This is a genomic window from Chloracidobacterium sp. (genome assembly GCA_016711345.1).
GTDB lineage: Bacteria > Acidobacteriota > Blastocatellia > Pyrinomonadales > Pyrinomonadaceae > OLB17.
In genome coordinates this window covers 403,701-634,386 of the sequence record JADJTD010000001.1, presented here as the reverse complement: position 1 = coordinate 634,386, position 230,686 = coordinate 403,701, and the positions used below count along the sequence as shown (strand labels likewise).

General features: G+C 49.9%; 223 protein-coding genes, 6 tRNA genes, 1 other RNA gene, 2 pseudogenes and 1 riboswitch (2 of these 233 only partly in view). Of the genes and pseudogenes, 127 read left to right on the top strand and 105 right to left on the bottom strand.

Annotated features, from left to right (window positions below; genetic code table 11):
• Both IPL32_02810 and IPL32_02805 read right to left on the bottom strand, forming a co-directional pair.
• Positions 1-574, bottom strand: partial view of a hypothetical protein gene (locus IPL32_02810; GenBank protein ID MBK8464735.1) — the 5' portion only. Its footprint begins 2,330 nt before the window's first position; only the first 574 of its 2,904 coding nucleotides appear in the window; it begins with the start codon at positions 572-574; the stop codon falls past the left edge of the window.
• A gap of 243 nt (positions 575-817) precedes the next feature.
• A complete protein-coding gene (locus tag IPL32_02805; protein MBK8464734.1) occupies positions 818-1,567 on the bottom strand; it encodes a response regulator transcription factor in 750 nt (249 codons plus the stop codon).
• 227 nt (positions 1,568-1,794) lie between these two features.
• Between IPL32_02805 and IPL32_02800 the strand changes: the two genes are divergently transcribed.
• The 4 genes from IPL32_02800 to xrtK all read left to right on the top strand — a co-directional run bounded on the left by IPL32_02800 (position 1,795) and on the right by xrtK (position 5,409).
• The gene (locus IPL32_02800) at positions 1,795-2,142 is read left to right on the top strand and encodes a hypothetical protein (protein ID MBK8464733.1); all 348 of its coding nucleotides are present in this window, start codon (positions 1,795-1,797) and stop codon (positions 2,140-2,142) included.
• Positions 2,126-2,350 carry a hypothetical protein gene (locus IPL32_02795; protein ID MBK8464732.1) on the top strand — a complete coding sequence of 75 codons (225 nt, stop codon included), beginning with the start codon at positions 2,126-2,128 and terminating at the stop codon, positions 2,348-2,350. Before IPL32_02800 ends, IPL32_02795 begins: the two co-directional genes overlap by 17 nt.
• 259 nt (positions 2,351-2,609) lie before the next feature.
• Positions 2,610-4,631: a VWA domain-containing protein gene (locus IPL32_02790; GenBank protein ID MBK8464731.1), complete on the top strand. Its 2,022-nt coding sequence runs from the start codon at positions 2,610-2,612 to the stop codon at positions 4,629-4,631.
• Between the two features lie 7 nt (positions 4,632-4,638).
• The gene (xrtK, locus tag IPL32_02785) at positions 4,639-5,409 is read left to right on the top strand and encodes an exosortase K (GenBank protein MBK8464730.1); all 771 of its coding nucleotides are present in this window, start codon (positions 4,639-4,641) and stop codon (positions 5,407-5,409) included.
• A 215-nt stretch (positions 5,410-5,624) separates the two neighbouring features.
• Here xrtK and IPL32_02780 read toward each other — a convergent pair whose 3' ends face one another.
• Both IPL32_02780 and IPL32_02775 read right to left on the bottom strand, forming a co-directional pair.
• Positions 5,625-5,927 carry a hypothetical protein gene (locus IPL32_02780; GenBank protein MBK8464729.1) on the bottom strand — a complete coding sequence of 101 codons (303 nt, stop codon included), beginning with the start codon at positions 5,925-5,927 and terminating at the stop codon, positions 5,625-5,627.
• 166 nt (positions 5,928-6,093) lie between these two features.
• A tRNA-Thr gene (locus tag IPL32_02775) sits at positions 6,094-6,169 on the bottom strand.
• Between the two features lie 305 nt (positions 6,170-6,474).
• On the opposite strand from IPL32_02775, the gene IPL32_02770 reads away from it, so the two are divergent.
• Complete coding sequence (locus IPL32_02770) at positions 6,475-7,383, top strand: hypothetical protein (GenBank protein MBK8464728.1); 909 nt, start codon at positions 6,475-6,477, stop codon at positions 7,381-7,383.
• Positions 7,384-7,447: 64 nt separating this feature from the next.
• Here IPL32_02770 and pgsA read toward each other — a convergent pair whose 3' ends face one another.
• From pgsA to IPL32_02730, 8 genes are all read right to left on the bottom strand, one after another.
• A complete protein-coding gene (gene pgsA / locus IPL32_02765; GenBank protein ID MBK8464727.1) occupies positions 7,448-8,125 on the bottom strand; it encodes a CDP-diacylglycerol--glycerol-3-phosphate 3-phosphatidyltransferase in 678 nt (225 codons plus the stop codon).
• Positions 8,126-8,182: 57 nt separating this feature from the next.
• The gene (locus IPL32_02760; protein ID MBK8464726.1) at positions 8,183-11,608 is read right to left on the bottom strand and encodes a hypothetical protein; all 3,426 of its coding nucleotides are present in this window, start codon (positions 11,606-11,608) and stop codon (positions 8,183-8,185) included.
• Between the two features lie 19 nt (positions 11,609-11,627).
• A complete protein-coding gene (locus tag IPL32_02755) occupies positions 11,628-16,187 on the bottom strand; it encodes a carboxypeptidase regulatory-like domain-containing protein (protein ID MBK8464725.1) in 4,560 nt (1,519 codons plus the stop codon).
• A gap of 149 nt (positions 16,188-16,336) precedes the next feature.
• Complete coding sequence (locus tag IPL32_02750; protein ID MBK8464724.1) at positions 16,337-17,044, bottom strand: hypothetical protein; 708 nt, start codon at positions 17,042-17,044, stop codon at positions 16,337-16,339.
• 128 nt (positions 17,045-17,172) lie between these two features.
• The gene (locus IPL32_02745) at positions 17,173-23,016 is read right to left on the bottom strand and encodes a hypothetical protein (protein ID MBK8464723.1); all 5,844 of its coding nucleotides are present in this window, start codon (positions 23,014-23,016) and stop codon (positions 17,173-17,175) included.
• 609 nt (positions 23,017-23,625) lie between these two features.
• Positions 23,626-24,393, bottom strand: coding sequence for a hypothetical protein (locus IPL32_02740; GenBank protein ID MBK8464722.1), 768 nt, complete (start codon positions 24,391-24,393; stop codon positions 23,626-23,628).
• A gap of 90 nt (positions 24,394-24,483) precedes the next feature.
• Complete coding sequence (locus tag IPL32_02735) at positions 24,484-26,007, bottom strand: DUF1501 domain-containing protein (GenBank protein MBK8464721.1); 1,524 nt, start codon at positions 26,005-26,007, stop codon at positions 24,484-24,486.
• Positions 26,008-26,012: 5 nt separating this feature from the next.
• Positions 26,013-28,271, bottom strand: coding sequence for a DUF1800 domain-containing protein (locus IPL32_02730; GenBank protein ID MBK8464720.1), 2,259 nt, complete (start codon positions 28,269-28,271; stop codon positions 26,013-26,015).
• Between the two features lie 250 nt (positions 28,272-28,521).
• Between IPL32_02730 and IPL32_02725 the strand changes: the two genes are divergently transcribed.
• Positions 28,522-29,436: a DNA-3-methyladenine glycosylase 2 family protein gene (locus tag IPL32_02725; GenBank protein ID MBK8464719.1), complete on the top strand. Its 915-nt coding sequence runs from the start codon at positions 28,522-28,524 to the stop codon at positions 29,434-29,436.
• Positions 29,437-29,453: 17 nt separating this feature from the next.
• Here the strand turns inward: IPL32_02725 and IPL32_02720 are convergent, their stop codons facing one another.
• The 15 genes from IPL32_02720 to ruvA form a co-directional block, all read right to left on the bottom strand.
• Positions 29,454-30,275: an alpha/beta hydrolase gene (locus tag IPL32_02720; GenBank protein ID MBK8464718.1), complete on the bottom strand. Its 822-nt coding sequence runs from the start codon at positions 30,273-30,275 to the stop codon at positions 29,454-29,456.
• A 177-nt stretch (positions 30,276-30,452) separates the two neighbouring features.
• On the bottom strand, positions 30,453-31,046 hold the full coding sequence (locus IPL32_02715) for a dihydrofolate reductase family protein (protein MBK8464717.1): 594 nt from the start codon (positions 31,044-31,046) through the stop codon (positions 30,453-30,455).
• A gap of 16 nt (positions 31,047-31,062) precedes the next feature.
• Entirely contained in the window at positions 31,063-31,470 is a 408-nt protein-coding gene (locus IPL32_02710; protein MBK8464716.1) for a hypothetical protein, read from the bottom strand.
• 9 nt (positions 31,471-31,479) lie between these two features.
• Complete coding sequence (locus tag IPL32_02705; protein MBK8464715.1) at positions 31,480-31,914, bottom strand: DUF1801 domain-containing protein; 435 nt, start codon at positions 31,912-31,914, stop codon at positions 31,480-31,482.
• A gap of 85 nt (positions 31,915-31,999) precedes the next feature.
• On the bottom strand, positions 32,000-32,503 hold the full coding sequence (locus IPL32_02700; protein ID MBK8464714.1) for an SRPBCC domain-containing protein: 504 nt from the start codon (positions 32,501-32,503) through the stop codon (positions 32,000-32,002).
• A complete protein-coding gene (locus IPL32_02695) occupies positions 32,500-33,006 on the bottom strand; it encodes an SRPBCC domain-containing protein (GenBank protein ID MBK8464713.1) in 507 nt (168 codons plus the stop codon). Before IPL32_02695 ends, IPL32_02700 begins: the two co-directional genes overlap by 4 nt.
• A gap of 97 nt (positions 33,007-33,103) precedes the next feature.
• On the bottom strand, positions 33,104-33,424 hold the full coding sequence (locus tag IPL32_02690; protein ID MBK8464712.1) for a winged helix-turn-helix transcriptional regulator: 321 nt from the start codon (positions 33,422-33,424) through the stop codon (positions 33,104-33,106).
• Positions 33,425-33,538: 114 nt separating this feature from the next.
• Complete coding sequence (locus tag IPL32_02685) at positions 33,539-34,153, bottom strand: HNH endonuclease (GenBank protein ID MBK8464711.1); 615 nt, start codon at positions 34,151-34,153, stop codon at positions 33,539-33,541.
• Positions 34,154-34,169: 16 nt separating this feature from the next.
• Complete coding sequence (locus tag IPL32_02680) at positions 34,170-34,532, bottom strand: hypothetical protein (protein MBK8464710.1); 363 nt, start codon at positions 34,530-34,532, stop codon at positions 34,170-34,172.
• Between the two features lie 8 nt (positions 34,533-34,540).
• Positions 34,541-34,951, bottom strand: coding sequence for a hypothetical protein (locus IPL32_02675; GenBank protein ID MBK8464709.1), 411 nt, complete (start codon positions 34,949-34,951; stop codon positions 34,541-34,543).
• Between the two features lie 15 nt (positions 34,952-34,966).
• Positions 34,967-35,380, bottom strand: coding sequence for a nuclear transport factor 2 family protein (locus tag IPL32_02670; GenBank protein MBK8464708.1), 414 nt, complete (start codon positions 35,378-35,380; stop codon positions 34,967-34,969).
• A 4-nt stretch (positions 35,381-35,384) separates the two neighbouring features.
• Entirely contained in the window at positions 35,385-36,425 is a 1,041-nt protein-coding gene (gene ruvB / locus IPL32_02665; GenBank protein MBK8464707.1) for a Holliday junction branch migration DNA helicase RuvB, read from the bottom strand.
• A gap of 23 nt (positions 36,426-36,448) precedes the next feature.
• On the bottom strand, positions 36,449-37,210 hold the full coding sequence (locus IPL32_02660) for a CPBP family intramembrane metalloprotease (protein ID MBK8464706.1): 762 nt from the start codon (positions 37,208-37,210) through the stop codon (positions 36,449-36,451).
• Positions 37,211-37,330: 120 nt separating this feature from the next.
• Positions 37,331-37,669 carry a hypothetical protein gene (locus tag IPL32_02655; GenBank protein MBK8464705.1) on the bottom strand — a complete coding sequence of 113 codons (339 nt, stop codon included), beginning with the start codon at positions 37,667-37,669 and terminating at the stop codon, positions 37,331-37,333.
• Position 37,670: 1 nt separating this feature from the next.
• Positions 37,671-38,276, bottom strand: a complete 606-nt coding sequence (gene ruvA / locus IPL32_02650) for a Holliday junction branch migration protein RuvA (protein MBK8464704.1) — start codon at positions 38,274-38,276, stop codon at positions 37,671-37,673.
• Between the two features lie 206 nt (positions 38,277-38,482).
• Between ruvA and IPL32_02645 the strand changes: the two genes are divergently transcribed.
• The 9 genes from IPL32_02645 to IPL32_02605 all read left to right on the top strand — a co-directional run bounded on the left by IPL32_02645 (position 38,483) and on the right by IPL32_02605 (position 43,589).
• Positions 38,483-39,151 (top strand): redox-sensing transcriptional repressor Rex, encoded by a 669-nt coding sequence (locus IPL32_02645; protein ID MBK8464703.1) that lies wholly within the window; start codon positions 38,483-38,485, stop codon positions 39,149-39,151.
• A gap of 15 nt (positions 39,152-39,166) precedes the next feature.
• On the top strand, positions 39,167-39,478 hold the full coding sequence (locus IPL32_02640) for a hypothetical protein (protein MBK8464702.1): 312 nt from the start codon (positions 39,167-39,169) through the stop codon (positions 39,476-39,478).
• Between the two features lie 421 nt (positions 39,479-39,899).
• Positions 39,900-40,700, top strand: a complete 801-nt coding sequence (locus IPL32_02635; GenBank protein ID MBK8464701.1) for a class II aldolase/adducin family protein — start codon at positions 39,900-39,902, stop codon at positions 40,698-40,700.
• A gap of 111 nt (positions 40,701-40,811) precedes the next feature.
• A complete protein-coding gene (gene eutM / locus IPL32_02630) occupies positions 40,812-41,090 on the top strand; it encodes an ethanolamine utilization microcompartment protein EutM (protein MBK8464700.1) in 279 nt (92 codons plus the stop codon).
• A 90-nt stretch (positions 41,091-41,180) separates the two neighbouring features.
• A complete protein-coding gene (locus IPL32_02625) occupies positions 41,181-41,447 on the top strand; it encodes a EutN/CcmL family microcompartment protein (GenBank protein ID MBK8464699.1) in 267 nt (88 codons plus the stop codon).
• Positions 41,448-41,464: 17 nt separating this feature from the next.
• Complete coding sequence (locus IPL32_02620; protein ID MBK8464698.1) at positions 41,465-42,481, top strand: tetratricopeptide repeat protein; 1,017 nt, start codon at positions 41,465-41,467, stop codon at positions 42,479-42,481.
• A 6-nt stretch (positions 42,482-42,487) separates the two neighbouring features.
• Positions 42,488-42,763, top strand: a complete 276-nt coding sequence (locus IPL32_02615; protein ID MBK8464697.1) for a EutN/CcmL family microcompartment protein — start codon at positions 42,488-42,490, stop codon at positions 42,761-42,763.
• A 15-nt stretch (positions 42,764-42,778) separates the two neighbouring features.
• Entirely contained in the window at positions 42,779-43,054 is a 276-nt protein-coding gene (locus tag IPL32_02610) for an ethanolamine utilization protein EutN (protein MBK8464696.1), read from the top strand.
• Between the two features lie 274 nt (positions 43,055-43,328).
• Positions 43,329-43,589 carry a hypothetical protein gene (locus IPL32_02605; protein MBK8464695.1) on the top strand — a complete coding sequence of 87 codons (261 nt, stop codon included), beginning with the start codon at positions 43,329-43,331 and terminating at the stop codon, positions 43,587-43,589.
• Between the two features lie 7 nt (positions 43,590-43,596).
• Here the strand turns inward: IPL32_02605 and IPL32_02600 are convergent, their stop codons facing one another.
• The 8 genes from IPL32_02600 to IPL32_02565 form a co-directional block, all read right to left on the bottom strand.
• Positions 43,597-44,211 (bottom strand): LemA family protein, encoded by a 615-nt coding sequence (locus IPL32_02600; GenBank protein ID MBK8464694.1) that lies wholly within the window; start codon positions 44,209-44,211, stop codon positions 43,597-43,599.
• A gap of 13 nt (positions 44,212-44,224) precedes the next feature.
• Positions 44,225-44,941 (bottom strand): nucleotidyltransferase domain-containing protein, encoded by a 717-nt coding sequence (locus IPL32_02595; GenBank protein ID MBK8464693.1) that lies wholly within the window; start codon positions 44,939-44,941, stop codon positions 44,225-44,227.
• Complete coding sequence (locus tag IPL32_02590) at positions 44,941-45,834, bottom strand: TPM domain-containing protein (protein ID MBK8464692.1); 894 nt, start codon at positions 45,832-45,834, stop codon at positions 44,941-44,943. The genes IPL32_02595 and IPL32_02590 overlap by 1 nt, the downstream gene beginning before the upstream one ends.
• Positions 45,835-45,903: 69 nt before the next feature.
• Positions 45,904-47,748: a DNA polymerase III subunit gamma/tau gene (dnaX, locus tag IPL32_02585; GenBank protein ID MBK8464691.1), complete on the bottom strand. Its 1,845-nt coding sequence runs from the start codon at positions 47,746-47,748 to the stop codon at positions 45,904-45,906.
• Between the two features lie 78 nt (positions 47,749-47,826).
• On the bottom strand, positions 47,827-48,018 hold the full coding sequence (locus IPL32_02580) for a hypothetical protein (GenBank protein MBK8464690.1): 192 nt from the start codon (positions 48,016-48,018) through the stop codon (positions 47,827-47,829).
• A 74-nt stretch (positions 48,019-48,092) separates the two neighbouring features.
• Entirely contained in the window at positions 48,093-48,299 is a 207-nt protein-coding gene (locus IPL32_02575; protein ID MBK8464689.1) for a hypothetical protein, read from the bottom strand.
• A gap of 19 nt (positions 48,300-48,318) precedes the next feature.
• Entirely contained in the window at positions 48,319-48,615 is a 297-nt protein-coding gene (locus tag IPL32_02570) for a hypothetical protein (protein MBK8464688.1), read from the bottom strand.
• Positions 48,616-48,670: 55 nt separating this feature from the next.
• Positions 48,671-49,471, bottom strand: coding sequence for a hypothetical protein (locus IPL32_02565; protein MBK8464687.1), 801 nt, complete (start codon positions 49,469-49,471; stop codon positions 48,671-48,673).
• A 193-nt stretch (positions 49,472-49,664) separates the two neighbouring features.
• Between IPL32_02565 and IPL32_02560 the strand changes: the two genes are divergently transcribed.
• A tRNA-Ile gene (locus tag IPL32_02560) sits at positions 49,665-49,756 on the top strand.
• A gap of 121 nt (positions 49,757-49,877) precedes the next feature.
• Positions 49,878-50,834 carry a transposase gene (locus tag IPL32_02555; protein ID MBK8464686.1) on the top strand — a complete coding sequence of 319 codons (957 nt, stop codon included), beginning with the start codon at positions 49,878-49,880 and terminating at the stop codon, positions 50,832-50,834.
• On the opposite strand, the gene IPL32_02550 is transcribed toward IPL32_02555, so the two are convergent.
• A complete protein-coding gene (locus tag IPL32_02550) occupies positions 50,824-51,147 on the bottom strand; it encodes a hypothetical protein (protein MBK8464685.1) in 324 nt (107 codons plus the stop codon). The two genes, IPL32_02555 and IPL32_02550, sit on opposite strands and share 11 nt — an antisense overlap.
• A 116-nt stretch (positions 51,148-51,263) precedes the next feature.
• Positions 51,264-51,692 carry a DUF4065 domain-containing protein gene (locus IPL32_02545; protein MBK8464684.1) on the bottom strand — a complete coding sequence of 143 codons (429 nt, stop codon included), beginning with the start codon at positions 51,690-51,692 and terminating at the stop codon, positions 51,264-51,266.
• 390 nt (positions 51,693-52,082) lie between these two features.
• Between IPL32_02545 and IPL32_02540 the strand changes: the two genes are divergently transcribed.
• From IPL32_02540 to IPL32_02525, 4 genes are all read left to right on the top strand, one after another.
• Positions 52,083-56,294 carry an InlB B-repeat-containing protein gene (locus tag IPL32_02540; protein MBK8464683.1) on the top strand — a complete coding sequence of 1,404 codons (4,212 nt, stop codon included), beginning with the start codon at positions 52,083-52,085 and terminating at the stop codon, positions 56,292-56,294.
• 72 nt (positions 56,295-56,366) lie between these two features.
• Positions 56,367-56,546 carry a hypothetical protein gene (locus IPL32_02535; protein ID MBK8464682.1) on the top strand — a complete coding sequence of 60 codons (180 nt, stop codon included), beginning with the start codon at positions 56,367-56,369 and terminating at the stop codon, positions 56,544-56,546.
• Positions 56,547-56,626: 80 nt separating this feature from the next.
• Positions 56,627-56,725: signal recognition particle sRNA small type (gene ffs / locus IPL32_02530), an RNA gene on the top strand.
• 7 nt (positions 56,726-56,732) lie between these two features.
• A tRNA-Ser gene (locus IPL32_02525) sits at positions 56,733-56,822 on the top strand.
• 69 nt (positions 56,823-56,891) lie between these two features.
• Here IPL32_02525 and aqpZ read toward each other — a convergent pair.
• From aqpZ to tadA, 3 genes are all read right to left on the bottom strand, one after another.
• Complete coding sequence (gene aqpZ / locus IPL32_02520; GenBank protein MBK8464681.1) at positions 56,892-57,587, bottom strand: aquaporin Z; 696 nt, start codon at positions 57,585-57,587, stop codon at positions 56,892-56,894.
• A 73-nt stretch (positions 57,588-57,660) separates the two neighbouring features.
• A tRNA-Ser gene (locus IPL32_02515) sits at positions 57,661-57,750 on the bottom strand.
• 52 nt (positions 57,751-57,802) lie between these two features.
• Positions 57,803-58,258 carry a tRNA adenosine(34) deaminase TadA gene (gene tadA / locus IPL32_02510; GenBank protein ID MBK8464680.1) on the bottom strand — a complete coding sequence of 152 codons (456 nt, stop codon included), beginning with the start codon at positions 58,256-58,258 and terminating at the stop codon, positions 57,803-57,805.
• A gap of 131 nt (positions 58,259-58,389) precedes the next feature.
• Between tadA and IPL32_02505 the strand changes: the two genes are divergently transcribed.
• The 4 genes from IPL32_02505 to IPL32_02490 are packed head-to-tail and all read left to right on the top strand — an operon-like array spanning position 58,390 to position 60,892.
• Positions 58,390-59,325 carry a DUF2270 domain-containing protein gene (locus IPL32_02505; GenBank protein MBK8464679.1) on the top strand — a complete coding sequence of 312 codons (936 nt, stop codon included), beginning with the start codon at positions 58,390-58,392 and terminating at the stop codon, positions 59,323-59,325.
• A gap of 25 nt (positions 59,326-59,350) precedes the next feature.
• On the top strand, positions 59,351-59,638 hold the full coding sequence (locus IPL32_02500) for a zf-TFIIB domain-containing protein (GenBank protein MBK8464678.1): 288 nt from the start codon (positions 59,351-59,353) through the stop codon (positions 59,636-59,638).
• A gap of 12 nt (positions 59,639-59,650) precedes the next feature.
• Positions 59,651-60,124, top strand: coding sequence for a hypothetical protein (locus IPL32_02495; protein MBK8464677.1), 474 nt, complete (start codon positions 59,651-59,653; stop codon positions 60,122-60,124).
• Positions 60,125-60,127: 3 nt separating this feature from the next.
• Entirely contained in the window at positions 60,128-60,892 is a 765-nt protein-coding gene (locus IPL32_02490; GenBank protein MBK8464676.1) for an inositol monophosphatase, read from the top strand.
• On the opposite strand, the gene IPL32_02485 is transcribed toward IPL32_02490, so the two are convergent.
• Positions 60,893-62,458: a hypothetical protein gene (locus IPL32_02485; protein MBK8464675.1), complete on the bottom strand. Its 1,566-nt coding sequence runs from the start codon at positions 62,456-62,458 to the stop codon at positions 60,893-60,895.
• 106 nt (positions 62,459-62,564) lie between these two features.
• Here IPL32_02485 and IPL32_02480 point away from each other — a divergent pair, with 106 nt between their 5' ends.
• From IPL32_02480 to uvrA, 5 genes are all read left to right on the top strand, one after another.
• Positions 62,565-63,431, top strand: coding sequence for an acetyl-CoA carboxylase carboxyltransferase subunit beta (locus IPL32_02480; GenBank protein MBK8464674.1), 867 nt, complete (start codon positions 62,565-62,567; stop codon positions 63,429-63,431).
• 8 nt (positions 63,432-63,439) lie between these two features.
• Positions 63,440-64,747 (top strand): bifunctional folylpolyglutamate synthase/dihydrofolate synthase, encoded by a 1,308-nt coding sequence (locus IPL32_02475; GenBank protein MBK8464673.1) that lies wholly within the window; start codon positions 63,440-63,442, stop codon positions 64,745-64,747.
• Positions 64,748-64,777: 30 nt separating this feature from the next.
• Complete coding sequence (gene gpmA, locus IPL32_02470; GenBank protein MBK8464672.1) at positions 64,778-65,524, top strand: 2,3-diphosphoglycerate-dependent phosphoglycerate mutase; 747 nt, start codon at positions 64,778-64,780, stop codon at positions 65,522-65,524.
• A 78-nt stretch (positions 65,525-65,602) separates the two neighbouring features.
• Positions 65,603-66,535 (top strand): putative sulfate exporter family transporter, encoded by a 933-nt coding sequence (locus IPL32_02465; protein ID MBK8464671.1) that lies wholly within the window; start codon positions 65,603-65,605, stop codon positions 66,533-66,535.
• 49 nt (positions 66,536-66,584) lie between these two features.
• The gene (gene uvrA, locus IPL32_02460; protein MBK8464670.1) at positions 66,585-69,485 is read left to right on the top strand and encodes an excinuclease ABC subunit UvrA; all 2,901 of its coding nucleotides are present in this window, start codon (positions 66,585-66,587) and stop codon (positions 69,483-69,485) included.
• Between the two features lie 398 nt (positions 69,486-69,883).
• On the opposite strand, the gene IPL32_02455 is transcribed toward uvrA, so the two are convergent.
• Positions 69,884-70,075, bottom strand: a complete 192-nt coding sequence (locus IPL32_02455; protein ID MBK8464669.1) for a type II toxin-antitoxin system Phd/YefM family antitoxin — start codon at positions 70,073-70,075, stop codon at positions 69,884-69,886.
• 327 nt (positions 70,076-70,402) lie between these two features.
• Between IPL32_02455 and IPL32_02450 the strand changes: the two genes are divergently transcribed.
• Positions 70,403-71,470 carry a hypothetical protein gene (locus tag IPL32_02450; GenBank protein ID MBK8464668.1) on the top strand — a complete coding sequence of 356 codons (1,068 nt, stop codon included), beginning with the start codon at positions 70,403-70,405 and terminating at the stop codon, positions 71,468-71,470.
• A 160-nt stretch (positions 71,471-71,630) separates the two neighbouring features.
• Here IPL32_02450 and gyrA read toward each other — a convergent pair whose 3' ends face one another.
• A complete protein-coding gene (gene gyrA / locus IPL32_02445; GenBank protein MBK8464667.1) occupies positions 71,631-74,180 on the bottom strand; it encodes a DNA gyrase subunit A in 2,550 nt (849 codons plus the stop codon).
• A gap of 211 nt (positions 74,181-74,391) precedes the next feature.
• Between gyrA and IPL32_02440 the strand changes: the two genes are divergently transcribed.
• Positions 74,392-75,207 (top strand): PilZ domain-containing protein, encoded by an 816-nt coding sequence (locus tag IPL32_02440; protein MBK8464666.1) that lies wholly within the window; start codon positions 74,392-74,394, stop codon positions 75,205-75,207.
• A gap of 25 nt (positions 75,208-75,232) precedes the next feature.
• The gene (locus IPL32_02435; GenBank protein ID MBK8464665.1) at positions 75,233-76,003 is read left to right on the top strand and encodes a hypothetical protein; all 771 of its coding nucleotides are present in this window, start codon (positions 75,233-75,235) and stop codon (positions 76,001-76,003) included.
• 60 nt (positions 76,004-76,063) lie between these two features.
• Here the strand turns inward: IPL32_02435 and IPL32_02430 are convergent, their stop codons facing one another.
• The 5 genes from IPL32_02430 to IPL32_02410 all read right to left on the bottom strand — a co-directional run bounded on the left by IPL32_02430 (position 76,064) and on the right by IPL32_02410 (position 81,853).
• Positions 76,064-77,692 (bottom strand): serine/threonine protein kinase, encoded by a 1,629-nt coding sequence (locus tag IPL32_02430; GenBank protein ID MBK8464664.1) that lies wholly within the window; start codon positions 77,690-77,692, stop codon positions 76,064-76,066.
• 57 nt (positions 77,693-77,749) lie between these two features.
• A complete protein-coding gene (locus IPL32_02425) occupies positions 77,750-77,944 on the bottom strand; it encodes a hypothetical protein (GenBank protein ID MBK8464663.1) in 195 nt (64 codons plus the stop codon).
• A gap of 355 nt (positions 77,945-78,299) precedes the next feature.
• Positions 78,300-80,183 carry a hypothetical protein gene (locus IPL32_02420; protein ID MBK8464662.1) on the bottom strand — a complete coding sequence of 628 codons (1,884 nt, stop codon included), beginning with the start codon at positions 80,181-80,183 and terminating at the stop codon, positions 78,300-78,302.
• Positions 80,184-80,255: 72 nt separating this feature from the next.
• The gene (locus tag IPL32_02415; GenBank protein MBK8464661.1) at positions 80,256-81,035 is read right to left on the bottom strand and encodes a pyridoxine 5'-phosphate synthase; all 780 of its coding nucleotides are present in this window, start codon (positions 81,033-81,035) and stop codon (positions 80,256-80,258) included.
• 77 nt (positions 81,036-81,112) lie between these two features.
• Positions 81,113-81,853 (bottom strand): glycosyltransferase family 2 protein, encoded by a 741-nt coding sequence (locus IPL32_02410; protein ID MBK8464660.1) that lies wholly within the window; start codon positions 81,851-81,853, stop codon positions 81,113-81,115.
• A 126-nt stretch (positions 81,854-81,979) separates the two neighbouring features.
• Between IPL32_02410 and IPL32_02405 the strand changes: the two genes are divergently transcribed.
• The 8 genes from IPL32_02405 to IPL32_02370 all read left to right on the top strand — a co-directional run bounded on the left by IPL32_02405 (position 81,980) and on the right by IPL32_02370 (position 88,443).
• Positions 81,980-83,620 carry a S41 family peptidase gene (locus IPL32_02405; GenBank protein MBK8464659.1) on the top strand — a complete coding sequence of 547 codons (1,641 nt, stop codon included), beginning with the start codon at positions 81,980-81,982 and terminating at the stop codon, positions 83,618-83,620.
• A 21-nt stretch (positions 83,621-83,641) separates the two neighbouring features.
• Positions 83,642-84,766: a 6-phosphofructokinase gene (locus IPL32_02400; GenBank protein ID MBK8464658.1), complete on the top strand. Its 1,125-nt coding sequence runs from the start codon at positions 83,642-83,644 to the stop codon at positions 84,764-84,766.
• 33 nt (positions 84,767-84,799) lie between these two features.
• Positions 84,800-85,267, top strand: coding sequence for a transcription elongation factor GreA (locus IPL32_02395; GenBank protein ID MBK8464657.1), 468 nt, complete (start codon positions 84,800-84,802; stop codon positions 85,265-85,267).
• 76 nt (positions 85,268-85,343) lie between these two features.
• The gene (locus IPL32_02390) at positions 85,344-85,988 is read left to right on the top strand and encodes a CDP-alcohol phosphatidyltransferase family protein (protein ID MBK8464656.1); all 645 of its coding nucleotides are present in this window, start codon (positions 85,344-85,346) and stop codon (positions 85,986-85,988) included.
• Entirely contained in the window at positions 85,985-86,413 is a 429-nt protein-coding gene (locus tag IPL32_02385) for a hypothetical protein (protein ID MBK8464655.1), read from the top strand. Before IPL32_02390 ends, IPL32_02385 begins: the two co-directional genes overlap by 4 nt.
• 2 nt (positions 86,414-86,415) lie before the next feature.
• Entirely contained in the window at positions 86,416-86,703 is a 288-nt protein-coding gene (locus IPL32_02380) for a hypothetical protein (protein ID MBK8464654.1), read from the top strand.
• Entirely contained in the window at positions 86,703-88,217 is a 1,515-nt protein-coding gene (accC, locus tag IPL32_02375; GenBank protein ID MBK8464653.1) for an acetyl-CoA carboxylase biotin carboxylase subunit, read from the top strand. Before IPL32_02380 ends, accC begins: the two co-directional genes overlap by 1 nt.
• A gap of 16 nt (positions 88,218-88,233) precedes the next feature.
• Positions 88,234-88,443, top strand: coding sequence for a hypothetical protein (locus IPL32_02370; protein MBK8464652.1), 210 nt, complete (start codon positions 88,234-88,236; stop codon positions 88,441-88,443).
• A gap of 71 nt (positions 88,444-88,514) precedes the next feature.
• Here IPL32_02370 and IPL32_02365 read toward each other — a convergent pair whose 3' ends face one another.
• From IPL32_02365 to apbC, 4 genes are all read right to left on the bottom strand, one after another.
• Positions 88,515-89,219 carry a C40 family peptidase gene (locus IPL32_02365; protein MBK8464651.1) on the bottom strand — a complete coding sequence of 235 codons (705 nt, stop codon included), beginning with the start codon at positions 89,217-89,219 and terminating at the stop codon, positions 88,515-88,517.
• Positions 89,220-89,652: 433 nt separating this feature from the next.
• Positions 89,653-90,009 (bottom strand): iron-sulfur cluster assembly accessory protein, encoded by a 357-nt coding sequence (locus IPL32_02360; protein MBK8464650.1) that lies wholly within the window; start codon positions 90,007-90,009, stop codon positions 89,653-89,655.
• Between the two features lie 84 nt (positions 90,010-90,093).
• A complete protein-coding gene (locus IPL32_02355; protein ID MBK8464649.1) occupies positions 90,094-90,576 on the bottom strand; it encodes a hypothetical protein in 483 nt (160 codons plus the stop codon).
• A gap of 3 nt (positions 90,577-90,579) precedes the next feature.
• Positions 90,580-91,659, bottom strand: coding sequence for an iron-sulfur cluster carrier protein ApbC (apbC, locus tag IPL32_02350; protein MBK8464648.1), 1,080 nt, complete (start codon positions 91,657-91,659; stop codon positions 90,580-90,582).
• Between the two features lie 532 nt (positions 91,660-92,191).
• On the opposite strand from apbC, the gene IPL32_02345 reads away from it, so the two are divergent.
• From IPL32_02345 to IPL32_02335, 3 genes are read left to right on the top strand one after another with little or no spacing between them, the layout of a single operon-like run.
• Positions 92,192-93,073, top strand: a complete 882-nt coding sequence (locus IPL32_02345) for a hypothetical protein (GenBank protein ID MBK8464647.1) — start codon at positions 92,192-92,194, stop codon at positions 93,071-93,073.
• A gap of 22 nt (positions 93,074-93,095) precedes the next feature.
• Positions 93,096-93,347 carry a hypothetical protein gene (locus IPL32_02340; protein ID MBK8464646.1) on the top strand — a complete coding sequence of 84 codons (252 nt, stop codon included), beginning with the start codon at positions 93,096-93,098 and terminating at the stop codon, positions 93,345-93,347.
• Positions 93,340-94,365, top strand: coding sequence for an NAD(P)-binding domain-containing protein (locus tag IPL32_02335; protein ID MBK8464645.1), 1,026 nt, complete (start codon positions 93,340-93,342; stop codon positions 94,363-94,365). The genes IPL32_02340 and IPL32_02335 overlap by 8 nt, the downstream gene beginning before the upstream one ends.
• Positions 94,366-94,406: 41 nt before the next feature.
• Here the strand turns inward: IPL32_02335 and IPL32_02330 are convergent, their stop codons facing one another.
• The gene (locus tag IPL32_02330) at positions 94,407-95,618 is read right to left on the bottom strand and encodes a hypothetical protein (protein ID MBK8464644.1); all 1,212 of its coding nucleotides are present in this window, start codon (positions 95,616-95,618) and stop codon (positions 94,407-94,409) included.
• 200 nt (positions 95,619-95,818) lie between these two features.
• On the opposite strand from IPL32_02330, the gene IPL32_02325 reads away from it, so the two are divergent.
• Together IPL32_02325 and IPL32_02320 are read left to right on the top strand one after the other, a co-directional pair.
• Positions 95,819-97,636: a HAMP domain-containing histidine kinase gene (locus IPL32_02325; protein ID MBK8464643.1), complete on the top strand. Its 1,818-nt coding sequence runs from the start codon at positions 95,819-95,821 to the stop codon at positions 97,634-97,636.
• 70 nt (positions 97,637-97,706) lie between these two features.
• The gene (locus IPL32_02320; protein ID MBK8464642.1) at positions 97,707-98,390 is read left to right on the top strand and encodes a response regulator transcription factor; all 684 of its coding nucleotides are present in this window, start codon (positions 97,707-97,709) and stop codon (positions 98,388-98,390) included.
• Here the strand turns inward: IPL32_02320 and IPL32_02315 are convergent.
• Both IPL32_02315 and IPL32_02310 read right to left on the bottom strand, forming a co-directional pair.
• A complete protein-coding gene (locus IPL32_02315; protein MBK8464641.1) occupies positions 98,372-99,031 on the bottom strand; it encodes a hemolysin III family protein in 660 nt (219 codons plus the stop codon). The genes IPL32_02320 and IPL32_02315 overlap by 19 nt on opposite strands.
• A gap of 89 nt (positions 99,032-99,120) precedes the next feature.
• Complete coding sequence (locus IPL32_02310; protein ID MBK8464640.1) at positions 99,121-100,560, bottom strand: NAD-dependent malic enzyme; 1,440 nt, start codon at positions 100,558-100,560, stop codon at positions 99,121-99,123.
• A 124-nt stretch (positions 100,561-100,684) separates the two neighbouring features.
• Here IPL32_02310 and IPL32_02305 point away from each other — a divergent pair, with 124 nt between their 5' ends.
• The gene (locus IPL32_02305; protein ID MBK8464639.1) at positions 100,685-103,171 is read left to right on the top strand and encodes a CSLREA domain-containing protein; all 2,487 of its coding nucleotides are present in this window, start codon (positions 100,685-100,687) and stop codon (positions 103,169-103,171) included.
• A gap of 16 nt (positions 103,172-103,187) precedes the next feature.
• Positions 103,188-103,934, top strand: coding sequence for a TonB family protein (locus IPL32_02300; protein ID MBK8464638.1), 747 nt, complete (start codon positions 103,188-103,190; stop codon positions 103,932-103,934).
• Positions 103,935-103,941: 7 nt separating this feature from the next.
• On the opposite strand, the gene IPL32_02295 is transcribed toward IPL32_02300, so the two are convergent.
• Complete coding sequence (locus IPL32_02295; protein MBK8464637.1) at positions 103,942-104,967, bottom strand: gluconolaconase; 1,026 nt, start codon at positions 104,965-104,967, stop codon at positions 103,942-103,944.
• Between the two features lie 103 nt (positions 104,968-105,070).
• Between IPL32_02295 and IPL32_02290 the strand changes: the two genes are divergently transcribed.
• Both IPL32_02290 and IPL32_02285 read left to right on the top strand, forming a co-directional pair.
• The gene (locus IPL32_02290; GenBank protein MBK8464636.1) at positions 105,071-105,292 is read left to right on the top strand and encodes an addiction module protein; all 222 of its coding nucleotides are present in this window, start codon (positions 105,071-105,073) and stop codon (positions 105,290-105,292) included.
• Positions 105,289-105,588 (top strand): type II toxin-antitoxin system RelE/ParE family toxin, encoded by a 300-nt coding sequence (locus IPL32_02285; GenBank protein ID MBK8464635.1) that lies wholly within the window; start codon positions 105,289-105,291, stop codon positions 105,586-105,588. The genes IPL32_02290 and IPL32_02285 overlap by 4 nt, the downstream gene beginning before the upstream one ends.
• Before the next feature lie 26 nt (positions 105,589-105,614).
• Here the strand turns inward: IPL32_02285 and IPL32_02280 are convergent, their stop codons facing one another.
• Positions 105,615-106,118, bottom strand: coding sequence for a hypothetical protein (locus IPL32_02280; GenBank protein MBK8464634.1), 504 nt, complete (start codon positions 106,116-106,118; stop codon positions 105,615-105,617).
• A gap of 166 nt (positions 106,119-106,284) precedes the next feature.
• Between IPL32_02280 and IPL32_02275 the strand changes: the two genes are divergently transcribed.
• From IPL32_02275 to IPL32_02255, 5 genes are all read left to right on the top strand, one after another.
• On the top strand, positions 106,285-107,439 hold the full coding sequence (locus tag IPL32_02275; protein ID MBK8464633.1) for a type IV pilus twitching motility protein PilT: 1,155 nt from the start codon (positions 106,285-106,287) through the stop codon (positions 107,437-107,439).
• Between the two features lie 11 nt (positions 107,440-107,450).
• A complete protein-coding gene (locus IPL32_02270) occupies positions 107,451-108,629 on the top strand; it encodes a hypothetical protein (protein MBK8464632.1) in 1,179 nt (392 codons plus the stop codon).
• A 260-nt stretch (positions 108,630-108,889) separates the two neighbouring features.
• Positions 108,890-111,319 (top strand): S1 RNA-binding domain-containing protein, encoded by a 2,430-nt coding sequence (locus tag IPL32_02265; protein ID MBK8464631.1) that lies wholly within the window; start codon positions 108,890-108,892, stop codon positions 111,317-111,319.
• Positions 111,320-111,380: 61 nt separating this feature from the next.
• Positions 111,381-111,659 carry an integration host factor subunit beta gene (locus IPL32_02260; protein ID MBK8464630.1) on the top strand — a complete coding sequence of 93 codons (279 nt, stop codon included), beginning with the start codon at positions 111,381-111,383 and terminating at the stop codon, positions 111,657-111,659.
• 44 nt (positions 111,660-111,703) lie between these two features.
• A complete protein-coding gene (locus tag IPL32_02255) occupies positions 111,704-112,189 on the top strand; it encodes an HIT domain-containing protein (protein MBK8464629.1) in 486 nt (161 codons plus the stop codon).
• Here IPL32_02255 and IPL32_02250 read toward each other — a convergent pair whose 3' ends face one another.
• The 3 genes from IPL32_02250 to hflX are packed head-to-tail and all read right to left on the bottom strand — an operon-like array spanning position 112,190 to position 116,855.
• The gene (locus IPL32_02250; GenBank protein ID MBK8464628.1) at positions 112,190-112,630 is read right to left on the bottom strand and encodes a hypothetical protein; all 441 of its coding nucleotides are present in this window, start codon (positions 112,628-112,630) and stop codon (positions 112,190-112,192) included. It abuts the gene before it with no gap.
• A 42-nt stretch (positions 112,631-112,672) separates the two neighbouring features.
• Positions 112,673-115,138 (bottom strand): HDIG domain-containing protein, encoded by a 2,466-nt coding sequence (locus tag IPL32_02245; GenBank protein ID MBK8464627.1) that lies wholly within the window; start codon positions 115,136-115,138, stop codon positions 112,673-112,675.
• 10 nt (positions 115,139-115,148) lie between these two features.
• On the bottom strand, positions 115,149-116,855 hold the full coding sequence (hflX, locus tag IPL32_02240; GenBank protein ID MBK8464626.1) for a GTPase HflX: 1,707 nt from the start codon (positions 116,853-116,855) through the stop codon (positions 115,149-115,151).
• Positions 116,856-117,368: 513 nt separating this feature from the next.
• On the opposite strand from hflX, the gene IPL32_02235 reads away from it, so the two are divergent.
• The 7 genes from IPL32_02235 (at position 117,369) to IPL32_02205 (ending at position 120,806) form a co-directional block, all read left to right on the top strand.
• Positions 117,369-117,704 carry a winged helix-turn-helix transcriptional regulator gene (locus IPL32_02235; protein ID MBK8464625.1) on the top strand — a complete coding sequence of 112 codons (336 nt, stop codon included), beginning with the start codon at positions 117,369-117,371 and terminating at the stop codon, positions 117,702-117,704.
• A 91-nt stretch (positions 117,705-117,795) separates the two neighbouring features.
• Positions 117,796-118,296, top strand: a complete 501-nt coding sequence (locus IPL32_02230) for an SRPBCC family protein (protein MBK8464624.1) — start codon at positions 117,796-117,798, stop codon at positions 118,294-118,296.
• 5 nt (positions 118,297-118,301) lie between these two features.
• Positions 118,302-118,673, top strand: a complete 372-nt coding sequence (locus tag IPL32_02225; GenBank protein MBK8464623.1) for a DUF1801 domain-containing protein — start codon at positions 118,302-118,304, stop codon at positions 118,671-118,673.
• Positions 118,670-119,122, top strand: a complete 453-nt coding sequence (locus tag IPL32_02220; protein ID MBK8464622.1) for a GNAT family N-acetyltransferase — start codon at positions 118,670-118,672, stop codon at positions 119,120-119,122. Before IPL32_02225 ends, IPL32_02220 begins: the two co-directional genes overlap by 4 nt.
• A gap of 9 nt (positions 119,123-119,131) precedes the next feature.
• Positions 119,132-119,515: a hypothetical protein gene (locus tag IPL32_02215; protein ID MBK8464621.1), complete on the top strand. Its 384-nt coding sequence runs from the start codon at positions 119,132-119,134 to the stop codon at positions 119,513-119,515.
• A 5-nt stretch (positions 119,516-119,520) separates the two neighbouring features.
• The gene (locus tag IPL32_02210; GenBank protein MBK8464620.1) at positions 119,521-119,979 is read left to right on the top strand and encodes a VOC family protein; all 459 of its coding nucleotides are present in this window, start codon (positions 119,521-119,523) and stop codon (positions 119,977-119,979) included.
• Between the two features lie 101 nt (positions 119,980-120,080).
• Complete coding sequence (locus IPL32_02205) at positions 120,081-120,806, top strand: DNA alkylation repair protein (protein MBK8464619.1); 726 nt, start codon at positions 120,081-120,083, stop codon at positions 120,804-120,806.
• Between the two features lie 11 nt (positions 120,807-120,817).
• Here IPL32_02205 and IPL32_02200 read toward each other — a convergent pair whose 3' ends face one another.
• Both IPL32_02200 and IPL32_02195 read right to left on the bottom strand, forming a co-directional pair.
• Entirely contained in the window at positions 120,818-122,113 is a 1,296-nt protein-coding gene (locus IPL32_02200) for a glycosyltransferase family 39 protein (GenBank protein MBK8464618.1), read from the bottom strand.
• A 192-nt stretch (positions 122,114-122,305) separates the two neighbouring features.
• Positions 122,306-123,268 (bottom strand): DUF2911 domain-containing protein, encoded by a 963-nt coding sequence (locus tag IPL32_02195; GenBank protein ID MBK8464617.1) that lies wholly within the window; start codon positions 123,266-123,268, stop codon positions 122,306-122,308.
• Between the two features lie 296 nt (positions 123,269-123,564).
• Here IPL32_02195 and IPL32_02190 point away from each other — a divergent pair, with 296 nt between their 5' ends.
• Complete coding sequence (locus IPL32_02190) at positions 123,565-124,044, top strand: hypothetical protein (protein ID MBK8464616.1); 480 nt, start codon at positions 123,565-123,567, stop codon at positions 124,042-124,044.
• 75 nt (positions 124,045-124,119) lie between these two features.
• Here IPL32_02190 and IPL32_02185 read toward each other — a convergent pair whose 3' ends face one another.
• Together IPL32_02185 and IPL32_02180 are read right to left on the bottom strand one after the other, a co-directional pair.
• The gene (locus IPL32_02185; GenBank protein MBK8464615.1) at positions 124,120-126,225 is read right to left on the bottom strand and encodes an elongation factor G; all 2,106 of its coding nucleotides are present in this window, start codon (positions 126,223-126,225) and stop codon (positions 124,120-124,122) included.
• A gap of 123 nt (positions 126,226-126,348) precedes the next feature.
• The gene (locus IPL32_02180; protein ID MBK8464614.1) at positions 126,349-126,771 is read right to left on the bottom strand and encodes a hypothetical protein; all 423 of its coding nucleotides are present in this window, start codon (positions 126,769-126,771) and stop codon (positions 126,349-126,351) included.
• 26 nt (positions 126,772-126,797) lie between these two features.
• Here IPL32_02180 and IPL32_02175 point away from each other — a divergent pair, with 26 nt between their 5' ends.
• The 9 genes from IPL32_02175 to IPL32_02135 all read left to right on the top strand — a co-directional run bounded on the left by IPL32_02175 (position 126,798) and on the right by IPL32_02135 (position 143,638).
• Positions 126,798-127,580 (top strand): class I SAM-dependent methyltransferase, encoded by a 783-nt coding sequence (locus IPL32_02175; protein ID MBK8464613.1) that lies wholly within the window; start codon positions 126,798-126,800, stop codon positions 127,578-127,580.
• A gap of 139 nt (positions 127,581-127,719) precedes the next feature.
• A complete protein-coding gene (locus IPL32_02170) occupies positions 127,720-129,558 on the top strand; it encodes a tetratricopeptide repeat protein (protein ID MBK8464612.1) in 1,839 nt (612 codons plus the stop codon).
• Between the two features lie 14 nt (positions 129,559-129,572).
• Entirely contained in the window at positions 129,573-130,625 is a 1,053-nt protein-coding gene (locus IPL32_02165; GenBank protein MBK8464611.1) for a UDP-N-acetylmuramate dehydrogenase, read from the top strand.
• Between the two features lie 72 nt (positions 130,626-130,697).
• Positions 130,698-132,527: a tetratricopeptide repeat protein gene (locus IPL32_02160; GenBank protein ID MBK8464610.1), complete on the top strand. Its 1,830-nt coding sequence runs from the start codon at positions 130,698-130,700 to the stop codon at positions 132,525-132,527.
• Positions 132,528-132,581: 54 nt separating this feature from the next.
• Positions 132,582-136,202, top strand: a complete 3,621-nt coding sequence (locus IPL32_02155; GenBank protein MBK8464609.1) for a hypothetical protein — start codon at positions 132,582-132,584, stop codon at positions 136,200-136,202.
• Positions 136,203-136,288: 86 nt separating this feature from the next.
• Positions 136,289-139,519 (top strand): carbamoyl-phosphate synthase large subunit, encoded by a 3,231-nt coding sequence (carB, locus tag IPL32_02150; GenBank protein MBK8464608.1) that lies wholly within the window; start codon positions 136,289-136,291, stop codon positions 139,517-139,519.
• Between the two features lie 74 nt (positions 139,520-139,593).
• On the top strand, positions 139,594-140,448 hold the full coding sequence (locus IPL32_02145; GenBank protein MBK8464607.1) for a cyanophycinase: 855 nt from the start codon (positions 139,594-139,596) through the stop codon (positions 140,446-140,448).
• A 32-nt stretch (positions 140,449-140,480) separates the two neighbouring features.
• Positions 140,481-143,114, top strand: coding sequence for a cyanophycin synthetase (cphA, locus tag IPL32_02140; GenBank protein MBK8464606.1), 2,634 nt, complete (start codon positions 140,481-140,483; stop codon positions 143,112-143,114).
• Positions 143,115-143,131: 17 nt separating this feature from the next.
• Complete coding sequence (locus tag IPL32_02135) at positions 143,132-143,638, top strand: DUF4304 domain-containing protein (GenBank protein MBK8464605.1); 507 nt, start codon at positions 143,132-143,134, stop codon at positions 143,636-143,638.
• A gap of 5 nt (positions 143,639-143,643) precedes the next feature.
• Here IPL32_02135 and IPL32_02130 read toward each other — a convergent pair whose 3' ends face one another.
• Both IPL32_02130 and cadA read right to left on the bottom strand, forming a co-directional pair.
• Positions 143,644-144,591: an isoaspartyl peptidase/L-asparaginase gene (locus IPL32_02130; protein ID MBK8464604.1), complete on the bottom strand. Its 948-nt coding sequence runs from the start codon at positions 144,589-144,591 to the stop codon at positions 143,644-143,646.
• An 88-nt stretch (positions 144,592-144,679) separates the two neighbouring features.
• On the bottom strand, positions 144,680-147,037 hold the full coding sequence (gene cadA, locus IPL32_02125; GenBank protein ID MBK8464603.1) for a cadmium-translocating P-type ATPase: 2,358 nt from the start codon (positions 147,035-147,037) through the stop codon (positions 144,680-144,682).
• A 93-nt stretch (positions 147,038-147,130) separates the two neighbouring features.
• Positions 147,131-147,207: riboswitch (cyclic di-GMP riboswitch) on the top strand.
• Positions 147,208-147,217: 10 nt separating this feature from the next.
• Here cadA and IPL32_02120 point away from each other — a divergent pair.
• The 14 genes from IPL32_02120 (at position 147,218) to IPL32_02055 (ending at position 157,118) form a co-directional block, all read left to right on the top strand.
• Positions 147,218-147,778: a CAP domain-containing protein gene (locus IPL32_02120; protein ID MBK8464602.1), complete on the top strand. Its 561-nt coding sequence runs from the start codon at positions 147,218-147,220 to the stop codon at positions 147,776-147,778.
• A 575-nt stretch (positions 147,779-148,353) separates the two neighbouring features.
• Positions 148,354-149,253: a 4-(cytidine 5'-diphospho)-2-C-methyl-D-erythritol kinase gene (gene ispE / locus IPL32_02115; protein MBK8464601.1), complete on the top strand. Its 900-nt coding sequence runs from the start codon at positions 148,354-148,356 to the stop codon at positions 149,251-149,253.
• A gap of 31 nt (positions 149,254-149,284) precedes the next feature.
• Positions 149,285-149,359 (top strand) — tRNA-Gln (locus tag IPL32_02110).
• A 109-nt stretch (positions 149,360-149,468) separates the two neighbouring features.
• Positions 149,469-150,425 carry a ribose-phosphate pyrophosphokinase gene (locus IPL32_02105; protein ID MBK8464600.1) on the top strand — a complete coding sequence of 319 codons (957 nt, stop codon included), beginning with the start codon at positions 149,469-149,471 and terminating at the stop codon, positions 150,423-150,425.
• 51 nt (positions 150,426-150,476) lie between these two features.
• On the top strand, positions 150,477-151,133 hold the full coding sequence (locus IPL32_02100; protein MBK8464599.1) for a 50S ribosomal protein L25: 657 nt from the start codon (positions 150,477-150,479) through the stop codon (positions 151,131-151,133).
• 42 nt (positions 151,134-151,175) lie between these two features.
• Entirely contained in the window at positions 151,176-151,757 is a 582-nt protein-coding gene (locus tag IPL32_02095) for an aminoacyl-tRNA hydrolase (GenBank protein ID MBK8464598.1), read from the top strand.
• A 27-nt stretch (positions 151,758-151,784) separates the two neighbouring features.
• Positions 151,785-152,186 (top strand): 30S ribosomal protein S6, encoded by a 402-nt coding sequence (gene rpsF / locus IPL32_02090; protein ID MBK8464597.1) that lies wholly within the window; start codon positions 151,785-151,787, stop codon positions 152,184-152,186.
• Between the two features lie 45 nt (positions 152,187-152,231).
• The gene (locus IPL32_02085; protein MBK8464596.1) at positions 152,232-152,492 is read left to right on the top strand and encodes a 30S ribosomal protein S18; all 261 of its coding nucleotides are present in this window, start codon (positions 152,232-152,234) and stop codon (positions 152,490-152,492) included.
• An 11-nt stretch (positions 152,493-152,503) separates the two neighbouring features.
• Complete coding sequence (locus tag IPL32_02080) at positions 152,504-153,106, top strand: 50S ribosomal protein L9 (protein MBK8464595.1); 603 nt, start codon at positions 152,504-152,506, stop codon at positions 153,104-153,106.
• 192 nt (positions 153,107-153,298) lie between these two features.
• Positions 153,299-154,666: a replicative DNA helicase gene (dnaB, locus tag IPL32_02075; protein ID MBK8464594.1), complete on the top strand. Its 1,368-nt coding sequence runs from the start codon at positions 153,299-153,301 to the stop codon at positions 154,664-154,666.
• Between the two features lie 265 nt (positions 154,667-154,931).
• Positions 154,932-155,459: a bacillithiol transferase BstA gene (gene bstA, locus IPL32_02070; GenBank protein ID MBK8464593.1), complete on the top strand. Its 528-nt coding sequence runs from the start codon at positions 154,932-154,934 to the stop codon at positions 155,457-155,459.
• Positions 155,460-155,749: 290 nt separating this feature from the next.
• A complete protein-coding gene (locus IPL32_02065; GenBank protein ID MBK8464592.1) occupies positions 155,750-156,169 on the top strand; it encodes an AAA family ATPase in 420 nt (139 codons plus the stop codon).
• Positions 156,166-156,861 carry a hypothetical protein gene (locus IPL32_02060; protein ID MBK8464591.1) on the top strand — a complete coding sequence of 232 codons (696 nt, stop codon included), beginning with the start codon at positions 156,166-156,168 and terminating at the stop codon, positions 156,859-156,861. The genes IPL32_02065 and IPL32_02060 overlap by 4 nt, the downstream gene beginning before the upstream one ends.
• Positions 156,852-157,118, top strand: coding sequence for a hypothetical protein (locus IPL32_02055; protein MBK8464590.1), 267 nt, complete (start codon positions 156,852-156,854; stop codon positions 157,116-157,118). The genes IPL32_02060 and IPL32_02055 overlap by 10 nt, the downstream gene beginning before the upstream one ends.
• 130 nt (positions 157,119-157,248) lie before the next feature.
• Here IPL32_02055 and IPL32_02050 read toward each other — a convergent pair whose 3' ends face one another.
• The 4 genes from IPL32_02050 to smpB form a co-directional block, all read right to left on the bottom strand.
• Positions 157,249-157,764, bottom strand: coding sequence for a four helix bundle protein (locus IPL32_02050; GenBank protein MBK8464589.1), 516 nt, complete (start codon positions 157,762-157,764; stop codon positions 157,249-157,251).
• 155 nt (positions 157,765-157,919) lie between these two features.
• Entirely contained in the window at positions 157,920-159,080 is a 1,161-nt protein-coding gene (gene sucC, locus IPL32_02045; GenBank protein MBK8464588.1) for an ADP-forming succinate--CoA ligase subunit beta, read from the bottom strand.
• A 94-nt stretch (positions 159,081-159,174) separates the two neighbouring features.
• Complete coding sequence (locus IPL32_02040) at positions 159,175-160,671, bottom strand: leucyl aminopeptidase (protein MBK8464587.1); 1,497 nt, start codon at positions 160,669-160,671, stop codon at positions 159,175-159,177.
• A 53-nt stretch (positions 160,672-160,724) separates the two neighbouring features.
• Positions 160,725-161,183: an SsrA-binding protein SmpB gene (gene smpB, locus IPL32_02035; GenBank protein ID MBK8464586.1), complete on the bottom strand. Its 459-nt coding sequence runs from the start codon at positions 161,181-161,183 to the stop codon at positions 160,725-160,727.
• A gap of 86 nt (positions 161,184-161,269) precedes the next feature.
• Here smpB and IPL32_02030 point away from each other — a divergent pair.
• From IPL32_02030 to IPL32_02005, 6 genes are all read left to right on the top strand, one after another.
• Positions 161,270-161,343: transfer RNA gene (locus IPL32_02030), tRNA-Gln, on the top strand.
• Positions 161,344-161,429: 86 nt separating this feature from the next.
• Positions 161,430-161,873, top strand: coding sequence for an acyl-CoA thioesterase (locus IPL32_02025; protein ID MBK8464585.1), 444 nt, complete (start codon positions 161,430-161,432; stop codon positions 161,871-161,873).
• A gap of 107 nt (positions 161,874-161,980) precedes the next feature.
• A complete protein-coding gene (locus tag IPL32_02020) occupies positions 161,981-162,157 on the top strand; it encodes a hypothetical protein (protein ID MBK8464584.1) in 177 nt (58 codons plus the stop codon).
• Positions 162,157-162,714, top strand: coding sequence for a hydrolase (locus IPL32_02015; GenBank protein MBK8464583.1), 558 nt, complete (start codon positions 162,157-162,159; stop codon positions 162,712-162,714). Before IPL32_02020 ends, IPL32_02015 begins: the two co-directional genes overlap by 1 nt.
• Positions 162,715-162,717: 3 nt before the next feature.
• Complete coding sequence (locus tag IPL32_02010) at positions 162,718-165,153, top strand: UvrD-helicase domain-containing protein (GenBank protein MBK8464582.1); 2,436 nt, start codon at positions 162,718-162,720, stop codon at positions 165,151-165,153.
• A gap of 16 nt (positions 165,154-165,169) precedes the next feature.
• Positions 165,170-165,580, top strand: a complete 411-nt coding sequence (locus tag IPL32_02005) for a hypothetical protein (protein ID MBK8464581.1) — start codon at positions 165,170-165,172, stop codon at positions 165,578-165,580.
• A gap of 84 nt (positions 165,581-165,664) precedes the next feature.
• Here IPL32_02005 and frr read toward each other — a convergent pair whose 3' ends face one another.
• The 6 genes from frr to rplM form a co-directional block, all read right to left on the bottom strand.
• Positions 165,665-166,225 (bottom strand): ribosome recycling factor, encoded by a 561-nt coding sequence (frr, locus tag IPL32_02000; protein MBK8464580.1) that lies wholly within the window; start codon positions 166,223-166,225, stop codon positions 165,665-165,667.
• A gap of 2 nt (positions 166,226-166,227) precedes the next feature.
• Entirely contained in the window at positions 166,228-166,944 is a 717-nt protein-coding gene (locus tag IPL32_01995; protein ID MBK8464579.1) for a UMP kinase, read from the bottom strand.
• Positions 166,945-167,017: 73 nt separating this feature from the next.
• Positions 167,018-167,680: a translation elongation factor Ts gene (tsf, locus tag IPL32_01990; protein MBK8464578.1), complete on the bottom strand. Its 663-nt coding sequence runs from the start codon at positions 167,678-167,680 to the stop codon at positions 167,018-167,020.
• A 102-nt stretch (positions 167,681-167,782) separates the two neighbouring features.
• Positions 167,783-168,757, bottom strand: coding sequence for a 30S ribosomal protein S2 (rpsB, locus tag IPL32_01985; GenBank protein ID MBK8464577.1), 975 nt, complete (start codon positions 168,755-168,757; stop codon positions 167,783-167,785).
• Between the two features lie 107 nt (positions 168,758-168,864).
• Positions 168,865-169,257 carry a 30S ribosomal protein S9 gene (rpsI, locus tag IPL32_01980; protein MBK8464576.1) on the bottom strand — a complete coding sequence of 131 codons (393 nt, stop codon included), beginning with the start codon at positions 169,255-169,257 and terminating at the stop codon, positions 168,865-168,867.
• A gap of 79 nt (positions 169,258-169,336) precedes the next feature.
• The gene (gene rplM / locus IPL32_01975; GenBank protein ID MBK8464575.1) at positions 169,337-169,771 is read right to left on the bottom strand and encodes a 50S ribosomal protein L13; all 435 of its coding nucleotides are present in this window, start codon (positions 169,769-169,771) and stop codon (positions 169,337-169,339) included.
• An 852-nt stretch (positions 169,772-170,623) separates the two neighbouring features.
• Here rplM and IPL32_01970 point away from each other — a divergent pair.
• A complete protein-coding gene (locus tag IPL32_01970; GenBank protein MBK8464574.1) occupies positions 170,624-171,313 on the top strand; it encodes a helix-turn-helix transcriptional regulator in 690 nt (229 codons plus the stop codon).
• Positions 171,303-171,839: a hypothetical protein gene (locus IPL32_01965; protein MBK8464573.1), complete on the top strand. Its 537-nt coding sequence runs from the start codon at positions 171,303-171,305 to the stop codon at positions 171,837-171,839. The genes IPL32_01970 and IPL32_01965 overlap by 11 nt, the downstream gene beginning before the upstream one ends.
• Positions 171,840-171,852: 13 nt before the next feature.
• On the opposite strand, the gene IPL32_01960 is transcribed toward IPL32_01965, so the two are convergent.
• The 4 genes from IPL32_01960 to IPL32_01945 all read right to left on the bottom strand — a co-directional run bounded on the left by IPL32_01960 (position 171,853) and on the right by IPL32_01945 (position 173,795).
• On the bottom strand, positions 171,853-172,026 hold the full coding sequence (locus IPL32_01960; protein ID MBK8464572.1) for a hypothetical protein: 174 nt from the start codon (positions 172,024-172,026) through the stop codon (positions 171,853-171,855).
• 5 nt (positions 172,027-172,031) lie between these two features.
• Complete coding sequence (locus IPL32_01955; protein MBK8464571.1) at positions 172,032-172,664, bottom strand: hypothetical protein; 633 nt, start codon at positions 172,662-172,664, stop codon at positions 172,032-172,034.
• Between the two features lie 23 nt (positions 172,665-172,687).
• A complete protein-coding gene (locus tag IPL32_01950) occupies positions 172,688-173,326 on the bottom strand; it encodes a hypothetical protein (GenBank protein MBK8464570.1) in 639 nt (212 codons plus the stop codon).
• Between the two features lie 76 nt (positions 173,327-173,402).
• A complete protein-coding gene (locus IPL32_01945) occupies positions 173,403-173,795 on the bottom strand; it encodes a hypothetical protein (protein MBK8464569.1) in 393 nt (130 codons plus the stop codon).
• Positions 173,796-173,903: 108 nt separating this feature from the next.
• Here IPL32_01945 and IPL32_01940 point away from each other — a divergent pair, with 108 nt between their 5' ends.
• Positions 173,904-174,098, top strand: coding sequence for a hypothetical protein (locus IPL32_01940; GenBank protein MBK8464568.1), 195 nt, complete (start codon positions 173,904-173,906; stop codon positions 174,096-174,098).
• 170 nt (positions 174,099-174,268) lie between these two features.
• A complete protein-coding gene (locus IPL32_01935; protein ID MBK8464567.1) occupies positions 174,269-174,427 on the top strand; it encodes a hypothetical protein in 159 nt (52 codons plus the stop codon).
• 549 nt (positions 174,428-174,976) lie between these two features.
• On the opposite strand, the gene IPL32_01930 is transcribed toward IPL32_01935, so the two are convergent.
• Positions 174,977-176,443 (bottom strand): carboxypeptidase regulatory-like domain-containing protein, encoded by a 1,467-nt coding sequence (locus IPL32_01930; protein ID MBK8464566.1) that lies wholly within the window; start codon positions 176,441-176,443, stop codon positions 174,977-174,979.
• 225 nt (positions 176,444-176,668) lie between these two features.
• Between IPL32_01930 and IPL32_01925 the strand changes: the two genes are divergently transcribed.
• On the top strand, positions 176,669-176,872 hold the full coding sequence (locus IPL32_01925) for a hypothetical protein (protein ID MBK8464565.1): 204 nt from the start codon (positions 176,669-176,671) through the stop codon (positions 176,870-176,872).
• Positions 176,873-177,204: 332 nt separating this feature from the next.
• Here the strand turns inward: IPL32_01925 and IPL32_01920 are convergent, their stop codons facing one another.
• A complete protein-coding gene (locus IPL32_01920; GenBank protein MBK8464564.1) occupies positions 177,205-177,732 on the bottom strand; it encodes an NUDIX hydrolase in 528 nt (175 codons plus the stop codon).
• The gene (locus IPL32_01915) at positions 177,732-178,628 is read right to left on the bottom strand and encodes a polyprenyl synthetase family protein (protein ID MBK8464563.1); all 897 of its coding nucleotides are present in this window, start codon (positions 178,626-178,628) and stop codon (positions 177,732-177,734) included. Before IPL32_01915 ends, IPL32_01920 begins: the two co-directional genes overlap by 1 nt.
• Before the next feature lie 174 nt (positions 178,629-178,802).
• Between IPL32_01915 and IPL32_01910 the strand changes: the two genes are divergently transcribed.
• Together IPL32_01910 and crtI are read left to right on the top strand one after the other, a co-directional pair.
• Positions 178,803-179,705, top strand: coding sequence for a phytoene/squalene synthase family protein (locus IPL32_01910; GenBank protein ID MBK8464562.1), 903 nt, complete (start codon positions 178,803-178,805; stop codon positions 179,703-179,705).
• A complete protein-coding gene (gene crtI, locus IPL32_01905) occupies positions 179,698-181,200 on the top strand; it encodes a phytoene desaturase (protein MBK8464561.1) in 1,503 nt (500 codons plus the stop codon). The genes IPL32_01910 and crtI overlap by 8 nt, the downstream gene beginning before the upstream one ends.
• Here crtI and IPL32_01900 read toward each other — a convergent pair.
• The gene (locus IPL32_01900) at positions 181,197-182,111 is read right to left on the bottom strand and encodes a prenyltransferase (GenBank protein ID MBK8464560.1); all 915 of its coding nucleotides are present in this window, start codon (positions 182,109-182,111) and stop codon (positions 181,197-181,199) included. The two genes, crtI and IPL32_01900, sit on opposite strands and share 4 nt — an antisense overlap.
• Positions 182,112-182,174: 63 nt before the next feature.
• Here IPL32_01900 and idi point away from each other — a divergent pair, with 63 nt between their 5' ends.
• Entirely contained in the window at positions 182,175-183,473 is a 1,299-nt protein-coding gene (gene idi / locus IPL32_01895; protein MBK8464559.1) for an isopentenyl-diphosphate Delta-isomerase, read from the top strand.
• Positions 183,474-183,524: 51 nt separating this feature from the next.
• The gene (locus IPL32_01890) at positions 183,525-184,691 is read left to right on the top strand and encodes a hypothetical protein (GenBank protein MBK8464558.1); all 1,167 of its coding nucleotides are present in this window, start codon (positions 183,525-183,527) and stop codon (positions 184,689-184,691) included.
• A 449-nt stretch (positions 184,692-185,140) separates the two neighbouring features.
• On the opposite strand, the gene IPL32_01885 is transcribed toward IPL32_01890, so the two are convergent.
• Together IPL32_01885 and IPL32_01880 are read right to left on the bottom strand one after the other, a co-directional pair.
• Positions 185,141-185,287, bottom strand: coding sequence for a hypothetical protein (locus IPL32_01885; protein MBK8464557.1), 147 nt, complete (start codon positions 185,285-185,287; stop codon positions 185,141-185,143).
• Complete coding sequence (locus IPL32_01880) at positions 185,288-185,683, bottom strand: hypothetical protein (GenBank protein MBK8464556.1); 396 nt, start codon at positions 185,681-185,683, stop codon at positions 185,288-185,290.
• A gap of 28 nt (positions 185,684-185,711) precedes the next feature.
• On the opposite strand from IPL32_01880, the gene coaBC reads away from it, so the two are divergent.
• The 14 genes from coaBC to IPL32_01810 all read left to right on the top strand — a co-directional run bounded on the left by coaBC (position 185,712) and on the right by IPL32_01810 (position 202,281).
• Complete coding sequence (gene coaBC, locus IPL32_01875; protein MBK8464555.1) at positions 185,712-187,007, top strand: bifunctional phosphopantothenoylcysteine decarboxylase/phosphopantothenate--cysteine ligase CoaBC; 1,296 nt, start codon at positions 185,712-185,714, stop codon at positions 187,005-187,007.
• 497 nt (positions 187,008-187,504) lie between these two features.
• Positions 187,505-188,107, top strand: coding sequence for a uracil-DNA glycosylase (locus tag IPL32_01870; GenBank protein MBK8464554.1), 603 nt, complete (start codon positions 187,505-187,507; stop codon positions 188,105-188,107).
• Complete coding sequence (locus IPL32_01865; protein ID MBK8464553.1) at positions 188,104-189,201, top strand: isoaspartyl peptidase/L-asparaginase; 1,098 nt, start codon at positions 188,104-188,106, stop codon at positions 189,199-189,201. Before IPL32_01870 ends, IPL32_01865 begins: the two co-directional genes overlap by 4 nt.
• Before the next feature lie 5 nt (positions 189,202-189,206).
• Positions 189,207-190,445, top strand: coding sequence for a competence/damage-inducible protein A (locus IPL32_01860; GenBank protein MBK8464552.1), 1,239 nt, complete (start codon positions 189,207-189,209; stop codon positions 190,443-190,445).
• A 149-nt stretch (positions 190,446-190,594) separates the two neighbouring features.
• Positions 190,595-193,156 (top strand): hypothetical protein, encoded by a 2,562-nt coding sequence (locus tag IPL32_01855; GenBank protein ID MBK8464551.1) that lies wholly within the window; start codon positions 190,595-190,597, stop codon positions 193,154-193,156.
• A gap of 5 nt (positions 193,157-193,161) precedes the next feature.
• On the top strand, positions 193,162-193,791 hold the full coding sequence (locus IPL32_01850; GenBank protein MBK8464550.1) for a type II secretion system protein: 630 nt from the start codon (positions 193,162-193,164) through the stop codon (positions 193,789-193,791).
• A 64-nt stretch (positions 193,792-193,855) separates the two neighbouring features.
• Positions 193,856-194,203 (top strand): type II secretion system protein, encoded by a 348-nt coding sequence (locus IPL32_01845; protein ID MBK8464549.1) that lies wholly within the window; start codon positions 193,856-193,858, stop codon positions 194,201-194,203.
• Positions 194,204-194,213: 10 nt separating this feature from the next.
• Positions 194,214-195,149, top strand: a complete 936-nt coding sequence (locus tag IPL32_01840) for a hypothetical protein (protein MBK8464548.1) — start codon at positions 194,214-194,216, stop codon at positions 195,147-195,149.
• A gap of 126 nt (positions 195,150-195,275) precedes the next feature.
• Positions 195,276-195,881, top strand: a complete 606-nt coding sequence (locus IPL32_01835) for a sigma-70 family RNA polymerase sigma factor (GenBank protein MBK8464547.1) — start codon at positions 195,276-195,278, stop codon at positions 195,879-195,881.
• 62 nt (positions 195,882-195,943) lie between these two features.
• Positions 195,944-196,261: a DUF4870 domain-containing protein gene (locus tag IPL32_01830; protein ID MBK8464546.1), complete on the top strand. Its 318-nt coding sequence runs from the start codon at positions 195,944-195,946 to the stop codon at positions 196,259-196,261.
• Positions 196,262-196,267: 6 nt separating this feature from the next.
• On the top strand, positions 196,268-196,837 hold the full coding sequence (locus tag IPL32_01825; GenBank protein ID MBK8464545.1) for a zf-HC2 domain-containing protein: 570 nt from the start codon (positions 196,268-196,270) through the stop codon (positions 196,835-196,837).
• 128 nt (positions 196,838-196,965) lie between these two features.
• Positions 196,966-197,880, top strand: a complete 915-nt coding sequence (locus IPL32_01820; protein MBK8464544.1) for a hypothetical protein — start codon at positions 196,966-196,968, stop codon at positions 197,878-197,880.
• A 128-nt stretch (positions 197,881-198,008) separates the two neighbouring features.
• Positions 198,009-199,184: a hypothetical protein gene (locus IPL32_01815; GenBank protein MBK8464543.1), complete on the top strand. Its 1,176-nt coding sequence runs from the start codon at positions 198,009-198,011 to the stop codon at positions 199,182-199,184.
• Positions 199,185-199,248: 64 nt separating this feature from the next.
• Positions 199,249-202,281 (top strand): TonB-dependent receptor, encoded by a 3,033-nt coding sequence (locus IPL32_01810; GenBank protein ID MBK8464542.1) that lies wholly within the window; start codon positions 199,249-199,251, stop codon positions 202,279-202,281.
• A gap of 8 nt (positions 202,282-202,289) precedes the next feature.
• Here IPL32_01810 and IPL32_01805 read toward each other — a convergent pair whose 3' ends face one another.
• Positions 202,290-203,174: an MOSC domain-containing protein gene (locus IPL32_01805; GenBank protein ID MBK8464541.1), complete on the bottom strand. Its 885-nt coding sequence runs from the start codon at positions 203,172-203,174 to the stop codon at positions 202,290-202,292.
• A 275-nt stretch (positions 203,175-203,449) separates the two neighbouring features.
• Between IPL32_01805 and IPL32_01800 the strand changes: the two genes are divergently transcribed.
• The 5 genes from IPL32_01800 to IPL32_01780 all read left to right on the top strand — a co-directional run bounded on the left by IPL32_01800 (position 203,450) and on the right by IPL32_01780 (position 207,938).
• Positions 203,450-203,764 carry a co-chaperone GroES gene (locus IPL32_01800; protein ID MBK8464540.1) on the top strand — a complete coding sequence of 105 codons (315 nt, stop codon included), beginning with the start codon at positions 203,450-203,452 and terminating at the stop codon, positions 203,762-203,764.
• Positions 203,765-203,869: 105 nt separating this feature from the next.
• Complete coding sequence (gene groL, locus IPL32_01795; GenBank protein ID MBK8464539.1) at positions 203,870-205,513, top strand: chaperonin GroEL; 1,644 nt, start codon at positions 203,870-203,872, stop codon at positions 205,511-205,513.
• A 102-nt stretch (positions 205,514-205,615) separates the two neighbouring features.
• Positions 205,616-206,380: a hypothetical protein gene (locus tag IPL32_01790; protein MBK8464538.1), complete on the top strand. Its 765-nt coding sequence runs from the start codon at positions 205,616-205,618 to the stop codon at positions 206,378-206,380.
• Between the two features lie 103 nt (positions 206,381-206,483).
• A complete protein-coding gene (locus IPL32_01785) occupies positions 206,484-207,077 on the top strand; it encodes a hypothetical protein (GenBank protein ID MBK8464537.1) in 594 nt (197 codons plus the stop codon).
• A gap of 570 nt (positions 207,078-207,647) precedes the next feature.
• On the top strand, positions 207,648-207,938 hold the full coding sequence (locus tag IPL32_01780; GenBank protein MBK8464536.1) for a hypothetical protein: 291 nt from the start codon (positions 207,648-207,650) through the stop codon (positions 207,936-207,938).
• A 195-nt stretch (positions 207,939-208,133) separates the two neighbouring features.
• Here the strand turns inward: IPL32_01780 and IPL32_01775 are convergent, their stop codons facing one another.
• Complete coding sequence (locus IPL32_01775) at positions 208,134-208,985, bottom strand: DUF4010 domain-containing protein (protein MBK8464535.1); 852 nt, start codon at positions 208,983-208,985, stop codon at positions 208,134-208,136.
• Between the two features lie 417 nt (positions 208,986-209,402).
• Between IPL32_01775 and IPL32_01770 the strand changes: the two genes are divergently transcribed.
• Complete coding sequence (locus tag IPL32_01770; GenBank protein MBK8464534.1) at positions 209,403-209,945, top strand: TonB family protein; 543 nt, start codon at positions 209,403-209,405, stop codon at positions 209,943-209,945.
• A gap of 515 nt (positions 209,946-210,460) precedes the next feature.
• On the opposite strand, the pseudogene IPL32_01765 reads toward IPL32_01770, so the two are convergent.
• Positions 210,461-210,544, bottom strand: a pseudogene (locus IPL32_01765) (prepilin-type N-terminal cleavage/methylation domain-containing protein).
• 386 nt (positions 210,545-210,930) lie between these two features.
• Between IPL32_01765 and IPL32_01760 the strand changes: the two are divergent.
• Positions 210,931-211,404, top strand: coding sequence for a hypothetical protein (locus IPL32_01760; GenBank protein ID MBK8464533.1), 474 nt, complete (start codon positions 210,931-210,933; stop codon positions 211,402-211,404).
• Between the two features lie 123 nt (positions 211,405-211,527).
• Positions 211,528-211,935, top strand: coding sequence for a hypothetical protein (locus IPL32_01755; GenBank protein MBK8464532.1), 408 nt, complete (start codon positions 211,528-211,530; stop codon positions 211,933-211,935).
• A gap of 14 nt (positions 211,936-211,949) precedes the next feature.
• On the opposite strand, the gene IPL32_01750 is transcribed toward IPL32_01755, so the two are convergent.
• Both IPL32_01750 and IPL32_01745 read right to left on the bottom strand, forming a co-directional pair.
• Complete coding sequence (locus IPL32_01750) at positions 211,950-212,336, bottom strand: hypothetical protein (protein ID MBK8464531.1); 387 nt, start codon at positions 212,334-212,336, stop codon at positions 211,950-211,952.
• Between the two features lie 252 nt (positions 212,337-212,588).
• Complete coding sequence (locus tag IPL32_01745) at positions 212,589-212,807, bottom strand: hypothetical protein (protein ID MBK8464530.1); 219 nt, start codon at positions 212,805-212,807, stop codon at positions 212,589-212,591.
• Positions 212,808-213,296: 489 nt separating this feature from the next.
• Here IPL32_01745 and IPL32_01740 point away from each other — a divergent pair, with 489 nt between their 5' ends.
• Entirely contained in the window at positions 213,297-213,593 is a 297-nt protein-coding gene (locus IPL32_01740; protein MBK8464529.1) for a hypothetical protein, read from the top strand.
• Positions 213,594-213,646: 53 nt separating this feature from the next.
• On the opposite strand, the gene IPL32_01735 is transcribed toward IPL32_01740, so the two are convergent.
• Together IPL32_01735 and IPL32_01730 are read right to left on the bottom strand one after the other, a co-directional pair.
• Positions 213,647-213,838 carry a hypothetical protein gene (locus IPL32_01735; protein MBK8464528.1) on the bottom strand — a complete coding sequence of 64 codons (192 nt, stop codon included), beginning with the start codon at positions 213,836-213,838 and terminating at the stop codon, positions 213,647-213,649.
• A 90-nt stretch (positions 213,839-213,928) separates the two neighbouring features.
• Positions 213,929-214,876 carry a threonine/serine dehydratase gene (locus IPL32_01730; protein MBK8464527.1) on the bottom strand — a complete coding sequence of 316 codons (948 nt, stop codon included), beginning with the start codon at positions 214,874-214,876 and terminating at the stop codon, positions 213,929-213,931.
• 63 nt (positions 214,877-214,939) lie between these two features.
• On the opposite strand from IPL32_01730, the gene IPL32_01725 reads away from it, so the two are divergent.
• Positions 214,940-215,344 (top strand): hypothetical protein, encoded by a 405-nt coding sequence (locus IPL32_01725; protein MBK8464526.1) that lies wholly within the window; start codon positions 214,940-214,942, stop codon positions 215,342-215,344.
• Positions 215,341-215,946: pseudogene (locus tag IPL32_01720) on the top strand (DUF1211 domain-containing protein). The gene IPL32_01725 and the pseudogene IPL32_01720 overlap by 4 nt, the downstream one beginning before the upstream one ends.
• A gap of 12 nt (positions 215,947-215,958) precedes the next feature.
• On the opposite strand, the gene IPL32_01715 reads toward IPL32_01720, so the two are convergent.
• From IPL32_01715 to IPL32_01695, 5 genes are all read right to left on the bottom strand, one after another.
• The gene (locus tag IPL32_01715) at positions 215,959-216,219 is read right to left on the bottom strand and encodes a GlsB/YeaQ/YmgE family stress response membrane protein (protein MBK8464525.1); all 261 of its coding nucleotides are present in this window, start codon (positions 216,217-216,219) and stop codon (positions 215,959-215,961) included.
• A gap of 92 nt (positions 216,220-216,311) precedes the next feature.
• The gene (locus IPL32_01710; GenBank protein MBK8464524.1) at positions 216,312-217,664 is read right to left on the bottom strand and encodes an ABC transporter permease; all 1,353 of its coding nucleotides are present in this window, start codon (positions 217,662-217,664) and stop codon (positions 216,312-216,314) included.
• Positions 217,661-218,575, bottom strand: a complete 915-nt coding sequence (locus IPL32_01705) for an ATP-binding cassette domain-containing protein (protein MBK8464523.1) — start codon at positions 218,573-218,575, stop codon at positions 217,661-217,663. Before IPL32_01705 ends, IPL32_01710 begins: the two co-directional genes overlap by 4 nt.
• Positions 218,576-218,908: 333 nt before the next feature.
• Positions 218,909-221,524 carry a serine/threonine protein kinase gene (locus IPL32_01700; protein MBK8464522.1) on the bottom strand — a complete coding sequence of 872 codons (2,616 nt, stop codon included), beginning with the start codon at positions 221,522-221,524 and terminating at the stop codon, positions 218,909-218,911.
• Positions 221,525-221,572: 48 nt separating this feature from the next.
• The gene (locus IPL32_01695; protein ID MBK8464521.1) at positions 221,573-223,204 is read right to left on the bottom strand and encodes a phosphoglycerate dehydrogenase; all 1,632 of its coding nucleotides are present in this window, start codon (positions 223,202-223,204) and stop codon (positions 221,573-221,575) included.
• A gap of 77 nt (positions 223,205-223,281) precedes the next feature.
• Between IPL32_01695 and corA the strand changes: the two genes are divergently transcribed.
• Positions 223,282-224,334 carry a magnesium/cobalt transporter CorA gene (gene corA / locus IPL32_01690; protein MBK8464520.1) on the top strand — a complete coding sequence of 351 codons (1,053 nt, stop codon included), beginning with the start codon at positions 223,282-223,284 and terminating at the stop codon, positions 224,332-224,334.
• Here corA and IPL32_01685 read toward each other — a convergent pair whose 3' ends face one another.
• From IPL32_01685 to nusA, 7 genes are all read right to left on the bottom strand, one after another.
• The gene (locus IPL32_01685; protein MBK8464519.1) at positions 224,335-225,057 is read right to left on the bottom strand and encodes a DUF1835 domain-containing protein; all 723 of its coding nucleotides are present in this window, start codon (positions 225,055-225,057) and stop codon (positions 224,335-224,337) included.
• Entirely contained in the window at positions 225,054-225,626 is a 573-nt protein-coding gene (locus IPL32_01680) for a phosphatidylglycerophosphatase A (GenBank protein MBK8464518.1), read from the bottom strand. The genes IPL32_01685 and IPL32_01680 overlap by 4 nt, the downstream gene beginning before the upstream one ends.
• A gap of 31 nt (positions 225,627-225,657) precedes the next feature.
• Positions 225,658-226,239, bottom strand: a complete 582-nt coding sequence (cobO, locus tag IPL32_01675; protein MBK8464517.1) for a cob(I)yrinic acid a,c-diamide adenosyltransferase — start codon at positions 226,237-226,239, stop codon at positions 225,658-225,660.
• Between the two features lie 71 nt (positions 226,240-226,310).
• Positions 226,311-227,267: a bifunctional oligoribonuclease/PAP phosphatase NrnA gene (locus IPL32_01670; protein MBK8464516.1), complete on the bottom strand. Its 957-nt coding sequence runs from the start codon at positions 227,265-227,267 to the stop codon at positions 226,311-226,313.
• A gap of 78 nt (positions 227,268-227,345) precedes the next feature.
• A complete protein-coding gene (gene rbfA / locus IPL32_01665) occupies positions 227,346-227,711 on the bottom strand; it encodes a 30S ribosome-binding factor RbfA (protein ID MBK8464515.1) in 366 nt (121 codons plus the stop codon).
• Between the two features lie 76 nt (positions 227,712-227,787).
• Positions 227,788-230,520, bottom strand: a complete 2,733-nt coding sequence (gene infB / locus IPL32_01660; GenBank protein ID MBK8464514.1) for a translation initiation factor IF-2 — start codon at positions 230,518-230,520, stop codon at positions 227,788-227,790.
• A gap of 42 nt (positions 230,521-230,562) precedes the next feature.
• Positions 230,563-230,686 carry the final stretch of a transcription termination/antitermination protein NusA gene (nusA, locus tag IPL32_01655; GenBank protein MBK8464513.1) on the bottom strand. Its footprint extends 1,349 nt past the window's final position, so 124 of the gene's 1,473 nt are visible here — the last part of the coding sequence; the start codon falls outside the window, past its right edge; it ends in the stop codon at positions 230,563-230,565.

Genomic DNA, 230,686 nt, shown 5'->3' with positions numbered 1-230,686 from the left:
CGGTTATGATCACAGGTGTTCCATCCGCGGACGTGATGGGAGGAGCAAATAGAGGAGTGCCGACGAGACCGCCGTTCTCATCCCTCCGCACGACCAATACCAGGCCGCTCTCTGTTCCGAGAACGACGTCGCGCGCGGTACCAGGCCGCCAAATGTCATCACCTCGTGCTACGATCGCGGTTATGGCCATGCCACGGGTATTTTCTACAGGCTCAAATCCGTTATTCGAATGGACGAAAGCCCCGGCCCGCGTCCCAACCCACAACTCACCGTTCGCGCGGGTGTTCAGAGCGAGTATCCGGTTCGCGTCAGGGCTACCAAGCGAGAAATTCTGTATCCGCCGGCCGTCGAATCGAGCGAGGCCATTGTCCGTGCCGAACCACATCACGCCATCGGGCGTTTGCTCGATGGCGCGGACGGCATCCGACGGCAGGCCATTAAAAAGCGTGATTGAGCCCCATTGATGAAAGTTTAATGCGGTTGGGACAGGTGACGGTGTCGGTTTTGCTGAGGGTGTCTGCGTCGATGACGGACTCAACGCGGGGGACGGCGACGCCGCGGGTGAAGGTTGCACGTTTTGTGACGGCGCGTTAGTGAGGGCCGATAAACATACCACCACGAAGAGCAGAGTGGAAAAGGTAATTGGTACGAAAAAATTGCGCATCAGCAGCAGCGACCGATACAGGCGCTCTCATATTCTTCATACGACAGAGGTGACATGCACCAAACAACAACTGCGTTAGCATTTATTCCAATCGCAAGGGTCAGAAGAAAAATATCTATACAGAAAATGAATTGAACAACACGGATCGGCATGTTACTTCTCCTTGGTAAACCGCTCACGATCTCGCTCAAGCCACTCAGCGAGTTCGTTCTCGTCTTTTTCGAGTTCATCGCTATTGATCAAGCCGCGCCTCAGAGATTCAAAAAATGCTCGGGTGCGGGTGTTGTAGGCGAGCTTGTCATAAGCCTCGTTTTCCGTTCCCGCGGAACTCTCAGGGAAAAGCTTTTCGTACAGCGTCGCAAGCCGGCTCTCGACACCGCGCAAGCTCAGGCTGCATTTACGAGCGATCGCCCAATTTGAAAGGCCGAGCGCCAAATATCTTAAAGCCTCGGTCTCAAATTCCGTCAACAGCGGACGCTGAAACGAATCTTTAAATGCCGGGTCGATCATATCCGCGCCGTCCTCGAGCACGGCGGCGACGAATCTCAAGAAACGATCCTCCGGATTATTTTTGTGAATAAAACCGTACGTCGGCTGCGGCGTAACCGAGCGAACGATCTTGCGTATCTCGTTAATGTAAATTTCGTGTGGAAACTGCGTCCAGAAGATCACTCGGGCCTCGGGAAACGACCGCCAGATCGTCCGCGCCGCTTTTACGCCGGACAGCTTTGGCATTTGAATATCAAGAATAGAAAGAACGGGGCGCTGCTCGATCGCGAGGTTCACGGCTGATTCGCCATCCTGCGCCTCGATGAGTGGCATGTGCGACGGAAATTCTTTTGTTAAAAGCGCTCCGAGATATTGTCGCTGCGCATCATTATCTTCGGCTATCAGGATCGGCATTTAGGTTTGACTCTCACTTAATTATTCAAGGATCGAAGAAAGTGCATTAGATCGTCACGATTATAGCAATTTCGTCGATACCTAACCCAAGATAATCCATTGCGGCAGATCAGCAAACCGAGCCGTGGCGGTACACCAATGTGGATTTCCACACTACCCCAACGATGGCAGTGCTCTCGCATCGGCAAATCTATCTTGTAAAAATCAATAACGAGAGGTGAGAAATCATGAATATCAAGTCTTATCTGTTTCGATCAATGATAGCCGGAATCGCATTTCTTTTAGGGATCTCGGCACAACGGAATTTATGGGAATTGGACCGATCTTGCCGGCAGTGGCTCAATACCGCCGCTGCCGTCCTTCCGTTCCAGAGCGCATATGAAAACCTGTTCGGCGCAAAGGCCAGCGCAGCTTCCGGTGATCTCACCGGCGAATATTACTTGTCCGAAGAAGTAGTTCCGGGCGGCTTCACAGACTTCGCGCGTATTGAGTTTTACAACGCACAACTACGCTCACGGCGCTCCTATTCTGCCTACTGGAGCAATTTGTGCCGATCGGGTGTACAAGTTTATTAGCGTTGCGATCAGCCGGGAACTTCTAACTTTCGAGACCGAGGAAAAAGGCGGCATCAGATACCGGTTTAAGGGCAAGGTACTGCAAGGCGATATGAAGGAAGAGGAATCACCTGAACTTGGAGGAGATATTGTCGGCAAACTTGAGAAGTTTAAGAACGGTTCGGTAATTGCGGCGATAGATACAACATTTTTTCTCTTCGGAAGTTAACTTACTCCGTAGATCTTTAAAAATAAGAAAAAGAGCCGTCTGAAAACCTCTGTTTTCTGCCGGTTTTTTATTTTAATGTAAACGGCGATGGTCCAAACTTCGATTTGCGAGAACGAGAGGTAATTATCCCAACCGCCGACTGTGGTTGGTACGGTTCGGGGCTGTGGCAGCAGACATTATTTTGATCCCGAAAAGATCATAGGATCGTTTTGGATAAGGGGAGAAGCCTTATCCGATTTTCTGATACGGAGCTGCTGCAATGAAAAAAAATAATAGTTCGCATAATGTACCACGTTTGATTCTGTTGCTGTTTATGACAGCGTTTCTTTCCTTTTCCGCCTCGGCCCAGGTTAGGGCCCAAGAGGATAAAACCCTTTCCCCGTACTTTTTTGTAAAAGGCGATCCAAGTATCGATCAACTTCCGCTCAAAGATACTCGCGTCGATATCGCTGTGTCGGGCGTTATTGCCGATGTCAGGGTCGTCCAGACGTATCGAAATGAGGGCACGCGTCCGTTTAATGCAACCTATTTCTTTCCGGCCTCGACGCGGGCCGCGGTTTACTCGATGCGGATGAAGATCGGCAATCAGGTCATAGTTGCAAAGATCAAGGAACGCGAAAAGGCAGCGGAAGAATTTGAAACTGCAAAAAAAGAAGGCAAGAGCGCGTCGCTGCTGGAGGAAAGCCGGCCCAACGTGTTTTCGATGAAGCTCGCCAACATCATGCCAAATGACCAGATCGACATTGAACTTCGCTACACGGAGTTGTTGATTCCTACCAACGGCATCTACGAAGTGGTCTATCCGACCGTCGTAGGGCCGCGCTATCCGTCGAAGGGTGACGACAACGCCCCGAAAAGCGGCCCCGTGAATGCCGCGTACTTGCGCCAAGGGAACAGCGGACCGAGCAGGCTTCACATTTCAACCAGGATCTCGGCCGGCGTACCCATTGAAGACGTGACTTGCATATCGCACCAGATTACAACCGACTGGCCTAGCAGGAGCGTGGCTCAGTTGATCTTGGACGACGCTGACCCGTTCCAGGGAAACCGCGACTTTGTCGTTCGTTATCGTTTGGCCGGGGATCAGATTAAATCAGGGCTGATCCTGTTCCAGCATGAGGATGAGAATTTCTTTCTCTATATGGCCCAGCCGCCGCAACGAGTGAAGGCCGAGGGCATTCCGCCGCGAGAGTTCATTTTTGTAGTTGACGTGTCGGGCTCAATGGAAGGTTTTCCGCTCGACACGGCAAAACAACTCCTGGTAAACCTGATCGGTGGTTTACGGGCACAGGATTATTTCAATGTCGTGCTATTCGCGGGCGATTCGACGACCCTCTCCCAAGTGCCGCTCCAGGCAAATCGCGAGAACATCACCCTCGCGCTTGACCTGCTAAGTAGACAACGCGGCGCCGGCGGTACCGAGCTGTTGCCCGCTGTCCAACAAGCTATGAGCCTGCCGCGGGGGCAAGGCATTTCGAGAAGTATCGTTCTTATAACTGACGGTTATATCTCGGGCGAAAAAGGAGTTTTTGATCATATTCGCGCAAACCTCAATCAATGCGGCGTGTTCTCTTTCGGCATCGGCTCGTCGGTGAATCGTTACCTGATCGAGGGCGTCGCCAAGGCGGGAATGGGCGAACCTTTTATCGTCACCGAGCCGTCGGAGGCGGCCGCAACGGCAGAAAACTTTCGGGAATATATTCAGTCGCCGGTGCTTTCGGATATAAAACTTCGTGCGGCAGGTTTTGATGTCTATGACGTATTTCCGGCACACATACCCGACATGCTTGCGCAACGGCCGTTGATCGTCTTTGGCAAATGGCGCGGGCCCGTTGGCGGAACATTCGAGCTGACCGGAAAAACGGGTGCGGGCGACTATTCGAACACTCTAGACGTCGCCGGTGTTCAAGCGGACAGCGACGATCCGGCGCTGAGGTATCTATGGGCACGAAACCGTATAGCCGAGCTTTCGGATTACGGGAGCGAATACCTTGCGGATGACAAAGTGAAGGAGATCACCTCGCTCGGCCTCAAATACAACTTGTTGACACCGTATACATCGTTTATTGCGGTCCGTGAAAAGATAGTCAATCCGAGCGGTTCTGCGGACGATGTCAGCCAACCCCTGCCTCTACCGCTCGGCGTCAGCGATATGGCGGTCGGCAGCGAACCCGAACTTGTTTGGCTGTTCGCCTCACTCGCATTAATAGCAATGTTTTTGATAATCCGAAGGCGCCGGAACCGTTTTACCGGTCCAGGGTCTCGCTATCTGGCAAGGTGACCCTAGTATGAAACCACTAGACAGATTGACAGCTATCGGGCAGTTGATCGTCGTGCTGCTTATCGGCGCGGCGATCAAGCTGTTCTATTCGACGGCAAGCGTTAACGACCTACTTTGGATCCTCGCTCCCACCCGCTTACTGGTAGGCCTGACGACGGGCGTCGGATTTACATTCGAATCTTACTCAGGCTACATGAGCACCGATCATTCATTTTTGATCGCTGCCCCATGCTCCGGTGTGAATTTTATGATCACCGCATTCCTCGTGCTCGCTCTTGGTAAACTGTGGAGATACCGGTCACGGAGCATCGGTTTCAGTTTCATTCCGCTTTCGCTTGTCTTCGCTTACCTGACGACGATCGTTGCCAATACAGTCAGGATCTCGACCGCACTTTACATTCGCAGGCTGGACCGTGAGCTGATCTGGTTAAACCCCAAGGAACTGCATCGGTTCGAAGGGATCGTTATCTACTTTGGCTTTCTGCTGATACTGTTTATTGTGAGCGAAAATGCGGGTCCGGATGTTCAAACACGTCCGAATAGAAGCTGGGCGCGGCTTTGGCGATATTTGCTTCCGCTCGCGATCTACTATGTGGTGACGATCGGCGGTCCGCTTGCCAATGGGGCTTTGCGTCGCGGCCCGGTGGCCTCTGACTTCTGGCATCATTCGCTTTTCGTATTGCTTACGCCAATAATACTGCTGTTTCCTATTGCCGTTATCGGTCTGCTAAAAAATCCACTATTTCGGTCCCTTATTGGGTGTCAAAAAACCAATTGAAAAATATGCAATCGAGCAGCCCAATTTCATTAGGCCATCGTCATTCAAAAACACGTGTCATAAAACTGTAGTTTTATGACGGTATGTTCCAAAAAGTTCCAATTGATGCAGAGAAGCAACTCAAAGCCCCATGTTGTGAATCCAGTGGCACATGGGATGGCGACTAGTATCAATTACGATGAAAAATATCGGATCTCCTGATGGGAATGCCTCCTTTAATCCTCCATCATCGCAACTGAATGGTTATGAAGGGCACTTCCAGTAAGTGTGAGGCTGATCGCCTCGCGGTTGGGGTTTTTAACAACGGCCTCATCAATCGCCCAAACTAATTGTTTGAGAATCTTGGCGAATGAGTGGCTTGGAAACCGCCCCCAAGAGCTGTAGCTTTTACCGAACAATGACGCCGAGCCGTAGTAACCGTGCTGTGATCTATCGCGGCTAATATGGACGGCTATTCGCTGTCCATTGCGAGTGGCGTAAAGCGTTCTATGAAGTTGCCTAGTGTGAATCGATTCCATTTTGGCGGTCAACCGAAAAACACCAATTTGAGGCTATGAAAAGAATGGAAGAGGTAAGACTCTAAAAAGAGGTCAAAAAACTCGCAAAAAGCGCATAGTCGCTACAATTATCGCTACACTACAAAATAAAGGCTTCAGCCATATTAGCTGAAGCCCTTTTATTTACTGGAGCCGGTGAACGGATTTGAACCGACGACCTGATGATTACAAATCAACTGCTCTACCAACTGAGCTACACCGGCATTTTCGCTGAGTCACAGGACTTGATGCGAACAAAAATAGTAGCAAAATCTGTGTTCTCTGTCCAAATCTAATTAGCAAATAAAATTGTTTAACAATAAACAAACATATTGACGGCATGGTGGCAAAGACGTTATAGTGTAAACGGCGTCAATTTTTGGCGTGCGTCATCTTTAATCTACCCTGTACCCTTGCTCTTCCATGCAAGGGTTAAATTACAAAACAACGAAAGGAGAAAATCGTGAATTTTCAAAAGTTTTTTAACTGTCGGATATTCTTAGCTGGCCTGATGTTAGGCATTTTTTCGATGGTAGCAGCAGCACAGTCAGTGCAGCCGTCCATAAAGATTGAAAACAATAAAACATGGTCAGTTGCGAGCGGAAACAATCTTTATTGCGCTGGCTACATTCAATCGAGTGCTATCAGCGACGCTAACAAGATCATTGGCGGAACAGATGAGGCTGACAAGTACAATTTTTCTCAGAACGATTTTCTTTACCTTAACATGGGGTCAAATAAAGGCGTCAGCGTTGGCGATCTCTTTGCCGTAGTGAGACCTCGTGCACAGGTGAAAAGCAAATGGTCACCGAAAAACGATCTGGGCTTTTATGTTCAGGAAGTCGGAGCCTTAGAGGTTGTTAGTGTGAAGTCTGACCATTCGATCGCCCGCATCAAATCTTCTTGTGACGTTCTTCTGCTTGGCGACCTCGTGCAGTTGATCGACCAGAGAAACAGTCCGCTCTTTGAGCAAACACCTGCGTTGGACCTATTTAGGGATGCGTCTGGTAAGGCGATTGGCAGGATATTGATGTCGCGTGATGGAGCCGAAGCCTTGGCTCGTGACTTTGTCGCCTATGTCGATCTTGGAGCCGACAATGGTGTGAAGGTCGGAGATCGTCTAACTGTCTTTCGCCCGCTTGGAAAGGGCAACCTTTTCAAGAAGCCTGAAACGGAAGATGTCACGGCTCGTGATTACGGATATGAGAGCGAAGTTTACAAAGGCGGAAAGTTTTCGAATCAAGCCGCCCGGAAAACTGGATCTCACGCCGGAGGTTCTGAGGTTACAACGGCTGAGGCAAAACAAGGCCGTCCGGCGGGACTCAGAAAGATTACCGGCGAGGCTGTTGTGCTTAACGTGAAAGAAAAGACAGCGACCGTTGTTATCACGAGGACAGCGTCGGAAATTCATCCGGGTGACTTTGTGGAAATGCAGTAACGGAAAAGATCTATTTCGAATCAAAGACGAATAAGCGATTGCTTATTCGTCTTTTTCGTTTTATTTAAATCGGGCTGCTCCGGCGATTGCGGATGAAGAAGGAAAAATAATCATACATAGACCAAATAGCCGTAATGACGGCGACCCAAAGTGCACCTCTGCCAACAAGATAGCCGAATACCTTCCAGTCATTTGATGTCAGCGACAGATTTGCGAGATTAGAAAATGCCGTTTGCACTTCTGCAACTTGCCAAAAGAAGGCAGGGTAATCGAGCCCGAAATTTGAAACCGGCGGATTTCCCGTTGCCGCAGCGACCAGTAGTGCTACGATGGCTACGCATTGTGCCCACATCTTTAATTTGCCGATACTCTGCGCCTGAATTATGATGCCTTCGCTGGCGGCGACTGAGCGCAAGCCGGTGACTATGAACTCACGACCGAGAATTACGACTACTGACCACGAAGGTGCGAGGTGCTTTTCGACAAGAACAATCAACGCGGCAGAGACGAGCAGTTTGTCAGCGATCGGATCGAGAAGCTTTCCTAGATTAGAAACTTGATTACGGCGGCGTGCCAAGTGGCCGTCGAGTATGTCGGTGAGCGAGGCAATAAGAAAGATTACTATCGCCAGAGCATAGCCGTTGATGCCAAACCAGTTCTCGCCAGCCGGCGTGAGAAGTACAACGACCAGCAATGGAACGATCACGATGCGGCCAACAGTAATGTAATTGGGCAGATTCACACTTGTTTCCAAGTGTATGTTCTGCCCTTCAAAAACTCAAGATAAGGCCTTGGCAGTTTATTGCCTGGCCGCTGTCGCTGCCGATAAAGCGATCTGTCCGTTGGTTGTTATTACAGACGGATCTCCTTCGTTGAACATTATGCTTTCAAAGACTAGCGGCGATACGGAGCCCGGGGCTCCGACCGCCGTGAACTTGAGGTTGAGAAGCAACCCGTCGCTGTCGATCGGATATGCTCCGTACATAACTACTCTCAGCAGTCCCGGCTCTATAACATTTGTCACGGCAAAAAGACCTCGGCTCGCAGTGCCGGTTAGATCGACCGGCTCGGCTTGGGGCTGTATCACTTTGGCGTCGTACCTGAGATCGAACCCATAGGCGATGATCTCTTTATTTGCCGTGCCCTGAATCGTTACCGGAATAATGACTTCGCCTTCGGTTACCTCAGCTTTTGGCAGACTAACGTCGACTGATCGCCCGCCTTGTCTGCTGGTAACATCGCGAGCCGCCGTTGGCAGCCAATTTCCGGTGACGTCACCGATCAAAAGTCCGACAAAATCCTGATCCGCAATATTACTCGTAACCGACGAGTACGTTCTGGTTGTAGGCGACGCACCAATTGGGAACGTCGGGCCTGGCGGAAGATAAAACTTCCATTGATTTGTGTTCCCAATAGGTGATCCGACACCTGCGACAAAACGGGCGATAAACGCGGCGTCGTTTGATGAAAGAGTGCCATTGTTACTCACATCGGCTGTTATCTTTTGGTTGTCACTCGTCAACGCAAGCACCCCCGCAACGTGTTGAGCGATCCTAGCCGCATCGAGTGACGAAATATTGTTCTGTCCTGTTGTTTTTGAGAGGGATACGGTGTAGGATCCCGCACCGAATCCACTTAGTGAGTAAGAGCCTTCACCTATTCCGGGTGCTGCCGTAGTTGTGAAAACACTCGGTGACCCGGTTCCGGTAACCGTAGCGTTTGAAATGAACTTTGGCGGAGCTGCAGCATTTCCATATGTAACAGTACCATTAACCGCAACCGGGGCAGCGCCGAGATCGTAATCGTACATTCCGCGGCCATGTGTGGAAATTCGCAAAATACGGCTGGTGGGTTGGATTGCCATACCATAAACCGCCACGCGTGGCAGACCGTTGTTGAACGGTATCCAGTTTGCGCCGCCGTCCGACGATTTAAAGATACCGATGTCGGAGCCTGCGTATAACGTATTAGTATCTAATGGATCGATGACAAACGCGTTCACAGGCGTGTCCGGGATACCGTTTCCGGACGCGACCCACGTCGGGCTGCCGCTCAAAAGGTTTGTCGTTTTCCAGACATGCCGTCCATCGGATAACCCAAACCCGTTTAAGGTCACATATGCTATGTTGGCGTTGGTGGGATCGATCGCGGTACGGCCCACATATCGTGCCGAAGACGCTATAGCCCCAGTCACGGTTGTCAATGTGTTCGCACCCGGAGCGGTTTGAAGAAGGACTGCTCCGCCACTGGTGCCGACCAATCGAATATCGTCATTCTGCGGAGCGATCGCAATCGCACTGATACGCGCCGAGATTCCTGCAGAACCGACGACGGTCATCGTAGCTCCCTGATCCGTTGAACGATAAAGTTTGTTCGTGCCGAAATAGAGAGTGTTGCCGATGCTTCCGGAAACTGACGGACCGCCGACCATAGGTGCGTAAAAAAGTACAGGGTCGGAACAGACGATGCCGTTGGCAATTGCCCCGCTGCCGCAACCAAAAAATTGGGACCAGTTCGGGTCGCCCGGCGGAACAGTTGTCAGAGCGCGAGCAAAGCCGATCTGCGTATTCGATTGATTAAAATATGTATGATAAGCAACTACGTTTGTTGTGTTTGGAGCGGTCTGATCAATTACAGAAAACCCTCCGTCGCCACCGTCAGAGCGGATCCACTCGAGGCCGTCAGGAGCAAGAAATTGAGTGCCGTTGTCTTGTGTGCCGCCAAGCGTATAGTTTCGATCGGTTGGGTGAACAGAAATCCCCATAAACTGAGTGGCGCTGAACGTCGTGTTGTTCAGTGTGGTCCACACTATCGGCGAAGCGCTGACGTTTGTGGTTCTCCAGATTCCTCCGTCACTACCAAAATAAACGATATTCGGGTTTGAGGGAGCAACGGCGATCGCCTGCGTGTCAACATGGAGGCCGCTTGAACTGCTCGCAAAGCTCGTGCCTCCATTCGTCGAACGTCCAAACACCAGTGCAGGTGAGCCGCCTAAATAAACCTTGTTTGCATCGGTCGGATCGACGGCTATCGCTATATCGTAAAAACACTGAGGGTTGCAAAAGCCGGTGTTCGAGACCAGTGTGAAGGGGTTGCCATCCATTGATTTGTAAACAGAGCCATTACCTTGCCCGGAAGCCGCATAAACTGTCAGTGTTGAGGTTGCGTGAGCAAGCTCAACACGAGACTGATTTCCGGTTGCGGAAGTCGCCAAAAGCTGTGTGAAAGTCGGAGCCGCGTCGAGAGCGTTTGCGCTGGAATAGACACCGCCATCAGTTCCCGCAACTCCTAAAACACCGGTATAGATTCGGTTTGGATTAGCAGGCTCCATAACGATATCGGTTATAGAGCGATCTGATATGCCAAGACTCAGCTTAGTGAACGTCGGATTCGCACTCATCGCATTGGTCGTTCTGTAAAGTCCCAGAGCCGGCAACACTGCTCCGGATGTAGTGCCGCCGATCCCTGCTACGCCGACTGTGGTCGCTGTGAAAACTACGTTGGGGTCTGTCGGATGAACAAGGACCTCGCTTATCGCGCGACCGGTAAAAACATCGGCGTTGGCAGCATTCTTATTTAGCGCGTCCGAAATAACAGGTGTCGTGTCGGCATTTGTGATGCGGTAAAGCCCAACGCCGATATAGCAGCCGCTGCCGCAAAGCGTCGACTCGCCCGTGCCGACAAATATCGTTGTTGGATCCGAAGGCGAGATCGCAACCGCGCCGATAGCAAGCGTAAGGGTATTATCCATCAGCGGCGTCCATGTAGTGCCGCCGTTCAACGAGCGATACAACCCGCCCTGAGCGGTGCCGACATATACGATATCCGGATTTGTTGGATGTACGGCGATCGCCGAGACTCTACCGCTATAGGACGTACTTGCATTAACCGGTATCGGTGCCGGTCCTATAGGAGCCCAAGATGCTCCCTCCGGTTGGTTTGCATCACGACGCTGTCTTTCAAGTTCCCGCTCGCTTTGCTCCATTTCAAGGATCGAATTCGTGCGCGAATCCTGCTCCGCAGTGTCGAAACCACGCAGCAGATCCATGTGTGCGATGCGGAGAGGAAGATACTCTTCGAGACCGATCTTAGCTCCCATTGGCGGACGGTCAGGATCGCCCTCGTCAAAAAACTTCCCGATCAGGTCATTGGAGGCAATAAACCAAGTTGAAGCCCCGAGAGCTACGAGAATGAGCAACAAAAGCAAAAGACGATTTTTTTTCATAATATCCTCTGAAAGTTATTTACTGAGCGGCGATCATGTCCAAACTCAGTAGTTGATCCGTGACGCTTATCGTTAAGGGTGCAAATGCCCAACCTCGTGATTCGACGTTTATTGTGTTGGTCTGTCCTAACTGAAGATTATCAAATTTATAATAACCAAATCCATTGGAAACTGTAGAACGAGTAAATCCCGTCGTGTTATCTGTCAATATGACGCGGGCATTCGGAATGCCTTGTCCCGTTGCGCTAAGCACTCTGCCAGTAAGTTCGGCCTCATTTGGCGTCGAGGCTAACAATTCAACTGCTCCATTCGTTGTAAGCGTTCCTGATTCGACTTCATTGAACATAACTCTCTCCCATGTAAGCGGCGAGACCGAGCCAGGTGCTCCGACTGCCGTGAACTTGAGATTGAGCAGCAATGCGTTGCTGTCGATCGGATATGCTCCGTACATAACTACTCTTAGCAGTCCCGGTTCTACAATATTTGTGACTGCAAAAAGACCGCGGCTGGCGGTTCCGGTTAAATCGATGGGCTCTGTCTGAGGCTGTATCACTGTCGGGTCATATCGGAGGTCGAACTCATACGCAATGATCTTTTTATTAGATGCACCGTTAATGGAAACTGGTATTAACACTTCAGTATCAGTGGGAGCCGAAATGCGAGGCAGGCCTATATCTACCGAGCGCCCTGTTGAACTTGTTGGCTTGGCAGATGTAGGTGTCCAATTGCCCGTGACGTCACCTATCAGCAATCCGACATAATCCTGTCCGGTCTGAACACCGATCGGCTCTACGTATGACCGTGTTGTAGGTGATGAGCCAACAGGGAATGTCGGCCCCGGAGAAACATAAAATCTCCACTGGTTTGTGTTTCCGATCGGTGCGCCAATCCCGGCCGCAAATCTAGCGATCAGAGCCGCATCGTTTGATGAGATAGCGCCGTTGTTACTGACGTCGGCGGTTGCCCTCTGATTATCGCTCGTCAGATTTAGGATGCCGGCGACCTGCTGGGCGATCCTCGCTGCATCGAGCGATGAGACACCGTTTTGTCCCGTTGTCTTGGTTACGCCGATCGTGTAGTTTCCTGGACCAAATCCAGTCAATACATATTGTCCGGCTGTTGCGCCGGGAGCATCTGTCACTGCTGAAATGCTTGGCGACCCTACCGTGCTGGCAACAGTCGCATTTGAAATGAATTTCGTCCCCGAATTCGAGTTGCCATATGTTACCGTTCCGTTGATCGAAGGCGAAGGAGTTGGCGATGCCGGAAGTGCAGTCGAGGTTGCTGTCGGTGTCGGCGTATTTGTTTGAGTGTTAGTCGATGTACTTGTCGGCGTGAACGTCGGTGTATTTGTCGCGGTGTTCGTTGCCGTTGCCGTTGGAGCAGTTGTTGGAGTTGCCGTCGGTGTAACGCTGGGCGTTCCGATCGGACCGAGCGGCAGAGGCCAAGCAAAGGCTCCGCGTCCGCGTGTCCAGAGCGAGAGCGTCGTGCTGCCCCGGTCTATCGACATATCCCAGATCATAACGGCGGGTAGTCCGTTGCTGAACCGAAACCATTGAGGCGATGCCGCAGTGATGTCGTTGGTGAAATAAAGTCCGAAATCCGTACCGGCAAAAACCTGCTGCGGAAAATTTGGATTAACGATTATCGAATCGACCGGAATGTTTGGAAGGTTACCGCTCTTATCAAGCCATGTGAACGAAGCACACAGAGCCGTGCAGCTTACTTGAAAAACATGGCCGGGCGTTGTCGGTGTATTCAAATTAAAGCCGCCAACTGCAGCATATCCAACAGGAACGTTAGCAGCCGGAACACCGGGGCTTAGCGCGACGCCGAGGATCGGGCGATTTGGCAACACCGCGTTCGAACCGGTAACGTTGATCCAGTTGCCTTGATTTGCGACGCCAGTGCCAAGGTTAAACCCGATCTGCACATTACCATCGTTCGTGCCGACGATCGCGACACTTTGAAATTTGGGCGAGTATTTTACCTGAGTGATAAATGAACGATTGCCGAGCGTGCCCTTAGTTAGATTTTGCGTCGTCGGGTTGTTTGTGATGTACCAGAAGACAGAATTAGTGGCATTGGCGTTGGCCGTGACGGTCTCGAAGACCCGGGTGGTTGCAGCGAGCAGGCGACCGCAGCCGTTAACACAATCGTTCCCGCCGGGAATGCCGCCGCGGAAAAGGTTTACGGGGAGAATGAACGACTGTGTATCGCCGGTCCAGCCACCCTGCACGCTCTGCCAAAGGGAGCCAGAGTTGGTGCAGTTATTGACGCAGCGGCTCAAGCCGCCGCTGTTGTTCCCTTGGAAGAAGACCGATTGATTGGTGCCCGTCTGCGTCATTCCGCCCTGTGTAGTTGCACCCAGCGTACCAGAGCCATTGAAAGACAGGTTTGCACTGTTACCGTTGACGAACTGAATTGAGTTGCCGCCCGCCCCCTGCACGGTCGCATTGATTGTGACACTCGAAGCGCTGCCCGTAGCATACGCGATGGAGCTAACATCAGCGTTGACGGCGCTGCGAATATTGGTCGCTGCGGTGGTCGAACTCGTGCCTACGGAGACTTGACCGGTGCCTGCCCGCGTTGATGCCCAAGTGAAAATCTGCCCGGCGATGTTAAATGTCTGACCGATAGTGCCTGCCCCAGTGACGGTTACGGCGCCCTGCGCGGCAGTCGTTCCCTGACCGACTGAGTTGATCATTCCCGAAAACCCATCGCCTCCGAGTCCCATTTGCCATTGAATGGCAGTTGGAGCACCACCTGAAAAAGTTACCGAACTTGCTCCGTTATCCTGGGCGCCACCGACGGCCTGCGGCGTAGAGCTGGTTGCAAAATTTCCGCTTATATCGCCCGAATAAAATTCGATCGTGTTCATACCAGTGACCATGTTCACCCAGGTCGGGCGAAGTGTGTCGTTAGCCGCAGCCGAGGCATTTGACGTCGAAAAAATTCCGCCGTCGCTGCCTTCGAGCAAGATGTCCGATGAGCCGTTCACGAATGCCAATGCGTGATGATCTACATGGACGACGTGGTTAGAAAGTGCCGTGCCGGTATATCCGCAAGTGACATTGTAAAACGCCGAACCCGTTCGCGTGGCGAGCCACGTGTCATACGTGTCCATGAAGATGCGGTCAGGATCATTCGGATCTACAACGAGTCCCTGGTCGTACCAATTCTGGTTGTAATCACCGCTGCCTTCGACACTGGATCCAGTGCTCGCAGTTCCGCCGGTATCGCAATCGCGCAATGATGGACCGGATGAGCCGGTCATAAAACTCCAGGTCGTGCCTCCGTCGATGCTCGACCAAACGCCAAGCTGACATCCCGCCGCGCCGCAAGAGCTTTGAGTCGTAATTGAGCTGACCTGAGCGTAAATGTAATTCGCGTTACTCGGGGCCACGGCGATGTCGATGCGGCCAAGCTGATTGCCTGTTGTCGAATTAGCATATGCAGTTCCGGAACCCGCGTTCAATAACGCTCCGCTCGGGTAAGGGCTGCCCGGATCGTTGCCAAAAACAAACCCGTTGTCATTGCGCGAAATAAGTGTCCAATCCGTCGGACAGCCGCTGGCGGGAACTGTACTTTTATAGAGTCCGTTAGCGCCGTTTTGATTTAGATCGACTTGGACCGTCGTTGCAAAACCGCGCGGGCCGACAGCGGCGACGATGCGCGTCACGCCGCCGCCCATATTGCTTAATTCAAGTCCCGTCGTGTCCTGCCGCTGTGTGCTGAAACTATTTGTCGCGCATGGGCCCGTCCAATTTGTTCCGCCATCATAAGAAAGGAAGATGCCTTTCTTTGTGCCGGCAACCACTCGGTTGCTGTTGTTGGGATCGACGCGAACTTTTCCGACGGCATCGTATTGAGGAAATTGTCCGGCAGGCTGAGTGTAAGCCGGACCGAAAACGCTCGCTCCAAGCACGGTCCAAGTCGCACCTGCATCAGTTGATTTGAGAATGCCCTGACTTCCCATCGAGAACGAACCAAAACGCAGGTCACCCGTTCCGGCGTAGATCGTGTCGTGGTTATTAGGATCGATAGCCAGCGTTCCGACGCCGGTTGTTGAAACGAGCGGATCGTCGGTCATCGATGTCCAGGTGGTTGCCGCGCTGCAGCAGTTCGTCGTTTTCCAAACGCCACCGCCGTTGCTTGCAATGTATGCAACGATCGAGCCCTGCGTTGTCGTTGTCGGATCGATGGCGATGGCATTAACGCGCCCTTGCGTGACGCCGTAATCGTAGCAACCCGCGCAGCCTGTCATGCGTTTAGGTTTTGGCCCGAGCGCTGTGAAACTATTTGGGTCGAGCGCCAGCGGTGAAGCTGCGCGGTTTTCTGCCGCGATCTGTATTCCTGCCGGAACGGCGCGTTCGACTTGAGCATCTTGCTGGACGGCCTCGCGCAGCCATTTGGGATCGAAACGCCCGGTCGGATAAGTCAGGCGGTCATTCCAAAACTCCTCGACCTTGAGCGACATCTCATATTTCGATTTGCTCTTTTCTTCTTTGGTTTTGACCTTGATCGGTTCAACAGGTTGTTCAGCGGAACTCTGTGTTCCGGTCAGACTCGCTTCCAAAAAGACGAAAGCCGTGGCGAATAAGCCACGGCAAAAATAATCCCCACAATGAGCACCAGCGCCGCAAAACCCAAAAACGCCGCCGAACGAAGCCTAACCTTATATTGCATAGGCAATTATTGCCTAAACAAGGCTCGAAACTCAAGTAGTCAGTCTATCGTGCCGATCACCGATAATGATAATAAGGCAGTTGTGTTGATACTGTTCTCCGGACGTGCGCCGGTGTTAGTCCAGTTGCCGGTAACTTCGCCGATCAATATACCAATGAAATCCTGATTTGTCAGAGTGCATGCACAGGAATATTCTCGTGTCGTTGGCGATGAGCCGATGGGGAACGTTGGATTTGGAAGGAAGAACTTCCAAATATGCGTACGTCCTATCGGGGGAGCAAATGACGCCACAAATCGTGTGATGAATGCGGCGTCTTGCGATGAAATGATTCCATTTCCCGAGGTATCTGCAGCTATTTTCTGCGTATTGGTAGTCAGTGTAAATGTTCCAGCGTTATGCTGAGCTATCCTCGCCGCATCGGCGGAAGCGATGCCATTCTGTCCGCTCTCCTTGGCCACGCTGATCGTGCAAGGCGCCGTGCCCATTCCGGTAAGCACATACTGTCCGTTTGCGTCCGTAACGGTGGAAGTTACCGACCCGTCTGAACAAACAGCAATAACCGTAGCATTCGTAATAAATTTCGGCTGTACCGGTCCGGTTCCATAACTAACCGTACCGCTGATAAAGGGCGTTTCCGTCGGCATCGCGGTGAAAGCAGATACGGTCCCAAAGAACACAAGTCCAATGGCCAAGCCGATTACTAATGAAAAAACACGCGATATGAAATGATCTCGAACCTGCTTCATAAAAACCTCCCAAAAACGCTCTTGTACCGCTTGATATGGTCAGTATATACCTTTTTTGATTACCGTCAAGAGCTTAGTTGGACGTGCTCTTTGAGATCTTCTACATGCGAGCTAAGTCGCTCTAACGACTAAAATCCGTAACCGATCAGCCAAGCTAACGCATTTGGGTTGAAGCCATTGGCCGGACGTGCGCCGGTGTTTGTCCAGTTGCCGGAGACCTCGCCCATTAAGAGCGCGGAGTAATCTTCGCCGGTTAGGTCGCCTGTGATCGACGAATATACTTTGTTGACCGGAACGAACCTCCAAGTTCCGGTTACGCCGAATGGCGGTGAACCGGCGACGTATCGCGCGATCTGTGCCGCATCGAACGACGATACGGTGCCGTTGTTGCTGACGTCCGCCACGACTAGCTGCGTCGCATTCAACACGCTGATGCCGACTGCGTGCTGAGCGATCCTTGCCGCGTCAAATGACGAAATGCCGTTCGCTCCGCCGGTCTTTGTCGGAGTGATCGTGTACGAACCCGCTCCAAATCCCGTCAGCGAATACTGCCCCGCAGCCGGTCCCGGAGCTCCTGTGGTTGTCGAAACGATCGGCGAACCGTTCGCCGTGATTGTGACGTTCGAAACAAATCGCGGCGTCGGCGCGCCGATTGCGTTGCCGTACGTGACCGTTCCGCTGATAACGGGCGGCGTGTTCGTCGTGGCGAATGACAACACAGCGCCGAACGACGTTCCCTCTGCGCTGGAAACTATCGCACAGAAATAATATGTCGTCGCCGTCGCGAGGCCTAAGATCGATTGCGAGTAAGCCTGAGCAGAGCTGCCCGAACCTAGATTCGATCCGCCGCTCGACGGAGCGCGTGTTCCAAACGTGTCGTTGCAAGTTCCCGGATCGGTCGCCGAATAGCGGAACCAACCCGTCGCCGAAGAGCCGTTCGGATTGCCCGAACCATTCAATTGTGCGACGGCATTTGTCATTCCAGTCGCTGCCGAAGTCGTCGCACTTGGAGGCAGCGGAGTTGTGAATTGTTGAATCGAACCAAAACTCGTCCCGACCACATTTTGAGCGATGGCGCAGAAGAAATAAGTCGTGCCTGCGCTCAAACCCGTAACGCCGCGCGAGTATGCGACCGACGAAGTTCCGCTGCCGACCGCCGTTCCGCCTGCCGCCGGAGAGCGTGTTCCAAAAGTATCGTTGCAAGTTCCGGGGCTGACCGTCGAGTATCTAAACCAGCCTGTCGTCGCGTCGCCGTTCGGGTTTGCCGAGCCGTTCAAAGTCGCCGCCGTGCCCGTCAGGCTCGAAGCGCCGTTTGTCGCGACCGTCGGAGCTGCCGCGAGCGTGGTAAATGATAGCACCGCTCCAAACGAAGTTCCGATGCTGTTGTTGGTGATCGAGCAGAAGTAATACGTCGTTCCCGCCGACAGAGCGCTCACGCCGAACGAGTAGGGAACCGAAGCCGTTCCTGAGCCTAACGAAGCGTCGGAAGCGCTGCTCAATGGCGCGCGCGTTCCAAAGCTGTCGCTGCACGTGCCGGGATCTGCTGTCGAATACCGAAAGTGTCCAAACGCCGCGTCGCCGTTCGGGTTAGCCGAGCCGTTCAGCGTCGCCGCGCTCGATGTCAGCCCGGTCGCCGCCTGTGTCACCGCCGCCGGAGCGTTTGGCGTAGTAAATGACAGCACCGTCCCAAACGCCGTGCCCTCTGCGTTCGCGGCAATTGCACAGAAAAAGTAAACCGTCCCCGCCGAAAGCCCGTTTATCGGCTGCGAATATCCTTGCGATGAATTGCCCGCACCAAGCGCACTGCCGCCGCTCGAAGGAGCGCGAACGCCAAACGTATCATTGCAAGTTCCCGGACTTGTCGTACTGTACCGGAACCAGCCCGTCGTCGAAGAGCCATTTGGATTTGCCGAGCCGTTCAGTGTTGCACCCGCTGCCACAACGCTGGTCGCTGCGGATGTTACAGTCGTCGGAGGCAAAGGCGTAGTAAATTGCTGCACAGTTCCAAATGCCGTGCCGATAGAATTTTGAGCTATTGCACAGTAGAAGTAGGTTGTTCCCGAGCTTAGTCCGGTTATCCCTTGCGAATACGGAACGTTTGAATTGCCCGAACCAAGCGATGCCCCGCCGCTGGAAGGAGCTCGTGTTCCAAATGTGTCATTGCAAGTTCCCGGACTGACAGAAGCATATCGAAACCAGCCGGTCGTTGCCCCTCCACCCGGATTAGCGGAACCGTTCAAGGTTGCAGTTGTTCCGGTCAGATTTGATGCGTTATTTGTTGTCACCGTCGGTGGGTTGGCTGCGGTCGTAAAACTTAGAACGGTGCCAAAAGAAGTTCCGATGCTATTGTTCGCGATCGCACAATAGAAATATGTAGTAGCCGACAAAAGTCCGGTGGCTCCAAAAGAGTAACCAATGGAACTTGTTCCTGAACCTAAAGAAGCATCCGACGCACTGCTCGCCGGAATACGCGTACCAAAGCTGTCGTTACAGGTTCCAGGATTTGTGGAAGAATAACGGAAATGTCCAAACGTAGCATCACCATTCGGATTTGCTGAGCCGTTTAGTGTTGCGGAATTTGATGTCACAGATGTTGTAGCCGATGTCGCAACTGTCGGCTGAGCGAGCGTTGTGAAAAAGAGCAAAGTTCCGAAAGATGTTCCTTCGGTGCTCGCGCTTATCGCGCAAAAGAAATATGTCGTACCGGTGGCAAGTCCTGTAATCGGTTGCGAGTAAGCCTGTGAAGAGGTGCCAGAGCCAAGAGCCGATCCGCCGCTCGAAGGAGCTCGAATTCCGAACGTGTCGTTGCAACTTCCCGGACTCGTCGTGCTGTATCTAAACCAGCCCGTTGTCGAAGATCCATTTGGATTAGCCGAGCCGTTCAATGTGGCGGTTGTGTCAGTTATGCTGCTCGCCGCTGCAGTCGTCGTTGTTGGCGGCGTAGGTGCTGTAAAGGCCACTATCGTACCAAAGCTGGTTCCTACCGCGTTTTGCGCTATCGCGCAATAGAAGTAGGACGTTCCAGGAGTCAATCCGGTTATTCCTTGCGAGTATCCAACGGTCGAAGTTCCTGAACCAAGCGCCGATCCGCCGGCTGAAGGAGCGCGTATGCCAAATGAGTCATTACAAGTTCCTGGACTGGTTGTGGAATAACGGAACCATCCGGTCGCCGCCGTTCCGCCGGGATTTGACGAACCGTTCAGAGTCGCGGTAGTTCCGGTCAAATTTGATGCATTGTTTGTTGTTGCCGTTGGAGCAGCCGGAAGAGTCGTTAATGACAAGACCGAACCGAAAGATGTGCCGATACCATTATTGGCGATCGCACAAAAATAATATGTTGTTGCGGGTAAAAGTCCTGATATGCCGAATGAGAAAGCTACCGGAATTGTCCCTGAGCCCAACGATGCATCTGATGCACTGCTTGTAGGCACACGCGTTCCAAAACTATCGTTGCATGTTACAGGGTTGGTTGAAGAATAACGGAAGTGTCCGAATGAAGCGCTGCCATTTGGATCTGCCGAGCCATTAAGCGTGGCTGAATTTGACGTGACGGCTGCTGCGGTCGATGTTGATGTCACAGGTGCGTCTTGAGTTGTAAATGACAGCAAGGAACCGAAAGACGTTCCTTCAGTGCTTGAGGTAATAGAACAGAAAAAATAAGTGGTTCCAGCAGACAATCCTGTTATAGATTGCGAGTAAGGCTGCGAAGAGGTGCCAGATCCAAGATTAGATCCGCCACTCGTAGGAGCTCGAGTTCCAAATGTATCGTTGCATGTTCCAGGGCTGGTCGTACTGTATCTGAACCATGCGGTAGTCGTCGCTCCATTCGGATTGCCTGCGCCGTTAAGCGTCGCTGAGGTGTCGGAGATGCTGGTTGCCGCAGTAGTAGTTGCAGTTGGCGGCAGTGGAGTCGTGAATTGTTGGAGAGTGCCGAAGCTTGTTCCGCTTGAATTCTGTGCAATCGCGCAAAAGAAATAGTTTGTTCCCGGAGTCAGGCCTAAAATATTTTGCGAATAGGCAACGGATGAGTTTCCGGCGCCGAGTGCTGATCCTCCGGACGAAGGAGCGCGTGTGCCAAATGAATCGTTGCATGTGCCAGGACTGGTTGTTGAATAGCGAAACCATCCGGTCGTTGACGCTCCGTTAGGATTTGCACTTCCATTCAATGTTGCAGTTGTGCCTGTTCGATTAGATGCGGCGCTGGTCGCCACTGTCGGCGGCGTGGCTGTCGTGGTGAACGTCAATACTGAGCCAAAAGATGTCGAAGTTGAGTTTCTTCCTAATGAGCAGAAGTAATAAGTTGCACCCGCTGAAAGCCCGCTGATCGCCCGCGAGAAAGGCACTGATGACGAACCTGAACCAAGAACAGAGTCTGATGCACTAGAAGCTGGTGCGCGAGTGCCGAAGCTGTCATTACATGTTCCCGGATCGGTGGTGCTGTAGCGAAAATAACCAAATGCTGAAGTTCCATTCGGATTTCCTGTGCCATTTAGATTCGCTGAGCTTGATGTTACTGATGTAGCCGCAGTTGTTGTCACTATAACAGTCGGAGCTTCGACACGGAGAAACAGTTCGCCGCTTATAATAACGAGTGATGGAGTGCATCCTGCGCAAATGCCGTTTCCGTTAACCGTGACGGATGTTGGCGTTCCCGCTACGGATGCAGTTCCGCTTTTTGCGATGAGTTTGTAATTAGCCGCAGATAGAGGCACTCCGCCGTTTGCGACGGTGACTGTGACGGGATTACTGGTTTGGAGTGTGAGGGTTCCGGATTGGGTGACGGTTAGCGGTGCGGTTGAGCCGTTGAATGCGGTGAATTGGAGCGGGCTGTTTGCGGCGGTTGTCAGGCCCTTTGTGCTGCTGGTGTAGATGCTGCCGGTCGATGTTGTTCCGGTTGCTCTTAATGTTTGTCCGCTGGCGAGTGTGAGTTCGGTTGTCAGCGCTGTTACGTCGAGGATGCCGTTCGCTCCGATCTCGATGACGGGCGAATTTGATATTGAACCTGACGCGATCAACGCCAGCGCTCCGCCGTTGATCGTCGTATTTCCTGTATAAGTGTTGACGCCTGAGAGCGAGACTGCACCTGTCGCTCCTTCGAGCCTTGCGACGGTAAGCCCCGCGCCTGCCGATCCTGAAATGATCCCGCCAAAAATGTAGTTGCCGTTGCCGCCGATCGTGACGGTGCGTGTCGCGGCTCCGAGCGGCATGTTGTTGCTGAACGTCATGTCCGCCGAGCCGTTTGACGTCGGAACGGCCGAGGTCAGCGCTCCGATCTGGAAGTTGCTGTTGACGTTAATGCCGCCGGGAAATTTGCCGGTGAAGTTAACGGGATCGGATGCAGCGATGGTGCCGCCGTTGATGGTGAGCGCGCCGCCCGAGCCCATCGCGTTCGAGGCACGTGCGACGAGCGTGCCGTTATTTAAAACAAAGCCTCCGCCAAACGGCCCGCCCGAAGTCGCGAAAACGCCTCCGCCATTAAGACTAAAGCCGACCGTCGCGACGTTTGACCAAAGCTGCTGCCCTGCGTCGAAGGTCTTGCCCGCGCTGACCGTGATCGGATTGATCGTCGAAGCCGTCCCGCCGATGCGTCCGCCGGAAGATGTGATCGTGAAATTCTCCGTAGCATTAATGCCGCCGACCGAGATCGTTCCGCCAGCAGCGATGCCGTTGGCTATGGCGAAGAACGCGGTGTTGCCCGCCGTAAAAGCTGTGTTGAACGGCCCCGCGACGCTCGTTCCCCATCTGACGTCGGAAAGCACGCTACCGTCGCTCGCGAAGTATTGATTGGCGAGCGGCGAGTTCGGTTCGGTGTTTTGCGGCGGCGTGATGCCGAGGAATTCGCTGACCGGCGAAGTGAAAGCGGAGACGGTGCTTTGTGAGATCGTGGCGAAAGTGACTGCCGCTCCGACGATCAACATAAACGCCGCGATTCGGATCACAGCGGAACGGGAAGGGAATTGGCGGTTGTTCATGATCGACACTTCTCCGGCTTCATCTGATCGGGCAAACGCCGCTACGTTTACACATGCGGAAAAGCATTGCTCGCAGGTCTTTCAGGGTGAAAATTGATTTAGAGAATTTATAAGACAGTATCAATCTAAAGTCAAGAAAAGCCGCTCCTGTTTAATAGTTCGGTTTGGAATTCTCTGTGTCCTTTGTGCCTTCGCTCTGTGTGCTCTGTGTTAAAAAAAACCGACTAAACACAAAGGTCCCTGAGGAAAAGACACAGAGAACACAGACGCGTGATTTTTAAAAACTGCCCCTGTCATCGCTTTTTTTGGAAAGCCGCCGCGATTAAATGTGTTTAATTTACACAACATAGGATCGGTGGAATCGGTGGGCTTGCTAAGAGAACCAACGATTTCGCCGAAAGGGCTGCGAACAGGGTCGCAGCCTTTTTTTTATTTGACGAACGAGCCGTTCACTAAATACGGGCGTTGATCTTATTCTTTGGAAACTTTCAGTTATTCGGCGTGTCCTTCAAAAGGCAAATTCGTTGGGCTAGCTTTATCGGTTCGACGTAAGCCAAAAAAGGCTGCGACTCGGGAGGTTGGCAGCCTTTTTTCTTTTGGATGGGGCAACTATTCACCGTAGGGACCAGCAAATGAAATACGGAGTTTTCCTTTTTCTTTCATCAAAGCCAATACGAGCCACGTAGGCGTCGTCACGCTATATACCTTGGCACCGGGGTGTTTACATACTAAAGCATGGTCACCCGGCCCTGCCTTAACGACATAGCCAAGCCAATCACTCTTGGCATATCTGTTAAATTCCTTTAAAAAGGCAGGGGTTGATTCGATTTTTTTTCTTGTAATGTACTGAAGTGCTTCGGTTATTACCTTTTCCATCCGACGGAGCATCCGAAAATACGATTTCTGGTCAAGCAACTGATCGTTGTCAAGCAGCTGACCATCACGCTCCAGGGCATCAAGTTGTTTTTGAATACGCGGGGGAAATGTAGATTTGAAAGGGTCATAGTCACCTTTGATTCCACGCCCATTATCATACATGAATGCCACAATCATCATGTAATGAAGGTTCATCTCCGTACTGTAAGCTCGGACAAGCTCTCTGGATGACAGTTGCAGTTTCTTTCCCTCACCATTTTCTGCATCCTTTTCAATTTCCCTACGCAGACAGGAAGCGAAGTCACGCACAAAAAATTCGCGTATTAGCGGAGTCATATCATGCGTCTGCTGCAGACGTTTAACAAACTGCTTGGCAAACGCTTGCACTTCGCGTTTTTCTGCCGGTGTGACGATTATTTCGCCGTCCGACATTTCTTGGCCATTAATAACGCCCAATATTAGGGACACCAACAACGCTGCATAAATAAGTCTGCGTTTCATTACTAAGGAGAATACCAAACTTTTATGCCGAGCGGCAGAAAAAAGGCTGCCCTCTCGGACAGCCTTTCATTTTCAAAATTCACTTTCACATCACGGCAAAAAGCCGAGCTGTGAATTTGTGCCGGGGAAGTTGGCGAGATTTGGGAAGATCGCGTTCAATGTCGGCGTGTCCTGAGGCAGTCCGAACCATTTCGCCAGCACGGCAGCGTATTGATCGACCGATGTTGTCGGTATCCAGCGTCCGCGGGCGCTTGTGCCGGCATTAGTCGTGTCGTCCAAGCCGCCGACCGTAAGTGTCGGGAAATAATTTCCCGTTCCATCAGGCCGCAGGCTGCCGTAAAAATCGCCGCCCAAAACCGAGCCGCCCATTACGAACATATGATTTCCCCACGCATGGTCCGTTCCGACGATGGCTCCTGTGCCGGCCGGCGTGAATGTGCGTCCAAAATCCGAAAGCGTAAACGTCGTGACATCGTTCGAAATGTTCTGGGTGACCATTTCATCGTAGAACGAACGCATCGCCTGGCTAAATTGGCTGAACAAACTGACCTGTCCGCTCAATTCGCTTTCGTGATGGTCGAACCCGCCGATCTGCACATAAAATATCTGCCGGTTGACGTTCAGATCCGTTCGTTTTTTGATCAGCCGGGCAACCTGTTTTAGCTGGTTGCCGATGCTTGTATTCGGGAAGGTCACAGTCACTTCCTGAAACGATTGCAGCGCGCTATTCGCCTGCATCGCCAGATCGGTGACGTGGCTCGCGGCTGCGACATAATTTGACGAAAGGTCCTGCGCACGCAACGCGTTGAAGGCATTAAGTCTCGCAACGGATGCAGCAGAAGTGTTAAAACCTGCCGGATTCAAAACTCCCGCAAGCGAAGTGCCAGCGTTCGCGATCGCAAGCGGCAGCGTCGTCTGCCCGGCCGTGAAAAGCTGCGCGCCAGAGATCGAGGTGATCATCGGTATAAGCCCGTTAGGGTTTTGTGTGGCCGTCATGGTGTCCGATATTCGGCCGCCCCAGCCTGTGAACGCCTCGGTATTCGCGATGCTTGTTTGGCTCTGAGTCACCTGATCGGAGTGTGAGAAAAGCTGGTAGGGCTTTTGGAACGAGGAGCTTTGATACTGTGCCTTGGTCAATGGCCGGACAAGTGTGCCGACATTGGTAACCACAGCAAGTTTACCCAAATTGTAGAGCTCGTGGATGCCTGGATTGATCGCATTAGTAGCAGCGGGACCGAGGCTGGGATGCAGTCCATAAGACAGCGGCTGGTTCTGGCTGTCTCTAAACCTAGGCACCGCGATCGGCAGCAGGGAATTCTGCGGCAGCGCCAGCGTTGATGCACTGCGGACGCTGGCATAGTTTGCGTATGTGCTGAGTTCGGGAATGCTTGTATCGCTGTGATTCGGGATCACCATGTTGTTGCCGTCATTTCCGCCGGACCAGTACAAGAGAACGAGAGCTTTGTAGCTGTCTCCGCCTGCGCTCTGGCTATCTATAACACTCTGAGCCATTGCGCTCATCGAGCCGAGATATTGCATTTGAGTGGCCAGCGATACCATTCCAAGTGCGCATCCGCCTGTTTTCTTCAAAAAATCGCGTCGTGTTTCTTTCATTGTTTTTACCTCTGCACCTGATATTGCGATGATGTTGCTACTAGATAAACGGCCTGCCGTGCACGGCCGAGCGGATCGGAACTTGCGACCGCAGTTACGGCGGTCAAGATCGTGCTCTTCATTGCCGCAGACATTGTGCCGTGCAGCATCCGACGATTAAGCTCGTCGACAAGAAGATTGCCTGTGCTGTCGGCAGTGCTTAGTGCCTGTAGATCGGAAAAATCTACTGATGTGCCGTTTGGAGCGTTTGGCGTAGCTACTGCGATCGCCGGATTTGTGAAGCAAGTTCGGTTTACAAAATTAGCTCTCTGTATTGAGGTGCCGGTTGTCATGATCGCGAACTCCGGCCCAAGCATTGCCGTTCCTGGTATCACATATCCGGGCGGGAAGAAATTGAACACGGTGGGCGATTGAAACGGTACCTGGCCCATTCCCGAAAATTCGCCGCGGGCATAAACGTAGCCGTCGCTCTGAGACAGGCCGTCTGCCGACCTGACGTTTAGAGATCTGTAGAGATTTGTCGCGAACTGTACAGGTTCACGCAGCTTGCCGTAATTCGGATCGGTCTTGACGTCGCCGCGAGCCTCGGGGTCGAGCAGGATTGCCTTGACCACCGCTTTCATATCGCCGCGAACACCGGAGCCATTGTTATTGAAAACAGCGGCCACACGTGCCACATAAGCCGGCGTTGGATCGCTCGTAACCATATGCTGAATCATTATTTTCGAAACGAATGGCCCGGTATTCGGATGATAGAAAATATTGTCCAAAGCCTGGTCCATTGAGTTATTGGCATAGGTTGTTATCGCTGTTCCTGTGCATCCCGTGCAGGCGGCAATGTTCTGATTTGTCACACCAGGATAAGTCAGAAGTGTCTTTGCCGTTAGATCATGGTTGCCGGTATTGAGCAGCATCGGGTCGATGTAATTCTGCGCTCCCGCTGCCCGGTTGGGGCAAACTGCCGTGGTCTCGCAAAACGACCAGCCCGTTAGAACCTTCGTCAGGTTGTTTACGTCGTCTTGATCGTAAGTCGGAATTGGGTTATTTAATCCGTCAAGCTGAAGCGTTCCATCCTGATTCAGCATAAAGAGCCCTACAGTGAAAAGCTGCTTTATCTCGCGTGCATAATTTTCATTCGGATTGTTCTTCGTGCTCGACGCCATGCTTAGATAAGCACCCATTGTTGGACTGAGCGTCATCTGCTTCATCAGATTGCGATAATTGCCGAACGCATTATTGGAAAGTATCTTGTGGTACTCAACAATGTGCCTTCCTTGCTGAATATCGACGCCGGATGTGACCCATATCTGAGCTAACGCCCAAGCCACGCGATGACGTAATTGAGCGTCGCCGTAAAACGCTTCCTTAAAGAACCAGGTTTGCGGCTGGTACATTGAATAGGTGTCACGGTTGCAAGTAAGCGGCACGTCGATCGGATTGCCATTTGTACCGGTATTGTTGTTGTCACAATCCGGCTGTGCGCTGCCCGGTTTTAATGGCTGATTAGGATATGGGTTGTTTACCGAAGGATAACTTGCAGCAAATTGTTCGGCGAGCCATCCACGTACGCCAATACGACGAACTCTGGCATCGAGAGCGTACGTTGGCCCAAATGTGGCTTGTTCGAGAAACCGCATTCTGTCGCCCGACCATCTGTCACCGACATAGTTCTGAGGTTCGGTGTTCTCGTATTGTTTAGCAGAGTTTGAATTGTTGGGGCTGAAAGGAGTTGGCCTTGCATTATCATCGTCGGCCGGGCCGCCGCCCGTTTGTCCAAGTCCAAGCCTGACGCGGTTGCTTCCCATGCCGCGCCAGGTAAGCTGCATTAGCAGATCTCCGTTTGCGGACGGTTGCGGCCAAAAGCCAACATCATCCGTCAGTTTGATGGTGACAGCATATATCCCGCGAAAGTTGGTCGACGTGAAATTGACGACCGGAAACCTGTATCGACGACCGAGTGCATCCGTACCGTAAACACGAAAAGCGTTCGAGCCTTCGTCCGGCATCAGCAAGAGATTTGTTACGAAAAGAACCACTCTGGCATGCGGATCGAAAGCCCGCGATTCTATTTGCGACAAATCAACCCGACTAAGATCACTCTCTGGGATCGCAAGTGCGCGAGTCGATCGTGTCTGACTCACCAGTATCGGAGTCGGCGAGTTCGGGTCCGGATCAACCTCTGCGAACACTCCGAGCGTTCCGAAAATAATCAATGCTGCCGCTGCAAAAATCCGCAAAATTGCCAGCGATTCTCTGCTTTTCATACGATCCCTCCTGTAGGCAAAAAAAGTGAAATGATCAGGTCTGTAGAAATTGCTAAAACAAAACCGGACAGTGGAGCCATTGCCCGTTAAATCTTGTTATACAAGCTACTATAACCTAAAGTACTCAACTAATACAAGCATTACTTTTTTGGATGTCAAAATACAAATGGCCCCTTTTATCGTTAGACGATTGCTGTAGTTGCATAGTTGATAAATAATATAAGTACATTACCTAAAAAATAATTTTCCGATGCCGCACAGCTTATTTATAGACATACCCGAAAATTTTAGTTTTCGTTCTACGATCTACAGTCATGGCTGGTGCGAGCTTGCGCCGTTTGAGATAGATCTGGAAAATTGGCGGCTGAGTTATGTTTTTAATGAGGGGAAAACAAGAAAACCCGTTGGTTCATCCATTTTTGAAGAAGCTGGAAGGCTAAGGATCGATCTGGATCGAAAACCTGCGAATGAAAAGAAGATTGTTGCTGATGTGCGTCATTTGCTTAGGCTTGATGACGACATTGGCGGTTTTTATGAATCGGTCGCAGGCCACGACAGACTGGACTGGGTTGTAGAAAGGCGTGCCGGCCGGATGCTGCGTTCGCCAACCGTATTCGAAGACCTCGTAAAAACGATCTGCACGACGAATTGTTCCTGGGCTCTAACAAAAATTATGGTCTCGAACCTCGTCGAAAAACTTGGGTCAGTCGGAACGCAGGCTGGCAGCTTGCGTGTAAAACCACCAAACAGACGGCGAAACGCGTTTCCCACGCCCGAGGCAATGGCCACCGTTTCAGAAGATTTCTACCGGACTGAGATCAAAGCCGGTTACCGAGCGCCGTATTTTGTCGAACTGGCCGAAGCGGTCGCCGCTGGAAAATTAGATCCACAGAATTGGCTGACCTCAGATCTGCCAACACCTGAATTAAAGAAGGAAATGAAAAAGGTAAAGGGCGTCGGCGACTACGCGGCCGAGAATCTGCTAAAACTTGTCGGTCGCTACGATGGCCTCGCTCTCGATTCGTGGCTCCGCTCGCAATTCTATAAAAATCACAACAAAGAAAAAGTGTGCCCGGACAAAAAGATCGAGAAACACTATAAAAAATTCGGCAAATGGCGCGGGCTCGTCATCTGGTGCGACATGACAGAAAAGTGGATAAATTGATCACCACTCGATTGCTTCTAGGGCTTCCCGTTTAGAAAGTCGTTTATCATCGGGACGATCGTGGTCATGCGGTCCATCAGGGTGACGTGGGTAGTGCCTGGCAAAATGGCTAGTCTCGATTCGACGCGCGGGTGCATGTCTGCGTGGGTATTGCCGCCGCCTTTGAGGCGGTACATTTCGGCGATGTGATCGATCCGCACACCGTCGGCGTCGCCGTGGATGAAGAAGAACGGAGCTTTGGTCGCTTTGAGATTGTCGGCTCCAAAGTCATATGGCCTCATCGCTGCCGCTTTGATGTGATTGAAAAACTCCGGAAAGCTGCCCGGCACCGGGTTCAGTTTCTCCCGTTCGGTTGCGGCAGGCGTGCCTTTGAACATCTCCGCCGTGAAATTGGGCCACGCGTCGTTTCCTTCTTTGACCCATCCGTCGCGGCGGATCGGGGCTGAGATGCTGACGACCTTTCGCACTTTTTCGCCGTGGCGGATCGCACAATTCATCGCGGCTCCGGCGCCAAGGCTGTAACCGACGAGGTCCGCTCGCTCGATCTTCAGATAGTCGAGCAACGCAGCTACATCATCCCCGAGGTTATCATAGGTAATGTCGCGTTTGATGTCGGCGGTGCGCCCGTGGCCCTGCATTTCGACGGCGATCACTTTCCGCGTTTTAGCGAGTTCATTGACCCACAAACGCCAGTCGTCCGTTATCGCCATAAACGCCCCATGAAGCAGCACCACCGGTTCGCCGCTGCCCTGGATCTCGTAATACATCTTCAACCCGTTAACCGGCGCATACCCCTTAACCGGTCTCTGCTGCCCCGATGCGATACAAGCTAGGAACATCATCATAAGAATCGTCACTACAAAAGCTTTTGTCTTCATATTTGGTCTCCAATAAGAATTTCACCACAGAGTCACAGAGGACGCAGAGAAAGGCAAAACCGAAAAGATATTACGAATAATTTCCAAAGATACATCTATAAAACCTCTGTGCTCTCTGTGTCTCTGTGGTGAATAATCCTAATCTTCCTCTATCTGAGGAGCCCCGGTTTTTACGTCGCCGTCGCGCGTATAGGTTATGACGATGTTGCCGTTTGGCGAGATCAGGCTGTCGGTTACTTTGAAGGACGCCGGGATCGTGCCGTCCTGGAAGAGGCGTTTTCCCTCACCGAGGGTTATAGGCATTATCATCAGTTCCATTTCATCGACCAGATCATTCTTGAAAAGCGTCTGGAGCAGATCCGCGCTTCCAAATACGTACAGATCTGGCCCGTCGGTTTGTTTAAGTTCGCGCAACTTTTCCGCAAGGTCTCCGCCTAAAAAGACCGTCGGCTGCCAATCGCTGGAGTCGCGTGTGTTCGAAGCGACGTACTTCGTCGCGGTCATGACGTTCGGCCAGAAATGCGAATGCGTCGGCCAATACGGCTCCCACATATCAAACGTCTTTCGCCCCAACAGCAGATCGACAGGCTTCGCCAGCCGCCTCTGTATCACTTCCCCGGATTCCTCGTCCGTATATCCGAAAAACCACCCTTCATACTTAAACCCGTCCTCCGGGCTCGACTGTATGACCCCATCGATCGTCATGAATTCCGCTGCAATTATTTTTCTCATTTTCTCCTTTCTGTATTCAATGGGTTAATGGCGTCTGGGGCGAAATGAACAACGTATCTTCACCTTCTTCGTCAAAAGCAGAGGTCCAGCAGTAAACCTTATCGTTATCGTCATTGGTTATTTCCAACACCTGATGGTGTTTATCCACGAAGCTGACAGCAACATCCTTTCCGACCAAAGCCTTCCAAAGTCCTGAGTTACTCATGTCTTGGATAACAGGAATTGGTTCGTCAAAGAAGCTAACTTTTGAAGTGCCTACTGAGTATTGAACAGGTTCAGAACACCAAGAGATGAAAGTGCTTTCCCCTTGCTCGTCAATTAGACGGATTTCGCGATCAATCTCGTGAATTTGGGTGGAATCAATTTCATCGAGATGCTGAGCGTCCGATTCGAAGATTTCGTAAAATACTTGGGATAGCTTCATTGATCAGTCTCACCCTTTTATTTTTTGAGCATCGAACCCAAATCGTATTGCCGCCTCGAGAACGTCGGTGTTTATATCTTTTAGAGTTTTGAATCGTATGCAATACCCGGTCACGGTTGCTTTGCCAAGGGTGCTGGCGTATGTTTCGGTCAGGTATTTGTTGTCTTCGATGCCAAGGATATAGATGGAGATCCCGGTTTTGTTTGCGCTCAGGCCGATCTGATAGAACTCGCTGACCGTCCCGTTGGCGTATTTGTGAGGGCGAGATCCGTAGCCGATATCCGGATTCGTAACGACCTTACCTTCGCTGTTTTTGCCGTCGGAGAACCACAATTTACATTTCGGATCTACTCCCAAAATGAGTTCATGCAACTGCTGCATCTCACTACGTTTTGGCTCCGGGTGGCTCGCGATGTGCTGTTTGATCTGTACTTTTACGTCCATATAGAAATAAAGATTGTTTAGCCACGAATTACACTAATGGCACGAATTTTTTATTAGTGATATTCGTGTCATTCGTGGCTAAACCTTAGCTTTCTTTTGATGTCGCGAGCACTCCATCGAGCGACTGGTAACTCATCTCCATTCCATCCGTCATGCCGGTCGAAATGGCCGCATCGCGATCCGCCTTCGAAGCGAACTTGATCGAGGTCGCCACGTTCGTGATGCCCTCGGTCTCGTTGAACGTGACGGTGATGATCGACGGCTCATCTCCCATAGATCCAAATTCACCGTCGCCCGGGTCGTAGTACTGCGTATGTGCGATCTTCGAATGCAACGCGACCTCAAGCATCTCTCCCGTGAACCCAAACTCCATGCCGTCCTCTTCATTTCGCCAGCGCCAGCGATACTTCCCACCCACATGAACAGCCATCTCGCACACCGGCATCGACCATCCGGGCATGGCCGTTAGCCAACGACGCATCAACGCGGGCTCGGTATAAGCCTGCCACACCAGATCGACCGGCGCATCAAAGCTCCTTTTAACCAACACTTCACGATCTGACGGCGTGCTTACTTCTGCAGGTTTCATTGTTTCACTCCTTTTTCTGATAATGCGGCGAGCAGTTCTTCAAGATAGTTCAATGTCATAGTAAATCCTTCTTTAAAGCCCATTTCGATCATCTTCTCCAGGCGCTCAAGTGATTCGTTGTAGATCGAAACACTGACCGTTGTCGTTCCATCCTGTTCGCTGAAACTCAGGTCCCAATCAGAGCCCGGCAATTGCAGGTTTTCGTCCGCGTCCGAGAAAGCGGTGAAGAACTTGAAATTAGTTTTTGGCGTAATGGACGTATATTTTTGAACCGCCCAACGCTCTGCTCCCTCGGGGCTGACCATCGCGTAAAATCTCCGCCCGCCTTCTCTGAATTCCATAACCTTAGTGCGTGATGCAAACGGTTTCGGCGCCCACCACTGGTCGAGGAGTTCCACTGTTGTATATGCGTCCCAGACCAAATCGCGCTCCGCGCTAAACTCTTTTGTGATCAAAACCGTTTTCGTCTCTTTGTTGACAATAAACTCCATATTATTCCTCACAGATTTTCTTTTCTTCCTTTGCGGTCTTCGCGGCTTTGCGGGAAATCCCCTCCCGCCAAGTCGCAAAGCCGCAAAGGTTAAGCAAAGAATTCCGAGATCAAGCCCTTTCCTTTTTCATTACCTCAAGCAACTCATCAAGTTGACCATATCTCGCTTCCCAAATCTGCCTGTACTGCTCCAGCCATTGGTCGATCTCTTTCATTTTTTCGATCTCCAGCGAGTAATAGATCTCCCGCCCTTTTTGCTCATGTGTGATAAGTTCACACTCCGCCAAAATGCGCAGATGTTTAGAAACCGCCTGCCGCGAGGTGTCAAAATGCTCCGCCAGAGCATTCGGCGTCATCGCCTGCAACGCGATCAAAGCAATGATCGCCCGCCTCGTCGGGTCGGCTATGGCTTGGAAAATGTCTCGTTTCATGACTTCGAACAAGAGTATGCAACCAAACGGTTGCGTATGTCAAGTGCAACCGAACGGTGTCGTAAGCGAAAGAAGCGAATTTTGTAAGGGAGTAGAATCCGACCGATTCAAAAGCTAAGTTGAAAACTTGTTCGATTTGCCAAGATTGCATTCGCTACACGCTGCTAGAAGATTTTCCATCGAATGCTCTCCGCCAAGTGAAACTGGATTGCGGTGGTCAATATGCAGGCTGACTTCGGGCGGCTTCCGTCCGCAGTATTGACATGTGAATCCGTCTCGAAACAATACGGCAAACCGTAGTCTCCGCGATAGAGTCCGTGGGGTTGGTGTCGATTCATCCAACGAAGAGGAACGCGGCCTTACGGTTGGTCTGTCTCGCGCCGTCAGGTTTTCGCTTAAACAACTGAGCATTCTTTCAGCATCAGAGTCCTGTTTGACCGTGAAAACCCATTGATTGAGATCGTTGCATACGATGTCCTCGCCAAAATAGTTAGCCGAACGCCCCATGTCCGAATTGTAAATCTGTACCTTTCCACTCTTGGTGAAAACGCGTGCGATGGATTTTCCATTTCGCTCGATTTCGAGCGCTCCCCAATTCGGATCGCCCAGATGGACACTTACTTCGGGGTCAACATCGCAAACTGCGTTGATAAAATCTCGAATTACGCCCTTCCTAGCCACAGAAAGGCGACTCGAATCCACAAGAGTTGATATTTCGCTTTCGATCATGATTTGCTTCCGTACCTCACCACTCTTGAATAATAACGCCGAGTTGACCGTCCTTTAATGCGAATTCTTTAGCACCCCATGGGCGAAGGGTGATTTGCTTGAGGTTTGGGTGAAGAAATTCGGGATGAGATCTGGAAACCTTGTCGTAAACTTCTTCGATATTTTTAGTCACTAACCTAAACTCAGGATAATGCTCCTTACCAAGTTCTGCATTCTGAAAAAGATTTATCCGCAGGCCGTCTCGTTCGACGACGCAGAACGGCTGGCGTGATGTTCGTTCATCATGCCCGATCTCAAAACCCAGACAATCGACAAACATTTTCACCCCATCGGCGATGTCGACGTAGAAGATATTTGGAACTAGTTTTTCAAATTTCATTGTTTAATTTAATTGCTTATCAGTTTACCGCCAATTATCGCGAGCGGCAGCAGCATCGCCGTAAAGATAACGTGATACCAAAGGGGGACATACTGCCACGACATAACTGCCTTTGCTATGCCCATCGCTAGCAACAGAATGCCGGCGATCAGCGGAGCTTCGGAGTTTTCACCTGCGATGAGTGCCGCCAGAGATCCGGCCATCACGGAGACTATTGTGCCGAATACAAACTGCGTAAGCAGCATCGACGTGTCAGCCGTAAACCCCGATGCACCGGCGCCATTTTTGATGGCCTCTTCGAACGCCTTTTGATTAACGTTAAACGCGGGCCAGACAGCGGAAATGATCTTTTCTATTCCGATAAACACGATCATCCAGCTAATAAATCCCCCGACAACACCAAAAACTATTCGTAGCATAGAGTTCTCCTTTTGTTAGTCTACTCCGGCGTATTCGCGAGCCTCGCTTTCGTCGGCGAAGGTGCGAAACTCGATGACCTTTCCGTCGCGGAAAGTATATATATCGGCGGTGCGGCCTTCGAGCCAATCGGGTTGGTCTTTTAGCCTGACGCGGACGTGGCAGGTCACAACGATCTTATCGCCGGCAGTGACGAATCGCGACGGTTCGCAAGAGCCTTTGGCCCACGTCGAGCGGCCTTTGGCTACGTGGGCCTTAACGTCATCGATACCATGATAAGCCCCAGCATTCGGAGATCCCTCGAATTCGATCCGCTCGATCTGCGGGTCGAAATCTTTGACGAACCCGTCTATATCGTTCCGGTTGAGTGCGGCGTAGGCGGACTTTATTACTTGGGTCTCAGCTTTTAGAGGCGATGTTTGATTGTCCATGGCATCACGAAAAAAGTGCAGGATTGTTATTCGTCGGCATTAATGAATCGAGACCGAAATGTTCGTAAGCGAGGCGTGTCGCCATGCGTCCGCGGGGTGTGCGGTTGAGGAAGCCGATCTGGAGCAGGTATGGTTCGATGATCTCTTCGATCGAGTCTTTTTCTTCGTTGATCGCGGCTGAGATCGTTCCCAAGCCGACCGGGCCGCCGTCGAATTTCTCGATGATGGTTCTCATCAATTTGGTATCGCGTTCGTCGAGGCCATAGCTGTCGACTTCCATTCTGTCGAGAGCACTCGAAGCAACGTGTTCGGAAATACAGCCGTCGTGATCGACTTCGGCAAAATCGCGTACTCGGCGTAGCAGGCGATTTACGATACGCGGCGTGCCGCGACCGCGTTTGGCGATCTCATGCGAGCCTAGATTCTCGATGACAACTTCGAGGATGTTAGCCGAACGTTCGCAGATCGTTTGAAGGTCATCGACACCATAAAAATCAAGGTGAAATATGATCCCAAACCTTCCACGCAGCGGAGCCGTGATCATTCCGGGCCTGGTGGTTGCTCCGATTAATGTGAACTTTGGCAGCTCAAGCTTGATCGATCTCGCGGCGGTGCCTTGGCCGATCATAATGTCGAGATTGTAGTCCTCCATCGCCGGATAGAGAATTTCCTCGATCGCGGGATTGAGCCGATGTATTTCGTCGATGAAAAGCACATCGCCTTCTTCGAGATTGGTCAATATTGCAGCCAGATCGCCTGCCTTTTCGATCACGGGGCCAGAGGTCGATTTGAGCGACGCACCCATCTCGTTGGCAACGATGTTCGAAAGAGTTGTTTTGCCAACGCCTGGCGGACCTGTGAGCAATATATGGTCAAGAGCTTCGCGGCGTTTGAGAGCCGCCTTCATAAAGACTCGCAGGTTTTCTTTGACCTTTGTTTGGCCGATGTATTCGGCCAACTGCGCAGGCCGAAGCGTCGCCTCAAATTTACTTTCTTCGGGCGATAGTTCTTCGTTTCTGATGTTAATTGCCGCGGCGTTGGTCATGATTTGCGTTGAAATAGCGTTCATCAAAATAATAGCCCCTTATTGTATAAAGCCAAAATATCCATCGAAAAGGCGACGATGCAATGCAGGACGAGGCCGATCCATATCGTGCCGTTTTTATAACTCAACCAGCCGAGAAAAATACCGGCGAAAACGGCCGCAAAAGTCTCCGGCATTGGCTTTTGAAAATGGATCATCGTGTAGGGAACGGTCATCGCGAGTATCGAATAAAGCCCAAGCGTCGGTTTGAAACTATGAAGCAAAAAGCCGCGAAAAAAGAACTCGAGTCCAAAGAACTGAAAGAAATAGACGAGTTCCCAAATAAGCAATGTCGTGCTGAAATATGGATCGCCGTTGTAAACCTTGAGGAACGGATACTTACTTGCAAAGCCATCGGTCAGCGACATCAGATAAATGAGCGGCAGCATTATTAAAACGCATTTTAGCAATATCGATGCAAAGCCTTTTTCAATTGTGAACGCGAGACCGATCTCGCTCAGTTTGCGCTTTTGCACAAACTTTGTGAATAACGCCGGCATGACAAAATAAAACATCACCGACACAAAAACCCACCAGATCAGGCCGTAAAGATTGTTATTCGTCGGGTGAGCGGCCTCAACGCCGACGTCGGCAAATCGAGTGCCCGACAATATCGCGGCAAGATAATCAGGATTTTTGAAATACGAAATGCATGTCAGGCCGACAGCCGCGTAAACGAATGCAAAAACAGTGCGGCGATCAAGTGTCGCAAGATCGCTCCATATTTGTCGTGCTAATTCGAGCATTAACCTTGCTACTTGGTGCAGTATTTTAAAGAGCCGTCTGACAATACTAGTTCTGTATAACCAAGCTTTATGGCATTTTCTCCGCTGTGCTCGGATACTGGAATTGGTTTTTGAACAATCTTAATCGGGAAGTTGTTGTCTATTTGAGGAGGAGGTGAAGACATTTTGCGAATAAATTTGCAGCTCATCACCTTTCACTTTATAAAAAACCATTCCAATCGTTTCACTATCGACAAAAAAATCCGTTTTTTTGGATGGGCCATTACACATATTTCCATCGGTTGAGATTGAAAGCCCTTCATAATTCCGCCCTCTAATCTCTCTCTTAAAGTAAACACTATGTTGACCAACTGGAATTTGACGGATGTCATAAAGTGGACCCCGAGTACCACCCCAATCGCCGCTACAATGCCCTAGTTGGATCAAAGATAATAGGAAAAATAAATGTTTGTATACCATGTTATTTTGCCAACACCTGCAACGCCCGACGAAGCAGTTTTTGAACCGATATCTCCGTGCCTTCCTGAGCAGATTGATTTAGTGCCTTTTCGGCGAGATTTCGTTGATAGCCGAGATTTACGAGCGCTGACAAGGCATCTTCGAAAACGTCATCAGTCGGCATTGTTTTTTGCGTGGCTGAGTCGAGCGAGGAGTCGCCGGACACTTTTCCAACCTTGTCGCGCAGCTCAATTACGAGCCGCTCGGCAGTCTTGCGGCCAACGCCTGGGATCGATGTCAGGCGAACAAGGTCATTACTGCGGATCGCCGTTATTATCTCGTCGGCGCTCATGCCGGAGAGCATCGTAATGCCCGATTTTGCGCCGATGCCCTGAACCGAGATCAGTTGCAGATAAAGCTCACGCTCGCGCAGGGTTTTGAAGCCAAATAGCTGGATGGCGTCTTCGCGGACGCTCGTATATATCCGCAGACTGACATCCGAGCCGATCTCACCAAGCTCGTAAAATGTCGAGAGCGGGATCGATACTTCGTAACCGACACCGCCGACGTCGATGATCGCGGTGTTGGTTTGTTTTTCGAGAAGTTTTCCGGATAGGTAAGCAATCATTGTTTCACAGTTGAAACAGGAATTGTAATGCAAATTGAGGAACATCGCAATGTCTCGGAATCGTTCGTAATATAGATAGATCTTTCTTGACTTTGCGGTCTTTGCGTCTTTGCGGGATAAAGATTTCCCGCAAAGCCGCAAAGACCGCAAAGGAACTTAAAGAGTCAGCTTGCACTGCATTTCGCATTCTGTTTTATTTGTTATCAATGAAGTCGGAAAAGATCTCAGAGCTGACTACCAACCGTTTAAGCGTTTATCTGCGCTGTTTGAACGATCTAGCGGCGAAAGGTGCTAAGACGGTGTCGTCAAAAGCTTTGGCGGAGATATTTCATCTCAATTCCGCACAGATACGCAAAGACCTCGCGTATTTTGGCGAATTCGGTGTCCGCGGCGTCGGTTATAGGGTCGAGGCACTTCGCGACCATCTGACGCACATTTTAGGGCTTGATAAGGAACATCGCGTCTGCATTATCGGAGCCGGCCGATTGGGCACGGCGCTTACCGATTACTATGGTTTTAAGAAGGCAAATTTTACCGTTGCCGCGCTTTTTGACGCGGATCCGAAGAAGATCGGAAAAAAAATCGGGAATGTTGAGATTCTGGACATCAAAAATTTTGCTGCGGTCGTCAAAAGGGATAAGATAGAAGTAGCGGTGATCGCGGTTCCGGCGGCAAATGCCCAAAATACTTTGGAAAGAGTCACAAAAGCCGGCATCAAAGCTGTAATGAATTTTGCACCGGTCGCATTAAAAGCATCCAAGGATGTGAAATTGAAAACGATCGATCTGACAACATCGCTGGAAAGTCTTTCATATTTTCTGGCGCAGCCGGTCAATCAGTTGAAACCGAAAGCCAAAAGCCGTCGTAAGCAGTAATAGAGAGGTAAGATCATGGGAAATATAGGTTGGTTAAAGAGAGCGTTGCCGTTTTTAGCGACGTTTGCAATTGGGATCTTTGTCGCTAGTTTTTTTGTAAATATTGGAGCCCCGCGATTTGGAAATCGAAGCAAATGCCGCCATGAGGTACGGGAACTTCGAATTGAGAACGAACAATTACGTGAAGAAAACATTCGTCTGCGGATCGGGCAGAGTGCGAGTGAATTTGAACATGTTCCCGACCAGTTTTTGAATTCGCAAAGCATCGACGAACCGGTCCTGCCTCCTCCGCCTCCGGTAAGGGTTCACAAAGATCGCAGCAGGTAATATAAATTTCTGCCAAATCTAAACCACAGGTCAACGCCGTCCACGACGACAAGTTGATCTGTGGTTTTCTATTTATACCAAGACCTGTAGGCAGCGTTTCATAGATAAAAATTCTTGCAATTTATAGAAAATTGTGTTACTTTTTTGACTGAATTAAACGGCTCTTTGAAAATTGATTTTTTAGAAAAACTTTTTATTTTGACACTGAACGGAACGAATGGAATAAACTGTGTAAATGCAATGAGTTACTTATTCCAGACCCATTTCATGGTAGGAAATAGTAGTATTATTTCCTACTCTGGTAGGAACAAGTAGTATTTGTTCCATGGTTCAATGCAGAGCATAACGCCGGAGTTGTTCAGCTTTTGGTCGGTTTTGGCACTCGCTCGACCAGATGTGTTAATCTGGGGTTTCCTGTTTTATGGACGAATATTCAGCTCGAAAACTAATTGTCGAGATAGGCAAGCTGCTTTATGAACGCAGCTATGTGGTCTCGTCGGACGGCAATGTAAGCGTTCGGCTCGATGAGAATACGGTGCTGGCGACGCCGACGATGACTTGCAAGGGCCGTATGACTGAGGATTGCCTTGCGCTGACCGATATGGACGGCAAGCCCTTGTCGGACAAACGTGCATCGTCGGAACTTGCGATGCATCTACTGATCTACAAGATGCGGCCTGACATAAAAGCGGTCTGCCACGCACATCCGCCGCACGGGACGGCGTTTGCGGTTGCCGGACTTGCGATAGACAAACCGATCCTGTCGGAAGTGATACTGACGCTCGGCTGTGTGCCTCTGACCGATTACGGAACGCCTTCGACAAACGAGCTGACCGAGGCGATGAAACCGTATGTCACGCATCACAACGCGCTGTTGATGGCTAATCACGGAGCGGTTGCCTACGGCGAAGATCTTTGGCAGTCATTTGACAGGCTTGAAACACTCGAACACACGGCAAAGATCGCAATTTTGGCAAAAGCTCTCGGCGGCGCAAATGATCTGCCGCAGGATGCAATCAAAAAACTCATCGAGATAAGAGAAAAAGCGGGTTATCTGAAAGAAAACGCCCGCTGTCAGGCTTGCGGATATTTGCACGATGCCCATATTTCCTGCGAATTGGACGTTAGCTATCCGGCAAAGTCGGGGGCGAACGGCGGCGAGATCTCATTTACACGCGAAGAATTAATAGAGCTTTTGAGCCAAGCGGCCAAATTGAGTTAAACTGATTGAACAACGGGCCGAAACGCGAGTGTTAACGAGCGTGCGTTAGACGAACATTGTGCACGCTCCTTAACAGTCGCGTTTCTGCCCGAAACTAAGGAGCAAAACTAAATGCAAGAAGCATTGGGAATGGTTGAAACTAAAGGCTTGGTGGCAACGATCGAAGCCGCTGACGCAATGGTCAAGGCCGCAAACGTGCAACTAATCGGCTATGAAAAGATCGGCGCAGGATTTGTGACCGCTATCGTTCGCGGTGACGTTGCGGCTGTAAAAGCGGCAACGGACGCGGGCGCTGCAGCAGCAAGACGCGTCGGCGAGCTTGTCAGTGTTCACGTTATACCGCGTCCGCATTCCAGCGTTGATGAAACGCTGCCGGTCGTACGTAAGTAGTTCAAAGTTCAAAGTTCCAGGTCCAAGGTTCCTCTTCGGCGGCCTTAACTTTGAACTTTGAACTTTGAACTTGAAACTTTGAACTTCAAAATGATAATCGCACGCATCATGGGCACTGTTGTGTCCACTCAAAAAGACGAACGCCTGCACGGTAAAAAGCTGCTCATCGTCAAGCCGATCAACCTCGACGGCACTGACCAGAGCGGCTATATTGTTTCCGTTGACACGGTCGGTGCCGGCTTTCACGAAAAGGTCATCGTCGTTAGCGGTTCGTCTGCTCGTTTGGCAGAAGGCAATAAAGATTGTCCGGTCGATTCTGCGATCATCGGCGTGATCGACGAGATCGATTTTACTTAACACAGGAAAGGTGTGACATGAAAAACGAACTGCGATCTACGTTTATTTTCATATTATTCGCGACCCTTGGGCTTTTTGTCATGTCCGCCGCAGGGCAGGGAATTGGTGATAGAAATCGAGCGGCTGACAGCAATGGCGGTAATTATAGTATCCAAGGCAGAGTTCTCCTTCCGGATGGCAAGCCTGCAACAGGTGTTAAGGTCTATGTTTCAAGTTCGGACGGTCCGGGTCTTTCAGTCACGACCAACATTGATGGAACATTTCAAACTGGAAGCATAAACGCGGGTAATTATACGATCGCAGTAAAAGTTCAAGGCTACCCGTCAGAGAGTGAGTTCCTCACTATAGATCGCGACACTCCTGCAGGGCGGACCTTTAATGTTCTATTGTATCTTCGAGTCGAAGGTCAGAAAAAAGGTGATTTTTACTCGGTCAATCCGATGTTCAAGGATGTCCCCAAGCCTGCCATTGAAAAGTTTAAACAAGGTGTAGAAAAACTTCAGAAAAATGATGCGAAAGCTGCGGTGAGATCTTTTGATGAGGCAATCGCTGCATATCCGAATTTTGCAGTGGCATATCACGAAAAAGGCTCGGCTCTTTTAATGCAAAACGAACTCGATTTGGCTCTCGAAGCCTTCGTCAAGGCCGTACAGATCAAGCCTGATTATTTGGAAGCAAAATACTCCGTAGGATACACGCAGTATTTAAAGAAACACTATGAGGTTGCGGCCGCAGTTTTCGATGATGTGGTTAAGCAGAAAAAAGCGATGTGCGAGGCGTATATGTACCTCGGTATTTCGCTTTACAACCTGAGAAATATCGATGCTGCAGAGAGTGGATTAAAAACTGCGATCGCTTGTCCAGCTGGTGAAAAGCTTGCTCTCGCACATCTTTATCTTGGACAGATCTACGCTCAGAAAAAAAAGAACTCTGAGGCCATAAGCGAACTCGAGAAATACCTGGAGCTATTGCCAAAAGCACCAAATGCTGACCGGATCAAAACGGCGATCGCCGATTTGAAGAAAGGGTCGTAAATCTTAATGCAGATCGCCCGCGTCATTGGTAATGTGGTTTCGTCGGTGAAGAATGCGACCCTTCACGGGCGCAAGTTCTTGATCGTGCAGACGCTCGATGCCGACCTTAACCCAACAGGTAAGCCAACGATAGCTCTCGATGCAGTCGGCTGCGGTGTCGGCGAACTCGTCTTTTGGTGCCGGGGAAAAGAGGCTTCGTTTCCTTTCAAACGTGACGAAACACCCACCGACTGCACAATAGTTGGGATCATAGATTCGGACGCTCATGTCTTTCAGGGATAATCCCCGCAATTCATTATGCTTTTAGCAAGGGTCATCGGAAACGTCGTAGCAACGCAGAAGAACCAGCGTTACGAAGGAACGCGGGCGATGCTTTGCCGCCAGATAACGCCAGAAGGCGAGGACATGGCTTACACATGTATTGCCCTGGATTCGGTAAATTCGGGCGAAGGCGACATCGTTATCATCGCTCAGGAAGGCTGGTCAGCATCGACAGCAGCTACGGGCAAGCCCGGAGCAGCGATCGATTCTGCAATTGTTGGGGTTGTGGATTATGTTGATCTCTTAGATTAATAGCTGTACTGAAAATTGGATATTTTTTCAGATATTGGTTCGGTTTGAGGTTAGATCGGCGATAATGAATGACGGCTGGCGACCGTTCCGTCCATCCCGCCAACGCCGCCGGGCTTGGACCATCGTAAGGAAGAGTCCTGATTTTTAGGTGGCTTTTTGGGGGGTCTCCGATGGCTTTTGAGGGGTATCCGATGGCTTTTTCACCCCTCAGCAACGGCATTTTTTCCTGATATCGATCTAAATGTTGCAATAATGAGACTTAAAGTGGCCAGAGATGACAAATAGTCTAAAAACCTCAGAGTTTGATGCCGCGTCGATATTTGCGGCTATTGAGAAGATCAACCATCGCCTCGATAGGATCGAGGGCGTTTCGGCTTCCGACATAAAGCCGCCTCATCCGAGCCTCGACAAACTAAGTATCGCCGAAGCTATTGCCGATTCCATTTTCGGCAGCGAGTTCAAAGAAAAGGCTTGCCAGTTCGAGCCTAGCAAGCCTTGCGATCACTGTTCTATGTGTAATTCGCGCGGATTTTGATCCGTGGTTATGGTTTTCTCAACGAATTCGCATCGCCAACGCTCGGAGCTGATTTCGCACCCGGCTCGGCAGTGAAGTAAGGCTCTTCCTTAAATCCAAGCAAACCAGCGGTCAAAACAGCCGGGAACGAGTTTCGGGTGGTGTTGTAGCTTGTGACCATATCGTTGAAATCAGTTCTCGCAGTGTTTATGCGATTTTCGGTGCCTGCTAGCTCATCCTGGACCTTCATGAAGGCTTCGCTTGATTTGAGCACTGGATAAGCTTCTGAGAGGCTTAACAGACGACCGATAGTGCCGCCAAAGCTATTATTGGCGTCGATAATGGCCTGTTTTTGCTCGGGTGATTTATCGCCATCGGCTCCCGCTGGTGCGGCCTTCGAAGCCTCCAGCAACTTTGAACGGGCCGAGGCGATCTGTCCGAAAATTTCCTGTTCGCCGATATTAGCCATTTTCGCGGTTTCTACTAAATTCGGTATTAGGTCAGCACGCCGCTGCATCGCACTTTCGACATTGGCCCATTTTCCTTTGACCTGCTGCTGTTTAGCGGTTAGGTCGTTGTAGCTGCATCCGCTCAAGGCAAACGCCGCAAACAATACGATCGATAATAAAATTGCTCTTTTCATATTTTTGTTCTCCTTATTTTCCGATTGCATCTACAGCGTTGATCACATTTTCGATCTGCTCCATATACTCGCCAAAAAGTGCGTTGGCAGAAATTTCGTTCAATGTGACGGTGGAATTATTCTCACGGATATTGAATATTTTTTCAAACGGTGTGCCGTCTATCTGAAGCTCTTTCGCCGTTAAGGCAACAATTTCGTGCTTTGTCGCCGGCGGGTCAAAACCCTTTAGGATCAACACTGCCCTAAAAAGAGCGGCGAAGCTAGACAGGCTTTCCGCCATCAGACTTTTCAATCCATCGACCGATGTTGATACAGGTATATATTGACGCCGCAGTTGGATAAGTTTACTTCTCAGTTCGTACTCCGCCTGTAGACGAAGAAACTTGTCCGAAATATTGAGATCGGCAAGCACATCTGGGCCGTAGAGCACTTTGTGAGCAATGCTCATCTGATGAAATTCTATTGGGAACACATCGGCGGCATTTTGAAGTTCGGAAACTGTGAAGTAAACCGGAACCGGATTGCCGAGGCGTGTCCATTCACGGACACACGCATGAGCATTTCTGAGATCTGCCGGACCAATTTTGTGCAGCGCGATGAGAATGTTGTAGTCAGACTGTTTCGGCACAAAATCGCCTGCTGCGGCCGAGCCGTAGAGAATTACCGACGACAGATTTTTGCCGTGCGTGGATTTCAGATCATCAATGAATGCGTCAAAATGTATCATCATTACCAGTCACCTCCTGAGCCGCCTCCGCCGAAATCACCACCACCGCCAAAACCGCCCCAACCGCCTCCACTATCCGAGCCGCCCCAGTCGCTCGAAGAGTTTCCGCCGGACAGGCTGGATCCTATTATTCCACCGATAATGCCCGAAGCAATATTTCCGGCAACATCACCCCCACCGCCAAATCCCCCGCCACCCCAACGGTTTCGGTCGCCCTTTGTCGGCCCGCCTTTAGACCGCGAGAAGATTATTAATAGGATAATAAAAACGATCACACCGCAGCAAAATAGACCAAAAACTGCACTTCCACCTGTAGATCTGTCGGTTCCTGCGACGGGTTTTTGCGGCGCGGCGCCAGCGTTGCCTTTATTGCGGATCGTCGTAATATATGCATCGACAGTGTCGGAAATACCTTTACCGTAGTTTCCTTTTCTAAACTCCGGAACAAGATTTTGCCGTTGAAGGCTACCGACGAGACCGTCGGGCAACTCGTCTTCGAGGTCTTTGCTTACTTGCGTGTAATATTTTCGGTCGTCTATTGCGACGAACAGCAAGGCGCTCGGATTGTCGTCGTCTTTTGAGCCTATCTTCCAGCCGCGTGCGACGGCGAGGGAATAATCGAAAGTGTCACGTTCGCCAGTCGTTTTTACGACGGCGACGGCGATCTCGACGGATGGATTTGTGGTCTCTTTTAGATTTTTGAGCTTGGTTTCTAGTTGCTGCTTAGTAGCCGCGTCAATGACACCGGTGTAATCGTTAACAAAACCGGTTGAGGGCGGCAGAGGTGAATTGTTTATCGAAAAAGGTTGGGTTTCCTGCGCAAACGCCGAAACCGCGAGCAACAGGGTCGCGGCGAAGAAAAAAACAAATTTACCGAAGTCGATAGGTTTTTTCATTGTGTCGCGATAATTCGCCAATCTATAAGCAATACGAGAACATCGCGGTAGATGTTCGGTAATTCGTGGTCAGGCCTTTCTTACTTCGACTATCTTAGCGCGAAAGATACGTTTTGCCGCCCTGACGACGGGATGAGCGTTCGCGTATTCGAGAAGCTCGGCCTCGGTTGGATCGCTGCTCAAAATAGGAAGTTCGACGCTCTCTTCTTTTGGAACAAACTCATCTCTAAATTTTGCGACATCAAATGCCGGAGCCGCGGCGGTTGCGGTTGGAGCAGCTGCAGCGGCATGTTGCGTTGAATTTACTGCATTTGCTGGCCTTATGCCCAGCAAGGTCTCGACGATCTTATTCAGGCTCTTGATCGGCAAAAGATCGTCACCTGTGAGCCTTAATTTGTCTTCGTAACCGTCATCGAGCCGCGCATCGTCAATGTGTTCCAGTTCGGCGGCAGAGAGCGACGGCAGGCGAACCGTCGGAACATAATGTTCAACAATCGCCGAGGTTTCAATGATCGGTTCTTCCACCGGACTCTCGTCAATATCTGGTACTTCATCTGGTAGAGCAGCCTCTGCAAATGAATGTGCAGCTGAAACCTCCTGCACCTTAGCACGATCGTTGATACTCGCGTTTCCGCCTGTGTCCGTCGGCTCAGGTTTTAGAGTTTTTTTTTCCTGAGTGTTATTGGCAGAGGCGGCTGCAGAATGGGAAGACCCAGTCGCTATCGCTCCTTGTTCTGACTTTAGAGGCACTCCCGTCGAAAGGGAATCGAGGCGTTCTAGAATGCTTTCGATAGTGGTGACGCTTCGCATTTCAATGAGCTTTACGAGGCCGATCTCGAGTACGTAACGCGGATGTGCAGCTTCGCGGAGGCTGGCTTCGGTTTCGCAGAGCGAATTAAAGAACCGCAGAAGATCGGCTTCGGTAAACGACGCTGCCATGGAACGCATTTCATCTTCGTTGAAAACGGCACCTTCGAAAAGGTGTTTGTCATCGGCGGCAACCTTGAAAACAAGCAGATCGCGGAACAGCCCGAGCAGATCGCGGCAGAAGTTTCGCAGGTCGTGGCCGCGAGCGATAATGTCGTCAACGACAGCTAAAATGGCCTTTGGCTGCTTCTCCGAGATCGCGTTTATTGTTTTTGTGAGTATCTCAACGCCTGCAAAACCGAGTGCGTTGGTCACATCGGCTGCTGAGATCTTGTCACTCGAAAAACTTATGACCTGATCAAAATTTGACTGAGCGTCGCGCATCGAGCCTTCGCCTGAACGGGACAATTCACGCAACGCATCGTCTGAAATGTCTATATTTTCAGCGTCGGCGATCAGTTTTAACCGGTCAAAGATCTTTTGGAGCGGAATGGTGCGAAATTCGAATTCCTGACATCGTGACAGGATCGTCTCGGGAACCTTGTGCAGCTCGGTCGTCGCCATTATGAAAACGACGTTGTTTGGCGGCTCTTCGAGCGTTTTCAAAAGGGCGTTGAATGCCGATTTCGAAAGCTGATGGACCTCATCAATGATAAAAACCTTGTAACGGTCGCGTGCCGGGTTGAAGTTGATGCCGTCAATGATCGTACCTCGCACATCGTCAATTCCGGTATGCGAAGCGGCGTCGATCTCAAGCACATCCATCGAACGGCTTTCCGAAATCTCGATACACGAAGGGCATGCGGTCGGGTCATTCAGCAAACACGGCGTTAGATTGGGTTTGTCGGTCTTGTGACAATTCAGGGCCTTTGCCAGAATGCGGGCAGTCGTGGTTTTACCGACTCCGCGAGCACCTGAAAACAAGTAGGCGTGATGCAGACGGTCGTATTCTAGGGCATTCCGCAGCGTGTGCGTAATGACCTCTTGCCCGGTCACCTCTTCAAAGGTCTGCGGCCTCCATTTTCTTGCGATCACCTGATAAGACATTTCTTAAAGAATAAAGGATAAATCTCAAACGATAAAGCGCCGCAGGAGATTTGGTAGTGATGTAAGTTTGTGTGGGTGTCATTTTACGTAAATAGAAATTTTATAAGCAGCGTTTTTTCTGCGATAACGGCGGGCGCTATAAACCACTTCTTCATAGTTGCCATCCTTAACGGCATCATCAACTATCTCGTCAACCGTCTTGTTTGGGTGTAACGCGCTGTCAATTGGCAGATTGTCTAACAATTTAAAACCCAAGTCCCCCAGATCCATAATAGAAGTGAATTTGTCGAGACCTTTCTCCCGTTTATACGATTTCCAAGTTTGGGGTATTACATTGTGCATTGCTACCAAGTGTGTAGTTTGGCTGGTTTCTTTTCTTCTGCCCACGGCCTTTTGAAATAAGCGGTGATTGTGGATTCTTGTTTGCCTGTTGCTGGATTTATCAGGCTTGTAGATTGAACGACAGAAACCAACTCCCACCCGTCAATGCCGTACATGTTTAAATCTCGATCATCTAATTCTTTTTTTATTAGATATTCCCATTTCTGCATAGTGATCTCCTTTTAGTATTTAATCCAAAGATAGACCTAAAGCCATTAGTTGCTTTCTCAAGTTGGCAATCAGCTCCGTATTTTCTTTCGTTTCATCTAACAATTCGCGGACTTTTGGAGCATCAAGAGCGGCAAAGTGTTCTTCCTTAAAACTCGCGGTGATATGGGGATGTTCTCCCTGCATACAAACTCCGACATAGTTTATTAGTGAGCCTAAACGTTCTCTCTCGGCTTGTAAGATAACTTTTCTTTTCTTGGCCTCAGTATAATCGGTCATCATTCGACCTCTTATCGCCATTTCTTCGTCGTTACTCATTCAAAACTCCTATTCACTTCTATTACCCGACTAAATGTCTGGTGCGGCAGACAAATTAGCCGTTGCCGACCTCTCCACCCGCCGAAGTCAAGACACTATTTCCTACGCGATCTATATTTGGATTCTCAGGCTGCGGGTCATATTTATCGCAAAGCTGATATATCTCGTTTAATAAAGCCATGGTTTGACGGCTGGCCTCACCTGCAAAAACCACATTCAAATGGCCACCTTCATTCATTTCTACACTTGCCTTGAACATAATACCTTTTGGTAAGGTCATTGCCTTTCTAATCTTGCTTCCACTGTCGTTTACCTCATCGTCAGGGGATTCATCCTCAAATTCTGGCAATTCACCACCATCCTCTAGTTCAATCTTATCAGAAGCAGAGAGGTTTGCATAGGCGATAGTGGCTCGAAAATCTTTGATAAAGCTATCCACAACGGAAGGGTTGAAGTTTCGCTCGAAAACCAAATACTCACTGATTACTTTATCAAGCGAAGGAAGAGAGCCATTATATCTCTCCCAAACTTCTTTATATAAAGACGGACTAAGAGCCGCCTTTTTCAACAAATCTGGCTTTTCCGAATGATCGGCAAGAATTTTCCTCGCCACCTCCGTTAGCTTAATCTGTCTTTGTTTTCCATTTCCCGCGACATCGAGTAGCCCGAATGCCTTCAAGGCTGCTATTGCGGAGTTCGCACTGCCTTCCTTGTAATCCCATGCGTGCATTGCTGAGGCAAGGCCAAGCGGATTAGTCCCAGCCGCCAGTCGTATTGCTTCCGCCTTTTCGAGGGCATCAGGAAGCCCGATATAAGGGTAATTAGGGCTTCTATGTTTCTTTGGTTTTTCAGTCATAAGTTACCTCCACCGTAAACATAGCACAGGCTGATGCCACAACGCAACGCATAGGCAAAAATAAATTATATTTTTATGGCTGGTTTATGGCTATCCCTATTGACACGCTATCAATCTATCTATATAGTAGGAGTTAGTTATTTGAAACCAAAATAGAAAAAGCCAGCAAATTGCTGACTCTTTCTATAATCTTGGAGGCTTGAGTGAGTGGTTTAAACTGCCTGACTGATAATCAGGTGAGCCGGTGACACGGTTCCGTTGGTTCAAATCCGACAGCCTCCGCCATCGAGGACGCCCCAAAGGAAGCTACTAACTTCCCTTGAGGCTTAGACACACAGCCGAAGCTGCATGACTGTTCCAACTTCATTATACGCTTCCAAGTTGTGTGAATCAATAGGAGATTCACATGGTTTGCCACAATTGCGAAGCACTCGCAAAGAAACACGGAAAAGACAGAAAAGGTTTGCAGCGTTTTCGTTGCGTTCCATGCAACCGAACATTTACCGAATATCAGGAAAAGCCCTTAGAGGGCATGTATCTGCCTTTAGACAAGGCCACAATGGTTCTGAATATGCTTCTAGAGGGAATGAGCCTTAGAAGCGTGTCACGTCTTACAGGCGTCGAAATGCACACGATCTTAAAGTTGCTTGTTCTTGCCGGAAGCAAAGCTGACCGCCTTATGAATGACAAAATTCGCGGTCTCAAAGTCGAGGATGTGCAAGGGGATGAGCTTTGGGGATTTTGCAAAATGAAGGCTCGGACAAAAGAGCATAAAGGCATAGAAGCTGAGGGTGTCGGGAATGTTTGGAACTACGTTGCTGTCGAAACCAATTCTAAACTCGTTCTCGCTCACCACATGGGCGATAGAACACTTCCACATACTGTTGCTTTCATAGAGAAGCTAGACAGAGCAACCGAAGGACACTTTCAGTTTTCAACCGATGCTATGACAAGCTACCGCGATGCCGTAATCTACGGGCCGCTTGGCGAACGTGTTTCTTACGGTCAGTTGATTAAGATTTACGAAAGCGGTCGTGAGGACAAAATAACTGCGAAGCGATATTCACCAACAAAGTTCATTAAATCAATTAAGAAATCAGTGTGGGGAAATCCTGATCTGGAAAAACTTTGCACTTCACACGTTGAAAGGCTCAATTTGTCGATACGAACGCAAGTTAAAAGACTCGCACGGCTTACACTTTCATTCTCGAAAAAATGGGAAAACTTGGAAGCGATGATGAGCCTATATTTTGCGTTCTATAATTTCGTGAGGCCGCACAAATCGCTAAACGGTGCTACCCCTGCAATGGCTCACGGAATAGAGAAAACGTTCTGGACGGTCGAGGATTTACTCAGGTATTAGACGGTTCTGTTGGATAGACTAAATGGTCAGGGTCCCACCATAGTAAACGTAGCGTCGATTGATCACGAATCCCCCAAACTCTCTCACGACTTTGTAGCCGAAGAGATACCAATTCATCAATATCGTCCTGAGAAATCTGCTCCAGTCTGTCTTGAGCATCCTTGCAAATCTGATCTTTGCGAATAGTGTGATTCCAGTACTTTCTAGCAATCAAAATCTCGTTCCAATCCAAAGATTCAAGTTCGACTAGCTTATTATGAATGTCTTTAAGTTTATCTCTCTCAATTGTGTGCCATCCATAAGGATCAACCATTTGGAGCATTCCAAATCGCCACGACGGCCTGTCGTTGTTACTTGTTTGAACCACCGTTCGGGGTGTTCGGGAGTCGGCTTTGAGTTGATGACTGACTTTGGGACGTTTCGCCATATTTATAGGCCAGAATAGTATTCGTGCATGCTAAGATGGGAGATTACTTTTTCACCGCGATCCCCATCAGACAAACCGATACGGGCGTTTTTCCATGGTCCTTCCGCGTGAGTTAAATCACTTAATTGCTGAGATGACATTTTGGCATACACTTCTAAAATCGCATCCATTGTTGCGATCTGGTTTTCGTTAAATACCTCAGCGTTGCCAGTTTCAAGTTTGGCAATTTTGAATTGACCTTTATGAGTAAAATATAAAGGCGGACAAACAGGGCCATTGGCCCAAGCCTGTATTGGCTCGTCAAATAACGGAGTTTCATCCCAGACCAGTGACCATGCCTGCGCATAATAAATAAGTTTCTGCAATTTCATCGCGGTCATTTCACCTTGTTTTTGCAAAATATATTGTGCTGCGTCGAATACTGTTGGCATTACGTCTCCTTACCTAGGTTGAACCTAGGACGCTGGTTTTACGAATTGCGTTGCAAAAATGTTTCATACGTGCAAACACCGCATAATCATAAAATGTCTAATTAGTTATGGCTTCCGGTAAACGAGACAAGAGTAGCACTCTTAAAAATTAAAAGTAAAGGTGGTATAGCAATTTTGTGGAAAATCTGTGGAAAACGGATAACCACACAAACTTACAGCACTACCGGAGATTTGAAGAAACTTTCTGGCTGGATGCTGCCGCGGAATCAGGGATATTTCATTGATCCCCTGCTGATGCCCCTTTTTGGACGCAAATCTCGTTTACTTATTTAGAGAGATTGATTTTTTTAATTCCAATTGAAAAATACACAGGAAAGTCTCTAAATGATCATGTTCAAAACTATCTGTTCGTCGCGTTTCGTTATTGTAATTGGGTTTTTGTTTATTGCACTCGTCAGCGGAGTTGTTCTGACTCGAGGAGCGAGGGCCTCAACCGCCACAGATGCAAATGCAGCTAGCCTTTCGCTTATTTACTCTATTAAAGAGTTCTTTGGCATGCAGCATCCGCAGACGAGCACCGTAGCGACGGAAACAGCCGGAGCGATAACCGCTCCGGCGGCAGAGCCAATGGTTTTCTTTGGGCCATTCGTCACGACGATCCTGGTTGATGACTTTACCGGGACTGCTGGATCAAACCTCACATCGAATGGATGGACGGCGGCCACTACTGGATCGGGAGTGACGCCGCCAACGATTTCTGCGACGGGATTGACCTATACAGGCTACCCATCGTCTGGACTTGGAAATAAGGCGTCGTTGGGTACAAGTGGAGAAGATGTTTCAAAAACGTTTACGGCAATTTCGTCAGGTGCTATTTACACTGCGGCGATGATCAATGTAACTTCGTCCCAAACAGCTGGCGATTACGCAATTGCCCTTAATTCTGCAACTGCCGCGTCCCCAGTTTTTGCTGCACGAGTTTACATTAAGAAGGATACGTTTACTACAAATTTTGCGTTGGGAATCTCGAAAAGCACTGGCGGCATTGTTTATTCGCCATTTAGTTATTCGGTGGGCACCACATATCTAATAGTTCTTAAATACGTCATTGTCGCCGGAGCAACTAACGATACTGTAGCCCTTTTCGTTAATCCTGTCCTGAACGGGATCGAACCTGTCGCAACGCTTACGGCAACTGATCTTACTGCTGCCGACCCCGCAAGCATAACAGGTGTAAGTTTGCGTCAAGGGACTGCTGGTGCAGCGGCCGCTTTATTCGTCGATGGGATAAGGGTAGGGTCAAGTTGGCCCAACGCTACGTCATCAAACGTTTCCGTGACTTATCTAGGCAACGGCAACACAGGTGGAACTGTTCCAACTGATACCAATAATCCGTATTTTTACGGCGGTTCCGTTACAGCATTAGCAAATACCGGAAATCTTGTGAGGACCGGCTTTACGTTTGCGGGATGGAATACTGCGCCCAACGGATTGGGAACGGATTATGCAGCAGGTTCGGGAACATTCTCAATTCTCGCTAATACATTTCTCTTTGCCAAGTGGATCCCGATAACCTACACCGTCACCTACGACGGCAATACGAACACGGGCGGAAGTGCTCCGGTGGACGGGAGCAGCCCGTACAACACCGGCGCAACGGTAACGGTTCTGGGCAATACCGGCGGCCTTTTCAAGACGGGATTGGTGTTTGCCGGCTGGAATACACAAGCTGACGGCCTCGGCACAGACAGGCCTCCGGCGAGTACATTCACGATCAACGCCAACACCACTCTGTACGCTAAGTGGCTGCCAAGCTACACAGTCACTTACGACGGCAACGTCAACACAGGCGGAACAGCGCCTGTTGACGCGAACAATCCTTATATTGCAGGTACTTGGGCCGGAGTTGCCGCACCGGGCGATCTTGTAAAGACAGGCTTTAAGTTTAGCGGCTGGAACACTGCGGCGAATCACAGCGGTACGCGGTACACACCGGCGCAGGCGTTTGTTGTAAATGCAAATACGATCCTTTACGCACAGTGGGTCGATCCGTTGTGTGCAGACGCGGGGCTTGATCCGACTTTCGATACGGACGGCAAGTTGACGACAGTGGTGAATGGCGGTGATGAACGAGCCAATGCGGTCGCTGTTCAGACGGATGGCAAGATAGTTGTCGTCGGATATACCGGATCAACGGACTTTGACTTTGCTGTCATCCGCTACAACACGGACGGGTCGCTCGACACGACATTTGATACTGACGGCTTCGTGACGACCGCATTTGGCACCAACACCGACCAGGCGAAAGCAGTTGCTATACAAACGGACGGCAAGATCGTCGTCGCCGGTTATTCATACAACGAAACATCGGGGCAGTTTGAAGTCGCTTTGGCCCGTTACAACACAGATGGTTCGCTCGACACGACATTCGACGGCGACGGCAAAGTGATAACTGTCATTGGCGCGGCGTCTACGTCTAGCGTCGGGTCTGCAATTGTGATCCAACCCGACGGCAAAATCGTGGTCGCGGGATACAGCGGTAGCAGCCCAAATTTTGATTACGCGGTCGTTAGATATAACGCCAACGGCTCGCTCGACACGACATTTGACAGCGACGGCAAAGTGACGACCGACATGGGCGGGTATGACCGTGCCCACGCGGTCGCGCTCCAGGCAGACGGAAAGATCATCATCACCGGAGACAACGGCAGCAATGCAGATTTCGGTCTCGCCCGCTACAATCCGAACGGTTCGCTGGACACGACATTTGACGTTGACGGCAAGGCGTTCGTCTCCGTTTCCGCGGGTGTTGACTGGGCGTATTCGCTAGCGGTCGAGGCTGACGGCAAGATCATCGCCGCCGGGATTTCCGATAGCGGACCAAACTCAGACTTTGGGATCGTTCGGCTTAACACGAACGGCTCTCTCGACACCTCGTTCGATGGCGACGGTATTGTAACGACTGACTTCGGTTTTTATGCCAGAGCAAATTCGGTCGTTATCCAGCCGGACGGCCGGATAGTTGCCGGCGGCTACGGCGAAGGGGATTTTGCCCTCGCCCGTTATAACGCAGACGGTTTGCTTGACACGACTTTTGACGGCGACGGTAAGGTGTCGACCGCCATTCTGAGTTCGACCGACGTAATAAATGCGGTCGCCCTGCAGCCCGATGGCCGGATCGTCGCCGCGGGCTACAGCGACAACGGAACGAGCGGAACAGAAAACGATTTTGCTGTCGCCCGTTACGGCGTTGCTTGCACACCCGAGCCCACACCGACTGCGACAGCTACGGAAACGTTTACGCCGACGCCGACATCTACCGCGACTGACACTCCGACACCGACTGCGACGGAAACCTTCACTCCGACTGCGACAAATACCGCGACTGATACGCCGACTTCTACAGCAACAGACACCCCAACGCCGACAGCTACGGAAACCTTTACTCCTACCGCGACAAATACGGCGACTGATACTCCGACGCCAACAGCGACGGAAACTTTCACGCCGACGGCTACAGCAACTGAAACGTTTACCCCGACGGCGACCGCAACCAATACGCCGACCGACACACCGACGTATACTCCAACGCCGAGTGAAACTCCTTCGATAAGTGGAACTGTGACGTACGGCAATCCGGCGTCGCCTACGACGAAATTCATTTCAAATGCAACCGTCAATGGTGCGGGTTCGCCAAATACTACCGCGTTTACTGCTATTCCGGGTCCAACTGCCGGACAATACCTACTGACGGGTTTTGGTGCCGGATCCTACACCGTTTCATTGGCCAAAACAACAGGCCAGAATGGCGTCTCGTCAGCAGATGCGGCGAGGATAGCTCAGCACGTCGCGGGAACGCTGCTTATCACCAGCGACCGTCACAAGATCGCGGCGGACGTGACGAACAACGGTGCGATATCGTCTACAGATGCTGCACAACTTGCGAGATTTGTGACCGCTCTTGGACCGCCGATTGGGCTTACAAATCAATGGAGATTCTTTGTTCCGGGCGTGTCACAACCTACGTTCCCGATCGGAGCGTCACCGACAAGTCGAAGCTACCCAGGTCCGATAGGCGTTCAAACCGGACAAGACTACATAGGCATTCTGGTCGGCGAGGTCACAGGCAACTGGAATCCGACGGCGGCTAGACCGACGCGAACAGTGGACAGTGTGGACAGTCAAGAAAACTACAGAACGGCGATACCGATCAACGTCACGGTTCAGGAAGTTTTGACGGCGGCGGATAAGGAGATCGTTGTTCCGGTGAATGTCGAGGACATTGCGGATAAAGGCGTGATCTCTTATGAGTTTGATCTCAGGTATGATCCTTCGGTGATGCAGCCGGTTGGTGATGGGGTTGATGTGAAATTGACGGTCAGTCGAGGGCTTTCGGTTGTGACAAATGCAAGTGAACCTGGCTTGTTGAGAGTCGTAGTTTATGGAGCTTATCCGATCGACGAAAACGGTGTGTTGTTGAATTTGAGATTCATGCCTGTTGGATCGGTTGGATCTGTTTCGCCGATCTCATTCGAGCGGATAATGTTCAACGAGGGCGAGCCGAGGGTGACTGTTGGTGAGGGGCAGGTTTGGCTGTTCTGAGATTTTGTTCTGCGGGCTTTACCTATGCTCCAACACAAAGATGGGAACTCCAGAATGTAGTAAAGTTAGCGTATGGATGACAAATACCACGTTAGCAATAGCAAAAAGCCGGTGACGAAGGTTGAGATGTTGGCAGCAAAGATCGAAGAACTGGTAAAGCAGCGTGATCTTTCGACAAACCTTGCAACCAAACAGACGATCAATGCTGAGATCACTAAGCTGTTCGCTCAGTACGAGAGGTTGAAGCTGTGAGCAGTGAATAGTGAAAGGAATAGGGAATAGTGAACGGCAACTTGCCACCTATTTTGTTAATTCGTTATTCTATAAGTTGGCTTCAGGCTCCGCACAAGGTTTGTGTTGTGAACTCCGCTAGGCGAGGAATCGAGCAACGGTAGCAATTTCAACCTGTGTTGCGATCAAGTCTGGAGCCATCTCATCGGAAAGGTGCAAGAGTGGTTGAATTGGCAGCATTGGAAATGCTGTGAGCCTTAACGGGTTCCGTGGGTTCGAATCCCACCCTTTCCGCCAGCCACGAAAAAAAGGATGGTAGACAATAGGTCTAACATCCTTTTTTGATTTAGATTTTCCTAATGGCTGCTAACTGTCAGCCGGATCATCCGGAGCTAGCCAGCTGTATACGAAACCTGCTAAGAGGGCTCCGAGGATCGGGGCGACCCAGAACATCCAGAGCTGGGCAAGAGCCCAGCCGCCTGCGAAAATTGCCGGGCCGGTGCTGCGTGCCGGGTTGACCGATGTGTTTGTCACCTGGATCGAGATCAGGTGGATGAGTGTCAGGCATAGGCCGATCGCGACAGGAGCAAAACCTTTTGGAGCAAGTTTGTGTGTCGCTCCGAGGATCACGATCAGGAAAAAGAATGTCATAGCAACTTCAACGACAAAGCAGGCGAGTGCTTCATAGTGACCGGGCGAATGGTCGCCGAAGCCGTTCGATGCAAACCCGCTGCCGAGCGTAAAGCCCACTTTGCCACTCGCGATCACATACAAAATGCCTGCTCCGCTTATAGCTCCCAAAACCTGAGCAATAACGTATGGCAGTATTTCGTTGGAAGGAAATCTCTTGCCGGCCCACAGGCCTAGCGTGACTGCCGGATTTAGATGACATCCTGAAATATGGCCTATCGCATAAGCCATTGTAAGTACGGTCAAGCCGAATGCGAGCGAAATACCCACATTGCCAGCTTGAGAACCTGCGAGCACAGCAGTTCCGCAGCCGCCGAGCACGAGCCATAGAGTTCCAATAAACTCCGCCGATAACCTCTTTGCAATTGGCATAACACCTCCGCTAGTCGATTTTAGTTTTATAAATGTTTGGTTTTAGATTATAGACTTCAAATCTAAAATTGAATGGCGGAGAGGGTGGGATTCGAACCCACGGTACCCGTAAAGGTACAGCAATTTTCGAGACTGCCCGATTCAACCACTCTCGCACCTCTCCGACCTCATAAAAGGATAAAGGATAAAGGTTGAAGGATAAAGTCGGAAGACTATTATTTTCGACGGGAGCGGAAGAAATCCTGAATCAGGATGCGGCATTCATCGGCTAGTACGCCGGATGTAATTGCTATTTTGTGGTTTAGTTCCGGGCTGTCGCAGATGCGGAAAATGCTCTCAACAGCGCCGAACCTTTCGTCGTGCGTACCGAAAACGAGGCGTTCGACTCGCGCATTTACCAGCGCTCCCGCGCACATTACGCAAGGTTCGACGGTCGAGTAAACTGTTGCTCCGACGAGACGGTAATTGCCGATCTCGGCGCCCGCCTTTCGGAGTGCGAGGATCTCGGCGTGGGCGGTCGGATCGCTGCGCATTATCGTTTCGTTTGAGGCGAGAGCAAGCACGTCTCCGTTTGAAGCAACGATAACTGCTCCTACAGGCACTTCGCCGATGTCGGCGGCATTACGGGCTTCGAGGATGGCTTTTTGCATCCAGAATTCATCCATTGACATGGAATTAGTTTCACGCAAAGACGCAAAGGACGCAAAGGAACCGCGATTTTCTTGCATACGCGCACCTAAAATGTTAAACAATAAGTGCTATAGCTTTTTACCCCTTCGAGAGTTAAATCGCAAGAAACGCTATGAACGACGAGGTTCGCGCCGGTTCTCAACCAGTCGAGAGCGACATTCACACCACGAATGTCCCGCAGTCGTTCCGCGCCTTTGCGGAGGAAGTTCACAAGCGCACTCAAAAGCCGCGAAGCACGCCGGTCGCGATCGCGCAAAAACTGCTGCCCGCCGAATTCAACATGGCGATGGTGCATTTTTATCGCGGTGAAGTGCAGCGGTCAAATGTGTGGCGAACGCGTTTGGATACAACGACGAATTGGGCTGTTATCACAACAGGTGCGACGCTGTCGTTTGTGTTTAGCTCGACCTCAAATCCGCATTTTGCGATTCCCATTAACTCGATCCTTGTGTCGATCTTTTTGTTTATGGAGGCGAGGCGATATCGTTATTACGAGGTTTGGGCAAATCGTGTGCGTATTTTGGAGACCGGTTATTTTGGCCCTATGTTGTCTCACCGAACGATACCGCCCGATAAAGAATGGGCCGATCATCTCTCCACCGATCTGATCTCGCCGCACTTTACCATTAGCGAGTGGGAAGCTGTTGGTAGGCGGTTGAGGGCCAATTATTTGTGGTTGTTTATATTGCTGGCACTTTCATGGACGTTGAAGATTTACATTCATCCGGGACCGATACCATCTGTAACCGAGTCCGAACGCAGAGTGTTTTGGGATGTCTTTTTTGAGAGGGCACAGGTTGGTCTCGCACCCGGCTGGCTGGTTGTCGTTTCCGGAGCCGTATTTAACGCGATGTTGATATTCGTTGCGTTGACTACACGTAAATTGAGAGATGCGTCGAGCGAAGTGCTTCCGCTCGAGAGCTTTGAATGGCATCCGCTCAAGCAGGTTTCCGATTGGGCCGAGAGCAATCTAAAGCGACGCAATACGATCAGGCGCTCGAAGAAAGCGCGGCAGCGTATGCGCTCTGTTCATAAAACTGAAATTTAGAAATTAATTAGGAGTTGAAACTTATATGCCAATTGAACTTGATGACCGTGGACAGGCTCTGGAAAACGAGTATTTTCATCGCAAGGAAAAAGAACTCATCGCCAAGATGAAAGAGAAGATCGCCGATGAGAGTGCGAAAAGTCTCGAGATAAAATGTCCGAAATGCGATGGAACTCTGATCGAAACTGATTTTGCAACGATCAAGATCGACGTCTGCGATAAATGTTCCGGTGTTTGGCTCGATGCGGGCGAATTGACGCAAATTGCTCAAAAAGATGAAGAGACGGGTTGGTTTGGCAAGATGTTCGGCTAAGGATCTGTCGTTATGAAGAGAATTTTTCCTGTTTTGATATTGATTGGAATGCTGTTCGTCGCAACGGCGAGCGCTCAGGAATCCAGTACGACGGTCAATGACAAAGCGGCGGCTCAAAAACTGCTTGGAAAACACAGGCTTTCGCTGCAGTGGATAAGCTGGGACTATTTTGGTGCAGCGACAGTAACCAATAAGAAATGCAGTTCCGGTGTGAAAGGCTGCTATCGGATCAACGGCGAACAGAAAGGGCGAGGGAACAGCGATTACCTGAAGATCAATGGAGCGATCTCTTCGATCGATAGTAAGCAGTTCAGATTCAATGGAACTATTGAAACTCGCATAAGCCACATCAACGGAGGCAGCCCTTGCGTTCGTTCAGGTGAATTTACTTTCAAGATCACTGGTAAACGGAAATACTGGCGCTTGGCGGAAATGGACAACCCTTGCGATCCGGTGACTGACTACGTCGATATCTACTTCCGCTAATATATGCTGAATTTCGCGATCGAGACGGCGCGCGACGCCGGACAACTTCTGCTCGAAAAATTTGACCGCGGCATCAAAGTCTCCAAAAAAGGCGAGATCAATCTCGTAACTGAGGCGGATCTCGCGTCCGAAGCCCTGATCATTGAACGTATCAAGTCGTATCACCCAAAACACTCAATACTTGCCGAGGAATCGGGTAACGCTGTCATCATCGGCGGTGAAAATACCTGGAAATGGATCATCGATCCGCTCGACGGCACGACGAATTATGCTCATGGCTATCCGTGTTTCTGCGTGACGATTGCGCTCGAACACGATGGCGAGATCGTCATAGGCGTGACATTTGATCCAACGAGGAACGAACTTTTTGCCGCCGAACGTGGTCGCGGAGCGAGCCTTAACAACAAGCCGATCCGCGTTTCCGAAACGGAGGATCTCGGCGACTCTCTAATAGTTACAGGATTCCCTTATGATTTTAAGCGACGCGAAGATTTTGCTCGTCATCTGACGCAGTTCTTGTTGAATTCGCGCGGTGTTCGGCGCGACGGTTCGGCGGCAATCGATATGGCCTATGTGGCGTGCGGGCGTTTTGACGGATTTTGGGAAGAAGGCTTAAATCCGTGGGACATGGCCGCCGGTGTTTTGCTCATCGAGGAAGCAGGCGGACAGATCAGCCGCTACGACGGTTCGAAATTCAGTATTAACTCGCCGCCCATTGTAGCAAGCAATGGCCTGATACATTCACAAATGTTGAGCGTTCTTCGATAACTATTTTGGAGTTGATCTACCCGCTGGCGCGACATCGACCCAGTTGCCGGAAACATCGCCCATTAGTAGAGCCACAAAATCTTCTCCTTTTACATTCGATGTGACGGCAGCATAGTTCCTGTTCGCTGGTGAGAATATCCAGGTTGCCGCCGAGCCAGAACCTGGAACACCGGCTGCGTAACGAGCGACCTGACCCGCATCGAAAGATGAGATAGAACCGTTACCGCTAACGTCGGCTACGATCAATGGGTTTCCGGTCAGAACAGTAGTTCCAGCAACATGCAGCGCGATCTTTGCCGCGTCGAAAGACGTTATCGCCGCATTTATGCCTCCCGTTTTTGACGGCGTAACGGTATAGGAACCAGTGCCAAAACCTGTAATAGAATAATTGCCGCCTGGAAAAGCGCTTGTCGCCGAGATATTGGTCGTGCCTGTACCGCTGAGCAGAACATTTGAAACAAATCGCGGCGGAGCCGGGTTTCCGATAGCATTGCCGTATGTGATCGTTCCGCTGACCGAAGGCTCCGCAATTCGCTCTATTGAAACATCGTTGCCATCACCGCCGAGATAAGTGATCTGAAACTGGGTATCAAGTGCTCCAAAGATCGAACCCTCCGGCAAATTTAGAAAGGTGCCGTTGATCGCGTCGGTGCCGTCGTTGCTGATAATTATAAAAGTGTCGCCTTTCGCAGGCACGAATCCATTCCAAGGAATCGGCGCCAGCACCGCGTTGTCAAGGATGACGGTGCCGACAACATTTAGCTGGTCGTGCCCATTTGCACCGGGCGACGTGCCGCCGATCTTGCAGGCATATGCGCCGTTCGGTGTGAAATTAATGGCATTGTTGATGTTCAGCACACCGGTTGGCGAACTAAGCGTGCCGGCGCTGATCACGCCAGATTTAACTGTTGTTGCTCCGACCGTTCCTGTGCCGCCAAAGCCGCTTAGGGCGGGCGTGCCGGTTGGTATCGCTCCCTGAATGGCGACCGTGCTGTTCGGGATACTCGCGTCAACGATGAAAATGCCGTCGTTTAATAATATGCCGCCGCTAAAGCCGGTTGCTGTAATGATCGCACCCGCGCCAGAACCGTTTTTAGTGACCGAGCCTGAACCTGAGATAAGGCCGATACCCACGATGCCTGCTCCGTCTATGGTCAAAGGTGAACTGCCAACGGAGAGTATTACTATCGTTGCTGTGGCTCCGGTACCAGCGAAAAATGTTTGTGCTCCACTGAGGGTAATGGCGAAATTGATCGTTTGAGTGCCGCTGTCAATGATCATGCCGTTTGTTAGCCGTATTGGATTGCCGCCAAATGTATAAGTGCCGCCTTCGACCGTTATTGAACGAAAACTGGTGAGAAAAAAGAAATTATTATTATTGGTATGTTGGGCCGCGGCCGCCGGAAATATGAGATCGTCACCAGCTACCGGTGCAATATCGGTCGACCAGTTTGCAGCAGTCGTCCAATTAGCGTCCGCACCGCCGCCGTCCCATGTTTTCGTCGCGGCAAAAACATTGACTGACAAAAGCAACAGTAAGAAGAAGACAAATATATTATTTCGCATCGCAAAACTCCTAAACCCACTACGGTAAATCTTTTCAGCCTTTGAATTTACCACAAATATGACCTGTGAACCATTTATATGCTAACCTTAAATCTTCAATAAAGTTATGTCCTGGTTTCGACGAGATAAGCCAAAAATAGAAGAGCAGAAGAACGACGAGAAACAAACCGTCAAAACGGAGGGTATTTTCGTCAAGTGTCCTGACTGCGATAACGCGCTATATAAACGCGAGCTGGCAGATTCGCATGAAGTTTGTACCCATTGCGGCTACCATTTTCGTTACGCGGCTGAGGACAGGTTGAAAGATCTCTTTGACGGCGGCAAATACAAAAAGCTGGACGAAGAAGTAACATCAGCGGATCCTCTAAAATTTAAAGACTCGAAAGCTTACAAAGACCGCATAGTGCAGGCCAAAGAGTCTTCCGGGTTGCCTGAAGCCATCGTTTCCGGCAAGGGCAAGGTCGGCGGGCATTTAGTTTATGCCGGAGCGATGGATATGGCGTTCATCGGCGGTTCGATGGGTTCGGCGGTCGGCGAAAAGATCACCAGGCTGATCGAACGGGCAGTCACCGATCGAGGCGCAGTTATCATTTATTCTGCTTCGGGCGGAGCGCGTATGCAAGAAGGCACGCTTTCGCTAATGCAGATGGGCAAGATCTCGGCGGCTCTTTCACGCTTGCACGATGCCCGACTGCCTTTCATCTCTGTTCTAACCGACCCGACAACCGGCGGCGTTACCGCAAGTTTTGCGATGCTCGGTGACGTTATTCTTGCCGAACCAAAAGCGCTGATCGGTTTCGCGGGCCCGCGAGTTATCGAGCAAACAATTCGACAAAAACTTCCAAAGGGCTTTCAGCGCAGCGAGTTTTTGCTGGAACACGGTATGGTCGATATGGTCGTTGATCGTCGTGAAATACGCGACGCGATCGTCAGGTTTCTGGACTTTATGATGAACGAAAAGATCGCCGCTTGATCATTTCGATGAACTTCGCTGAATCGACTCAATATCTTTATTCTCTCGGCAACGAAGTTTCCGCGATGAAACTCGGCCTTGAGAACATTCGCAAATTACTCGCCGCTCTCGGCAGTCCCCAAAATAATTTCTTAAAAGTTCAGGTCGCCGGAACAAATGGCAAAGGGTCGGTTTGCGCGTTTCTTGATTCGATATGCAACACAGCCGGTATTAAAACAGGAACGTTCACTTCGCCACATCTCGTTTCAATCACTGAAAGAATACGAATTAACGGGAGCGACATAAGTGAAGAGGATTTTGCTCGTCATGCACATCGTGTTCGCGAGATGGCTGAGAAAATGCTTGCCTCAGGGGAACTCGAATACCGGCCAACATTTTTTGAACAGATAACGGCAATTGCATTAGTCGCTTTCGCCGATGCGAATGTTGCTCTCGCAATTCTCGAAACCGGCCTCGGCGGACGCCTCGATGCAACAACCGCAGTAAACGCCGAGATCGCCGCGATCACGCGAATTGACCTCGATCATCAAGAATATCTTGGTGAAACGATTGAAGAAATTGCTGCGGAAAAGGCAGCGATAATTGGACCGTGGACAAAAAGTGTCGTTTTAGGTGAACAGGAACCGAACGTGCTAAAGATTCTGTTGGATCGATGTCGAAAGTTCGAAAAGTTTCCAGATTCGGCGCAAAAAAGCTTTATGCCTGTCGTGGATGTTAAGAAGAAAACGACAAAAGTTTATGAAGTGGACAACATTCCCCCAGATGATCTTGGTGTCAAACTTGGTTTGAAAGGGGCTCATCAAGTCGAGAACGCTTACACGGCTGTGATCGTTTCAGGTGTTATTTCGATGGACTATGATCTGCAAGTCTCCGATGATCAGGTTAGAAGCGGACTAAAGAATGCGCGACATCTCGGACGATTGGAGCATAGTGGAAGATATCTTTTCGATGGAGCACACAATACCGGTGGAGCTAAGGCTCTAGCCCGGTATTTGCGTCACAATGAACAGACTCCGGTAACGATGATTTTTGGGGTAATGAGGAACAAAGGCGTCGCCGACATGTTGTCTATACTTGCTCCGCTAGCGGAATCGATCATCGCGACTGAGCCATCGAATTTGCGTTCGCTTTCCTACGAAGAATTGCTTGAGCACTTTCCGACGGATATGTCGAAAGAAAAGGTATTCGTGACTGACAACGTCACAAATGCCGTTGATATCGCCAATGAGGTTGCTCTGGACGAGGGTATAATTCTCGTCACCGGATCACTGTATTTAGTCGGCGAGGTGAAAAAGATTTTGAAATCTCAAATTTGAGATTTCAAATTTCAAATTTAAGATAGTCTCATGCATAAATTAGTTTTGATTCGCCACGGCGAGAGTCAGTGGAATAAGGAAAATCGATTTACGGGTTGGAAGGATGTAGATCTTTCGGAAAAAGGCGTCACCGAGGCTCATGCAGCGGGTAAATTGCTGCGCGATGAAGGATTTACCTTTGACGAAGCGTATTCTTCGGTGTTAAAGCGGGCGATACGGACGCTTTGGATCATTCTCGACGAGATGGATCTGATGTGGATTCCCGAAACAAAATCGTGGCTGCTTAACGAGCGGCATTACGGAGCCTTGCAAGGGCTGAATAAAGCTGAAACTGCCGCACAATTTGGCGAGGAACAAGTCTTGATATGGCGACGGAGTTTTGATGTGCCTCCAGGAGATCTGGATGATACGGACGAAAGGTATCTTGGCAATGAGGCTAAATACAGCAATATTGAAAAAGGTAAGTTTCCAAAGACCGAATGCCTGAAAGATACTGTCGAACGAGTTGTGCCGTATTGGCTCAACGAGGTCGCGCCTAAGATAAAAAGCGGAAAGAGATTAATAGTTGCCGCTCATGGGAACAGCTTGCGGGCGCTGGTCAAACATCTGGACGCCATTCCCGATGATGAAATTGTGAATTTGAACATACCTACAGGCGTACCGCTTGTTTATGAACTCGACGCTGACCTAAAACCTCTTAAGAGCTATTACCTTGGCGACGCCGAAGCTATCAAAGCAGCTCAGGATGCGGTCGCAAATCAGGGGAAAACTAAGTAAAAGTGAAAGAGTGAAAAAGGTGGAAAAGGTATTGCACGGTTTCCGTTTTTGCGGTTCACTTTCATTTGGCTGGTTAATATGACTTGGCAAAAAGTTCTCTTTATTATCCTTGTTATTCTCTGCCTTTCGCCGTACGGTTCGCCTGCGATCGCTCTGACACTCGGGCTGATCCTTGCACTTACGCTTGGTAATCCGTTTCCCCAACTCACCGGCAAACCGACCACCTATTTGCTTCAGGCATCGGTGGTAATGCTCGGGTTTGGAATGGATCTGGGCGCAGTTTACAGAGCCGGCAAGGGCGGCATTCTTTTCATTGTCGGGGTCGTTTCCACTGCTCTCGTGTTGGGGTTCATTTTCGGAAAACTTCTGAAAACACCTTCGCGGATAACGACGCTCATTTCGACAGGAACTGCGATATGTGGCGGAAGCGCCATTGCCGCAGTGGGCCCTGCAATCAAGGCCGAGAATGACGAGATGTCGGTATCTCTCGGCACTATCTTTGTTTTGAATGCAGTCGCACTATTTACGTTTCCGCTGATCGGCCACACATTGAACATGTCTCAAGGCCAATTCGGTTTGTGGTCGGCCATAGCGATTCAGGACACTAGCTCAGTTGTTGGAGCGTCATCGGCATACGGAACTGAAGCGTTGGCTATTGCAGCGACTGTAAAACTTGCCCGGGCGCTTTGGATCGCGCCGCTTGCCTTGGCACTGGCGTTCGTCTATCGGGAAAAAGACGCAGAGACAAAGATTGTGATCCCGTGGTTCATATTTTTGTTCGTGCTAGCCGCGTCGATCAGGACATTTGCACCGGCAATTATCTTTCCAAGTTTCTTTGACTCGCTGGTGAATCTGGCCAAAGCTGGATTTACCATTACTCTCTTTCTCATAGGAGTAAGCCTATCGAGGTCGATGCTGAAGAGAGTTGGTATTCGGCCATTTTTGCTTGGGGCTGTTCTCTGGATCATTATTGCCTCGGCGTCACTTTGGGCCGTTCTTCACTTTGGCTGACCTCCTGTTATAATACTCGTTTCGGATAAGACCGGGATTTACATCCGTAATGAGCATCAAGCAAATAACCGTCCGCGGGGCACGCCAGCATAATCTAAAAAACATCGATGTTGATATACCGCGCGACAAATTCGTAGTGATCACAGGCTTGTCGGGTTCGGGTAAATCGTCGCTGGCTTTCGATACGATCTATGCAGAAGGGCAGCGTCGCTACGTTGAATCTCTTTCCGCTTACGCCCGCCAGTTTCTCCATCAACTTGAAAAGCCTGATGTCGATTCTGTCGAAGGCTTGAGTCCGGCGATCTCTATCGAGCAAAAGACCGTATCGCGTTCGCCGCGTTCGACGGTTGGTACCGTCACCGAAATTTACGATTTTCTCCGCCTGCTTTTCTCCTCTATTGGCCAGCCTCATTGTCATCAATGCGGAGCTCCGATCACGCGGCAGTCGGTGGATCAGATCATTGCCGGAGTTGCCGATTTGCCCGAAGGTGAACGAGTTATGATCCTTGCCCCACTCGTTCGTGGGCGAAAGGGTGAATTTAAGAAGGAACTCGAAAAACTTCATAAAGATGGTTTTATTCGGGCACGCATCGATGGCGAAATACGACAGCTTGACGAAGAGATCGTTCTCGATAAACGGAAAAATCATACGATCGAGGTTGTCGTTGACCGGCTGCTCATGAAAAATGGCGTTCGCGAACGCCTCGCCGATTCTGTAAAAACTGCTCTCAAACTCACTGACGGAGCCGTTCTCATCTCTATTATTGACGGCGAGGAAAAGCTGTTTTCCGAGAAAATGGCTTGCATCGATTGCGGCATTAACATCGCTCAGCTTGAGCCGCGGTCATTCTCGTTCAACTCTGCATTCGGAGCCTGTAAACGATGTCAGGGCATCGGAACCGTGCTTGAGATCGACGTGAACAAGATCGTGCCCGACGGAAATGTGCCGGCGGGAAAGGTCGAGTTTTTGAACGGCGTCGATAAAACCGGTGCGACCTTTTTGCGATCTGCGCTTGTCGCGATCATCGAAAAATTTGCTGTTGGCGATTCGCTTGAGCCGCCGACAGGAAACGAGAAAACGAAAAAGTCGAAACGCCGAAAGGCTGGTGAAGACCTTTTGGGGGGCGGCAGGAACGCTTTGCTCGCGGTCAACTTTAATGACCTGCCGCAAGAGATTCGCGACGCCTTTTTTAACGGTACCAAGCGGCGAATGACATTCCGGCACGGCGATTACAAATTCGAACGCGACTGGCGTGGAGCGTTGCGTGCTATGCGCGAGAGGCTCGAAAATCCGCCGTCTGAAAAAACTCGTGAGGCTCTGGAAGAAATGATCGCTCCAATGCCGTGTCCTTCGTGCCAAGGAATGCGTTTGCAGCCGGAAAGCCTCGCGGTAAAGGTTGGCGGGCTTGGTATCGGCGATTATACCGAGCTTCCGATCTCGGAAGCGACTAAGAAAGTAGAAGCGATCAAACTCGGCTCTCGCGACGAAAAGATCGCGGGGCTTGTACTCAAAGAGATCAAAGATCGCCTGCGATTTCTTGACGCGGTCGGGCTTGGTTACCTGACGCTTAGCCGTGCGTCGGCATCGCTTTCGGGTGGCGAAGGGCAACGCATTCGGCTTGCGACACAGATCGGTTCGCAACTTCGCGGTGTGCTTTATGTGCTCGACGAACCTAGCATCGGGCTGCATCCGCGTGACAATAAACGTCTGCTCGATACGCTGCATACGCTTCGCGATCTTGGCAACTCGGTTCTCGTCGTCGAGCACGATGAGGAAACCATTGAGCATGCCGATTACGTTATCGATCTCGGCCCGCTTGCCGGAACGCACGGCGGGGAAGTGATCGCTGCCGGAAAGCCCAAAGACATCGAAAAAGCTAAAGATTCGCTGACCGGAAAATACCTCAGCGGCGAATTAAAGATCGAAGTTCCCGATGTGCGGCGTCTGCCAAACGGCAATCGCATCAAGGTGAAAGGTGCTCGCGGCTACAATCTGAAAAACATCGACGCCGAATTTCCGCTTGGGCTGCTCACGGTCGTTACGGGCGTTTCGGGTTCGGGTAAATCGACACTTGTCGAAGAGATACTTTATCCCGCATTGTATCGGCACGTTTATAAATCAGCCGTCGAGCCGCTTGAGCATGACTCTATTGAAGGGCTTGATCTTGTCGATAAGATAATCGAGATCGACCAGAAACCGATCGGGCGTACGCCGCGGTCAAATCCAGCCACCTTCACCGGACTTTTTTCGCCGCTGCGTGACCTTTACGCGATGCTGCCCGAATCGCGGACTCGCGGTTACAAAGCAGGCCGCTTCTCGTTCAACGTAAAAGGCGGCCGTTGCGAAGCCTGCGAAGGCGGCGGACTCAAACGCATCGAGATGAATTTTCTTCCCGACGTTTACGTCACCTGCGACGTGTGCCGAGGGCATCGGTATAACCGCGAAACTCTCGCCGTCAAATTTAAAGGCCTTTCGATCGCTGATCTGCTCGATACGACCATCGAAGATGCATTGCCGCTGCTTGAAAATATTCCGTCGATCAAGAAGATCCTCGAAACGCTGCTTGATGTCGGACTTGGCTACATCAAGATCGGCCAATCTTCGACAACACTGAGCGGCGGCGAGGCTCAACGCATTAAACTCGCTAAGGAACTCTCAAAACGTGCGACGGGCAAGACGATCTACATACTCGACGAACCGACAACAGGCTTACATTTCGCTGATGTTCATAAGCTGCTCGACGTTTTGCAGAAGCTTGTCGATACCGGCAACACCGTCATCGTCATCGAACACAACCTCGACGTCATCAAATCCGCCGACTACATCATCGACCTCGGCCCCGAAGGCGGCGCAGGCGGCGGCAAAGTCGTCGCTGTCGGCACTCCCGAAGAGGTCGCCCGCGTCAAAAAGTCCTACACCGGCCAAGCCCTTAAATCAGTCTTAACATAATTGTAAAAATTGCCCTTGAACAACCGGACAAATGTCACATTGTGACACAGAAAAACGGCTAATTTTGGGTCTTAAAGTACTGAAAACAAGCTGCTTAGGACTATATTCGAAATTTCATCGTTGTCCGGCGTGTCCGGAACCATGCCGGACAACGCAACTCCTTTATTTCATTGAAGTTACGACCGTTTTTTGCTTTTGTCCGGGGAATTTAGAAAAAACAGTTTTGCGCCACATTGCGCCACAGTTTTTATTATCAAAGAGCGATCCAGAGGAGAAAAGCTAATAAGTTCAAAACGTAATTCTCCATCGGGCGATGTTGCAAGGATAGCACAAATCACCGTCTTTTGTCAAGAAGATTTTTCCGACAATCGTTATTACAAATCACGGTCTAATCAATTTTATGGATGTATTTTTCTTAAGGGATTATCGAGCAGAGAAGTAAACGGCCTTTCTTTAGCTTTCAAACGGCGGTATTCCTTAACGGATAAGATAACCGCGACTTCTTTCCCGCGTTTAGTTATAACTTGCGGCCCACCTTTAGCGGCGTTGGCAACCAACTCGCTGAATTTGTTTCGGCCTTCACTCGACAGAAGCCTCGATGTCGAAGCCGTAAGAGCCGCCCGCAGTATTCGTTTCACGCCGGCAACATTGGTTGGTCAGCCGGTTCCTACGGTCAGGATGATTGAATACGGCTTTTCGATCTATTGATTATTTCTCCTCCCGTGTCTTGTTGCGTGTAAGATATATGCCTGAACCTCACAACGGCGAATTAAGCAAGAAATCGCCAAGCGAGCCTTTCTGAGCCTTTAACGTGGGCACAAATATGTCGACCGATCTGAGGCTATAACATGGGGCAAATTGTCATATACTTGCTTGGAACGCCCCACTTTTTGGCAATCTATCGCATCATAGAAATTATGTTAACGAGAATACTGAGAATTCTTGAGTGTTTATTCATGTTGTTTGCTGCGATGTTCGCTCTTACTCATCTGGCCCGGTCACAAACACCCGAATCTTCGAATGAACAAGCAAAATGGGTTTGGCGAGGAACAGTAAAATCAAAGGGGCTACCTGTGGAGGGTGTCTTAGTTTCAACCCCTGCTTCCATGACTAATGGAGTGAAAACAAAGTCGGACGGATCTTTTGTATTGCCCGTAAAGAGATACGGCGATACAATTTTCTTCTGGCATCCCGACTACAAACCTTTTTCAAAAGCAGTGCACAATTTGACCGGTGAACCGATCGAAATAGCTATCGAAACGGCTGCGGACAGTACGTGGAATGTGCCCGCATGTTCAAAAGTCAAAGATCCGGAAAATTATGTCGGAATAGGACTGTCGATTAGAGTCCGCGTTCCGCCCGAAACAAAACTGAGGGCAGCTTTCAATCATGGGCTTCTCTACTATCACGTTCGATATGGGCCCCCGGGTGGTAGTTGGGAATGGCTGCAAATGATGAACAAGCCCGCAGATCAAATACAGGGCGAGTATTTACTTGAGGGCGCTCCGGATCAGCGAATCTGGAAAAGCGGATCGGGGATCGGAATCGACAGAAAGAGTGATGGCTATCGGTTTGTCGGCGACGCGATTACAGGAAACTTTATTAAATTCGGCACGGGAATTAAAGAGGCGGACGCCTTGTTTAGCGCAATGGTGGATACCCTATGTTTTGAGCAAAATCTGCAACGGTCTTACCTCTCAGCCACAGGCTCAATCAAGGGGAAAATATTTACATCTGGGATTGGTCACATTCCTAATGCACTAGTGGAGCTAGAACCGCTGCGAACCCGTCAGGCACAGCCATACAGTTACGAGACATACGTTAATAGGAAAGGGTACTTTCAATTCGGTAACTTGCCAGCTGGCAAATACGTTCTGAAAACCTCCGATATGCACCGAAACTACAAAAGAGTAATCCGTGTAACTCCGGGTAAAACCGTCAGACCGGTGATAAGAGTTTTACCAGTGACAAAAAAAAGATATTGATGAGATGATGCGGCGAATATTTCCCATGGTTGGTGATTGACTTGTTGAGATACTCGCTGCGTAACTTTTTTCATTGAAAAAAGGCCTCGTCGCGTGACGAGGCCTTTTTTATTAGAAACCCAGTCGCTATCGCTCCCGGTTCTGACCTGACGCAGCCGCTTTATTCGTCACCTTCCTCGTCTTCCGGCGGGAGGAGTGAGGCGCTGGTGACTAGGTCGTCTTCGCCGCACTTAATGAGCGTGACGCCCTGGGCGGATCTTCCGGTTTCACGGATCTTGTCGACGCCGAGGCGGATGAGCTTCGCTTGTTGGGTGATGATCATGATCTCGCTGTCGTCTTCGATGGGGAACGAGGCGACGACCTTGCCGGTCTTTTCGGTCGTTTTCATATTGATAACGCCGACGCCGCCGCGTTTGGTCAGGCGGTAGCTATCGACAGTCGTCTGTTTGCCAAAGCCCTTTTCAGAGACGGACAACATCTTTTCAGTACCTTCCTGCGATACGGAGCAGACCGATACGACAAAATCGCCCTTGCGAAGATTGACGCCGCGAACTCCGCGTGTCGCACGGCCCATCGGGCGAACATCGCTTTCGTTAAATTTAACTGCCATGCCGTCGTGGGTCGCGATGAAGATCTGCCGTTTGCCGTCGGTACGGATGACTTCGAGCAGCTCGTCACCTTCGTCGATGTTGATGGCGTTGATGCCGGTGACGCGGATGTTCTGGTAATCGCCGAGCGACGTCTTTTTGATAACGCCGTTCTTTGTGACCATTGTTAGATAGATCTCTTCGCCAAAATCACGAACTGCCATTACGGCAACCAATTTACGCTCTTGCGAAAGCTGGACGAGATTGACGACCGCTTTGCCGCGAGCCGAGGTGTCGCCTTCGGGAATTTCGTGGACCTTTATCTTAAAGACCTGTCCGTCGTCGGTGAAGATCATCAGAAACGCGTGCGTCGAGGCGATGAACAGATTTTCGACAAAATCTTCGTTCTTCGCCTTTGCCCCGAGACGGCCTTTGCCGCCGCGTCCTTGCCGCGAGTAAGCCGCGATGGGCGTTCGTTTGATGTAACCGGCGTTTGTCACGGTGATCGCAACGTCCTCGTCGGGTATTAGGTCTTCGATGCTCAAATCAACGCCTGCATCGACGATGATCGTTCTCCGAGCGTCGCCGAATTGACGCTTGACCTCAATGAGTTCTTCGGTGATGACCTGACGCAGAACGCTTTCGTTTTGGAGAATATTTTCGAGCTCGGCGATGTATTTGATGATCTCGGCGTATTCGTCAAGAATTTTCTGACGCTCAAGAGCTGATAAGCGACGCAACTGCAGATCGAGTATCGCCTGTGCCTGGATGTCGCTGAAATCGAGGCCTGAGATCACCTTGTTGAGTTCTTTCAGGAACTGATCTTTCGATTTCTCGCCCGTAACGCCACGCCAAGCTTTGATCTCACTTGCGGTCGAGAGATTTGCCGTGAGCCACAATTTGGCTTCGTCCACCGAACGCGAATTGCGGATCGCCGGAATGATGTAGTCGAGAGCGTCGATCGCTTTGTTCAAGCCTTCCAAAATATGTGCTCTTGCTTGTGCTTTGCGGAGATCGAACTCAGTGCGACGCCTTACGACCTCGCGGCGAAATTCGACAAACGCCTCGAGCATCTCCTTAAGGTTGAGAACCTTGGGCTGCCCGTCAACGATCGCGATGTTAATAATGCCGAACGACGATTGCATCGGCGTCAGCTTGTAGAGCTTGTTGAGAATGACTTGCGGGATCGCATCGCGTTTTAGTTCGATGACGATGCGCATTCCTTCGCGGTTCGATTCGTCGCGGATCTCCGAGATGCCGTCGAGACGTTTTTCGTGAACAAGCTCGGCGATCTTCTCGATCAGACGCGCTTTATTCACCTGATACGGTATCTCAGTGATGACGACGGCGTTTTTCACACGATCGCCGCGGCCGACCTCATCGACAACTGCACGGGCACGCATCTGGATGATGCCGCGGCCGGTCTTGTATGCTCGATGGATCTCTTCACGGCCATAGATAAAGCCATAAGTCGGGAAATCTGGTCCTGGAACGTGCGTTATCAGTTCGTCAATGGTGATCGCAGGATTTTTGATCAACGCAATAGTCGCTTCGAGTATCTCCGTCAGATTGTGCGGCGGAATTTTCGTCGCCATACCGACAGCAATGCCTTCGGAACCGTTTACAAGCAGGAGCGGAATTCGCGTCGGCAAAACTTTTGGCTCGGACAGCGATTCGTCGTAGTTCGGTTGGAAATCAACTGTTTCCTTTTCGATGTCATCGAGGACTTCGTTGGTGATCTTTGCGAGGCGGACTTCGGTGTAACGCATCGCCGCCGGATTGTCGCCGTCGATCGAGCCGAAATTGCCCTGGCCGTCAACCAGCGGATAACGCATCGAGAATTCCTGCGCCATTCGAACGACCGTATCGTAAACCGCCGTGTCGCCATGTGGATGATATTTACCGATGGTGTCGCCGACTACACGTGCCGATTTCTTGTACGGCTTGTTATATGTGTTGCCAAGCTCATTCATAGCCCAAAGCACGCGGCGATGGACTGGTTTGAGGCCGTCACGTACGTCGGGAAGGGCTCGGCCGATGATAACCGACATTGCGTAGTCGAGATACGACCGACGCATTTCGTCTTCGATATTGATCTGATTGCGTTCTATTAATGAATCCATTTTGTGTGGTTATTTAAACCTTGTGTAAAACTCTGTAAAACGGGTATAATACTTATTGTGGTTTACGTCCTTGATAAAAGGACGTGAAATCCAAGAAAGTTTGGAAAGCTGAAAGCCTTAACTTACCTAATATTTTACAGGCTTTTAGTCCGCTTCGCAACCCAAGCACTACTCTCAATTCAGCCCTCTTCCGGGCGATCAATCAAACAAAATGCTTCCTTCCGGATCTGAAAATATCGGTTCTGCCGAACGACCACCGAGTCCACCAGCGGTCGATAAAGAACATCGACGAATACAGCGTATCTCGCTGCCGCTTCCGGTGCGCGTCGAGGTCAAGGTCGATAAGACGGTTTCGTGGAACGAGATCACGCGATTGAGCGATGTTTCGGCCTTCGGGGCGGGATTTAGCTTAAAACGGCCGATCAAACGCGGACGCATCGTGCTGATGACAGTGCCTATGCCGCGACAGCTTCGATCCTATGATTATGGCGAGCCGCAATACAAAATTTGGGGATTGGTGCGTCGATGTCTTTCGATTGGAAGAGACCCATCAACGCCCGAATATGCAATAGGTGTGGCTTTCGTTGGAAAGAAACCACCGCCGGACTATCTGGAGCATCCTTCCATGCTCTATGACGTCTCGCATCGAGAAGCAGAAGGCGGAGGCTTTTATCACCTTGTTGGAGCTGACCTGACTGTAAATGACAGCGATCTGCCATCTGAACTTCGTAAGCAGACGCGCTATCACATTCCAGAATCGCTAAAAATTGAAAAAGTGGACCAAGCAGGCAATATTCTCGCAACCGAGACAACTGTGACCGAGAACGTAAGCCTCGGAGGAGCATCTGTTTTCACCACATTGCAGGTTGAAAAGGGAGATTTTCTGCGTGTCACGAGCGATCGGTTCAACGTAACAATTCTTTCGGTTGTGCGAGGTTTTCGCCTCGGCCATGACAACATTCCACGTGTGCACGTGGAGTTTATCGACCGCTTTTTCCCGCTCGAAGGCATAGAATCGACCCTTTAGTACGATCACCCAATAACTTAGATCTATGAGTGTTAATAACTTTATTCAAACCGAACCCGAACAGCGAAAGATCGACAAGGCACCGACCGAACTGCAAACAATAGTTCAGGTAAAGGAAAGCCATGTCGAAGGCTGGAAAGAAGTAACCAAGGTTCTGACCGTTTCTAAGAACGGCGCAGGATTCAGTCTTAATCGTCCGGTTGTTGTCGGACGACTCATAACGCTCGTTATGCCTCTCGACACTGAACTGCGTGCATACGATAAAAAGAAGGAACTCTATCCCGTAATGGCGATAGTCCAGTATTGCAACGCGACGACGATTGACGGCGAAACTCGTTATCACATCGGCGTAGGTTTTGTCGGGAAAAAAATACCTGACAGTTTCAAGTTGGATCCGACGCAGAGCTACCGTATATGCGGCATGAAGCAAGACGGACTATGGTCCATAAGTGAGGCCGAAGATCAATTCAAAAATCGCCGGCAGCCCAGATATTGGATATCGGTTCCGGTCACGGTTTCGCTGCTGCAAAAAGCCGGCAATCCAGGTGCGAAAGAGGAAACGGCGACAAAAAATATCAGCTCGAACGGCATTTCCGCAGTTTGTTCTCTCGAAACAAGTGTCGGCGAAAAGGTCAAAATTGCCTGCAAGGAACTTAATTTTTATTCTATCGCCGTTGTCCGAAACCGTATGACTCCAAAGGACGGTATGATGACTCTTCATTTGGAACTCGTTGACAGTGAATTTCCTGTCGAGGCGGTAGTCGCTACGCGTGTCGCAGAAATGGCTGCGGTCTAAACGAGACGAACTTTATACTTTTTTTGGAGCGGCTCGACCGCTCCTTTTTTTGTCAAATAGCTAATTGGTCGGCGTCTGTTGCGTGTTTGGTGTCGGACGTATCTGATTGAACCGCCAAACCCTTTGCAGTTTTCGTCGCTGTGCGGGCGTGAGTTTGCTTGGATCTACCTTTGGCGGAAAAGGATCATAACCTTCGACTGGCGGTACCGGCATATCAGGTATTTCTTTTGGCCTGACGGTCATCGTGGTAACTTTGCCGGTTTTGTCCACTGTCTTGATCGTAACCTGATCTGGATCTTCTGGGTCACCGATGATGTCAAACGATTCATCCGCAGTTTTCGCATTGTCAGAAGAACTCTTACCAGTCTTTGTCGTCTCGAGCGGTTTTTCAGCCGAACGCGGGTTCTCAGCTATCGGAGCGGCAGCTGAGTTTGCATTTACGGCTGTTTCTGCAGCCATTTGGACAGCTTCCGCGTTTGTTGGACGAGTGGAATTGGTGTTTGCCAAAGGCTGAGGCTGAGCAGTCTTTTCCGTTTCTTGCGTGACTCCAAAAAGCGAAGGGTTGACGACATATAGCCCGCCCGCAATGCCGCCGCCAACAAGCAGTACGATCAACGCTCCAACGGCCATTGCCAAGGCGCGCCTTTTGGGTGTTGAACCGGTCATGCCGCCGGTTGCAACGCGGTTAGGGCTGACGGATGTTTCGTCAGAAACGAACGCAGACCCAAACTCGGTCTTTACATCTGTGTTCATGAGCGCGGCGGCACGCGTTTCATCGGACATTAATTTTGTCGGTTGAGAGTAAACATTTGTTGAGAAGGCTTGAGTAGGATAAGCCGAGGCGACGGCGAGATGCGCGTAGTTTTCACTCTCGCGAAACATCTGCCGCATCTCGGCAGCAGAGGCAGGGCGTTCACCCGCGTTTAGGTCGAGAGCTTTTTGTAACACACCTGCGACTCCCGGCGGAACGTTGGAATTAACTAGATTTGCAGGAATTAGCGGATCCGGCTTTTGGCTGAGAACGCTCATCGCCCGCGTCAATGCATCTTCCGGCGCGGTATTTGTCAAAAGGTGATACAAGGTCGCGGCGAGCGAATAAAGATCGCTTCGCGGATCGGTTCCTGTTCCCTGAATCTGCTCGAGCGAAGCGTAATTTCGGGAGTATCCGAAGATGCTCTTAGCCGCTGTCTTGTGGCCGGCGTCGGTGGGATTTCCTTTCGCGAGGCCAAAATCTAGAAGAATGATCTGGCCGTCGTGCGTGATCTTGAGATTCTGCGGCTTAATATCGCGATGGACGACGGGCATATTCTGATTGTGCAGATAATCAAGAGCATCAAGCAGTTGGTCGGCCCATTTCAACACTTGTTCAACATCAAACGGCCGGTCCTGATCCTCAAGCATGCGACCAAGATCTTCGCCCTGAATGTACTCCATGACGAGAAACTGGCTTTCTCTTTCAAGAAAATGGTCGCTAACACGCGGCAGAGCGGAATGTTTGAGGCTGTTTAGCAAGCGAGCTTCGCGTTCGATGGCCTTGAGAAAGTTGTCGTCCATGCACAACGTCTCTTTGATCGCGACAATGCTGTTAAATCGCTCGTCCGTCGCAACATAAACCGCACCCATACCACCCTGGCCGATCTGTTTGTCGATCCGATAACGCTGCTGCAATGTTGTTCCGGCTTCGATCATCTTGGAGCTCTCCGCACGCGGTTTTGCTTAATAATACTATAAAAGTGACTGCAAAGTTCAATCATCGTTGCACCACGACCAATCTGAATGCGGATCGAGCGGATTTAGCAGATGGAACGGATTTTTCGAATTAAGGTGTAGTTTTTTGCCACTAGATACGTCTTTATCTGCCCGTTCCGCCCAATCGGCGTTCAAAAACTCCCTAGCTGTCCCGCGTGTCCCACTGTCCCAACGTTTTTTTCCTCTTTCCATCGTTCCGCGGCGTTCCACATCGAAGTGGAACGGTGTAAACCTTGCAATTGAACGGGTTAAGGCCTGTAAAATGCCCGTATTCCACGTTTTTTGAAAAAAAGTAAGCCTTCTCTTGCAAAATCCGTAACTGCTGCAAATAATACAATTACAGATTTATAGCCTCTGAAATACTGTGATCTTAGCTGGAACAGGGAATTTTTGACTAAAGACAGACGCATCACTCAATTTGTCAAATAGCGACAGTTCACAGTCAATCATACGAAATCGTGCACATAAAGTGCAATATCTTATCTGTGCAACGATGGCCGGTTCGCGTTGCGGGATTCTGAATTTAGCCGAGGGTTTTGTAACAGCTTCAAACTAGAGCTAGGGTGTAGTCCGCCGTTTCGATCTTGATGATCAGCGGGCAGATCGGGTCGTCCAGTATCTGGATTTTGGACGCTAGATCGTCGGCGTGGAAATGAAGAACTTTTATGTTTTTGTCAGTGTACGTTCCGCTTGAGGCTGTAAACTGCATGATGTACGTAAGACGCTTGACGCCGCTTCCGAGGTTCAGACTTATCTCCTTCCTATCTTTCAGTTCTTTGTGGAGCTTCTGGCTAAGGATGAAGGCGATCTCTCCGTCGGGTGCGATCGCGGTCTTGGTGGAGAAGAAGTTGACGTATTTGGTTGCCGATCGCAACGCTTCGTCGGTGATGACGAGCTTTTCGGATTGTTCGTTTTTCGTGCTTTCCTTCCACTTGAACGCCAGCTTTCCGCCGTCGTTGACGAATTCGATCTGGTAACGGAGGACCTCGTTCGTTTTCTTGTTCGTCAAGATGTACGTGAGAGGCTTTCGGTCCAGATAGTCGTACTTGCCGTTCAGCGTCTCGCGTAATTGCGTTGCAATGGTGTCCACGGGAAGTTTTGGACCCGAATCAACCGAAGTTACTTTAGTCGTGGCGGCAGAGTTGACGAATACTCCGTCTTTCCAAACTCCTTCGATAGTGTTGTTGGTCAGCTTGTTATATTGCTTGCCGGTGCCGTGCTGTTTGTCTTTTAGAAATCCGCCGATGTAATAGCTGCCGTTCGGGAATGTGTAAGTCGCCTGACCTTCGCGCATGCCGTTTACCCAATCGCCGTCGTAGATGTCGCCATTTTTGTACGTAGCTTTGCCCTTGCCGTTGCGTTTGTCGCCTGCAAACTGACCGACATAGACCTCGCCGCTTTGTTTCAAGGTCTGAGTTCCTTGACCGGATTTGAGATTATTGACCCAACCTCCGTCGTACGTGTTTCCGTTGGCATACAGAAAGATCCCTCTGCCTTCCATCTTGCCGTTAACGAGATCGCCGACGTACGATCCGCCGTCCTTGTAAGTCACTTTTCCTGTCCCGTTTGCCTTTCCATTTACAAAATTGCCTTCGTAAATTGTTTCGTTGGCAAAAAGGTATTTGCCAAATCCGTTAAGACAATTGCCGGAAAGACATTTTGTTTTCGTCGTGGCGATCGGTTTGGCTGTTTCGACCGCATCGTCGTATTTTGCTCCGCCTTCGAATGTCATCTGGCCGGTGGTTGTGCTTGGCGTTGGTGTTGGAACCGGTGCGTTGGGGCGAACGCCGTCCTTCCATGTACCGCTTATAGTGTTTCCCGTTTTCTTGTCAAAGTACTGTCCCTCGCCGTGCTGCAGATTGTTTTTCCAAAAGCCGATGTAATAGCTGCCGTCCTTGAAATAGTAGGTTGCCTTACCGTCTCTGACGCCATTGACCCAGTTGCCGTAATAAACATCGCCGTTCGCATACGCAGAGCGTCCTACGCCATGCCACTTATTTGCGACCCAATCGCCCTCGTAATTTGCGCCGTCCTTGTAAGTGGCCCTTCCTTCGCCGGTGCGTTCGTTGTTGAGCCAGTCACCGTCGTAAGTTTCGCCATTGGGAAAGGTGATCTTCCCCCTGCCGTTATAAGCGCCTTTGGCGAATTGTCCGACATAAACGTGGCCTTCTTTCGTCCGATAGGTGCCTTGGCCGTGATGTTGGCCACTAACAAAATCGCCTTCGTAATTGTCGCCGTTGCTGTAAACCTTCTTGCCCTTGCCGTTGACGCAGTTGCCGGACACGCATTTATCCTCAAACGCATTCACAAGATATGAATAATCCTCGGTCTTTTGAACGCCGGTCGGCGTGGTTGGGCTCTGCGCGGACGCAATTGTAATTTGTGCAGAAACGACAAACGCGACTGCGAGGAAAATTTTGATGTAGGTCATATATTGTTGGAGAGGTGGTTGCTGTTGTTGTAATTCTAACTTGTGTGTTGCGGACGAGCAAGAACCTCGTCGCTATGAGATGGCGGCGATCATCTCTTTTACTGCCTGATTTAAACCGATAAAAACAGATCGGGAAATAATATGATGGCCGATGTTGAATTCGGTTATTTCGGGTATTGCGGCGAGGGCGGCGACGTTTCGAGTGGTTAGGCCATGGCCGGCGGCGACTTTTAGGCCGACCTTGTGAGCGTGAACGGCGGCGGCGGCGATGCGAGAGAGTTCTGATCCGGCTTTTTGGGCACCTTCTCCGTTTGGAAACCCAGTCGCTATCGCTCCCGGTTCTGACATTGTGTCCGAAGCGACGAGCGTAAGTTCGGCATATTCAGCGGTGCAGAGTTCGACCTGTTGGGCACCGGCTTTTTTTGCGGCGTCGATCTGTTCGATATCGGGATCGATGAAGATGCTGACGAGAATTCCTGCGGCTTTTAGTTTTTCGGTCGCAGATCTTACGTTATCGAAATTGCCGATCACATCAAGGCCGCCTTCGGTCGTGACCTCATTTGGGCTTTCAGGAACGAGCGAGACTGCGTCGGGTTTGGTCTTGATCGCGATGCCGACCATTTCGTCTGTCGCGGCCATTTCGACGTTGAGATAAGTTGTTACAATTTCGCGAAGCTGCTCAATATCGCGGTCTTGAATGTGTCGCCTGTCTCCGCGAAGATGCACGGTAATACCGTCAGCTCCGGCCTGTTCGCATATTAGCGCAGCATCGACGACGCTCGGCTCGATGGTCTTGCGGGCCTCGCGGATCGTGGCGACGTGGTCGATATTGACGTTGAGTTTGGCGGTCATAAGAGCAATTCACCACAAAGACACAGAGGACACAAAGTTAATTCTTACTTAGTGTTCTTTGTCCCTTTGTGGTGAAACTAGACGATATTATATTTTCCAGACTTGGCATTACTTCTTATCTGATTCAATTCGCTAATCATACGCCGAGTGTCGCGGAAGACGCTGACCTTTGAGCCTTCGACGTCGTTCCAGCGGACGGCGATCTCTTTTAGACGCAGCTTGTGATAGTTGGCGACGAAGAGGAATTCGACATCGAAACCAAAGCGGTCGATCTTCATCAGGTCGAGCAGCGGACGGTACTTTACAAGATCAAAGGCCTTAAATCCGCATTGCGTATCGGAAAATGGCAGGCCGGACATTGTCCGGATGATGAAGTTCATTACGCGGCCACCTTGTTCGCGACGCCATGGCTGGCGAGTGCCGATCAGGCTGCGGTCGAGAGCTCGTGAGCCAAATGTCACATCATATTCACCTTTGAGGATCGGATCGACAAGCTTGGACATTTCTTCGATCGGCGTTGACAGGTCGGCGTCGGAGAATAGAGCAACGTCGGCTTTTGCTGCCAGCAGTCCAGTTTTTACGGCGAAACCTTTTCCACGGTTCTTTTCGTATCGAATTACGTTGGACTGGATATTGGGCATTTCCTGAAGGATGCGCTCGGCGACTTTTGCGGTGTCGTCGGACGAGCCATCATCCACGACGATCACCTCTGCGTTCAAGCCGGCCGTCGAGACGAATTCGAGAATGGTTTTAAGCGGAGCGCCTAGACGCTCGCTCTCGTTATATGCAGGGATCACTATTGATACGTCAGGTTTCATGTTGTGAAAACCTAATGGTAAATTTTTGTGGTTAAAAAGTAAATTTCGCCATTTGAAATAGGCAAATGGCGGGACGATGAGGTTAGATTCATTGTGGTATATTAGTATTTCGGCGGTTTGGGATTTATGAGCAAACAATTCGCTTTATTTTCAGTTGTTTTGGTTTTGATCGGCGTTATTGCCGGAGGGCTTTTTGGCAGGCTCCCGTCGCGAACGTCAGCAGATAACGGAATTTCCTCCGAGAAGGTGCTTTCAGATTACAAAGAAGCACTCAACCTCATAAACGAGAGCTACTCTGGCGCGATCGACCAGGAAAAGGCCACAGACAGTGCTATGCAGAGCATGCTGTGGACGCTTGATCCTCACTCATCGTTCTTCTCTCGCGAAGAACTGCGAAAACTCGACGAAGAGCAGTCATCGCAGTTTTACGGCATCGGCGTATCAATATTACAGCGGCGCGGCGGCGTTTTTGTTCAATCGGTGATTCCAAACACGCCTGCCGACAAGGCTGGTATTCGCTATGGTGACAGGTTTTTTTCGGTTGAGGGCAAGGATGCAAAAGACTGGTCAAGCGGCGAGGTCTCTAAGAATGTTCGCGGCGAAAAAGGAACAACCGTAAAGGTCCAGATCGAACGTGTTGGCAGTTCCGCGCCGCTTGATTTTGAGATCGTTCGCGGCGGAGTTCCACTCCCGTCGATCCGCAATTATTTTATGCTGCCGAACGCTATCGGTTACGTTGGACTCACGGGTGGTTTTCAGCAGACGACATCTGAGGAGCTTTCGCTTGCGGTTGCCGATCTAAAAAAGAAAGGAATGAAAAGCCTCATTCTTGACCTACGAGGCAATCCGGGCGGCATTTTGGAGCAAGCTGTCGGCGTTGTCAGCAAATTTATTCCCGCAGGACAAACAGTCGTTTCTGTCAAAGGAGCGGGAGGCCAGCAAGAGCGTGTGCTAAAGGCAACCGGCGGAAATCCTGAGACATTTCCCTTGGTCGTGATGATCAATGGCGGATCGGCATCAGCGTCGGAGATAGTCGCCGGTGCGGTTCAGGATTACGATCGCGGTGTCGTAGTCGGAAGCGACAGTTTTGGAAAGGGATTGGTTCAACGAGTGTTTCGTCTGCCATACAGCACAGGAATAACGCTGACGACGGCGAGATACTACACACCGTTTGGGCGTTCGCTGCAGCGCGATTATTCGAACGGTTCTATATACGATTACTATACGCATGGTGAAGATCAGCCGGACGTTGCCGATTCAGATGTGAAACCAAAGCCTGCCGGAAGTCCTGTTACGACTGCGAATGGACGTGTCCTTTTGGGAGGACGCGGCATCGAGCCGGATGTGAAAGCTGATACTCCGGTCCTTACGCCTTTGCGTTTGCGTATCAACGAGGCGGCATTCTTTTTCGTCCGCCAGCTTGTTGCCGGAAAGATCGCTGGATTTGAAAGTTACAAAACAGAAAAGCAAAACTTCAAAGCATTGGTTCTGCCCAATGAATTTCTTATTACGGACAAGCTGTTTGAAGCCTTTCGCAGTTTCTCGGCCGCTGACAAAGCTAACGGATTGAGTGCTCAAAATATTACGTCTCAATTAGACTACGCCAGAACGCGTCTGCGTGAAGAGATCGCAACCGCAAACTATTCAAACGAGGCCGGCGTGCAAGTTCTGCTAGAGACGGATCCTCAAGTACTAAAAGCGATCGAGGTCATGCCGCAGGCCGGTAATTTAGTAGCTGCCGCTCCGTTCGGCGGGATAATGAATTAGCCTTCTCCCGCGACTCATAGTATGTATAAACAGATCGGGATCTTGACTGGCGGTGGTGATGCACCTGGATTGAATGCGGCTATACGTGCGGTTGTCAGAACGGCGATCGGCGAATTTGGGATGAACTGTATCGGGATCGAGGACAGCTTTGAAGGTGTTCTCGGTGAGCCGCACACGCGAAAACTTACGGTAAAAAGTGTGAGCGGCATTCTGCCCAGCGGCGGCACGATCCTCGGCACACGAAATCGCGGAAGTTTTGTAAGAATGGTTGACGGCAAACCTTACTTTCCGGAAATGCCGATAGGTGAAGCGCTTGCAAACCTCGACATTTTGGGGATCGAGGCGCTTATCGTCATCGGCGGCGAAGGTACTTTGGCGATCGCTGAGCAGTTTCACAGACGCGGTTTTCCGATAATCGGCGTGCCGAAAACGATCGACAACGATCTGGCGGCGACGGAATTGACGTTTGGATTTATGACGGCGATCGATATCGCGACGGAGGCACTTGATCGACTGCATACGACTGCCGCATCGCATGACCGCGTGATGATACTTGAGGTGATGGGACGCAACACGGGTTGGATCGCCCTTCATTCGGGACTGGCGGGCAGCGCTGATATAATTTTGATACCCGAGATACCGTTTTCTTTTGAGTCTATTGCACGAAAAGTGCAGCAGCGTGAGGACAGCGGTTCTAGGTTTACAAATATCGTCGTTGCCGAAGGGTCGGTCGAAGTCGGCAAATCTGAGATGTATCTCGACTCTGAGCAGACGCGTCTCGGCGGTGTAGGGCCGTTTATCACACGTAGGATCCAGGAAATTACCGGCAAGGAATCGCGTTGCGTAGTTTTAGGCCACTTGCAGCGCGGCGGAAGCCCAAATGCTTTCGACCGGGTTTTAGGAACAAATTTTGGAGCATGTGCGGTTCGGGCACTCGCAAGCGGTGAGACGGGCAAGATGGTCGCTTTACAGGCCGAGAAGATCGTAACGGTGCCGCTTAGCGAGGCTTGCGCAAACATCAAGACTGTACCACTCGACAGTCAGCTCATTCGAACCTCACGCGACATCGGGATCACATTTGCCGCGCCAAGAGAAGCGAGAGTAAACGAATCAAGAAATTTCGATACGCGAAAGGTTCAATTGTAACGAGAGAGTTTATTTTATTTAACGGGAAAATGTATGGAAGCTGTAATACAGAAATTAAAGGACGAACTTCATAAACTTCAGGAAGAACTGCATTCTACTCTGCCAAAGGAGATCCAAAAGGCGCGGGAATTTGGCGACCTTCGCGAGAATGCCGAATACAAAGCTGCGATGGAACGCCAATCGATGGTGCAGGCGAGAATTGCTCAAGTGCGTCAGCGTCTGACCGAGGTTGAAGAGATCGATCTCAGCAAGATACCGACTGATAGTGCGGCCTATGGTTCTACCGTCGTTCTTTACGATACTGACCGCGAGGAAAAAGTTACCTACAAGTTAGTCACGTCCGAGGAGAGTGATCCTGATAATGGGCTTATTTCTACAGTATCACCCATTGGCCAGGCTTTGATGGGCAGAGAAGAAGGTGACGAAGTAAAGGTGAAAACACCTACCGGCTGGCGAAATTTTGAGATAAGCCGATTGAAGACGATCCACGAACAGGAATAAGTCCAAAGTCCAACGTCCAAAGTCCAACGTTATCTTTGGGACTTTAGACATTGGACATTGGACATTGGACTACAAGATGCTTGGTGCAGAAATAGGACGAGGTGCGATGTGGATCATTGACGGGATGGTTCGCGTTCTTTCGCGTCTTGGAATTCCGCCGAACATACTGACCACCATCGGCGTTACGATCAACATGGGCTGTGCGGTCTTGTTTGCCTTAGGCGAATTTTTCTGGGCAGGCATAGTGCTGATCGTTGCAAATCTTTTTGACATGCTCGATGGCAATGTTGCGCGGTTGACTGGAAGAGTTACCAAATATGGCAGCTTTCTGGATTCTTCGCTCGACCGGCTTTCAGACATGGCCGTAATTTTCGGTATCTTGATATTTTATGCCCGCGAGGGTCCACAGCATTCGCTGTTGAACGTCATCCTCGCCGGCCTAGGCATGATCTGTTCGGTAATGGTGAGTTACACAACCGCGAGATCCGAAGGGCTCGGCGTTAAGGCAAACGTCGGCTTTCTTCAACGGCCCGAACGAATCGTTCTACTTATAATTGGGGCTCTCTCAACGTGGGATTGGAATTCCGATTTCTTTTTGTTTAATCGAATGCCGCAGGTGCTTTGGGTTTTAGCGGTAGCGTCATTGTGGACATTGATCCAACGCGGAGTTTTTATTCGCAGCAAGCTAATGTCACTCGACGAGGACGGGCGAGCAAAATGACGAATTGGCTTGCGGATCTTTGGGCATCGCTGACATTAGACAATGTGCTGCTTGGCGTCGCATTGTTTTTGATATCGTTCCTTGTCAGTTTTGCTGCTATCGGCGTTGTGATGGTCAAGATACCGGCAAATTATTTTAGCACTCATTACAAGCAGGATTTTCTGCCCGACAGCCCATGGCTTGTTCGATGGAGTGCGGTGATACTGAAGAATATCCTGGGATTGATCTTGATCGCGTTAGGCATTGTTCTGTCACTTCCCGGTGTTCCGGGACAGGGAATATTGACGATATTGCTTGGCTTGATAATGATAGATATTCCTGGTAAGCGTCCGATCGAAGCCAAAATAATACAACGGCCAACCGTACTTGCGGCCGTTAATAAACTGCGGGACAAATATAATAAGCCGCCGCTTCAGCTAGATTAGCAATGGGCATCATCGACAAAATATTACGAAGAAAGCCTGCCGATCCAGAGGCGAGACGACGGTTTTTGCTTGCTAACGGACGGATAACTGACGGCGTGATACTCGATACGGAAATAAATGACGACGGCGAAGAGGTCGCAATTTATACTTACACACTTAACGGTGTCGATTTTGAATCATCAGATGTGTTGACCGAACCGCAGCGACTTGACCGTATAAAATATGCGCCGGGAGCACATGTTGGCATTCGCTATCATCCGAAAAATCAAGGTAACTCGATATTGGAATAATGTTCAAAAAAATATTAATAGCTAACCGAGGCGAGATCGCATGCCGTGTTATCAGGGCTTGCCGAGAGATGAATATAGGAACCGTTGCTGTGTTTTCCGATGCAGACAAAGACGCAATGCACGTCCGAATGGCGGACGAAGCCTTTCACATCGGCCCGCCGCCGTCGAGCGAGAGTTACCTGCGCTGGGAAAAGATCATTGATGTCGCAAAAAGATCAGGAGCAGAGGCGATCCATCCCGGATATGGATTTTTATCGGAAAATGCCGAATTTGTTCGCCAGGTAACGAACGCCGGCATTGTGTTTATCGGCCCGCCGCCGGAAGCGATAGAATCGATGGGCGGAAAAATGGCGGCCCGCAAAATAGCGATAGAGGCCGGCGTGCCGGTCGTGCCGGGCGCTACTGAACCGTTGAAGTCATATGAGGATGCCAAGGAAACGGCCGCTAGCACCGGCTATCCAGTAATGCTCAAGGCCTCGGCCGGCGGCGGCGGAAAGGGAATGCGGCTCGTGATGGATGAAAGCGAGCTTAAGTCGGCGCTGGAAGCGTCACAGTCTGAGGCCCTTGCCAGTTTTGGCGACGATGAGGTTTATGTTGAAAAAGCCGTTGTGCGTCCGAGGCATATCGAGATACAAGTTTTTTCTGACAAGCACGGAAATCACGTACATCTAGGCGAGCGCGAATGCTCGATCCAGCGACGGCATCAGAAAGTTGTTGAAGAAGCGCCTTCACCAATAAATTCGGCAGAGCTTCGAGCAGAGATGGGAGCGTGTGCGGTCAAGGTTGCTAAAGCGGTTGATTACGTTGGTGCGGGCACGGTAGAGTTTCTTGTGTCCGATCTTGATCGCTCGTTTTATTTTCTTGAAATGAATACGCGCCTTCAGGTTGAGCATCCTGTGACTGAACTGGTAACCGGCATTGACCTTGTTCGCGAACAGATCCGTGTTGCGTGGGGCGAGAAACTTTCATTTACGCAGGAAGATGTCGTGCTGAAGGGCCACGCGATCGAGTGCCGCGTTTATGCCGAAGATCCGGATAACAATTTTCTGCCTTCGCCGGGAAAAATCACGCGGCTCCGTTTGCCTCAAGGGCCTGGCGTTCGCGATGACGGCGGTGTTTATGAGGGAGCCGAAGTATCGATCTTTTATGATCCGATGATCTCGAAGTTTGCGGTTTATGGTAAAGACCGCGCTGAGGCGATAGATCGTATGCGGCGGGCGTTGATGGAATATGAGATCGGCGGCATTAAGACGACGCTTCCTTTTTTCCGCGAGATAATGGTTGACGAGGAGTTTATCGAGGGCAGACTTGATACCGGTTTTATTCCTCGTTTTAATGAGCGGAAAAAGGCAACCGAAATACATCAGACTACACAAGATATGGCGATGATCGCTGCCGCACTTGCGTATTCAAATAAGCAAAAGTCAGTGGCGGTCTCTGCAAACGGCGGCAAATCAAAAGTAAGCAAATGGGTTTTGTCGGGAAGGGAAGCGTTGATGCAGAATCGGGGTTGATACAATCGAAAAAACTATGGAAGAATTATTAAAACAAATGCTCGGTAAAAAGATAGACGTGACATGCGGAACTAATGCCGCGTTTAGAGGTGACGTGATCGACGTCAAGAATGGCGTGTTGTATCTACGCGACGAAGACGAGAAGGTCGCTTACGTCGCAGTCGATAAGATAGCCGTTGTCTATGAATGTAAAGATCCGCAGTCGCGTCCGGGATTTATCGGCTAGTTTGCCTAAATAAATATAAAAGGCCCGATGTTCATTAATGAGCATCGGGCCTTGATTTTGTTCATTGCAAGTTATTTTGCTGCGGGCATTTCCGGTATCAGGCGTCTGAATCCGACAATGCGATTTTCCCAATATCCTTTGAATGGTGAATATGTAATGCCTTTGCTCGAAGATGCATGATAGAAACCGTTTTCGTCCGCAACAATCCCGATGTGTCCGAGGCCGTTAAGAAATACGAGTGTTCCGTATTTGAATCTATCATCGCCGTCAACGGGGATTGATTGTGACCATAGTGTGCGGGCACTTCCGCGTGTGAACGGAATTCCTGCTTCCTGAAAGGCTGCCCAAACAAATCCTGAACAGTCATACGAGTAAGGGCCCGTCGAACCATAATGATATGGAAGTCCGTAGCGTGACTTGATCGCATTGTCGAGACGAATGCTTGCGGATGTACCATATACGGTTCTGCCGGCAGCAGCCATCGCAGCCGGAGCATTTGTCGGCATTGATCTGCTCGTTTTCTTGACTAGCGTCGGTTCATAAGCGGCGTCGGGGCGTCCTACGATCCTAATGTCATTGGTAAGTACCGGCCGAGAAGAGCCGTTCGACTTTACCTTGTCGGTTACTACTACGACCGGCGGCGGCACATTGGTCGGCTGGCTGGAAGTTGATCTCACCACACGGTCACGGCCTTGAGCTGATGCTGAACCTGTAAAACACACGGCAGCAAACACAAAGCACACCGCAAGGAAGAATATCTTCTTAAAAACTATCAAATTATAACTCCAATTATTTTATTTTCTGGTGGGAATCTGGGAGAAGTGGTGATTTTGCTCACCTATATTTATAAAAACTAACAACACTATTTACATTCCCGAAATCTTAACGATATCGTCTAAAACCAATTAACTTGTGATCTTTATTATTTAAAACTCGAAACTAACTAAAGACTATTATGACCTATAAGCAAAACAAATGCAAGCGTAGCGGAAACGTTATGGATTGCCGCCTGCTTACGCAGGCGGTTCCGATTTTCCCGCGGCCCCACTACTCCGGCTTATTTATACTTCAGTTGTCCTTGTGATAGAACAAGACAGACCGAATCGATTTACACTTCCAGAAAATGCAAAAGCCCGCACGTTAGTGAGGGCTTGGCATTCAACTTGAGTGTTTCGCCCTTACTCACGTGCGGGCTTCTGCAATAGTGCTCTATGCCGAGAACGACGTTCCGCAGCCGCAGCCGCCGGTTGCATTTGGATTCTCGAACGTAAAGCCCGAACCCATCATATTTGTCGTGTGGTCGATGGTGATGCCGTTCAGGTACTGTGCCGAAAACATATCGACAAACAGCCTAATGCCGTCTTTGTCCATCACAAAATCGCCCATTTTCGACGCTTCCTCGATATTAAGGCTGTACTGAAAACCCGAACATCCGCCCGGCACGACGCGAACCCGAAGTCCCGCCGTTTCCGGCAGATCATCTTCGCTGGACAAAAATTTCTTGATCTCAACGATAGCTGAGTCGGTGACGGTCAATTCTACGCTAGGTGCTGCAACTGCTGACATATAAATAATGCTCCTTTCAAGAAATAAGACCCGCAAAGCGAATCCTTACCTTAATGTAAATATTACCCTATGTGCGTTCATATTTCAAGGAGAACGCCAACTCTCGACGCGTAAAAGCTCTACGATAAATAAAGCCAACAGGTTCAGTACGCCTCCGGCAACGGAGGCTAGCCATACGTGAAACCGCCGATACGACCCTTGCTGATGTGCGACGGAGGACAGAAAATCATTTCCAAGCCCCCGGTCTTCAAGCTCGGGAAATCGCAATCGAAATAGAGCGTAGGTCAGCCACATACCAATTCCAAAAATAATCGCTACTACGGTCAAAACGATACGGTCATCGATATTTCCGACTGTCTCAAACGCCTTGTAAATGTCGTAAGGGAAAATCATTACGCAAGCCCATAAGACAAAGTTGATGCCGCTTAAGACATAAATATACTTTTTCAACGTCAAGCGGTCGGCCATTGCGTCGACGTGCCGGTCTAGAAGCTGAGCGATCCTTTCTTCTTTCTTCTCTTCTTGCTGGTAAAGAGCATCGGAAGCTTTTTCAATCAGTTTTCTCATCCGTTAGGTCCGCGATATAATCGCTAATTCCGGTTTCATTGCCTCAATGGAAACTTGCCTAGCAACCTCTTCTGCAACCTTGCGAAAAGCTATTGCCTGGGGCGAGTCCGGGGCGGAAACTACTACGGGCACGCCTTTGTCGCCGCCTTCGCGGACTTCCATTCCTAGCGGGATCTCGCCGAGGAGGTTTAGGCCGTATTCGTCGCAGAGTTTCTGGCCGCCACCTTTGCCGAAGATCTCGTATTTGTTTCCCGTGTCTGGAGCGATGAAATAGGACATATTTTCGATCACGCCGAGAACGGGCACGTTGACCTGTTCGAACATCTTTACTGCTCGGCGAACATCGGATAGCGAGACTTCCTGCGGCGTTGTCACGAGCACGGCACCTTGCACCGGAACGAGCTGTGCGAGCGAAAGCTGGACGTCGCCGGTTCCCGGCGGCATGTCCACGATCAGGTAATCAAGCTCGCCCCAATTAACATCCGACAAAAACTGCCTGACAACACCGTGGAGCATCGGGCCGCGTAGGATCATAGGCTTGTCGGGCGGCACGAGGACGGCCATTGAGATCATCTTGACGCCGTGCGCCTTGATCGGGATAAGCTTGTTGTCTTTGACGTCCGGCTGACCGTAACCTGTGCCGAGCATCATTGGGACGTTCGGGCCATAAACATCGGCGTCCATTATGCCGACCTTTGCTCCGTCAATGGCGAGCGCTACGGCGAGATTGACGGCAACGGTCGATTTGCCGACGCCGCCTTTGCCTGATGAAACGGCAACGATGTTTTTGACGCCTTCGATAGCGAGGTTATTTGCGAGTCCGCGGCCTTGCGGAACTTCGGCGTCCATTGTGACCTTTACGCTGGTGACACCTTCGAGACCGCTGACTATTTCGTTCGCCTGCGATTCCATCTGCTCTTTTACAGGGCAGGCGGGCGTGGTCAACATTATCTTGAACGACACATCACCGCCCGACACCTCAAGGTTATGAATAAATCCTAACGTGACGATGTCCTTCTTTAGATCGGGGTCGATGATCTGTTTGAGGGAATCTAATACAACTGCTTCTGATATTTGACTCATTTTTGTAAAAGTTTGATTGTAGCAGAACAAAAACAGCTTGCCGACCTGCCGTCCAACTGTCCCGTTATACCGACGGTTTTTCCTGACCGATTCAACCACCCGCTACCGCAGGTGGTACTGAACCGTCGCACCACGCCGTTCCACTTGCGTTCCACACTAAGGTGGAACGCTGCAAGTGTCTGCATTTATTGGAGTTAATAGCAGTATTTTGCCTTCGTTCCACATTTTTCTAAAAAAAAAAGACATATTGTCGCACAAAATTTGTAAATAGTTGCAAATACATAGGTTATAGTAACCAGTGTCGCGGATTTCCATATTTCTTCGTGGAACGCGTTTCGCGTAGTGGACGATCGCAACTTCCGATCTTTTCCCTTAATTGTCAAAAAGCAAATCATGTGAAACAACGATGCATACATAGGATATCATTTATCGACTCGAATTGGAATACCTAAGATTTGGTCGCTCGCTTACTCATGCGGTTCTGACAGGACTCGATTTCCGACTTAGGCGGTGAGGTCTTAGAATTGAAGCAATGACTGATGAAAGTGAAGTTTATGACCATATCCGCTCAGGCGGCTCGGGGTTCTATGAGCAAAAACGCGGGCTGATCGCGGTTTCGGGCAAAGAAGGTGTCCAGTTTCTTGACGGCATGATCACCAACGACATGAAGACGCTGGCGGACGGCGCACAGATGCTGGCTGCTTTTCCAAATGCACAGGGAAGGCTGTTGGCGGTTATTCGTGTGTTGAGACAAGGTGAGAGATTTTTGATCGAGACGGAGGAAGTGACCCGTGAAAAGGTGTTTCAGAATCTGTTTCGCTTCACATTTGCCGGAGATTTCTTTGTTGAAGACTTATCGGATCAATATCGATACTTTGAGTTGTTCGGTGACAATCTTGAGCCCTTACTAACGTGCGGCTTGGCGTTTGTGAATAGAAAGTCGTCGGGATATTTTGCGCCGTTCGGTGCATCGCTGCCGAAGGATTTCATTCAGATTCCTGACGAAGTTTACGAAACGCTGCGAATCGAAAACGGAATCCCAAAATACGGTGTCGATATGGACGAAACGACGATCGTGCCGGAGCTTGGGCTCGACGATATGATCTCATACAACAAAGGCTGCTACATCGGCCAGGAGATCATCGCCCGCATACATTTCCGAGGACACGTTGCAAAACGATTGACGGGAATAGTGTCAGAACCGGGAGCGATAGCGACTGGGTTCTTGCCCGGGGCCGAGTTGACTAATACCGACGGCAAAAACGCCGGAAAAATCACTTCGGTCACATTTTCGCCAAAGCTTGATAAAACTGTTGCTCTCGCTTTTGTTCGTTATGATTACCTAGTTGCCGGAACGGAGTTGATGGCAGGTGAAACAAAGGCGGTCGTTACCGATCTGCCGTTTGTGAGTTAATATAAATATCCCTCAAACCAATATGGAAGAACTAGACATCGATCTGCCGAACGCAAAACTTGCTTACACTATTATCCAGTCGCTGCTCGACGGCCACGAAGCTCTCAGCGATCTGCTCGTCGTTATGTCACACGCATTAGACGAGGACGTGTTAAAAGCACTGACGAACACAAATGAATGGGAGAAATATCTTGAATCCAAACGGGCGATGGAAAATACTCACGCGCAGATCGAGAAACTTACCGACGTTCTAAAAACTCTTGAAAATGCTTGATCTACTTATCATCGGCGCCGGACCAGCGGGAATCACTGCGGCAAACGAAGCCAAAAAGGCGGGGCTCGATTATCTTGTTATTGAAAAGGGGCTGATAGGTAACACGATCTACAGCTATCCGGTTGGGCTGACGGTTTTTTCGACAACGGATGAGCTTGAGTTTAATAAAGGTGATCTAAAGCCTGCTCGCGAAAAGCCGACACGGGAGGAATTACTTTCGTATTACGTTCGGTTTGTCCTCGACAATGAATTGAATGTACATACTGAAGAAGAAGTCTTGAGAGTGCGGGGTCTGGAGTCGGGAGAGTCAGAACCGGGAGCGATAGCGACTGGGTTTTTGATTACCACTAACAAAAATAGATACAAAACAAAAAGCGTCCTCTTCGCCATTGGAGCGATGGACTATCCGCGAAAGCTTGATGTTCCCGGTGAAGATCTGCCGAAGGTTTACGATCATTTTCGCGAGACTTATCCTTGGGTAAAGAAAAAGGCTTTGATAGTTGGGGGTGGAAATTCGGCGGGTGAAGCGGCTTTGTTTTTAGCGCAAGAAGGCGCCGAGACGACACTTGCGATCTTTCGCGATAACTGGGAGAGCACTGATCCGAAGCAGGGCTGTATCAAGTATTGGGTGAAAGAGCCGCTCGAAGAAGAATTAAAAGAACATTGCCTCAATCTCTTTTTCTTGGGTAAAGTGATCGAGATACGGGAAGGGGAAGTTGAGCTTGAAAATGAGAACGGCGATCGCGTGACGCTGGCTAACGATGTGGTTTTTGTGCTGATCGGTTCTGATGCCGATCTGACGATTCTGAAATCTCTCGGCGTTGAAACGGAAGATAGTAAATACGGCGAGGTGCCGGTCTATGATCCGGAATCGTTTGAAACGAACGTTCCCGGAATTTACGTCGCCGGCCATTTCACACAGCAGCGTCATATCAAAGGCGCTATCGATGCTTCAAAAACGTTGATCCCAAAACTCAAAGAAAAATTAACCACAAAGGCACAAAGGACACAAAGCTAAATAACTTTGTGCCCTTGGTGTCTTTGTGGTGAAAAATAAAATTACTGACCTGCTGGTTTTGCAGTTCTTACCATGACCTTCTGGTGCTGAAATTTATCCGCGATGTTTGCCGGATTGATATCGTAGCTCGTTACATCAAAAGTCTCGTCCGCTGTTCCACCAACCGTCTGCGTCCATTTGAACGGAAGTTGAACGCCGTTGACCGAACGGTACTCTGAGAATTTCACATTGAATTCGGCGGTTTCCGGCTTCGGGCCATCTGTTCTGCGCATGATCATGACATTGTCCTTGGGCTGGTCGCCGGATTTATCGTCCATAGTTTTGAACTTCATTATCATCGGCATTTTCATTCCGGTGTAGGTCATCATGACCGGCAGGTTTGAGGTCTGGCCGAGATAGAGTTTGAATGTGGCTCCGGCAAATTCCGCATTGACGATGTTGCAGGCCGTGCCGTCAACCGAGCTTTCGCCGCCGAATGTGTAGCTGACATCCATTCCTTGCGGAGCGGTAATCAGGAGGCTGAGCGTTAAGCGGAGAAGCTCGTTCTGCTTCATCGCGCCGTGATGATCACCCGCACGGTTTACAATTACATTTTCTTTGATATTGACGGTCTTTCCATCTTTTGATGTCCAAACAGCAGCTCCGCCGCCATTGTCGGCGATGACTTTATCAGCCTCTGTACCGGTGTATGTTTTCGTTGTGCCGTCGGGACGTTTGATAACGATAGTTTTCACGCCTTTTCCGCTGGCGGCGTCTGCGGCAATGATCTTGTCGGCTTCGTCTCCGGTGAATTCCTGAACCGTTCCGTCGGCCTTTTTGATGACGATTTTTTTGACTGGTTCGACATTGTTGTCGCCGGTATCGACCGTGACGTCAATATCTCCTTTGTCGCGGCCTGCAACTACAACATTGACCTGCTTGTCGATCATTTTCATGCCTTCGCCCGAGCCGTCATCTTTGCCGATCTTGACCATCTTCATCAGTTTGTCAGGCAGCAACATCGCGATCTCTGTTTCGCCCTGCACACTGCGGTCAGTGCCGTCGGTCCTGATATTGCGAGTCGTCCTCCCGACAATGACCATACTTTGTATGCCCGTGATCGCGGCATCGCCGCCGATCGCAACGCGGGCTTTTTGGATCAAACCGAGAGCTTTCTCATCCGATTTGAATTTCGCACCTGCTTTATCAACCAACGTGCCAAGTCCGATGCAGAAAACTGTCACGAACAAAATAGAAAAAATAAACCTTTTCATAGTAGCCTCCAAAAAAATTGATTTCCTGATGAACGGGGCATTTCAGGAAAGATTTCCTTTAATGATAGCAAAAATTGCACCGCTCTCATGTTGGATGATAGGCCAGAGTTTTGCACTAGTGATTAAGAGGACGCAAAGAATTTGTTAAGGATGTAAAATGTCGTTAAAAAGTATAGACATTGCAAAATATAAGATAGAGAATGAAATCGATGGGGCGCTCATGGTCGATAATTTTGTTTGGAGTCGGTTTGCTTGGTTTGCTTGCCGTGTTGGGAGTGTTGCAATATCGCTGGCTTTCACAGATCAGCGATGCCGACGGTGACAAGGCACGCAAGAGCGTTCAGGAACAAGCCAAGCAGTTTGCAACTGATTTCAATCGCGAGATACAGGGTGCGTATTTCAATTTTCAGACCGACGCAGAAAGTTGGAAAACGCGCGATTGGGCAGCGTTTAATGAACGATACGATTACTGGAAAGACAAAACGTCATATCCTGATCTGATCACGGACTTTTATTTTTTCGAGGCTAAAGGAGATTCGCCACCGCTACATTACGGATTTGATAGCCGAGCGTTTACGACTGCGGAGCTAACAGACGAGCTAGCGGATCTTCGCGCGAGATTTTCTGACGAAAAAAATTTCAGGCCGATCTATGAAGATATCTATACGCTCGTTCTGCCGATCCATGAAGGCGAAAATAAGATCGGACGAGTTTTCATGCATGCTAATTTACGCCAGAACAGGGCCGAGCTAAGGTTGCCGGACAAGTATGGCTATCTTGCCATCAAAATAGATCCTGAGACGATAAAAGAGAAGATTCTGCCGGCGCTTATCAGTAAATATTTTCCTGAAGGCGATTTTCGAGTAGCTGTTACGAGAAGAGACGGCACACCAGTTTTTCAGTCTGTTTCAGGTGAGACGAGCGATGCTGCAGCACCGCTTCTTGACCTGTCGCCGGACAATTTTGTTTTCTTTGCGAACAAAGACCTGCTTTCATCGATCGACGAGGGGAAAAAGAAAAACATCGTAATAAACTCGCGCACAGAGAGCCGCAGCGTTAGTACATTCGACACCAAAGACGACGAAAAAGGTGATGTGAAGATAGAGATCAAACGGGATGTTTCGCCCAAACGAACGGCCGTTTTTACGACTGCCTCAAAAACTAGTGGCGATGACGAAACCCCGTGGACGCTTGCCGTGCAGCATTCGTCTGGCTCGATCGATGCTTTTATGGCCGACACGTTCAGACGAAATCTTGCCGTCGGTCTTGGGCTGCTTTCACTTCTGGCGTTAGCGATTGCGGCGATCATCTTTTCGGCGCAGCGTGCAAAGCTGCTTGCACGGCGACAGATCGATTTTGTGTCGTCCGTTTCGCACGAATTTCGCACGCCACTTGCGGTCATTTATTCTGCCGGTGAAAATCTCGCAGACGGTGTTGCGAGGGAAAATGGCCAGGTTGAACGCTACGGCAATCTTATTAAAGGCGAAGGTAAGAAGCTTTCAACGATGGTGGAACAGATATTGGAGTTTGCCGGTGCGAATTCGGGACGAAGGAAATACAATTTCGGCGAAGTTTCGATAGATGAAGTTATCGCTAATGCTCTCGACGAATGCCGTCCGATGATCGATCAAAATCACATTGCGGTTGAGACTGGCATATCGCCGAAATTACCATCGATTAACGCCGACAAAACGGCGATGAGTCAGGCGATACAAAATCTGATAATGAACGCGATCAAATACAGCAACGGTGAAGCATGGCTCCGCGTTGCAGCCGAGAACGGAGACGGGAAAGTAAAGATCTCAGTGGAAGATCGCGGAATTGGAATCACGAAAAAAGATCTCCGTTCGATCTTTGAGCCATTCTACAGATCAAGGGAAGTAGTTGACGCGCAAATTCACGGCAACGGTCTCGGCCTCTCGCTGGTGAAACAGATTGCCGAAGCTCATAACGGACGGGTCTTTGTGTCAAGCGAGATCGGCAAGGGAAGCAAATTCACTATCGAAATACCGAATTGAATATATTCACCACAGAGAACACGGAGTGCACAGAGGTCTTTTTTTATGTTCTCTGTGGTGAAATTTTCTTATGAAGATACTGCTAGTCGAAGATGAAAAAGGCCTGATAATCACGCTCACGGACCGGCTCGAGAGCGAAGGGTTTGAGGTGACTTCGGCGAATGACGGAAAGAAGGGTTTTGATGCGGCTCTAGCGGGTAGTTTTGACCTTATCATTCTCGACGTGATGCTGCCCAAAAAGAATGGTTACGATGTCGCCCGCGATCTTCGTCAAAAGGGAATCGACACGCCTATACTGATGCTCACCGCCAAAGGCGAAACGATCGACAAAGTTCTTGGATTGAAACTAGGTGCTGACGACTATCTAACAAAACCATTTGAAGTGATCGAACTGCTAGCACGCGTCGAAGCTCTTTTGCGCCGTTCGCCGCATCAAACCAACGGCTCGACCGCCGAAGTTTTCAGATTTGGACAGGTCGCTATCGATTTCAAAAAGGCGGAAGTTATTAAAGATCAAAAAGCTGTGGACCTCTCGGCCATGGAGTTTAAGTTGCTGCAATTTCTGATCGAGAATCGCGGCACGGTTCATTCGCGCGATGCTCTGCTCGATGCCGTTTGGGGCTACGACGCAATGCCCACGACGCGAACCGTAGATGTTCACATAGCGTGGCTGCGTCAAAAGCTGGAAGAAAATCCGCGCCATCCGCATTACATTCAAACCGTTCATGGGTTTGGTTACAAATTTGCGGAATAGGGAACGACATAAACCACTACGGCGATGTAGTGCAGAATGCTCCCGGCTAGGATGAAAACATGAAAGATCGCGTGGTTATGCGGGATGCGGTTCCACGCGAAAAAGATCACTCCAAGCGAGTATGCAGCGCCGCCCGCGATGACAAGCGCGATGGCGGTTGAACCGAGTGCTGCCAGCAGCGGTTGTATCACGACGATACCGATCCAGCCCAACACAAGATACGAAACTACCGAGACCGCAGGCCAACGGTCACGCATCAGCAGCTTTGCCACGATGCCGGCAATGGCAAGACCCCATATTAGGGTCAACAGGTTTTGTCCAAATGGCCCCTTCATTACTACCAGAACAAAAGGCGTGTAGCTGCCTGCGATCAAAAGATAAATGCCGCAGTGATCGGCGATCTGCATTTTCTTTTTACGGCCTTCCATAATAGTGGCGTGGTAGATCGTCGAAGCGGCGTAAAGAATCACAAGCGAAAGTCCGTAAACACTGCAGCCGATAAATGAAATCGCATCACCGCGCACGCCAGCGAGTATTACAAGCACAACAAAGCCGATGATGCTCAACACAAGACCAAATCCATGCGTGATCGTGTTCGCAAGTTCTTCGACGGATAATGAGTTTAGGTGTGCTTTTATCACGAATAACCTTGCACAAGCCCGCACGTTAGTAAGGGCGAGCGGGCTGAGTGTATCGCCCTTACTAACGTGCGGGCCTCTGCATAGAACGATCAGAACTCGGACTCAGAAGTCGAGCGATGGCGCCTTGCAACGCCCGACGCGTAGGCTGCTTCCTCGACATTGGCGGCGACGGCTTCGGCGACGCGGCGGTCGAAAACGGACGGGATAATGTAGTCCGGATGCAGTTCGTCTGGGCCGATAATGTTGGCGATGGCGTTTGCAGCGGCAAGTTTCATTTCCTCGTTTATTCGCGAAGCCCGGCAATTTAGTGCACCGCGAAATATGCCGGGAAAACAAAGTACGTTGTTGATCTGGTTCGGATAGTCCGAGCGGCCGGTTGCCATGACGGCAACGTGGCCTGCGGCGTCTTCGGGCATGATCTCAGGGGTCGGATTTGCCATTGCAAAAACGATCGGATCTTTAGCCATATTCTTTAGATCATCGACATTGATTGCGGCAGGTGCTGAAAGTCCAAAGAATACATCGGCTCCCTTGATAATCTCGTGAACGTTGCCTTTCTCGCCACTGGGATTTGTATTGCGCGCGTACCAATCCTTGACCCAGTTCATATTTTCTTTGCGGCCCGGATAGATCGCGCCGGTCGTGTCGCAGCCAATGATATTTTTAACGCCGGCGGCCATCACGATCTTTGAACACGCAACGCCCGCAGCCCCAATACCGTTAACGACAAGCTTAATGTCCTCCATTTTTTTATCAACGATCTTGAGTGCGTTTATCAGTGCGGCGAGAACAACAACCGCCGTTCCGTGCTGATCGTCGTGAAATACGGGAATATTGAGTTCTTCTTTCAACCGGTCTTCTATCTCAAAGCATCGCGGCGCCGAAATGTCTTCAAGATTGATGCCGCCAAACGCGACGGAAATGTTCTTTATCGTCTGAACGATCTCGTGCGGGTCCTTTGTGTTCAGGCAAATAGGGAAGGCATCGACGCCGCCGAATTCCTTGAACAATTGACACTTGCCTTCCATCACAGGCATCGCCGCTGCCGGGCCGATGTCGCCGAGTCCGAGAACTGCTGTTCCATCGGATATGACCGCGACGGTGTTTTTCTTAATGGTCAAAGTAAAACGTTTTTCCGGATCGCGAGCGATCGCCTCGCAGATGCGAGCAACGCCGGGAGTATAAGCCATCGAAAGGTCCGAACGTGTTTTTAGCGGAATTTTTGAATTGATCTCGATCTTGCCGCCGAGGTGCATCAGGAACGTTCGATCGGAAACATTCGTGACCTCGACGCCATCGATATTGCTCACGGAACGCACAATTTCCTTATCGTGCGTTTCGGAAGCGGCGTTGACGGTGATGTCGCGGATCAAAAAATCCTTGCCGACGCTGACAATGTCGATGCCTTCGATATCGCCGCCTGCTTTGCCGATCGCGGTGGTTATTTCACCGAGCTTGCCCGGCTGATTTTGTATTTTTACCCTAAGCGTAAGACTGTAACTCGCATTGGGCGTAGGTTTATTGGTCATGATCTATCTGTAAAAAGTATGACGAAAAAGATGCGTTCGGGCAAACCAGCTTGTGTTTTGCGAAATTTCTCATTGACGATAGCCTGACAATCAATCAGAATTGTCACTTCTGCAATTTACACTTATGTTTAAAAATCCATCGACCTGCCGCGTTAGCCGCACAGTTTTCTTTCAGGTATTTGCCGCAATTGTTTTTGCGATTGCTTCATTTTCGATAAACGCGGCTGCGGCGACGTTCACCGTAAACACGACAGCCGACACGCAAGACGCTGCGCCCGGAAACGGTGTCTGCGGCGACGCGGGCGGTCAATGTTCGCTTAGGGCCGCGATCACCGAGGCAAATGCGCTTGCAGGAGCGGACACTATTACGCTGCCGGGCGGAACTTATACGACGACGCTTGTCTCTGCCAATGAGAATGCAAATGCAGGCGGCGATCTCGATATTACTTCGCCGCTGACGATAAACGGAGCAGGTTCGGCGACGACTATCGTGCAGGCAAACGCTGCGACGCAAACTGCCAACGAAAGGGTCTTTCACATTCTGGCAGGCGGAACTTTGGTCACGATCTCAGACGTAACGATCCAGAACGGCGTATTTCGTTTTATCGGAGCTTCGCCAAATCCGCAGGGCGGCGGCGGTATCAGGGTCGAAGGTGCGGCGGCAAATTTGACGATCGGCAATTCGACGATCACCGGTAATCTTTCAGAAAACCGAGGCGGCGGCATTACCGCAAACAAATCTAATCTCACGCTCACAAATTGTATTTTCAATAACAATAGGGCCGGAAGTTCGGTTGCAGGCAGCGCGGGTTCGGGCGGAGCGATAGCTATTGACTCGGAAGACAACATCGCATCTGCCGGACAGACCGCGACGATCACGAACACTATAATTAATAGCAACCGTGCAGAATCTTCGGTAAGCAACACCTTTGGCGGCGGCATTGCAATAAGAGCGATCGGAGCGAATGTCACGCTGACAGGCAGCACGGTTTCGAACAATCTTTCGACCGCTCTCGGCGGATTCAGCGGGTACGCAGCCGGCATCAACAATCAACAGGCGACGCTTAATCTGAACAACACTTCGGTTTCATTCAACACGTCCAGCCGCTATCAGGCCGGTGTGCGAAACCTCGCATCGACCGCAGCCGTTTCGACTCTGAACATCACCAACAGCACGATCAATAACAACACTTCGACCGCTGCGGATGCTTTTGGCGGCGGCGTTTCTAATATTGTCGGATCGACGTTCAATGCGACGACAAACATCGACCGCTCCACCATCAGCGGCAATAACCTCACCGGAGCAACAAGCATCGGCGGCGGAGTAATAAACACCGGCAGCACCGGCGGAGCCGCTTTGTTGAATATTACGAATTCGACCATCTCGGGAAACAGCGCACATGACGCAGCCGGAATTTTCTCCGACGGATCGGCAGCAGCGTGCAGTATAGATTTTTCTACGATCGCATTAAACACCGCTGTTGCCGAAGGCGGCGGAATTTATCAGGATGCGACCATAGGCGGTTCAACGACGATCAAAAATTCGATTTTTGCTAACAACGTCGCTGCGTCGAATATAGATGTCAGTGAGTTGGTCACGTCGGCAAATTATAACCACATTAAAAATGCGCCTATAACATTTATACCGGCGGCTAACGATGTACTTGGCTCCGATCCTGCGTTAGGTGTATTAGCAAATAATGGCGGGCCGACGCAGACGCATTTACCGGACGGAGCGAGCCTTGCTTTGAACACGATCCCGAACGGCACGAACGGCTGCGGCACACCGACCTCTCTGGATCAACGTGGATTAGCTCGCCCATTTGGTGCAGGCTGCGACAAAGGCTCGGTCGAAGTTCAGCCCGCAGGCCCGACACCGACCGCGACGAATACAAGTACACCAGGGCCAACATCCACGAACACAAATACGCCGACACCGACAGCCACGTTTACCAGTACGCCGACAAATACGCCCACAGGTACAGCGACATCAACAAGCACACCGACAAATACTCCGACAGGTACGCCGACAAGTACTCCTACATCAACGGCAACATCGACAAGCACGCCAACAGCAACGCCTACTGGTTCTGGAACGCCGTCGATCAGCGGAACGATCACATACGGCAACGCCGTTGGTTCGCCGAATCCGCGTTTTGTTTCAGGTGTATTGCTGAGTGCGGTCGGCTCAGTCAATGTCTCCGCGACCAGCGATTTTCCAAACGGCAATTATGTGCTTACCGGTTTCGGTTCGGGTTCCTACACTGTCACACCTTCAAAGGCCGACGGACAAAACGGAATAACCTCTTTTGACGCCGCAAGGGTCGCGCAGCACGTCGCCGGGGTCAGCATTCTAACCGGCAATCAATTTTTGGTAGCCGATGTCTCGGGTAACGGACAGCTCTCATCATTCGATGCGGCGCAGCTTGCGCGTTATGTGATCGGGGCTCCACCATTTGGATCGACCGGCACTTGGATATTCGTTCCGGTGAATCGCAGCTATGCTTCTGTAAACGGAAATGCGGCGGGTGAAGATTTTATCGCACTGTTAATGGGTGAGGTCTCCGGCAACTGGACAAACAGCGGAGCCCGGCCTGAGCCGCAGCGTTAAAGTCAGGAGTTGGACCATGAAATATGGGTTTCTATTTTTGATTTTAATTCTTGTAACCGACGTTTGTGCTCAGGTTATCAGTTCCGCATCGAAGGTCAGGACTTTACCGACTTCAATTTATCCGGCTGAGGCATTGAAGACAGGTCTTGAGGGGGTGGTGACAGTACTCGTGGATGTCGACAAAAATGGCAAGGTGACCAAGGCATATGCTGCAACTGGACCTGGCAATGTGTGTTTGAACAATGATCGCGCAGATGTTATTGCAATGCGCCAAATTGCTCGCAAAGCTGCCGAGCAAAGCACATTTGCCCCTACTGGCGAATCCACAGCTGAAACTTTGCTAATGTTTGAGTTCAAAAATCCTGCGCCTAAGAAAAACCCTGAAAATAAACCGAGTCATGGTTACAGAATTAGTGGAGTTGGAACGATGGATAGCTCCGCACTTTCAGAGAAACCAGAACCTTCGACCGCCACGACGGACACCAAAGTAGTTTCAGGAGGAGTTCTTGCTCTTTCACCGATGTCGTTGCCAAAGCCTAAGTATCCCGTTGCTGCTCGTTTAATAAAAGCTGAAGGTACAGTCCAGGTTCAGATTGTTATCGACACCAACGGGACGGTGTTTTCGGCTCAGGCAATTTCCGGACATCCGTTACTGAGGGCCTCGGCTGTTGACGCTGTCTGTCAGGCAAGATTCGTTCGAACATTTCTCTCAGGCGAGCCAGTTTCGGTTTCTGGAATTGTCGCTTACAATTTTACTCTGTAACGCACAACTAACCCAATAAAATACCTTTTGTTTCACATGTGATCGAATAGACACTGTCGCGGGTTGCGACTATCAGTGCACCGGCTCGGGTGAAGCATAGCCCGACGACGTTGTTTCCGGCGACGAAGTGTTTGGCGGATTTGGCGTCCGGTGATATTTGGACGATGCCGTGGTGGCCTTTGTAGCATCCGACGACATAAAGATTTCCGGTTTTATCAAATGCTAAGCCTTGCGGGCGTCCGAGTCCGGTGAAGAATTTTTCGTCGTAACCTTCCTTATCAATGGCATGTACTGCGTCGTGGCTTGCGAGTCCGGGCGAGGTCAGGAACAGCCTGCCATCCGGAGCGAAAGCCATATGATATGCGGCGACCGAAGCTTCCATCACAGTAAAGATCTCGGAAGTAGCGTCGTCGAGTATGCGATGCACCGTTCCCGAACGGTCGCCGACGTACATCCTGCCTTCGCCGTCAAACGCGATGCCCGTCGCGATGCCAAGGCCGGTCGCGTAAACCGTCGCTCCGCCGTCACGTCCAACTGCATAAACTTCGCCCTCGGCACGGTTGGTCACGAACATCTGGCCTTCGCGATCGAAAGCGATGCCAGTCGGATTAAGGATCGGATCGGCGAATCCATCGAGATACCCGTCGGCTTCGAGACGAAAAAGCGTAGCGGGAAGATGCTGTCCGCGTCCGCCCGAACGCGTCAAAATGATCGCGTCATCCGACGGATCGACCGCCGGATTTGCAACCAAGTGCATCCCGTCAACCAGCAAACGCCCGACATAAAAAGGAAACGGCTCGCTTGTCGCTCCGCCGCTTTCGAGATGAATGTGCGTCTGACCGTCCTCGGTCTCGCCGATCACAGGCACGCTTACAAGAATGCGATGGGAAGAAGCCGCTGTCACACGCCCCCGTTCTCCGCCGACGAATACGCCGCCGCTTCCGGCGTCAAACCCTTCGCAAGTGATCGCGATCTCGCCGCCCGATATCGCATATTGCGGTTCTACCGCCGTTATTTTTAGTCGCTGAGACATTATTCAGTCGATTTTACGCCTCTTGAATTGACGTGTCGAATCCTCGTTTTTTTTCTTATTAAGATTCAATTAATTATGTTAATCTTTTCACGAGGTGCAGAAAATGAACACTCAACTGCTTGAAGAGGTCTTACAGCTTCCTGTCGATGAACGCCTTCAACTCGCCGAGAATATATGGGACAGTGTGGAAACCGAACAGCATAGTCTCGCTCTTACACCCGAACAACGTGCGGAACTAAACCGACGTATCGAATATCACAAAAAGAATCCCGGTGAGATGATCCCTTGGGAAACAGCAAGAGAGCGTTATCGTAATCTCGCATGAACTATTGCGTTGAAATTTCTCCTGCAGCGGACTTTGAGATCGCGGATTCCATCCAATGGTACGAAAAGCAAGAGATCGGTTTGGGGCGACAATTCGAAGTAATACTTGAATCTGCTATAGAATCGATCAGGCAAGACCCCATTCGATTTCCTAAAGTCGATGGCGAGATCAGACGGGCAATTGTACGAAGATTTCCATTCATAATTCTCTTTACCGGTACAAACAGTACGATCTCTGTTTTTGCCGTATTTCATACCAGCCGAAACCCAACTATTTGGCGTGGCCGCATCGATTGATCATTTTCAAAGTGCGGGCTTGTGTACTAATCCCGAAGCCTCTGTTCCGGCCAATGCTCATCAGGTGCGATCGGATCAGGTTGTTTGGACGAAAGATTTTCGGCCGAGACATCTGCAAGAATAAAATTCTCCGACGGAACAGGCTTACCATGCAGCCGCCTCAGCATCGCAAGCTGTCCGGCGTGAGTCATCGCGTCTGAGAACGGCCCTTGCAGCATTCGCTCTTCAGTGATGTCGATCAGTGGAATTCCGTCATCCAAATGTTGACGCAGGTAGGCGAGATTTTGATGAAACCGTTCGATCTCTCCATCAAAAGTATCCAGCGGCTCCGGCCAATAACTTCCGCCAATAAAAAAAGTTCGAGCGTATCCAAGCAAGCTCGCCATATGCCGCACAAGCTCCATCGGAGTCCTAACACCGCCACCCGCATCAAACTCTGCAAAATCTTCCGGCGCATTTCGCAATGCCTTCTGCGTCCGATAAGCCAAAGCCCCAAGAAAATGCCTCAACATCTGCCGTTTTTCGTTCACCTCACTTCTCACAGCGGAATTTTACAATATTTCCCCGTCTAAAAAAATTCATTGACCGTCCGTGTTAATACACGTTAAACTTATAAAAGCCCAGTTCCGGCCTGTGCGCTCAGGTTTTATGCGCAACCTTCTTAACCGGAATTTCTAGTACTTCTCTTCTTTAATTATGCCTACCCGAATTGATGATCTTCTGCGAATGGCAATGAGCTTTGGCGCTTCGGACCTGCATCTGCGTGCCGGATCTTATCCGGTAATCCGCGTTACGGGCGAATTGAAACCGCTGTCAGGCGTTTCGAGAATGACGCAGGACGAGACGCTCGAAATGGCGTTTTCGATGATGTCCAACCGGCAGAAGCAGCATTTTAAGGACGCATTTGAGGTCGATATTGGCTACGGTATCGCGGGACTTGGACGCTTTCGCGTTAATATTTTTCAGCAGCGGAACTCAATAGGAATTGTCGCCCGCGTTATTTCAGACACTATCAGAGGCTTTGCGGAACTCGGTTTGCCGCCGATCCTTAATAACATCGCCGAAGAAAATCGCGGCCTTATTCTCGTTACAGGCACGACAGGTTCGGGGAAATCAACAACACTTGCAGCGATCGTCGATCACATAAATCAGAAGCGGAATTGCCACATCGTCACGATCGAAGACCCGATCGAATTTTTGCATAAGGACAGGGAATCTTTTGTTACTCAGCGCGAGGTTGATGTCGATACCCGCAATTTTGCAGAAGCATTGCGCGGTTCGCTTCGACAAGACCCTGACGTGATCCTCGTCGGCGAAATGCGCGACCTCGAAACCATAGAAACCGCGCTGGTAGCCGCTGAAACAGGGCATTTGGTCCTTTCAACGCTTCACACGCTCGACGCACCTGAAACACTGACCCGAATAATCTCCGCATTTCCGCCTTACCAACAAAAATCGATCCGCATTCAGCTTGCAGGCTTGTTAAAGGCCGTCATTTCACAGCGTTTGATGAAATCCGCCAAGGGCAACAGCCGCATTCCGGCCGTTGAGATCTTGATGTCAACGCCGCTTATACGCGATTATATCCTTCACGAAGACAAGACCAAGAGTATTCGCGACGCTATCGCAGCAGGAACCTCGCAATACGGCATGCAGACATTCGATCAGTCGCTGTTCTACCTCTATCAGTCAGGCTTGATAACGCTCGATGAGGCCCTCCGCGGCTCGACGAACGCTGATGAATTTCGTTTGCGGCTCGCCGGTATTTCCAGCACCAGCATGGCCTCGCGTGACGAGATGGAAAAAAACAGCGGCGTCAGCAGTTTGCACAATTACGTTCCAGGCACCTAAATCATAATCATATGAAAAAGCACTTGATTAGCCTTGCCACGCCTGTTGCTTTATTTCTTCTGTTGACCTTGGTTTCTGGCTGCGGTGCCTTTTTAAAGAAAGTCGCTTCATCTAAACAGCCTGAAAGCTCTAGTCAAAAAACCGAAGCATCAACAAAGGTCGTTGCAAATTCGTCAAGGATTGATGATTCAGCTTCCCTCGATGAGCTGGCGATTTACAGCGAAAATCTGCTTAAGAAGGGCAGGTTTGATGAATTGACCACCAAAATTGATCAGGCCAGAGTAACTCAAGATCGCTTGCCTGGCGGTTATTGGAAACTTTACGCTCTTTACGAAGGTATTTCTGTTCCTAATTACGAGAAGAATGCCACACCATCGGAGTGGGAAGAACATATTTCTCGCCTGACAGACTGGAAAGCTCAAATGCCGAACTCAGTTGCGTCAAGGATAGCCTTGGCCGGGACTCTCGTAAACTATGGTTGGTTTGCGCGGGGTGGAGATTTTGTCGACAAGATTTCGGACGAAAGCATGCAGGCGTTCCACGCTCGCGCGAAAATGGCCGAAAAAGAACTACGTGAAGCAAAAGAACTAAAGATCAAATGCCCTCGATGGTACGAAACAATGCTCAGCGTCGGCCTTGCATTGGGTTGGAGAAAAGCAAAATACGATGAGGTTCTAGAAGAGGGCTTTCACCTCGCTCCAACTTACTATCATTTGCCGCGTCAGAAAATGAACTACCTTTTGCCGCAATGGATGGGTGAACCCGGCGACATAGCCAAATTCGTCAATGCCGTTTCCGAGAGGATTGGTGGAGACGAAGGTTCGATAATGTATTATGAGCTTTCTGCAACATTATGGCCTGAATATTCCAATCAAATCTGGGAAAAAACTGGATTGGACCGGCGAAGGGCAAAAGAAGGCTACGATACATTAAAGCGGATTTACGGTGTTGATCGTTACCGGAAAAACCTGTGCATGGCGATGTCATTAAGCCTGATGAGTGGCGGGACACCTGATCCGAATTATCTAGAAGAAGCCGTTAATGCAGTCGGTGAAGACTGGGATGATAGGGTCTGGGGGACAAGAGAAAGATTCGAGGAACGCCGGAAAATGATGAGAACGACTATCGACATGATGAAAAAGAGTCCAAATTTGCAGCCACAGAATAACAGAGCTGCTCAGTCGGGCTAGTCTCCACATTTCGATAAATATCCATTTTTTAAGGGTTTTTACACGCTCAAGTCTTGACATGAAAGCACTTGGGCGTGTATTTTTTATTATTACACCTTTGAGCGGAAGGATCAGTGACCTCTTGTCTTTCGTCGCGCGATTGCTGTATCTGCTTTTGGGATAGCAAAAGCGCTTTTGGGCAAGTTGTTTATTGCCTTTCGAGCAAAGTGGTAAGTAGTTGAAAAATAGTAATTTAAGTAAGGAAGTTTAAACACGCGTAAATGACAAACGAGTTAACCCAGGACGCTGAAGAATCGGGAACGATTGAGAAAACAGCGATTGAACAATCAGAATCAACAACCGCGACCGCTGAGGCTGTCGCTCTACAACCGGAAAACACCACAGAGAACCTGCTGGAAATTCCAACTGAACAACCCGCGACACAGGAAACTCAAAGTGCGCCGGTTGAGACAGCTAGCGTTCCGGAACCACCACCTGCGCCTAAAGCTGAGCCTATTGTCGAAGAAGCAGACGATACTGCTGCTTCAACGGACATAGACTTTGGAGCTATCCTCGAGCAATTCGAGCAGGAGCAAACGGTCTATCACGCAGGCGAATTGGTTGAAGGAACGGTTGTCGGTATCACCGACCGCGGCGTTCTGGTTGATTTTGGTTACAAGTCTGAGGGTTTCGTACCTGTCGAAGAGTTTACGGGGCCAGACGGCCAGATGATGGCCACTGTCGGCGAAAAGGTCGAAGTCATCATTCGCAGCATTCACTCGGGCGACTCTGCACCGCAGCTTTCTCGCATGGACGCACTCGGCCGCAAGGTCTGGGACGAGATCGAGACCGCCTTCAACAGTGAAACTCCGATCATAGGCCGCATAGTTGATAAAACAAAAGGCGGTCTTCGAATCGACATTAATGGCATCGAAGCATTTCTTCCCGGCTCGCAGATCGATTCGCGTCCGATACACGGACTTGATTCGTATATTGGCCAGGACATCGAGGCCAAGATCATCAAATTCAGCCGTCGGCGAAACAACATTGTACTTTCGCGCAAGGTATTGACCGACGAGGTCGTAAATGCGCAGAAAGCCGAGACGCTTTCCAAGATCGACCTCGGCTACGTCGTTGAAGGTACGATCAAGAATCTCACCGAATATGGTGCATTTGTTGACATCGGCGGCATCGACGGGCTATTGCATGTGACCGATATGTCTTGGGGCAGAATCCATCATCCGCAAGATCAATTTAAGGTCGGCGAGCATTTGCAGGTCAAGGTTCTCAAACTCGACCGTGAGCGTGAAAAGGTCTCGCTTGGATATAAACAACTGTTGCCTGATCCTTGGTCAACCGTTGTTGAAGTTTATCCGGTCAACACAAAGCTCACCGGCACGGTTTCATCAGTGACCGAGTACGGCGTTTTTGTTGAACTCGAAGCTGGAGTCGAAGGCTTGGTTCACGTTTCGGAGATCTCGTGGTCGCGTCGATCGCAGAGTCCAAAGCGTTTGTTCCACAAGGGCCAGGAAGTCGAGGTTCAGGTCCTGGGCGTTGATACCGTAGAAAAGCGTATTAGCCTGGGCATGAAGCAGTTCATGGAAAATCCTTGGGACAGCGTCATGGAGAAATATCCTGTTGGTGCTAAGGTACATGGCCGTGTTCGTAATCTCACAGATTTCGGCGCGTTTATTGAACTTGAAGAGGGAATCGACGGCCTTGTTCACGTCTCGGACATCTCGTGGGCGAAAAAGATCAAGCATCCGAAAGACGTCCTCAAGAAAGATCAGGAAGTCGATGCGATCGTTACAAACATTGACCGCAACGGACAGCGTCTTTCACTTTCGATGAAAGATCTGACGCCGAGTGCATGGGAAGGGTTCGTCGCGACGCACCGTCCTGGCGATGTCGTTCGTGGCAAGGTTTCACGATTCACCAATTTTGGCGTGTTTGTCGAACTTGGCGAAGGGCTTGAAGGCCTGTGTCACATTTCAGAACTTTCTGATGAACGTGTTGAACGTGCCGAAGACATTGCGTCTATGGGGCAGGAGATGGATTTCAAGATCCTACGTATCGAGCCCTCAGATCAGAAGATCGGTTTATCACATCGTGCGGTCGGTAAGGATGAAGAGCCGGTTGCTGATACGAAAATGTATTCGACTGAAGCCAAAGGCGGCATGGCCAGCCTTGGTGAACTTGCCAAATTAAGATTTGGCGACGCGACGGAAGAGGCTCCGGTAGAAGATCCGGAAGAGAAGAAAAAAGCGAAACTGGCTGCAAAGAAAGCGAAAGCTGAAGAGTTTGCGGCTCGCGAGGCAGAAGCTGTTGTGGAAGTTGAAAAAGCAGAAATGGACGAAGCTCCGGCTGAAGAAATTATTGCAGAGACGGAAACTATTGACGAGGCTCCCGCAGAGGTTGTCGCTGAGACAGAGGCTGGTGCCGAAACGGTTGAAGCACCGGCAGAAGAAGTTGCCGATACAGAAGCGGGTGCGGAAGCGTCGGCAGAACCTGTCGAGGAAGCCGCCGCTGAACCTGTTGTTGAGGCAGTTTCACCGTTTACGGAAGAGGCGGTTGAGATAATGGAAGATTCAACGCCTGAAGCCACGGCGGAATTTGTTGCTGAAGAAGCGGTTCCTGCTTCAGAAAATTCAATTGAAGAAGTTGTTGCCGCCGAGCCTCCCGCAGAAGATGCAGAAAAAAAATCAGCATAACTGCTGATTATATTTTTTGAGGGAAGTGCCGAGAATTTCGCTTGGAGCGTAGGGGATTGAAATGACAAAAGCTGATCTGGTTGAAAAAGTTGCTCGCGACGCGGACATGACAAAAAAGGACGCCGAGATGCTTGTCGAGATCATTTTTGACAGTATTACGGGTAGTTTGAATAAAGGTGAAAAGATCGAACTTCGCGGGTTTGGCAGTTTTCGTGTCCGTGAACGAAATTCACGAAAAGGCCGCAACCCGAAGACCGGAGCCGCAGTCGACATTCCTGCAAAACGCGTTGCCTACTTCAAGCCCGGCAAAGAGTTGAAAGAAATGATCAATCAGAGTTAAGAGTCTTTAAGTAGGAAAAGTTTTCCGACGCAAGACTTAAGAATATGGATCTATTGTGGAGTCCCTGGCGATATGATTACATAACAAGAGGCGAAGCCCAAAAAGATAGTGGCTGTGTCTTTTGTGATATTCAAAATAGCCCGGCAAGCGATGAGGAAAAATTTATCCTCAAGCGAGCCGGGTTTAACTTTGTCATTCTCAATGTTTACCCTTATGCTACAGGGCATCTTTTGATCGTGCCCTACGAACACATCGCCGATTTGGACAAAGCAGACAACCAAACAACCAACGAGATGATGGACCTGATGAAGGCATCACAGACATCCCTGTCAGAAGTCTACAAACCGGAAGGTTTCAATCTGGGAATGAATCTCGGAAAAGCAGCAGGTGCCGGCGTGGCCGAGCATTTTCATATGCACGTCCTGCCTCGTTGGCCGGGCGATGTGAATTTCATGACTGTAATCGGACAGACACGGACGATGCCGGAGTCGATCCAAACAACCTACGAAAAGCTAAGAGGCAAGATTTGATCAGATCTTGTCGATTGTTTTCGGAATGACAACGAACGCGGCAAGCAAATTAAAAAATATCAACCCTGTACAGAGAATCGGAGGCAGAAAGGTGAAATACGCCATTACAATAAAAACTGAGCCGAAGACAGCGGCATTAATTCCGATTATTCCCTTCATGACGTTAACATCAGTATGCTTCCAAATTAGGTAGCCGTTTATAAGAGCTGCGAACAAGCAAAGAAAAGTAAAACATGAACTCAGTGCTGTGAATAAATTCTGAAATGTCGGTGCAAAGCCTGCTCCCGCATCCATTTTGTAGGTGCTCATTAGCGTCAGAAGTTGTCTTTCAGTCTCATTCGCCGGTTCAGGTTGTATGACGAGGCTGAAGCCATGAAAAACTCCCGTTAGTAACTGAATCAGAACGGCGGCAGTAAACCAAAATGTGTAGCGCGTCAACATAATATTGCTTATTCCAAATATCTATTGTCGAAAGCGCAATGACTATTCCGCTCTTTTCGCATCGGCTTTGTCCGGTTGATGCGACCGGTCGATCGCCTCATCCTCGATCTCACCTCCTTTGCTGATCGGAATGTCGGCTGGATTTGAGTATTTGTATTTTGCCTCGGTTACAGACGGCTCTGCCATTTTGATTTCACCGCTGATCTTGAACTGTCCAGTATTAGGTGGCACATAGCCGGGATAATCAACACGCGAATGATAGATCGCGACGAGCGATTTGATCATCGATTCGCGAATTTGGGTTAGCTCTCTCAATGTTAGATCGCATTCTCCAAGCTGATCGTCGGCGAGGATTGCGTCGATGATTTTTGTAACTATGAAGCGTATGTTTTCCGGGTTCGGTTCTGCCAGTGATCGAGCGGCGGCTTCGCACGAATCGGCGATCATCATTATCGCGGCTTCTTTGAATTGTGGTTTTGGTCCTGGGTAGCGAAAATCATTTTCAGATATTTCGGATCCATCCCGGGCCTCGTCTTGTGCTCGCTTGAGGAAGTAATGTAGCGTTCGAGTGCCGTGATGTTGTGGAATAAAATCGATTATCCGCTGCGGCAACCCCATTTCTTTCGCCAGTTTTGTGCCGTAAGTGACATGGCTAATTATGATCTTAGCGCTCTGTGTCGGTTTGAGCTTGTCGTGCGGATTTTTTGCGAGTTGGTTTTCGACAAAATGTTCAGGGGCTGCGGTTTTGCCGATGTCGTGATATAAAGCTCCGATGCGTGTCAAAAGTCCGTTGCCTCCAACTACTCGGCAGGCTTCCTCAGCAAGCTGCCCGACGGCATGCGAATGCTGGTTGGTCCCGGGAGCACGCATTGCAAGCTGGCCAAGCACGGGCAGATCCGCATTTGAAAGCTCAAGCAGTTTTACATCTGTCAGAATTCCAAATGATGTTTCGCAAATAGGCAGCAGCATTGACGTTAAAGCTGCAGTGAAAATGCCGCTCGCCAGTCCGCAAGCGATGGCAAGCAAAATGGTATTGAGAATAAACGGCTGCTGTGTGTAGGCGAGCATCGCCAACGCAAGGATAACGCTCCCGGCACCGACCAGAGCGCCGGCGATCGTGACTGTTTGCCGGCTTCGATAAGGTCCGATGCCGTAAACCGCGACCGCCGACGCGAGTGCGGCAAATATTGTGAATTCCAGTCCGCGAGGAGCAAGAAACCCTGCCAAAAACGAAGTAAACAAGCCGGTGAAAAGTGCGGTCGGTCGGTCAGCAAGCAAAGTCATCAAAAGGCTGCCGGTCGCAAACGGTATCGCAAAAGCCCACAACATTGGGTCGTTGAGCGGGGCTTTAACGTTTTGTATTGCCGTGAAATCGGCAAGCTTAAAACACACCGCCATCACTGCTGTCTGTAACAAAACAATAAACCCAAATAGCGCGAATGTCTTCTCAGCCGAAAGAGCGAGACGAGGAAGTATGCCGCGATTTTCAATAAATTTCCACGCCACCCAAAATAGGCTGGTGATAAATACCAACAAGCCAAAAAAACGATTTAACTGTCGCGATGACGAACTGTAATCGCGAATAGCAGCAATCTTTGACAGCATATCGGGCGTTACTACATCGCCATCGCTAGCGATTATTTGCCCTCGCATAAGTGTGATAGTTCTGGGTTGAACATTGTCCGAGGCGGTGGTCATTGCAGCTTCAGTCGCAACGCTGTCGTAGGAAATGCTCGGCTCAACAAGAATCTCGGTCGCCGTGTAAAACGCATCGACCTCTTTTGGTGACAGGCTCTTGATAGCGGCCAATCGAGTCTGGAGTTTTTCACGTGCCGTTGAAAGCAGTATCCAATTGCTTTCCGGCATAGAAACCCTCGACTGCAGATTTGGCTTCGAACGATCGAAAACAACGACCTCATTCTGGAAATACTGCCGGTCCACATCGTCGTAAATATACCCCTCGGAACTTTCCCGCAAAGCGCTTTGAACCGCTTCGAGTTCGTTGCGGCTAAAAGTACGTCCGGCAAATACCTTGCCTACATCAACTCCGCCGGCACCTGTCCAAAAGGTCTCAGCTTTTACTGTTGAATTTGACGGTTTGGAGTTGGACGCTTCGCCGCTGCTGCCTCGCCGCTGGAGTTTCTCCCATGACGAAAGAAATGTCTGAACGGCTCGGTCAGATTTGTTCGATTCATATCGGAATATCGGTTTGACCGCATTTTTTGCATCTGCTTTCAGCTTTTCGGTTTCGTCTGTATCAAAAAAATAAACGTCCGACGGAGAATTGATCCGTTCCCTGACAATGTCGCCTTCCTTGTAAACCTGTTCTCCGGATGCTCGCCATAGCGGATTATTGATCAGCAGTGTGGTAAGCAAACACAGAGCCGCAAAACCGAGCCAAAATCGCTGATCATCCGACAATGAATAAAACGGCTTCGCCGCAGCGGCAAAAACCGCTTCGCTCCACCTTGTCATCGGTGATTTAAGATCTTGTATTCGCTTACTCATTATAGATCGATCAAACGGTCGCTGCTTCTCGCATCTCGTTCAGATCAAACTTTCCCATTTGATCGGCGATCGCCTCGACCATGGGCCGCAGCGTTTCGCGTCGAATAGCTGAAATTGACACGCATTGAGCGCCGCTGTCAAGCGTTATTTGTCTTGTGAGGCTCTCCACGGCGTCGCGGCTGAGCAGGTCCGTCTTGTTTAGAACAATCAACTGCGGTATCTCGCTAAAATGCAGGTCACTAATTATCTTTCCGACGGATGCGATCTGTTGCAAAACGCGCGGGTTCGATGCATCGACAACGTGAACCAACAAGTCGCTGTCGGCGATCTCTTCGAGAGTGGCTCGAAATGCGGAAACCAGCGGCTCGGGCAGGTCGCGTATAAAACCGACCGTGTCATTAATGATGACTTCCTGATCGTAAGGCAGACGCAGACGCCGCGATGTCGGGTCGAGCGTCGCAAACATCTTTTTCTCGACGTAGACCTCACTCTGAGTCAGCGCATTAAGCAAAGTTGATTTGCCCGCGTTCGTATAACCCACAAGCGAGATGATCGGCAGATGTTTTTGCACACGTGTCTTTCGGCGTTCCTGACGCTGACGTCCAAGATTGTCAACTTGTTTTTCAAGCTGAGCGATACGGTCACGCACACGTCTTCGGTCAGTCTCGAGCTTCGTTTCGCCAGGCCCGCGTCCGCCGATGCCGCCTGCAAGACGCGAAAACGCTGAGTTCTGCCCAATTACGAGTCGCGGCAATAGATATTTGAGCTGTGCAAGTTCCACTTGCAGCTTACCTTCACGGCTTTGAGCTCGTTGGGCAAAAATATCAAGAATAAGCTGTGGCCGGTCGATGACTTTTAATTCGGTTGCGTCCGACAGCGACCGAACCTGCGTAGGGCTAAGCTCAGTATCAAATACAATAATGTCTGCTCCCAAGCGCATCGAACGAATGAGCAGATCGTCAAGCTTGCCTTTTCCAAGAACGGTTTTCGGATCGATCTTTGGACGGCGTTGGATGATCGTATCGAGAATTACAACATCCGCCGATTCCGCAAGTTCCTTTAATTCCGCGATCGATTCCGCCGCGTCCTCGGCATCACCAGTCGTCACGCCGACCAGGATCGCACGGTCGCGTCCGGTCTGGCGAGTGCGAGCCGTAAGACGAATGCGTGCCATTTCGTCTTCGAGCGAATTGATCAGCGAGACAAAATCCGTATCGAGCTGCGAAGGTATATTCGGCTCAAGAAATGCGTACGGCAAAGACTGAGCCTCGGCTTCAAGGCTTTCAGCCGTCGTCGGCACAAGGTGAGCCGAGTAAACCATTCCGGGCAGCCCGTCCTTGCGATCAACCTGAATTATCGACATTAGATCTAGCCGTAGCAGAGCGAGATCAGTAAGGTCGTCCTGGGTCAGCTTTTCGCCGGCAAGATGCGTATGTACACAGCGAAGCCCTCGAAATCGGTCTTCTGATACACGCGCACGGCCAAAATCCGGCAACTCGATCCCTTTTGCTGTGCCGACCATCACATATTCGATCTGTCCCTTACGATTTATAAGGACGCCGATCTGGCGTCCTGTCTCGTGCGAGATCTCGGTCATCTGGCGTGCGAGTTCCGGCGACACGATACTGTCGGACGGAACGCGTCGAGTCCCCAACTTTTCGATTCGGCGAAGTTGGTTATGTTTAAGACCGCGGGTAAATCCGTGAACAATATTGATAGAGAGCAAATCCTCCGTTTAGATGTGATTATAGCAAAATTGCAAACACCGTTTGTTTTAAGATTCCATTCTGCTATGTAAAAACGTAGGAAATCGGTTGTGATCTGGCTCTTGGACTTAAATTTGTGACACAAAGCATGTCATCTGTAACAATTTTTATTACAAATTGGTCCATTTGTAATACTGTCCCAAACGACTGGGACACTTTGGGACAGGCTAAATCATTGAAAATACAGTGTTTATGCCTAGCTGTCCCACTGTCCCACTGTCCCACGCTTTTTTCTGCAGATTTTAGCAGATCAGCAGCCTCGCTCACCGCGCACTTAATATTTTTCAAATAGCCCGATCCGTTTCAAATTCGGATCACATGCCGCTATACGTGATCTTGTATATAAAGTTCAGGTTTGTATATATGCAACACTTGTTTTGTCCGCCAGTCGAGATCATCTTTATTTGACAAAAAGATGTTCGTCATATAACCTAATAGTTATGGAACTGATAGGTTATAAGCAGATGCCTTCGAAACAGCTTGATGCGACCTTTGCGGCGTTGGCAGATCCTACGAGGCGTGCGATCCTTGGACGGCTTGCAAAAGGACAGGCGTCGGTAGCCGAGTTGGCAAAGCCATTCAAAATGAGCCAGCCGGCGATCTCTAAACATCTTAAGGTGCTCGAACGAGCGGGGCTTATCTCAAGCGGGCTTGATGCTCAGCGTCGGCCTCGAAAACTTGAGGCTGCCCCGCTAAAGGAAGCGACGGACTGGCTTGAAAAATATCGGCAGTTTTGGGAAGCGGCATTCGGTCGTCTCGATGTTTTGCTCGAAGATATAAAAACTAAGGAGAAAGAATAAGGCAGAAACGGGAGGGGAACGAGAACGTCGAAACTGAATGCCCCCTCGTTCACACTCGCGTTTCCGCCCGTAAATTTAAGGAGAAAATAAAATGGCAAACAAAACAGTGATCACAGCCGAGCCCGGCAAACAGGAACTTTTTATCATTCGCGAGTTCGAGGCTCCGCGCGAGCTTGTTTTCAGGGCATATACCGAGGCAGACCTTTATGAAAAATGGGTCGGGCCTGACGACCTCACGATGACCGTCGAGAAAATGGACGCGTTTGACGGCGGCTCGTATCGCTTTCTGCACGAACGCGACGGCCATGTCTATGCATTTCACGGTGTCTATCACGAAGTGCTTGCTCCCGAACGCTTTATCGGTACGTTTGAATTCGATGGGCTTCCGGAAAAAGGCCATGTCATACTTGGAACAACAAAATTTGAGGATCTCGGCGGCGGCCGCAGTCGATTAGTGCATCAGTCGGTGTTTCAATCGGTCGGAGATCGCGACGGAATGATCGCCTCAGGCATGGAACGCGGCGTGACCCAAGGTTATGACAAACTCGATACTTTGCTGGAACAACTCTTAGCGAAAAGTTCGGCGGCCTGATCAAAATGAGAGAAAAAGCAGACACCGTCGATGACTATATCTCAGGCTTTCCACCAAGGACGCAAGCGTTGCTCAAAGAGGTTCGTGAAACGATTCGCAAAGCAGCTCCCAATGCAGAAGAATACATTAGCTATGCGATGCCCGCGTTTAAGCACAACGGAATGCTGGTATATTTTGCGGGTTACGCTCGACACATTGGCTTTTATCCCGGAGCCGGTGGCATTGCGGAGTTCGTTGACGAAATTGCGCAATACAAACACGCTAAAGGCTCGGTCCAGTTTCCGCTCGATAGGCCGCTGCCGTTAAGATTGATCACCAAGATAGTAAAATTCCGAGTGAAAGAAAATGCTGAACGTAAAAGGAAAATAAAAAAGTGATCGAAATAATACGGACGGATTCAGAAAATAAAGACTTTATCGAGCTTGTCCGGCACCTTGATGCCGAGTTGGCGGTTCGAGACGGCGACGAACATGCTTTCTACTCACAATTCAATAAGATCGCAAAACTCAAATGCGTCGTTCTCGCTTATGAGGATGAAACGGCTTTGGGCTGCGGAGCGATCAGAGAGCTTGATTCCGGCGAGATGGAAGTAAAGAGAATGTATGTGCCGCCGGAAAGTCGAGGAAAAGGCATCGCAACCAAAGTATTGCTTGAGCTAGAAGATTGGGCTCGCGAATTATCATTTAGTCGATGCGTTCTTGAAACCGGACTAAAGCAACCCGAGGCCATCCGCCTTTACGAAAAAAACGGCTATGAACGCATCCCAAATTACGGGCAGTACCTAGATGTCGGTAACAGCGTTTGTTTTGGGAAGGACATTCAGTAACGGACGGATATGAATATCTTAAAAGGCATCGGCGCGATCCTTGCCGGATTTATCTTTATTGGCGTCACGCACAACGGTACCGACTATATCCTCGAATCTCTCGGTATTTTCACGCCGCTCAACGTCAGGTTTGATACAACTTGGATGGTCATCACAGCGACCATTTACCGCAATTTATTTATGATCGCGGCCGGTTATTTGACCGCGGCCATCGCTCCTGAACCCAAGATGCGGTATGTCATCATTCTCGGCATTATCGGAACTTTGATGGGCATCTTAGGGATCGTGGTAAATACGATATACGATTTGGGATCCGTTTGGTACCCGTACGCCTTGGTGCTGCTTGGATTTCCTTGCCTCTATTTAGGGGCAAAACTTAAAATAAAGGAATAATAAAAATGCAAAAAATAACGACATTCTTGATGTACAACGATCAGGCGGGAGAGGCGATGAATTTTTACGTCTCCATTTTCAAAGATGCAAAGATCGTCAGCACGATGCCCGGCCCGGACGGAAAAGTAATGGGCGGCTCGTTTGAGATCGAGGGACAGCGATTCAATTGCTACAACGCAGGACCGCATCCTAACTTCGTTTTTTCACAAGCGATCTCTTTAATGATCTATGTCGAATCTCAGGACGAGATCGATCACTTTTACGAAAAGCTCAGCGAAGGCGGCGAGCAGCAACCGTGCGGATGGGTAGTCGATAAATTTGGCGTCTCATGGCAGGTGACACCTCCATTGCTGATGACATTGTTGAGCGATCCTGATCGCGAAAAAGCCGATCGAGTAATGCAGGCGATGTTCAAAATGAAAAAGATCGTCATCGCCGACCTCGAAGCCGCCGCTGCGGGGTAAGAGTTTTTTGCCACGAATTACACAAATAGCACTAATAAAGAAAATCACTTTATTTTCGTATTATTTGTGCACTTCGTGGCTAACTTTTTTCTTTGACCACAATGTCTAACCTCACTGCCAAAGAACTTACAGTCCAACTTCTTGCACTTCAGTCCGATGAAGAACTGAGCAAACACCAGCGCTATTTTAGCTTCGATCCCGACAATCAACCTAAAGATAACTATTTCATCGGTGTGCGTATGGGCGAGATATTTAAGCTTGGTAAAGAATATGCGAACATGCCTGTTGCTGAGATCGAAAAGTTAATGGCAAGTCCTATTCACGAAGTTCGAGCCGGGGCGATGAGCATTATGGGCCAATGCGCAAAAGGTAAAAAGTGCTCTGAGGAAAGATTAAAGGAATTATACGAACTCTACATCAGACGCCACGACCGCATCAACGACTGGGACCTCGTCGATCTCGCTTCGTATTACGTCGTCGGAAAATACCTTGCGGATAAGCCGCGAAAGATACTTTACAAATTGGCGCGTTCAAAGAATATGTGGGAACGCCGCACGGCGATCGTTGCGACGGCGCATTTCATATTGAAGCAGCGTCAGACCGACGACACGTTTGCGATCGCAGAATTGCTCGTCAATGACGCGGAAGACCTTGTCAATAAGGGTACCGGTTGGATGCTCCGCTCCGCAGGTGATGTTGATAGAAGTGCTTTGCTCGCATTTCTCGACAAACACGCCGCGACTATGCCCCGAGTTATGCTTCGCTACGCTATCGAGAAACTCGAAAAGGATAAGCGGCAATATTATTTAGATGGAAAGAAAAAGTGATTGTTGCCGTGCTATGCAGACTCCGGATCGGTGTGAGGCAGAACAGGACGTTTTGAGCTCCACAGAAATGGTATGAATGTAAACATCAATCCTATTGCCGGCACCATGTATCTAAGCGTTGATGTTACCAGCACAGACATCAACCAAAAATAGACAGTCATTAACAACACGCTGAAGATCAGTGTTCTTTGAAAGCCGCTTTTTCGCCAACCAAAATAACCGCCTAGAGCAATTACGATTAGGTATGGTAATTGGAGTAGAACGATCAGCTTTTCGTAACGCTGGCTATCAGTGCCGTACCAACTCCGCATTATCTTAATGAGTATTAGTTTTGCAACTGCCGCTGGATGAGCAAAAAACTTCTCAACCATAAAGGTCACGACATGGGTTGGAGAACTCAATGTTTCGTAGTGGTCCATAATGTCGTGCATTAGATGCCGAACGTCGTCAGGAACTGAGATCGGTTGGCGATACGGCTTATCGGCTACTGCAAAAACCAAACCGCCTCGCATTGCTATGGCACCGTTATCGCCGAGTAATACTACTTTGCCGGTTTTGACGTAGGAAGTAATTTCCCAAGGCACAACCAAAACAAGAACTCCCATAAGAAAAAAAACGCTAAGAACAAGGCGCAAACGCATTGTAGCTCCCGCCATGCCGATCCAAATTGTAATGATGATCACAAGCCAAGTGCCGATCGCGGCGGGCCGGACGAGCATGGCACAGCCTATCAATATTCCCGCAAGGAAATAGCGATGCCACCGGTGGTCTTTTTTAAAAAGCGAAATCAAAACTAGCCCATAGCCGGAATATAAGATCGCTAAAAATGGGATTTCGCTATTGGGCTGTTTGGTGAGCCACAACAAAAAAGGATATGTCATCCATGCAAACGCCGTAATTAGCGCTGCGGTCGCTGTGTGAACCGCATTCGATATCTTAAATATCGCAGTCGAAATGGTTCCCAGACAGAGAAGCGTAAACAACGACAACATCGTGGATTCCGTGATGCCCAACAGGCTAGACAATTTATATAAGACCGCGAGTATCGCCGGAAAACCCGGCGGGTAAAACACGCCAAATTGCCCGTCTTTATCGAGCAGGCCGTTCCCGGAGGCTAGATTTCGTGCCACAGGGTCGTAATATGCCGCGAAATCCAGATTCTCATTGATACCGAGGTCTGCGGGAAGAAGTGTCCAGAATACCAGCACCACAAAGATCGACGAACAAAACACAAGGACGGCTAAACGCAGGGAATTTTGCTCCTTTGTCGCGGAGTCGAAATATGACAGCGGTGACGACTTGGTCATGAAAGTTGATCAGGGTGTGTTCGAGACAGGGAGAATTTTAGCAAAGCAGAAAATAGTAGTCCACTAAAACATGACTGCATTTAAGATAATAGCGAAAATCGCAAAAGCAACGATGGATCGGCAGGCAAGAAATTGGCCACGAAAAACACGAATAAAAGAACTCCATCACTCGTGTAATTCGTGACCAAGCTATTATTTACTTTCGGCCTTGAGATCAGCGATACGCTTTTCCAAGGCGGCGGTATCTACTACTGGAGTCGCGGCCTTACCTAGCTGCACGGCTTTTTCGCCAAATGGAATGGCATCTTGAGTGCGGCCCATATTAACTAGGACATTAAATTTGCGGCTGTATCCGCGGAAGGTTTCGCCTGCCTTGATCTCGTCATCGGCGACTTTTAGGGCTTGTTCGTACCACTTCGTAGCCAAGTCGGTCTTTTTCTTATCGCGGGCGTAGTTAGCGGCTTGAAAAGGCGTATTAAAATCATCGGGCTTTGCTGCAGCTACGGCTTTTGTAGCCTTACCAAGAACTGTGTCAATGGCGTTCTTGACCTCGAGTGTGAAAGGTGCTCGCAGCTTCTCCCATCTCAGGACAACGGCTGCTGAACTATCAGATATTGGTTCGATGGTAAATCCCATTGCTTCCTGATACTCGGCATTCCATTCCGGCTTAGCTTTGACGCGCAAGGCGTCCTTGGTTTTATCGTAGTTGAAACTGCCGCTCTGTTCAGCGACGGTGTTAAAGACGAACGTCCATTCCTCTTGGCCCGGCAATGAATGCAGGCTGTAGCTGCCGGCGGGAAGCAACTGGCCGTTGATGAGTACGTCGTCTGTGACCGTAAATTGTGTGGCTGCATTTGCACCCGTTCGCCATATCTTGCCGTAGGGAACGACAGGAGCTCCGGGCGGACGCAGGTTCTGGTTGTCGAGGGATGCTTCGCCCTCGATCTTAACGGGCCATTCACCCCAGATCTTGCGGCCTTTTGCCGCCGGACGAAAATAGCTGAGCGTTACATCAGTAGTGCCTACTGTCTGCATAACCGATGCTTTTTGACTTGCTTGAGGCAGTCGAAGCTGAGCTGACGCGAAAGATGCGGCGGCCAGAATAACTGCAGTTAATACGAATGAAGAAAGAAGGACGCGTTTTATCGAAATCATAGTATGTCTCCCTTAAAAATGGTTTATAGCGATAATAAAAAATAGCTGTCTGATGACACAAATCTAACGGTTGATTTGAATTTTACTATTGTAGCGGGTCATTTTCATAATACGAGCAAAACTGCGCTTGGGTTATTTTCCCATTGCTCTTTTGTTTGCCAAGCCTACTTAAAAAAGTGTTGCGGCATACCAATTGGGATCGTCACTATGATGACCGTTTTGAAACTTCCCATTTTATTGAGAAAAACTGCCGTGGCACGCGCTTCGCTATTACCGGGACGGAGGTATTTACAGCAATGAATACAATAAATATAAATAAGACAATGAAGGGCTTTGGACTGGCATTTGCCATGGTTTTTGGTTTGATGATGTTCGCGGGGACAACGGCGAATGCACAAGATCGCCGCGACGACGATCGTTATGAGGACCGGAACCGGCAAGATGACCGTTACGACAATGACCGTTACAATGGCCGAGACCGTAATGGCAATCAGAGCTATAACAAAGCCTACAAGAAGGGCTATCATGCCGGCGTGAAGCAGGGAATGCGGGACGCCCGGAATCGTCGCGGCAACAGCGGCGGCTATTACGGCAATAACCAGGGCAACGGAAACAACGGCAGCATTCTGGGCAGAATATTTGGTCAGGCTAACAATAACGGCGGAAACGAGCAAGCATACAAGCAAGGTTACCAACGTGGTTATCGTGAAGGCCTAAACCGTGGACGACATAATGGTCGAGGCAATAACAACGGCGGATATTACAACGGTAACTAAGGAATCGACATTTACAGGTTATTAACGAAAAAGCCCAGATGGCATCATCCGGGCTTTTTTTATTTAACGGTACAGTTAATCGTCCTCTTCGTGAGCACGGACACGGCCGGCGGCCACGGCTTCTTGGATGACTTTGTCTGCCAGGTTATGCGGCAGCGGGTCGTAGTGCGAGAACTGCATGTGGTACGAGCCGCGAGCTTGCGTGACACTGTTAAGTTTCGATTGGTAATCGAGCATTTCGGAGAGCGGGACCTTGGCTTTGATAACTTGCTGTTTACCACGGACTTCCATGCCGGCCACGCGGCCGCGACGTGAATTGAGATCACCCATGATGTCGCCGGAAACTTCCTGCGGTGTGAAAACCTCGACGTCCATTATCGGTTCGAGCAGGGTCGGTTTGACCTTTTCCATTGCGGCGCGAAATGCCTTGCGGCCGGCGGCGCGGAAACTATGCTCGTCGGAATCGACCGCGTGGAAACTGCCGTCGATTAGCGTTACCTTAAAATCTACCAGCGGATAACCCGCAACGGCGCCGCCTGCGGCGGCCTCGATGATGCCTTTCTCGATGGCCGGACGGAAATTCTGCGGCACAGAGCCGCCGAATATCTTATCGACCCACTCAAAGCCTGCTCCGCGTTCGAGCGGTTCAAAGATGACCTTGCAATCGCCAAATTGGCCGCGACCGCCGGACTGTTTCTTGTGACGGCCCTGAACCTCTGCCTGCTGCGTGATCGTTTCCTTGTACGGAACTTTTGGCGGATGCAGCGTCACCTCGACGTGATATCGCTGTTCGAGTTTTTTGACGACAGTCTCGATGTGAAGCTGACCGGAACCGGAAAGAATGAACTCATTGGTCTGCGGGTCGCGGTGAAAGTGGAGCGACGGATCTTCTTCGAGAATTTTATGCAACGCTCCTGAGATCTTGTCTTCGTCTGCCCGAGATTTTGGCTCGATGGCGAACGAGATCGCCGCTTCGGGATATTCGACCTTTGGATAGACGATCGGTTTTGCCTTGTCGCAGAGCGTGTCGCCGGTTTGTGTGTCCTTGAGCTTGACCACGGCGATGATGTCGCCGGTCGCGGCTTCGTTGACCTTGTCGAGCGTTTTGCCGGCGATCACGTGCAGTGCGCCGAGGCGTTCGTCTGTGTCTCGGGTTGAATTGCGAACGGTGGCGTCAGACGAAATTTTACCGCTGACGACCTTCATCACGTTGATGCGGCCGGCGAAAGGATCGGCGATCGTGCGGAAAACGTAGGCCGAAAAAGGTTCGTCGTTCGAATATTTTCGATTGACCCGGTCACCGGTCATATCGTTGTCCGCAAATCCGTACTCCATCTCGTGGTGCGCCGGATCGGGTGCGAACTCGACGATATGATCGAGCAGGATCGAAAGGCCCACGCCGTTTGTCGCCGAAACCGCATATACAGGACAGAGTTTGCCAGCGGCGATGGCTTTGGCGAGGTTCGGGTAGATCTTTTCCTCGGGTAGCGTGCCATTTTCGAAATACTCTTCCATCAGGGCGTCGTCCGATTCGGCGACGAGCTCGATTATGCGTTCGCGGGTTGATTGGAAGAGTTCCTTTCCAGCTTCCGGGATCGGAATCTCCTTTGCCTTTCCGTCGGAGTCAAATTCGTAAGCCTTTTGATGCACGACATCGACTACGCCTTTAAAGTTAGCTTCACTTCCGATCGGCAGCGTAAACGGGACGATCGAACGGGCAAACGATTGAGCCGCCGTGTCCATCGCATGGCCGAAATCGGAATGTTCCTTATCAAGCTTGTTGATGACCATGAAACGCGGCAGCATAAACTCATTTGCGTATTGCCAAGTCTTTTCGGTCTGCACCTCGATGCCGTGCACGCCGTCAACTACAACGAGCGCACAATCGACAACGCGAAGAGCAGGCCGAGCATGCGAGACAAAAGCTGCATAGCCCGGCGTGTCGATGAGATTAACTTTTGTGTCTTTGTATTCTGTGTGGGCAAAATTGTTGTTGAGCGAGACCTTTCGTGCGATCGAGTCTTCGTCGTGATCGGTGACGGTCGTTCCTTCATCGACCTTTCCCCAGCGTGGTGACGATCCGGCGACGTGGAGCAGGGAACTGACGAGTTGGGTTTTACCCGCGTCGCCGTGTCCAATGACAGCCAGATTTCTGATGTTCTCAGTTGCGAATGCTTTCATGTTCGGCAAGCTCTCCTTTTTGGCAAGATTCCAAATTGCATATCCAAAATTCAGATTCTTTTTTGGCGATTTGAAATCTCGAATCTGAGATTTGAAATATTCAGTTGTTGGTAATAGTTAAATCTATAATACGGAGCAGAAAAGGGCAAGACGGTCGTGCCATAGCCGTGAAAAACGTGGTGCTTTAGCAAAAATACGCCTGAAAGTGCTGATAATTCGCTTGAAAATACCAAGAATTACCGTGAAAAAGCCGATATTTTTGGTGAAAGTACGAATAATTCTCGTGAAAGTGCCGATAATTCGCGTGAAAGTACCGAGAATCCATCTGAACGAGGCGATTGCGCGGCTGAACGAGTCAAAAGTTAGTGTGAACGAGCCAATTGCGCGGCTGAACGAGTCGAAAGTTAGCGTGAACGAGCCAATTGCGCGGCTGAACGAGTCGAAAGTTAGCGTGAACGAGCCAATTGCGCGGCTGAACAGGTCAATTGCGCCGCTGAACGAGCCGATTGAACGGCTGAACAGGTCAATTGCGCGGCTGAACGGCATCTTATTTGTGCTATCATCAGCGTTTTATGACCGATTTCGAAGATGCCATTAATAACCTTGATCTTCAGCTTTTTGAGAAGATACCCAGCCAATCCACTGACCGTGACAAGCAATCGTTGTTGGCGTGCGAACTAGCCGTGCGTGAATTGACGCCTGAATACAATTATCTTGAGATCGGGTCGTATCTTGGCGGGAGCATACAGCCGCATTTGCTCGATCCGAAATGCCGGCGGATATATTCGCTCGACAAACGGCCGCATTCGCAGCCTGACGCTCGTGGATTTGAATTTGTTTACGAGAATAATTCGACGGCTCGGATGATGGAAAAGCTTGCTGCTGTTTCTGAGAACAGGGAGAAGATCACCACCATCGACGGCGATTCAAAGAGCATTGATCCAGCCGAGATAAAGGACAAGATCCAGCTTTGCTTTATAGACGGCGAACACACGGACGAAGCTGTCTTCGCAGATTTTAAATTTTGTCTGCGTGTGCTCGATGATCGCGGCGCAGTTGTTTTTCATGACGCGCAGATCACCTATAACGGCATAGCCGATTGCATCGCGTATTTGGAAAAGAACGATATTAAGTATACGGCTTACGCCTTACCGAATATTGTATTTGTCATCGAGGTCGGTGATTTTCCGCTGCACAAAAATCCGGCGATCTCTGTAAGGCTTAGAGACAATCATCATAGCTATTTGTTCGCCTTGCAAAACAACGATCATTACCGCCGATTTGCAACAAGGTTTCCGTTTGGAATGCTGCGGCGTTTGATGCTAAAAGTAAGAGGCGGAAATGTCAGCGAATAAGAATTTTCACCACAAAGGCACGAAGGGCACTAAGGATTAATTACCTTTGTGTCCTTCGTGACTTTGTGGTGAATTGCCCCGGTCAACTTTTCTTGTATATTTGGGCATCAAAGGCGTGGTATTTTTGTCTTGAGGAATAATGATGTTTTCTAAAAACCGACATTTTCAAATCGTGATCTCGGCGTTTCTGGTTGCGACATTTTGGCTGATGCCCATCGTGGCAAGCACTCAAGACCTTGTCGCGGTCAGCAGTATAACAGGCGGTTCTAGCGTTTTTGTATTTCGCAGCGGTGCTCGATCGGCAAGGCGCGTTACGGTCGCCAGGCCTGCTCGTACTCAGACGGCTCGAATTCAGACTGTTTCACGCATTAAGAAGCAGTACGAAACAATTGCCAAAACGGCTCCTAAAATTAATCGAGCCGCCGCTGTTGCACCGGATAGACTTCCGCCTCAGAAAAATACGATGCCTCCCGCTCAAGCGGCAAAGCTTTTTGCCGGTGTCGGTGAATACTTTATCGATAAAGGCGAACTGGACAACGCCATTGACAAGTTTCGCGATGCTCTGAGCCTTGACAGCAAAAATGTCGCGGCGAAATTGGGTTTAAGCGAAGCTCTTGCGTTGAAGGGAAATGACCGGTTGGAGCGGGAACTTCCTAAGGAAGCAAAGGCGTTGTTTTTGGAAGCCTTGCAATTCGATCCAAAAAATTCAGCGGCGTATTTTGGCTTAGGCGAAGTTTATGGCGAGCTTGATCAGACGAGCGAAGCTATCGCAAATTATGAAAAGGCGTTGGAGACTAACAAAGAATTGACGGAAATTTATGTTCCGCTCGGAATCCTCTATTTTCAGACCGGCGAGATCGCAAAGGCTGACACGATGCTGACCAAGGCGGTCGAGGCTTCACCCGAACGAGCAGAGACACAGTACTTTTTTGGTCTCGTTAGAGCCGCGCAAGGTAAGAACGAAGAAGCTGTAGAGGCATTTAAAAAGGCTCGCACCATCGATCCAAATTATGCTGAGTCATTCGGAAGGTTAGGAGACACGCTGGTCGCACTCAAACGATCTGCCGACGCGATTCCCGAATATAAAAAAGCTGTCGAATTAAAGAATAATTATTTTGAAGCTTGGTTCGGACTCGGCGGCGCTCAATATGACACCGGAAACTACGCGGAGTCATTGATCGCATTTACAAATGCGAAACGGATCAGGAACGACAGTTGGGAAACTTATGCCGGACTCGGCGATGCAAGTTTGAAACTCGGAAACTTTAATGACGCTGCGTCAAATTTTGATCTCGCGGCTACATTTGTTACACGAAACCCGGATTTCAATAAAGAGGTTGCGGCCGATCTTTACAGCAAACGGGGATTTGCGATAGGCCAGCAATGCCCTATCAATCAAACGAAGTTCCTTCCATGTCAATGGGCGTCGGCTATAAAGGCTCTTGAAAAGGCGGTTGAGCTTGGCGGAAAACCGATCGACTATACAAATCTTGGCTGGGCATATTTTAATGCGTCGCGCGTTGACCGTGACAACAAGTTGATTGCTGAGCAGCAGGCGAAACTTCAATTGGCCAAGACGAACTTGCAACGAGCCATTGATGCAAATCCTCCGTTTGTTGATAGCGCACGGCAAAATCTCGGTGCGGTCCAGAATGATTTGGGCGATTTTAAGGGAGCGATCGACACCTTGAAACAAGTTGTAGCTAAACAACCTGATTGGACTTTTACGAGATACGCTCTCGGCTCGGCTTATTTCAAGGACGGTGACTACGACAATGCTGCCGATGCGTTTCGAGCTGCATTAGATAAGGACCCGAATTACATTGCGGCGTTGTCGAGCCTTGGAAGCGTCGAGGTAAAACGCAAGAACCTAAAGGAAGCCAACAAGATAGTCGAGCTGCTAAAAGCAAAAGATCCTGTTGCGGCCAGAAATCTCGCTCAAGAAATAAAGTTGTCGGGCTTTAAGCTGAAGAACTAGTTCAACATCGCATATTGAAACCTCTACTCGAAATACAAAAAGACGTTCCGCTTGCACCGCTGACAACTCTCAAGATCGGTGGCAACGCACGTTTTTTTGTTGTTGCCCAAGATGAAACTCAGGTAGCCGAGGCGTTTGCATTTGCTGAAAAGGAATCGCTCGATATTTTTGTTCTTGGCGGCGGCAGTAATGTCTTGATCTCAGACACGGGGTTTGACGGATTGGTGATCCATATCGGGTTGCGAGGGGTCGTCTCAGAACCACCTGCGGTAGAGGCTGGAAATATTAAATTGTTGACCGCTCAAGCCGGGGAAGATTGGGATAACTTTGTTGCTTATTGCGTTGAACATGATCTCGCCGGTGTCGAATGCCTCAGCGGTATTCCTGGTTTCGTTGGCGGAACACCGGTACAAAATGTTGGAGCTTACGGACAGGAAGTTTCTGAGACGATAGTTTCCGTTCGATGTTTTGACCAGAAAACGAAAGAGTTTGGTACGCTTACAAACGCCGACTGCGGGTTTGCATACAGGACCAGCATTTTTAATTCGACCGACCGAGATCGTTATATTGTTTTGAGTGTGACTTTTGCTCTTCGTCACGGCGGCGAGCCGAAAATCGCTTACAAAGATCTGAAGGAACATTTTGGAGAAACGAGACCATCACTTGGCAAAGTTCGAGATGCTGTTTTACAAATCCGGCGCTCAAAATCAATGGTAATCAACCCGGATGATCCTAATTCAAAAAGCGCCGGTTCGTTCTTTAAAAATCCGGTTGTTGAAAAAAGTAAGTTACGAGAGTTGCTCGCGCTAAACGAAAATGTTCCTTCTTTCGCGTTTGGCAACAAAGTGAAAATTCCCGCGGCATGGCTGATCGAGAATGCCGGATTCCACAAAGGATTTGCTATCGGTAACGCGGGAATTTCCTCAAAGCATACACTGGCTCTAATCAATCGCGGCAATGCGTCGGCTGAAGAATTAGTTCTATTGAAGAATGAAATCCAAGAAATGGTTGAATCAAAATTTGGCATTGCACTTCAGCCTGAGCCTGTTTTTGTCGGGTTCATCTAGCGAAAATGTGCCGTACTTACTAACGTGCAGGCGCGCGCAATTATTGTATAATGGCGAAAACGGAGGAGATATATGTTTCGCGTAAGACGTAGATTATCGCTTTTCCTATCGATCTCGGCCTTTCTGTCGACCTTGCCTTGCCCGACAAATGTTAAAGCTCAGGACCTTGTCGCGACGGAGGACGTAGCGGGCGGCTCGAGTGTATTTGTCTTTCGCGAATCCCGAAAAAGGCCACAGGCTAGATCTGCAGGGGGTCGGGCAATTCTTGGAGAAGGGATCGGCGGCGGAGGTGCGCAGGGCAGAAGTGCTCGTTCAAATGCGCAGATAGCGGCGGCGGCACAGAAAAGGCGCCTTGCCGCAATAGCAGCGCGAAAACGTGCGGTTGCGATCGCTGCGGCAAACCGTAAGGTAAAATTATCTAACACGCTAACCACAAAAGCTGAAGGCTTTTTGGACAACAACCAAACTGACACTGCGATCACAAATTACCGCGACGCTCTCGTTCAGAATCCAAAAAACAGCCGTGCTTCGGAAGGATTGAGCAACGCCTTGACGGCAAAGGGTATTGAGACCGCAGGCGAAACGAATAACCAATCTGCACTCGTTTACTTTAACGAAGCGGTCAAGTTCGACAAGCAAAACGACGTTGCATACGCAAAGATTGGAGCGATTTATGACGCCATCGGGCAAAAGGACAAAGCTACAGTAAATTACGAAAAAGCTCTAGCGATAAACCCCGAATACACGATGTTGTATCCGCCGCTTGGGCTTTTGTATTTGGACGCGGGCGAGATCGCGAAGGCGGAGACCTACCTTCGGAAGTCGGACGCGGCAGGATTAGATACGGTGGAGACGCGCTTTCTGCAAGGTGTTTTGCATTTCAAGAATAACCAGAATCCTGACGCACTCGCCGCGTTTGATCGTGCCTTGGAATTGAATAGCCGCTCGGCTGAAGCTTTATATTATCGTGGGCAAACACTTGACCGAATGGGTCAGCCAGATCAGGCGATAGCGGCATATAAACAAACCCTTGTGATAGCTCCGACATTTGGTCCCGCGTCGTTCGATCTAGGCGTTAATTATTACAATAAGGGCGATTACCAAAATGCCGCAGTCGCTTATCAAAACGCGGTGCAGATCGACCCAAATAATTATCAGGCCCATGCAAATCTTGCGAGTACATATCGTCAGATGGAGCGTTTTCCTGAGGCCAATGCCGAGTACAAACTTGCCTCGGTAGGCATCAAGAATCCCGACCTTTACAGCGAATGGGGCTATTGCCTCGGCAAGACTAACGAATGGGATAAATCAGTTGTGAGACTTAAGGAAGCAAGCGATATGAGCCCAAGTGCCGTCGATAATTCAAACGTCGGCTGGGCGTATTATAACTCCGGCAATTCCCAGACGGCAGAAAAAAATGATGCTGCAGCCAGGGCCGATTATGAACTCGCTAAATCGTATTCGCAAAAAGCGACCGAACAAGATCCAAAACTCGACGCCGCTTATCTCAACCTCGGATCAACGCACAATAAACTCGGTGAATTTCAGCTTGCCGTAAGTGTTCTAAAAACAGCTCTCGGGCTGCGTAGTAATTGGGTGATCGCAACGAATCAACTTGGACTTGGATACCGTGGAATGAACGATCTTGTCAACGCAGTTGCGACCTTCAAACAAGTGGTCAATCTTGACGGTAATAATACCTTTGGTCTTTTCAATCTTGGCGAATCCTATTACGCCAGCGGCAACAAAAAAGAGGCGAAAAAGATCAATGACAAACTTAAGAAACTTGACCCATCGCTGGCTGCCACTCTCGACAGCGTGATCTCGGGCAAAGTACTCATCGATGCGACAAAACAAAAGATCGAGCAAAAAGTGCCTAAAGTACCGCGAGTGCCTTTTTAGTATTTGACGATCGCTCGTAGCTATATACGACGGGCAAAGGATCTTATTTTCAATATGTCAAAATTTCGACATTTCTTTCGCTTTAACATCGTTCGTGTTGCAGTTTTTACGGCTCTCATCGGATCAGTCCTTACGTTGGTTGTATTTGCGACGACAAGTTCAACCGATATGGGCGATTCGTTTGTTGGTCAGTCACTTTCGACCGAAAAAGCAACGATGAAAACGCTCATAATAACGCCTTTTATGATAGAGCGGCAAAACGAACAAAACCTCTTATTTGAACTCATAGGTGTTCCCCGCATTCAGTCTTCGGTCTCGGTTGCTGCTGTGCGTGAGCAAGAAATAGATATCAAATTGCTTGATATAGATTTTGGCATCGCAAGGAAATTGAACTTTCCATTGTTAGACGGAATAGCTTACGAGGCAGTTCGGAATGAGCATGAAGGCTTTGAACGGTTTGACTTTGATGAATTTACTTGGCGTGGAAAGATCTTCTCAGAGAATAACTTTATCGGCGACGTTGTTTTTTCTGTGAAGGACAAAGCACTCTCGGGATTGATCTACTCGCCGACGGCGGTTTACGAGATCGTTCCGCAGGCGGATTTCAAACATCTTCTGGTTGAGCTCGATCATAATCGTTTCCCAGCGTGCGGGGGGGCGATTCCTGTTGAGAACACTTTGGTGCAGAACACTAGTTCGCCTGTTGCTGATATCGGTTCTCCAATTGCGGATGACGGAAGCCAGATCGATGTGCTTGTGACGTACACTGCATTGCTTCGACAGACTCTCGGTGGAACGACGCAGGCGCAGGCTTTCGCTCAACAGGCTATTGCATCTGCAAATACGGCTTATCTCAATAGTGACATTACGATGCGGCTGCGCCTCGTCGGAACGCTCGAGGTGAGCTATAACGAAGCGGCCGGCACGCTTTCTGCGGCTTTGCCCTGGAGCCGAAGCGATCCGGAAACCGCCGCCACGCGTGACATCGTGAAAGCGGACATGGTCTCGATCATCATACAGAATGCCAGCGACGCCTGCGGAATCGGTTATCTGATGACGAATGTCGGACCGGCTTTTGAGAGCAGCGCGTTTTCGGCGGCCTCGCGCAGTTGCGCTGTTGGTAATCTCACTTTTGCTCACGAGCTTGGCCACAACCAAGGTGCCCATCACAATCCCGAAAACGCCGGAACAGCCGCGTATCCATACGCATATGGCCACTATGTCAACGACAGCTTTCGAACTGTGATGTCATATGTAAACCAGTGTCCAAACGGCTGTTCACGAGTGCCATATTTTTCTAATCCAGCGATCTCGTTCAATGGCTTTCCGACCGGTATTGCCGAGCAACGTGATAACCACCGAACACTGAATAACACAGCTCTGACTGTTGCCCAATTCCGCGACGGCCTGCTTGCAACGCTGACTCCGACTAACACACCGACACCAACGAATACGGCAACGCCGACAGCGACGAATACGCCGACCAATGGCCCCACCTCCACTCCTACATCGTGTGTGACGCCCGGAAGCCTCGACACATCATTTAACGTCACGGGAAAAGCCGTTACGCAGATGGGAAGCACCGCAGATTTTGGTGAAGCGGTTGCAATACAATCGGATGGCAAGATCGTTGCGGCGGGTTACACCGGCGGCACTAACCCCGATTTTGCGGTCGCTCGGTATAACTTTGACGGCATGCTCGACACTTCGTTCAACGGCAACGGAAAGGTCGTGACGCCGGTCGGAAGCGGCCAAGATCAGGCTTTGGCGGTTGCGATCCAGTCTGACGGAAAAATACTTGCTGCGGGTTTCAGCGATGGTAGTCCGAGCCGCGGTTTTGCGGTGGTCAGATATAACTTTGACGGAAGTCTTGATACCACATTTAACGGCACAGGTAAGGTCATTACCACAATAGGAAGTTCCGCAGCAGGTGCTTCCCTCGTTATCCAAAACGACGGAAAGATCGTCGTTGCAGGTCAAATCAACGTGTCGGGATATGAGTCTTTTGGACTTGCCAGATATAACACAAACGGAAGTCTTGATACTGCATTCAACGGAACGGGCAAAGTCATTACACAGGTCGGAACCATTGGCGGCGAAGGTATCAGATCCGTCGCTATCCAACCCGACGGTAAAATAGTCGCGGCCGGTTATGTTGGCTCTCTCGGCGCCACCTCAAATCCTGACTTTGCTCTTGCTAGGTATAATTCCGATGGCAGTCTCGATACCACGTTCAACGCGACTGGCAAGGTCATTACATCGATAGGCAGCGAAGATGATTTTGCCAATTCGGTCGCAATTCAATCGGATGGCCGGATCTTAGTGGCAGGGCAGACAATCACTGGGCAAACTATTGAGTCTTTTGATTTTGCACTGCTCAGATACGATCCAAACGGTGCTCTCGATACCACGTTCAATGGCACGGGGAAGGTAATTACTTCGATCAACAACAGTGATGGCCCGGACGTTGCTAACTCGGTCGCTATTCAGGCCGACGGCAGGATATTGGCGGCAGGTACCAGCGGCAGCTTTCCGAATGGCGATTTCGCGCTTGCCAGGTATAACCAGAATGGCACTCTCGATGCTACATTTAACGGAACGGGCATAGTCCTCACGCCGATCGGGGGGCAAAACGATCACGGCAGCTCAATGGCCGTTCAAACTAACGGCAGGATCGTTATAGCCGGTTGGACTGATCCGGGCTTCTTTGGTGATATCGATTTCGCGGTCGCGGCTTATGATCCGGCCGGATGTCCGGCAGGCTCGATAAACGGGAACGTCGTTTACGGCAATGCAATAGGCGATCCGAATCCGCGTTTTGTTTCAAATGTTCTGTTAAGCGGTGCGGGGTCAACCAACGTCTCTAGTGTCTCCAACTTTCCAGGTGGTGCTTATGCTCTCACTGGATTCGGGGTGGGTTCTTACACCGTTGCGCCAACCAAGACGACGGGGCAAAACAGCATTACTTCATTCGACGCTGCAAAAGTTGCGCAGCACGCGGCGGGTGTCGTGTTACTAACCGGAAACCAGTTGGTAGTGGCCGATGTCAGCAGCAACGGCACCGTCACCTCTTTCGATGCAGGCCAAGTCGCCAGGTTTGTTGTCGGCACACAGCCTTTTGGTACAACGGGAAATTGGATATTCAACCCTTTAAACAGAACTTATCCATCGGTGTCTTCCAGCTTTGCAAATCAGGATTACACGGCTTTGTTGATGGGCGAGGTTTCCGGAAACTGGTCAAACACCGGCGCGAGGCCCGGTGGCATCGGGCCGCAGAGCAGCGTGGCGGTAGAAGTGCCGAACGTAACGTTGACAGCTGACAAAGAGATCGCGGTGCCGGTATATGTTAAGGGCATCGCTGATAAGGGGGTGATCTCTTATGAATTCGATCTTCGTTATGATCCTGCCGTGATCCAGCCGTTTGCCGAGCCGGTCGATGTAACAGGAACGGCCAGCCGCGGCCTCATGGTTGTCACAAATACCTCGGAGCCCGGACTTTTGAGAATTGTGATGTACGGGCCGATGCCGATAGATAGAGATGGCGTGCTGCTGAACCTTAGATTTGCCGCTGTCGGAGCGTCAGGGTTGATATCACCGCTGACGTGGGAACGGATAATGTTCAACGAGGGAGAACCGGGTGTGAATGTGGCCAACGGACATATCCAATTGTTCTGAGCGGAGTATGAGATTCATTGTCGATAGTGCGGTTCGAGCGAACCGCACTTTTTTTGTATAATCAAGAATTTAGAATAATTCATCAGATGCCGAGACGCACCGATATACACAAGATCCTCATAATAGGTTCGGGCCCGATTATTATCGGGCAGGCGTGCGAATTTGATTATTCGGGAACGCAAGCGTGTCGGGCGTTGAAACAAGAGGGCTTCGAGGTCGTGCTGGTTAATTCCAATCCGGCCACGATCATGACCGACCCTGAGATCGCGGACCGTACCTATATTGAACCGCTGACGCTTGAAACTGTCACGGCCATCATCGAAAAGGAACGTCCGGACGCACTTCTTCCCACCGTAGGAGGTCAGACTGGACTTAATCTGTCGGTCGAGCTTTACGAGCAGGGAATTTTGGACAAATACAAGGTCAAACTGATCGGGGCAAACATTGATGCGATCAAAGTTGGCGAAGACCGTGAGCTTTTTAAGGCTGCGATGGACGAGATAGGTATCGAGAGTCCGAAGGGCGGCTTTGCACACAACTGGGAAGAGGCGGCGAAGATCGTAGAAGAGATCGGTTATCCGGCAATTATTCGTCCTAGCTATACGCTTGGCGGCACTGGCGGCGGCACAGCGTTCAATCCCGATGAATATGAAGAGATCGCTAAAGGCGGACTTGCGGTATCGCCGATCTCGCAGATATTGGTCGAAGAATCGATCCTTGGTTGGAAGGAATACGAGCTTGAGGTCATGCGTGACCTCAATGACAACGTCGTCATTATTTGCTCGATCGAGAACTTTGACCCGATGGGCGTTCATACCGGAGATTCGATAACGGTTGCTCCGGCACAAACTCTGACCGATGTTGAATACCAGCGACTTCGTGATATGTCGAAGGCTTGCATCCGAAAGGTCGGTGTCGAAACGGGCGGTTCGAATATACAATTTGCAATTAACCCCGCAAATGGCGATGTGCGGATCATCGAGATGAATCCTCGTGTTTCACGTTCGTCGGCTCTGGCGTCGAAGGCTACAGGATTTCCCATTGCAAAGATCGCTGCAAAACTCGCTGTTGGTTACACGCTTGACGAGATACCGAATGACATCACAAAAAAGACTCCGGCGTCGTTTGAGCCGACGATAGACTATGTCGTCACAAAGATACCAAAGTGGGCCTTTGAGAAGTTTCCGGGTGCCGAAGACGTGCTCGGGACGCAGATGAAATCTGTCGGCGAAGTGATGGCGATTGGTCGTACATTCAAAGAATCTTTATTTAAGGGGTTGCGTTCATTAGAGGCTGTTAAACCATTGCGTTTACAGGAGGTTTCGGACGCTAAGCTTCAACGCAAATTGGCCCGTCCAAATTCACAGCGATTCTCTTACCTCACTTATGCATTACAGAGTGGCTATTCGACAGAAGAGGTTCATCGATTGACGATGATCGATCCATGGTTCCTCGATCAACTCTCCCAAGTAATGGAATTTCAGGCGAGTCTCGATTCGAAACCACTTGCCGAATATACTGCGGAGGATCTCAGAACGGCAAAAGAATATGGGCTCTCGGACCGTCGACTTTTTTATATGACAGGATCGTCTGAGGCTGAGGTTCGCGAATATCGCAAAAAGCTTGGCGTTCTGCCAGTTTATAAACGTGTCGATACCTGCGGTGCGGAATTCGAATCTTTTACGCCGTACATGTATTCGACATATGAAGAAGAATGCGAAGCCACGCCCACCGACAGGCGAAAGATAATGATTCTTGGCTCCGGGCCAAATCGTATCGGGCAGGGAATCGAATTCGATTATTGCTGTTGCCACGCGAGTTTCGCCCTGCGCGATGCCGACATCGAGACCATTATGGTCAACTGCAATCCGGAAACTGTTTCAACGGATTATGATACTTCGGATAGATTGTATTTTGAGCCGCTGACGTTTGAGGATGTGATGAATATCGTCGATGTCGAAAAACCGGACGGTGTGATCGTACAATTTGGCGGGCAAACGCCGCTAAATCTTGCAAGCAGGTTGCACGAAGCCGACGTCCCGATTATTGGCACCTCGCCCGATTCGATAGACCTTGCCGAGGACAGAAAGCGTTTTGGGGCATTGCTCGAGAGTCTGAAAATACCATGTCCTGATAATTCCAGCGTTACTTCAGTAGAAGAAGCTAAAACTGTTGCAAACAAAATAGGTTACCCGATTGTTGTGCGGCCAAGCTTTGTGCTCGGCGGGCGTGCGATGGCTATTGTCTATGACGAGCAATCGCTGAATGAATATATGCGTATGGCGACCGACGCTTCGCCGGAAAAACCGATTCTGATCGACAAATTCCTCGAACGGGCTGCCGAGATAGATGTTGATGCTTTGGCCGACGAAACCGCTGTCGTGATCGCCGGAATCCAAGAGCATATCGAAGAAGCCGGCGTTCATTCGGGGGATTCATCATCCGTTTTGCCGACGCAGAAAATTGCCGTCGAACATCTCGAAACGATCCAACATTACACACGGCTTCTCGCGAACGCACTAAAGGTCAAAGGGCTGATGAACATTCAATTTGCGGTAAAAGATAATCGTGTTTATGTTCTCGAGGTCAATCCGCGAGCGTCTCGGACGGTGCCGTTCGTTGCAAAAGCAACTGGTGTTCCGATAGCCAAGATTGCTTCGCTTGTGATGGCGGGCGAAAGGAAACTGAAAGACTTCAATTTGCCGGATGTTTTGCCTGTGCCGAAGATCTTCGTTAAATCGCCAGTTTTTCCTTTCAAAAAATTTGCAGGCTTTGATCCCGTGCTTGGTCCTGAGATGCGCTCAACAGGTGAAGTGATGGGCATCGGAGCAACATTCGGCGAAGCTTACGGCAAAGCGATGGAAGGTGCCGGTTTAAAGCTGCCACTCGCTGGCCGCGCGTTTATTTCGGTGAACGAGGCTGACAAAGGACAGGCAGTTGTGATCGCTCGTCGTCTGACAAAGCTGGGTTTCGTACTTGTTGCAACATACGGCACTGCTAAACGCCTCCACGAGGTCGGCCTCGAATGTGAAACAGTTTTCAAGGTCAACGAAGGCCGCCCTAACATCGCCGACGTGATCCGCCAAGGTGAGATCGCCCTAATCATCAACACACCACTAGGCAAAGCTTCACATTACGACGAAAAGGCAATAAGAAAAGCCGCACTGCAATTCAATATTCCGTGTGTGACGACAATCACCGGCGCCGAAGCTCTTGTTGAGGCGATCGGAACAAAGTTGTCCGCAAAGGCGGTGAATGTAAACAGTCTGCAGGAAATTCACAGCAGTAGGCGTATCGCCTCACACGAAAGCAACTAACATCTTGACCATTACGCCACTTTACACTAACTTAGTGTAAAGTTTTCTTTAATTTAGCTTTTATAATTTAACAAATGAGTGAATCGCATGACCGCGAGATCATAGGCGGACATCTGCTTGTGATCGGTGGAGCAGAGGACAAATATAACGAACGGCGTATCTTGAAGAAGTTTCTGGAACTTGCCGGTGGCGACAAAGCTGAGATCCTGATCATTCCGGTTGCATCTGACTTTCCGGAGTTTGCGGCAGATGTCTATACACAGGCGTTTCGGAATCTGGGCGTTGCCAGTCCGCGCGTTTTGCGGGCGTCATCGCGGCAAAACATAGTTGAAGCCGATATTGATAAACTAGTTGACGGCCTGACGGGTGTTTTTATTACTGGCGGCGATCAGATGCGGCTGGTGAGTTTGCTCGGCGGAACGAAACTGGCCGAAAAACTGCGAGCGCTGGTTCGCGAAAGTGACCTTGTTCTTGCGGGAACCAGTGCCGGTGCAGCTGCAATGAGCACATCAATGATCGTTCGCGGCGAGCCGAGTTCGCATCCGCATAAGGATGCGGTAAAGCTATCGCCTGGGCTTGGATTTCTAAAGAATATCATCATCGATCAGCATTTTAGCGAACGTGGCCGTATTAGCCGGCTCATCACCGCAGTTTCATATAATCCTTATAATCTCGGCGTCGGCATAGACGAAAACACCGCTATCGTGCTCGACGGGAACGGTGTGCTTGAGGTCTTTGGACAAGGCTCGGCAACCATCGTTGATGGCTCACAGATCACTTTCAATGAGATAGCGGAAGTTGCTGATCATGAAGCATTTAGCGTTTGCGGCGTGCAACTTCATGTATTGCGTGATGGTCTGGTTTATAATTATTTGGACAGAAACCCGATCCAGCCTCCGGGTGAATTCCTTTTACCTGACCTTGGATAGTCATATAAGACTTATAGGACGTATTTCTTGTTATGGAAATTTTAGAAATTCGCACACTTCGCGGGCCGAATTATTGGAGCGGCTATTGGAAGAAGCTCATTATCATGCGCCTCGACATAGGTGATTATGAAAAGAAGCCGACCGCTAAGATCAAGGGTTTTTACGAACGCATGGTCGATGTTCTGCCTTCGTTGACGGTGCATGGATGCAGTTATCAGGAAGAAGGCGGTTTTCTGCGCCGTGTCAAAGAAAGCACTTGGGCCGGGCATGTTATCGAGCATTTCGCGTTAGAGATGCAAACGCTTGCGGGAATGGAAACGGGTTATGGACGAACTCGTGAGACGAGCGAAAAAGGAATTTACAATGTAGTTTTCAGCTATGTTGAAGAAGAAGTCGGACGCTTTGCCGGGCGGGCGGCGGTGCAGCTGTGGCTTGATCTAGCCGAAGGCCGCGATTTAAATGAGATCAAAGCCGAGCTTGCCGAAAATATTCAGAAAATGCGCGAGATCCGCGAAGACGTGCGTTTTGGCCCGTCAACGGGATCGCTTGTCGAGGAAGCTGTTAATCGCGACATTCCATATATTCGTCTGAACGATCAGTCACTCGTTCAGCTTGGGTACGGCATTCATCAAAAGCGGATACAGGCAACGACGACGGTCAATACAAATATGATCTCGGTCGATATTGCGGGAAATAAGCATGCGACCAAAAAACTGCTCGGCGACATGGGCGTTCCGGTGCCGAAAGGATACCGAATTCGCGAGATAGACGAGCTTGAAAGTGCGGTCGAAAGCGTCGGTTACCCGGTCGTGATAAAACCGCTTGACGGAAATCACGGTAAAGGAGCGACGGTCGGAATAAAAACGATCGATGATGCAAGGATCGCTTTTGAAAAAGCAAAAGAATATTCGCGCTATATCATTGTCGAAAAGCAGCTTATTGGTGCTGATTTTCGCGCACTTGTTGTAAATAATCGATTGATCGCAGTGGCCGAGCGCGTTCCGGCGCATATAAAAGGTGACGGGAAAAGTTCAATCCAAAAACTGATCGACAAAACTAACGAAGACCCGCGACGCGGCTATGGCCATGAAAAGGTTTTGACGCAAATCGATATCGACAACCAGACGATGCGTTGTATCTCGAAAGCCGGACACACGCTCAAAAGCGTGCTGAAAAAAGGCGAGATATTGCATCTAAAGACGACCGCAAATATCTCGACGGGCGGCACGGCGATCGATTGCACTGACGAGGTACATCCTGAGAATGTATTTTTGTTCGAGCGGATCGCGAAGATAATCGGGCTGGATGTTGCGGGCGTGGATATTATTGCTCCGAATGTCAGCGAACCGCTTAGCGAAAATGGCGGCGGTATTATCGAGGTGAACGCGGCGCCCGGCTTTCGAATGCATCTTGCCCCGAGCGAAGGCATCGGCCGCAACGTTGCGGAGCATGTCATCGATATGCTTTATCCTCCTGGCACGCCGGCACGCATACCGATCTTTGCCGTTACAGGCACGAACGGCAAAACGACAACAACCCGTCTTATTGCGCACATCTTAAAAAATGCGGGCCGTACAGTTGGCTTTACGACGACGGACGGCACGTATATTGGTAATCAGCAGATCGTCGCTGGCGACAACACCGGACCTGTTTCGGCGCAGCTTGTGCTGAAAGATCCTACAGTGGATATTGCGGTTCTCGAAACCGCTCGCGGCGGCATCATTCGTTCGGGACTTGGTTTTGATCATTGCGACATAGGCGTCGTGATGAATATCGCTGCCGACCATCTTGGCCTAAAGGACGTGAACACGCTCGAAGATCTTGCTCGTGTGAAGTCTGTCGTGCCGCGTGCCGTTTCGCCAAAGGGCTACACTGTACTCAACGCCGAAGACGAGCTTGTTTACAAAATGCGCGACCTGACCGAAGGCCAAGTCGTGTGTTTTTCGTTGAACGAGAATAACAAGAACATAAAATGGCGTGCCGAGCGAGGCCGCATCTCTTGCGTGTATGAGAACGGCTATATCACCATCCTAAAAGGCAAATGGAAGGTTCGCATCGAAAAGGTGACCAACGTTCCGATCACATACGGTGGACGTGCCGAGTTTATGGTGCAAAATGTGCTGGCGGCGACGCTTGCGTGTTTTGTTCACGGCGTTTCGCTTGAGGACCTTCGAGTCGGGTTGACGACCTTTAACTCCGGCACCGCACAGACGCCTGGACGTTTGAACTTTGTCGAGATCGGCGATGTGACGGTCTTGATGGATTACGCTCATAACCCTGCCGGATTAAGAGGGTTGGCTAAGTTTATCGCAACCTTGCCAAACAAATACCGCACTTGCGTCATCAACGGAACGGGCGACCGGCGAGATGAGGACATCATCGAATTTGGCCAGGTCGCGGGCGAGACGTTTGACCGCATCGTGATCCGTCGCGGGCATTACCTGCGCGGGCGCGACGAACAGCAGACATACGCCTTGCTAAAGAAAGGCATCGCAAAAAGTAAGAAAGAGCCTGCGGTCCGCATCATACCCGAAAGCCGCGACGCCATCCACCACGCCATCAAATACGGACGCAAGACAGAACTCGTCGTCACCCTCGCCGACCGCGTGCCGGATGATATTAAGTATGTGCAGGAGTTTAGGGATTTGGTTAACCAAGCGAAGTAGGAAGAGTTTTTTTAGCAATGAATGCGAAAGACAAGCAAAAGGAATTCATTTCTAATTACCTCAAAGCAGCCCTGAAAGAGAATGGATATCGAACGTCAGGAAATACGTGGTGGCGAGAAAGTAGAGATTTTTTCTTCGTGATAAATTTACAAAATTCCCAATGGAACTCTAGAAACAGGTTAAGCTTTTGCCTAAATATTGGACCCGCTTTAACATCAACACTTAGCGATCCCAAAAAGCGAAAGGCCTCATATTTTGATATCACAGTTCATCATCGTGAAGACTCATTCCTTTCCGAGGCTCGTCGAAAACAACCATTTCATCAAGGTTGGTTGGGTTATTTGATAACCGATTCAACCGAGTTAGATAGGTTCACCAAAGAGTTTTCCGTTGATCTGGAAAATGAAATTCTTCCAAATTTGCACCGCTTAGAGTCTTTGGAAGATTGGATGAATTTTGTTAAAGATGTGCCCTTTTGGCATGAGCACCTTACGCGGATGATCAAAGAATTTCCATCACTGTAAGTCAATTAGTGATATATCTCAACTGAGAAATTTCTAGATGAGATGACAAATCCCCTATACATGCCTTCTGAATTGAACGGCATTGTTACGTTGCCTTGAGTATCGACTGCGATCAGGCCGCCTTCGCCTTTGATTTGGGTTAAGCGGTCGATCGTTTCTTGGGCGGCGTCTTCAAGATTCAAACCTTTATATTTCATCCGAGCGGCGACATCGAAAGCGGTAGAGCCGAGCATGAAGTATTCGCCGTGGCCGGTGCATGAGACGGCACACGTTTCGTCTGCATAGGTTCCGGCCCCGATCATTGGAGTATCGCCGACGCGGCCAAATTTTTTGTTGGTCATGCCGCCAGTTGAAGTTGCGGCTGCCAGGTTTCCATTCTTATCACACGCCACTGCACCGACTGTGCCAAGTGGTTTGCCTGTTACACCACCCGCTACCGCAGGCGGTTCTGACACGGCGTGATCCAGTTGAATACGTCCTGCGGCGAGGGCTTCTTGTAGCTGCAGCCAGCGGTGTTCGGTGAAGAAATATTCGTCTGGTTCCATCGCCACGCCGATCTGCTCGGCGAATTGATTGGCACCTTCGCCCGAGAGCAAAATGTGTTCGGTCTTCTCCATTACAAGGCGAGCGAGATGGACAGGATTCTTAACATTTTTTACCGCAGCGACAGCACCGGCTCTTAAAGCCTTGCCGTCCATTATCGACGCGTCCATTTCCTGAGTGCCTTCGTGCGTAAAGACCGAACCGCGTCCGGCATTGAACAGCGGAAAATCTTCCAGCGAGCAAACCGCCGCTTCAACAGCATCGAGCGAACTGCCGCCACGCTTGAGAATTTCCCAGCCTGTCTTCAACGCATCTTCGAGACCGTTGCGATATTCCGCTTCGAGCGCAGGTGTCAACTGTGATTTAAGGATTGTGCCTGCTCCGCCGTGAATCGCAAGTGTTGGTTTCATAAGAAGAATTTACCACAGAGAACACAGAGACCACGGAGACATAAAAATATTTTCTCAGTGATCTCAGTGCACTCTGTGTTCTCTGTGGTTAAATTTTTATCTTTCGGAGTCTGAGTGCATTAAGAATCACTGACACAGAACTGAATGTCATCGCGGCGCTGGCGATCATTGGCGAAAGCAAAATGCCGACAAACGGAAATAACACTCCTGCCGCGATCGGAACGCCGACGATATTGTAAATAAATGCAAAAAACAAATTCTGCCGGATGTTTTTCATCGTCGCGCGGCTCAGGTTTCTCGCTTTCAGGATGCCGTCGAGATCGGGTTTTAGCAGCGTGATATCTGCGGACTCGATGGCAACGTCAGTGCCGCTGGCAAAAGCAATTCCAACATCTGCTTGAGCCAATGCAGGAGCGTCGTTCACGCCGTCACCTGCCATCGCAACGATCTTGCCTTGCGATTGCAACTCTATGATCTTTGCCGCTTTGTCCTGTGGCATCACTTCTGAGAAAACCTGATCGATACCGACCTCACGTCCGATTGCCTCCGCAGTCGAGCGATCATCGCCCGTCATCATTATGATTTGAATACCTTGTTGTTTCAGGTTCTTGATAGCTTCTGATGCCGATGCCTTGAGTGCGTCAGCGACTTTAAAGATCGCGGCGGAACGTCCGTCTATCGTCACTTCGAGATTGGCTCGCCCAGCCGGCAACCGAACGCTATCAGCAAAGACAGGCCTGCCGACGAAGATCTTTCTTCCATTTATATAGCCGCTGACTCCGACACCCGTTTCCGATCTGAAATCCATAACATCCAGAAGTTCCAGATTTCGGACAAATGCCTCTGCGACCACCGCCGATGCGAGCGGATGTTCACTGTGGCGTTCTACCGACGCTGCAAGTTGAACGATCTCGTTCTCTGACTCGGCGTCCTCGCCAAGTTGGAGCGTTGGAGCACTGATCTTTATTTGGGTGATCGCCGGCTTGCCTTCGGTAAGCGTGCCGGTTTTGTCGATGACGAGCGTATCGACCTTTTCCAATGTTTCTAGTGCCTCGGCCTTTTTTATAAGGACACCGTTTTTCGCGCCATGGCCGGTGCCGACCATTATGGACATTGGCGTTGCGAGGCCGAGTGCGCATGGGCAGGCAATTATCAAAACAGATACTGCTGCGACGATTGCCGAAGCGAAACTGCCGACGATGAGCCAAATGATAAATGCGATGATCGCTACGATGAAAACCGCCGGAACAAAATATGACGAGACAATATCGGCGAGCCGCTGAATCGGCGCTCGGCTGCGTTGGGCTTCGCCGACCATTTTTACTATCTGGGCAAGCAAAGTTTCGCTGCCGACTTTTTCTGCCTGCATCGTAAACGAACGATTACCGTTGATCGTGCCGCCGATGACTTTGCTTCCGGCCGATTTTTCGACCGGCATCGATTCGCCGGTGACCATTGATTCATCAATGGACGTTTCGCCCTCAACGATCTCGCCATCGGTTGGAACTTTTTCATTGGCTTTGACGCGAAGCATCTGGCCGACGTGAACGTGTTTTAGATCGATGACCTCGTCGCCGCCGTCTTCACGAATTACGGTCGCCGTTTCCGGAGCAAGGCGGAGCAGTTCCTTTATTGCCGAAGATGTTTGCGAACGAGCGCTCAATTCCAAAACCTGCCCGAGCAAAACCAATGTAGTGATAACTGCGGCTGATTCAAAATATCCGGGAACAAGTCCGGAATGCATATCACGCATCGACGCCGGAAATATATGCGGCAGAAACATTGCCGCCAGACTTAATAAATATGCAGCGCTCGTTCCGATGGCGATTAGCGTGAACATATTCGGGCTGGCGTTTTTGATAGATGCGACAGCTCTTTGGAAAAAAGGGAATCCGCCCCAGAGAACAACGGGCGTAGCAAGAACGAATTGTATCCAGAGCGAGTTACTTGGCGAGACAAGCGAATGGAATGATGAAAACATCTCACCCATCGCCAAAACAAAAATTGGCAGCGTCAAGATCGCGGTAATCGCGAAACGTCGCTTCATATCGAGAAATTCCGGGTCAGGCCCGTCATCGAGCGAAATTTCTTTTGGTTCCAAAGCCATTCCGCAGATCGGACAGCTTCCTGGACCGATTTGGATGATCTCTGGATGCATCGGACAGGTGTATTCCACGTCAGAACCACCTGCGGTAGCGGGTGGTTGAAATCTGTCCGGCGTAAAACCACCGGCTACCGCAGGTGGTTCTGACAAAAATCTCTGTGGATCGGCGGCAAATTTCTCTCGGCAGCCGGTCATGCAGAAGTAGTATTTTTCGCCGTTGTGATCGTAAGTCGCCGCAGCACTCTCGGGCAGGACGAACATTTTACAAACGGGATCAACGTGCGGTTCGGGAGTCGGTGGTTCGTCGCGTTTTCGTCCAAGGGAAACTAACGGTTGCTGCATAAAATCATTTTATCGCACAGTCTCGATTTTTCTGGTAAAAAGCTCCGAATAGTAGTATGTTTAACTTGGTAAAACTATGTTGTTTTGCCGCCTTAACCGAAAAGGCAATTGCCGTTAAAGGGCAAGCGCAAAGCCGAGAATCTTAAAAACGGGATCGTCCGGCTGCCGAAGTGAGGTCTAATGCAGAAAAAACTATTCATTTTCGTGGGCATGTTTGCCGCTCTGGCGATCAATTCGTTTGCCCAAACCAATAATTTTCAAACTACAGCCTCGACCAATCTTGGCCGTCCGCGAATTGTTCAGCCCAAGTCTTCGGGTGTCGAATCGTCGGTGATCGTCAATACCGTTTCACTCGAACGGACTGCGTTTGACTTGCTCAATCAAAAACGAGTAGCAAATGGCCTGCAGCCGCTCTCGTGGAACGACCAACTTGCATCAGTCGCTCGTATGCATTCGCAGAACATGGCTAAATTCAAGTTTTTCAGCCATCGAGGGCTCGATAATAAAATGGTCAGCGACCGTGCCGATGCCGAAGGGCTAACAAAATGGCGTGCGATCGGCGAGAACATTGCATTTAATCGCGGTTATCAAGATCCGATAGGCCGGGCAGTAGAGCTTTGGCTCGATTCTGCATCGCATCGACGAAATCTCCTCGACAGCAACTGGAAAGAAACCGCAGTCGGCATTGCCGTTACGGCAGACGGTGAATATTACCTTACACAAGTTTTTCTTACAAAATAAGAGCAATCACACTTGTAATTTAGTTCTGTGCGATGGCGACAGGGTTACTACCCTCGAACAACTAGCCGAAATTTACGTACTACTCGGGAAGTCGCGGTGCTTTTAAGAAAGTGACGTCAAAATAGAAATAGTTGGTATTCCAATTTGCCTCGAATTGCGCTACGTTGAGTCGGGATCGTTAAGTTCAACGATTGTTGCTGTTTGAAAACTAAGGGAAGCTGCGTGAAACAGCGGATGGCAGGTTACAAGCCAAAAAAACTCTTGGGACAACGGAACGACGTATATGATTTGTCCGGTCGTTGACCGCTCATTCCGAATGACGTCAATCAGCATAAGCCGATTATTTATAATAAGTTGCGGATTTTGTCTTACGTTGAATTATTTTTTTGCAATATTCGCCGGACAAGCCAAATTTGACCCTGTAACCATAATAAGCACAGTGAGTTACGTTGTCCGGTCGCTGTACCGGACAAGACCGGACAAGCAGAACAAATTATGCCGGGACGGTAGTACAAAATCATAAGTGGGTGTCTGAAAAATCGAAACAGCGGCGATGATGGTTTATCCTAAAAACAATGCTGCCCGCATTTACATTACCGTCGTTTGCCAAGATCAATTGGACGCTTCGCATCCTAGGAAAACGCGAAGATAGTTTTCATGAGCTTTTCACGGTTTTCCAGACGGTTTCGCTGCATGACTCTTTGACGTTTGAGATGAGCAATGGATTGACGTTGACATCCAATCTCAAATATCTTCCGACCGATGAGCGAAATCTGGTGATCAAAGCGGCGAAAGCATTGCAGCAACGTTTCGATATTAAAAAGGGAGCCGCGATTCATCTCGAAAAACGAATCCCGACTCCGGGCGGACTCGGCGGCGGATCATCAAATGCGGCCGTCGCCTTGATCGGCCTGAAGAGGCTTTGGCAGATCGACTGCAATTGTAATGACCTGCAAGAAATAGCGTCAGAACTCGGTTCGGACACCCCTTTCTTCTTGCACGGCGGAACGGCGATAGGCACGGGGCGAGGCGAAATAATCGAGCCGATTAGTGATGTGCACGGCGAATTTATGCTTATTGCTACGCCGAAAGTGCGAGTCTCTACGCGCGTAGCCTTTAGCAAGATCGAGGCTGAGACCTTGACAAATGAGGCGGCAGAACATAATCTCTCAGTTTGCCGTTTGGAAGCTGAATCATTTGATTTAAGGCATTCGGCATTGAAAAATGATTTTGAAAAGAGCGTATTCAGCGCTTTTCCTGAGATCGAGCGAGTTAAAACGACTCTGCTTGACCTTGGAGCAGTAAATGCCGCAATGAGCGGCAGCGGAGCGAGCGTCTTCGCAATATTTGACAAAGAAGAGACATGGCAAACTGCTAAAAAAGCCCTTGACCGCGAGGTCAACTGGCGAAAGTTTGCCGTATCAACCGTGTCGCGTTCATCGTATCGCGAAGCCATGCAATTGCAAGGTAGTTAGGTTGTTTCCGAGTCGTTTCTTTAATTCGCATTGGGGCGTAGCCAAGTGGTAAGGCACCGGTCTTTGGATCCGGCATTCGTAGGTTCGAGTCCTCCCGCCCCAGCCAATTATGAATCGAACGGACAGCCTCAGCGGGTTGTCCGTTTTCTATTTTGTTCGACAAACTTTAGTTTGTCGCGTTGGGCTATCAACACACTGAAGTTTGTTGAACACTTATGAGCGTCACTGGCAAGATCAAGGTATTTTCGGGCAATGCACACCCTGCGTTGGCCGAGGAAATATGTGGCTACCTGGACTGCGAACTTGGAAAGGCCAGTACAGATCGGTTTTCGGACGACGAGTTCAACTTCCAGATCGGCGAGAATGTACGCGGCCATGACGTATTTATCGTTCAGCCGACTTGTCCGCCGACAGACCGGCACTTGATGGAACTGTTGATAATGATCGACACCTTTGTCCGGGCATCGGCCGAACGCGTAACTGCTGTGATCCCATATTTTGGGTATGCCCGTGCGGACAAGAAAGACCGTCCGCGTGTGCCGATCACGGCAAAACTGGTTGCCAATCTGATCACGACGGCGGGAGCCGAGAGGGTTTTGACAATAGATCTGCATGCATCGCAGATACAAGGGTTTTTTGACATTCCGGTGGATCACCTTTACGCCGCTCCGATAGTGGTCGAGTATTTTAAGGCGAATCCGATCGAGAATCTGATCGTAGTTGCTCCTGACACGGGCGGTGCGGAACGTGCCCGTGCATATGCAAAACGATTGAAGGCCGGCCTCGCTCTTTGCGACAAGCGAAGAGAACGTGCGAACGAAGCCGATGTAATGAATATCGTTGGTGACGTTCGGGGCAAGAATTGTTTGATAATCGACGACATGTGCGATACCGGCGGCACGATCTGCAAGGTTGCTGAGGCTCTGCACAAAGCCGGTGCTAATGAGGTTATTGCGTGCTTCACGCATGGTGTGCTTTCAGGGAAAGCGGTTGAGAATATTACCGGTTCGTATTTGAAAAAGGTTATTGTGACCAACACGATACCGATCCGCGACAACGGAATGCCGCTTGTCGAAGGCGGAAAGATAGAGGTTCTAAGCGTCGCAAAGCTGTTGGCTTCTGCGATCAAATCGATACACGATGAAACGAGTGTATCGTCTTTATTTATATAGAGTTTCGGAAAGAAGATTTCAGATTTGAAATTAGGATTTGAGAGAAAAGTTATGGCTGAAAAAATTGTTGTAAAAGCTGAAAAGCGTGAAACGCGTGGCAAGGGCCATGCCCGTCGTCTGCGTGTCGATGGCAAGATACCTGTCGTTGTCTATGGCGGAGGTTCGGAGAGCATGTCTGCTACTGTTTCGCTAAAAGATCTCGCCGCGATCATTCGCACCGAAACTAGTGTCAATACAGTGTTTGCACTTGATGTCGCGGGCGAAGGCATTCATGACGTTATTTTTCAAGACCGTCAGATCGACGCGGTCAAAGGGCGTCTCATCCATGCCGATCTTCGCAGATTTGCAAAGGGCGAGAAGATCGAAATGACAGTTCCGATCCGTTTGACTGGCCACGCTGTGGGGCTTCAAGACGTTGGTGCCGTTCTCACTCAGGCAATGCGTGAGATCAAGGTGCTCTGCGAACCGGCCAATACGCCGGATTCGATAGACGTGGATGTGACAAATCTCGAGGCAGGGCAATCTCTGCACGTTTCCGATCTTGTTGTCGGTGCGGGAATTGAGATCGCTCTGGCACCGGAAACTGTTGTCGCTTCGGTCGTTACGGTTGAGGAAGCAGTTCTTGAGCCACAGATAGAGGAAGGTGCTCAGCCTGAGGTTGCCGGCGAAAAGCCTGAAGCAGCACCTGAAGGCGGCGAAGATACGTAATAAAGTTTCGAGTTCCAACTTTTGTTGGTTTAATTTTGAAAAATGCCAACTGAAGTTGGAACTCAGAACTGGTTGATCGTCGGGCTTGGTAATCCAGGCCCGGAATATGCGAAGACGCGGCACAATCTAGGATTTATGCTCGTCGATCTGCTCGCATCGCAAATGCAGACGCAGATCAAGCGTGAAGAGTGCAGATCGCTGATTGGCCGAGGCATTATTGACAATCAAGTGATCGAACTGGCCAAGCCGCAGACGTACATGAATTTGAGCGGCGAAGCGGTCAGTTGCCTGATCGCGAAAGAGGAAAGATCGATCGAGAGATTGATAGTAATTTCGGATGATCTTGCTTTGCCTTTTGGCTCGATCAGAATTCGGCCAAAAGGAACGCACGGCGGACAGAATGGCCTGAGATCGATCATAGAACGTTTAAGTACGCAGGATTTTATAAGGCTGAGAATCGGAATTCAGCCGGAGCATCAAATAGGTGATGCAGCGAGGTTTGTTTTGGAGAAATTCGCAAAAGGCGATTCTGAAACACTTGAAAAAATATTGGATAGATCTGCCGACGCTGTGCGTTCCATCGTTTCTGATGGTGTCGAGGCGGCAATGGCAAGATTTAATTGATGAAATAGCGAGCGCGAGGGAGCATTTATGGCAAACAGAACATATGAAGTAATGTATATCGTCAATCCGGAAACGGATGCCGAGAAGATCGAAAAATTGAACGACGCCGTCGGAAAATTGATCGAGAAGGAAGGCGGCGAAGTCGTTCGCATGGACGACATCGGCATGAAAACCCTTGCTTACCCGATCGAAAAGAAGAAAGAAGGGCATTATGTGCTCTTTGAGATCAACGGTACCGGCCAGGAGATCGCTGAGCTTGAGCGACGCATGCGTGTCAACGACATGGTCATGCGTTACATCACGGTCCGCGTGGACGAAGACCGCAAGAAGGCGGACAAGATCCGCACGAAGCGTGAAGCTCGTGCTGAAAAACGTGCAAGATTCCGTCAGTCGTCAGAAGAAACAACAGAGGCGACCGCTGAGGCGTAAATAGTTCACCAGGAGAAAATTATGGCAGAAGATGAATTGGAAATAATGGATGACAGAGGCGGTTTCGGCGTTGGTGAAGACGTCATTGGTGACCGCCCGCGAAGATTTCAACGCCGCCGGGCTCGCAATGTGGTGCCGGATTACGTCGATTGGAAGGATGTCGATCTGCTGAGGCAGTTCATTCCAGAACGCGGCAAGATCATGCCGCGCCGAATTTCGGGCATCACAGCTAAAGACCAGCGCCGCATAGCTAAGGCGATCAAACGTGCCCGCTCAATGGCAATCCTGCCGTTTGTAGCAGACTAGGAGAATTTATCATGGCGAATACAACAATTTTATTACGCGAAGAGATCGATAATCTTGGCGGACGCGGAGATCTGGTAAAGGTAAGGGCGGGTTATGCTCGCAACTATCTGTTGCCGCAAGGTTTAGCGACTCTCGCTACTAAGGGCAATATTAAACAGATCGAACAGGAACGTGCCGCGCTTCTGAAAAGAGCTGCTGCCGATAAGGCAACCGCCGAAGCACAGCGCGATCAGATGGCGAGCATTACGCTTGAATTCGAACGTAAGGCCGGCGATCATGGAACGCTCTTTGGTTCGGTCACTTCGATGGACATTGCCGAAGGGCTTCAGGCCAAAGGCTATGAGATCGACCGCCGCAAGATCATTCTCAAAGACGCGATCAAGGAAACCGGCGAATTCACGGTCAACGTTAAGCTTTACCGCGACGTTCTGCTGTCTTTGCCAGTCACTGTGACTGCTGAGGGCGGCGAAATGCCTGAGAAGCCAGTCAAAGAGAAAAAGGCGAAAAAGGAAGACGCGCCTGAAGAAGCAAAGGCCGAGGTTCCGGCGGAGGAAACGTCTCCTGCAGTCGAAGAGTCTTCGACGGAAACGGAAGAGCCTACGACGGCGGAATAATTTAAACCACGAAATTTCACTAAAGAGAACACGAAAAAGTTTTGTGTGATTTAGTGATTTTTAGTGGTTAATTCTTTTTTGCATTTCGTAAATATCCACTTTATTTAGACTTACCAACTTTCGATCACGGCCTTTAGACAAGGCCGTTTTTTGTGGCTAAAATTAGCTTCACTCACAATAGTTTCTCAGCAAATGGCAAGCGTATTTCCCGACAATCGACGAGAGCAATATCTCGAAAAACCTCTGCCATCGAGCGAGGAAAGCGAGCGCGTGATCCTCGGTGCGATTTTGCTCGATAATGCTGTTATTGCCGAGGCTGTTGAGCATTTAAAGCCCGAAGATTTCTACTCGCCGCTCAATCGCCGTGTTTTTGCGGCAATGATCGCTCTGTTTGAAAAGCAGCGACAGATCGATCCGATCCTGATCGGCGAAGAGCTAAAGAAAGAAGGCTCGTTCGAGTCTATCGGCGGCATAACGACGATCACCAATCTGACATTCGGCCTGCCGCATTTTTCAAAGATCGAGGAATACGTCAAAGTCGTCCGCGACAAATCGGTTGTCCGCAATCTGATCCGCACATGCAATGCGATCACCGGCGAGGCACTTGCCGAAGAGGACGATGCCGAGGTGATACTCGATAAGGCGGAGCAAAGGATCTTCGAGATCGCTGAGGCTCGAACAAAGCAGAGCTTTTCGCGGATCGCTCCTGTCGCTGACCGCGTTCTCGCTCGTGTAAAAGAGCGTGCTGCCGGTGAAAGCACTGGAATCACAGGCCTTTCGACGGGTTTTCGCGAAGTTGACGAAATGACGTCAGGGTTGCAGCGGACAGATCTGATCATTGTTGCCGGACGACCGTCGATGGGCAAAACTGCACTTTGTCTAACCGTCGCTCAAAACGCTGCACTTCATTCCAAAGCGGTCGTTGCTTTGTTCTCGCTTGAAATGTCGAAAGAGCAGCTTGTAACTCGTATGCTCTCGAGCGAAGCTCACATTAACGCTCATCGTTTCCGTACGGGCCATTTGATGACCAACGAATGGGAGCGGCTTGCAAATGCGATAGGCACGCTCGCGGACACGAGAATATTTATCGACGACACGCCCGGCATTTCGGCACTCGAGATCCGTGCAAAAGCTCGTCGTCTTGCTGCGGAACAAAAACAGCTTGATCTGATCGTCATCGACTACCTGCAATTGATGGGCAGCGCCGGCGCACGGCGAAGCGAGAACCGTCAGCAGGAAGTGTCGCAGATCTCACGCGAATTAAAGGCACTCGCAAAAGAACTTGATGTGCCTGTGCTGGCATTGTCGCAGCTTTCGCGTGCTCCTGAGGCTCGTAATCCGCCGAAGCCCTTGATGTCCGACCTTCGCGAATCTGGCAGTATCGAGCAGGACGCCGATGTCGTCGCATTCATCTATCGCGAAGACTATTACAAGGAAACCGAAGAAAACAAAGGCCTCGCCGAACTGATAATTTCCAAGCAAAGAAACGGGCCGACCGGTACAGTTAAACTCGCGTTTTTGAGAGAATTTACGAGATTTGAAAACTATTTTGGCGGCTAACGGTTCGGATCAACAAACTTCAGTTTGTTGATCCGGATCGCCAAACTGAAGTTTGACGAACATCGTGAAGCTGACGAAAAAACTAGAAAAAAGCAGTCAATAGGTATTTAACATAACTTCACAGCGGCCTTTATACGCGGAGTTTTTATAACTCGACTTGAAGTTTATGTCAGAATATCTCAATTATCCGATAACACCGACGCAAAACGGGATCTTCGTTGAATATCCCGATCATCCGTTGGTCATCACCACAGGAATTGAAGTTATGTCACCAGACCCGCGTTTTCCGATAGGCGAATTTGATATGGACTTTGGCGTTTCGCCGGAGCTGCGCGATGCACGCATTGCGACAATTGCCGATCTGCCAAGCCGTTTGCGTGATGCTGTCGAGGGACTTGATGACTCGCAGCTTGATACGCCATATCGAGACGGCGGATGGACGATCAGGCAAGTCGTTCACCACGTTGCTGACAGTCACGCCAATTCACTTATCAGATTTAAGCTCGCGTTGACAGAAGACGAGCCGCCAACGATCAGGCCATACTATGAAGACCGTTGGGCGATGCTCGCTGATGCAAAACTGCCTGTAGAAGTCTCTCTGAAGATGATCGACGCCATTCATGAACGCTGGACCGCATTGCTGCATTCAATGTCGTACAGCGACTATCAAAAAGAGTTCATTCACCCCGAAACAGGAGTTTGGACACTCGACGGAGCATTGGCTTTGTACGCCTGGCACTCCGAACATCACACCGCACATATTACATCGCTCAGAGATAGAATGGGCTGGTAAGCAAAGCAACTTCCAACTAAATTTTCAAATATCCAGATCTAAAGCGGGCTTTGCCCGCTTTTTTTTGTCCGGTTGTCCGGATTTGTCCGGAAGGGCGACCGGACAAGTTAACCTGCTGAAAATAAATCACTTACAACTGCAAAATGACCTTGTCCGGTAAATTTTGCAAAAAAACTCTTGACATTCAGAACTTGCATAGATAAGATGACGTATCATAACACAGCGTTGCAAGTATGCAATACATAGCCGCAAATGTCAAGCGGTTCATTCTAATTTTAGGAAAACTACTTATGCATGATTCCTTTTCAAAAGACGAAGGACAAAACATACGGCAGGCGAGTCGGATAAATGATTGTTTCGCAAATTCTAAAGATTTTGTACCGCCGGGAATGCTGTTTGGAGAGTTCTGGTGCGAGGGTGAGATGGCATTGCTTTTCGGAGCAACGGGCACGGGCAAGAGCATTCTTGCTCTTCAGATCGCTGATGCGGCGGCACGAGGTCGAGGCGTCGAGGCCTTCAACATGGAGGCAAAACGCCAGAAGGTACTGTACGTCGACCTGGCTCTTTCAAATGCGCAACTTCAAATGCGTTACACGCATGCGGCGAAGCATTATGAGTTTTCACGTAACCTGTATCGCGAACGGCCAGCATCGAACGACAAACTTTGCGCGTGGCTGCGTGAACGGATAAACGATAACGGTTACAAGTGATAATCATCGACGATATTAACGCGGTCAGCCAAAGCTGTGACGGTACGCGGCAGATACTTAAACTGATGCGTGAGCTTAAGCAGCTCAAGGATGAATTGGGAATTTCGGTTCTTGTTCTTGCAGGAGCGCGCGAGCCCGGCTGGAAAAGGTTTGTAAGCGAAGCCGATATGCGGCGCTCGCGAGTTCTGTGCGAAGTTGCGGACAGCGTGTTCGCACTCGGACGAAATCCGAGGCATCGGACAAGTTTTTATATGATACAAACGCGTTCGAGAAGCTCCGCAATTAGCTGGACCGTAGATAATGCACCGTATTACTCGATCAAACAATCGGAAGACGGGCTGCTAAAGCTCGCATTCGACGATAGGTTCGCTACCAAGATCGACGAAGAGGTCAGGCAGCTTATCTGCGACGTAAAACGGCGGCACTATGCCGGCGAAAAATTCCGTGCGATCGCCGAGAAACTCGGAATTTCGAAATGGAAGGCATGTGAACTGTTCAAAAAATGGCGTCCCGAATTAGACCCGACTGATGATAGCGACGATGATTTCGAATTTGACGACGATTACTTAAACGAGTACGAAGACGAAGAAGAGGATGATGAAGGAGAAGAGGATGATGAAGGAGAAGAGGATGGGAATATGACGATGGCAACGGCAACGGGGAATATCCAGCTCCGAATGATATGCCGGTAGGCGATGCGAATGAGGAATCGCCCGAAGTTCCGACAAAACCCGGCCATCACGAACGCCGGGCGGACTTGTCGGGTCTCAAGCGCACTTTCGACAGAGACGACCGCGAGATATTTGTCGAGAAAGAAGACGAGAACGGCAAGCCGATGGTCTGGTATATGTACGGCACGTCCGGGAATTTATCGCGATGGGAATTTGGCGTCTTCGGCACAGGCGGCCGACATGTTGACGGGCCTACATGTTTGTTTAATACTTCGTAGGCTGGAATGAACTTTGGGGCGGAACGGCGTAAAGAAGAATTTAAGATCTGAAATTTCAGATTTGAGAAGAAAGATACTTGAGGTTGGGAAATTTCAGATTTGAAATTTGAAATTGAAAATTCGGAATGCTCTAGCCGTTAGATTGTTGCTCGCGCTGGATTAGTTTTTCTAGCAGTTCTTGTCGGTGTCGTTCCATTGTTTGATCGAACTCCGCGAATTCCTTGTCCATTTCAATGCGTTTCTTTTCTTTGTTTGTAAAGAATTTTACGCCTTTGATATCCGTGTTTTTTAGGGATTCGAGCCAGCCGTGAAGCTGCTTTGAAATGTTGACCGCGTTTCCGGTCAAATTTGAAATTTCAGATTTGAAATTTGAGAATCGTTCAATACGCTCGCATAGACGAAGCATCGAGCGGCTTTCGCCGGCGGAGCCTCGGGCTATGTACAGGAAATTTATCAGTTCAGCGGTGGTGCCTCGTTCGAAGCCTTCGGCGATGTTGTTGGAGATCGAAAGTGCGGAGCGCTCTAATTGATTTTTAGTATCTCCGAGACCTCGAAAATCTGATTTGTTTGTGAATGCAAATACGTTTAGAGCAAATTCAATAGCGGTGTTCCAGACAGGCAACTCTTCGAAGGTTGAGTATTTCATGGCTTTGGATAATTTGAGATCTTAGATTTGAAATTTGAAATCTCAAATTTGAAATTTCAGATTTGAGGTCAACTCAAAATCTAAAATCAAAAAAAACTGCAACAAAATCTACACAACCTCCCGATGCCACAAGCGTAAAAACCTATAACCAAAACTTATGCTGCAGCCGCTACGACCTTTTCTGCGGCGTCGTTCATTGTGGTGGCGGGGATTATGCCGATGTTTGATTCGGCTAGGACGCGGCGGCCTTCTTCGACGTTGGTGCCCTCTAATCTTGCGACTATGGGGATCGAGACTCCGAGATTTTTTGCGGCTGCGACGACGCCGTTGGCTACCATGTCGCAGCGGACGATGCCGCCGAAGATGTTTATTAGTACGGCTTTTACATTTGTGTCGGCGAGGAGAATTTTGAATGCTTGTTCGACACGCTCCTGGCTTGCACCTCCGCCGACGTCGAGGAAGTTTGCGGGTTCGCCGCCGGAGAGTTTTATGATGTCCATCGTCGCCATCGCGAGGCCTGCGCCGTTTACCATGCAGCCAATGTTGCCGTCTAGCTTGATGTAGTTGAGGTCGTATTTGGACGCCTCGATCTCGAGAGGTTCTTCTTCGCCCAAGTCGCGGAGTTCGGCGTAATCTTTGTGCCGATACATTGCGTTGTCGTCGAAACTTAGCTTTGCATCGAGAGCGATCAGGCGATTGTCTTTGGTGAGCAGGAACGGATTGATCTCGATGAGTGACGCATCGGTTTTCTCATAGGCGTCGTAGAGTTTTAGCATGAACGACGCGGCTTGATTGATGAGATCGTTTGGAATGCCGAGGCCGAACGCGAGTTTGCGTGCCTGAAAGCCCCGAAGGCCGACTGCCGGATCGATAGTTTCTTTGAGGATAAGTTCAGGCGTTTCCTCAGCGACCTTTTCGATGTCCATACCGCCTGCTGACGACGCCATAAAGACATTGCGGCCGGTTACGCGGTCGAGGGTGATGCCGAGATAGAACTCTTTGTCGATGGGCAGGCCTTCTTCAATGAGAAGTGTCTTGACCTCGCGGCCTTCCGGGCCTGTTTGGTGTGTGATGAGCATCATGCCGAGAATTTCGGATGCGATCTGCTTTGCTTCTTCGGGCGATTTGGCGAGTTTTACGCCGCCGCCTTTGCCGCGTCCGCCGGCGTGGATCTGGGCTTTAACGACGACCACATCTGTTCCGAGTTCGCGTGCGGCTGCTTCGGCTTCGTCAGACGTGCGTGCGACGATGCCGCGCGGTACGGGAACGCCGAATTCTTTGAGGATGGCTTTGCCTTGGTATTCGTGGATTTTCATGAGTTTAATGATTCGGGCAGAAACGTGAGTGTTAACGAGCGTGCCGTAACATATATGCACGCTCGTTTACACTCGCGTTTCTGCCCGTAGAAATCTATTGTGATTTTTCGACTAGCTTAATAAGCGTGCGGATCGCGACGCCGGTTGGGCCTTTTGAGTGGTGGCCTTTGGCGGAATCGCACCACGCCGTGCCTGCTATATCAAGGTGCGCCCATTTGGCTTTGTCGACGAATTCCTGGATAAAGACCGCGCCCATGATCGTGCCGGCTTTGCCGCGCGGGCCGATGTTCTTGATGTCGGCGATGTCGGAGCGGATCATTTTGCTGTATTCAGCACTTAGCGGCAATTGCCAGAAGCCTTCGCCTGCGTCTTTGCCGCAGTCGATGATCTCGTCAACAAATTTCTGATCGTTGCCCATGATGCCTGTGTTCAGGTCACCGAGAGCGACGATGACCGCACCGGTCAAGGTTGCCATATCGATGATGCTCGTAGCACCCTGTTTCTCGGCGTAAGCGACTGCGTCGGCGAGGATGAGGCGGCCTTCGGCGTCGGTGTTCAGGATCTCGATGCTCTTGCCGTTCATAGCGTGGACGACATCGCTTGGCCGCGAAGCCGCTCCGTCGGGCATGTTCTCAACTGCGGCCACGATGCCGATTACCGGAACGCTCGGTTTGAGCAAGGCAATTGCACGCATCGTTCCGATGACTGTCGCTCCGCCGGACATGTCGTATTTCATCGCGTCCATGCCTTCGCCGGGCTTGAGCGAAATGCCGCCGGTGTCGAAGGTGATGCCTTTGCCGACAAGTGCGAGAAGCTCACCTTTTTTGGCTGTGCTCTTAGCAGGCGTGTATTTGAGTACGATCATTTTCGCGGGCTGAGCCGAGCCGATCGAAACGCTCATCAGCGAGCCCATGCCGAGTTTGGTCATTTTGGCTTCGTCGAGCACTTCGCATTTAAGGCCGACCTGCTTTGCCATCGCGGCAGCTCGTGCGGCCATTTCGGTCGGGTGAAGAATATTTGGCGGCTCGTTGGCGAGGTCGCGAGTGAAGTTCATCGAGTCGCCGATAGCCTGTCCACGAGCGATGCCGGTTTTGAGATCGGCAGGCTTTGCGTCATCGACACAGATGGTAAGGCCCGTGACGACTTTGTCCTGCTTGTCCTTGGTCTTGTACTTATCAAGCTCGAACTGGCTCGTTATAAAGCCTTGTACGGCATTTTGAGCGGCTTCGACGGCTCCACTGAAACGTGGAAGAAACGCGAAGTTCTTGACGTTTCGCTTGCGTAAATAGCGGGTAGCTGTTCCCGAAGCCGCAGCGACCGACGAGCCTTTGTAATCTTTTTTATCGCCAACGCCGACCAGCAGCAGACGGCTGGCCTTAACTTTGCCTTTTGCCGCAAAACGCAGCAACGCCGTCTGTCCGACGTCGCCTTTGAATTCCTCTGCCTTCATGACCGCGGCGATCAGGCCGCCCGTCAATTTGTCGAGGTCCTTGAGAGCACCGCTCGATGCACCTTCGCCCTTAAAGACCGCCACAGCCAACGCTTCAGCATTAGCTTCTGTAAAATTTCCTGTGATCCCCTGAAATTTCATTAATACCTCGATTTTTTATATGTTTTTAAATAAAACGCTTTAATATCTATAACTTATCTAAGGCTCTCTTTCAACTGAGCCTGAGTTTCTTTTTCGATCGTTTTCTTCATTTCGGTGTCGCGTTTGTCGTATAGTTTCTTGCCTTTTGCGACGCCGACCTCGAATTTTATCCGTCCGTTTTTCCAATAGATCCGCGTTACGACCAGCGTCATGCCTTTTTGCGTCGTCTCTTTTTCGAGTTTTTCGATCTCGCGGCGATGCAGAAGCAGCTTTCGCGGGCGCAGAACGTCGTGATTATTGATGTTGCCATGCGAATAGTGAGAAATATGCGATCCCATAAGCCAGACTTCGCCCTCAGAGATCGAAACGTAAGACTCCTTGAGCTGAATTCGCCCGGCCTGGATGCTTTTGACCTCGGTGCCTAAAAGAACTGCTCCAGCCTCGAATGTGTCGAGAATGAAGTATTCGTGAAAGGCCTGACGGTTGTTTAGTATTTCCTTGTCCGTGGACATAAACTCCTATTGTGGCATTCTGCCGTAGCGATTCGCAAAGCCGTTTTTGACAGACGCGACCTCGGAAACGTAAATTATAAATACGCTGGGAGATCGTCTAATGGTAGGACTGCAGTCTCTGGATCTGCCTATCGGGGTTCGAATCCCTGTCTCCCAGCCAAAAAATCAGTCGTGAGTCGCGAGTATTGGGTCGTGAGCAGGAATATTCCGACTCAAGACTTGTGACTCAAGGCTCACGATTTTTTTATGGACGAATGGCACGAAACTGAAGTTCGCGTTCGATACGCCGAGACGGATCAGATGGGCATTGTCCATAATGCCAACTACCTTGTCTGGTTCGAGGTCGGCCGCAGCGAACTATGCCGCTCTAAGGGATTTTCCTACAAAGAGATGGAGGAAGAAGAGGAGGCACTAATGGTCGTTGCCGAATCTTACTGCCGCTACAAATCGCCCGCGTATTACGAAGATGTTTTGACCATCCGAACGAAAGTTGGAGAAGTTCGCAGCCGCAGCCTCAGGTTTTATTACGAAGTGCATCGAGTGTCCGACGACATCCTCATCGCCGAGGGCGAAACGCTTCACGTGGTGACGGACAAGGACAAAAAAGTCCGCCTCTTGCCTGAGATCTATCGAAACCGCTTGCTTGGTAAATACGAAAAGGCATTTCCGGCCGATCACGCACCTAGTTAGTTCAAAGTTTAAAGTTTAAGGTTCAAAGTTGGACGCAACCTAAAGATTTTTTCGTGGTTCGTAAATCGTAACTTTGAACTTTTAACTTTGAACCTTAAACTTAAGTCATGCCCGGAGCCGGAAGAGCCGAAGTTTATTTCATTGCAGCGATGATGGTGCTGATCCTTATCGTCTGTGCCGTGTCGGTCTATTTTTTCTTTAAGACATACAAGAAAGAAATGGCCGAAAAGGCTGCTCGCAAGGCTGCGAAGACGGACGCAAAAGCAAAAACTCAGCCTGAATAATGCCTCATCCAAATTTACTTCAGCAGCAAAATGCAGCCTTGATCGTTGTTGACATACAGGAAGGTTTTCGTCCGATCATTGCAGATTTTGACAAGATCGCGGAACGGGCTGCGAGAATGATTCGCGGATGCCGGTTACTCGATGTTCCTGTATTTGTGACTGAGCACTATCCGAAAGGATTGGGAAACACTGCGGCAGAAATAAAGAGTTTATTTGACGACATCGCAGGCGTTTTTGAAAAGACAGCCTTTAGTTCGTGCGGTGCAGAATCTTTGGTTGCCGGACTAACTGATAAAGGCATCAAACAAGTGATGATCTGTGGATTGGAAACGCACATTTGCGTTAATCAGACCGCGCATGATCTGCTTGATCGAGGTTTTCAGGTGCATGTTTTGAGCGATTGTGTAACATCGCGTTTTGAATACAACCGGCTCGCGGGACTTGCGAAAATGCAGCGCAGCGGCGCGATCGAATCTTCGATAGAAATGGCTTTGTTTGAACTTATGCGCGATGCAAAGCATGAGAAATTTAAGGAAATACAAGCTCTCATAAAATAACCGATGGAATCGCTTTCTTCACTTAACCCACAACAAATTGAGGCCGTTCAAACGACGGAAGGGCCGTTGCTTATTCTCGCCGGTGCGGGTTCGGGCAAGACGCGCGTCATAACTGTTCGCATGGCGTATCTTATTGCAGAAAAAGGGGTTGCTCCGCACAATATTCTGGCTGTTACATTTACAAACAAGGCTGCCGGCGAGATGCGCTCGCGTGTTGGCGACCTGTTAAGAGATCAAAGACTGCAATCAGCGCCGCTGATTTCCACCTTTCATAGTTTGTGTGTTCGTATTCTGAGGCAGGACATCGACAAGCTGGATGAAGGCTATAAAAAGTCGTTTACGATATATGACACCGATGATTCGAATAAGGTCGTAAAGGCTTGTATCAAGGAACTCGGCATTGACGAAAAACAGCTCGCTCCACGCATGGTGCGTAGTGCGATCAGCTTATCAAAGAATCGCGGCGAAGACTACGAAATGTATGCTTCGCGCGTGGAAATGGCCGACGAAAAGAAAGCGCAGATCGCAAAGGTTTTCAAAATGTATGATGACCGTCTGCATACGGCAAATGCGCTCGATTTCGACGATCTGTTGATCAAGACGGTAAAGCTGCTTCGGAAATCATCTGAAACACGCGACAAATATAACGATCGCTACAAATATATTCTTGTCGATGAATATCAGGACACAAATGCTCTGCAATTTGCTTTGATAAGTTTCCTGACGGAGAAACAGCAGAATATTTGTGTGGTTGGCGACGATGCTCAGAGCATTTATGGTTTTAGGCAGGCCGATATACGGAATATTCTCGATTTCGAGCAGCATTTTCCGAATGCGAAGGTGATCCTGCTTGAACAGAATTATCGTTCGACTCAGACGATACTCGATGCTGCGGATGCGATCATTTCGAATAATATTCATCAAAAGAAAAAGAAGCTCTGGACTGCGAACGCGGGCGGCGAGCGGATATTTTACTATCAGGCGTATGACGGCGACGGCGAGGCTCGGTTTGTCGCACAGCGAATCGAGGAGAATCGTCGTCGAAACGCTAGTGAACGCATCGCCGTGCTATACCGAACGAACGCACAGTCGCGGTTGTTTGAAGAGTCATTGAGGCGTTTGCGAATCGAGTACAACATCGTCGGAGGCTTTTCCTTTTACGAGCGTGCCGAGGTCAAGGACATCGTTGCATATCTCAAACTTGCGATGAATCCGTTTGACGATATTGCTTTGCTGCGTGTGATAAATACACCGACGCGCGGCATTGGAAAGACCAGTCTCGATGAACTTCAGCGCGTTGCAAAGGCGAATAGATCATCATTGTGGATGGCGGTTGCGTCGATAACCGATCCTGATTTTCCGGCTGATGTGAGTATTACGCCGCGTGCTCGTACGGCGTTCAATTCGTTTCGCAAAACTATAGAAAATTTGATAGGAAAGGTTTCAGATACCACAGGATCAAGCAAGCCGGTTTCTGACGTAATTATTGCAGCCATTGAAGATACTGGCTATGCGAATACGCTCCGTATTGAAAACTCTGATGACTCGGAAGCCCGGCTCGAAAACCTTGAGGAACTCGTAAATGCCGCTGTCGATTACGACAAGCAGGAAGAGAACGGCCTACGCGATTTTGTCGATCACGCTGCACTTTCTTCGGATACAGATAAGTATGATGAGAAGGCCGGCGTTACATTGATGACGGTCCATATGGCCAAAGGTTTGGAGTTTCCTGTTGTGTTTCTTGTCGGCCTTGAGGACGGCATCTTTCCGCATTCGCGGTCGATCGGCGATCCGAAAGAACTTGAAGAGGAACGTCGTTTGGCATATGTCGCAATTACGAGGGCGGAAAATATTCTTTATTTGACGCACTCGATGCGGCGAAGATTTTATGGCGAAGAGATCGCCGCTGAACCGTCGCAATTCCTGAATGAGATGCCGCTTGAGTTGATCGAGGATCTTTCGCAAAGCGCGTCCTGGCTGTCGTATGCACGCAGTTCTACCGCGTTGAAGGCAAAGGCTGCCGTAAGCGCTCTTCGTGGAGAAAGCCCGCCGCCAAAACCGAAGAGTGTATATTCCGGAAAAACCTATAACAGCAGCGAAGCGATCGCGGAGTTTTTTAAGAAGAAGGCAGTTGAACCGCAGATGCGTCAAGCCGCTGAGAAAGAAAGCGAGCAAGTGAGATGGGGAGAAAATGAAAAAATAAAACCACCTTCTGCTTTAGAAAAGCTAAAGGCAGCCGCGTCAAAACCTGATCCGCAATCCGCGATCCGCGATCCGCAATCTCTCGTTCCCGGATCTAATGTCAGGCATGAAAAATATGGACGTGGGTTAGTTTTGCGTCGCGAAGGTTCGGGCGACAATGTTAAGCTGACTGTTAGTTTTCCCGGGTTTGGGCAGAAGAAACTGATCGAGAAATACGCAAATTTGCATATAGAATAATTGCTACATGAATATTATGAAGAATAGGATCTCATTTTTTGTTGTTTGTCTCGTGCTATTTATGGTTGTGCTTGGGTGCAGTTCGATAAATCCGCTTTCTGAAAAGAGCAAAACGACGACGCCCTCGGCTTCGAACAAATCCCTGACTGACAAGGGTGTAGATGCAGTGGTTGGAGAGGATACGACCGGAATTCCAGAATGCGACGTGGTCATGGATATGATCGCCGCCGAGACGAATAATCCCGACGACGGCTATATTGCCAAAGCAGGCAAAGCGGTGGTTTTAAATAAGATAAAAGAAGCCGTCAGGAGAAGTATCGAGGAAGCCAAAGCGAATAACGGCAACGCCGAACTAGTCAAAACCTGTGGAGAATTTAAGACGCAGCTTCAGAAATTTAAGACAGAGCAAGAAGCGAAAGGCAACTAAGAATTTTTTCACCACAAAGACACAAAGGGCACAAAGAAATATGAAAATATCTTTGTGCCCTTTGTGTCTTTGTCGTGAAAAAAATCAGACGCTCATTATTTCGGTTTCTTTATTTTTGGCAAGCTCGTCGATCTTGGCGATGTAACTATTGGTCAGTTTCTGCACTTCGTCCAGTCCGCCGCGTTCGTCGTCTTCGGAGATCGTCTTATCTTTCAGTAGTTTCTTTATAAGGTCGTTTGAATGATGCCTGACATTGCGAACCGCAATGCGGTGTTCCTCGGCAATTTCATGTACCTGTTTTGCAAACTGCTTTCGTCGCTCTTCGGTTAGTGCCGGCACCGTCAGCCGGATGATCTTGCCGTCATTTGACGGGTTCATGCCGAGGTTTGCGGCCACGATAGCTTTCTCAACAGCCGCCATAGCGGTCGCATCCCAAGGTTGAATTGTGATCGTTTGTGCTTCAGGCACAGCGACGGACGCCATCTGATTTAACGGCGTCGGTGTGCCGTAATAATCTACATGGATCGCATCGAGCAGTCCGACGGTAGCACGTCCTGTTCTTACATTCGAAAGCTTACGCTTGAAATCTTCAACGACCAATTCCATTTTTGGCCCTGTTTCTTTTGTTACGTCCTGTACGCTCATATTTATTTCGTTACAAGTGTGCCGATCGAAAGATCGCCACATACAGCTTTGATAATATTTTCACTTTTTTGCATGTTAAAAACCATGATCGGCAAAGCGTTGTCCATGCAAAGCGATATTGCCGATGCGTCCATAACCTTTAACTGCTTTTCGAGAACTTCCTGATATGTTATTGTGTCGAATTTTGTCGCATCAGGCACTTTGACCGGATCGGCTGAATAAATACCGTCAACCTTGGTTCCTTTCAAGATCACCTCGGCTTCGATCTCAAGTGCCCGCAATGCCGCTGCCGAATCGGTAGTGAAATACGGATTGCCGGTTCCAGCAGCAAAAATAACAACACGCTTTTTCTCAAGATGTCTCACGGCGCGTCGCCGGATAAAAGGTTCGGCAAGTTGCGGAATATCGATCGCCGACATTACGCGGGTGTAGACATCCAACTGTTCCAATGCATCCTGCAAGACAACTGCGTTCATTACGGTCGCAAGCATTCCGATGTAATCGGCCGCTGCACGATCCATATTTCCCGCAGATTCGGAAACACCGCGAAAGATATTGCCTCCGCCGATCACGACAGCGACCTCAACTCCGAGGTCGTGAACTGCCTTGATCTCCTTAGCAACCGCAACAGCCACCTTAGTGTCAATGCCGTAACTCTGCGAGCCCACGAGAGCCTCGCCGGAGAGTTTTAGCAGGATGCGGTTGAATGCAGGCTTCATAAGAGTCTTGAGTCTTAAGTCTGGAGCCTTGAGTCGTAAAAAGTCTTTTTCCGGCTCAAGACTTGTGACTTATTTACGCGATCATTGACGCGACTTCCGCGGCAAAGTCATCGGTCTTCTTCTCGATGCCTTCGCCCATTTTGAAGCGCGAGAACCGACGGATGGTGATGTTCTCTTTGATCGATGCGATCTTTTCACCAACAAGTTCGCCGACCGTTTTCGACGGATCTTTTACGAACGGCTGATCGACGAGAACGTTGTCCTCGTAAAACTTGTTCATACGGCCGTCGATGATCTTGTCGAGAATGTCAGCAGGCTTGCCCGAATTTTTCGGATCGGCCATCAACATTTCACGAACAATATCGCGTTCTTTATTGAGATCAGCTTCTGCAACTTCATCACGATTTGTCCAACGCGGATCGGTCGCTGCGATATGCATTGCGACGTCTTTGACAAGCTGCTGAAACTCTTCGCCGCGGGCGACGAAATCGCTCTCGCAGTTGACCTCGACGAGAACGCCGACCTTGCCGCCCATGTGAATGTAAGAGCCTACAGCTCCTTCGGCGGTCACGCGACCAGCTTTCTTGCCGGCCTGCGCCATGCCTTTTTTACGAAGAATATCCATTGCCGCATTCTCGTCGCCATTAGCCTCGACGAGAGCGTTTTTACAATCGACCATTCCTGCACCTGATTTTTCACGCAGTGATTTCACTGCACCTGCTGTAACTTCTGCCATAACTTACTCCAAAAATAATTTCGCTAAATATCTGTTTGTAAAAAAGCGTAGCCCGTCGCCGAGGATACGGAAAAGAGCTACGCTTTCAAGAATAAAAATGTACTAGCTTGCTTTTGCTTCGCTGCTTTCTTCCGTTGATTCTTCTGTTGCTGCCGTCGCAGTTTCGGCTGTCGGCTCAGTGGCGGCTGCATCCGCATTAGGAACTTCTTCCGTGGTTTCGGCTACGATCTCATCGTCATCATCGGATTCTTCCTCGATGTCAACATCTTCATCATCGTCCTCACCACGAAATTCCTTCGGAATTGCCGTTAATGAACCAATTCCGGGCAATTCTGTGCCGTCGGTCTCATCTGTTTCCGCTTCAACGTCAGCGCTGCGGCCTTCTGTGCCGACCTGTCTGCCTTCAATGATGGCGTCGGCGATACGTGAGGCAAAAAGGCGAATGGCTCTCAAAGCGTCGTCGTTACCTGGGATCACGCAATCGATGCCTTCGGGCGAGCAGTTGGTATCAACCACGGCCACGATCGGAATGTTGAGCCGGTTAGCTTCCTTGATCGCGATGTCTTCTTTACGAACGTCGATCACGAAAAGCATGTCCGGGATCCCGTTCATATTTTTGATTCCGGCCAAGTTTTTCATCAAACTTTCGTGTTCGCGGTCGAGTTTTAGACGCTCTTTTTTGGTGAGCATCTCAAAACGGCCGTCTTCACGCATCGTTTCGATGTCCTTGAGCTTTTGGATCGATTTTTTGACGGTTTCGTAGTTTGTTAGAAGGCCACCGAGCCAGCGGTTATTGATGTAAAACTGTCCGCAGCGTTCGGCTTCTTCTCTGATGGCGTCCTGGGCCTGGCGTTTGGTGCCTACGAAGAGGACCTTTTGGTTTGGGCGCTCGGTGAGCGATTCTGTGACGTAATTTAGGCCGTCGCGGAAGAGTTTCTGCGTTTTTTGCAGATCTATAATATAAATGCCGTTGCGCTCTCCAAAGATGTACTCTTTCATCTTCGGATTCCAACGGCGAACCTGGTGACCAAAATGAACTCCTGCTTCGAGGAGTTCTTTCATCGTAACTGTAGCCAAAACTTTATATCTCCTTGGTTTATGTACTCGGCAAGGCATGCTCACGAACCAAGAGCCTAGCCGATGGATTAAGTAGAATCACGCGTAAACGCGTAACTCTGCACAAATTAACGTTTCGAGAACTGGAATCTCGCACGGGCGCCTTTTTGCCCGTATTTCTTACGTTCTTTCTGACGCGGGTCGCGTGTAACGAGGCCCGCTTTCTTCAAAGCCGGACGCAGGTCCGAGTTAAATTCCATCAAAGCACGTGTGATGCCGTGACGGACCGCACCGGCCTGTCCGGCAGTGCCGCCGCCGTCAACATTGACGAGAATGTCGAATTTCTCTGTCGTCTCGGTCAATCGGAGCGGCTGGCGAATAATCATCTGCAACGCCTCGTTAGGGAAGTAGGTGTTGAAATCACGCTTGTTCACAACGATGTTTCCGCTGCCCGGACGAAGGTAAACACGTGCTGTCGAAGTTTTTCTGCGGCCAGTGCCGTAATACTGAATGTCTGCCATAATCGATTTTGGATTTTAGATTTGCGATTTTCGATTGATAAGCGAGTCAAATCGCAAATCGGCATTCGCAAATCGCAAATTACAACTCCCTTGCCTCCGGTTTTTGGGCGATGTGGCGATGTTCGCCGTCTGCGTAAACCTTTAATTTTTTTGCCATTGCTTTGCCGAGCTTTGTTTTCGGCAGCATGCCGCGAACGGCTAGTTCGATGACCTTTTCAGGCTTTTTCTCGAACATTTCTTTGACGGTCGTCTCACGCAAACCGCCTGGATAAAGCGTGTGGCGGTAATAGATCTTCTGATCGTCCTTAGAACCCGTAAACACTGCGTGACGCGCGTTTATGACGACGCAATGGTCGCCCATATCCAGAAACGGTGTCCATGCCGGATTGTTCTTGCCCGACAAAATGCGGGCGATCTCGGTTGCCAAACGGCCGACCGTTTTGCCCTTGGCATCAACGACCAACCACTTACGGTTTTCTGCTAAACCCTTCCCACTTGGAAAATAAGTACTCATATTCACACACTGATAGAAAAATCCGCAAAATTGCGAACTGACAGGATATCGAAATCCAGTGCCAACGTCAAGCGGAGGAGCGAGTCTTGGGTACATAGTCTTAAGTCTTAAGTTGGAGTACGTTGGACTTGGTCGCCTCGGCGATTCAGGAGGTTTGGTCGGTTTTGTCACGATTTGCTACTGCAAACCCGCTAATGTATGGAAAGTCAGCGTTCACTGTCCACTTAATGTCGGGTCCGGAGGTTCGGGAGGCTTGGGCGGGATTTTTGGCACATTTGCTAGTATCAACTTTGTAAATGTATGAAAAGAAAGTCACTTACGTTGAAAACCGACCTAAATGGCCCTCGGAAGCCCTCAAAAAGCCACCGCTAGACCCCAAAAAGCCATCGGAGACCCCCAAAAAAGCCATCGGAGAAGATGACATTTTTGCGTCATTTTTAAGTAGGCCTTCGTCCGGTATCTACGCTCTCGTCTATTACATTTCTTCGTCGATTTCACCATTGTCGTCCACTGATTCGTCGTGATCTATCGAATCGGCTACATCACTCTCGTCAACCGATTCGGGCTGACTTTACCGCATCGGCGTGATCAATTTCGTCAGAGTTTTCATGGGTAGTGGTTCAGTTTGAAATCTAATTCGTTTTTCTTCGTGTTCTCTGTGGCTTTACCTTTGTGTTCTTTGTGTTTAACTGATTTTCTAAACACAGAGGACACAAAGCGACGACACAAAAGACACAGAGATCTCAAGCTGAACCACTACGTTTTCATGCAAACTATTGACAGTAATCACTATAATTGTATAATATTACAAGACTGTAATATTATTGCAGTTCATTGTGGGGTAATATTTGCATGACGGGACTCCAATTAAGGCAGTATCGACGAAGGAACAGGCTCACGCAGCAAGATGCCGCGCGCTCTCTTGGCGTTTCGCAAGGTTATCTTTCATTGCTTGAAAAGGAACACCGTCCGCTTAGCGAAGAGCTAAAAAAGAAACTCGTAGCTTCGCTCGACCTGCCGATGACAGAGTTGCCATCGAACGTCAGTAAATATAAGGTTGGCGATGTTTCGGACGATCAACTGACCACCGATCTTGCAACTTTGGGCTATCCGGGCTTTTCTCATTACAAGCCGTCGCGGCCAAAGAATCCTGCGGACGTGCTGTTAGCGGGCTTAAAAGCTAATAAGCGTGACGCAAGACTTGTCGAAGCATTTCCGTGGCTCGTGCTTAAATTTCCAGATATGAAATGGGACGAAGTTACTCGAACGGCAAAAATGTATGACCTTCAAAACCGTCTCGGCTTCGTCGTCAGCGTTGCCCGCGGGATGGCCGAAAAGAGGAGCGACAAAACGACCGCCGCCGCATTAAAACGGCGCGAAGCCGATCTTGAACATTCAATACTCGCCCACGAAGGCACTCTTTGCAACGAAACAATGACAAACGCCGAACGCCGCTGGCTCGTTGACAACCGTACGGCGAGTGCGAAGCATTGGCGTATATTAGCAAGCCTTTCGCCCGAACTAGCGCGTTATGACGTCTAACATTCCCGAACCATGGCTTTCTTTTCTCCGAGAGGTCGATGCATCGGTCAGCGAAGAAACACATCTCCATTGCTTGGGCGGCTTTGTCGTGACGGTCGTTTACGGCCTCAAACGCGAAACGTCGGACATCGATGTGCTCACACTGGTTCGCCGGCCAGCCGGGCTTTTCGATCTGGCGGGAATAGGATCCACGCTTTTCAAACGATACGGCGTTTATATTGATCCTGTCGGCGTTGCGACTCTACCTGAGAATTATGAGGATCGTCTCACCGAAGTCTTTCCCAAAGAATTTGAACGCCTTCGATTATTAGCACTTGATCCTTATGACATTGCCCTTGCCAAGATCGAAAGAAATGGCGACATTGACCGCGAAGACGTAAGGCACCTCGCCCGCGTCGTGCCTTTTGAGCTCACGGTGTTGTCACGGCGCTATCACGACGAGCTGCGGGTTTACCTCGGCAACCCCGACCGCGAAGACCTTACGCTAAAGCTGTGGATTGAGATGATCGAAGAGGAAAGAGTTTAAACCAGTGGGATTTTTAGCCGCCGAGGCCGGTGCATATTTTTTCACCCTTTTCGGTGAAAACATCAACGCCAGAAAGATAACCGTTGTCGCCAACAATGCTCGGATCTTTGCCCGCGTGCGCCGAATAACAAACAAATATCGCTGTTGCGAATATAAATCCGAAGATAAATGATCTGACGTTGTTCATACATGTCATATTGAATATTTGCGGATGAATAAATTAACCGATTCTAACATCATGCCTATACGCTGTTTATCTTTCACTTCGTCCCACTCGCCGTGTGCCGCATGGTTTCTAATTCCCGCCCAAGATGTAATATCCTTGCCGTCTTGTTTAGTCAGTTTATTCGCATCGCGAAGGACTTGGGAGTAGGTTTCCAATCCAGGTTTCTTATCTCCCAATGGTAATTTTTCGCTTTCGACCCAATTTCGCAGGAACTCTTCAAGCGTTGCTCCGATTAAAACTGCGGGCGCTGCAGGATGAACATCATTTCGGTGCAAAAGGGAGGCCGCCATTTCTAGAAAGTCTGAAACAACATCAATTTGCGCCTGTCTTTCCGGCGAAACGCCACCATGTAGCCCGGATTCAACATATGAATGGAACGACTGAAGAAGTTCTCGAAGCCTTTTCTTCGTCGATTCGGGGGTTATCATGTAAGGACTAATCGTATTTGCAGCGGCGTAGAAAGCGCTTTTCTCGCCCGCGTATACTCTCAAAAACTCCGTTACGGTTGCATGGGAGGCCAATGCCTTACTCGTATGGTCTAGAGAATCAAGAGAATCGATTAGCTGTCTCGCCTGAAATGATAAATCGTCACGCGTCATTATTTTGATTCGTTATTGATCAACTATAAGTTCTCTATGTCAGTTATCAATTTAGCACATTGCTCTGCGAGATTACCGATGTGCTGACTCGCATTTCGGTGATTTTGCAACACCGCCGCATGTTTGTCAGACGGGAGATCATCGAAGGTCTTTAGCTCATACGACCTAAGCATATCAGCATTGGAGTTTATGATAGCGACACTTCCAAGAATTTCATGATAAAGCCGTTGAAACTCAGGTTGAAAGAGGTGGAGATTGGGTACCTGCGCGACTAGGAAGTCGATACTTATCCTCCTCATCTGAAGAACAGGCTCACTCGCGGCTCTAGCCGTAATTGCCATCTGGCGATCATCTAATTTTAAGAATGATCGCACTTGATCATATAATCCGGCGCTGTCGAATTCCCCTTTATCCTTATCGAGAATGTTGGCGGTCCACTCAACAAAGGCTCGATTGAGGGTACCGGCTTGACCTCTGACGAGGAAAGCAAGGCCGGCACATTGATACCGTAGATGTCTTAGTTGAACAAAAACACTTTTTTTAATCTGCCGTCTTTTTGATGGTCGCTGGATGAATTCACCAAGCAGCGGACTAAGCAAGCCTAAGAGCCAACCGATGATTAGCGGTGTGAGCGAATACCAGTAGGAAATTTCTTCCTTCATAAAATATCGTAACCAAAGAACCTTTCACACGACCAATAGTTCCGATTCTGCCGTCGTAAAGAGAGAAAAATTACTCCTAAGAGCTAGGATACAAATTCACTATTGCAAATATTGCAAGGCTGAGTATTCCAACAAAAAATCCTATACACGTCAAACTTAACGATGCTATTACGCCCAAAGCCGTCGAGAGAGACATATCATCCCCGGATAGGGGGTCGTCCACGATAGCAATGGTGTAAACTATCATGCTGCTCAAGATCGATAAAAGAAATGCTCCTAAGGAAATGATAACAAGCCATTTTTCCGTCGGGTTTTGGATAATCTTTTCAAGAAACGTAGCGATTATGACAATCGAGCCCGCCGATAAAGTCGTCATGTGCTTTAGATAGTCTTGGATAGCTTTGTAATCTTCGACCTTTTTTATCAGTTCCAGTTTCTCTTTTTCTATCGCTTGGAGCTCTTGTGACATAATTTAGTTGATTCGCAGGGAAAATTTAGCACTAAGGTACCTAATTCGCAAGGATTTTACTTTTTCTGTGCAATTCCTTCGAACGCGGATGGCACGGCGTTTGGGACGGTGCTGTCATTTGCTACGCCAAACGCTCCGATGGCGGTGACACAGGCGGCGACCGGACTGACATCGAGCGCGGCGACGCTGAACGGCTCGGCTAACCCGAACGGCGACGCGGCGTTTGGACGCTTTCGGTATTCGTCGGCAGATCCGGGCACGAACGATACGCCTCGTGACCGACTGGAGAAGGGAGATGGCTAAAGCCCGAACCGATAAGGACGTTAAAACGCCCTTCGGAATTCGTTATTCGCTCTGACCACGTGCTAAAGCGACGTGGCTATTTGCCGCGAAACGCGGAAAGACGGCTGAAGCCGCCTGACTAAAGAAACAAAACGTCCAATTTCGTTACGGTAAGGCGGTCCAATTACCGAATGTGGAATATAGAGGGGAGCGTAAGAATTGGATTTTTCGACAGCCGCGTTTTACGCGGCTTTCCCGAAGGGCAGATAGCCACGCTCGTTTACGGCGTGGTGAAGATCGCCCGAATTGATCGGAAGGGCGTTTCAACGTCCTTGCTCCGCCTGGCTTAAGCCGCCGGAATTTAAAGGACGATAAATCGCTCTCGAATAAATTACAACAACCTAAACACGCCCTAAAGGACGTGGCTATTTGCCTCGAAGACGCGGTGCGGCGGCATAGCCGCAAATCTTAAAATTACATCTCCGGAAAGGCATAGCCTTTCCGCTTGGCGATCGGGCGAAGCCCGAAAGAGTCAAGATGTCGCTGACGCGGCGGCATAGCCGCACATCTTATATTACATTCTGCCGGAAAGGCATAGCCTTTCCGCTCATCGATCGGGCGAAGCCCGAAAGAGTCAAGATGTCGCTGACGCGGTGGCATAGCCGCACATCTTATATTACACTCTGCCGGAAAGGCATAGCCTTTCCGCTTGGCGATTGGGCGAAGCCCGAAAGAGTCAAGACGTCGCTGGCGCGACGCGGGGATTTTGATCCATCTTTTACCGTGGGTTGAAACGCCACGGCTACATTCATTTGATCGCTACGCGATCAAAGGAACGCACGATAAAAAGGCTTCGCATTGAAATGCGAAGCCTTTGTTTCTGAACGTTCGGACTTGGTTTAGTAGTAATAAACGAATTCCATTTCGGTCAACTGGTCCATCGGGGTGATGACCTGCGAACCAAATTGATATCGCTTGCTCTTAATAGTCACGATGTATGTTTCTCCTGCCTGAACATCGGCAAATCGGAAGTATCCGAATGAACCGGTGCGAGTCGTTCGGCTGACACCGTCCATGTCTGTCAAAGTAACCGTCGCATTAGACAATGGCTGGCGTGTTCTGCCGTGATCGACAAATACACGTCCACCGACTGTAATGCCTGCTGCTGTCGTCGTGAACTGGACCTCAACCGAGCCCATATCCGCGCCGTTGCCGCCGTCGTTTGAGATCAATGGATTGTCAACAGGCATGCTCGCTCCATGCTGGTCGGTGACGACCGTTGCGCTGTTGCCTTTGTCGATAGCCGGGCTGCCCATTAGCGGCGATCTAGTAAATGTCGGTCCGCCGTTATTCTGCAAAAGGCCGAGCATCGGATTGAGCGGGCTTAAGGTCGTTCCGGTTCGATTGGGAGCGCCGGTGACGCCCGTGCTGCCGTCGATGTTGCCGATCAGATTCCATGTGCCTGCGTACGTTCCGAAAAGGTCGGTGCCGCTCGTTGCGACATTTGTTGCGACAATGTTATTGATCAGGGTCGCAGTGAACGCATTGTAGATCGCGCCGCCAACTTCGGCAGAATTGGCGGAGAAAGTGTTGTTGATAGCTGTAACCGTTGCGGTGTTGTAAATGCCGCCGCCCTCGCTCGACGCCGAATTGCCGTCGATCGTGCTGCTGGTCGTATTTACCGTTCCGCTTGTTCCGTTATATATGCCGCCGCCGTCGGTTGCTGCATTGCCGTTGACGGTGCTGCCGATCATGTTCAGCGTGCCGCTATTGAAAATATAGATGCCGCCGCCGCTCGCAGCGCTGTTGCTGCGGACGGTACTGTAATGCAGATGCAGCGTCGTGCTGTTGCTCATATAAATACCGCCGCCGCTGGTTGTGACGGTGTTGCCGCTGACGGTGCAGCGGTTTAGCGTAAGCGTTCCGCTGTTGCTCATGTAAATTCCGCCGCCCATACCGTCGCTGCTAAAACCATCGCTGATGGTCACATTATTTATAGTTGTGACTGCACTATCCACGAGCGTAAATATGCGGAAAGTATTGTTGCCTTTCACAGTCAGCCCCTGCGACTGTGGGTTATTGATGGTCATGGTCGCGAGTGGAATGTTTGGCAGAGCGCTTAGGAGCGTGATCGTGAATCTGTCCTGTCCGGCATCGTAACCGGGATCGCTCATCGGGATGTTAAAGGTGACGATGTTTGCTTCTGCGTTTACAGTTGCGTCGATCAATGCCTGTCGAAGGCTGCCGGCCCCGGAATCAGCGGTTGTGTTTACTGTTAAACTTGCAGCTTGTGCTGAAATACTGATAAGAAGACAAAGTCCGGCGAGAACGGAAATATTCCGCAAAAAATTTCTGATTTGTAACATTGTTAGATCCTTGTGGGAAAACTCATGCGAGCCCGTAAGTCCATACGGTTGGGTGGGGTTTGAGGTAGGAAGAATTATTCCCCGTCGTTGGAACTGAATGATCCGCAGAAAGCAGTAGCACCTATTACTATTATATCAGTTAGCAGATGGGCCCATCGCTTTATTATTTCACTCGAAAGGCAGCAAAACGCTGGCTAATGTCTTTCCGACAATAATAATAAAAAAGTGAATTCCGGCGTTTCCGCTGGCAATGGTCGAAGAAAAAAATCGAAAATCGCGGCGGCACAGCCGCAAAAACTAAGAGATATGAACACGGAAAGGCAAAGCCTTTCCGCACATCGACGGGCAAAGCCCGAAAGCTTTTCACCAGTCGCCGGCGGTGCGGTTGGGGAAGGCTTTGGGGCCGCGGGTGACAGAAGTGAGAAGTGAGAAGTCGTGGTTTAGGTTTGGTTGCGTGTTACGCCCTTACTTACGTGCGGGCTTCTGCATTTAAAGTTACGCCCTTACTTACGTGCGGGCTTCTGCATTTGAGGTTACGCACTTACTTGCGGGAGGGCTTTTGCATTTAAAGCGGGTGTTTAAAGCATGCAAGCATTTAAAGCGTTTGCTTGTTTAAAGCGAATTTAAAGCAGTTTTATGCGAATTTAAAGCAGATTTAAAACGAATTTAATGCGGATTTAAAGCGGGTGTATTAAATGAGCGGCTGGACACGCTGATGAGGTTGCGTGTTACGCCCTTGCTTACGTGCGGGCTTCTGCAGCTTAGGCGTCTGCAACACGAGCGGCTGCGGTTGTGATGCCGATGATGGATTTGGCGTCTTCGATCTGGGCGGTGCGGATCATTTCGAGGGCTTGGGGAAATGTTAGGCGTTCGATCTCGATGAGTTCGTCCGATTCGAGATTTTGAGCGGTTTCGGTCAGGTTGGTTGCGAGATAGACGTACATTTTTTCGGTCAGGAAGCCGGGCGAGACGTAGAATTCGGTGATCAGTTCGATGTTCTTTGCGGTGACGCCGACTTCTTCTTCGAGTTCGCGGATGGCGCAGGTTTTTGGATCTTCGCCTTTTTCGAGTGAGCCTGCCGGGATCTCAAGCATATACTTGCCAGCAGCGTGACGATACTGCCTCACAAGAGCGACAGTTCCATCATCAAAAACCGGCACGATCACAGCGCTGCCTTTGTGAACAACGATCTCGCGTTTATATTCGACGTCGCCTTCGCGGATCGTGTCGACGCGAATGTCAAAGATCTTACCTTCGTAAACGGTTTTCGATGAAATTGTTTCGGGCACTATTCTTTTCTCCGTGCCACATATTCAACCAGTTCGCACAGGTGATCTCTTGCTTCGCTGGCGGCAAAGTTGTCGGTTAGGATCGTCTTTGCAAGGCGTGCAGCGGCGGACAAAGATTGTTCGGGCGAGTCGGTGATATTTACGCTGAAGGCCTTGCCGTTCGGGGCGGTGTCTTGGGAAAGGTCGATGATGTCGTCGCTGATCTGGTACGCCTGGCCGAGAGATTCGGCGAAGAGCGACAGGGTTTCGAGTTGTTCTTCTCGAGCACCGGATAAGATCGCACCGAGCCGCAAAGCAAGTCGGATAAGCGATGAGGTTTTTAGATTGAGAACTCCGCCTGCAATATTTGCTGAACAGATATTGCATTCCACGACTTCGCGGAGCTTTAGATCGACCGACTGGCCGCCGATCATTCCTGCGGGCCCTACGCAATCTACGATCTCCAAGACCGCATCGGCCGAACGCCGTCTTTCGCCGCCCGCGTCGAGCATTGCCAGTTTGTATGCCTGATTCAAAAAACCTATCGCGACCAGTGTCGAAAGCCCGTTGCCAAATTTCTCGTGCAAAGAAGATTTTCCGCGACGCTCGGCTGAGTCGTCCATCGCAGGCATGTCGTCAAAAATAAGCGAACTGGTGTGGATAAATTCGACAGCGGTCGCGGCGTTAAGGAAATTTTTCGCCTTGCCGCCAAAAAGTTCGGCGCTCAGCAAAGTCAAAACCGGACGCAGGCGCTTGCCGCCGGGAAATGCAGCATATCTAACAGCCTCGTTAAACTTCGTATCGATCAAGGCCGGTGCGAGCGGCAGATTTTTTTCAAGGCATGAGTCTATAACCGGCCTGTGTTTTTCAACAAACCGCCAAAGCCCAGTCTCGTATTTTGTGTGAACAGCAATCATCGATACTCATTACTACGGCAATCTACCCTTTGAGATAAATTCAAAATGATTTCGCATGACTGGGACTTTTGGATTCGGAAAGAGACACTTTTTTGAATCCAAGCCTTCAAACTGGGCGAAAACCGTAGATTGACGTCAATCCGTTCTCATCTTTTTGCCAAAAGATAAATCATAGTGAATTATACAATGTTAATGGAGCGTTCACCCGAAGATTCGTCATTTCTTGCGGAAGGGCTGCAAAAATGTAAGGAGATTACCCGTAAATACGGCACGAGTTTTTACTTTGCAACGCAGTTTTTTCCGCGTGAGACGCGAGACGGCATTTATGCGATATATGCGTTTGCACGGATTCCAGATGAGATCGTTGATGATCATAACAAGATCGGAAAGGCTGAATCGCTTGCCGAATTGAATCAATGGCGCGAGAAATGGCTCGAAGCGATGAGCGCGGGATGCAGCGACGACGCGGTGATGAATGCGATCGTCAAGGCATTTCGCAAATACAAGATCCCGGTCGAGGAAGGCGAAGCGTTTCTGCGTTCTATGTTTATGGACGAGGAAAAAGCGAGCTATGCAAACTACGCGGAGCTCGAAGAATACATGTACGGGTCGGCAGGCGTGATCGGGTTGATGGTGACGCGTGTCGTAGGGTTTTCGTCGGAAGCGGCATTTCCCCATGCTTTGAAACTGGGCTACGCGTTCCAACTGACCAATTTTTTGCGTGACATAAAAGAAGATTTTTTTGATCTCGGCCGCGTTTATATGCCGCAGGATGAATTGGCTCGATTTGGGTTAAGTAATGAGGATATTGAGCGAAAGATCTGTGACGAGCGTTTCATTGCATTTATGAAATGGCAGATCGAGCGGAATCGCGAGGTTTACAAAGAAGCTTTGCCGGGAATTCCAATGCTTGCATGGCGCGGGCGTTTGGCGGTTCGCGTTTCGTACGTTTTGTATAAGGCAATTCTCGGCGAGATCGAACGGGCGAATTACAATGTGTATCTCGGACGCGTTCGTACAACTTTTCGTCAAAAGGTATGGCTATCAATGAAAGCCTTGGCCGGCATCTATGAATAAGAAGGTCGTGATCATCGGTGCGGGTATCGGCGGCTTGGGTGCGGCGGGCCTTTTTGCGCGGAAAGGCTATGACGTTACCGTGGTCGAGAAAAATGCAAATCTTGGCGGGCGGGCGAATATTTTTGAGCATGACGGTTTCAAATTCGATATGGGTCCGTCGTGGTATCTTGCACCGGATATTTTTGAACATTACTTCAACCTCGTCGGCGAAAAAGTTGAAGATCATCTCGACCTGAAAAAGCTCTCGCCGTCATACCGCATTTTTTTTCGCAATAACGGCGAGCCGCTCGACATTAATTCAAATATTGAGATCGACACCGCAACATTTGAGGCGATCGAGCCTGGGGCCGGCGACAAATTGCGGGCATATTTAAAGCAGTCCGAATACCAATATGACGTGGCGACGCAGCACTTCATGTTTAAGAACTACGATACGATATTCGATTTCTTTAATAAGCGTGTCATGACCGAGGGGCAAAAGCTGTCGGTCTTTTCGACAATGCACAAATTCGTCTCGAAGTTCTTTACCTCAAAAAAACTCCAGCAGGTGATGGAATATACGATGGTGTTTCTCGGCACGTCGCCATATGAAGCTCCGGCGTTATATAACCTCATGTCGCACATGGATTTTAATCAGGGCGTCTTTTATCCGCAGGGTGGTTTTTATGAATTGATCGGGGCACTTTCGAATATCGCGGAGAAGAACGGAGCCGTATTGCGTGTCAATTCACCAGTCGAGAAGATCATCGTACTCGACGGAAAAGCTGTCGGCGTCCGCCTCGAAGGCGGTGAGGTGATCGACGCCGACATCGTTATTTCGAATGCGGATATGTGGTTTACGGAAACAAAACTGCTCGACGAATCTCATCAAACGCACAAAGAGAAATATTGGCAAAAACGCACAATGGCGCCGTCGGCGTTCATTATGTACTTGGGTGTCGGTGAAAAGCTGCCGTCGCTGATCCACCACAATCTGCTCTTTAGCGAGGACTGGCGAAAGAATTTTGATGATATTTACAAGGCTCCGTGCCTGCCCGATGAGCCATCTTTATATGTCTGTGCTCCGAGCGTGACCGATCCGTCCGTGGCACCGGCGGGTAAAGAAAATCTTTTTGTTTTAGTACCGATCGCGTCGGGTCTTTCATTTACGGACGCAGAAAAAGAAGCTTATGCAGATCGTGTTTTCGCTTTGATGGAAAGCGAAATGAATTTGCCTGATCTGCGTTCAAAGATCGAGTACAAGCGCATTTATACCGTCGATAATTTTGCGGTCGACTACAACGCGTTTAAAGGCTCGGCACTAGGGCTCGCTCATACATTGCGGCAGACAGCCATTTTTCGGCCAAAGAACAAATCCAAAAAAGTCGAGAACCTTTTCTATGTCGGTGCGGGAACTAATCCCGGGATCGGAACGCAGATATGTTTGATTAGTGCGGAATTAGCGTATAAGCGTGTGCAGGGAATCACAACAGCGGAGCCGATGGATGCAATTTAGAAAAATTTATTAAGAGCGATCTGCCAAAAGATTATGAATCCGGCAAGGATGTTGATGAGCGGGAACGCTTTGTAGAGTTTAAACAGTGTTCCTGACCTTACGGATACGACAGAAGCTGCCATCAGAATCAGATACGCCGACCCGATCGAAATGCTGGTAAAACCGAGCCACTCGAACGAAATGATCGCGGCGCCAAGGTACAGTAAACTGCACGCAGCCAAAGTTCCAAGCGGGCCGAGAACGGTTGCGATAGTTTTCAACCCGGCATCTTTATCCGCCTCGATGTCAGGAATTGCCGAGTATGCATGCATAGCTGCGGTCCAAAGTCCGGCGGCGACGATTATCGCGGCTGGCGGAAATTCGCCGGTGATCAGCGAATATCCAAATGCTCCAGGCAGTACATAAAGTACGTTGAAAGCTGAATCGAGAAACGGTTTTGTTTTTGCCCTTATCGGTGGGGCAGAGTAAAAAACGGAAAAGAAAAGAAAGCAAATTCCTGAGACGATGACCGAGAAATTGCCGTGAAAAAAAATGTCAATGAAAGCGAAATTTGTAAGAAATATTGCGAGCCAGAGTTTGGGCCGCAAATCTGGTGACACTAGCGTTTCATAACCGGCCTTTTTTTCATTTAGCTTGTCAGTTTCGTAGTCGTAAATGTCGTTGACACCGTAGATCAAAAGGTTTGCCGGCAGAGTGAAATATATGCCGTAGAGTAGAAAGATCGGGCTGTAAAGCTGCTGCGGAAAGTCGGCGCCCGCGATGAGGCCGACGATGTAAGGTCCGAAAATGTAGAACCAGAACCGAGGACGGCTGACGTTTAGTAAGAACCTGAGATCGGACATTTGCTGAATGTTACGTTGAGTTTCGCCGAAATCGGGCGGCGCAGCCGCAAGTTCCATTTCGACGCTCATGGAAAAGCATAGCTTTTCCGCAAATAGAGCGGCAAAACCGCAAAAGACTTTGTGAAGATATTGATGGAGAAAATCAGTAAGCAAAATAGGATCATTATTCTCGTCATTCTCGTTTTCCTTGTGACAAGCGCGTTCTTTATGTCGAATGTCGTCATTCCGGCGGAAGCCGCGTTTGTTTCAGGCATCAACGTCATTCTGTTCGCGGCTCCGGCGTTTTGGGCTGCGAAGATGTGGCTCGGCGTTCGCGATGCTGTTTTGTTATTTGTAGTTCTGGGCGTTTTGGCTTTGGTGATCGAGACAAGCGCGATCATTACGGGATTTCCATACGGGCATTTCGGATACTCCGATCTGTTGGGCTATCGACTGTTCGGCTACACGCCTTGGACTGTTTTTCTCGCTTGGACGCCTTTGGTTTTGGCGGCGTACTTTATCGCTTCGCGCTTATTTGAGGCAAGCATTTATCGAGTTATATTAACGGCGGTGACGTTGGTTGTTTTCGATCTCGTACTCGATCCCGGAGCTGTGAAGATAGGATTTTGGCGTTACGAGGGCGGCGGCTTTTTTTACGGCGTTCCGTTGTCGAATTTTCTTGGTTGGTTATTTTCAGGAGTGATAGCGGCGATCGTTATTGAGATCTTTACAGCCTCGCGCAAACCGCTTTTGCCTGTTCCGGCACAGCTTATCTCCAGCAGTTTCTTCATTATCTTTTTTTGGACGGCGATCTCTTTTTTTTCGGGAATGTACTTGCCGCTGTTGATCGGGATCGTAGTGCTGATCTCGCTTGCCATCTATTACGCAAAGTATCATTACGCTTTTGACGACATGATCGTTATGGTCGATGAGGATGATCGACCGATCACAACTGCCCGCAAGCTACCAGCTCATAACGGTGACACAAAACGTCATCGTGCTTTTTCTGTTTTTCTATTCAATGACAGAGGCGAATTACTGCTGCAGCAACGCGCTTTGACCAAAAAAACCTGGCCCGGCGTGTGGTCAAACTCTTGCTGTGGGCATGTGATGCTTCACGAGACGGTTGAGCATGCGGCTAAAAGGCGCCTCAAACACGAACTTGGAATCAGCAATGTGAAACTTAAGGTCGAGCTTCCCGATTTTCGCTATCGAGCGGAAAAAGACGGCGTCGTTGAGAACGAGATATGTCCGGTCCTGGTCGGTTTTTGTTCGCAACAGCCTAGTCCAAATCCGCAAGAAGTTAATAATACAAAATGGGTCGATTGGAACCAATTTGTCAGCGATGTCAGCGACCCAGAGAACGGATTTTCGCCTTGGGCAGTCGAAGAGGTCGAATTGCTGGCGAGAGAGCCTAGCTTCGAGGCATTTCTAAACAGAGTGCGCGAGTAGCCAGCAACAAACTAAAATCCAAAAACTGATCTCCGACGAAATTCAATAAGTATGTATCAAAATCTCATTCAACCTTTAGAAAACATCGCTGCATCGGTTTTGGATGGTGTGGCCGAGCTTTTGGGAAACAAGGGAGCTGCGTTGTCTGACCCGCCGACTAACGGACGTGTCACGCTGCCGGACGATCTTTTTGCGAAGCGCGATGTTCAAACGGAATGGTGGTATTACACCGGCCATTGCAAAACACATACGGGGCGTGAGTTCGGGTTTGAACTTGTGTTTTTTAAGCGGCGAACTGATCGCGACAGGCTAGGCGTGGTTCCAATGACGATTCTTGCAAACCCGATGTATTTTGCGCATTTTGCGATCTCTGACATCACGCGGCAGCGGTTTCGTTGTGACCATATTCGAAGTTTTGATAAGCCGCTTGATGTGCCCGTGCGGTTTAGCGAGACGACTTGCGATGTGAATCTAGGCGAATGGTCGCTGCGTGAGATAGCCGGTAAGCACGTTTTGCACGGAACGCTTGTTGATGGGCTTGTGTTTGATGCCGTGCTCGAATCAGCTAAGCCGCTTGTGCTGAATGGAGATGGCGGCAACGGAATTGCGAAGAAAGGTGAAGGTGCTTCGAATCATTTTTCATTCACTCGGATGACCGTGAGCGGACAGCTTTCTGAGGCGGGCACGATCGAGACGTTTACGGGTTCGGCGTGGATGGACCGCGAGTTTGGGAGCTGGGAACATGGCGTTTGGGATTGGTTCAGTATTCAGTTTGATGACGAAACGGAGCTGATGCTTTATCAATTCCGCACCAAGACCGGCGAGATGAACGGCGAGTCAACCGGCACATATGTTAGTCAAGACGGCACATGCACGTATCTGAAACGCAGCGATTTTGAGATCGAGGTTCTTTCGACATGGCTCAGTCCTAATACAGGTGCCGAATATCCCGCAGGATGGCAGATCCGCGTTCCAAGCCTCGATATCGAACTCCGCCTCACACCGCTCATCGACGATCAGGAGCTCGACACGCGAGGCACGACAATGGTCGTCTATTGGGAAGGCGTTTGTGATGTAGAGGGCCTTAAAAACCACGCCGCCGTAACCGGACGTGCTTATGTGGAACTGGTCGGCTACGATCTCTCGCACGAGACAGCAGGGCTGGGCGATTTTCTTTTTGGCAAGACGATGCGGAGAGTTCAGGAAATGTTCAATTGATCATGATTGGACGAACCTATACGACAAGACCGTAAACTGCGTTCTTGTACGCGAAAATTTGAATCCAATTTTCAGGGACTCTCGAAACCAATTTTTTAACTAATTAAAAAGTTCTGTTAATAAAATTTAACTTAAATATATGAAACTCAATCGATCCGACATGTTTATTCTAACGGCCGCATTTTTGTCTTTTCTGTTTTCCGTCTCATTGTGGTTTGGCATTCTAGGTCCTGGGAATCGGGACACCGCAATTTTTGTTGGCCTCTGGGTACCTTCAATTCTCGCACTAGGGCTGTATGGATCGCCTTTACGGAGGGCCGCTTGAACGACATCATAGTATTTTGCGTAGGGTTGTGTGTCTCGATCCTCGTCGTTTTCGGCATTTTTTACCGCGTTGTTCGGGAAATGCACGACGCTAGAGAAGAAAGTGCGACGGGAAAACGCACGGATTAGAAAGCCGGCACGATCACCGAACTGCTGCGATGAACAACAACCTCTAGCTGGTATTGGACATCGTCTTCCCAAATCGTGTCGATGCGAATGTCGAAAATCTTGCCTTTGTAAATATTCTTGCTTGAAAGTGTTTCGGGTTTCATTCAATAAGGAGCCTTTAAGAGATACGCAGTGCCCATCAAACCGCGATCACCCTCAGCCAAAAGTTCTATTAATTGGTCATCAAAATATTGTTCATATTCCCGTGTCGCGATGCGAAGGCGAAACGTTTTCCGAGCTTCGTCTATCTCAATTTTTAGCGATTCATAAATATCCTTCTGTTTGATCCCGCGTTCAAGTTTAAAGGTTTCTGTCAGCTTAATTTGTGCCACAAGAAGCCGGGCAAATCGTTTTGCGTCATTCTGCTCAGATTCGCTCACCTCTTGGGGCTTCGAGCCACGAAAGAATAGAAAATAAATAACGATAGCCAGAACAGTGGCAATGGCAACATAATTCATAGGCATTTCAATAAGTTCCTGAAGAACGGAGATGTAGAGCATTTTACACCAGATGAGATAGAATATCGGTATGGCTAAGTATCGCATTGGATTAGGCGTGACGGGAGGCATTGCTGTTTATAAGGCTGTCGAGGTGATGCGCATGCTTCAAAAAGCGGGCTGCGTCGTGAGCGTGGCGATGACTAAGCATGCGACGGAGTTTATTCAGCCGTTGACGTTTCGAGCTCTTACGGACACGCACGTCATTGTTGACGACTACGATCCGGCAAATCCGGATCCCATTGCTCACATCAATTTTTCGCAGAATATCGATCTGTTGCTGATCGTTCCGGCCACGGCGAATATTATTGCTAAGTTTGCAAACGGCATTGCTGACGATTTTCTTTCTTCAACTTATCTGGCGGCGACTGCACCTGTGATGATCGCTCCGGCGATGAACACAATTATGTGGGAGCAACCTGCTACGAAGCGAAACGTTGCTCGGTTGAAGAAGGACGGCGTGCATTTTGTCGAGCCGGTCGCGGGTGAGTTGGCTTGTAAGACCGTTGGGACTGGAAAGCTTGAGGATGTGGAGAATATTGTCGCGCAAGCATTGGCATTGTTAGAGACAGGAGACAGGAGACCGGAGACAGGAGCCAAGGCGTCTCCTATCTCTCGTCTCTCGTTTCCTGTCTTAGACCTGTCATCAGAGCGATTCCTCGTTACTGTCGGCGGGACCCGAGAAGCGATCGATCCGGTTCGGTTTATTTCTAATCATTCATCAGGGAAGATGGGTTTTGCGGTGGCTGAGGCCGCGGCGGCTAGAGGGGCTTCTGTGACGGTTGTTGCGGGTGTGACGACGGTTGATCCGCCGGAAAATGTAAATGTAATTCGCGCAGTGTCAGCAGAGGAAATGCACGCTGCTGTTCTAAAGGAATTGCCAAAAGCAACGGTGTTTGTCGGTGCAGCCGCAGTTGCAGATTATGCTCCGGCAAATGCTGCTGAGGGGAAGATCAAAAAGGACGGCCGGGATTTTATGATCCTCGAACTCAAGAAAACACCGGACATTTTGTCAGAGGTTTCTGCAAATCGTCCCGAAGGTATGCTCGTTGTTGGCTTTGCAGCAGAAACGGATGATGTGGTCGGTTACGCGCGTTCGAAAATGAAGAAAAAGAAGCTCGATCTGGTCGTCGCGAATGACATTACAAAAAAAGGTGCAGGCTTTAACAGCGATACAAATATTGCGACCATTTTGACCCATCTTGGCGGCAAGCAGGATCTGCCGCTTATGTCGAAACGAGAAATGGCGGATAAGATATTGGATCAGGTTTTGAAGTTAAGGAAAAAGCGGATAGCGAAAAATGCGGATGCGAATGCAGCGTCGTAGAAGATAAATTTATTGAACGCGGATTTTACGGATCAGGCGGATCAAAACGGATAGATCCTTAAAATTAGTACAATCCGCGTTTAAGGTTTCTTTGCTAACAAAAATCTATGGAGAAATCCCCGGAGTTAAACGAATTGATCGCCGATGTTCGCGAGCAGGTTTTGTATATGCAGGAGCTCGGCGTCGATTCGCTTGATTTGAAATTGCTCGATAGAGTTGAGAGCAGCGAGTTGAAAGTTGAGAAAAAGGCAGATGCCGGTGCCGTCGATAAGATAATTTCAAATTTGAGATCTGAAATTTCAAATGACAGATCGGAAGTTTCAAAACCAAAAGAGCTGCGAGTTCCCGGACAATCGAGACTGGCTTCACTTCCATCTTTGTCAAAACGCGAATCGGCTGTTCCGTTGCGGAGTAGTGAGCCAAACAGCGTGACCGTTCCCGGCGAGATCACCCCTAAAGGCGTAGCTCATAGCGAAGAAAGCGAGAAGAAAACTGAGATGCTATTTGAGACGACGCCGGCTTTGCCGGAACCGACGGAGACCATTCAACAGATCCGCGCTGAGATCGGGCCGGATTGTACACGGTGCAAACTTTCGACGCTTGGGCGTTCGCAGGTGGTTAACAGCACGGGTAATTTCAACGCCGAACTGATGTTTGTTGGCGAGGCTCCGGGTAAGGATGAGGACGAGCAAGGGTTTCCGTTTGTAGGGCGCGCGGGACAGCTTTTGACCAAGATAATTGAAAGCATTGACCTAAAACGCGAAGATGTTTTTATCGGCAATATCAACCGCTGCAGACCGCCGGAAAATCGTGCTCCTGAGCCGGACGAAACCATCGCTTGCAAGCCATTCCTGAAACGCGAAGTTGCCGTTGTACGACCAAAAGTAATCGTCGTTCTGGGCGCGACCGCTGCTCAAAATTTGCTTGAAACCAAGGTCCCGATTGGGAAATTGCGTGGGCAATTTCATGACTATTTAGGCGTCAAAGTGATGCCGACCTTTCATCCGGCTTATCTGCTTCGCGACCCGCATAAGAAACGCGAGGTTTGGGATGATATGAAAATGGTTCGCGATTATTTGAAGTCAGGAACTACGAAATGACACGAAAAAACACAAAATTTAAGGACTTGTTTGTTGCAGTTGTTTTGTTTGCTCTTGTACTGCCGATCACTGTGTTTGCGCAAAAGGGCGGGTATCCTGAGATCAAGCAGCTTCAGTCGCCGCAGAATCCGCGTATTGGATTTTTGATCCACGGCGGTGCGGGCTCGATGAAAAAAGGTTCGTTGACACCGGCAAAGGAGAAAGAATATCGCGACAAGCTGACCGAGGCTTTGCTTGCTGGATATAAGGCTTTGCAGGATGGCAAGTCGAGCCTTGATGCGGTCGAGATCGCGATCAGGATGATGGAAGATTCGCCGCTTTTTAATGCCGGCAAGGGAGCGGTCTTCAACGCTGACGGCAAGAATGAGCTTGATGCTTCAATAATGAACGGGAAAACGCTGGCTGCGGGCGGAGCTGCGGGATTGCATCACGTTAAAAACCCGATCACGCTGGCGCGTGCAGTGATGGAAAAATCGCCGCATGTCTTTATGTTCGGTAACGGTGCTGAAATATTTGCGAAAGAACAGAAGATCGAAATGGTCGACGAAAAGTATTTCTGGACGCAGGAAAGCTGGGACGCTTTTCAGAAGCTAAGGCAGCTCGAAAAAGACCAAAAGCCCTCAGAGCCGAAGAAGGTCAGCGAGTTGAATGACGGTTATTCCGAAAAGGCAAAGAAGGTATATGGAACAGTGGGTGCCGTCGCCCTAGATAAAGAAGGAAATCTCTCGGCGGGAACATCGACCGGCGGCATGGACAATAAGAAGTACGGACGCGTCGGCGATGCTCCGATAATTGGCGCCGGAACTTATGCCAATAACAACACTTGTGCTGTTTCAGCGACAGGCTGGGGTGAGTATTTTATCCGTCTCGGTGTCGCGCGCGACATTTCGGCGTTGATGGAATATCGTGCTTTGACGGTGCAGGCTGCTGCTGATGCGGTCATCAAACAAAAACTTCAAAAACTCGGCGGCAACGGCGGCGTGATCGCGATGGACAAATTTGGAAACATGGCCATTTCATTCAACACTGACGGAATGTTCCGGGCTTATGTCGGCGGCGATGGAAAGCCTGTCGTTGAGATCTACAAAGATTAGCCTATATGCTTTCTGCTGAGATAATCGCTATCGGCTCTGAGCTTCTCACACCGACAAAAACAGATACAAACAGTCTTTGGCTAACAGAAAAGCTCAACGACATTGGCATAGACGTTAAACTCAAGACGATCGTTGGCGACGATGGCGAACGTCTTGAGGAGACAGTGCGCGATGCGATGCGGCGGTCGGATATTGTTATTACGACGGGAGGGTTGGGGCCGACGGAGGATGATATTACTCGGCAGTTCACGGCCAAGGCGCTTGACCGTGAATTGGTATATCACGACAGGATCGAACAGCATTTGCGTGAGCGATTTCGTAGCTGGGGCCGCGAGATGCCGGAGATCAATAAACGACAGGCATATATAATTGATAGAGCAGAGATACTACCGAATCCAAACGGTTCCGCAGTTGGAATGTTTGTCGAAGAAGGCGAGAAAATGCTGACTATCTTGCCCGGGCCGCCGCGTGAGAACCAGCCGATGTTCATCGAACACGTGCTGCCTAAATTAAAGGCGATGGCAGGCGAAGTTTATGTGAAACGGCGAATTTTGCGTGTTTCCGGCTTGGGTGAATCGGCGGTTGACGAGATCGCGGCTCCGATCTATAAGGCTTACCCAGACGTTCAGACATCGATACTGTTTAACAAAAGCGAAGTCGAGATACATATTGCAGCGAGTTCTGAAAAAGCCGAAACGGCCGATTGGACGGTTAATAAGCTTGCCGATGAACTTGCAGAAGCGTTGGGCAAGGCTGTTTTTTCTACAAACGGCGAAACGATGGAAGAAGTCGTCGGCAGACGCTTGAAAGAACGTGGGGAAACTGTTTCCGTCGCCGAAAGCTGCACCGGCGGGCTTATCGCAAGGCGTTTGACAGAAATTGCGGGTTCGTCTGCGTATTTTATGGAAGGCTCGGTCACATATTCCAATGAAGCGAAGATGCGGACATTGAATGTGGAGGCTGAAATACTCGAAAAACACGGCGCCGTAAGCGCCGAGTGTGCCGAGGCGATGGCTAAGGGAATGCTTGAGCGAGCCGGAACCGATCACGCGATCTCGGTCACAGGAATCGCCGGGCCTGACGGCGGTACCGACGAAAAACCTGTCGGTACGGTGTTTATAGGCTATGCCGGAGCAAAAGGTGTTAAGTCGGTAAAGATCGTTCTTCCTGGCGACCGTTATCTAATTCGCTGGCGTTCAAGCCAGGCAGCGCTCGATTATCTGCGTCGGCAACTGACTTTATAGTTGCTTTTTCCCGTTAAAAAGCTGAAAATCAGGTAGTTCGGGCTTCTAAAGTCATGAGTTCGATAATTTGAAACTTTGCCGCGCTTGATGCGTGTAGTGTTTCAGTTACATAACAGCTTAGAATTTCCGGTCTCAGTCGTTGAACAGTTATGAAAAGATCAATCCACGTCCGCGTTTTTATTAGTTTGCTGCTTCTTTTGTCGCTGATGTCGCCGGTTGCGACGCTTGCTGCTTTTGGGGATGGAAAGAAGCATTTCAAGCAGGGAATGAAGCATGAATATGCTGAAGAATGGGATAAGGCCGTCGAGGAATTCGCGCTTGCGGTTTCCGATGATCCCAAAAACCCGGAGTATCGACTGCATTTGACGCGCTCTTTGTTTAATGCTTCGCAGATGTATGTAAAGAAGGGATCGATTGCGGCAAAAGAGAATAATTATGAGGACGCGTACCTTGCCTATCGCAGGGCTTACGCCTTTGATCCAACAAACGAGCTAGCAAAATCGGAAATGGATCGAATGGTCAGGCTGCAACGGGGCGTGAATGAAGCAACCAATCCGGGCGGCACAAAAGATGAGTCAGGCAAATTAAAACTCATTCCGACCGGCTATGCCGAGAAGAAAGATACAACTCCGCAGATGCCGCAGAGACCAGAAATTCTTCGCGACCTGCCGTTTCCATCGGGCGTCGATCTTCAGTTCATCATTAAGGAACTCGCCAAGGAACTCAACCTGAATATCCTGTTCGACAGCGCATCGTTCCGAACGCCGGGCCGAAAGACCTACATCGATCTGAAAAATGTAACGGCCGCTCGTGCTCTCGATTACATCTTTTTGCAGGAGGCTCTGTTTTTCCAGAAGGTTGGGCCGCGAACGGTCATTATTGCTAATCAGACCGAGCGTCAAAAATTCCAGCAGCTTGTATTGCGCACCTTCTATCTTGCAAATGCGGCTCCGAAAGATGTAGCGAAGATCGTGCAAACCGCTATTCCCGCACAACCTGGCCGTAGTCAGACCATCGTTCTCACCGATGACGCCACCAACAGTATTACAATCCGCGATACGGAAGAAAATATAAGGCTCATCGGCAAGCTCATTTCGTCGCTTGATAAAGACCGTGCTGAGGTTGTGATGGAAGTGGCGATCTATGAAGTTAACAAGAGAGATTTGTTGCAGTTAGGCAATCAGATCGGTACTAAAAGTCAGCTTACTAATTTTGGCGGATCACAGTCGGGAGCCCTGCTGTTTGGTAATAATCCTCTGACGACCGTTGCCGGAGCGGTAACGTCTGTGGTGTCGGGTGTGATTCCAACCGGCATCATTTTACCGACCGCCAATATTGCTGCTTTTCAGTTTAAGGATAATACGAAACTTTTGGCTTCTACGCAAATACACGCATTTAATAATGAAGATTCGTCAGCGCGCATTGGTCAGCGCGTACCTGTTGCGAGTGCTTCGTTTGTAACCGGAAATAATACAACACCCGGGACTAATAATAATGGGTTTTTGTCGAATGTGATTAATTATGAGCAGGTTGGGTTGACGCTCAAGTTCAAGCCCCTGGTTTTCCCCAATCAGGACGTGCAGGTAGCAATGGAAATCGAATCAAAGGATGTTTCTGGCGAGCAGACTCTACAGCCGACCTTTACGGAGCGCACAATCAAGGGGACCGCCCGAATTCAGAACAACAAAACGCTGTTGCTCGCTAGCGTGGCTCAGGACATCGAATCGCGTGGTAGAGAAGGATTGCCGCTGCTTGGGTTGATACCGATCCTCGGCCGTCTTTTCACTGCTCCGACGCGCAACAATCGGCAGGTTGATATCGTTATTGCGGTTACACCGCGAGTTATCAGGGCACCTGCCATTTTGCCTGAAGACGAGATCGAGCGGCCGACGGGTAGCCTTGCGGTTCCGACCAGCAGTAACCTTGAAGCGATGATAATTCAGGAAGAACGGGATGAAATGCTTGCGGCGGCTAGGCGAATTCCTAATGCGGCTGAAGTTCAGCTTCCGGATCGAACGGCAGACGCGCCGGTGTACGTTCGAACAGAAACCTCGAGCGGAAAGGAAACAGCTTCTACCGCGACTGCGAATGCTCAGAACGCTACACCTCAAACTACTACTGCTCAGACGACGGTAGCAATGCCTGCCGCACCGGTCACCACGAATCTCAAACCGATTGACAGCAGTGTGAAAACGTTGCAATTGAATCAGACTTCGGACACTGTGAAACAGCAGGTAACTAATGAGGCTCAACCGGTTTCCGGCGAGCCTACCGTTGAAAAGGGCGAGACTTCGTCCGTATCTTCAACTGCCCCGGGAATGCAGGTTCGCTTTGGGGCTGACATTGCTGAGGTGAAGAAGGGCGACAAGGTGAAGATCCCTGTAATTATTCAGGGAAGCTCGTCATTTAGATCAGGCGTGATAGGCATCAAATTCGATGATAAGCGTCTGGTGATTCGTTCTATTGGTTATGGAGATGTGTTTGGAGCATCGCTTGTAAATACTGCTGCAATTCCATTTCTCAATCAGAACGGAAAAATGTATGTTTCACTGTCAGCCAAGGATGAGGCTGGAGCAACTGCCGAAGGCACGCTTGCGTTTATTGAGGTTGAAATGCTAGTTGACGGACGCCCCAAGCTTTCATTTGATCGCGATGTTTTAAATTTCCTGACTGCCGACGGAAAGAACTTTCAAGTCAGGCTTGAAAAATAGAATTAGTGAAGAGAGCCGAACAAAATGATCTTGGATACAGTTTGCTCGAGCTTGTTTGCACGCTCGCGGTACTGTCGATCCTAGTGATGGGCACGCTCCCGATGGCACAGAATGCCGTTACGCGGCAGAAGGAACAGAGGCTGCGCGAAACGTTGCGTGAAATCCGCAGTGCGATCGATGAATTCAAGCGGGATACCTACGGAGCCTGTGCTCAGGGTTCTTCAACGACATCAAATCCTACGATAGGGAATCAAGGGGCGGCGGCCGATCCGCGAAGCCGTGTTTATATAGACGACTGCAAGATATTTGGCATTGACAATCTTGACCGATATCCGCCTTCGCTTGAAATTTTGGTCAAAGGCGTTCGAGTCAAATCGCGTGCTCCAAATTTGGCGGGCGGCAGCGGACTGAACGACAACTCGCCGCAGGCAACTGAGATCAATCAGGACAAAGAGGTCAAAAAGGTCTATCTGCGTGAAATTCCTATTGACCCGATGACGGGCGAGAAAGAATGGAAACTGCGTTCGTCTTATCAGGATGTCGATTCGGACAGCTGGGATGATGTCAATGTGTTCGATGTCAGGACAACGGCTAAAGGTGAAGCTCTAAACGGGGAGAAATATAGTGACTGGTAAGATTAGTGCGGAGTGCGGAGTGCGGAGTGCGAAGTCTCAGAAGGGGTTTTCGCTGCTCGAATTGATGATCGCGATGTTCATTATGATCATCCTTTTGTCGGTTGCGATCCCAACCTACGAGCGGAGTGTGCGGCAGGCCAGGGAAGTTGTTCTCAAAGAAAATCTATGGCAAATACGTCGGGCAATCGACCAGTACACCGCCGATAAAGGAAAAATGCCAAAGAGCGTTGAAGATCTTGTTGGGGCAAAATACCTCCGTGAAAAGCCAATCGACCCGATCCGTGACGAGACCGACTGGAGCGAGATTCAGGGCGAAGACCCAAATTCTACGGAAGCCGAATCGGGGTTAAAGGATGTGAAAAGCCTCGCGGACGGTGTAGATAGTAACGGTGTTCCCTATTCCGAGTATTAATTAACAAAAGATGTTCTCAGCATTAACAACACCAAATTATCCCAATTCCGCTCTGGGAATCGAGGAGAACCGCATTACTGCAGTGTCACTTCAGGGACAAGGGCGTGGTTCGTTCGCGATCCGCCAGGCCGCGACCGTCGATCTGCCGACCGGACTCGTAAAACCTAATTTCCTCGAAAAGAATATCTCAAACGGGTTTGAGTTTTCATCATATCTTCGCGAAGCCGCAGAAAGTGCCGGAATGCTAAGCCAAAAACGTTGGTCGGTTGCTTTGCCGAGCGGCACAGCCCGCACAGCGATCCTCGTTCTCGACAGCGAACCTGCTTCGCGACAGGAAGCGGAAGAGGTCCTCAACTGGAAAGCGGAACAGAATTTCGGGGCCCCTGCATCTGCCCTAAGGCTTGCAAAGGAAAAAATATCCCCGGACGCTAGCGGGCGATCACGTTATTTTGCGACCGCCGTAACGCTTTCGGTCATTGACGAATATGAAACGCAGTTCGAAGGCCTCGGCTGGAAAGCTGGGCTGATTTTGCCGCGTGCTGTAGGTGAAGCAAATTGGCTGGCGGACAACTCTGACAAGACCGATTCGCTTCTAATAAGTACTACTAACGATGGATTTACCGGCTTGCTGCTTCGCTCAGGCGAACCTGCGGTTGTTCGCTCTGTTACCTGCACGTCTAATGAGATCGACGATGAGATCTATCGCCTATTGATGTTTTATAACGATCGTTTCGGTGGCGAGAACGGAAACTCACTTTTGCAGAAACTTCTGGTGATCGGCAAAGATCTTATGCCGGGAAAAGTGCAGACCATCGCTTCCGAAGCGCTCGGCAGAGCGTTAAATGTACTGTCGCCTGAAGACGTCGGGTTGAGTCTGCCGGGCGGCGGCCTTCAGTTCGACGACCTTGCCGCTCCGGCCGGTCTGGCTGCTCTGGGATTTAGATAATCTGGTGACAATATGCGGGTGTTAAGGAACAAGTGCCTGACATCAAATCGTCACCTGTAACCTGTCACTTTTCTGCCGTTGCAGTTTGAAACAATTTCCAGCAAAATACCGTAGTAACTTGCAACGATGTCGATACAGGCGATAGCAATCGAGACAGCGCGGAAACTTACCGATGGTGAGCTGATCGTTGATGCGATTAATGGCCGTGCTGACGGGTTTGAGGAGCTCGTTCGACGATACCAGCGTCCGATTACGGGATACGTTTTTCGAATGCTTGGCAATTACGAATCGTCGCTCGACGTCACTCAGGAAGTCTTCATTAAGGTTTACAATTCGCTCCATAAATACAGTCCTGAATATAAATTTTCGACGTGGCTTTACCGCATTGCACATAACGCTGCGATCGATCATATGCGGCGAAATCCTGTCACCCCACAAAGTCTCGAAGCCGAAAATTCCGACGGCACATATCAGTTACAAATCGAAAGCAGCGGACCTTCGCCCGAACAGGATCACGAGCGTGCCGAGTGGCGAAACGAAATCGATTCTGTCGTCAAATGCCTGCCTCCGGCATATCGCGATCTGATATTGCTCAGACACGCGCGTGACCTTAGCTATGACGAGATAGCGGATATCACAGACTTGCCATTAGGCACGGTGAAAAATCGCTTATTCCGGGCACGCGAGATGATGCGCGAAATGTTTATCGAAAGAGGATTTACAGGAGTATAAATATGGGTTTCGAAATGCAGTACAACCAATCTGCGGCACTTGTAACACCTGACCAAAAACAGATGGGAATGTTTCTACATCTGTCCGGCTTGGCATTCGCAATTGTTTTTCCGCTTGGGATCGTTTTGCCAATAATTCTTTGGCAAACGCAAAAGGACAAGACGCCTGCACTTGATGCTCATGGCAAGATGGTCACAAATTGGATGATCTCATCAACGATCTACGGCATCGTGAGTTTTGTTTTGATGTTCGTTCTGGTCGGGTTTTTAACTGGTGCGGTTGTTTGGCTGTTGGCAGTTATATTTCCGATCATTGGCGGCGTTAAGGCTAATAACGGCGAACTGTGGGATTATCCTTTGACGATCAAGTTTCTTAAGTAGAGCAGGATGAAATTGAAGACGAACAATTTTGAATGTCCATTGGATGAGATCGCAGCGTATATTGACGGCGAACTTACCTTCACGCGTGAGATCGAACTCGATGCTCATTTTGCGGCATGCGAAGCCTGCTCCGAAGAACTTAATCAGCAAAAACAGTTTCTATGCGAACTGGATGCCGGACTTAAAGGCGAGGACGTCATTGCTCTGCCGGCGGATTTTACAAAAACAATAGTTGCAAATGCAGAAAGCACCGTCGCCGGACTTCGCCGACCGCGTGAGCGGTTCAATGCCTTGTTTATTTGCGCAGGATTATTTTTGTTTGCTCTTTTCGCGTTAGGCTCGGATGCCGGCAAAATATTTAACGGCCTCGCAGTTGCCGCGGAGCAGGTTGCGGCGGTTGGCAGTTTCTTTGGGCATCTTGTCTATTCGATATTTTTAGGTTTGGCGATCGTCGTGCGGTCATTTGCGGTGCAGTTTCGATTCGATCTGGTAATTGGGTTGATATTGACTGCCGCTATATTTGCCTGTTTGATGCTTGCCTCGCGAAGAGCACTACGATTGCTTCGTGCACAGTAGTTTTCCGGCCGTAGTTAGTAAAAGTGAAATTCTCATCTGAAACAGCATCTTACCGTCCGCATTTTACACACGGTATGGCGGAGGTTTTTGAACCCGTTTTGCGTCTACAGCCAGCGCGAAAAGGGCAAATGCATTTGCTTTTACTTTTACTTGTGTGTCTGATCCAGTTGTGCGGCATCGCTGTTCTTGCTCATCCCGAGATTTCGGTCTCGGATGACGACAAGACGGTGACCGTAAATGACGCACCTGAACAGGAAGTCTATGTCATCGGCAAATCGGTGATCGTCAACAAGCAGGCAAAAGGCGTGCTTGCAGTCGGCGGCGATGTAATCATCAAGGGCCGTATCGAAGGGGACGTAGCGACGATCGGCGGCAATGTTATTCAGGAGAAGGACGCATACGTAGGCGGCGACATCATAGTCTTTGGTGGAGCTTACAAGCCCGAAAGCGAAAATCCGCTCCGCGAGCCTGGAAAGGAGACGGTCAGCTTTGGAGTGTTTGAGGAAGAATTGCGTAACTTTGGACAAAATCCGACGCAGATATTAAGCCCCAGTTTTTCGGTAGGCTTTCTGGCTCAGCGGCTCGTTTTAGGCCTTTTTTGGTTCATCATTTCAGTGTTTATGACAACCATTGCTCCGGGAGCCGTTGGCCGTGCGGTCGCTAGGATACAATTGTCGGCTCTAAAAGTGTGTGCTCTCGGTACGGCAACTTTTATACTCGTTGCGGGCTTGATAATAGGAGGCGCGATCGTTCTCCCTAATTATTTGAGTGCGACTCTTGGACTGATGGGAGCGCTGATGCTCCTTCTTGGCTATGTTTTTGGTCGCGTCGCATTACAGGTGAGTGCCGGAAAGCTCTTTCAAAAATACGTACTTTCTGAGAGTAATCGTTCAGAAACGCTGGCTATTCTGATCGGTGTTTTGATTTGGACGATGCTTCTTTCGATCCCGTATATTTGGCTCTTTGCTCTTTTTGCGGTGTTTACAGTCGGTATCGGCTTGATCCTTACGGGCCGAACGGCCCCGAAATGGACAACACCATGATCTTGTATCTTTACAATTCTTTACACTTATAATCGAACTTTGCCGGTAAAAAATGCGTCTTAATCATCAGTGAACGCAGCCTTGATCGTCGAGGGGCGTATTATTTTTTATAGGATCCCGTAAATAAAATGCGTATTAATAAAATTGCAGCAGTTCTTTTAATATTCGGCGCCTTTGGCATTGTCTATGGACAAACCTCTGCGGTGGCTGTCAAACCGGTCTATTTTGCAGGCGATGTAGCCGCGATCAGCACGAGATCGATAGTAATCAAAACTAAATCTGGGCAGACCGAAGTTATGCTTACGGAAAAAACGGCATACAAGCGGGCATCGGCTGAGAACTTCAGTTTGGCGACGGCAATGCCCGGAGTCGTAACTGACATTGTTGTTGGCGACAAAGTCACTGTCTCGGCCCTTCCTTCGGCGGATGGCAAGTCGATGGATGCCCGCACCGTGTATTTTGTGACCCAAACCGATATAGCGGCAAAGGACGCCAAGATAAACGACGCCTGGCTCAAACGCGGGATAAAGGGACGCGTGATTTCGGTTGATCTGCAAACGAATCAGATAAACGTCGAGATGCGCAGCATGATGAGTAGCACAAAACTGATGCTGACCCCCAAAGATAACGCGAAGTTTTTACGCTACGCACAGGACTCTGTACGTTATGATGAAGCCGCGAAAAGTTCGCTCGCCGATGTAAAAGTCGGCGATGAGATCCGAGCCCTTGGTGACCGCAGCACAGATGGACTGAGTTTTGCGGCAGAAGAAATATTGACGGGTGCATTTCAGACGATTGCGGGGACGGTTAAGTCGGTTGACGCCACAAAAAATGAGGTTGTCATTAAAAATCTACAGACAGGCAAAGACGTGACCGTTATTGTGACGGAAACTTCGGTCGTAAAGCGGTTTCCTGCGGAACAGGCTGAGCGAATGGCCGGATTTATGATGGGCGGCGGTGGAGTTAGGCCAGTCGGAGCAACTCCGCAGCAGGGAACTGCACCTGCAGCGAACGGACAAGCTCAGCCTCCAGGAGCGGGACGCGGTCCTGGCGGAGGTAGAGGCGGCAGTGTCGATGACATGCTCGAGCGCTTTCCTACTATAACTGCAGGCGAACTTAAAGCGGGCGACATGATCGCATTCTCAAGCACAAAAAATGCCAACGTTGAACGCATCAAGGCGATTAAACTTCTCGCTGGCGTCGAACCGTTCTTAAGAATGGCACAGACAACAAGCGGCAGTCCGCGCGGACAGGGTGTTTCAGGCGGATTTACGATTCCGGGTCTCGACGGCGTTGGTTTTTAATTCAAGATTCATTATCAATAGTATTGTGGGGTTTAATTCCGCGTGCCTCTAACAGGGTTTAATCATGAAATTCATACGATCAGTTCTATTTTTATTTTTAATAACGGGTATTCTCACTGGGGCCGCATTGGCGCAGGCTACGGGCAGCATTGCCGGGCAGGTTGTCGATGGTCTCGGTGCGATAGTTGTCGGAGCGACCGTAACTGCGGTTGCGGCCGATGGCAAAGAGAAGCAGGTTGTCACAAATGCCCGCGGTGAATATTCTATCGGCGGACTTGCTCCAGGCAAATATGCAGTAAAAGCAATCGCTCCAAAATTTGCGCTTTATGACAATACCGAAGTCATGGTGACGTCGGGCGAACGCAACGAGCTTTCTATCGTGCTGACGGTTGCCGGTCTCGAAGAAAGTGTCGATGTGTCAAACGAAAATAAGGTAACAACCGATGCCGACAATAACGCGAATGCAACGGTTATCAAAGGCAAGGACCTCGAAGCCTTGCCGGACGATCCGGATGAATTACAGGCTGCACTGCAGGCTTTGGCGGGGGCGGCTGCTGGGCCAAACGGCGGACAGATCTATATCGACGGCTTCACCGGCGGGCAGCTTCCGGCCAAGGACGCGATTCGCGAGATCCGCATTAATCAAAATCCTTTTTCGGCAGAGTTCGACAGGCTGGGATTCGGCCGCATCGAGATCTTGACAAAACCGGGATCTGACAAATGGCGCGGCCAGGCGTTCATGAATTTTAATGACGAAAGCCTGAATTCCCGCAATCCTTTTGCCAATAACCGAGCACCAAGCCAGACAAAGTTTTTCGGTGGCAGTGTTTCGGGGCCAATCAAGCAGGGCAAATCGTCTTTCTCCCTTGATATCAACAATCGCAACATCGACAACAACGCGATCATCAACGCCCAAATACTAACCCCTTCAAACGATATCGTAAATCTGCGGAGGGATGTGCGTGTGCCTAACGAGCGACTCTCGATCACACCACGACTCGACTATTCGATCAACGCCAAAAATACGTTGGTTGCCCGCTACAGCTTCTCAAATTCCGCTGCGGAAAATCAGGGCATTGGCGACACGTCATTGCCGTCGCGAGCATATACGACATCGAGTCGTGAGCACGAGGTACGTCTCACAGAGACGATGATCATAAACTCCAAAACGGTGAACGAGACTCGCTTCGAGTACAGCGATTCAAAGCGCGAGCAGGACGGTGACAACACGATCCCGACGATCAACGTTGCCTCTGCATTTGTCGGCGGCGGAGCGCAGATAGGTTTGAGTTTTAATCGTAACAAGACTTGGGAGATCAACAACTATACATCAACGTCCTTTGGAAAGAACTCGCAACATTCCTTCAAATTTGGCGGGAAGCTGAGGCATGTATCGCTCGATGACCGTTCGGAAAATAACTTTGGCGGGACATTTGTTTTCCCTGGATTTCCTGGAACCGGTGCCTGCGATATTGATTTCGATGGCTTTGTATCGTCGATCGAGCAATATCGATGCAAGGTGATGGGCACCGTCGGCTTGCAATATAATCCGACACAGTTCACGATCACGGCTGGCGAACCGCTGTCCTCGGTGTCGCAGTATGAAACTGGTCTGTACCTGACTGATGATTGGAAAGTCAGTCCGGCCTTGCTTTTGAGTTTTGGACTCCGTTACGAAAATCAGACCAATATCAGCAGTAAACTTAATTTCGCACCAAGATTTGGTTTTGCATATTCACCCGGAGCAGGCGGAGCAAGGGCTCCGAAGACCGTCTTCCGTGGAGGGGCTGGAATTTTTTATGATCGTTTTAGTGAGAATCTGACGCTCCAGGCAACTCGGTTCGACGGTGTAACCCAATTGAATCTGGTCGTAAATGCGAACGATCCTGATCCGGTTCGCCAAGCGGCAGCGATCGCTCTCCTTGCCCAGCCCGTATTTACGCAAAACGGTGTAACCAACGTTCCGACCGCGGCTCAGATACAGGCCGTTTTGCCGCAGTCCAATACGATCCGCCAGGTTGCAGATAATCTGCAGGTCCCTTATACAATGCAGGCCACCATTGGAATTGAAAGGCAGCTTCCGGGGAGAACAACGGTGGCCGGCTATTTTATTACGTCGAGGATATTGCACCAGCTTCGCTCAAGGAACATAAATGCGCCGATCTGTCCGCTTCAGGAGGACTGCTCGAACTCCCCGCGTCCAGAACCGACACTCGGAAATCTCTACGAATACGAATCGAGCGGCACGACGAAACAGAATCAGCTCATCGTCAATTTTAGAACAAATCTCAACACCAAATACTCGTTTTTCGGCAACTACCGTCTCGGCTTTGCTAAAGGCGACACTGACGGTGCGGGCAGTTTTCCTGCTTATACCTTTGACCTGACAGGCGAGTACGGCAGGAGTTCGTTCGATATCCGCCACAGCTTCGTTATTGGCGGTAATATTACGATGCCGTGGAACGTGACTCTGAACCCGTTTATCATAGCCCAATCCGGCAGGCCCTTTAACATCACCGAGGGCAACGATATCAATCGTGACGCGCTGTTTACTGAGCGCCCAACCTATGGCCAACTACAAAGCCGCTGCAGCGAACTGAATTTGACCTCTTCGTTTTGTAATATCGGTTCAAATGATCCGAATGCAATAATTCCGAGAAACTACGGAGTAGGACCGTCATATTTTAGCGTGAATATGCGTGTCGGCAGAAACTTTGGCTTTGGACACACGGCCCAATCTCCAGACCAAGGTGGCGGAAGCGGTGGTAATCGTCGCGGAGGACAAGCAGGCGGCGGCGGAATTCCTAGTGGCGGCATGGGCGGCGGGGGAATGACGCGCGGAGGTGGTCCAGGCGGCGGCGGCATGTTTGGCGGCGGTGGCGACACGCGAAAGCCATACAATCTAAATGTCGGCATCAATTTCACCAATTTATTTAACAGCGTAAACTTCAGCACACCGGTCGGAGCACTCAACTCGAGCCGCTTTGGTCAGTCCGTTTCGACTGCTGGTGGATTCGGAGGCTTTGGAGGCGGCGGTTTTGGTGGTGTCAGTGCGGCAAACCGCAGGATCGAACTGCAGATGCGCTTTAGCTGGTAGGTTGGCAGCTATTGGTGCGTATCGAGAATTTCTAATTCGTCTCCAACCCCAATAATCGCTCCTGACGTTTCCGCGATTAGGTTTTGGCCGAAGAGTACGTCGTTTGGCTCGCATCCTAATGATGCGTAGCGGTCAGGCATTATATTTTTAGCCATTCGAAACGAGGCCAATGTCTTCAAAGGCCCTTTGCCGGTTAATTCGCCTTTTGATTGATCGACTGTCGTGATAACGCATCTGGCACACGGCTTTGTTGAGCGAAAAACGGCTTCGCCAATGCGTAACTTTTGCCAATTGTCCTCGGCGAATGCTTCTGAACCGGAAACCACAATATTCGGCCGAAATCTGTTCATCGGTAAAGGCTGAAACTCAGGCAGTCTCCCTGCCTTTTCTTCCGAATCAGCGATCCTTGAATTCAATTCCTCCAGAGATCCTTCGCCTAATAACATCAGCGGATAGCCGTCCGCAAAGCTAACGATTTCGTCATTCGTAATAAAGCGCGGATTAATATTTCGCCTTGAATCGTCAGGCATGTAAACGAGCCGGCAATCAGTACCGATCGCATCTGAGAACCACTCGCTCACTTCGCCGTTGTAGATCAGTCCTTCGCAAACACTCAGCCAGATCGTCACCGCCTTACGTTCGCCTTTGTCAGGTTCAAAGGGTACTAGCATCTCGCCTGCATTTTGACTTACTACTCTCAGCCCGCCGCTCTCTATCTCGACCGAGATCCTCGCCATTTGCGGAAATTCACGCTGCGTAAAGAACATTCCGTCAGGCGTAGTCAGCATCCAACGACGGTCATGTTTCAGCCCGCGTTCCTCAACAACCGCAGAATCAAGGCTTATTCCTTTCAGCGATTTGATCGGATAGATAGTTATCTCAGAAATATGCATATTTAAGATTTTTCACCACAAAGGCACAGAGAGCACGAGCAGGTATTGGCTTTCTCTCTTCTCTCTGTGTCCTCTGTGACTCTGTGGTGAATTTTCTGAAAATCTGAGTCTCTCACTATCAAGTTTTCTAAATTTTTCGCGGAATACTTGACAGTATTGGCATTTCTTCTTTATACTAGCACTCAAGGACTAAGACTGCTAGATTATAGATTTTCAAACGTTAGTCCACCTGTAATTATTACTAAAATTATTTTATTTACAAAGGAGTAACTACTATGGCAACAAACATAACACCATTACACGACCGCGTTATTATCAAACGCATCGAAGACAACGTTAACCAGACCGCGGGCGGGCTTTTTATCCCGGACACGGCAAAGGAAAAGCCGCAAGAGGGCGAAGTGATCGCCGCAGGCGCGGGCAAATATAAAGAAGACGGCACGCGTCAGGCGTTGGACGTCAAAGCAGGCGACCGCGTTCTTTTCGGCAAATACAGCGGCTCAGAGATCAAGCTTGACGGTGACGAATTCATCATCATGCGCGAAGACGAGATCCTCGGCATCATTTCACGCGCAGGAGCAGCAGCGTAAGTAAGTTCGAAGTTCAACGTTCCAAGTTCAAAGTCTCTTAACTTTGAACCTTAAACTTTGAACCTTGAACTCCAATTTCTAAGAGAAAGGAGTTTATAAATAATCATGGCAAAACAAGTAGTACACGGAGAAGAATCACGCGCAGCTATCCTGCGTGGTGTTAACCAGCTCGCGGACGCAGTGAAAGTTACACTGGGACCGAAAGGGCGTAACGTTGTTATCGACAAGAAATTCGGTTCGCCGACGATCACCAAAGACGGTGTTACGGTCGCTAAAGAGATCGAATTAAAAGACACGCTCGAAAATATGGGCGCGCAGATGGTTCGCGAAGTAGCGAGCAAAACGAGCGACGTAGCCGGTGACGGCACAACGACCGCAACGGTTCTCGCGCAGGCGATCTTCAAAGAAGGCGTCCGCACAGTTGCAGCCGGTGCAAATCCGATGGCGCTCAAACGCGGCATCGAAAAGGCAGTAACGGCCGTCGTCGAAGAGATCAAAAAGATGGCAAAGCCTGTTTCGGGCGATTCGATCGCACAGGTTGGAACGGTTTCGGCCAACGGCGACAAAACGATCGGCACGATCATCGCTGAAGCGATGGACAAGGTCGGCAAAGACGGCGTTATCACCGTCGAAGAGTCAAAGACAATGGACACGCTCCTCGAAGTCGTCGAAGGTATGCAGTTTGACCGCGGTTACCTTTCACCTTACTTCGTGACCGACGCTGACCGTATGGAAGCCGTCCTCGACGAGCCTTACATCCTGATCAACGAGAAAAAGATCTCGAACATGCGTGACATGCTCCCGATCCTCGAGCAGGTTGCTAAAATGGGCCGTCCGATGCTCATCATCGCAGAAGATGTTGATGGTGAAGCGTTAGCGACACTCGTAGTCAACAAACTGCGCGGCACATTGAATGTCGCTGCAGTCAAAGCACCTGGCTTCGGCGACCGCCGCAAGGCAATGCTCGAGGACATCGCTGTCCTCACGGGCGGCAAGGTCATTTCGGAAGATCTCGGCATCAAGCTTGAGACCATCACTCTCGAAGACCTCGGCAAAGCGAAGAAAGTTACCATCGACAAAGACAACACAACCGTCGTCGAAGGTGCCGGTTCGGGCGAAGCCATTGACGGCCGCATCAAAACGATCCGCAATCAGATCGAAGACACGACCAGTGACTACGATCGCGAAAAATTGCAGGAGCGTCTTGCTAAATTGGTCGGCGGCGTAGCCGTGATCAAGGTCGGTGCAGCAACCGAAACGGAAATGAAGGAAAAGAAAGCCCGCGTCGAAGATGCAATGCATGCGACACGCGCGGCTGTTGAAGAAGGCATCGTAGCCGGCGGCGGAGTCGCTCTGGTCCGTGCTTCGCACGTCCTCGACGACTTTAAGACCGACGCTGAGGACACCGACGAACAGATCGGCGTCACCATCGTTCGCCGTGCTCTCGAGGAGCCGCTTCGCCAGATCGCTGCTAATGCAGGTCAGGAAGGTGCGGTCGTCGTCGGCAAGGTACGCGAGGGCAAGGGCCATTTTGGCTTTAACGCCGCCAGCGAGAAGTACGAAGACCTCGTCGCAGCCGGTGTCATCGACCCCGCAAAGGTCACACGCACCGCTCTCCAAAACGCAGCCTCGATCGCCGGCCTCATGCTGACGACCGAAGCCATGATCGCAGACGTCCAGGACGACAAGGGCGGCATGGACATGGGCGGCATGGGCGGCGGCATGGGCGGCATGGGCATGGGAATGTAAGTTCCTGAGCGAGTACCTAATTAAAGGCCCCGCTCAATATGAGCGGGGCCTTTTTGTATGGTCGATCATGTTATGGTCTGTAAAAGAAGGGTATTTTTCGATATGAGAGAGATAAACGCAAACATCAATTCCCAAATTTATCTGGGTCAATTTCAGAGAGACATAGGTGGACACATCAGTGACTTTCGCAACGTACTTCGCACTATTGAAGACGAGTCATTCGTCGGCAGATCCCAACAAAAAGGACCTGAAGCAATCGTGCATATACAGGCTCCAAATGCTTCGCTTCGAAAAGACGATGCTACCCAGAGGGCAATTGATAATTGTTTTCTAGCAATGATGCGATCCGTTGTAAGCTTTATGGATCGTATCATTGCAACGAAACGAGCAGATGGAAAACCTATTTTGAATGTACCCGTAGGAACCGTTGTGGGGGAAGAACTTCTGCCTTTTATTGAGACACATCTCGAACAATTCTATCGAGAAGTTGCCGAAGACACGTCTTTAACTAACCCAAAGAAAGTAAGCACCTTGGATGGCATACCAGACTGGATTGGTGAGTCCTTGCGTTCAATGTTTGCAGTTCGACGAGCGCTGGAACATCATCGAGGGGTTTCAAAACAGGAGCTTACACTTGCCCTCCGTCGAATGAGGCTTACCGTTGGGGAGCGAGAGATTGGCAAACTGCCAATGCATGTTAAAGGAGGCGAACAATTGATGATGCAGGTTGTTGAGGCGAACACAGTCTTTCCTTCTAATTCGTTGATAATGCTTTCCGAATTAGATATCGAGAATCTATTTTTTACTCTACAGTCGATAATTGGACCGGCGATTCTTCAAACCTTAAATAAGGCGAAGATGGAATAAAAAGACAATCCAATTTGGTTGAGGTGTAAAATGGCCTAGTGTTACATTTCAGTTAGGTGCTCATCAGTTGACAGTGGTCATAATATCGGCGATTCTTTCCAAAATGTCAGTACCAACACATCATTACTCATGCTCGACCGTAAAGTTCTACGAATTAACCTGTAGAGACTGTGGCGATCAGGTCTTCTTTTTTCAATGTACCTGTGGAAGCAAAGTGCTCCTCGATAATGACAATCGAGGTCATCAATGTGTTAATAATGTAAAGCAAAAATCGGGAAATGATTTAGACAGGCGACATATTGAAATTTCCAAGAGTGAAATGACTGCCCTAAAGAACCGATCAAAAGGTAGTCTTGATTGGGCAAAAGCGAACGGAGTTTTGGCTCGCAGAGTAATATTGGCTCATAACCATCCTGACAGCCGGAAATCAACCAAGATTTCGGTTGGAAAAGCTTGGGATGAATATTTCCACTCGCTGATTGACTGCAACTTATGTCCTTTTTGCTTCAACCCAATCAAATTGATCTCAAAAGAGAGAGTTCCCAAAAGTAATTCATGTGCCGCAGTTGTGCCGGAACACTTTTTGGTTGTGACGGAGGATGATAAACCCATTTGTAACAAAAACTACTCAAAAAAAGTTAAGTTTGTTTTTGTGCCGAGAAAGACTGTCTTTGACCAGAAATGCCGATGTGGTTGATTGCATTGAGAACGGTGTCAGGCCTTCGATTTTGCGATCATATTTGAGGAAGATAAAGGACGGCGTGGGCCGTTCTTTTTGTTTTTAGTCGCGATCAATTGTTCGGTGTTAGCGTTGATGCAGATATTTTTCTGTGAATTTAATATTGTGTGTCACGTCCGCCAAATAACTTAAGAATCTAAGGTATATCTGTCGCGGTAGCGTGATAGATGAAGCGTACACGAAATATTCGAAACGATTTAAAGTTATCTGCTCCGTTCGCGAAAAATATGCTCCGTTCAAGTGAAATACGCTCCGATAGCCAGAAATACGCTTCGTTTACGAGAAATATGCGTCGGTAGCGTAAGATCTGCTTCGTTCACGAGAAATATGCTCCGTTCGCGTGTTTTTCGCTTCGTTCACCTGTTATTTGCTCCGTACGCGTATTATTTGCATCTTCCACGCGTTATTTGAAGTGATTTTAGGCAGGTCTGACCCTCAGATCTTGCACTCAGATTTTGTTTCTGCGTAATTCGCATATTAGACTAAAACGACCCTAGGGTTAGGCAGCTAGATCGGCAGGTACTAAAGATGGATGATGCGATCAGACAAGAAATTTTGGCGATGAGTCGAACGGCGCATAGTTTGACCGAAGAATCGTACCAACAAAACCTTTCGACACGCGGCGATTCGGGGTGGAACGAAAAACAACGAATCCTCCTTGCGGACATGGCCCTACATTTGCTGCAAACATCTATTAAAGAGGGCGAGCTCTCGGAGGAAGGTTTGAAAAGAAACCTGTTTTCGATCCTGACCATTTCGGACCAGTTTATTCATGACCACGATCTGAAAACTCTCGCAGACGAGTTGTACTCGTCCTGATGCATATATCTTCCCAGAACGTTCCAATAAAAAAGCGGAGCGTGTGAAACACGCGGCATAAAGAATATGTCGCATGCTCAGCACGCTCGTAATGATCTTTTCTGAACCTTCCACACGTTCCGCATAAAACGCTCCACGTGTGGCTACAAATATTTCACCGTCTTCGACGGTTATCCGGGAGGGCGACGGGCAAATTCAGGAAACGGAGAAAACAAAGAATATCCAACTTATAAGAAGCGATACGAGGATGACGACCGTATATTTGGTGACCTTTTTTTTCAGGGCAGGGCTGGCGATAGTGTTAACAAGAACGAGTTTTGAAATGTAAGAGGCGGCAACGGAGGTCGCCAACAGTCCGCCGAGGAACTTGAGACCGAATGCTCCGGAGTCGAGCAGTTGAAGATTCGCGATAATGGAACCGTGGATCTCGAACAACGAGACGAGAAAGGTCAAAACGACCAGACCGCTTTGCCCAAACACGCTCTGTAGGAGTTTTGAGATCGCAAGTACGGCAACGATGAACGCGGCGAGTCCGAGTATCGGGAGAAATTTGATCTCCGCCTCTTCGACCTTGATAGCTCGATGCGGGATCTTTTTGACGAGGATCAAGACGATCACCGCTGTCGTCAGAAACGGCCCAACGAAGATCAGCAGCAGCGAATACCGCATGGCATCCGTGCTCAGCAGGACGAATGCCATCCCCTCGACCAGCATTGCGGCCGTTGCCGAAAGAAAGACCAACTGCTCCTTACCAACAAATTCCGGGTCACCTTGATTGCTCTCGCGGGCCAATGCCACCGTCGTCGCCGTGCTTGAGACAAGCCCGCCAAAGAACCCGGTCATGATCGAGCCTCGGCGGCCGCCTAGCACCCGTATCATCACCGCCCCGAATACCTGTATGAAACAAAGTGCGAAAACCATAAAGGCGGCCTTCCTAAGGCTGAAGATGCCCCACGGATCCACAGGCACACTCGGCATAAGCCATGCGATCAGAAACGTTGCCGAAATGATGACGATCGGCTTGGCCCATTGCTTGAGAAAATCCATTGTATTACGCCCCTTAGTATCCGCCATTCAGCCCCGCCAACGCGAATTCACGCAACAATGAAGTCCGACGACCGTGTCGCACCCGGCGGCATTTAATGGGCACTATCATGCCGGGAGATGATCCGATGCACGCAAAACGATGATGGCGGGTATCACCCGTTGTGCTCAGCCGAACTTTTTGGTGGCTTTTTGGGGTTTTGAAATGGCTTTTTGGGGGGTCTCCGATGGCTTTTTGGGCGCCAGAAATGGTTTTTTTGACACTTGAATATTATTTCCAGACTCTTTTTGGCCAATTCGCGGGCATGATGCGACGCCAACGATTGCGAAATAATTGCTCTCGGTGCAAAATAATTCTGCTCGGGGCGTAGTGATCGCTTCGGGCATTACGACAAAACAAATTACCGGAGAAAACTGATAATGACCTCAACATACGCGGTGAATAGCCGCTTTACGCTGACATTCACGTTATTCGTCTTATTTATAATCCTCACCAGCATCGGCTGTAACAAGGCCGGCGATGCTTCAAACAATACCAAGACGACTCCAGCCAACGTCGCGGCTGCGGTAAAGCCCGCAGAGCCTGAAACCAAGAAGGATGAAGCGAAGAAGGACGACGCAAAGCCTGTGGGCAGGGAAATGAAACCTGCGGACGGTCCGAAGTTGAAGTCGATCGAACCGGTCGAGGGCACGATCCTTGTCGGCAAACTGAACGATCTTGCTATCGAGCTGCCGCAGCCCGATCCGGAAGCCGCAAAAGCTGCCAACGAAAGCGGCATTGTCACCGTCGAAGTGATCGTCAAAGAAAACGGCGAAGTCTCAACTATGAGCGTTGTCAGCGGGCCGACGTCCCTTTGGAAAGCTGCTGGCGCCGCCGCCCGCAAAGCACGTTTCGATCCGCCTCTGCACAACGGCAAACCCACAAAGATCGCCGGCGTGCTTACTTACGAATTTAAGAAGTAACCTTACATTACAAAAAAAGAAGCTGCCCTGAAATCTAGTTTCAGGACAGCTTTTTTTCTTGCGTAGATCGGGAAGTGTATTCAGACGGCAAACTAGTTGCTGAGCGGCAACATGTCTGCAGCGATATCGCAGATGCCTGGTCCCCAACCGGCGGTACCGTTGGTGGTTCTGCCGTGCAGCACGCCTTCGGTGGCGACTACGAAGTCGCGCGTTCCTGTTTGCGTCACTCCTGTCGTGGTCGTCGGAGATGTTTGTCCGAGATGACAGGCTGGTCTGGCTGTTGTCGCTGCCTCGGAATGGCCAGAAAACACGTAGCCGCTTTTGACGCCGTTACCCAGCGTGTTGTCCAGAATGTTCGTGTTAGCTAATACCGTAAAGGAGTTAATAACAAATGGTATTCCGGCATAATTGCCGTTTCCATATGTGCTTGCGTAGGTTGCCTGGGCTCCGTGATAGGTTCGAAGGGACGATATCGCCGACGCTTCATTCGACGCGCGGCGCGATGCTAATAGGTTTGGTATTGCGATCGCCGCAATTATGCCGATTATGACAACCACGATGAGCAGCTCGATAAGTGAGAATCCTTTCTGTGTTTTCATATTTATTGGTTTTTATTTGACCGGCGTGGCGAGGCTTTCCGATCTCCTCCGAGGAAAGTTAGTTCAAAAAGCGTGCCACAATAAAGTGCCCAATTTTATTGCTCCTTCGTCGATTTGCCTCGTGCAACACTCGCCAAATGCAAAAAAAAGTCACTTTATGCGTGCCGTAAAATGTAAGAAAAACATAAGAGTTCGCATCAAGCGGAAATTCGCTCCGCAGGCTCTCGGCGGCGGACGCTTTGCTAAAAACTCAAAGTAGGTTATCTTTAACTTGCCCCCTTAATTCGTAATTTTGTTGTTCCCACTGTTGTAGAACCGGCATAGCTTTATGGTGGGCGTGTCTAACAGGTATTTTACAAATCAAAACTTTTGGGAGGAACCATCACATGAAAAAACTAATTCTGACCGTACTTTTTGCGTGCATTTTCGCTATTGGTGCACAAGCACAAACAGCGGCATCGACGCCGCCAGCTACCACGCCCGGCCCCGTGACGCGCGTAAGCTATATGGATGTCTTGCCGGGTAAGACGAACGACTTTACGACCTTTATTCGTACGCATAGCGTGCCTCTGCTGGAGGAACAGAAGAAGCAGGGATTGATCCTTAGCTATGGCTACTTTACCAAGCCCTCTACTGAGGGCCCGGGCGACTGGGACTTAGGATTGCTCGTCACGTACAAGAACTACGCGGACGCGGCCGATTTTAATGCCGATAGAAATGCTAAGTTCGACGCGATCGGCCTCGCCCATTACGGCTCCGCCGAAGCCAGAACAAAGGCCAATGATTCCCTGATGGAAATGCGAACCGTTGTCAAAAGCGAGCTCGTTAGAGGTCTGACATTTAATCCGATGCCAAAGTAACGCATTGAGCTGACATTGGACACGAGAAAAGGCTTCGCTGACAACGGCGAGGCCTTTTTGCATGTTATCTCTTTAAGTCAACCTGCGGAGAAGTTCCCAGCGTAATGTGATATATTGAGTGGCATGAACTGCCCTGGTTGCGGAACATTTGTCGAAGCAGATCAACAGTTCTGCCGTTCGTGCGGCGCGGGACTGTTGGCGGAAGAACGGCCCACTATTCCCTGGCAGTTCTGGGGGTTGGCGATGGCGTTTGGTGGTATATTGATCGCTCTGACGGGCAAAATGATCGATATAAGCTGGTTAGTCTTCCCCGGGGTGTTCATTTCTATTGGCGGCATGTTCATGATCGCCGCGATCCCATTGCTCAGACGATCCGGGCCGCGAAAGCGTAAAGTGGCCCCATTGCCGCAGCGCGATTCTCTCGCTCCAGCCGGCACAACAAATAAACTGCTTCCGATCGGAGAAAACGACTTTGTCCCAAGCGTCGTCGAGAATACAACCGAGCTTCTCAAAACCATAAAACCACGGTAGCCGACCTCGACGGTTCAATTTGCCAACAGCCACTTCTCAGCGGCGGCCGTATCTCTGAATGATTTAGTATTTAGTCCGCGATTTGTTGCGACCATCTCTCCGAATTCGAGACACTCCTGCGAAACGTGCCGGTCGCAGATCGCGAGCTTTACGCGCTTTAATGCTATGGTCGATAGTTCCTTCGCGATCTGAAACTCGTCGGCTGTCGAAAGTTCCGCCTGCACATTTTTGTCAACCAACAGAAACCTTGTGTTCGCTTGTTCGCGAATCTCTATGATCTCGTTCCAATATTGCCGCGCGATCTCATAGTCGATCTTTTCGCCTTTGATCATGACGTATAGATATTCGGGACGCAGTTCGTAGGAAAGTTGATACGGTTTATTATTATCGACATTGGACATAGAAACTCCTGATCTTTTATGCAGCCGGGTTCAATGTCGGGAAGACCACGCGTCTGCCGATCACCGCCGACAAATAAATGCCGCGTGACCGATCTTTCTTGCTGTGTAAGTCAGAATTTATCCGATGTATTCGGGTAGGCTGAAAAAGGAGTAAGCGAAGCTCTATTCATCTTTATTATACCCTTTCTCGGGTAATAAGGCGATAAACAAATGGAAGGCCGCCTTTGAAGGCGGACGAATCGGCGATGTTCCCTATTCCCGGGTGCTCTTCTTTATGATCAGGTCATCGACGATCAGTGTGCCGATGTGGAGTTTTTTGATCTTCGCATGTCCGATGCTGAGCTTGCCGATCGCGAATGCCCCGATAGCGATGGCTCCGATGGCCGCGGCACCGATAGCGACCGAGGCCAGCGCCGCCGATCCCACGGCAGCGGTGCCAAACGCCGCTGCTCCGGCAGCAAGTCCTTTCAAGCGGACCTTACCCAGATCCGTTTCCTGCGATAACTGTCTTTTCATAATTTTCCTCTTAAATCAGCCGCGAAAAACAACCCGCGATCGTCAAAGCAACATTCTGAGAAAAGTATCACATAAATGAAATACAATCGAGAGACACTCCGGCCGTCATGCAAAAAAAGTATTGCACAAAAATTTAGATTGTGATATTCTTTTTCATCTATGAAACGTATTTTTTGACATTTAGATGTCTGAAAGGGAATTGTAGCTTAGCTGTAAGACAAAGTCTTACTATTTTTCAAAAAGTTGTGGAATCACAGGGAAAAATGGCTGTAAACGTTGATAATAAATAAGTTGCGCGTTCCAACTTTACGCTGGAATGCGAGTGGAACGATGTGGAACGCTCTTTAGATCGGCACTCCGTAACATATTGTACAGCAATGATTTACACCATATCGAACGATGCGGGTATTCCGCACACTAAAGCAGGATGTCAGCAGAATAACTATGAGAAGGACAATTACGATATCTGTTTCAGACGAAATGCACTCGGTAATTTACAGAGGGATGCGTTCGCATTTTTACAGCACTGTTAGTGAGTACATTAGATTTCTTGTGCGGCGGGATCAGAGAGAGGACGCCATCGCAGAGAAAAAAGTGGTTTCGACTCCGCCGCGAACAGCAAATCAGTGTATTGAGGACGGGATGCGAGAGGTCGAGGCAATGAGAGCCGTCTTTGGCGATGAATATGTAGAAAGGCTTCTGGAGACAGATGTAGCGGACAGCAACAACGCCGACTGGTAATCTAATTAACGCAGATATTTGACAACTTAACTGTTACCAAACGGATGCTGTAGTCAGCTTTGCTTTCGCTCGGCGATCTCTTCGATGTAATACGCCACAAGCGATACGATGATCAGGCCTATTCCGGCTATCATGACCTTAATTCCCAAAGCGAAAAGCCCCAAAAAAAAGGCTGCTAGACCGAGGATTGCGATAAGATGGGCAAACTTGCCCGCCATGTTAGACATTGCACTTGTATTCGCCATAACGTGAGCATATCAAACAGTTACAGGCTTTACAACCGCAGTTTTGTGAGCAAAATTCGGTAGAGGGTCGGGAATGGAATTGATGAACGCTCATATGGCGGACATATATCCGCAAACGTCACCAATAGAAGTGTTTCCGCCGCAGAGTATCAATACGACTTTGCTTTCAGATGTGAAATTGTCACGCAATTTTTCCGCAGCGGCAAGCGTGCATGATGCTGCGGGTTCGGTGATGACCTTTAGGCGCTCTGAGATGTAAAGGAGTTCGTGGACGGCTTCGTCATCGGTGACTACGGTTACTGATTCCAGGTATTTTTGGGCAAGCTCAAATGTTGTATCACTTACAAAAGGTGCTCCAAGAGTTTTCGCGATCGACGTGTTTACAACTTCAACCGGATGGCCCGCAGCCAAAGCCTGTGACATTGCTTCGGCTCCGGATGTTTCAACGCCCCAGACTCTTGTCTTTGGATTGATAGATTTGACAGCAGTTGAAACTCCGCCAGCCAGGCCGCCGCCGCCGATGCTCACGATCACATCGGTCGCGTCGGGAAGGTCTTCCATGATCTCTAAACCGACGGTTCCTTGTCCTGCCATTATCAAAGGGTCATCGAACGGATGGAGGAAGACACGGCCTTTGGCTTGATAGATTTTTGCTTTCTCAAAAGCATCTGCGATCGTTGGCAGCAGCTCGACCGTCGCTCCGTAGCCGCGTGTTGCTTCGACATAGAACTTCGGAGTCGATTGTGCCATTAGCACGACGGCATCGAGCCCGAGAATACGAGATGCATAGGCAACGGCTTGTGCATGATTGCCGCCGCTAACAGCTACTACGCCGCCGCTCAGGTCTGCTTCGGTAAGGCTGAGCAGTTTGTTAAATGCACCGCGAGCTTTGAACGAACCGGTCTTTTGGAACAGCTCGTATTTGACATAAACATTTGTGCCGAGCCTACTACTCAAAGTAGTGCTGTATTCGAGCGGTGTCTTTTTGACATGAGACGCAATGCGGCTTTCAGCAGCTTTTATATTGTTGATGTCCATCGAAAATAAATATATCACGATGAGCGTTTATGATTTTGTTATTTGACAACTAAAATAGACCTAATGAGCGAACCTGAATTAATGATCGAGTCCGACGTGCATGCTTTTGGCGTCGAGATCGTTTATAAACAATTGATCGAGGCCGGCTGGACGGTGGAATCAGCCGATGTTTACGCGGACCGCGAAGAGCATCCGCAAATCGTCGCCGGTAAAGATGGTGAGTTTGCATTCTTCGTCGTCCGAACCGCGATGTATCCAGGTCGTGGACGCATCGAGGGCGAAGAAGTTTTCCGCCATCTTGTGCAGCTTGCAAAAGATCACGGCGCATCTTGCTATTTCGCAAGTGTCGGCATCGCTAATTCAGATGGGAAGACCGAAGAAGAAATGACTATACCGGTGAAAGGGGTTGCTTATCATGTGGCGTTTGACGGTCTCGTGAAAATGGAATTGCCGGAGACCGCCGCATGAACAAGACGAGACTTGAAGCATTCTCCGATGCCGTGATCGCCATTATTATGACGATCATGGTTTTAGAGTTGAAAACTCCTCACGGTACAGATCTCGAAGCACTAAAACCGCTGTTGCCGACCTTTTTAGCTTACATTTTGAGCTTTATATATCTTGGCATCTATTGGAACAATCATCACCATATGCTCCAGGCGACGCGAACCGTCAATGGCAAGGTGCTTTGGGCCAATATGCATCTTCTCTTCTGGCTTTCGCTCATCCCTTTTGCGACTGGCTGGATGGGCGAAAATCATTTTGCGCCTTTACCGACTGCTGTTTACGGAGTTGTTTTGTGCCTCTCAGGGTTTGCTTACCAGATACTTCAAAATTAACTCGTTCATCACTCAGGCGGGAAAAACTCTACCCTTAGTGAAGCGATAGGGAACGACTTGAAAGGGAAGATCTCGGTCGTTGCATATCTCTTGGCAATAGGGCTGGCTTTTGTAAACGAACACATCTCACATGCGATCTACGCGATCGTTGCGATGATGTGGTTTATTCCTGATAGCCGGATCGAGCGAATGTTCTCTGGCAACACGCATGAGTCCGAGCGAACTGAGTAATCAATTATCTTTTTAATTCGACGTTCTGCTCATTATCATCCTAAATATAAACAACAGGATAAGAGCGCCGATAATAGACATGATCCAACCTGCCGCGTAATTGCTGTCTGCCCAGAGAGATGTTGCAATGAAACCTCCGACGAAAGCACCAGCAATACCGAGCACCGCAGTCAAGACCCATCCGATTACACCATCAGGAAATGCTTCCTTGCCAGGCATGATGAGCCGTGCAATTATTCCAACGATCAATCCGCCTATAAGTTGTCCGATCATATATTTTCTCCTGTTCCTTTAACTTCGGTAATCATCTACGGTTTAACACAATGGGTACGAAACAGCAACTTATACGGTTCCGCCCATCTTGATCAAGCTTGTCGTATCCACTTCCACACTTCCGGGATCGTCGCACGTTTTCCGTACATCAACATTCCGATGCGATAGACGCGCGATGCGAGCCAGACCATGCCGGTGATGGCAAGAAGGTTGAGTAGTACCGAAAGGCCTATCTGCCAGAGCGGCGGCGTTTCGGCAAGAATTCGGACCGGCATTGTGATCGGAGCGAAGAACGGTGCGATCGAGACCCAAAATGAAAAGCTCGAATTCGGGTCGCGTATGACGGCGAACGAGGAGTAAAAACTCGCAAGCATGGTCATCGTTACCGGCAGAGAAAACTGGCCGCCTTCCTGCACGGTCGTAACCATCGAAGCGATCAGTGCAAAAAATGCTGCATAAAGAAAATAGCCGAGGAAGAAATAGATCAGAAAATAGCCGACCATCAACGGCGTAATGTGAGGCAGCCCTTTAGCTATCGGCGACATGTCCGTTTGAATTGCCAAAAAGCCGAGAAGGAGTAATATCGACAAAAGCCAAATACCCATTTGAGTCAGGCCTGCGAGCCCAACTCCAACGAGCTTTCCAAGCATCAGTTCAAAAGGCCTGGCTGATGAAAAGAGTATTTCGGCTATACGAGTTTCTTTCTCTTCAACAACAGCTCCCATAATTATCTGGCCGTAGATCGTCAGGGTGATATAAATGAGAAGTCCGATCACGAACGACGCGATCCAAAGCATCTCACTATTTTTTTCGCGGCCGCTCTCGTCGATGGATTTTGAATCGATCTTTATCGGCTTGTTCGCGTTCTTCAGCGTTGCTTCGTCGATGTTTGAGTCCGCCAGACGCTGCGAATGAACGGCCTCGCTCAAAGCGTCCTGCAGAATGTCGCCGGCGACAAAGTCGCCTGCTTTTCGCGACAGGAATTCGTATTTAGCATCGCCGTCGGTGTATTTTTCGGGTATCAAAAGATAAGCGTCGATCTCGTCGGCGACAGCCTTTGCATTTAGGTCGGATCGAATTTGCTCGGCGCTTTTTCCGGCTGCGTTATAGTCAATAAACACAAAGCCCTCGGCCACTTGCTTGGCCGATTGTCTCATGCGGTCATTCTGCGATTTCGTGATGTCAAAGTCAGCGTCCTTTGCAGCCTGCTCGCTTTTTTCTGCGATCTTTTCTTTGCTCAGATTGGCCTTGAGCCGCGTGACGACCTTATTTGACGGGTCGATGATAACGATCCGCGTTGGCTCGCCTTTGATCGAAAATATCACCGCCGGAATCACCGCAAAACACGCCATCAGTACCGGAAACATCACGGTGCCGATCAGAAACGTCCATTTCACAACGATCTTCCGATATTCATGTTTTACGACCGCGAGAAATTTTCTCATTTTGGCCCTCCGATCTGGTCGATGAAAATATCATTAAGCGTAGGCTCGACCTCCTCAAACTTCGATATCGCGGCTCCGGAAGCGATCAGTTTTTTCAGAAGCATCTGAGAATCGACGTCGGACGCCAACTCGATAAACCTCTCATCCGCGTGGTCCTCAATGCTTTTGACGAGATCAGAGTCAGTGAGTATCGAATCACCGCCAATAACTCGCAGCGCGATCCGATTCTTGCCGTAACTTGCCTTTACCTCACGCAGGCTGCCGCCGATGACCTTTCGCGATTTGTTTATAAGCAGAATGTCGTTGCAAAGGCGTTCGGCGGTTTCCATCAGGTGCGTTGAGAAGATTATCGTCTTGTCCTGAGTCTTGAATTCTGCGATGACATCGACCAAAAACTCAACATTAATCGGGTCGAGGCCGGAAAACGGTTCGTCAAGGATCAGCAGATCGGGGTCGTGCAAGACGGTCGAAATGAACTGGATCTTTTGCTGCATACCCTTTGAAAGATCCGTCGTTTTCTTCTTTTTCCAGTCGCCGAGGTTCATTCTATCGAGCCAAAAATCGATGCGTTTGTCCGCAAGGGAACTCGGCACGTTCTTCAGCGCTGCAAAGTATCTGAGCTGATCGACGATCTTCATTTTCTTGTAAAGCCCGCGTTCCTCAGGCAGATAACCGATGCGGTCTTGCAAATGTGAGGACATTCGCTCGCCAAAGAGCTCGATCTTGCCTTCGTCAGGGGCTGTAATGCCGACGATCATTCGAATGGTCGTGGTTTTGCCGGCTCCGTTCGGGCCGAGAAATCCGAACACGCGCCCGGCACGTACGTCAAAACTTAGGTCCTCAACCGCCGTAAAATCGCCGTAGCGTTTCGTGACCCGTTCGACTCGAAGCGTTACATTTTGTTCGCTCATATTAGCTCAACAAAGATTACCATACGACTCGGGCGAGGCTAAACATACTTAGTTAGAGGTATCGAAAAACTTGCCGTCGTCGAAGATTGTTTTGCCGGCGAGGGTGATGTAGTAGGCGTAGGCGGCGAGGGCGAAGGCGGCCATTAGGACGGTGCTGGGGAAATAGAAGCTCCGGTCTTCCATAAGATATATTCACCACAGAGTCACAGAGTTCACTGAGAAAGGCAAAATCAAAAATGCCTAAACAAATTTCATCACACTTTCACATATACCTATCTAAACTATTTCTAAAAACTTTGTGTTCTCTGTGCCTTTGTGGTGAAATCTTGTTCTTTAATCTCCCATAAACGACTTTCCGCCGAACATCTTTGCCCCGCCGACGGAGATGTAAGCGGCGTAAGTTGCGATACCGATCAGTAGCGTAAGTTGCACGATGGCATTAGGAAACAAGATGCTCGACGTATCGAACGTCATCGCGTGACCGCTGCCGATGTCGGGAAAGATAAGACAGGCGATCATTGCCAAGAGTCCAAAACGAACTAATGAAACCAATTGCAGGATATTTTTAACCAAAATCAAAACAAACAACAGCCCTAACTGATAAGGAAGATCATTTACGTTGAGCATCACCAGAAAAACACATAGCACCGCGATCGCCGCCTTTCTGTTGCGAAAGACGAAATAGAAAACGACCAAGAGCGTCAGAATAAGCAACGCATTGAGAGAAGAATATACAAATGCAGCTCCGGGAAATCCGGCCAACGCGGTCAAGGCATTATTAATTCCATGGTAACTCGCATCGACAACCTGAATGCCAAGTTGCCATTCCGTGACCAATAACCCAAGCTTGTCAAACAATAAATTGGCGACCAGCCCTAATAATGCCCCGACCAGAATATCGCGCCCGACCATCGGGTCACGAAAATCTCCGGCGAGCAGACGGCTCCACGAAATGAATATCTCCGACCACCAACGCCGCACGAACGGTTCGACCGCACAATAGAAAGTGCCGCTGAGAATGCCGATAAACAGGCTCGCCTGAATCGCGTCGATCGCAACCCAAACTTCTGCGCCAACATCGGCAAAATGAAGCGATGGAGTAGTAAGCTGAAAGATCAAATTGAAGACGAAAAAGGCTAGTGCGATCTTGCCCGTTCCGCGAAGGTCCGCCCGGCCTGACCTAACATTTCTCCAAACCAGAAAAATGCTGGACACAAAAGCCAATAAAATGACTACCAGACCAATTAGATCTATCACGGTCCATGTCGGTGCGGGTTGCGCAGCTAAAGACTTTTGCCACGGCGGAACGATACGAAAATAAACCGGCTTGCCTTGAAATGCGGCGGCTTCGATGCGGATCGGGATGTCCGTCCAATCGGCGAGCGTCCCTTTCCACGCCATTCGGTCGTCGGAAAAAACCGGCGGTGTCCACTCCGGCGCAACCGTTTCAAATTTGTTGATATCCAATCCCGCTTCGGTAAAGAGTTTCGTCCAATCGGCCTTGGGACTTTCGGCAAGATTTGCCGTATTTTCCGGGGGAATTGCTCTAAATTCGATCAAACGTCCTGTCGTGTCGAGCGAGACGTTGATCATTCCCGGTACATCGAAAGGCGGATTATTTTCAGCGATGCCCGGCTCGTTTCTAACATAATTCGTAAGAAGCCGCGGCGATTGGCGATAGAGAAAATAGATCTCGTAAGGTTGCCCCGTCCGCAAACGGTCTGCCGTATCCGTCCACTTGTTCTCTTTAGCGTAATTCAGAAAATCCCATTTGCTTTGGTAATTGTGCCGCTTGTCGGCGGGCTTGTCCCCATAGCCGAAAGTCTTAACCATAGTCTCAGCCCGGTCAGCCAACGCTTCGGGCGATTTCTGGAGCGGAGTCAGATTAAAGGTCTTATACCTGCCGTTGATAACAACCATCGAGATCAACGACGCGATCACGCCCAGCAGACAAAGCAATGCAACCAATGGTTTTAGCGCTCCTCTTACGGGCGTCGCGGCGATCATCTCGGGCGAAGGCGTTTGCCCGGCGTCGAGGGCGATCTGCATCGGGTTGCCTCCGGGCAGGGCCATTGCGACTTGGAGAGCGCTTTGCGGACGGTTCTTTGGATCTTTTTCGAGGCATTGGGCGATGACGCTTTCGACGAGCGGGTCGATGCCATTGACGATCTCGGACGCGTTAGTCGGCGTCGCCGTCTGCTGCATTTTGATCAGTTCCATCACGTTGTCCGCGATGAACGCCTGCTTGCCGGTGAAGATCTCGTAAATGACCAGCCCGAGCGCGTAGATGTCGCTGCGGACGGTCACGCCTTTGCCGGTGACCTGTTCGGGCGACATATAGGCGGGCGTGCCGGCTCGGATGTTGTCGCCTTTCATCTCGGCTTCGACGCCGGCGATACCAAAATCTGTGATTCGAGCGACGCCTTTGCTGTCGATGATGATGTTGCCGGGCTTGAAGTCGCGGTGGAGAATTCCGGCCTTGTGGATCGCTTCCATCCCGACGCAAAGCTGCCGAGCGATCTCGACCGCACGCTCCGACGTAAACCGCCCGACACGCGTCAATAAAGCAGAAAGATCATCGCCGTCGACAAACTCCATCGACAGGAAATGCCGTCCGTCGATCTCACCGATGTCGAAAACGCGGCAGACGTTTACGTGCGAGACTTGGCGTGCGTTGCGGACCTCACCGTGAAAACGTTCGAGCGCAGCGGTGTCGTTTTGGTAGCTGTCGGGCAGGAACTTGAGAGCGACCATCTGTGAGAGCTTGATGTCCTCAGCCTTATAGACCTCGCCCATGCCGCCTTTACCGACGAGCCCAATGATGCGGTAGCGACTCGCAAGCACAGTGCCCGCGACAAATTCGCCCGTCTTGGTATCGGCCGTTGTATTGGATTTGATCTCCGTCTTGTTCTCGTTACCGGAACTGTCTAGTTTTGTTGGGTCTTCCATAAGAAGAGATATTCACTACAGAGTCACAGAGAGCACTGAGAACTGAAATTAGAGTCTTACTTGTTTTACTAAAATTACTGCGTCGATCTTTCGCAGTTGATCGAGCACGTCTTCGGACAGCGGGGAATCGATCTCGACGACGGCTAGGGCTTCGCCGCCTTTTTCTTGGCGGCCTAGATAGAAGCGGCTGATGTTTACGCCTGCGGAGCCGAGCGTCGTTCCCAGTTGGCCGATGACTCCGGGGACGTCGCGGTTTTTTGTGACCAATAGGCTTTGTGAGGTTGACCCAGTCGCTATCGCTCCCGGTTCTGACATGCCAGTGACGGCGACCTCGATCGCGAAATTGCCGATGCGTGTGATGCGGCCTTCGCCGTTGGCGAAGACTTGGCCGGCGAGGGTTTGTTCGCCTTCGGATGAAGTGACTGCGGTCCGAATGTCGGCGTTGGCTCCGCGTGGTGACGAGGTGTACGAGGTCGTGACGGCGATGCCGCGTTCTTCGGCGATGAGCAGGGCGTTGACGACATTGACGCGGGCCGACACGTCGCGCAAGAGGCCGGCGAGAAACGCTCGGGTCACAGGTGCGGCGTCGCGTTCGGCAAGTTCGCCAGTGTATTCGAGTCGGACATTTGAGATCGCGCCTTCGTCGAGTATCTGCGCCTGAAAGCGGCCGAGGCGTTCGGCGAGATCGATGAAAGGCTGAAGGGCTTCGACCTCGGCGGCTGCCATCGACGGAGCGTTGACCGCTCCTCTTAACGTGCCATCCAACAAATAATCACGCATCTGTTCGGCGACCGTTAGAGCGACGCCTTCCTGCGCTTCGGTCGTCGAGGCTCCGAGGTGCGGCGTCGTGATGATCTTTGGATTACCAAGCAGCGGCGAATCTGCGGGAAGCGGTTCGGTCGCAAATACGTCGAGAGCGGCTGCGGCAACTGTGCCGTTTTCAATGGCTTCGAGCAGCGCGTTTTCATCGACGAGGCCTCCGCGAGCGCAGTTGACGACGCGGACGCCTTTCTTCATTTTGGCGAATGCATCTTTTCCGATAATGCCTCTCGTTTCGTCGGTAACCGGAGTGTGAATGGTGAGGAAGTCGGCTCGTTTTAGAACTTCGTCGAGCGTGCCGGTTTCGATGCCGAGTTCCTTGGCATGTTCGGCGGACGTGAAAGGATCGAAGGCGACGTTCTGCATCCCAAAGCCGCGAGCGATCGACGCGACGTGTTTGCCGATGCGTCCGAGGCCGATCACGCCGAGCGTTTTGCCATGAAGCTCGACGCCGACGAAACTCTTTTTGTCCCACACGCCTGATTGTAATTTTGCATGCGCTTGCGGCACGTTTCGCGCCATAGAGACGAGCAGCGCGATGGTGTGTTCGGCGGTGGTGATGGTGTTGCCGTCGGGAGCGTTCATGACGACGATGCCGCGTTGGGTTGCGGCTTTGACATCGATGTTGTCCACGCCGACGCCCGCACGGCCGATGACACGCAGGCACTCGGCCTTGTCCATCAACTCGGCTGTTATATAAGTCGAACTACGGACGATGACACCGTCAACTCGTTTCATTCGCTCGGCAAGCGCGGCTTCGTCGAGCTTTGTTTCTTTTATAACAGTAATTCCGGCTTCGCGAAGCGGCGCCAGTTTGTCTTCGTTAACGTCATCGGCGACGAAAACCTGTAGAATTGGAATAGCCATTTGTTAGTTGTAAGCGGTCAATGGTAAAACTTGTGATGAAATCTTAGCATTTCGGGATTGAGCGGACAATTATGGAAATTTTTGTTTACAGGCAAGGTTCGGACAAGGTCGAGGAAGGCTTTACGCGTGAAGATCTGCCTGCCTTGCTTGCCGACAAGACCAATGTCGTCTGGGTGGACTTTCTTGGCGAAACCGTGCCGGAGATCGAGCTTGCCTCCGATCTGCTGCTCAATGACTTCAAATTTCACCGACTGACCGTTGAAGATTGCGTCGAAACCCGCAATCAGCCGAAGGTCGAAGCATTTGCCGAATATCTTTACTTTATCGTCCACGCTGTGAAGCCCGGCGTTACCAGTCCTGCGAACTTTACGACAAAGGAGCTTGATGGATATTTGGGTGACAACTTTCTTGTTACATTTCATCTTGAGCGGTTCAGGAGTATTAAAGCTCTCAAGCAGCAAATTCGTATAAATACCTTTGCCTGCCAACGCGGCCCGGCTTATCTGCTGCATCAGATTCTCGATAACGTCGTTGATCTGTATATGCCGGTGATCGATGACTTTGAAGATGCAGTAAATAATTTCGAGGATCGCGTCTTTTTGATGAAGAAGGCCGACAACAAGATCCTCGAAGAAATAATGGACCTGCGACGGAGCGTTGTGCGGCTGAAGAGGATTTCGGCTCGACAGATGGACGTATTACAGCGGATGTCGCACGGGGAATTTCCGCAGATACCGGAGCAGGTCTTGCCGTTTTTTCGTGATCTCTATGACCATCTTTTGCGGATCAGTGACCTTTCGGAAAGTTATCGCGACCTTGTGAACAGCTTGTTTGATATTCACTTCAACGTGACGGCAAACAGGACAAATGAGATCGTGAAATTCCTGACGATCTTTTCGGCGATCTGGCTGCCGCTTTCTTTTATTGCGGGTGTTTACGGAATGAATTTTGAGTTTATGCCGGAGCTAAAAACTCGCTACGGTTATTTTCTAACGTTAGGCCTGATGGCGGTTGTCGCGATCGGATTGGTGAGCTATTTTTGGTACAAAGGTTGGATCTTTAAGAAGGAAGTGGAATTGATAAAGGATGACACAGATATTCACGGAACTCGGGTCAATGATTAGCTAGTTCTGCTCGATCAGTCGTTTTACCTGCAGATCGCCAAAGCCGTAAACCCCGGCCCGACGCGTGAACTCAGCAAACAAATCGTCAAATTCTGTCTTTCCCTCAAATTGTATCTCTGCAATTATCTCGCCCGGACGCGTATCTTTTTCGATCGCAGCTTCGCATATCTCTCTAAGATAGGGAAAACATGCAGAAACTGAAGTCGAAAGTTCTGCGAGCTTTGCATTGTCGTTTTTGCGGTAGGCGTTCCACAACGCGGCACCAAGAGCAACGTCTTCGGCAGGGAGTTTAATACGGGAATTAAAGCACGTTTTGAGGTCGTCAGAAGCGAGCTTTCCAAAACCAAGCCAGCGGTCTGCTTCCGAACGCACGATAGGTTCGACGCGATACACACTTGCTCCCGTCTCGCTCAACAGCCAGAGACAGAACCACATATTCACGCTGCAAAACAGCTCGTATTCGAACCATAGATTTACTTCGTCGCCTTCGTCGAGGTCGAGGAGTTTGGCAAGTTCGTCAGCGACTTTTTCGTGATACTCGATCTCGTCTTCGCCGTATTCCGACAAAATGAAATGGGCACGCTGTTCCCAAAATTCGGGCAGCGTTTCTGCATTGATGTCGCCAACGATCAAACATTCGCGACAGACGATCACTTCGCCTTCAATATCAGCTTTCTTAAATTCTTCCACCTGAGCATCGCCAGGTAAGACGTGATAGATCATACCGCCAAATAAATCGCGTATCCGATTGCCAGACAAATACCGGCGTAAACACCCGCAACAATGTCATCCGCGCAAACACCGAGGCCGCCAGAAAGGTTCTGCAGATTGTTGATCGGATACGGTTTCCAAATGTCGAACAGCCGAAAAAGCAGAAAGCCTGCGAGGATGAACGGCCAGCCAAGTCCAAATGGAATAAAACAAAATGTGATCAACTGCCCCATTACTTCGTCAACGACCGCTTCGGAAGGATCGTCATTGCCAAGAAGCGGGATTGAGCGGCCTGAGGCCCAGATACCGGCGAGACTAAATGCGACTAAGGCCACTCCATTGATGACCAAATGAAAAGTGGAAATAAGAAAGAAAACAAGTGAGAGGCTCAATCCCGCACCGGCACCACTGGCGGCTGCAGGCGCTTCCACCCAGCCGATAATGAGATATATAGCGACCGCAACAATTGAACCGTATGTTCCCGGCGCACCCGGAATAAGACCTACGCCGAATGTCGTCAACGCAAGAGCGATGTAATCAATAACTCCGTTTGGATTTCGCTTTTCAACGGTCTGTTTCATAAAACCCAGTCGCTATCGCTCCCGGTTCTGACTAGAACTCAATCCCTTGTTGAGCAAAAATACCAGCGTGGAAGGGGTGCTTGATCTCGGTCATTTCGGTGACGAGATCGGCTTCGTCGATCATTTTCGCCAGAACATTATCAACGTTTCGGCCGGTTAGGATCAGATGCAGATGCGGCTGCTTCTCCCGAACCGAGCGTATCTCGGCAATGACAGCATCGATATCGAGAAATCCATAGCTCAAAACATACAGCAACTCATCAAAAACGAGCAGTTCGTATTTGCCGCTGCGCATTTTTTCGACGCAAAGTGCCCAGGTTTCCTCGGATGTTTTGATGTCCTGAGTTTTGTCGTTGGTGTCCCACGTAAAGCCATCGCCCATCGTGTGAACTTCGATGCCTAGCTTTTCCAGCGATTCGTGTTCACCGTAGCGGTCGGTTTTGGCTTTCATGAACTGGATCATCGCGCATTTTAGTTCGCGTCCGGCCGCGCGGACCATAACGCCGATCGCCGCAGTCGTCTTGCCCTTGCCGTCGCCGGTGTTGAGCATTAGCAAACCCTTGGTGTTTTCGCGGTAATCGTCACGCCGCCATTTGTAGCGTTTTTCAGGCATTTGAAAGAATTATGACAGGATTAAATAAAATGTAGAAGACACTGCTAACGCGCGGGCGTCTGCACCAAGAACTAATTTTGTTTGTCGGCAGCAACCTTTAGAGCTGCGACGATCTCCCTTTCCTTTTCGTCCCAATCGCCCTCGATGCTTAGTCCAGAGGCATTCTTATGTCCGCCGCCGCCGAATTGTTCGGCTACTTTGGCAACATTGATGTCACCTTTCGAACGCAGGCTTGCCTTGTATTGGTTAGGGCCGACCTCACGCATGTAAACCACGGCAACAACATCTTTAGCGGCCAGTGGAATATTTACAAATCCGTTATTGTCGCCATCGACCGCTCCGGCTGCGTCGTGCATTGCTATCGTCTGACGCATCGAAGCGATACGGCCGGAATCGTCACGCTTTACCGTTTCGAGAACCTGCCGCATCAGCTCGATCCGCGACCAAGGGTAATTGTTGTAGACGGCCTCACCGATCTTCGAGGGTTTTGCACCGGCTTTGATAAGTTCCGACGCAACCTTTAAGGTGCGATCTGATGTATTTGAAAAATGGAAGGAACCTGTGTCGGTGACCAGCGCCATATAGACGCATTCAGCAATGTCCTGAGTGATCTTGCCGCCGATCGCTTTGCAGAGGTTGTAGATCATTTCGCCGACAGCGGATGCGGTCGAGTCGATCCAATTGATCGAGCCGAAATGCTCGCTTGTGGCGTGATGGTCTATGTTAACGGTAAATGCGTTTTCGAGGCCGGCGATGCCTGGACGGTCAATGTCGGAACATTCGATGACAAAGACCGCATCGTATTGGCCGTTGATCGAAGTGACGTGGCGAATTTCTTCGGCGCCGGGCAAGCTTCTGTATGCCTGCGGCACATCGCCGTGAACGACGACCTCAGCATTCTTGCCCAATGATCGCAACAACCAGCAAAGACCTAGCGAAGAACCAACACCATCGCCATCGGGCTTTATATGGGTGGTTATCGCGAAATTATTCTTATTTTCAATTAACTCTACTACTTGACTTAACACATGTTCAGAAGGGATGAGGGATGAAGGATGAGGGATGAAACATGACCGAGATCTTGTTCATCTTTCATCCTTCATCCTTCATCCCTCATCCTTTTCTTTTATTTCACCCTTCGCGGTGAGATCATCGAGGATCTCGCTTATACGCGAGGCGTTTTCTTCGGCGGTGTCGCGTACAAAATGCACATGAGGAGCATGCCGAAGGTCTAAATTTAATGTCACCTGCTGACGAACAAATGTCTCAGCATTATGCAGCGCTTTTAAAGCACTGTTGATCTCGTCTTCGCTGCCGCGAATGAGAACATATACTTTCGCGTCTCTCAGGTCGGGAGCAACCACAACGTCGGTCACTGTGACCATCTCAAGCCTCGGATCGTCCAATTCGAATCCGACAACCTCCGCGATCTCTTCTTTTAACGCTTCCGCAAAACGCTCAGGCCGACGCATACACAAAGTGGAAAATGGAAAATGGAAAACGTAAGATCAAAAACACTTTCCACTTTCCATTTTCAGTTTTCCATTATCAAAGCTCAGTAGCTGCGAACTTTTCTATCACAAATGCCTCGATCTCGTCTTCGACTTTGATGTCGTTGAAATTGACGAGGCTGATACCGCATTCGAAACCATTCTTGACCTCGTTCACGTCATCCTTAAATCGTTTGAGCGTGGCGATGTCGCCTTCCCAAACAACGACAGAATCGCGGATCAACCTTGCTTTTGCCTGTCGGCGGAGCAAGCCGTCGATTACGCGGCAACCCGCAATGGTTCCGATCTTCGAGACTTTGAACGTTTCCTGAACGACGGCCTTGCCAAGGATAGTTTCTTTCTCGATGGCGTCGAGCATTCCGATCATCGCGGCCTTGATCTCTTCTTCGACTTTGTAAATGATCGAATGCAACCGAATATCGACGTCTTCGTGTCTTGCAATATCAGCAACCCGTGCTTCGGGGCGAACATTGAATCCGATGATAACGACCGCAGTCGATGCATCGTCAGCCTGTGTAGCCGAAGCTAGCAAAACGTCCGATTCTGCAATCGCACCGACACCCGCACGAATAACGCGAACCTTTACCTTCTCCGTCGACAGTTTTTCTAGCGTTCCCTTGAGAACTTCGACTGAACCTTGCACATCGGCCTTGAGAATGACCAAAAGCTCTTTGATCTCGACCTGTCCGAGCGATTCGATACCGCGTTTTGTGGTCTTGAGCATCGCACTCTGACGTGCGTGCATCTGTCGCTGTCCGGCGATAGTTTGAGCACGTTCGACATCGGATACAACCTGGAACGTATCGCCAGCCTGCGGAACACCTTGTAGGCCGAGAATCTCGACCGGCGTCGCCGGAGCGGCTTCGGTCACTGCCTCGCCGCGATCAGAGAACATTGCACGAACCTTACCTGAAAACTGACCAACAATAAAAGGATCGCCAACACGCAGTGTTCCTTGCTGCACAAGAGCGGTCGCAACGGCTCCGCGGCCCTTGTCCAATTTCGCTTCGAGCACAACACCGGAAGCTCGACGTGTAGGGCTCGCTTTCAATTCAAGAATATCGGCTTGAAGCAGAACGGTGTCGAGCAGCGTCTTGAGATTTTCGTGCTTTTTGGCAGAGACTGCGACCATTTCTGTATCACCGCCCCAATCGACCGGCTGCAGGCCAAGTCCGGCGAGTCCTTGTTTGACCTTATCCGGATTCGCGTCCGGCTTATCTATTTTATTGATCGCGACAATGATCGGAACGCCGGCAGCTTTTGAATGTTCGACTGCTTCGATCGTCTGCGGCATCACGCCGTCATCCGCAGCTACAACCAAAATAACGATGTCGGTCGCTTTCGCACCGCGAGCACGCATCATGGTAAAAGCTTCGTGACCAGGCGTGTCGAGAAACACGACGCGGCGTTCCTCACCGGGAGCATCCGGGTTTGGCACGTTCACACTGTAAGCTCCGATGTGTTGTGTAATTCCACCTGCTTCGCCCTCGGCAACGTTTTCAGAACGAATAGCGTCGAGCAGCGATGTTTTTCCGTGATCGACGTGTCCCATGACAGTGACGACCGGAGCACGGGGAAGTTCAATATCGTCGGCATCGGCGGCGATCAATTCCTCGAATTCCTGCTCGATAACCATTTCCTCGAAAGGAACAAAACTCACAGCATATCCAAAATCAAGGCCCAACTCGGTCGCCATTTTTTCGCCGATAGGTTGATTGAGTGTTGCAAATACGCCTCGTTTGATTAGAAGCTGAACGATGTCACGCGGTGTAATGCCTAGTGCCTCGGCAAATTCGCGAACGGTCGCTCCTTCTGTGAGGCGAGCAGTTTTCTTATTGTCGAGATCGACCGCACCGACCTGATCCATCACGCGTTCTTCGATAGATCGCTTTTGCGGAGCGTCTAGATCGCGTTCTGCCCATTTGCCGCCCTTATCATCTTTGCCTTTCCTGCCGCCAGAACGGCCAGGCCTGCGGCGATTGTCTGCCGGAGGCGTGTAGGTCATCTGAGGTGCGGCAGTTTCGCCCGGCGTTCCGCGAAATTCGGGCCGACGACCGCGATCGTCTCCGCCACGCGGCCTTTCACTTACAAGGCTTCCGGTTTTGGTCGGAGCATCGCTGACAAGCTTGTCACCAGGTTTGATGCCTTGTTTAAGGGCGTCAGGGCTGAGAGTTAACCGCTTGACCGTTGTGCCTGTCGGGCTTGCGGCAGGAGCCTTAACAGCATCAGGCGTGCTTTCAGGCGTTGTTTCTTCTGATGCCTCGGATATGATCTCCTCGGCCTCTACTATCTTGGCCTTAGATTTTGTAAGACGTTTAACGGTCGTCGTCTTTTCCGGTTCTGCCTCAACCTCAATCTCAGCATCAACTTCAACTTCAACCGTTTTGGCTGCCGCTTTCTTAGTAAGCTTTCTGACTTGCGGAGCTACGGCCGTTTCTTCTTCAGGCTCGGCCGGTGCTTGTTCGACAACTGCCGATTTGGATTTTGGCTTAGGCTCGGCGATCTCCTCGACGACAGGAGTCTCGACTTCCTCTGCTGCAGGCTCTTCAATTGCCGCCGACTTTTTGATGACCTTGATGGCACGTTTCGGTGCGGTCTCGGTCTTTGGGAAGTATTTATTGCGAACCTTCTCAGCGATCTCGTGGCTCACAGAATTGGACGCGACGCTGACATCAGCTCCTTCGCGGCGCACATCTTCCATCACGCGCTTTGTGTCTTGTTTGACTTCGCGTGCGAGATCGTAAATTCGGATGCTCTTACCAGTCGGCATATTTAATCAATTCTAACTTTGTCGGGCTGTAGAAAAAGTAAATTATGGCTTTTCTTCAGCATTGTCCGTTTCGGATTCCGGTTCTATGACAGTTTCCGGACCTTCGATTTCTTCCTCAATGTTTGAGGAGGTTTCCTCTGATGAACTTTCGTCCGGAGCTTCATCA

What these genes read in the sequence shown, in the direction of transcription:
- IPL32_02175 (MBK8464613.1), top strand. Translation starts at nt 126,798, where the DNA reads ATGACCGATTTCGAAGATGCCATTAATAACCTTGATCTTCAGCTTTTT.
- IPL32_01945 (MBK8464569.1), bottom strand. Translation starts at nt 173,795, where the DNA reads ATGTCACAAGAGCTCCAAGCGATAGAAAAAGAGAAACTGGAACTGATA.
- IPL32_01970 (MBK8464574.1), top strand. Translation starts at nt 170,624, where the DNA reads ATGACGGGACTCCAATTAAGGCAGTATCGACGAAGGAACAGGCTCACG.
- IPL32_01800 (MBK8464540.1), top strand. Translation starts at nt 203,450, where the DNA reads ATGGCAACAAACATAACACCATTACACGACCGCGTTATTATCAAACGC.
- IPL32_02275 (MBK8464633.1), top strand. Translation starts at nt 106,285, where the DNA reads ATGCCTACCCGAATTGATGATCTTCTGCGAATGGCAATGAGCTTTGGC.
- IPL32_01780 (MBK8464536.1), top strand. Translation starts at nt 207,648, where the DNA reads ATGGATGATGCGATCAGACAAGAAATTTTGGCGATGAGTCGAACGGCG.
- IPL32_02645 (MBK8464703.1), top strand. Translation starts at nt 38,483, where the DNA reads ATGAAGTCGGAAAAGATCTCAGAGCTGACTACCAACCGTTTAAGCGTT.
- IPL32_01845 (MBK8464549.1), top strand. Translation starts at nt 193,856, where the DNA reads ATGATCGCGATGTTCATTATGATCATCCTTTTGTCGGTTGCGATCCCA.
- IPL32_02295 (MBK8464637.1), bottom strand. Translation starts at nt 104,967, where the DNA reads ATGTCTCAGCGACTAAAAATAACGGCGGTAGAACCGCAATATGCGATA.
- IPL32_02320 (MBK8464642.1), top strand. Translation starts at nt 97,707, where the DNA reads ATGAAGATACTGCTAGTCGAAGATGAAAAAGGCCTGATAATCACGCTC.
- IPL32_01685 (MBK8464519.1), bottom strand. Translation starts at nt 225,057, where the DNA reads ATGATCTATCACGTCTTACCTGGCGATGCTCAGGTGGAAGAATTTAAG.
- IPL32_02425 (MBK8464663.1), bottom strand. Translation starts at nt 77,944, where the DNA reads ATGGAAAGAGGAAAAAAACGTTGGGACAGTGGGACACGCGGGACAGCT.
- IPL32_01855 (MBK8464551.1), top strand. Translation starts at nt 190,595, where the DNA reads ATGAAAAGATCAATCCACGTCCGCGTTTTTATTAGTTTGCTGCTTCTT.
- IPL32_02080 (MBK8464595.1), top strand. Translation starts at nt 152,504, where the DNA reads ATGGCGAATACAACAATTTTATTACGCGAAGAGATCGATAATCTTGGC.
- IPL32_02540 (MBK8464683.1), top strand. Translation starts at nt 52,083, where the DNA reads ATGTTCAAAACTATCTGTTCGTCGCGTTTCGTTATTGTAATTGGGTTT.
- IPL32_01715 (MBK8464525.1), bottom strand. Translation starts at nt 216,219, where the DNA reads ATGATCGGACAACTTATAGGCGGATTGATCGTTGGAATAATTGCACGG.
- IPL32_02465 (MBK8464671.1), top strand. Translation starts at nt 65,603, where the DNA reads ATGACTTGGCAAAAAGTTCTCTTTATTATCCTTGTTATTCTCTGCCTT.
- IPL32_01950 (MBK8464570.1), bottom strand. Translation starts at nt 173,326, where the DNA reads ATGAAGGAAGAAATTTCCTACTGGTATTCGCTCACACCGCTAATCATC.
- IPL32_02360 (MBK8464650.1), bottom strand. Translation starts at nt 90,009, where the DNA reads ATGTCAGCAGTTGCAGCACCTAGCGTAGAATTGACCGTCACCGACTCA.
- IPL32_02745 (MBK8464723.1), bottom strand. Translation starts at nt 23,016, where the DNA reads ATGAACAACCGCCAATTCCCTTCCCGTTCCGCTGTGATCCGAATCGCG.
- IPL32_02380 (MBK8464654.1), top strand. Translation starts at nt 86,416, where the DNA reads ATGGGCATCATCGACAAAATATTACGAAGAAAGCCTGCCGATCCAGAG.
- IPL32_02480 (MBK8464674.1), top strand. Translation starts at nt 62,565, where the DNA reads ATGTCCTGGTTTCGACGAGATAAGCCAAAAATAGAAGAGCAGAAGAAC.
- IPL32_02230 (MBK8464624.1), top strand. Translation starts at nt 117,796, where the DNA reads ATGGCAAACAAAACAGTGATCACAGCCGAGCCCGGCAAACAGGAACTT.
- carB (MBK8464608.1), top strand. Translation starts at nt 136,289, where the DNA reads ATGCCGAGACGCACCGATATACACAAGATCCTCATAATAGGTTCGGGC.
- ispE (MBK8464601.1), top strand. Translation starts at nt 148,354, where the DNA reads ATGCTGCCCGCATTTACATTACCGTCGTTTGCCAAGATCAATTGGACG.
- IPL32_02800 (MBK8464733.1), top strand. Translation starts at nt 1,795, where the DNA reads ATGAATATCAAGTCTTATCTGTTTCGATCAATGATAGCCGGAATCGCA.
- IPL32_01890 (MBK8464558.1), top strand. Translation starts at nt 183,525, where the DNA reads ATGTATCAAAATCTCATTCAACCTTTAGAAAACATCGCTGCATCGGTT.
- IPL32_02440 (MBK8464666.1), top strand. Translation starts at nt 74,392, where the DNA reads ATGCTTCCTTCCGGATCTGAAAATATCGGTTCTGCCGAACGACCACCG.
- IPL32_01965 (MBK8464573.1), top strand. Translation starts at nt 171,303, where the DNA reads ATGACGTCTAACATTCCCGAACCATGGCTTTCTTTTCTCCGAGAGGTC.
- IPL32_01705 (MBK8464523.1), bottom strand. Translation starts at nt 218,575, where the DNA reads ATGAGCGAACAAAATGTAACGCTTCGAGTCGAACGGGTCACGAAACGC.
- IPL32_02670 (MBK8464708.1), bottom strand. Translation starts at nt 35,380, where the DNA reads ATGGACAATCAAACATCGCCTCTAAAAGCTGAGACCCAAGTAATAAAG.
- IPL32_02495 (MBK8464677.1), top strand. Translation starts at nt 59,651, where the DNA reads ATGAAGAGAATTTTTCCTGTTTTGATATTGATTGGAATGCTGTTCGTC.
- ruvB (MBK8464707.1), bottom strand. Translation starts at nt 36,425, where the DNA reads ATGACCAACGCCGCGGCAATTAACATCAGAAACGAAGAACTATCGCCC.
- IPL32_02430 (MBK8464664.1), bottom strand. Translation starts at nt 77,692, where the DNA reads ATGATCGAAGCCGGAACAACATTGCAGCAGCGTTATCGGATCGACAAA.
- IPL32_02235 (MBK8464625.1), top strand. Translation starts at nt 117,369, where the DNA reads ATGCCTTCGAAACAGCTTGATGCGACCTTTGCGGCGTTGGCAGATCCT.
- cphA (MBK8464606.1), top strand. Translation starts at nt 140,481, where the DNA reads ATGGAAATTTTAGAAATTCGCACACTTCGCGGGCCGAATTATTGGAGC.
- IPL32_02265 (MBK8464631.1), top strand. Translation starts at nt 108,890, where the DNA reads ATGACAAACGAGTTAACCCAGGACGCTGAAGAATCGGGAACGATTGAG.
- IPL32_01935 (MBK8464567.1), top strand. Translation starts at nt 174,269, where the DNA reads ATGTGGAATATAGAGGGGAGCGTAAGAATTGGATTTTTCGACAGCCGC.
- corA (MBK8464520.1), top strand. Translation starts at nt 223,282, where the DNA reads ATGGAAATTTTTGTTTACAGGCAAGGTTCGGACAAGGTCGAGGAAGGC.
- IPL32_02640 (MBK8464702.1), top strand. Translation starts at nt 39,167, where the DNA reads ATGGGAAATATAGGTTGGTTAAAGAGAGCGTTGCCGTTTTTAGCGACG.
- IPL32_02215 (MBK8464621.1), top strand. Translation starts at nt 119,132, where the DNA reads ATGAATATCTTAAAAGGCATCGGCGCGATCCTTGCCGGATTTATCTTT.
- IPL32_01775 (MBK8464535.1), bottom strand. Translation starts at nt 208,985, where the DNA reads ATGGATTTTCTCAAGCAATGGGCCAAGCCGATCGTCATCATTTCGGCA.
- IPL32_01865 (MBK8464553.1), top strand. Translation starts at nt 188,104, where the DNA reads ATGACACGAAAAAACACAAAATTTAAGGACTTGTTTGTTGCAGTTGTT.
- rbfA (MBK8464515.1), bottom strand. Translation starts at nt 227,711, where the DNA reads ATGCGTCGGCCTGAGCGTTTTGCGGAAGCGTTAAAAGAAGAGATCGCG.
- IPL32_02545 (MBK8464684.1), bottom strand. Translation starts at nt 51,692, where the DNA reads ATGCCAACAGTATTCGACGCAGCACAATATATTTTGCAAAAACAAGGT.
- IPL32_02100 (MBK8464599.1), top strand. Translation starts at nt 150,477, where the DNA reads ATGGCTGAAAAAATTGTTGTAAAAGCTGAAAAGCGTGAAACGCGTGGC.
- IPL32_02120 (MBK8464602.1), top strand. Translation starts at nt 147,218, where the DNA reads ATGCAGAAAAAACTATTCATTTTCGTGGGCATGTTTGCCGCTCTGGCG.
- ruvA (MBK8464704.1), bottom strand. Translation starts at nt 38,276, where the DNA reads ATGATTGCTTACCTATCCGGAAAACTTCTCGAAAAACAAACCAACACC.
- tadA (MBK8464680.1), bottom strand. Translation starts at nt 58,258, where the DNA reads ATGTCAATGGATGAATTCTGGATGCAAAAAGCCATCCTCGAAGCCCGT.
- IPL32_01825 (MBK8464545.1), top strand. Translation starts at nt 196,268, where the DNA reads ATGAAATTGAAGACGAACAATTTTGAATGTCCATTGGATGAGATCGCA.
- frr (MBK8464580.1), bottom strand. Translation starts at nt 166,225, where the DNA reads ATGAGCGTACAGGACGTAACAAAAGAAACAGGGCCAAAAATGGAATTG.
- IPL32_02155 (MBK8464609.1), top strand. Translation starts at nt 132,582, where the DNA reads ATGTCAAAATTTCGACATTTCTTTCGCTTTAACATCGTTCGTGTTGCA.
- gpmA (MBK8464672.1), top strand. Translation starts at nt 64,778, where the DNA reads ATGCATAAATTAGTTTTGATTCGCCACGGCGAGAGTCAGTGGAATAAG.
- IPL32_02625 (MBK8464699.1), top strand. Translation starts at nt 41,181, where the DNA reads ATGATAATCGCACGCATCATGGGCACTGTTGTGTCCACTCAAAAAGAC.
- IPL32_01930 (MBK8464566.1), bottom strand. Translation starts at nt 176,443, where the DNA reads ATGTTACAAATCAGAAATTTTTTGCGGAATATTTCCGTTCTCGCCGGA.
- IPL32_02190 (MBK8464616.1), top strand. Translation starts at nt 123,565, where the DNA reads ATGAATACAATAAATATAAATAAGACAATGAAGGGCTTTGGACTGGCA.
- xrtK (MBK8464730.1), top strand. Translation starts at nt 4,639, where the DNA reads ATGAAACCACTAGACAGATTGACAGCTATCGGGCAGTTGATCGTCGTG.
- rpsI (MBK8464576.1), bottom strand. Translation starts at nt 169,257, where the DNA reads ATGGCAGACATTCAGTATTACGGCACTGGCCGCAGAAAAACTTCGACA.
- IPL32_02710 (MBK8464716.1), bottom strand. Translation starts at nt 31,470, where the DNA reads ATGAAGCTATCCCAAGTATTTTACGAAATCTTCGAATCGGACGCTCAG.
- IPL32_02290 (MBK8464636.1), top strand. Translation starts at nt 105,071, where the DNA reads ATGAACACTCAACTGCTTGAAGAGGTCTTACAGCTTCCTGTCGATGAA.
- IPL32_02025 (MBK8464585.1), top strand. Translation starts at nt 161,430, where the DNA reads ATGGACGAATGGCACGAAACTGAAGTTCGCGTTCGATACGCCGAGACG.
- IPL32_02735 (MBK8464721.1), bottom strand. Translation starts at nt 26,007, where the DNA reads ATGAAAGAAACACGACGCGATTTTTTGAAGAAAACAGGCGGATGCGCA.
- IPL32_02170 (MBK8464612.1), top strand. Translation starts at nt 127,720, where the DNA reads ATGATGTTTTCTAAAAACCGACATTTTCAAATCGTGATCTCGGCGTTT.
- IPL32_02345 (MBK8464647.1), top strand. Translation starts at nt 92,192, where the DNA reads ATGACTGATGAAAGTGAAGTTTATGACCATATCCGCTCAGGCGGCTCG.
- dnaX (MBK8464691.1), bottom strand. Translation starts at nt 47,748, where the DNA reads ATGTCTTATCAGGTGATCGCAAGAAAATGGAGGCCGCAGACCTTTGAA.
- IPL32_02600 (MBK8464694.1), bottom strand. Translation starts at nt 44,211, where the DNA reads ATGAAAAGAGCAATTTTATTATCGATCGTATTGTTTGCGGCGTTTGCC.
- IPL32_02255 (MBK8464629.1), top strand. Translation starts at nt 111,704, where the DNA reads ATGGATCTATTGTGGAGTCCCTGGCGATATGATTACATAACAAGAGGC.
- IPL32_02770 (MBK8464728.1), top strand. Translation starts at nt 6,475, where the DNA reads ATGGTAGCAGCAGCACAGTCAGTGCAGCCGTCCATAAAGATTGAAAAC.
- IPL32_02720 (MBK8464718.1), bottom strand. Translation starts at nt 30,275, where the DNA reads ATGTTCCTAGCTTGTATCGCATCGGGGCAGCAGAGACCGGTTAAGGGG.
- IPL32_01700 (MBK8464522.1), bottom strand. Translation starts at nt 221,524, where the DNA reads ATGGAAGACCCAACAAAACTAGACAGTTCCGGTAACGAGAACAAGACG.
- IPL32_02680 (MBK8464710.1), bottom strand. Translation starts at nt 34,532, where the DNA reads ATGAAATTTGAAAAACTAGTTCCAAATATCTTCTACGTCGACATCGCC.
- IPL32_02330 (MBK8464644.1), bottom strand. Translation starts at nt 95,618, where the DNA reads ATGAAAAGGTTTATTTTTTCTATTTTGTTCGTGACAGTTTTCTGCATC.
- IPL32_02135 (MBK8464605.1), top strand. Translation starts at nt 143,132, where the DNA reads ATGAATGCGAAAGACAAGCAAAAGGAATTCATTTCTAATTACCTCAAA.
- eutM (MBK8464700.1), top strand. Translation starts at nt 40,812, where the DNA reads ATGCAAGAAGCATTGGGAATGGTTGAAACTAAAGGCTTGGTGGCAACG.
- IPL32_02485 (MBK8464675.1), bottom strand. Translation starts at nt 62,458, where the DNA reads ATGCGAAATAATATATTTGTCTTCTTCTTACTGTTGCTTTTGTCAGTC.
- IPL32_02410 (MBK8464660.1), bottom strand. Translation starts at nt 81,853, where the DNA reads ATGAAACCTGACGTATCAATAGTGATCCCTGCATATAACGAGAGCGAG.
- IPL32_02805 (MBK8464734.1), bottom strand. Translation starts at nt 1,567, where the DNA reads ATGCCGATCCTGATAGCCGAAGATAATGATGCGCAGCGACAATATCTC.
- cobO (MBK8464517.1), bottom strand. Translation starts at nt 226,239, where the DNA reads ATGCCTGAAAAACGCTACAAATGGCGGCGTGACGATTACCGCGAAAAC.
- IPL32_02105 (MBK8464600.1), top strand. Translation starts at nt 149,469, where the DNA reads ATGAGCGTCACTGGCAAGATCAAGGTATTTTCGGGCAATGCACACCCT.
- IPL32_02015 (MBK8464583.1), top strand. Translation starts at nt 162,157, where the DNA reads ATGCCTCATCCAAATTTACTTCAGCAGCAAAATGCAGCCTTGATCGTT.
- IPL32_02310 (MBK8464640.1), bottom strand. Translation starts at nt 100,560, where the DNA reads ATGACCAATAAACCTACGCCCAATGCGAGTTACAGTCTTACGCTTAGG.
- bstA (MBK8464593.1), top strand. Translation starts at nt 154,932, where the DNA reads ATGTCACCAGACCCGCGTTTTCCGATAGGCGAATTTGATATGGACTTT.
- IPL32_01730 (MBK8464527.1), bottom strand. Translation starts at nt 214,876, where the DNA reads ATGGACATCAACAATATAAAAGCTGCTGAAAGCCGCATTGCGTCTCAT.
- IPL32_02690 (MBK8464712.1), bottom strand. Translation starts at nt 33,424, where the DNA reads ATGAAACGAGACATTTTCCAAGCCATAGCCGACCCGACGAGGCGGGCG.
- rplM (MBK8464575.1), bottom strand. Translation starts at nt 169,771, where the DNA reads ATGAGTACTTATTTTCCAAGTGGGAAGGGTTTAGCAGAAAACCGTAAG.
- IPL32_02040 (MBK8464587.1), bottom strand. Translation starts at nt 160,671, where the DNA reads ATGAAATTTCAGGGGATCACAGGAAATTTTACAGAAGCTAATGCTGAA.
- sucC (MBK8464588.1), bottom strand. Translation starts at nt 159,080, where the DNA reads ATGAAAATCCACGAATACCAAGGCAAAGCCATCCTCAAAGAATTCGGC.
- IPL32_02010 (MBK8464582.1), top strand. Translation starts at nt 162,718, where the DNA reads ATGGAATCGCTTTCTTCACTTAACCCACAACAAATTGAGGCCGTTCAA.
- IPL32_01820 (MBK8464544.1), top strand. Translation starts at nt 196,966, where the DNA reads ATGCATTTGCTTTTACTTTTACTTGTGTGTCTGATCCAGTTGTGCGGC.
- IPL32_01770 (MBK8464534.1), top strand. Translation starts at nt 209,403, where the DNA reads ATGACCTCAACATACGCGGTGAATAGCCGCTTTACGCTGACATTCACG.
- IPL32_02250 (MBK8464628.1), bottom strand. Translation starts at nt 112,630, where the DNA reads ATGTTGACGCGCTACACATTTTGGTTTACTGCCGCCGTTCTGATTCAG.
- cadA (MBK8464603.1), bottom strand. Translation starts at nt 147,037, where the DNA reads ATGCAGCAACCGTTAGTTTCCCTTGGACGAAAACGCGACGAACCACCG.
- IPL32_02385 (MBK8464655.1), top strand. Translation starts at nt 85,985, where the DNA reads ATGACGAATTGGCTTGCGGATCTTTGGGCATCGCTGACATTAGACAAT.
- IPL32_01805 (MBK8464541.1), bottom strand. Translation starts at nt 203,174, where the DNA reads ATGCATATTTCTGAGATAACTATCTATCCGATCAAATCGCTGAAAGGA.
- IPL32_02595 (MBK8464693.1), bottom strand. Translation starts at nt 44,941, where the DNA reads ATGATGATACATTTTGACGCATTCATTGATGATCTGAAATCCACGCAC.
- smpB (MBK8464586.1), bottom strand. Translation starts at nt 161,183, where the DNA reads ATGTCCACGGACAAGGAAATACTAAACAACCGTCAGGCCTTTCACGAA.
- IPL32_02730 (MBK8464720.1), bottom strand. Translation starts at nt 28,271, where the DNA reads ATGAAAAGCAGAGAATCGCTGGCAATTTTGCGGATTTTTGCAGCGGCA.
- IPL32_02055 (MBK8464590.1), top strand. Translation starts at nt 156,852, where the DNA reads ATGCCGGTAGGCGATGCGAATGAGGAATCGCCCGAAGTTCCGACAAAA.
- dnaB (MBK8464594.1), top strand. Translation starts at nt 153,299, where the DNA reads ATGGCAAGCGTATTTCCCGACAATCGACGAGAGCAATATCTCGAAAAA.
- IPL32_01740 (MBK8464529.1), top strand. Translation starts at nt 213,297, where the DNA reads ATGAGAAGGACAATTACGATATCTGTTTCAGACGAAATGCACTCGGTA.
- IPL32_02535 (MBK8464682.1), top strand. Translation starts at nt 56,367, where the DNA reads ATGGATGACAAATACCACGTTAGCAATAGCAAAAAGCCGGTGACGAAG.
- IPL32_01840 (MBK8464548.1), top strand. Translation starts at nt 194,214, where the DNA reads ATGTTCTCAGCATTAACAACACCAAATTATCCCAATTCCGCTCTGGGA.
- IPL32_02200 (MBK8464618.1), bottom strand. Translation starts at nt 122,113, where the DNA reads ATGACCAAGTCGTCACCGCTGTCATATTTCGACTCCGCGACAAAGGAG.
- IPL32_02050 (MBK8464589.1), bottom strand. Translation starts at nt 157,764, where the DNA reads ATGAAATACTCAACCTTCGAAGAGTTGCCTGTCTGGAACACCGCTATT.
- apbC (MBK8464648.1), bottom strand. Translation starts at nt 91,659, where the DNA reads ATGAGTCAAATATCAGAAGCAGTTGTATTAGATTCCCTCAAACAGATC.
- IPL32_01710 (MBK8464524.1), bottom strand. Translation starts at nt 217,664, where the DNA reads ATGAGAAAATTTCTCGCGGTCGTAAAACATGAATATCGGAAGATCGTT.
- IPL32_02620 (MBK8464698.1), top strand. Translation starts at nt 41,465, where the DNA reads ATGAAAAACGAACTGCGATCTACGTTTATTTTCATATTATTCGCGACC.
- IPL32_02005 (MBK8464581.1), top strand. Translation starts at nt 165,170, where the DNA reads ATGAAGAATAGGATCTCATTTTTTGTTGTTTGTCTCGTGCTATTTATG.
- IPL32_02615 (MBK8464697.1), top strand. Translation starts at nt 42,488, where the DNA reads ATGCAGATCGCCCGCGTCATTGGTAATGTGGTTTCGTCGGTGAAGAAT.
- IPL32_02760 (MBK8464726.1), bottom strand. Translation starts at nt 11,608, where the DNA reads ATGAAAAAAAATCGTCTTTTGCTTTTGTTGCTCATTCTCGTAGCTCTC.
- IPL32_02635 (MBK8464701.1), top strand. Translation starts at nt 39,900, where the DNA reads ATGGACGAATATTCAGCTCGAAAACTAATTGTCGAGATAGGCAAGCTG.
- IPL32_01755 (MBK8464532.1), top strand. Translation starts at nt 211,528, where the DNA reads ATGAACTGCCCTGGTTGCGGAACATTTGTCGAAGCAGATCAACAGTTC.
- IPL32_01870 (MBK8464554.1), top strand. Translation starts at nt 187,505, where the DNA reads ATGCTATTTGAGACGACGCCGGCTTTGCCGGAACCGACGGAGACCATT.
- IPL32_02185 (MBK8464615.1), bottom strand. Translation starts at nt 126,225, where the DNA reads ATGAAAGCATTCGCAACTGAGAACATCAGAAATCTGGCTGTCATTGGA.
- IPL32_02420 (MBK8464662.1), bottom strand. Translation starts at nt 80,183, where the DNA reads ATGACCTACATCAAAATTTTCCTCGCAGTCGCGTTTGTCGTTTCTGCA.
- IPL32_02780 (MBK8464729.1), bottom strand. Translation starts at nt 5,927, where the DNA reads ATGGAATCGATTCACACTAGGCAACTTCATAGAACGCTTTACGCCACT.
- IPL32_01900 (MBK8464560.1), bottom strand. Translation starts at nt 182,111, where the DNA reads ATGAGCGTCGAAATGGAACTTGCGGCTGCGCCGCCCGATTTCGGCGAA.
- IPL32_01995 (MBK8464579.1), bottom strand. Translation starts at nt 166,944, where the DNA reads ATGAAGCCTGCATTCAACCGCATCCTGCTAAAACTCTCCGGCGAGGCT.
- IPL32_01955 (MBK8464571.1), bottom strand. Translation starts at nt 172,664, where the DNA reads ATGACGCGTGACGATTTATCATTTCAGGCGAGACAGCTAATCGATTCT.
- coaBC (MBK8464555.1), top strand. Translation starts at nt 185,712, where the DNA reads ATGGCTAAGTATCGCATTGGATTAGGCGTGACGGGAGGCATTGCTGTT.
- IPL32_02500 (MBK8464678.1), top strand. Translation starts at nt 59,351, where the DNA reads ATGCCAATTGAACTTGATGACCGTGGACAGGCTCTGGAAAACGAGTAT.
- IPL32_02570 (MBK8464688.1), bottom strand. Translation starts at nt 48,615, where the DNA reads ATGAGTAACGACGAAGAAATGGCGATAAGAGGTCGAATGATGACCGAT.
- accC (MBK8464653.1), top strand. Translation starts at nt 86,703, where the DNA reads ATGTTCAAAAAAATATTAATAGCTAACCGAGGCGAGATCGCATGCCGT.
- IPL32_01830 (MBK8464546.1), top strand. Translation starts at nt 195,944, where the DNA reads ATGGGAATGTTTCTACATCTGTCCGGCTTGGCATTCGCAATTGTTTTT.
- IPL32_02270 (MBK8464632.1), top strand. Translation starts at nt 107,451, where the DNA reads ATGAAAAAGCACTTGATTAGCCTTGCCACGCCTGTTGCTTTATTTCTT.
- IPL32_02435 (MBK8464665.1), top strand. Translation starts at nt 75,233, where the DNA reads ATGAGTGTTAATAACTTTATTCAAACCGAACCCGAACAGCGAAAGATC.
- IPL32_02715 (MBK8464717.1), bottom strand. Translation starts at nt 31,046, where the DNA reads ATGAGAAAAATAATTGCAGCGGAATTCATGACGATCGATGGGGTCATA.
- IPL32_01750 (MBK8464531.1), bottom strand. Translation starts at nt 212,336, where the DNA reads ATGTCCAATGTCGATAATAATAAACCGTATCAACTTTCCTACGAACTG.
- IPL32_01815 (MBK8464543.1), top strand. Translation starts at nt 198,009, where the DNA reads ATGCGTATTAATAAAATTGCAGCAGTTCTTTTAATATTCGGCGCCTTT.
- groL (MBK8464539.1), top strand. Translation starts at nt 203,870, where the DNA reads ATGGCAAAACAAGTAGTACACGGAGAAGAATCACGCGCAGCTATCCTG.
- rpsF (MBK8464597.1), top strand. Translation starts at nt 151,785, where the DNA reads ATGGCAAACAGAACATATGAAGTAATGTATATCGTCAATCCGGAAACG.
- IPL32_02210 (MBK8464620.1), top strand. Translation starts at nt 119,521, where the DNA reads ATGCAAAAAATAACGACATTCTTGATGTACAACGATCAGGCGGGAGAG.
- IPL32_02555 (MBK8464686.1), top strand. Translation starts at nt 49,878, where the DNA reads ATGGTTTGCCACAATTGCGAAGCACTCGCAAAGAAACACGGAAAAGAC.
- IPL32_01680 (MBK8464518.1), bottom strand. Translation starts at nt 225,626, where the DNA reads ATGAAACAGACCGTTGAAAAGCGAAATCCAAACGGAGTTATTGATTAC.
- IPL32_02405 (MBK8464659.1), top strand. Translation starts at nt 81,980, where the DNA reads ATGAGCAAACAATTCGCTTTATTTTCAGTTGTTTTGGTTTTGATCGGC.
- IPL32_02580 (MBK8464690.1), bottom strand. Translation starts at nt 48,018, where the DNA reads ATGGATCTGGGGGACTTGGGTTTTAAATTGTTAGACAATCTGCCAATT.
- IPL32_02335 (MBK8464645.1), top strand. Translation starts at nt 93,340, where the DNA reads ATGCTTGATCTACTTATCATCGGCGCCGGACCAGCGGGAATCACTGCG.
- IPL32_01915 (MBK8464563.1), bottom strand. Translation starts at nt 178,628, where the DNA reads ATGATTGCTGTTCACACAAAATACGAGACTGGGCTTTGGCGGTTTGTT.
- IPL32_01760 (MBK8464533.1), top strand. Translation starts at nt 210,931, where the DNA reads ATGAAAAAACTAATTCTGACCGTACTTTTTGCGTGCATTTTCGCTATT.
- IPL32_01810 (MBK8464542.1), top strand. Translation starts at nt 199,249, where the DNA reads ATGAAATTCATACGATCAGTTCTATTTTTATTTTTAATAACGGGTATT.
- IPL32_02195 (MBK8464617.1), bottom strand. Translation starts at nt 123,268, where the DNA reads ATGATTTCGATAAAACGCGTCCTTCTTTCTTCATTCGTATTAACTGCA.
- infB (MBK8464514.1), bottom strand. Translation starts at nt 230,520, where the DNA reads ATGCCGACTGGTAAGAGCATCCGAATTTACGATCTCGCACGCGAAGTC.
- IPL32_02020 (MBK8464584.1), top strand. Translation starts at nt 161,981, where the DNA reads ATGCCCGGAGCCGGAAGAGCCGAAGTTTATTTCATTGCAGCGATGATG.
- IPL32_02725 (MBK8464719.1), top strand. Translation starts at nt 28,522, where the DNA reads ATGCCGCACAGCTTATTTATAGACATACCCGAAAATTTTAGTTTTCGT.
- IPL32_02065 (MBK8464592.1), top strand. Translation starts at nt 155,750, where the DNA reads ATGCATGATTCCTTTTCAAAAGACGAAGGACAAAACATACGGCAGGCG.
- IPL32_01785 (MBK8464537.1), top strand. Translation starts at nt 206,484, where the DNA reads ATGTCAGTACCAACACATCATTACTCATGCTCGACCGTAAAGTTCTAC.
- IPL32_02390 (MBK8464656.1), top strand. Translation starts at nt 85,344, where the DNA reads ATGCTTGGTGCAGAAATAGGACGAGGTGCGATGTGGATCATTGACGGG.
- IPL32_02160 (MBK8464610.1), top strand. Translation starts at nt 130,698, where the DNA reads ATGTTTCGCGTAAGACGTAGATTATCGCTTTTCCTATCGATCTCGGCC.
- IPL32_02475 (MBK8464673.1), top strand. Translation starts at nt 63,440, where the DNA reads ATGAACTTCGCTGAATCGACTCAATATCTTTATTCTCTCGGCAACGAA.
- gyrA (MBK8464667.1), bottom strand. Translation starts at nt 74,180, where the DNA reads ATGGATTCATTAATAGAACGCAATCAGATCAATATCGAAGACGAAATG.
- IPL32_02180 (MBK8464614.1), bottom strand. Translation starts at nt 126,771, where the DNA reads ATGCCGTTCAGCCGCGCAATTGACCTGTTCAGCCGTTCAATCGGCTCG.
- IPL32_01835 (MBK8464547.1), top strand. Translation starts at nt 195,276, where the DNA reads ATGTCGATACAGGCGATAGCAATCGAGACAGCGCGGAAACTTACCGAT.
- IPL32_02130 (MBK8464604.1), bottom strand. Translation starts at nt 144,591, where the DNA reads ATGAAACCAACACTTGCGATTCACGGCGGAGCAGGCACAATCCTTAAA.
- IPL32_02305 (MBK8464639.1), top strand. Translation starts at nt 100,685, where the DNA reads ATGTTTAAAAATCCATCGACCTGCCGCGTTAGCCGCACAGTTTTCTTT.
- IPL32_01880 (MBK8464556.1), bottom strand. Translation starts at nt 185,683, where the DNA reads ATGCTCTACATCTCCGTTCTTCAGGAACTTATTGAAATGCCTATGAAT.
- IPL32_02590 (MBK8464692.1), bottom strand. Translation starts at nt 45,834, where the DNA reads ATGAAAAAACCTATCGACTTCGGTAAATTTGTTTTTTTCTTCGCCGCG.
- idi (MBK8464559.1), top strand. Translation starts at nt 182,175, where the DNA reads ATGGAGAAAATCAGTAAGCAAAATAGGATCATTATTCTCGTCATTCTC.
- IPL32_02370 (MBK8464652.1), top strand. Translation starts at nt 88,234, where the DNA reads ATGGAAGAATTATTAAAACAAATGCTCGGTAAAAAGATAGACGTGACA.
- IPL32_01885 (MBK8464557.1), bottom strand. Translation starts at nt 185,287, where the DNA reads ATGAAACCCGAAACACTTTCAAGCAAGAATATTTACAAAGGCAAGATT.
- IPL32_02450 (MBK8464668.1), top strand. Translation starts at nt 70,403, where the DNA reads ATGTTAACGAGAATACTGAGAATTCTTGAGTGTTTATTCATGTTGTTT.
- IPL32_01790 (MBK8464538.1), top strand. Translation starts at nt 205,616, where the DNA reads ATGAGAGAGATAAACGCAAACATCAATTCCCAAATTTATCTGGGTCAA.
- IPL32_02095 (MBK8464598.1), top strand. Translation starts at nt 151,176, where the DNA reads ATGCCAACTGAAGTTGGAACTCAGAACTGGTTGATCGTCGGGCTTGGT.
- IPL32_02740 (MBK8464722.1), bottom strand. Translation starts at nt 24,393, where the DNA reads ATGAAACGCAGACTTATTTATGCAGCGTTGTTGGTGTCCCTAATATTG.
- IPL32_02225 (MBK8464623.1), top strand. Translation starts at nt 118,302, where the DNA reads ATGAGAGAAAAAGCAGACACCGTCGATGACTATATCTCAGGCTTTCCA.
- IPL32_01860 (MBK8464552.1), top strand. Translation starts at nt 189,207, where the DNA reads ATGCTTTCTGCTGAGATAATCGCTATCGGCTCTGAGCTTCTCACACCG.
- IPL32_01725 (MBK8464526.1), top strand. Translation starts at nt 214,940, where the DNA reads ATGAGCGAACCTGAATTAATGATCGAGTCCGACGTGCATGCTTTTGGC.
- IPL32_02085 (MBK8464596.1), top strand. Translation starts at nt 152,232, where the DNA reads ATGGATGACAGAGGCGGTTTCGGCGTTGGTGAAGACGTCATTGGTGAC.
- aqpZ (MBK8464681.1), bottom strand. Translation starts at nt 57,587, where the DNA reads ATGCCAATTGCAAAGAGGTTATCGGCGGAGTTTATTGGAACTCTATGG.
- IPL32_02505 (MBK8464679.1), top strand. Translation starts at nt 58,390, where the DNA reads ATGAACGACGAGGTTCGCGCCGGTTCTCAACCAGTCGAGAGCGACATT.
- IPL32_02355 (MBK8464649.1), bottom strand. Translation starts at nt 90,576, where the DNA reads ATGAGAAAACTGATTGAAAAAGCTTCCGATGCTCTTTACCAGCAAGAA.
- IPL32_02395 (MBK8464657.1), top strand. Translation starts at nt 84,800, where the DNA reads ATGGAAGCTGTAATACAGAAATTAAAGGACGAACTTCATAAACTTCAG.
- IPL32_02550 (MBK8464685.1), bottom strand. Translation starts at nt 51,147, where the DNA reads ATGGTTGATCCTTATGGATGGCACACAATTGAGAGAGATAAACTTAAA.
- IPL32_02340 (MBK8464646.1), top strand. Translation starts at nt 93,096, where the DNA reads ATGGAAGAACTAGACATCGATCTGCCGAACGCAAAACTTGCTTACACT.
- IPL32_02300 (MBK8464638.1), top strand. Translation starts at nt 103,188, where the DNA reads ATGAAATATGGGTTTCTATTTTTGATTTTAATTCTTGTAACCGACGTT.
- IPL32_02610 (MBK8464696.1), top strand. Translation starts at nt 42,779, where the DNA reads ATGCTTTTAGCAAGGGTCATCGGAAACGTCGTAGCAACGCAGAAGAAC.
- IPL32_02490 (MBK8464676.1), top strand. Translation starts at nt 60,128, where the DNA reads ATGCTGAATTTCGCGATCGAGACGGCGCGCGACGCCGGACAACTTCTG.
- tsf (MBK8464578.1), bottom strand. Translation starts at nt 167,680, where the DNA reads ATGGCAGAAGTTACAGCAGGTGCAGTGAAATCACTGCGTGAAAAATCA.
- crtI (MBK8464561.1), top strand. Translation starts at nt 179,698, where the DNA reads ATGAATAAGAAGGTCGTGATCATCGGTGCGGGTATCGGCGGCTTGGGT.
- IPL32_02285 (MBK8464635.1), top strand. Translation starts at nt 105,289, where the DNA reads ATGAACTATTGCGTTGAAATTTCTCCTGCAGCGGACTTTGAGATCGCG.
- IPL32_02700 (MBK8464714.1), bottom strand. Translation starts at nt 32,503, where the DNA reads ATGAAACCTGCAGAAGTAAGCACGCCGTCAGATCGTGAAGTGTTGGTT.
- IPL32_02660 (MBK8464706.1), bottom strand. Translation starts at nt 37,210, where the DNA reads ATGCTCGAATTAGCACGACAAATATGGAGCGATCTTGCGACACTTGAT.
- IPL32_02675 (MBK8464709.1), bottom strand. Translation starts at nt 34,951, where the DNA reads ATGCTACGAATAGTTTTTGGTGTTGTCGGGGGATTTATTAGCTGGATG.
- IPL32_02685 (MBK8464711.1), bottom strand. Translation starts at nt 34,153, where the DNA reads ATGATCGAAAGCGAAATATCAACTCTTGTGGATTCGAGTCGCCTTTCT.
- IPL32_02205 (MBK8464619.1), top strand. Translation starts at nt 120,081, where the DNA reads ATGTCTAACCTCACTGCCAAAGAACTTACAGTCCAACTTCTTGCACTT.
- IPL32_02790 (MBK8464731.1), top strand. Translation starts at nt 2,610, where the DNA reads ATGAAAAAAAATAATAGTTCGCATAATGTACCACGTTTGATTCTGTTG.
- IPL32_02655 (MBK8464705.1), bottom strand. Translation starts at nt 37,669, where the DNA reads ATGGTATACAAACATTTATTTTTCCTATTATCTTTGATCCAACTAGGG.
- IPL32_02245 (MBK8464627.1), bottom strand. Translation starts at nt 115,138, where the DNA reads ATGAGTAAGCGAATACAAGATCTTAAATCACCGATGACAAGGTGGAGC.
- uvrA (MBK8464670.1), top strand. Translation starts at nt 66,585, where the DNA reads ATGAGCATCAAGCAAATAACCGTCCGCGGGGCACGCCAGCATAATCTA.
- IPL32_02575 (MBK8464689.1), bottom strand. Translation starts at nt 48,299, where the DNA reads ATGCAGAAATGGGAATATCTAATAAAAAAAGAATTAGATGATCGAGAT.
- IPL32_02260 (MBK8464630.1), top strand. Translation starts at nt 111,381, where the DNA reads ATGACAAAAGCTGATCTGGTTGAAAAAGTTGCTCGCGACGCGGACATG.
- IPL32_01960 (MBK8464572.1), bottom strand. Translation starts at nt 172,026, where the DNA reads ATGAACAACGTCAGATCATTTATCTTCGGATTTATATTCGCAACAGCG.
- IPL32_01735 (MBK8464528.1), bottom strand. Translation starts at nt 213,838, where the DNA reads ATGGCGAATACAAGTGCAATGTCTAACATGGCGGGCAAGTTTGCCCAT.
- IPL32_02325 (MBK8464643.1), top strand. Translation starts at nt 95,819, where the DNA reads ATGAAATCGATGGGGCGCTCATGGTCGATAATTTTGTTTGGAGTCGGT.
- IPL32_02705 (MBK8464715.1), bottom strand. Translation starts at nt 31,914, where the DNA reads ATGGACGTAAAAGTACAGATCAAACAGCACATCGCGAGCCACCCGGAG.
- IPL32_02400 (MBK8464658.1), top strand. Translation starts at nt 83,642, where the DNA reads ATGTATAAACAGATCGGGATCTTGACTGGCGGTGGTGATGCACCTGGA.
- IPL32_02145 (MBK8464607.1), top strand. Translation starts at nt 139,594, where the DNA reads ATGAGTGAATCGCATGACCGCGAGATCATAGGCGGACATCTGCTTGTG.
- IPL32_02605 (MBK8464695.1), top strand. Translation starts at nt 43,329, where the DNA reads ATGACAAATAGTCTAAAAACCTCAGAGTTTGATGCCGCGTCGATATTT.
- IPL32_02415 (MBK8464661.1), bottom strand. Translation starts at nt 81,035, where the DNA reads ATGACCGCCAAACTCAACGTCAATATCGACCACGTCGCCACGATCCGC.
- IPL32_02565 (MBK8464687.1), bottom strand. Translation starts at nt 49,471, where the DNA reads ATGACTGAAAAACCAAAGAAACATAGAAGCCCTAATTACCCTTATATC.
- IPL32_02750 (MBK8464724.1), bottom strand. Translation starts at nt 17,044, where the DNA reads ATGAAGCAGGTTCGAGATCATTTCATATCGCGTGTTTTTTCATTAGTA.